The organism is Bradyrhizobium guangdongense, from assembly GCF_004114975.1.
GTDB classification, from domain to species: Bacteria; Pseudomonadota; Alphaproteobacteria; order Rhizobiales; family Xanthobacteraceae; genus Bradyrhizobium; species Bradyrhizobium guangdongense.
Genome location: NZ_CP030051.1, coordinates 5,680,859 through 5,908,214 on the forward strand (window position 1 = coordinate 5,680,859; position 227,356 = coordinate 5,908,214).

Annotated in this window: 212 protein-coding genes, 2 tRNA genes, 5 pseudogenes and 1 riboswitch (2 of these 220 cut by a window edge); of the genes and pseudogenes, 102 read left to right on the forward strand and 117 right to left on the reverse strand. The window is 63.9% G+C overall.

The window, feature by feature from the left end; genetic code table 11:
* Both X265_RS27110 and X265_RS27115 read left to right on the forward strand, forming a co-directional pair.
* Window positions 1-537 carry the 3' portion of a carbohydrate ABC transporter permease gene (locus X265_RS27110; protein WP_128967605.1) on the forward strand. It extends 402 nt beyond the left edge of the window, so 537 of the gene's 939 nt are visible here — the last part of the coding sequence; its start codon lies off the left edge, out of view; its stop codon occupies window positions 535-537.
* Window positions 534-1,358, forward strand: a complete 825-nt coding sequence (locus tag X265_RS27115) for a carbohydrate ABC transporter permease (RefSeq protein ID WP_164938818.1) — start codon at window positions 534-536, stop codon at window positions 1,356-1,358. Before X265_RS27110 ends, X265_RS27115 begins: the two co-directional genes overlap by 4 nt.
* A 61-nt stretch (window positions 1,359-1,419) precedes the next feature.
* Here X265_RS27115 and X265_RS27120 read toward each other — a convergent pair whose 3' ends face one another.
* The 3 genes from X265_RS27120 to X265_RS27130 all read right to left on the reverse strand — a co-directional run bounded on the left by X265_RS27120 (window position 1,420) and on the right by X265_RS27130 (window position 5,069).
* Entirely contained in the window at window positions 1,420-3,072 is a 1,653-nt protein-coding gene (locus X265_RS27120) for a regulator (RefSeq protein WP_128967607.1), read from the reverse strand.
* A 10-nt stretch (window positions 3,073-3,082) separates the two neighbouring features.
* Complete coding sequence (locus X265_RS27125) at window positions 3,083-3,781, reverse strand: cysteine hydrolase family protein (RefSeq protein WP_128967608.1); 699 nt, start codon at window positions 3,779-3,781, stop codon at window positions 3,083-3,085.
* A 334-nt stretch (window positions 3,782-4,115) separates the two neighbouring features.
* Complete coding sequence (locus tag X265_RS27130) at window positions 4,116-5,069, reverse strand: hypothetical protein (RefSeq protein WP_164938819.1); 954 nt, start codon at window positions 5,067-5,069, stop codon at window positions 4,116-4,118.
* 164 nt (window positions 5,070-5,233) lie between these two features.
* Between X265_RS27130 and X265_RS27135 the strand changes: the two genes are divergently transcribed.
* Window positions 5,234-8,710, forward strand: a complete 3,477-nt coding sequence (locus X265_RS27135; RefSeq protein ID WP_128967610.1) for an indolepyruvate ferredoxin oxidoreductase family protein — start codon at window positions 5,234-5,236, stop codon at window positions 8,708-8,710.
* Between the two features lie 139 nt (window positions 8,711-8,849).
* Here X265_RS27135 and X265_RS27140 read toward each other — a convergent pair whose 3' ends face one another.
* The 4 genes from X265_RS27140 to X265_RS27155 all read right to left on the reverse strand — a co-directional run bounded on the left by X265_RS27140 (window position 8,850) and on the right by X265_RS27155 (window position 13,806).
* Window positions 8,850-10,580, reverse strand: a complete 1,731-nt coding sequence (locus X265_RS27140) for an FAD-dependent oxidoreductase (RefSeq protein WP_128967611.1) — start codon at window positions 10,578-10,580, stop codon at window positions 8,850-8,852.
* 58 nt (window positions 10,581-10,638) lie between these two features.
* On the reverse strand, window positions 10,639-11,658 hold the full coding sequence (locus tag X265_RS27145; protein WP_128967612.1) for a S1C family serine protease: 1,020 nt from the start codon (window positions 11,656-11,658) through the stop codon (window positions 10,639-10,641).
* A 92-nt stretch (window positions 11,659-11,750) separates the two neighbouring features.
* Window positions 11,751-12,200 carry a hypothetical protein gene (locus tag X265_RS27150; protein WP_128967613.1) on the reverse strand — a complete coding sequence of 150 codons (450 nt, stop codon included), beginning with the start codon at window positions 12,198-12,200 and terminating at the stop codon, window positions 11,751-11,753.
* A gap of 7 nt (window positions 12,201-12,207) precedes the next feature.
* Window positions 12,208-13,806 (reverse strand): GMC family oxidoreductase, encoded by a 1,599-nt coding sequence (locus X265_RS27155; protein WP_128967614.1) that lies wholly within the window; start codon window positions 13,804-13,806, stop codon window positions 12,208-12,210.
* A gap of 200 nt (window positions 13,807-14,006) precedes the next feature.
* Here X265_RS27155 and X265_RS27160 point away from each other — a divergent pair, with 200 nt between their 5' ends.
* Window positions 14,007-14,795 (forward strand): thermonuclease family protein, encoded by a 789-nt coding sequence (locus X265_RS27160; RefSeq protein ID WP_128967615.1) that lies wholly within the window; start codon window positions 14,007-14,009, stop codon window positions 14,793-14,795.
* 219 nt (window positions 14,796-15,014) lie between these two features.
* On the opposite strand, the gene cyoD is transcribed toward X265_RS27160, so the two are convergent.
* From cyoD to X265_RS27180, 4 genes are read right to left on the reverse strand one after another with little or no spacing between them, the layout of a single operon-like run.
* Window positions 15,015-15,404 carry a cytochrome o ubiquinol oxidase subunit IV gene (gene cyoD / locus X265_RS27165; RefSeq protein ID WP_128967616.1) on the reverse strand — a complete coding sequence of 130 codons (390 nt, stop codon included), beginning with the start codon at window positions 15,402-15,404 and terminating at the stop codon, window positions 15,015-15,017.
* Window positions 15,401-16,042, reverse strand: coding sequence for a cytochrome (ubi)quinol oxidase subunit III (locus X265_RS27170; RefSeq protein WP_128967617.1), 642 nt, complete (start codon window positions 16,040-16,042; stop codon window positions 15,401-15,403). Before X265_RS27170 ends, cyoD begins: the two co-directional genes overlap by 4 nt.
* On the reverse strand, window positions 16,042-18,045 hold the full coding sequence (gene cyoB / locus X265_RS27175) for a cytochrome o ubiquinol oxidase subunit I (RefSeq protein ID WP_128967618.1): 2,004 nt from the start codon (window positions 18,043-18,045) through the stop codon (window positions 16,042-16,044). Before cyoB ends, X265_RS27170 begins: the two co-directional genes overlap by 1 nt.
* Entirely contained in the window at window positions 18,035-18,868 is an 834-nt protein-coding gene (locus tag X265_RS27180; protein ID WP_128967619.1) for a cytochrome ubiquinol oxidase subunit II family protein, read from the reverse strand. The genes cyoB and X265_RS27180 overlap by 11 nt, the downstream gene beginning before the upstream one ends.
* A 267-nt stretch (window positions 18,869-19,135) precedes the next feature.
* Here X265_RS27180 and X265_RS27190 point away from each other — a divergent pair, with 267 nt between their 5' ends.
* Window positions 19,136-19,936 carry an SDR family NAD(P)-dependent oxidoreductase gene (locus X265_RS27190; RefSeq protein ID WP_128967620.1) on the forward strand — a complete coding sequence of 267 codons (801 nt, stop codon included), beginning with the start codon at window positions 19,136-19,138 and terminating at the stop codon, window positions 19,934-19,936.
* Between the two features lie 50 nt (window positions 19,937-19,986).
* Here the strand turns inward: X265_RS27190 and X265_RS27195 are convergent, their stop codons facing one another.
* On the reverse strand, window positions 19,987-21,318 hold the full coding sequence (locus X265_RS27195) for a PQQ-dependent sugar dehydrogenase (RefSeq protein ID WP_128967621.1): 1,332 nt from the start codon (window positions 21,316-21,318) through the stop codon (window positions 19,987-19,989).
* A gap of 181 nt (window positions 21,319-21,499) precedes the next feature.
* Between X265_RS27195 and X265_RS27200 the strand changes: the two genes are divergently transcribed.
* From X265_RS27200 to X265_RS27230, 7 genes are all read left to right on the forward strand, one after another.
* Window positions 21,500-22,693, forward strand: a complete 1,194-nt coding sequence (locus X265_RS27200; protein WP_128967622.1) for a urate hydroxylase PuuD — start codon at window positions 21,500-21,502, stop codon at window positions 22,691-22,693.
* Between the two features lie 147 nt (window positions 22,694-22,840).
* Complete coding sequence (locus X265_RS27205) at window positions 22,841-23,698, forward strand: VOC family protein (protein ID WP_128967623.1); 858 nt, start codon at window positions 22,841-22,843, stop codon at window positions 23,696-23,698.
* Between the two features lie 151 nt (window positions 23,699-23,849).
* On the forward strand, window positions 23,850-24,788 hold the full coding sequence (locus X265_RS27210; RefSeq protein ID WP_128967624.1) for a lytic transglycosylase domain-containing protein: 939 nt from the start codon (window positions 23,850-23,852) through the stop codon (window positions 24,786-24,788).
* 50 nt (window positions 24,789-24,838) lie between these two features.
* Window positions 24,839-25,309 (forward strand): NUDIX hydrolase, encoded by a 471-nt coding sequence (locus X265_RS27215; protein ID WP_128967625.1) that lies wholly within the window; start codon window positions 24,839-24,841, stop codon window positions 25,307-25,309.
* Between the two features lie 334 nt (window positions 25,310-25,643).
* Complete coding sequence (locus X265_RS27220) at window positions 25,644-26,237, forward strand: hypothetical protein (protein ID WP_128967626.1); 594 nt, start codon at window positions 25,644-25,646, stop codon at window positions 26,235-26,237.
* Between the two features lie 23 nt (window positions 26,238-26,260).
* A complete protein-coding gene (locus X265_RS41980; RefSeq protein ID WP_283814982.1) occupies window positions 26,261-26,596 on the forward strand; it encodes an HGGxSTG domain-containing protein in 336 nt (111 codons plus the stop codon).
* Window positions 26,597-26,604: 8 nt separating this feature from the next.
* On the forward strand, window positions 26,605-26,961 hold the full coding sequence (locus tag X265_RS27230) for a response regulator (RefSeq protein WP_128967627.1): 357 nt from the start codon (window positions 26,605-26,607) through the stop codon (window positions 26,959-26,961).
* Window positions 26,962-26,991: 30 nt separating this feature from the next.
* Here the strand turns inward: X265_RS27230 and X265_RS27235 are convergent, their stop codons facing one another.
* From X265_RS27235 to X265_RS27255, 5 genes are all read right to left on the reverse strand, one after another.
* The gene (locus X265_RS27235) at window positions 26,992-27,729 is read right to left on the reverse strand and encodes a metallophosphoesterase family protein (RefSeq protein ID WP_128967628.1); all 738 of its coding nucleotides are present in this window, start codon (window positions 27,727-27,729) and stop codon (window positions 26,992-26,994) included.
* A 481-nt stretch (window positions 27,730-28,210) separates the two neighbouring features.
* A complete protein-coding gene (locus X265_RS27240) occupies window positions 28,211-28,390 on the reverse strand; it encodes a hypothetical protein (protein ID WP_128967629.1) in 180 nt (59 codons plus the stop codon).
* Between the two features lie 85 nt (window positions 28,391-28,475).
* Entirely contained in the window at window positions 28,476-28,715 is a 240-nt protein-coding gene (locus tag X265_RS27245; RefSeq protein ID WP_128967630.1) for a hypothetical protein, read from the reverse strand.
* A 755-nt stretch (window positions 28,716-29,470) separates the two neighbouring features.
* Entirely contained in the window at window positions 29,471-30,085 is a 615-nt protein-coding gene (locus tag X265_RS27250; RefSeq protein ID WP_128967631.1) for a septation protein IspZ, read from the reverse strand.
* Window positions 30,086-30,346: 261 nt separating this feature from the next.
* Window positions 30,347-31,654, reverse strand: coding sequence for a lipase family protein (locus X265_RS27255; protein WP_128967632.1), 1,308 nt, complete (start codon window positions 31,652-31,654; stop codon window positions 30,347-30,349).
* A gap of 394 nt (window positions 31,655-32,048) precedes the next feature.
* Between X265_RS27255 and X265_RS27260 the strand changes: the two genes are divergently transcribed.
* Window positions 32,049-32,195, forward strand: a complete 147-nt coding sequence (locus tag X265_RS27260) for a YgaP-like transmembrane domain (RefSeq protein WP_244659304.1) — start codon at window positions 32,049-32,051, stop codon at window positions 32,193-32,195.
* Window positions 32,192-32,716 carry an RNA polymerase sigma factor gene (locus tag X265_RS27265; RefSeq protein WP_128967634.1) on the forward strand — a complete coding sequence of 175 codons (525 nt, stop codon included), beginning with the start codon at window positions 32,192-32,194 and terminating at the stop codon, window positions 32,714-32,716. Before X265_RS27260 ends, X265_RS27265 begins: the two co-directional genes overlap by 4 nt.
* 703 nt (window positions 32,717-33,419) lie before the next feature.
* On the opposite strand, the gene X265_RS27275 is transcribed toward X265_RS27265, so the two are convergent.
* From X265_RS27275 to X265_RS27290, 5 genes are all read right to left on the reverse strand, one after another.
* Window positions 33,420-34,781, reverse strand: a complete 1,362-nt coding sequence (locus X265_RS27275; protein WP_128967636.1) for a TadE/TadG family type IV pilus assembly protein — start codon at window positions 34,779-34,781, stop codon at window positions 33,420-33,422.
* A 50-nt stretch (window positions 34,782-34,831) separates the two neighbouring features.
* Complete coding sequence (locus X265_RS27280; RefSeq protein WP_308421644.1) at window positions 34,832-35,251, reverse strand: pilus assembly protein; 420 nt, start codon at window positions 35,249-35,251, stop codon at window positions 34,832-34,834.
* Window positions 35,252-35,268: 17 nt separating this feature from the next.
* Complete coding sequence (locus tag X265_RS42335; RefSeq protein WP_308421643.1) at window positions 35,269-35,454, reverse strand: TadE/TadG family type IV pilus assembly protein; 186 nt, start codon at window positions 35,452-35,454, stop codon at window positions 35,269-35,271.
* A complete protein-coding gene (locus X265_RS27285) occupies window positions 35,451-36,035 on the reverse strand; it encodes a TadE/TadG family type IV pilus assembly protein (protein ID WP_128967637.1) in 585 nt (194 codons plus the stop codon). The genes X265_RS42335 and X265_RS27285 overlap by 4 nt, the downstream gene beginning before the upstream one ends.
* 448 nt (window positions 36,036-36,483) lie before the next feature.
* On the reverse strand, window positions 36,484-37,917 hold the full coding sequence (locus X265_RS27290) for a TAXI family TRAP transporter solute-binding subunit (protein WP_128969424.1): 1,434 nt from the start codon (window positions 37,915-37,917) through the stop codon (window positions 36,484-36,486).
* A gap of 273 nt (window positions 37,918-38,190) precedes the next feature.
* Here X265_RS27290 and X265_RS27295 point away from each other — a divergent pair, with 273 nt between their 5' ends.
* From X265_RS27295 to X265_RS27310, 4 genes are all read left to right on the forward strand, one after another.
* On the forward strand, window positions 38,191-39,438 hold the full coding sequence (locus tag X265_RS27295; RefSeq protein WP_128967638.1) for an MFS transporter: 1,248 nt from the start codon (window positions 38,191-38,193) through the stop codon (window positions 39,436-39,438).
* 31 nt (window positions 39,439-39,469) lie between these two features.
* Window positions 39,470-40,675 carry a M20/M25/M40 family metallo-hydrolase gene (locus X265_RS27300; RefSeq protein ID WP_128967639.1) on the forward strand — a complete coding sequence of 402 codons (1,206 nt, stop codon included), beginning with the start codon at window positions 39,470-39,472 and terminating at the stop codon, window positions 40,673-40,675.
* A gap of 141 nt (window positions 40,676-40,816) precedes the next feature.
* A complete protein-coding gene (locus X265_RS27305; RefSeq protein WP_128967640.1) occupies window positions 40,817-41,902 on the forward strand; it encodes a mandelate racemase/muconate lactonizing enzyme family protein in 1,086 nt (361 codons plus the stop codon).
* Between the two features lie 222 nt (window positions 41,903-42,124).
* Window positions 42,125-43,273 carry an amidohydrolase gene (locus X265_RS27310; protein WP_128967641.1) on the forward strand — a complete coding sequence of 383 codons (1,149 nt, stop codon included), beginning with the start codon at window positions 42,125-42,127 and terminating at the stop codon, window positions 43,271-43,273.
* Between the two features lie 263 nt (window positions 43,274-43,536).
* Here the strand turns inward: X265_RS27310 and X265_RS27315 are convergent, their stop codons facing one another.
* The 6 genes from X265_RS27315 to X265_RS27340 all read right to left on the reverse strand — a co-directional run bounded on the left by X265_RS27315 (window position 43,537) and on the right by X265_RS27340 (window position 49,688).
* Window positions 43,537-43,749, reverse strand: coding sequence for a hypothetical protein (locus X265_RS27315; RefSeq protein WP_244659276.1), 213 nt, complete (start codon window positions 43,747-43,749; stop codon window positions 43,537-43,539).
* Window positions 43,746-43,901, reverse strand: a complete 156-nt coding sequence (locus X265_RS27320; RefSeq protein ID WP_308421642.1) for a hypothetical protein — start codon at window positions 43,899-43,901, stop codon at window positions 43,746-43,748. The genes X265_RS27315 and X265_RS27320 overlap by 4 nt, the downstream gene beginning before the upstream one ends.
* A gap of 402 nt (window positions 43,902-44,303) precedes the next feature.
* On the reverse strand, window positions 44,304-45,050 hold the full coding sequence (locus X265_RS27325) for a Crp/Fnr family transcriptional regulator (protein ID WP_128967643.1): 747 nt from the start codon (window positions 45,048-45,050) through the stop codon (window positions 44,304-44,306).
* Window positions 45,050-48,217, reverse strand: a complete 3,168-nt coding sequence (locus X265_RS27330) for a CheR family methyltransferase (RefSeq protein ID WP_128967644.1) — start codon at window positions 48,215-48,217, stop codon at window positions 45,050-45,052. Before X265_RS27330 ends, X265_RS27325 begins: the two co-directional genes overlap by 1 nt.
* A 169-nt stretch (window positions 48,218-48,386) precedes the next feature.
* A complete protein-coding gene (locus X265_RS27335; RefSeq protein ID WP_128967645.1) occupies window positions 48,387-48,668 on the reverse strand; it encodes a hypothetical protein in 282 nt (93 codons plus the stop codon).
* A 12-nt stretch (window positions 48,669-48,680) separates the two neighbouring features.
* Window positions 48,681-49,688 carry a chemotaxis protein CheB gene (locus X265_RS27340; RefSeq protein ID WP_128967646.1) on the reverse strand — a complete coding sequence of 336 codons (1,008 nt, stop codon included), beginning with the start codon at window positions 49,686-49,688 and terminating at the stop codon, window positions 48,681-48,683.
* Between the two features lie 85 nt (window positions 49,689-49,773).
* Between X265_RS27340 and X265_RS27345 the strand changes: the two genes are divergently transcribed.
* Window positions 49,774-50,178, forward strand: coding sequence for a response regulator (locus tag X265_RS27345; protein WP_128967647.1), 405 nt, complete (start codon window positions 49,774-49,776; stop codon window positions 50,176-50,178).
* 326 nt (window positions 50,179-50,504) lie between these two features.
* Here X265_RS27345 and X265_RS27350 read toward each other — a convergent pair whose 3' ends face one another.
* Together X265_RS27350 and X265_RS27355 are read right to left on the reverse strand one after the other, a co-directional pair.
* The gene (locus X265_RS27350; RefSeq protein WP_164939052.1) at window positions 50,505-53,612 is read right to left on the reverse strand and encodes a DEAD/DEAH box helicase; all 3,108 of its coding nucleotides are present in this window, start codon (window positions 53,610-53,612) and stop codon (window positions 50,505-50,507) included.
* Window positions 53,613-54,020: 408 nt separating this feature from the next.
* A complete protein-coding gene (locus tag X265_RS27355; RefSeq protein WP_128967648.1) occupies window positions 54,021-55,208 on the reverse strand; it encodes a CaiB/BaiF CoA transferase family protein in 1,188 nt (395 codons plus the stop codon).
* A gap of 168 nt (window positions 55,209-55,376) precedes the next feature.
* Here X265_RS27355 and X265_RS27360 point away from each other — a divergent pair, with 168 nt between their 5' ends.
* Together X265_RS27360 and X265_RS27365 are read left to right on the forward strand one after the other, a co-directional pair.
* A complete protein-coding gene (locus X265_RS27360) occupies window positions 55,377-56,264 on the forward strand; it encodes a hypothetical protein (protein WP_128967649.1) in 888 nt (295 codons plus the stop codon).
* A gap of 127 nt (window positions 56,265-56,391) precedes the next feature.
* Window positions 56,392-56,628, forward strand: coding sequence for a hypothetical protein (locus X265_RS27365; RefSeq protein ID WP_128967650.1), 237 nt, complete (start codon window positions 56,392-56,394; stop codon window positions 56,626-56,628).
* A gap of 90 nt (window positions 56,629-56,718) precedes the next feature.
* On the opposite strand, the gene X265_RS27370 is transcribed toward X265_RS27365, so the two are convergent.
* Genes X265_RS27370 through X265_RS27380 form a run of 3 tightly spaced genes read right to left on the reverse strand, consistent with a single transcriptional unit; the run spans window position 56,719 to window position 63,015 of the window.
* A complete protein-coding gene (locus tag X265_RS27370; RefSeq protein ID WP_128967651.1) occupies window positions 56,719-59,601 on the reverse strand; it encodes an NHLP bacteriocin export ABC transporter permease/ATPase subunit in 2,883 nt (960 codons plus the stop codon).
* Entirely contained in the window at window positions 59,598-61,757 is a 2,160-nt protein-coding gene (locus X265_RS27375; RefSeq protein ID WP_128967652.1) for an NHLP family bacteriocin export ABC transporter peptidase/permease/ATPase subunit, read from the reverse strand. Before X265_RS27375 ends, X265_RS27370 begins: the two co-directional genes overlap by 4 nt.
* A complete protein-coding gene (locus tag X265_RS27380) occupies window positions 61,750-63,015 on the reverse strand; it encodes an NHLP bacteriocin system secretion protein (RefSeq protein ID WP_128967653.1) in 1,266 nt (421 codons plus the stop codon). Before X265_RS27380 ends, X265_RS27375 begins: the two co-directional genes overlap by 8 nt.
* Window positions 63,016-63,155: 140 nt before the next feature.
* Between X265_RS27380 and X265_RS27385 the strand changes: the two genes are divergently transcribed.
* Both X265_RS27385 and dinB read left to right on the forward strand, forming a co-directional pair.
* Entirely contained in the window at window positions 63,156-63,683 is a 528-nt protein-coding gene (locus X265_RS27385; RefSeq protein WP_128967654.1) for a hypothetical protein, read from the forward strand.
* A 295-nt stretch (window positions 63,684-63,978) separates the two neighbouring features.
* Window positions 63,979-65,079 (forward strand): DNA polymerase IV, encoded by a 1,101-nt coding sequence (dinB, locus tag X265_RS27390; RefSeq protein WP_128967655.1) that lies wholly within the window; start codon window positions 63,979-63,981, stop codon window positions 65,077-65,079.
* Window positions 65,080-65,101: 22 nt separating this feature from the next.
* On the opposite strand, the gene X265_RS27395 is transcribed toward dinB, so the two are convergent.
* The 5 genes from X265_RS27395 to X265_RS27415 form a co-directional block, all read right to left on the reverse strand.
* A complete protein-coding gene (locus X265_RS27395; RefSeq protein ID WP_128967656.1) occupies window positions 65,102-67,261 on the reverse strand; it encodes an exonuclease domain-containing protein in 2,160 nt (719 codons plus the stop codon).
* 196 nt (window positions 67,262-67,457) lie between these two features.
* Entirely contained in the window at window positions 67,458-68,516 is a 1,059-nt protein-coding gene (locus X265_RS27400; protein WP_128967657.1) for a hypothetical protein, read from the reverse strand.
* 269 nt (window positions 68,517-68,785) lie between these two features.
* Window positions 68,786-70,189, reverse strand: coding sequence for a sensor histidine kinase (locus X265_RS27405; protein WP_128967658.1), 1,404 nt, complete (start codon window positions 70,187-70,189; stop codon window positions 68,786-68,788).
* Window positions 70,186-70,851 (reverse strand): response regulator transcription factor, encoded by a 666-nt coding sequence (locus tag X265_RS27410; RefSeq protein ID WP_128967659.1) that lies wholly within the window; start codon window positions 70,849-70,851, stop codon window positions 70,186-70,188. The genes X265_RS27405 and X265_RS27410 overlap by 4 nt, the downstream gene beginning before the upstream one ends.
* Window positions 70,851-71,231 (reverse strand): PepSY domain-containing protein, encoded by a 381-nt coding sequence (locus tag X265_RS27415; RefSeq protein ID WP_245478043.1) that lies wholly within the window; start codon window positions 71,229-71,231, stop codon window positions 70,851-70,853. The genes X265_RS27410 and X265_RS27415 overlap by 1 nt, the downstream gene beginning before the upstream one ends.
* A gap of 81 nt (window positions 71,232-71,312) precedes the next feature.
* Between X265_RS27415 and X265_RS27420 the strand changes: the two genes are divergently transcribed.
* The 4 genes from X265_RS27420 to X265_RS27435 all read left to right on the forward strand — a co-directional run bounded on the left by X265_RS27420 (window position 71,313) and on the right by X265_RS27435 (window position 75,206).
* Entirely contained in the window at window positions 71,313-71,585 is a 273-nt protein-coding gene (locus tag X265_RS27420; protein WP_128967660.1) for a PepSY domain-containing protein, read from the forward strand.
* 10 nt (window positions 71,586-71,595) lie between these two features.
* Window positions 71,596-72,162 carry a cytochrome b/b6 domain-containing protein gene (locus X265_RS27425; protein ID WP_128967661.1) on the forward strand — a complete coding sequence of 189 codons (567 nt, stop codon included), beginning with the start codon at window positions 71,596-71,598 and terminating at the stop codon, window positions 72,160-72,162.
* Window positions 72,163-72,202: 40 nt separating this feature from the next.
* Window positions 72,203-72,898, forward strand: coding sequence for a VIT1/CCC1 transporter family protein (locus X265_RS27430; protein ID WP_128967662.1), 696 nt, complete (start codon window positions 72,203-72,205; stop codon window positions 72,896-72,898).
* A gap of 265 nt (window positions 72,899-73,163) precedes the next feature.
* Complete coding sequence (locus X265_RS27435; protein WP_128967663.1) at window positions 73,164-75,206, forward strand: carbohydrate porin; 2,043 nt, start codon at window positions 73,164-73,166, stop codon at window positions 75,204-75,206.
* Window positions 75,207-75,708: 502 nt separating this feature from the next.
* On the opposite strand, the gene X265_RS27445 is transcribed toward X265_RS27435, so the two are convergent.
* The 7 genes from X265_RS27445 to X265_RS27475 all read right to left on the reverse strand — a co-directional run bounded on the left by X265_RS27445 (window position 75,709) and on the right by X265_RS27475 (window position 85,384).
* Window positions 75,709-78,009 carry a heavy metal translocating P-type ATPase gene (locus tag X265_RS27445; RefSeq protein ID WP_128967665.1) on the reverse strand — a complete coding sequence of 767 codons (2,301 nt, stop codon included), beginning with the start codon at window positions 78,007-78,009 and terminating at the stop codon, window positions 75,709-75,711.
* Window positions 78,010-78,107: 98 nt separating this feature from the next.
* Window positions 78,108-79,250 carry an OpgC domain-containing protein gene (locus tag X265_RS27450; protein WP_244659273.1) on the reverse strand — a complete coding sequence of 381 codons (1,143 nt, stop codon included), beginning with the start codon at window positions 79,248-79,250 and terminating at the stop codon, window positions 78,108-78,110.
* Between the two features lie 91 nt (window positions 79,251-79,341).
* The gene (locus tag X265_RS27455; RefSeq protein ID WP_128969428.1) at window positions 79,342-80,541 is read right to left on the reverse strand and encodes an efflux RND transporter periplasmic adaptor subunit; all 1,200 of its coding nucleotides are present in this window, start codon (window positions 80,539-80,541) and stop codon (window positions 79,342-79,344) included.
* Between the two features lie 2 nt (window positions 80,542-80,543).
* Window positions 80,544-82,907: an ABC transporter permease gene (locus tag X265_RS27460; RefSeq protein WP_188637362.1), complete on the reverse strand. Its 2,364-nt coding sequence runs from the start codon at window positions 82,905-82,907 to the stop codon at window positions 80,544-80,546.
* Entirely contained in the window at window positions 82,904-83,641 is a 738-nt protein-coding gene (locus X265_RS27465) for an ABC transporter ATP-binding protein (RefSeq protein ID WP_128969429.1), read from the reverse strand. Before X265_RS27465 ends, X265_RS27460 begins: the two co-directional genes overlap by 4 nt.
* 68 nt (window positions 83,642-83,709) lie before the next feature.
* Window positions 83,710-84,546 carry a universal stress protein gene (locus tag X265_RS27470; RefSeq protein ID WP_128967668.1) on the reverse strand — a complete coding sequence of 279 codons (837 nt, stop codon included), beginning with the start codon at window positions 84,544-84,546 and terminating at the stop codon, window positions 83,710-83,712.
* Window positions 84,547-84,562: 16 nt separating this feature from the next.
* Window positions 84,563-85,384 (reverse strand): universal stress protein, encoded by an 822-nt coding sequence (locus X265_RS27475; RefSeq protein ID WP_128967669.1) that lies wholly within the window; start codon window positions 85,382-85,384, stop codon window positions 84,563-84,565.
* Between the two features lie 138 nt (window positions 85,385-85,522).
* Here X265_RS27475 and X265_RS27480 point away from each other — a divergent pair, with 138 nt between their 5' ends.
* The 3 genes from X265_RS27480 to X265_RS27490 all read left to right on the forward strand — a co-directional run bounded on the left by X265_RS27480 (window position 85,523) and on the right by X265_RS27490 (window position 89,141).
* The gene (locus X265_RS27480; RefSeq protein ID WP_128967670.1) at window positions 85,523-86,761 is read left to right on the forward strand and encodes an APC family permease; all 1,239 of its coding nucleotides are present in this window, start codon (window positions 85,523-85,525) and stop codon (window positions 86,759-86,761) included.
* An 89-nt stretch (window positions 86,762-86,850) separates the two neighbouring features.
* The gene (locus tag X265_RS27485) at window positions 86,851-87,879 is read left to right on the forward strand and encodes an AI-2E family transporter (RefSeq protein WP_164938821.1); all 1,029 of its coding nucleotides are present in this window, start codon (window positions 86,851-86,853) and stop codon (window positions 87,877-87,879) included.
* 32 nt (window positions 87,880-87,911) lie between these two features.
* A complete protein-coding gene (locus X265_RS27490) occupies window positions 87,912-89,141 on the forward strand; it encodes an MgtC/SapB family protein (protein ID WP_308421639.1) in 1,230 nt (409 codons plus the stop codon).
* 106 nt (window positions 89,142-89,247) lie between these two features.
* On the opposite strand, the gene X265_RS27495 is transcribed toward X265_RS27490, so the two are convergent.
* Window positions 89,248-89,685: an EF-hand domain-containing protein gene (locus X265_RS27495; RefSeq protein WP_128967673.1), complete on the reverse strand. Its 438-nt coding sequence runs from the start codon at window positions 89,683-89,685 to the stop codon at window positions 89,248-89,250.
* Window positions 89,686-89,933: 248 nt separating this feature from the next.
* Between X265_RS27495 and X265_RS42125 the strand changes: the two are divergent.
* A pseudogene (locus X265_RS42125) lies at window positions 89,934-90,026 on the forward strand (ChaB family protein); the annotation flags it as partial.
* 59 nt (window positions 90,027-90,085) lie between these two features.
* Here the strand turns inward: X265_RS42125 and X265_RS41535 are convergent.
* Both X265_RS41535 and X265_RS27505 read right to left on the reverse strand, forming a co-directional pair.
* Window positions 90,086-90,358, reverse strand: a complete 273-nt coding sequence (locus tag X265_RS41535; RefSeq protein ID WP_244659309.1) for a hypothetical protein — start codon at window positions 90,356-90,358, stop codon at window positions 90,086-90,088.
* 103 nt (window positions 90,359-90,461) lie between these two features.
* Window positions 90,462-91,907 (reverse strand): glycoside hydrolase 5 family protein, encoded by a 1,446-nt coding sequence (locus tag X265_RS27505; protein ID WP_347339905.1) that lies wholly within the window; start codon window positions 91,905-91,907, stop codon window positions 90,462-90,464.
* Window positions 91,908-91,981: 74 nt separating this feature from the next.
* On the opposite strand from X265_RS27505, the gene X265_RS27510 reads away from it, so the two are divergent.
* The 4 genes from X265_RS27510 to X265_RS27525 all read left to right on the forward strand — a co-directional run bounded on the left by X265_RS27510 (window position 91,982) and on the right by X265_RS27525 (window position 96,412).
* Complete coding sequence (locus X265_RS27510; RefSeq protein ID WP_128967675.1) at window positions 91,982-93,316, forward strand: GH1 family beta-glucosidase; 1,335 nt, start codon at window positions 91,982-91,984, stop codon at window positions 93,314-93,316.
* The gene (glk, locus tag X265_RS27515) at window positions 93,313-94,290 is read left to right on the forward strand and encodes a glucokinase (RefSeq protein WP_128967676.1); all 978 of its coding nucleotides are present in this window, start codon (window positions 93,313-93,315) and stop codon (window positions 94,288-94,290) included. The genes X265_RS27510 and glk overlap by 4 nt, the downstream gene beginning before the upstream one ends.
* Before the next feature lies 1 nt (window position 94,291).
* Complete coding sequence (locus X265_RS27520) at window positions 94,292-95,248, forward strand: 1-phosphofructokinase family hexose kinase (protein ID WP_128969431.1); 957 nt, start codon at window positions 94,292-94,294, stop codon at window positions 95,246-95,248.
* A 198-nt stretch (window positions 95,249-95,446) separates the two neighbouring features.
* Window positions 95,447-96,412, forward strand: a complete 966-nt coding sequence (locus tag X265_RS27525) for a metallophosphoesterase (RefSeq protein ID WP_128967677.1) — start codon at window positions 95,447-95,449, stop codon at window positions 96,410-96,412.
* Here the strand turns inward: X265_RS27525 and X265_RS27530 are convergent.
* Window positions 96,393-96,881 (reverse strand): CDP-archaeol synthase, encoded by a 489-nt coding sequence (locus tag X265_RS27530; RefSeq protein WP_128967678.1) that lies wholly within the window; start codon window positions 96,879-96,881, stop codon window positions 96,393-96,395. The genes X265_RS27525 and X265_RS27530 overlap by 20 nt on opposite strands.
* 106 nt (window positions 96,882-96,987) lie before the next feature.
* Window positions 96,988-98,268, reverse strand: coding sequence for a family 4 glycosyl hydrolase (locus X265_RS27535; protein WP_128969432.1), 1,281 nt, complete (start codon window positions 98,266-98,268; stop codon window positions 96,988-96,990).
* 156 nt (window positions 98,269-98,424) lie between these two features.
* Here X265_RS27535 and ppsA point away from each other — a divergent pair, with 156 nt between their 5' ends.
* Window positions 98,425-100,845: a phosphoenolpyruvate synthase gene (gene ppsA / locus X265_RS27540; protein ID WP_128969433.1), complete on the forward strand. Its 2,421-nt coding sequence runs from the start codon at window positions 98,425-98,427 to the stop codon at window positions 100,843-100,845.
* Window positions 100,846-101,120: 275 nt separating this feature from the next.
* On the opposite strand, the gene X265_RS27545 is transcribed toward ppsA, so the two are convergent.
* Window positions 101,121-101,195, reverse strand: a tRNA-Gln gene (locus X265_RS27545).
* Between the two features lie 249 nt (window positions 101,196-101,444).
* Between X265_RS27545 and X265_RS27550 the strand changes: the two genes are divergently transcribed.
* Window positions 101,445-103,223, forward strand: a complete 1,779-nt coding sequence (locus X265_RS27550) for an acyl-CoA dehydrogenase family protein (protein WP_128967679.1) — start codon at window positions 101,445-101,447, stop codon at window positions 103,221-103,223.
* A gap of 154 nt (window positions 103,224-103,377) precedes the next feature.
* Here the strand turns inward: X265_RS27550 and X265_RS27555 are convergent, their stop codons facing one another.
* On the reverse strand, window positions 103,378-104,628 hold the full coding sequence (locus tag X265_RS27555) for an MFS transporter (protein WP_128967680.1): 1,251 nt from the start codon (window positions 104,626-104,628) through the stop codon (window positions 103,378-103,380).
* Window positions 104,629-104,926: 298 nt separating this feature from the next.
* On the opposite strand from X265_RS27555, the gene X265_RS27560 reads away from it, so the two are divergent.
* The 8 genes from X265_RS27560 (at window position 104,927) to X265_RS27595 (ending at window position 114,085) form a co-directional block, all read left to right on the forward strand.
* On the forward strand, window positions 104,927-105,685 hold the full coding sequence (locus tag X265_RS27560) for an enoyl-CoA hydratase-related protein (RefSeq protein ID WP_128967681.1): 759 nt from the start codon (window positions 104,927-104,929) through the stop codon (window positions 105,683-105,685).
* Between the two features lie 199 nt (window positions 105,686-105,884).
* A complete protein-coding gene (locus tag X265_RS27565; protein WP_128967682.1) occupies window positions 105,885-107,543 on the forward strand; it encodes a bifunctional metallophosphatase/5'-nucleotidase in 1,659 nt (552 codons plus the stop codon).
* A gap of 134 nt (window positions 107,544-107,677) precedes the next feature.
* Window positions 107,678-108,607 carry a histone deacetylase family protein gene (locus tag X265_RS27570; RefSeq protein ID WP_128967683.1) on the forward strand — a complete coding sequence of 310 codons (930 nt, stop codon included), beginning with the start codon at window positions 107,678-107,680 and terminating at the stop codon, window positions 108,605-108,607.
* Between the two features lie 73 nt (window positions 108,608-108,680).
* The gene (locus X265_RS27575) at window positions 108,681-108,932 is read left to right on the forward strand and encodes an exodeoxyribonuclease VII small subunit (protein WP_128967684.1); all 252 of its coding nucleotides are present in this window, start codon (window positions 108,681-108,683) and stop codon (window positions 108,930-108,932) included.
* Window positions 108,933-109,522: 590 nt separating this feature from the next.
* A complete protein-coding gene (dxs, locus tag X265_RS27580; protein ID WP_128967685.1) occupies window positions 109,523-111,451 on the forward strand; it encodes a 1-deoxy-D-xylulose-5-phosphate synthase in 1,929 nt (642 codons plus the stop codon).
* 78 nt (window positions 111,452-111,529) lie between these two features.
* Window positions 111,530-112,084 (forward strand): nucleoside 2-deoxyribosyltransferase, encoded by a 555-nt coding sequence (locus X265_RS27585; protein WP_128967686.1) that lies wholly within the window; start codon window positions 111,530-111,532, stop codon window positions 112,082-112,084.
* A gap of 26 nt (window positions 112,085-112,110) precedes the next feature.
* Window positions 112,111-112,845, forward strand: coding sequence for a TlyA family RNA methyltransferase (locus tag X265_RS27590; protein WP_128967687.1), 735 nt, complete (start codon window positions 112,111-112,113; stop codon window positions 112,843-112,845).
* A complete protein-coding gene (locus X265_RS27595; protein WP_128967688.1) occupies window positions 112,838-114,085 on the forward strand; it encodes a class I SAM-dependent RNA methyltransferase in 1,248 nt (415 codons plus the stop codon). Before X265_RS27590 ends, X265_RS27595 begins: the two co-directional genes overlap by 8 nt.
* Window positions 114,086-114,089: 4 nt before the next feature.
* Here X265_RS27595 and X265_RS27600 read toward each other — a convergent pair whose 3' ends face one another.
* The 3 genes from X265_RS27600 to X265_RS27610 all read right to left on the reverse strand — a co-directional run bounded on the left by X265_RS27600 (window position 114,090) and on the right by X265_RS27610 (window position 116,568).
* Window positions 114,090-114,680 carry a porin family protein gene (locus X265_RS27600; RefSeq protein ID WP_128967689.1) on the reverse strand — a complete coding sequence of 197 codons (591 nt, stop codon included), beginning with the start codon at window positions 114,678-114,680 and terminating at the stop codon, window positions 114,090-114,092.
* Between the two features lie 204 nt (window positions 114,681-114,884).
* Window positions 114,885-115,520, reverse strand: a complete 636-nt coding sequence (locus X265_RS27605; RefSeq protein ID WP_128967690.1) for a hypothetical protein — start codon at window positions 115,518-115,520, stop codon at window positions 114,885-114,887.
* Between the two features lie 172 nt (window positions 115,521-115,692).
* Window positions 115,693-116,568 (reverse strand): DUF1194 domain-containing protein, encoded by an 876-nt coding sequence (locus tag X265_RS27610; protein WP_128967691.1) that lies wholly within the window; start codon window positions 116,566-116,568, stop codon window positions 115,693-115,695.
* Window positions 116,569-116,821: 253 nt separating this feature from the next.
* A riboswitch (Fluoride riboswitch) is annotated at window positions 116,822-116,900 on the forward strand.
* 87 nt (window positions 116,901-116,987) lie between these two features.
* On the opposite strand from X265_RS27610, the gene X265_RS27615 reads away from it, so the two are divergent.
* The 5 genes from X265_RS27615 to clpS are packed head-to-tail and all read left to right on the forward strand — an operon-like array spanning window position 116,988 to window position 119,727.
* Window positions 116,988-118,196, forward strand: coding sequence for an MFS transporter (locus X265_RS27615; RefSeq protein ID WP_128967692.1), 1,209 nt, complete (start codon window positions 116,988-116,990; stop codon window positions 118,194-118,196).
* Window positions 118,197-118,212: 16 nt separating this feature from the next.
* A complete protein-coding gene (gene crcB, locus X265_RS27620; RefSeq protein WP_128967693.1) occupies window positions 118,213-118,602 on the forward strand; it encodes a fluoride efflux transporter CrcB in 390 nt (129 codons plus the stop codon).
* Between the two features lie 6 nt (window positions 118,603-118,608).
* Window positions 118,609-119,034, forward strand: a complete 426-nt coding sequence (gene crcB / locus X265_RS27625) for a fluoride efflux transporter CrcB (RefSeq protein WP_128967694.1) — start codon at window positions 118,609-118,611, stop codon at window positions 119,032-119,034.
* Window positions 119,035-119,036: 2 nt separating this feature from the next.
* Window positions 119,037-119,378 (forward strand): DUF190 domain-containing protein, encoded by a 342-nt coding sequence (locus X265_RS27630; RefSeq protein ID WP_128967695.1) that lies wholly within the window; start codon window positions 119,037-119,039, stop codon window positions 119,376-119,378.
* A gap of 43 nt (window positions 119,379-119,421) precedes the next feature.
* Window positions 119,422-119,727 (forward strand): ATP-dependent Clp protease adapter ClpS, encoded by a 306-nt coding sequence (gene clpS, locus X265_RS27635; RefSeq protein WP_128967696.1) that lies wholly within the window; start codon window positions 119,422-119,424, stop codon window positions 119,725-119,727.
* A gap of 4 nt (window positions 119,728-119,731) precedes the next feature.
* Here the strand turns inward: clpS and X265_RS27640 are convergent, their stop codons facing one another.
* Window positions 119,732-120,685, reverse strand: coding sequence for a LysR family transcriptional regulator (locus tag X265_RS27640; protein WP_128967697.1), 954 nt, complete (start codon window positions 120,683-120,685; stop codon window positions 119,732-119,734).
* 110 nt (window positions 120,686-120,795) lie between these two features.
* On the opposite strand from X265_RS27640, the gene leuC reads away from it, so the two are divergent.
* The 3 genes from leuC to X265_RS27655 are packed head-to-tail and all read left to right on the forward strand — an operon-like array spanning window position 120,796 to window position 124,174.
* Entirely contained in the window at window positions 120,796-122,220 is a 1,425-nt protein-coding gene (gene leuC, locus X265_RS27645) for a 3-isopropylmalate dehydratase large subunit (RefSeq protein ID WP_128967698.1), read from the forward strand.
* Window positions 122,217-122,819, forward strand: coding sequence for a 3-isopropylmalate dehydratase small subunit (leuD, locus tag X265_RS27650; RefSeq protein ID WP_128967699.1), 603 nt, complete (start codon window positions 122,217-122,219; stop codon window positions 122,817-122,819). Before leuC ends, leuD begins: the two co-directional genes overlap by 4 nt.
* A gap of 47 nt (window positions 122,820-122,866) precedes the next feature.
* Window positions 122,867-124,174 (forward strand): 2-hydroxycarboxylate transporter family protein, encoded by a 1,308-nt coding sequence (locus X265_RS27655; RefSeq protein ID WP_128967700.1) that lies wholly within the window; start codon window positions 122,867-122,869, stop codon window positions 124,172-124,174.
* A 62-nt stretch (window positions 124,175-124,236) separates the two neighbouring features.
* Here X265_RS27655 and X265_RS27660 read toward each other — a convergent pair.
* The 4 genes and pseudogenes from X265_RS27660 to fabI all read right to left on the reverse strand — a co-directional run.
* Window positions 124,237-124,515: pseudogene (locus X265_RS27660) on the reverse strand (adenylate/guanylate cyclase domain-containing protein); the annotation flags it as partial.
* 123 nt (window positions 124,516-124,638) lie between these two features.
* The gene (gene aroC / locus X265_RS27665) at window positions 124,639-125,727 is read right to left on the reverse strand and encodes a chorismate synthase (protein WP_128967701.1); all 1,089 of its coding nucleotides are present in this window, start codon (window positions 125,725-125,727) and stop codon (window positions 124,639-124,641) included.
* A 146-nt stretch (window positions 125,728-125,873) separates the two neighbouring features.
* Window positions 125,874-126,473, reverse strand: coding sequence for a histidine phosphatase family protein (locus tag X265_RS27670; RefSeq protein WP_128967702.1), 600 nt, complete (start codon window positions 126,471-126,473; stop codon window positions 125,874-125,876).
* A 12-nt stretch (window positions 126,474-126,485) separates the two neighbouring features.
* Complete coding sequence (gene fabI, locus X265_RS27675; RefSeq protein WP_128967703.1) at window positions 126,486-127,304, reverse strand: enoyl-ACP reductase FabI; 819 nt, start codon at window positions 127,302-127,304, stop codon at window positions 126,486-126,488.
* Between the two features lie 172 nt (window positions 127,305-127,476).
* Here fabI and X265_RS27680 point away from each other — a divergent pair, with 172 nt between their 5' ends.
* On the forward strand, window positions 127,477-127,965 hold the full coding sequence (locus X265_RS27680) for a sigma-70 family RNA polymerase sigma factor (RefSeq protein ID WP_128967704.1): 489 nt from the start codon (window positions 127,477-127,479) through the stop codon (window positions 127,963-127,965).
* A 106-nt stretch (window positions 127,966-128,071) separates the two neighbouring features.
* Entirely contained in the window at window positions 128,072-128,845 is a 774-nt protein-coding gene (locus X265_RS27685; protein WP_128967705.1) for an anti-sigma factor family protein, read from the forward strand.
* A 319-nt stretch (window positions 128,846-129,164) separates the two neighbouring features.
* Here X265_RS27685 and X265_RS27690 read toward each other — a convergent pair whose 3' ends face one another.
* Entirely contained in the window at window positions 129,165-130,127 is a 963-nt protein-coding gene (locus tag X265_RS27690; protein ID WP_128967706.1) for a DnaJ C-terminal domain-containing protein, read from the reverse strand.
* A gap of 109 nt (window positions 130,128-130,236) precedes the next feature.
* Window positions 130,237-130,665, reverse strand: coding sequence for an RT0821/Lpp0805 family surface protein (locus X265_RS27695; RefSeq protein ID WP_244659271.1), 429 nt, complete (start codon window positions 130,663-130,665; stop codon window positions 130,237-130,239).
* Window positions 130,666-130,757: 92 nt separating this feature from the next.
* Between X265_RS27695 and pdxH the strand changes: the two genes are divergently transcribed.
* Together pdxH and X265_RS27705 are read left to right on the forward strand one after the other, a co-directional pair.
* Window positions 130,758-131,399: a pyridoxamine 5'-phosphate oxidase gene (pdxH, locus tag X265_RS27700; RefSeq protein WP_128967708.1), complete on the forward strand. Its 642-nt coding sequence runs from the start codon at window positions 130,758-130,760 to the stop codon at window positions 131,397-131,399.
* A 38-nt stretch (window positions 131,400-131,437) separates the two neighbouring features.
* Window positions 131,438-132,190, forward strand: a complete 753-nt coding sequence (locus X265_RS27705; protein ID WP_128967709.1) for an SDR family NAD(P)-dependent oxidoreductase — start codon at window positions 131,438-131,440, stop codon at window positions 132,188-132,190.
* A gap of 244 nt (window positions 132,191-132,434) precedes the next feature.
* Here the strand turns inward: X265_RS27705 and X265_RS27710 are convergent, their stop codons facing one another.
* Window positions 132,435-132,668, reverse strand: a complete 234-nt coding sequence (locus tag X265_RS27710) for a hypothetical protein (RefSeq protein WP_128967710.1) — start codon at window positions 132,666-132,668, stop codon at window positions 132,435-132,437.
* 207 nt (window positions 132,669-132,875) lie between these two features.
* A complete protein-coding gene (locus X265_RS27715; RefSeq protein ID WP_128967711.1) occupies window positions 132,876-133,853 on the reverse strand; it encodes a magnesium transporter CorA family protein in 978 nt (325 codons plus the stop codon).
* Window positions 133,854-134,192: 339 nt separating this feature from the next.
* Here X265_RS27715 and X265_RS27720 point away from each other — a divergent pair, with 339 nt between their 5' ends.
* On the forward strand, window positions 134,193-134,879 hold the full coding sequence (locus tag X265_RS27720) for a L,D-transpeptidase (protein ID WP_128967712.1): 687 nt from the start codon (window positions 134,193-134,195) through the stop codon (window positions 134,877-134,879).
* A gap of 37 nt (window positions 134,880-134,916) precedes the next feature.
* On the opposite strand, the gene X265_RS27725 is transcribed toward X265_RS27720, so the two are convergent.
* Window positions 134,917-136,029: an extensin family protein gene (locus X265_RS27725; protein WP_128967713.1), complete on the reverse strand. Its 1,113-nt coding sequence runs from the start codon at window positions 136,027-136,029 to the stop codon at window positions 134,917-134,919.
* Between the two features lie 65 nt (window positions 136,030-136,094).
* On the opposite strand from X265_RS27725, the gene X265_RS27730 reads away from it, so the two are divergent.
* The 3 genes from X265_RS27730 to X265_RS27740 all read left to right on the forward strand — a co-directional run bounded on the left by X265_RS27730 (window position 136,095) and on the right by X265_RS27740 (window position 140,133).
* Window positions 136,095-137,723 carry a fatty-acid--CoA ligase gene (locus tag X265_RS27730; protein WP_128967714.1) on the forward strand — a complete coding sequence of 543 codons (1,629 nt, stop codon included), beginning with the start codon at window positions 136,095-136,097 and terminating at the stop codon, window positions 137,721-137,723.
* A 149-nt stretch (window positions 137,724-137,872) separates the two neighbouring features.
* Window positions 137,873-139,081 carry an ABC transporter substrate-binding protein gene (locus X265_RS27735; RefSeq protein WP_128967715.1) on the forward strand — a complete coding sequence of 403 codons (1,209 nt, stop codon included), beginning with the start codon at window positions 137,873-137,875 and terminating at the stop codon, window positions 139,079-139,081.
* 197 nt (window positions 139,082-139,278) lie between these two features.
* A complete protein-coding gene (locus X265_RS27740; RefSeq protein WP_128967716.1) occupies window positions 139,279-140,133 on the forward strand; it encodes a DUF1499 domain-containing protein in 855 nt (284 codons plus the stop codon).
* A 7-nt stretch (window positions 140,134-140,140) separates the two neighbouring features.
* Here the strand turns inward: X265_RS27740 and X265_RS27745 are convergent, their stop codons facing one another.
* The 4 genes from X265_RS27745 to X265_RS27765 all read right to left on the reverse strand — a co-directional run bounded on the left by X265_RS27745 (window position 140,141) and on the right by X265_RS27765 (window position 145,524).
* A complete protein-coding gene (locus tag X265_RS27745; protein WP_128967717.1) occupies window positions 140,141-141,064 on the reverse strand; it encodes an MBL fold metallo-hydrolase in 924 nt (307 codons plus the stop codon).
* Between the two features lie 164 nt (window positions 141,065-141,228).
* On the reverse strand, window positions 141,229-142,443 hold the full coding sequence (locus X265_RS27750; protein WP_092298263.1) for an acyl-CoA dehydrogenase: 1,215 nt from the start codon (window positions 142,441-142,443) through the stop codon (window positions 141,229-141,231).
* 83 nt (window positions 142,444-142,526) lie between these two features.
* Window positions 142,527-143,603, reverse strand: coding sequence for a 3,4-dihydroxy-2-butanone-4-phosphate synthase (gene ribB, locus X265_RS27760; protein ID WP_128967719.1), 1,077 nt, complete (start codon window positions 143,601-143,603; stop codon window positions 142,527-142,529).
* A gap of 190 nt (window positions 143,604-143,793) precedes the next feature.
* The gene (locus tag X265_RS27765) at window positions 143,794-145,524 is read right to left on the reverse strand and encodes a cation:proton antiporter (RefSeq protein WP_128967720.1); all 1,731 of its coding nucleotides are present in this window, start codon (window positions 145,522-145,524) and stop codon (window positions 143,794-143,796) included.
* A 67-nt stretch (window positions 145,525-145,591) separates the two neighbouring features.
* Here X265_RS27765 and X265_RS27770 point away from each other — a divergent pair, with 67 nt between their 5' ends.
* Both X265_RS27770 and X265_RS27775 read left to right on the forward strand, forming a co-directional pair.
* Window positions 145,592-146,119 (forward strand): DUF3124 domain-containing protein, encoded by a 528-nt coding sequence (locus X265_RS27770; protein ID WP_164938822.1) that lies wholly within the window; start codon window positions 145,592-145,594, stop codon window positions 146,117-146,119.
* A gap of 201 nt (window positions 146,120-146,320) precedes the next feature.
* The gene (locus X265_RS27775) at window positions 146,321-147,553 is read left to right on the forward strand and encodes an aminotransferase-like domain-containing protein (protein ID WP_128967722.1); all 1,233 of its coding nucleotides are present in this window, start codon (window positions 146,321-146,323) and stop codon (window positions 147,551-147,553) included.
* On the opposite strand, the gene X265_RS27780 is transcribed toward X265_RS27775, so the two are convergent.
* Window positions 147,550-147,822, reverse strand: a complete 273-nt coding sequence (locus X265_RS27780) for a helix-turn-helix domain-containing protein (protein ID WP_128969434.1) — start codon at window positions 147,820-147,822, stop codon at window positions 147,550-147,552. The two genes, X265_RS27775 and X265_RS27780, sit on opposite strands and share 4 nt — an antisense overlap.
* A 156-nt stretch (window positions 147,823-147,978) precedes the next feature.
* On the opposite strand from X265_RS27780, the gene X265_RS27785 reads away from it, so the two are divergent.
* The gene (locus X265_RS27785) at window positions 147,979-148,449 is read left to right on the forward strand and encodes a hypothetical protein (protein WP_128967723.1); all 471 of its coding nucleotides are present in this window, start codon (window positions 147,979-147,981) and stop codon (window positions 148,447-148,449) included.
* A gap of 88 nt (window positions 148,450-148,537) precedes the next feature.
* On the forward strand, window positions 148,538-148,753 hold the full coding sequence (locus X265_RS27790; RefSeq protein ID WP_128967724.1) for a hypothetical protein: 216 nt from the start codon (window positions 148,538-148,540) through the stop codon (window positions 148,751-148,753).
* A 229-nt stretch (window positions 148,754-148,982) separates the two neighbouring features.
* On the opposite strand, the gene X265_RS27795 is transcribed toward X265_RS27790, so the two are convergent.
* From X265_RS27795 to X265_RS27820, 4 genes are all read right to left on the reverse strand, one after another.
* Window positions 148,983-150,335: a transposase gene (locus X265_RS27795; protein WP_128967725.1), complete on the reverse strand. Its 1,353-nt coding sequence runs from the start codon at window positions 150,333-150,335 to the stop codon at window positions 148,983-148,985.
* Between the two features lie 125 nt (window positions 150,336-150,460).
* Window positions 150,461-150,970, reverse strand: a complete 510-nt coding sequence (locus tag X265_RS27800) for a hypothetical protein (protein WP_128967726.1) — start codon at window positions 150,968-150,970, stop codon at window positions 150,461-150,463.
* A gap of 827 nt (window positions 150,971-151,797) precedes the next feature.
* Window positions 151,798-153,237: an IS1182 family transposase gene (locus X265_RS27810; protein ID WP_128967727.1), complete on the reverse strand. Its 1,440-nt coding sequence runs from the start codon at window positions 153,235-153,237 to the stop codon at window positions 151,798-151,800.
* Between the two features lie 745 nt (window positions 153,238-153,982).
* Window positions 153,983-154,894, reverse strand: a complete 912-nt coding sequence (locus X265_RS27820; RefSeq protein WP_164938823.1) for a LysR family transcriptional regulator — start codon at window positions 154,892-154,894, stop codon at window positions 153,983-153,985.
* Between the two features lie 156 nt (window positions 154,895-155,050).
* Here X265_RS27820 and X265_RS27825 point away from each other — a divergent pair, with 156 nt between their 5' ends.
* The 3 genes from X265_RS27825 to X265_RS27835 are packed head-to-tail and all read left to right on the forward strand — an operon-like array spanning window position 155,051 to window position 157,309.
* The gene (locus X265_RS27825) at window positions 155,051-156,031 is read left to right on the forward strand and encodes a Bug family tripartite tricarboxylate transporter substrate binding protein (RefSeq protein ID WP_244659366.1); all 981 of its coding nucleotides are present in this window, start codon (window positions 155,051-155,053) and stop codon (window positions 156,029-156,031) included.
* A gap of 14 nt (window positions 156,032-156,045) precedes the next feature.
* Complete coding sequence (locus X265_RS27830) at window positions 156,046-156,762, forward strand: dienelactone hydrolase family protein (RefSeq protein ID WP_164938824.1); 717 nt, start codon at window positions 156,046-156,048, stop codon at window positions 156,760-156,762.
* Window positions 156,763-156,817: 55 nt separating this feature from the next.
* Window positions 156,818-157,309 carry a lipocalin-like domain-containing protein gene (locus X265_RS27835; RefSeq protein WP_128967730.1) on the forward strand — a complete coding sequence of 164 codons (492 nt, stop codon included), beginning with the start codon at window positions 156,818-156,820 and terminating at the stop codon, window positions 157,307-157,309.
* A gap of 219 nt (window positions 157,310-157,528) precedes the next feature.
* On the opposite strand, the gene X265_RS27840 is transcribed toward X265_RS27835, so the two are convergent.
* The 6 genes and pseudogenes from X265_RS27840 to X265_RS27865 all read right to left on the reverse strand — a co-directional run bounded on the left by X265_RS27840 (window position 157,529) and on the right by X265_RS27865 (window position 163,834).
* Window positions 157,529-158,362, reverse strand: a complete 834-nt coding sequence (locus X265_RS27840) for an aldo/keto reductase (RefSeq protein WP_128967731.1) — start codon at window positions 158,360-158,362, stop codon at window positions 157,529-157,531.
* Window positions 158,363-158,618: 256 nt separating this feature from the next.
* Window positions 158,619-159,472: pseudogene (locus X265_RS27845) on the reverse strand (alkaline phosphatase D family protein); the annotation flags it as partial.
* A gap of 251 nt (window positions 159,473-159,723) precedes the next feature.
* Entirely contained in the window at window positions 159,724-160,143 is a 420-nt protein-coding gene (locus X265_RS27850) for a hypothetical protein (RefSeq protein ID WP_128967732.1), read from the reverse strand.
* 179 nt (window positions 160,144-160,322) lie between these two features.
* Window positions 160,323-161,942 (reverse strand): DHA2 family efflux MFS transporter permease subunit, encoded by a 1,620-nt coding sequence (locus tag X265_RS27855; RefSeq protein ID WP_128967733.1) that lies wholly within the window; start codon window positions 161,940-161,942, stop codon window positions 160,323-160,325.
* Window positions 161,939-163,096 carry an HlyD family secretion protein gene (locus tag X265_RS27860; RefSeq protein ID WP_128967734.1) on the reverse strand — a complete coding sequence of 386 codons (1,158 nt, stop codon included), beginning with the start codon at window positions 163,094-163,096 and terminating at the stop codon, window positions 161,939-161,941. The genes X265_RS27855 and X265_RS27860 overlap by 4 nt, the downstream gene beginning before the upstream one ends.
* Before the next feature lie 363 nt (window positions 163,097-163,459).
* Window positions 163,460-163,834: a PRC-barrel domain-containing protein gene (locus X265_RS27865; protein ID WP_128967735.1), complete on the reverse strand. Its 375-nt coding sequence runs from the start codon at window positions 163,832-163,834 to the stop codon at window positions 163,460-163,462.
* A gap of 145 nt (window positions 163,835-163,979) precedes the next feature.
* Here X265_RS27865 and X265_RS27870 point away from each other — a divergent pair, with 145 nt between their 5' ends.
* The 6 genes from X265_RS27870 (at window position 163,980) to X265_RS27895 (ending at window position 167,404) form a co-directional block, all read left to right on the forward strand.
* Complete coding sequence (locus X265_RS27870; protein ID WP_128967736.1) at window positions 163,980-164,207, forward strand: hypothetical protein; 228 nt, start codon at window positions 163,980-163,982, stop codon at window positions 164,205-164,207.
* A gap of 84 nt (window positions 164,208-164,291) precedes the next feature.
* A complete protein-coding gene (locus tag X265_RS27875; RefSeq protein WP_128967737.1) occupies window positions 164,292-164,843 on the forward strand; it encodes a DUF4142 domain-containing protein in 552 nt (183 codons plus the stop codon).
* A gap of 94 nt (window positions 164,844-164,937) precedes the next feature.
* Window positions 164,938-165,939, forward strand: a complete 1,002-nt coding sequence (locus X265_RS27880; protein WP_128967738.1) for an SDR family oxidoreductase — start codon at window positions 164,938-164,940, stop codon at window positions 165,937-165,939.
* A 96-nt stretch (window positions 165,940-166,035) separates the two neighbouring features.
* Window positions 166,036-166,611, forward strand: coding sequence for a phosphatase PAP2 family protein (locus X265_RS27885; protein ID WP_128967739.1), 576 nt, complete (start codon window positions 166,036-166,038; stop codon window positions 166,609-166,611).
* Window positions 166,608-166,955, forward strand: coding sequence for a DUF3147 family protein (locus X265_RS27890; protein WP_128967740.1), 348 nt, complete (start codon window positions 166,608-166,610; stop codon window positions 166,953-166,955). The genes X265_RS27885 and X265_RS27890 overlap by 4 nt, the downstream gene beginning before the upstream one ends.
* On the forward strand, window positions 166,955-167,404 hold the full coding sequence (locus X265_RS27895; RefSeq protein ID WP_128969438.1) for a hypothetical protein: 450 nt from the start codon (window positions 166,955-166,957) through the stop codon (window positions 167,402-167,404). The genes X265_RS27890 and X265_RS27895 overlap by 1 nt, the downstream gene beginning before the upstream one ends.
* Before the next feature lie 6 nt (window positions 167,405-167,410).
* Here the strand turns inward: X265_RS27895 and X265_RS27900 are convergent, their stop codons facing one another.
* Window positions 167,411-167,605: a hypothetical protein gene (locus X265_RS27900; RefSeq protein ID WP_128967741.1), complete on the reverse strand. Its 195-nt coding sequence runs from the start codon at window positions 167,603-167,605 to the stop codon at window positions 167,411-167,413.
* Window positions 167,589-167,747, reverse strand: a complete 159-nt coding sequence (locus tag X265_RS40750; protein ID WP_164938826.1) for a hypothetical protein — start codon at window positions 167,745-167,747, stop codon at window positions 167,589-167,591. Before X265_RS40750 ends, X265_RS27900 begins: the two co-directional genes overlap by 17 nt.
* A 172-nt stretch (window positions 167,748-167,919) precedes the next feature.
* Between X265_RS40750 and X265_RS27905 the strand changes: the two genes are divergently transcribed.
* A complete protein-coding gene (locus tag X265_RS27905) occupies window positions 167,920-168,168 on the forward strand; it encodes a hypothetical protein (RefSeq protein ID WP_164938827.1) in 249 nt (82 codons plus the stop codon).
* A 143-nt stretch (window positions 168,169-168,311) separates the two neighbouring features.
* Here the strand turns inward: X265_RS27905 and X265_RS27910 are convergent, their stop codons facing one another.
* Window positions 168,312-168,518, reverse strand: coding sequence for a hypothetical protein (locus tag X265_RS27910; protein ID WP_128967742.1), 207 nt, complete (start codon window positions 168,516-168,518; stop codon window positions 168,312-168,314).
* A gap of 335 nt (window positions 168,519-168,853) precedes the next feature.
* Window positions 168,854-169,048, reverse strand: coding sequence for a hypothetical protein (locus tag X265_RS27915; RefSeq protein ID WP_128967743.1), 195 nt, complete (start codon window positions 169,046-169,048; stop codon window positions 168,854-168,856).
* Between the two features lie 95 nt (window positions 169,049-169,143).
* On the opposite strand from X265_RS27915, the gene X265_RS27920 reads away from it, so the two are divergent.
* Entirely contained in the window at window positions 169,144-169,656 is a 513-nt protein-coding gene (locus tag X265_RS27920) for a DUF4142 domain-containing protein (RefSeq protein WP_128967744.1), read from the forward strand.
* Between the two features lie 5 nt (window positions 169,657-169,661).
* Here the strand turns inward: X265_RS27920 and X265_RS27925 are convergent, their stop codons facing one another.
* A complete protein-coding gene (locus X265_RS27925; protein WP_128967745.1) occupies window positions 169,662-169,952 on the reverse strand; it encodes a hypothetical protein in 291 nt (96 codons plus the stop codon).
* A gap of 282 nt (window positions 169,953-170,234) precedes the next feature.
* Here X265_RS27925 and X265_RS27930 point away from each other — a divergent pair, with 282 nt between their 5' ends.
* Both X265_RS27930 and X265_RS27935 read left to right on the forward strand, forming a co-directional pair.
* Window positions 170,235-176,525 (forward strand): HAMP domain-containing protein, encoded by a 6,291-nt coding sequence (locus X265_RS27930; RefSeq protein WP_128967746.1) that lies wholly within the window; start codon window positions 170,235-170,237, stop codon window positions 176,523-176,525.
* A gap of 13 nt (window positions 176,526-176,538) precedes the next feature.
* On the forward strand, window positions 176,539-178,032 hold the full coding sequence (locus X265_RS27935; RefSeq protein ID WP_128967747.1) for an HWE histidine kinase domain-containing protein: 1,494 nt from the start codon (window positions 176,539-176,541) through the stop codon (window positions 178,030-178,032).
* Here X265_RS27935 and X265_RS27940 read toward each other — a convergent pair.
* A complete protein-coding gene (locus tag X265_RS27940) occupies window positions 178,029-178,250 on the reverse strand; it encodes a hypothetical protein (protein ID WP_128967748.1) in 222 nt (73 codons plus the stop codon). The two genes, X265_RS27935 and X265_RS27940, sit on opposite strands and share 4 nt — an antisense overlap.
* Before the next feature lie 219 nt (window positions 178,251-178,469).
* On the opposite strand from X265_RS27940, the gene X265_RS27945 reads away from it, so the two are divergent.
* Together X265_RS27945 and X265_RS27950 are read left to right on the forward strand one after the other, a co-directional pair.
* Complete coding sequence (locus X265_RS27945) at window positions 178,470-178,673, forward strand: hypothetical protein (RefSeq protein WP_245478045.1); 204 nt, start codon at window positions 178,470-178,472, stop codon at window positions 178,671-178,673.
* A 92-nt stretch (window positions 178,674-178,765) separates the two neighbouring features.
* On the forward strand, window positions 178,766-179,011 hold the full coding sequence (locus tag X265_RS27950) for a hypothetical protein (protein WP_128967750.1): 246 nt from the start codon (window positions 178,766-178,768) through the stop codon (window positions 179,009-179,011).
* Between the two features lie 321 nt (window positions 179,012-179,332).
* Here the strand turns inward: X265_RS27950 and X265_RS27960 are convergent, their stop codons facing one another.
* Window positions 179,333-179,542: a hypothetical protein gene (locus tag X265_RS27960; RefSeq protein ID WP_128969440.1), complete on the reverse strand. Its 210-nt coding sequence runs from the start codon at window positions 179,540-179,542 to the stop codon at window positions 179,333-179,335.
* A 115-nt stretch (window positions 179,543-179,657) separates the two neighbouring features.
* Between X265_RS27960 and X265_RS27965 the strand changes: the two genes are divergently transcribed.
* Window positions 179,658-179,852: a DUF3072 domain-containing protein gene (locus X265_RS27965; RefSeq protein ID WP_128967752.1), complete on the forward strand. Its 195-nt coding sequence runs from the start codon at window positions 179,658-179,660 to the stop codon at window positions 179,850-179,852.
* 74 nt (window positions 179,853-179,926) lie between these two features.
* Window positions 179,927-180,220, forward strand: a complete 294-nt coding sequence (locus X265_RS27970; RefSeq protein WP_128967753.1) for a DUF6496 domain-containing protein — start codon at window positions 179,927-179,929, stop codon at window positions 180,218-180,220.
* A 12-nt stretch (window positions 180,221-180,232) separates the two neighbouring features.
* Here X265_RS27970 and X265_RS27975 read toward each other — a convergent pair whose 3' ends face one another.
* A complete protein-coding gene (locus tag X265_RS27975) occupies window positions 180,233-180,595 on the reverse strand; it encodes a hypothetical protein (RefSeq protein ID WP_164938828.1) in 363 nt (120 codons plus the stop codon).
* A gap of 271 nt (window positions 180,596-180,866) precedes the next feature.
* Complete coding sequence (locus X265_RS27980; RefSeq protein WP_164938829.1) at window positions 180,867-182,402, reverse strand: Do family serine endopeptidase; 1,536 nt, start codon at window positions 182,400-182,402, stop codon at window positions 180,867-180,869.
* Between the two features lie 211 nt (window positions 182,403-182,613).
* Between X265_RS27980 and X265_RS27985 the strand changes: the two genes are divergently transcribed.
* Window positions 182,614-183,450 (forward strand): universal stress protein, encoded by an 837-nt coding sequence (locus X265_RS27985; protein ID WP_128967755.1) that lies wholly within the window; start codon window positions 182,614-182,616, stop codon window positions 183,448-183,450.
* 21 nt (window positions 183,451-183,471) lie between these two features.
* Here X265_RS27985 and X265_RS27990 read toward each other — a convergent pair whose 3' ends face one another.
* The 10 genes and pseudogenes from X265_RS27990 to X265_RS28035 form a co-directional block, all read right to left on the reverse strand.
* On the reverse strand, window positions 183,472-183,684 hold the full coding sequence (locus tag X265_RS27990) for a hypothetical protein (RefSeq protein ID WP_128967756.1): 213 nt from the start codon (window positions 183,682-183,684) through the stop codon (window positions 183,472-183,474).
* A 167-nt stretch (window positions 183,685-183,851) separates the two neighbouring features.
* A pseudogene (locus X265_RS27995) lies at window positions 183,852-184,544 on the reverse strand (putative bifunctional diguanylate cyclase/phosphodiesterase); the annotation flags it as partial.
* 156 nt (window positions 184,545-184,700) lie between these two features.
* Window positions 184,701-185,438, reverse strand: coding sequence for a ribulose-phosphate 3-epimerase (gene rpe, locus X265_RS28000; protein WP_128967757.1), 738 nt, complete (start codon window positions 185,436-185,438; stop codon window positions 184,701-184,703).
* Window positions 185,435-186,367 carry a CbbX protein gene (gene cbbX / locus X265_RS28005; protein WP_128967758.1) on the reverse strand — a complete coding sequence of 311 codons (933 nt, stop codon included), beginning with the start codon at window positions 186,365-186,367 and terminating at the stop codon, window positions 185,435-185,437. Before cbbX ends, rpe begins: the two co-directional genes overlap by 4 nt.
* Before the next feature lie 99 nt (window positions 186,368-186,466).
* The gene (locus tag X265_RS28010) at window positions 186,467-186,874 is read right to left on the reverse strand and encodes a ribulose bisphosphate carboxylase small subunit (RefSeq protein WP_128967759.1); all 408 of its coding nucleotides are present in this window, start codon (window positions 186,872-186,874) and stop codon (window positions 186,467-186,469) included.
* An 11-nt stretch (window positions 186,875-186,885) separates the two neighbouring features.
* Window positions 186,886-188,346, reverse strand: a complete 1,461-nt coding sequence (locus X265_RS28015) for a form I ribulose bisphosphate carboxylase large subunit (RefSeq protein WP_128967760.1) — start codon at window positions 188,344-188,346, stop codon at window positions 186,886-186,888.
* Between the two features lie 33 nt (window positions 188,347-188,379).
* On the reverse strand, window positions 188,380-189,465 hold the full coding sequence (gene fba / locus X265_RS28020; protein WP_128967761.1) for a class II fructose-bisphosphate aldolase: 1,086 nt from the start codon (window positions 189,463-189,465) through the stop codon (window positions 188,380-188,382).
* A gap of 27 nt (window positions 189,466-189,492) precedes the next feature.
* On the reverse strand, window positions 189,493-191,514 hold the full coding sequence (tkt, locus tag X265_RS28025; RefSeq protein ID WP_128967762.1) for a transketolase: 2,022 nt from the start codon (window positions 191,512-191,514) through the stop codon (window positions 189,493-189,495).
* 16 nt (window positions 191,515-191,530) lie between these two features.
* Window positions 191,531-192,406: a phosphoribulokinase gene (locus tag X265_RS28030; protein ID WP_128967763.1), complete on the reverse strand. Its 876-nt coding sequence runs from the start codon at window positions 192,404-192,406 to the stop codon at window positions 191,531-191,533.
* A gap of 12 nt (window positions 192,407-192,418) precedes the next feature.
* The gene (locus X265_RS28035) at window positions 192,419-193,456 is read right to left on the reverse strand and encodes a class 1 fructose-bisphosphatase (RefSeq protein WP_128967764.1); all 1,038 of its coding nucleotides are present in this window, start codon (window positions 193,454-193,456) and stop codon (window positions 192,419-192,421) included.
* A gap of 119 nt (window positions 193,457-193,575) precedes the next feature.
* Between X265_RS28035 and X265_RS28040 the strand changes: the two genes are divergently transcribed.
* Window positions 193,576-194,553 (forward strand): LysR family transcriptional regulator, encoded by a 978-nt coding sequence (locus tag X265_RS28040; RefSeq protein ID WP_128967765.1) that lies wholly within the window; start codon window positions 193,576-193,578, stop codon window positions 194,551-194,553.
* 205 nt (window positions 194,554-194,758) lie between these two features.
* Here X265_RS28040 and X265_RS28045 read toward each other — a convergent pair whose 3' ends face one another.
* From X265_RS28045 to X265_RS28065, 5 genes are all read right to left on the reverse strand, one after another.
* On the reverse strand, window positions 194,759-194,968 hold the full coding sequence (locus X265_RS28045) for a hypothetical protein (protein WP_128967766.1): 210 nt from the start codon (window positions 194,966-194,968) through the stop codon (window positions 194,759-194,761).
* Window positions 194,969-195,100: 132 nt separating this feature from the next.
* Window positions 195,101-195,520: a DUF4118 domain-containing protein gene (locus tag X265_RS28050; protein ID WP_128967767.1), complete on the reverse strand. Its 420-nt coding sequence runs from the start codon at window positions 195,518-195,520 to the stop codon at window positions 195,101-195,103.
* Window positions 195,521-195,660: 140 nt separating this feature from the next.
* The gene (locus X265_RS28055) at window positions 195,661-196,854 is read right to left on the reverse strand and encodes an MFS transporter (RefSeq protein WP_128967768.1); all 1,194 of its coding nucleotides are present in this window, start codon (window positions 196,852-196,854) and stop codon (window positions 195,661-195,663) included.
* 54 nt (window positions 196,855-196,908) lie between these two features.
* On the reverse strand, window positions 196,909-197,463 hold the full coding sequence (locus X265_RS28060; protein WP_244659364.1) for a TetR/AcrR family transcriptional regulator: 555 nt from the start codon (window positions 197,461-197,463) through the stop codon (window positions 196,909-196,911).
* Between the two features lie 378 nt (window positions 197,464-197,841).
* Window positions 197,842-198,801 (reverse strand): N-carbamoyl-D-amino-acid hydrolase, encoded by a 960-nt coding sequence (locus X265_RS28065; RefSeq protein WP_128967770.1) that lies wholly within the window; start codon window positions 198,799-198,801, stop codon window positions 197,842-197,844.
* A gap of 225 nt (window positions 198,802-199,026) precedes the next feature.
* On the opposite strand from X265_RS28065, the gene X265_RS28070 reads away from it, so the two are divergent.
* Window positions 199,027-199,251 (forward strand): hypothetical protein, encoded by a 225-nt coding sequence (locus tag X265_RS28070; protein WP_128967771.1) that lies wholly within the window; start codon window positions 199,027-199,029, stop codon window positions 199,249-199,251.
* Between the two features lie 206 nt (window positions 199,252-199,457).
* Window positions 199,458-199,784, forward strand: a complete 327-nt coding sequence (locus X265_RS28075; protein WP_128967772.1) for a hypothetical protein — start codon at window positions 199,458-199,460, stop codon at window positions 199,782-199,784.
* A gap of 250 nt (window positions 199,785-200,034) precedes the next feature.
* On the opposite strand, the gene X265_RS28080 is transcribed toward X265_RS28075, so the two are convergent.
* Window positions 200,035-200,111 (reverse strand) — tRNA-Pro (locus X265_RS28080).
* Between the two features lie 68 nt (window positions 200,112-200,179).
* Here X265_RS28080 and X265_RS28085 point away from each other — a divergent pair.
* From X265_RS28085 to X265_RS28110, 6 genes and pseudogenes are all read left to right on the forward strand, one after another.
* Entirely contained in the window at window positions 200,180-201,169 is a 990-nt protein-coding gene (locus X265_RS28085; RefSeq protein WP_128967773.1) for an L-threonylcarbamoyladenylate synthase, read from the forward strand.
* 17 nt (window positions 201,170-201,186) lie between these two features.
* A complete protein-coding gene (locus X265_RS28090) occupies window positions 201,187-202,614 on the forward strand; it encodes an FAD-binding oxidoreductase (protein WP_128967774.1) in 1,428 nt (475 codons plus the stop codon).
* Window positions 202,611-203,042 carry a GNAT family acetyltransferase gene (locus tag X265_RS28095; RefSeq protein WP_128967775.1) on the forward strand — a complete coding sequence of 144 codons (432 nt, stop codon included), beginning with the start codon at window positions 202,611-202,613 and terminating at the stop codon, window positions 203,040-203,042. Before X265_RS28090 ends, X265_RS28095 begins: the two co-directional genes overlap by 4 nt.
* A gap of 9 nt (window positions 203,043-203,051) precedes the next feature.
* A complete protein-coding gene (locus X265_RS28100) occupies window positions 203,052-203,633 on the forward strand; it encodes an NUDIX hydrolase (RefSeq protein ID WP_128967776.1) in 582 nt (193 codons plus the stop codon).
* 275 nt (window positions 203,634-203,908) lie between these two features.
* The gene (locus X265_RS28105; RefSeq protein WP_128967777.1) at window positions 203,909-204,850 is read left to right on the forward strand and encodes a glycine reductase; all 942 of its coding nucleotides are present in this window, start codon (window positions 203,909-203,911) and stop codon (window positions 204,848-204,850) included.
* Window positions 204,851-204,886: 36 nt separating this feature from the next.
* Window positions 204,887-206,080 (forward strand): annotated as a pseudogene (locus X265_RS28110) (CaiB/BaiF CoA transferase family protein).
* A 112-nt stretch (window positions 206,081-206,192) separates the two neighbouring features.
* Here X265_RS28110 and X265_RS28115 read toward each other — a convergent pair.
* Window positions 206,193-206,951: an SOS response-associated peptidase gene (locus tag X265_RS28115; RefSeq protein WP_128967778.1), complete on the reverse strand. Its 759-nt coding sequence runs from the start codon at window positions 206,949-206,951 to the stop codon at window positions 206,193-206,195.
* Between the two features lie 63 nt (window positions 206,952-207,014).
* Here X265_RS28115 and X265_RS28120 point away from each other — a divergent pair, with 63 nt between their 5' ends.
* The 4 genes from X265_RS28120 to X265_RS28135 all read left to right on the forward strand — a co-directional run bounded on the left by X265_RS28120 (window position 207,015) and on the right by X265_RS28135 (window position 208,785).
* Window positions 207,015-207,515: a hypothetical protein gene (locus X265_RS28120; protein WP_128967779.1), complete on the forward strand. Its 501-nt coding sequence runs from the start codon at window positions 207,015-207,017 to the stop codon at window positions 207,513-207,515.
* Between the two features lie 3 nt (window positions 207,516-207,518).
* The gene (locus tag X265_RS28125; RefSeq protein WP_128967780.1) at window positions 207,519-207,953 is read left to right on the forward strand and encodes an NUDIX hydrolase; all 435 of its coding nucleotides are present in this window, start codon (window positions 207,519-207,521) and stop codon (window positions 207,951-207,953) included.
* Between the two features lie 46 nt (window positions 207,954-207,999).
* Entirely contained in the window at window positions 208,000-208,377 is a 378-nt protein-coding gene (locus X265_RS28130; protein WP_128969442.1) for a TIGR02301 family protein, read from the forward strand.
* A gap of 141 nt (window positions 208,378-208,518) precedes the next feature.
* Window positions 208,519-208,785, forward strand: coding sequence for a hypothetical protein (locus X265_RS28135; RefSeq protein WP_092227477.1), 267 nt, complete (start codon window positions 208,519-208,521; stop codon window positions 208,783-208,785).
* Window positions 208,786-208,827: 42 nt separating this feature from the next.
* Here X265_RS28135 and X265_RS28140 read toward each other — a convergent pair whose 3' ends face one another.
* The 5 genes from X265_RS28140 to X265_RS28160 form a co-directional block, all read right to left on the reverse strand.
* Complete coding sequence (locus X265_RS28140; RefSeq protein ID WP_128967781.1) at window positions 208,828-209,142, reverse strand: cupredoxin domain-containing protein; 315 nt, start codon at window positions 209,140-209,142, stop codon at window positions 208,828-208,830.
* A 10-nt stretch (window positions 209,143-209,152) separates the two neighbouring features.
* Window positions 209,153-209,686, reverse strand: coding sequence for a DUF4142 domain-containing protein (locus X265_RS28145; protein ID WP_128967782.1), 534 nt, complete (start codon window positions 209,684-209,686; stop codon window positions 209,153-209,155).
* An 88-nt stretch (window positions 209,687-209,774) separates the two neighbouring features.
* Window positions 209,775-210,461: an RNA polymerase sigma factor gene (locus X265_RS28150; RefSeq protein WP_164938830.1), complete on the reverse strand. Its 687-nt coding sequence runs from the start codon at window positions 210,459-210,461 to the stop codon at window positions 209,775-209,777.
* A gap of 99 nt (window positions 210,462-210,560) precedes the next feature.
* Window positions 210,561-211,430 (reverse strand): sulfurtransferase, encoded by an 870-nt coding sequence (locus tag X265_RS28155; RefSeq protein WP_128967784.1) that lies wholly within the window; start codon window positions 211,428-211,430, stop codon window positions 210,561-210,563.
* Between the two features lie 80 nt (window positions 211,431-211,510).
* Window positions 211,511-212,845 carry a dihydroorotase gene (locus tag X265_RS28160; protein WP_128967785.1) on the reverse strand — a complete coding sequence of 445 codons (1,335 nt, stop codon included), beginning with the start codon at window positions 212,843-212,845 and terminating at the stop codon, window positions 211,511-211,513.
* Window positions 212,846-212,940: 95 nt separating this feature from the next.
* On the opposite strand from X265_RS28160, the gene ygfZ reads away from it, so the two are divergent.
* The 6 genes from ygfZ to X265_RS28190 all read left to right on the forward strand — a co-directional run bounded on the left by ygfZ (window position 212,941) and on the right by X265_RS28190 (window position 219,422).
* Window positions 212,941-213,816: a CAF17-like 4Fe-4S cluster assembly/insertion protein YgfZ gene (ygfZ, locus tag X265_RS28165; protein WP_128967786.1), complete on the forward strand. Its 876-nt coding sequence runs from the start codon at window positions 212,941-212,943 to the stop codon at window positions 213,814-213,816.
* Window positions 213,813-214,439 carry a DNA-3-methyladenine glycosylase I gene (locus X265_RS28170; RefSeq protein ID WP_128967787.1) on the forward strand — a complete coding sequence of 209 codons (627 nt, stop codon included), beginning with the start codon at window positions 213,813-213,815 and terminating at the stop codon, window positions 214,437-214,439. The genes ygfZ and X265_RS28170 overlap by 4 nt, the downstream gene beginning before the upstream one ends.
* Entirely contained in the window at window positions 214,436-215,050 is a 615-nt protein-coding gene (locus X265_RS28175) for a YfbR-like 5'-deoxynucleotidase (RefSeq protein ID WP_128967788.1), read from the forward strand. The genes X265_RS28170 and X265_RS28175 overlap by 4 nt, the downstream gene beginning before the upstream one ends.
* Window positions 215,051-215,181: 131 nt before the next feature.
* The gene (locus tag X265_RS28180) at window positions 215,182-215,688 is read left to right on the forward strand and encodes a tyrosine phosphatase family protein (RefSeq protein WP_092298450.1); all 507 of its coding nucleotides are present in this window, start codon (window positions 215,182-215,184) and stop codon (window positions 215,686-215,688) included.
* 19 nt (window positions 215,689-215,707) lie between these two features.
* Window positions 215,708-216,670, forward strand: a complete 963-nt coding sequence (locus X265_RS28185; RefSeq protein ID WP_128967789.1) for an NUDIX hydrolase — start codon at window positions 215,708-215,710, stop codon at window positions 216,668-216,670.
* 46 nt (window positions 216,671-216,716) lie between these two features.
* Window positions 216,717-219,422, forward strand: a complete 2,706-nt coding sequence (locus tag X265_RS28190) for a DUF2339 domain-containing protein (protein WP_128967790.1) — start codon at window positions 216,717-216,719, stop codon at window positions 219,420-219,422.
* Window positions 219,423-219,425: 3 nt separating this feature from the next.
* On the opposite strand, the gene X265_RS28195 is transcribed toward X265_RS28190, so the two are convergent.
* The 6 genes from X265_RS28195 to acuI form a co-directional block, all read right to left on the reverse strand.
* Window positions 219,426-221,114 (reverse strand): methyl-accepting chemotaxis protein, encoded by a 1,689-nt coding sequence (locus tag X265_RS28195; RefSeq protein WP_164938831.1) that lies wholly within the window; start codon window positions 221,112-221,114, stop codon window positions 219,426-219,428.
* Window positions 221,115-221,317: 203 nt separating this feature from the next.
* Window positions 221,318-223,288, reverse strand: a complete 1,971-nt coding sequence (locus X265_RS28200) for a methyl-accepting chemotaxis protein (RefSeq protein ID WP_128967792.1) — start codon at window positions 223,286-223,288, stop codon at window positions 221,318-221,320.
* Between the two features lie 194 nt (window positions 223,289-223,482).
* Window positions 223,483-225,219 (reverse strand): methyl-accepting chemotaxis protein, encoded by a 1,737-nt coding sequence (locus tag X265_RS28205; protein WP_128967793.1) that lies wholly within the window; start codon window positions 225,217-225,219, stop codon window positions 223,483-223,485.
* Between the two features lie 211 nt (window positions 225,220-225,430).
* Window positions 225,431-225,670: a DUF6894 family protein gene (locus X265_RS28210; protein ID WP_128967794.1), complete on the reverse strand. Its 240-nt coding sequence runs from the start codon at window positions 225,668-225,670 to the stop codon at window positions 225,431-225,433.
* A gap of 155 nt (window positions 225,671-225,825) precedes the next feature.
* Window positions 225,826-226,428 (reverse strand): hypothetical protein, encoded by a 603-nt coding sequence (locus tag X265_RS28215; protein ID WP_128967795.1) that lies wholly within the window; start codon window positions 226,426-226,428, stop codon window positions 225,826-225,828.
* Window positions 226,429-226,541: 113 nt separating this feature from the next.
* Window positions 226,542-227,356, reverse strand: partial view of an acrylyl-CoA reductase (NADPH) gene (gene acuI / locus X265_RS28220; protein ID WP_128967796.1) — the 3' portion only. Its footprint extends 172 nt past the window's final position; only the last 815 of its 987 coding nucleotides appear in the window; its start codon lies off the right edge, out of view; it ends in the stop codon at window positions 226,542-226,544.

Genomic DNA, 227,356 nt, shown 5'->3' on the forward strand with positions numbered 1-227,356 from the left:
GCACTGGTCTGGACCATGATGTTCCACCCGCAGCTCGGCGTGCTGAACTACCTGCTCTCGCTGGTCGGCATTCCCGCGCAGCTCTGGGTGTTTCATCCGGCGACAGTGATCCCCTCGCTGGTGCTGGTCGAGACCTGGCAATGGACGCCGCTGGTGATGCTGATCGTGCTGGGCGGGCTCGCCGCGATCCCGACCGAGCCCTATGAGAGCGCGCAGATCGACGGCGCCAGCCTGTGGCAAGTGTTCCGTTTCATTACCCTGCCGCTGATCATGCCGTTCCTGTTCATCGCCGGCATGATCCGCATGATCGACGCGGTCAAGAGCTTCGACATCATCTTCGCAATCACCCAGGGCGGACCGGGCTCGGCGTCGGAGACGATCAACATCTATCTCTACAGCGTCGCCTTCACCTATTACGACCTTGGCTACGGTTCGGCGATCGCGGTGGTGTTCTTCCTCCTGATCGTCGCCCTCGCGGCCCTGATGCTCTACATGCGCCAGCGCATGCTGTGGAGCGAGATGGCGAGCGACGCATGACGGTAAAGCAAATCATCAGCAAGATGAGCCTGTGGTTAGCGGTGCTCGTCATCGTATCGCCGGCCATCCTGTTCTTCCTCTGGATGCTGTCGCTGTCGCTCAAGTTCGAGGTCGACAACGCCGCCTACCCGCCGGTGTTCATTCCCGAGCATGTCGCCTGGAAGAACTATGCCGACGTGCTCGCCTCCAACCGCTTCGTGACCTATTTCTTCAACAGCCTGATCGTCACCGGGGGCGCGACTGCGCTTGCGCTGATGGTCGGCGTTCCCGCCGGCTACGGCATCGCACGCATGGCCGCGCACAAATCCGCGATCGTGATCCTGATCGCCCGTATCACGCCCGGCCTGTCCTATTTGATCCCGCTGTTCCTGCTGTTCCAGTGGCTCGGCCTGCTCGGCACGCTGGTGCCGCAGATCATCATCCATCTCGTGGTGACGGTGCCGATCGTGATCTGGATCATGATCGGCTATTTCGAGACGACGCCGTTGGAACTGGAAGAAGCCGCCCTCATCGACGGTGCAGGCCGCTGGCAGGTGTTCCGGCACGTCGCGCTGCCGATCGCCAAGCCCGGCATCGCGGTCGCGTTCATCCTGTCCGTAATCTTCTCCTGGAACAATTTTGTGTTCGGCATCGTGCTGGCGGGACGGGAGACCCGCACCCTGCCGGTCGCCGTCTACAACATGATCTCGTTCGACCAGCTGAGCTGGGGCCCGCTCGCCGCGGCCGCACTGATCGTCACCCTCCCGGTGCTGCTGCTGACGGTGTTCGCGCAGCGGCAGATCGTGGCCGGGCTCACGGCGGGGGCCGTCAAGGGCGGGTAGTCACACCTGAAATTGAAATGGCCGGGCCACGCAAGGAAACCGGCCATTTCTCGAAATTGGCCTACTCCGCCGGCGCGGCGTGCATCTCCGGATGCGCGGCATAATGCTCGGTGGCGCCGAGCTTGCTCGCCGCGAACAGGCCGGCGGCCATCACGGCATAGGCGAACGCCACCGCGGGTGTCACGCCAAAGCCGCCGCCGAGGCCGACAGCTTCGCCGTGCATGAAACCGAAGTAAGTCAGCACGGCACCGACCAGTGCGAAGGCCGACGCCTTTTCGAAATCGCGCTCGATGATGAAGACACCGATCGCCCCCAGAATGAGACCGCCGAGGATGGAGCCGCCGCCCATCACCTCGAGGCCGTGATAGAACACGCCCTGCTGGGGCAGCGCGGCGATCGCAGCAGCCTTGACGGCGTCGACCTTGTCGGCGGCGAGGCCTCCGACACTGGTCGCGGCCATCATGGTCGAGCCAAGCATGGTGTCGATCTGGAGCTTGGCCCAGGCGGCGAGGTGCGGCGTCAGCGCCAGCACGATCGCGGGCGCGTGCTTGACCGGCGTTGTCTGGAACGCCTGCGCGCCGATCAGCATGCCGATGTAGAGCAGGATCGGCGAAATCGCGACGACAGGCACCAAGGCCAGCAGCACCGAGATGATGCCGAACCAAGCCAGCACCACCACCATGATCCCGGTCGCGGCCGAATAGCCGATGCGTCCTCCCATCGCCTTCCAGCCGGGATGGCCGATATAGACGGCGTTGATGAAGGGATTGCCCATCATGCAGCCGATCAGGCTGACGACGCCATCGGCGGTGAGCACGCGCGTGGTCGGATATTCGTCGCCGGCCGCCTCCGCGCTCTCGACGTTGTCCATGGCCTCGACCAGATCATAGATGCCGAACGGAATGGCGGTGACGAGGATAACACCGAGGAATTCGAAGCCCGAGAAGACGTAGCCGACAGCGGGAAGCGGCACCGAGAAGCCGAAATTGGCGAAGGCTGCGCCGACACCCGCGACGCTCAACCCGCCGAGACCAAGCCCGAACAGGTTCGAGCCCCAGGCGATGATCATGCCCGCTGCGATGGCGACGAGACCTGCGGGAATGCCCTTCGGATACTTTACGCCGCCGAACCAGCTCACCAGGATGATGGCGAAGCAGACGAGGCCAATCTGCGGCGTCATGTACATCTCGAGCGCCGGCCGCATCGAGATGAAGGTGACGGAGACGCCGGCAAGCGTGCCAAGCAGCGCCGCGCGCGGCGTGATCTTGCGGATGAACGGCGCGATGAAGCCGCCGATCATCAGGATGAAGCTCTGGAAGAACACCCAGACGAGGCCGGCCGACCACCCCTTCAGCGGATCGCCGGTCTTGAGCGTGATCGGCAGCATGATCACGAAGGTGACGATGAACATGTGCGGCACGCTGACGCCAGACGGCAGCGCGCAGACGTCGCTGCGGCCGGTCTTCTGCGCGAGGCGATAGGCGAGGTAAGCGTAGTAGAAGGTGGAAAGGCACATCATCAGCCCCAGCGCGGGCAGGATGCGGCCGAACACGAGGCTGTCAGGCATCTTCAGGACGAAGCGCAGCAGGCCCGTGAGCACCAGCATGTTGACGAGGATGTTGGTGCCGAAGCCGAAAAACGCGTTCCAGTCGCCCGATGTCCATAACGCCGGCTGAAAAGCGGACTTGCCGGCCGTCCCCGTCGATGTGCTCATGATAACGCCCCTATGTGATCGAAACTTTCATCGCCTCCAGAACTGCGGCGGAGTCTGCGACCCAGCCGAAGATGCCGCCCTGGGCCTTGATCATCTTCAGGCCCATCTCGTGAAACTCGGGGAAATAGGATGCGCAACCGTCCGAGACGACGACGCAGCGATAGCCGCGATCATTCGCCTCGCGCACGGTGGTGTTCACGCACACTTCGGTGGTGACGCCGCACACCAGCAGGTTTTCGATGCCGTAATTCCCGAGCACTTCCGCAAGTTCGGTGGCGTAGAACGCGCCCTTGCCGGGCTTGTCGATCACGACCTCGCTGTCGAGCGGATAGAGCTCGGGGATGATGTCGTGGCCGGCTTCGCCGCGGATCAGAATGCGCCCCATCGGGCCGGGATCGCCAATGCGCAACGACGGCGCGCCGCGCTCGACTTTTGCAGGCGGCGCATCGGAAAGATCGGGCAGATGGCCCTCGCGGGTGTGGATCACCAGCATGCCGGTGTCGCGTGCCGCCTTAAGCACCGCGCCGATCGGCTTCACTGCGCGCGCAAGCTGGCTGACATCGTTGCCGAGGGTCTCGCCGAAGCCGCCGGGCTCCATGAAGTCGCGCTGCATATCGATGATGAGGAGCGCGGTAGCGGCCCAGTCGAGCTTGATCGGCTCGGGCTCGGCATTGATGACGCCCAGTGTCGGCTTGGCTGAGTTCAACATGACGCCCCTCGCGAGAACTCTCTTTGCCAGGAGTTCTGCAAGCGGCGTGCCATTGTGTACAATCGCGGAGCCGAACAGGCCGCGGTGAAATTTGCTGTTTGGTCAGAAGTTTACGCTAGCAATCGGCACCTGCTTATTCAATGTGCGACCGCTTTGCGACATGCATCTGCTTAAAGGATGAGCGGCGGTCGCGCACTCTCCACCCGTCATTCCGGCGCGCGACGAAGTCGCGAGCCCGGAATCCATACTCCCGATCGTGGTTATGGATTCCGGGCTCGACGCTTCGCGTCGCCCCGGAATGACGAGCGGAGTAAGTGGGCGAAGCGCGTTCCCACTACCGCCCGGCCCCATAGAGCCGCCCATACTCCTCCTCATACGGAGCATAAGAGTCCTTCAGCGTCGCCATGTTGAGCAGCATCGTCGCCACCACCGCGCCCGCCTTGTCGAACACGCGCGTCTTCACCCAGGCGCTCTCGGTGCGGCGGCTGCCTGAGAGCATTACCACTTCGCGCTCGACCTCGTACTCCTCGTCGACGAAGAGCGGCCCCTTCACCAGACGGATCTCCTGGTCAGCAAAGAGGCCGACAGCGGGTCCCTTCGCCGGCAACGGATCGTCCTTGGAGCGGTACTGAAACAGTACGCTCAGCATCTCCATCGGGATGATCGGCTTGCTCCAAGGATTCTCGCTGCTCGAATAATAGGGCGAGTTCTCGGTGATCACGGCGAGCTTCTGCCGCAGCGAGAAGGGATAGAGGTCACCCATGTTTTGGTCGAACGCCATCCGCACCGTCTGTCGCTTGCTGGTGTGGGCCACCTGCACGTCGCGCAGGATCACGGGATCGGCGAGCGGCTTGAGTTCGGAGAGGCGCGTCTCGAGCGCAGTCGCGACCTGTGCATCGCCGACGGAGGCCGTGCCGCGCAGCACCTCGGTGCCGTCGCGCTTCACCATCTGGATTTGGCACTGGCGCGTTCCGGGCAAAGGTTTTGACAGGATCGCCTGCACCTCCTCGCCCTCATAGCACACGCTGCGATAATGCGCGGAGATACAGCCGCTCTCGAACCAGGCCTGTCCCCACAGCCGCGCGCCGAGCGGGGCGAACTGGCTGAAATGCGTCGGTCCCTCGATGGTGCCGCCCTTGAAGCCGAGCTTCTGCGCGGTGGTATCGTCGTGGATGGAGGCATGCGCGTCGTAAACCTGCGCGTGCAGCATCTGGCGCGGCTGACGCCACGGCCCGATCAGGGCCTCGATTGTCTCGACGATCTCGGTATCGAACGCTCTTGCAGTCATAGGCTCCTCCACAGGCAGCCATGACTAGCAGGCCCGCCACGGATGCGGCCAGCGATATTGACTTCGGGGCTGCATGCTTTTGACTGGCAACATCCGCTTCGCAGATCGCCCGTCTTTCCGCGGCGCAAAATTCCCCACCGGACACGACGACAAGGACTCTTGAAATGACGCTGTTGCAGGTCGAGCTGGACGACAAATACCGGCTCGAATCGAAGCGGATATTCCTGTCCGGTACGCAGGCCCTGGTCCGCTTGCCCATGCTGCAGCGCGAACGCGACCGGCTCCAGGGGCTCAACACCGGCGGCTTCATCTCCGGCTATCGCGGCTCCCCGCTCGGCATGTACGACCACGCGCTGTGGCGCGCCAAGTCGCATCTACAGCAGCACGACATCGCTTTCGTGCCCGGCCTGAACGAAGACCTGGCGGCCACCGCGGTCTGGGGCAGCCAGCAGGTCGGCCTGTTCCCGGGCGCCAAGGTCGATGGCGTATTCGGCATCTGGTACGGCAAGGGCCCCGGCGTCGATCGCTCGGTCGACGCGCTCAAGCATGCCAATGCGGCCGGCACCTCGCGCAACGGCGGCGTGCTGGCGCTCGCTGGCGACGACCACGGCTGTCAGTCTTCGACGCTGGCGCATCAGAGCGAGCAGGTGTTCGCCGCAGCGCTGATCCCCGTGATCAATCCGGCAACGCTGCAGGATTATCTCGATCTCGGCCTCTACGGTTTCGCGCTGTCGCGCTTCTCCGGCTGCTGGGTCGGTTTCAAGGCGATCAGCGAAACAGTGGAGAGCTCGGCCTCGATTGATAGCGATCCTGAACGTATCCAGATCACGCTGCCCGAGGATTTCGAGATGCCGCCCGGCGGCCTCAACATCCGCTGGCCCGATCCGCCGCTGGAGGCCGAGAAGCGCCTGTTCGGTCCGAAGATGGAAGCGGTGCAGGCCTTCGCGCGCGCCAACCAGCTCGACCGCATCGTGCTCGATTCCAAGCCGGCCCGGCTCGGCATCATCGCAACCGGAAAGGCTTACCTCGATCTGCGCCAGGCGCTCGCCGACTTGGGCATTACCGACAAGGACGCGCAGGACCTGGGCTTGCGCATCTACAAGGTGGCCCTGACTTGGCCCCTGGAGGAAAGCGGGGCAAAGCGTTTCGCCGAAGGTCTTCAGGACGTGCTGGTTGTCGAGGAGAAGCGCGGCTTCATCGAAGACCAACTGATGCGCATCCTCTACAACATCGATGCATCGAGGCGCCCGACCGTCACCGGGAAACGTGACGAGCGCGGCGCGCCATTGCTGCCGAGCGAGGGCGAACTGACGCCGACCATCGTTGCTGGTGCGCTGGTGGCGCGCCTGCGCAAGCTCGGCCATCACAGCCCGCTGCTGGAGCAGCGCCTCGCCCGGCTCGAGGCCTTCGACCATCCCGTCACGTCAAATGCGCCGATCAAGCTCGCACGCACGCCGTTTTTCTGCTCGGGCTGTCCGCACAACACCTCGACACGCGTGCCCGAGGGCAGCCGTGCCATGGCGGGCATCGGCTGCCACGGCATGGCCCTGAGCATGCCGACCCGTCGCACCGATCTGATCTCGCATATGGGCGCCGAGGGCGTGAACTGGATCGGCCAGTCGCCATTCACGAGCGAGAAGCACATCTTCCAGAATCTCGGCGACGGCACCTACACCCATTCCGGGCTCCTGGCCCTCCGTGCGGCATCGGCCGCCGGCATCAACATCACCTACAAGATCCTCTACAACGACGCCGTCGCGATGACCGGCGGCCAGCCCGCGGAGGGCGCCTTCAACGTCGCGCAGATCGCGCATCAGGTCTGGGCCGAGGGCGTCAAGCGGCTCGCGATCGTCTCCGACGATCCCGGCAAATACCCTGACGGCAATTACTTCCCGCAGGGCGCGACCATCCATCACCGCCGCGAGCTCGACGCCGTGCAGCGCGAGCTGCGCGACATCGAGGGCCTCACCGTCATCATTTACGACCAGACCTGCGCTGCGGAAAAGCGCCGGCGCCGCAAGCGCGGGCTCTATCCGGATCCCGCCAAGCGCGCGTTCATCAACGAGCTCGTCTGCGAAGGCTGCGGCGATTGCTCGCAGGCCTCCAATTGCGTCTCGGTGCAGCCGCTCGAGACCGAGTTCGGCCGCAAGCGCCAGATCGACCAGTCCAACTGCAACAAGGACTTTTCCTGCGTCGAAGGTTTTTGTCCAAGCTTTGTCACCGTCCACGGCGGCAGCCTGAAGCGCATGAAGACCTCGGCAGTCGATTCCGGCCAGCTGTTCGCCGATTTGCCGCTGCCGCCCACGCGTGAACTGGACAGCCCCTACAACATCCTCGTCACCGGCATCGGCGGCACCGGCGTCATCACCATCGGCGCCCTGCTCGGCATGGCCGCCCATGTCGACGGCCGCGGCTGCTCGGCGCTGGACTTCACCGGCCTGTCGCAGAAGAACGGCGCGGTCATGAGCCATGTGCGCATCGCGCCGAAGCCGGAGGACATCTCCGCCGTTCGCATCACCACGGGCGGTGCCGACGTCATCCTCGGCTGCGACATGATCGTCTCGGCCGGCCCGAGCGCGCTCAGCCGCGCCGAGCGCGGTGCGACCAAGGCCTATATCAACGCCGACCTGCAGCCGACGGCGAGCTTCGTGCAAAATCCGGATCTCGATTTCGAGATGGGCACGATGCAGACCGTGTTGCGTGACGCGGTCGGCGACAAGAACCTCGACATCATCGACGCCACGGGCATTGCCGCGGCGCTGCTGGGCGACAGCATCGCCACCAATCCGTTCATGCTCGGCTTCGCTTTCCAGAAGGGCGCGATCCCGCTGTCTCTGGAAGCGCTGCTGCGCGCCATCGAGATCAACGGTGCGGCGATCGAGATGAACAAACTTGCCTTCACCTGGGGCCGCCTCGCTGCCCACGATATGTCGCGGGTGCGCAGCGTGCTGCAGTTCAAGAGCCGGGCCTCTGCGCCGACCAAATCGCTCGACGACATCATCGCGACGCGCGCCGAGTTCCTGACGCGCTACCAGGACAAGGCCTATGCCGACCGCTACCTCGCGGTCATCGCCAAGGTACGCAAGGCGGAAGCGGCCGCCTCGCCCGCGTCCACGGAGCTGACCGAGGCGGTCGCGAAGAACCTGTTCAAGCTGATGTCCTACAAGGACGAGTACGAGGTCGCGCGGCTCTACACCGATGGCAGCTTTACTAAAAAGGTGTCGGAGAAGTTCGACGGCGACTTCACGCTGAAGTACCATCTGGCCCCACCGATTTTCGCAAAGCGCGACAAGGCGACGGGACGGCTGCAAAAGCAGGAGTTCGGCGGCTGGATGATCCATGCCTTCCGTGTGCTCGCCAAGTTGAAGTTCCTGCGTGGCAGCACGCTCGATCCGTTCGGTCGCACCGAAGAGCGGCGGATGGAGCGCAAGCTGATCCAGGACTACCTTGGCATGATCGATCAGCGGACCGCCGCATTGAAGGCGGAGCACATCCCGCTGCTGGCAAGGCTCGCGCGCGTGCCAGAAACCATCCGCGGATTCGGCCACGTCAAGGAAGCCAACGTGAAGCTGGCGGCGGCCGAGACGGCGCGGCTGGAAGCGGAGCTGGAGAACAGCCGCTTTGCAGCGGCGGCGGAGTAACGAGCCGCCACCACACCCTCGGTGTCATCGCCCGGCGAAGACCGGGCGATCCAGTACTCCGAGACGGTTGTGGTTGAACTGAGAAGGCGCGGCGTACTGGATGCCCCGCCTTCGCGGGGCATGACAGCGGTGGGAGTGCTTAGACCGGCGTTGTAGCCGCGCTTGCCGGCATCGACGTCATCGCGCCCTCCGCCAGATGCCGCCCCGCGATATACCCGAACGTCAGGACCGGCCCGAGCATGATTCCCGGCCCCGGACAATTCCCATTCATGATCGAACCCATGTCGCTGCCACAGGCATAAAGCCCCGCGATCGGCGTACCGTCCTCGCGCAGCACGCGCGCCTGCGCATCGACCTTCATGCCAATCGCAGTACCGATATCCGCCGGATAGATACGCACCGCGAAGAACGGTGGACCAACGATCGGCGCGACGCACGGATTTGGCTTGTGTGCGGCATCGCCGAGGTGGCGCTGGTAAATGTTGCTGCCGCGGCCGAATTCGGGATCGCGCCCCTCCTTCGCACCGGAATTGTAACTTGCAATGGTCGCCGTGAGCACTGCCGGCTTGATGCCGATCCTGGCGGCAAGCCCTGCGATGTCGCGCGCCTCGATCAGCTCACCGGCCGCCACATAGCGCCGCAGATTGTGCGTGAATGGCTTGATGCGGCCGAGACCGTAACGCCAAAGGAACTGACGATCACAGATCAGATGGAACGGCCGATCCGGCTTCCCATTGAAGTCGCGCAACATCGCAAGCGCAAACTCATGATACGGCAACGCCTCGTTGGCAAAGCGCCGGCCGGCGGCATTGACGGCGATCACACCGGGCTTGGCGCGGTCCGTCACCGTATGGGGAAACACACCGCGGCTGCCGTCGGCACAGCGGAACAATGAGGCCGGCACCCAATAGGCCGGGCTCGTTGCGTCCGTATTGAGCGCCGCGCCGATCGAGGTCGCAAGGCGGAGCCCATCACCGGTAATTGACGTGTTAGCTGCCGAGACGACGCCGGCAGCCGTCGGGAAGAAGCGTTTGCGCAAGATCGCATCATGCGAGAAGCCGCCGGTCGCGATCACCACGCCGCGCCGCGCCGCAATCGAACGATCGCGTGAGCCATGGCGAATGACCACACCACCGACGCGATCGCCCTGCATCGACAAATCCTGGACGTCGGCGCTGAACAGGACCTCCACCTGCCGCGCCAGCAGCGAGGCATAGAGCCGGGCCGCGAGCGCGTTGCCGAGATGCAGCGTCTTGCCGCGCGAACTGCCCAGCCGCTGCAATGCGTATTCGCAGATGAGCCGCGCCGCGCGCAAGGTCGAACGAAGCGACTTTCCGATCCGGCGCAGATGCGGGATGTCGAGCCGGTCGACCATCATCCCGCCGAACAGCGTGAATTCCGGCAGCGGCGCGCGCAGACGTGAAAAATGCGCGCCGAGCTTCGTGCCATTGAATGCAACCGGCTCCAGCACGCGCCCGCCTGATGTTGCGCCCAGCCGCTCCGGATAATAGTCAGGACAGGCTTTCACCGGCTGGAGGCGCACCTCCGTCTTGGCTTCGAGATAGGCGACCGCCTCCGGCCCACGCGCAAGAAAGGCCGCGCGCAAGCCTGCATTGGCGGTCTCAGGCACCGTGCTTGATAGATACTGGACGGCATCGGTGATGCTGTCGGAGAGCCCTGCCTCCTGCATTTTAGGATTGGCGGGGATCCAGACCATTCCGTCAGACCACGCCGTTGTGCCGCCGACAAAGGCGGTCTTCTCGATCACCAGCACACGCAGGCCTTCCGCGGCAGCGACAGCGGCGGTTGTCATGCCACCGGCACCGGCGCCGATGACAATGACATCGTAAGTCTCCTGGGCCGGCATCATGCGGCAAAGGTCCGGAGGCGAGGCATGACACCGTCATACCCCACCTGCGAGCTCACAGCTAGCGCTGCGGCTTCCGCTCGATCGGATCGATGTCGATCGCGCGCAGGCGGCCGAGCCGCAGCACGTCCATCGCGAGCCGCCGCCCGATCCGGTCGCGGTCGAGCACCCGGATCAGATCGTCGACGCCGTTGATCTCGACGCCATCCAGCCTGATTACGACGTCACCGGGCAACAGGCCGGCCTTGGCCGCAGGGCCATCCGGCTCGATCTGCATCAGCAGCGCGCCCATCTTGTTCTCGACGCCGGCCAGCACTGCGTGCCGCCGCGGGACCGGTGCGGTCTGGCCGGCGACGCCGATAAAGGCGCGGCGGACGTAGCCGTGGCGAATGATCTCCGACAGCACGAATTGCGCAGTGTTGCTGGCGACCGCGAAGCAGATGCCCTGCGCGCCGTTGATGATGGCCGTGTTGATGCCGATCACCTCCGCATTCGAGGACACCAGCGGCCCACCGGAATTGCCGGGATTGAGCGCGGCATCGGTCTGGATCACGTCCTCGATGGTGCGCCCGTTGACCGACCGGATCGAGCGGCCCAGCGCGGAGACCACGCCGGCAGTCACAGTCGATTCGAAGCCGAGCGGATTGCCGATCGCGATCACGAGCTGGCCACGCCGCAAACTCTTGGAATTGCCGAGCGCAGCATAGGACAGATCGCGCACGCCGTTGGCGCGCAGCAACGCCAGATCCGTGTCGGGATCGACGCCGAGCACGCGGGCATCCCCGACATTGCCCTCGACACCTCGCAGCCGGATCTCCTTGGAGGCGCCGACCACATGGCTGTTGGTGAGCACGAGCCCATCAGGCGAGATCACTATGCCCGAGCCGAGTCCACCGCGCTCACGGCCATTCGGCGTCTTTGGCCCGGTCTCGACGCGCACGACGGCGGGACCGACGCGGTCGGTCACGTCGATCACGGCATTGGAATAGGCGTCCAGCAGGGCGCGGTCATCGACCGGGGCAGCCGCTGTCGTTCGCGATGACACGGCGTCACCGGCGATATCCGAGGTAAAATCCAGCATGATAGGAGTCCTTGAGGCTCACACAGATGGTGGCCTGTTCCCCCTCACGCAAGTGCCCGGCCGGGGAGGCTGGGGCTGGACTGCCCAGGTGGCTAGGGCGCCCGCCGCAGCGTGCCCCCTCTTGCCTTGACCGGATCAAGCAGCGACCAGTCGCCATCCGGGAGCACGTGCCCCTTGGGGAACGGCGCTCGCAGCTCCAGCCCGAGCGAGCGCAGCACGCGGTCGTCGCGATAGTAGCATTGCAGGACCACGCGGACGAGCGTCGCGGCCGCGGCGCCGCCGTTCTTGCGAAACTCTTGCGCCACGGCATCGCGTCTGGCGGCATCGAGCTCCGCAAGCGGCTGCCCTGCCAGCCGCGCCAGATGATCCAGCGCCGCCGACACCAGTTTGAGATCGCGACCGAGCGTCGCCAGCATATCGGCCTGGATCGCGGGATCATCGGCGCCGGGCACCTTGTACTCGTCGCTGGGCGGCACGATCATCCCGGCGATGGTTCGGAGATCGTCGCGTTGGGTCCGCGTGAGTTGAAGACTTTCGGACATGACGGCCTCAGTCGAACAAATTGGCGAGGCGCTGCTTCATCTGGTCGGCGATGTAGAGCGCAAGGGCCTGGATGGTGGAGGTCGGATTGACGCCACCCGAGGTGACGAAGATGCTGCCGTCGACGATGAAGAGGTTCTTGACGTCGTGCGCGCGGCCCCATTCGTTGACGACGGATCTTTTGGGATCGGTGCCCATCCGCGCAGTGCCGAGCAGATGCCAGCCGCCCCAGGGAATCGGAGAGTTGATACAAACGTCGGTCGCGCCCGCCATCTCCAGCACCTCGCGGCCCCGGGCGAGCGCGTGTTCCATCATCTTCCGGCTGTTATCGGAGATCGTGTAATCGATCTTCGGCGCGGGGATACCGTGGCTGTCCTTCAGCACGGGATCGAGCGTGACCTGGTTGTGCTCCTCCGGTAGATCCTCACAGATCGCGGAGAACCCGAGCCGGTGACCATTGAGCTTGCGGAAGACGCGGTGATGATCCTCGCCCCACGGCAAAATGCCTTTCTGCTCGCTGACGACCGCCTCGAACACCGGCCCGGCGCCGCGCACGAACTGCACTCCGTAACCGCGCACGAAACCGCGCGACAAATCCGTGTCGTACCACTGCTTGCTCCACAGGCAGGTCGGCGGCGCGCGATTGGAGTCGGTCGGCTCCTTCATATAGCCGTAGATCTGCGCATAGGGATGGAACATCAAGTTCTTGCCCACGAGGCCGGATGAATTGGCAAGCCCATTCGGAAAGCGGTCGGATTTCGAATTGAGCAGCAGCCGCGGCGTGCCGACGCCGTTGCATGCGATGATGACGACATGCGCCGGCTGGAACTGCTCGACGCCATCCTTGTCGTAATAGATCACGCCGGAGGCCATGCCGTTCTCGTCGGTGGTGATCTCGCGTACCCGGCAATGCGTGCGCAGCTCGACGCCGGCGCGGATCGCATGCGGCCAATAGGTGATGTCGGTGGAAGACTTCGCGCCCTGCGCGCAGGCGGGCGTGCAATGGCCGAGATTGATGCAGCGGGCACGGCCTTCATAGTCCATGGTGGCGACCGTCGTGTCCGACGGCCACCAGTGCCAGCCGAGCTTGTTCATGGCCTTGCCGATGATCGCGCCGGACAGGCCGAGCGGCTGCTGCGGCATCGGCGGATGCGTCAGCGGCGAGAGCGGGTCGCCTGACAGGCCCGACGTGCCCATCATCCGGTCGTTCTCTTCGAAGAACGGCGTCAGCGCGTCGTAGTCGATCGGCCAGTCGTCTGCGACGCCGTCGAGAGTCTTCACCTTGAAATCGGAGGGATGCAGCCGCGGCCAGTGGGCGGTGTACATCACGGTCGAGCCGCCAACGGCGTTATAGTTCACGACCTTGATCGGCGAATTGTCGTCGTTAACAGGATAATCCTCGGGACGGCCGCGAACGTTGGGGCTGGACGACCACTCGCCGAAGAATTTGGCTTCCCAGTCCCGCCCTGTGCTCGGATATTCCGCCGGGTTCATCCAGCCGCCCTGCTCCAGGCAGAGGATGTGCATCTTGGTCTCGGCCAGCGACCAGGCCACAGCCGCGCCCGAAGCGCCGGCGCCGATGATCAGGACGTCCACAGGGTCTTTCATCAAACCTTCTTCCTCCCGCCCTCGCCGCTTCCCGGGCGATTCGGCCATCACGGCTTGCAAAGCCCGAGAACGATAGGGGCAGACCGGCGGGCGAGTAAAGACTGGCGGGCGAATGTCGCACTTCGCACAGCGCAGACCATTGGTCTTGCGACTGCCGGATGCTAGGAACGAGGGGCAAGAGCAATCGATAGTGAGAAGTTATGTCCTTCGAGAATTCATTGGCCGTCGCCCGCGCCTTCGCGCTTGTTGTATTTCTCGCTCTGTCCGGATTTCTGGGGACCTCCAGCCCCGCCGCAGCATTGACCGCAGCCGCGACGGTGCGGGACGCCAATTCGATCCAGCTCGGCGACGTCACCTACCGGCTCGACGGCGTCGACGCGCCCGAGCTGGACCAGATCTGCATCGACGACCATGCCGATCCCTGGACCTGCGGTATCGAGGCCCGCGACCAGCTCACCAAGCTGATCGGCGGAAAGCCGGTGCGCTGCGACGATGTCGGTCCCGAGAAGAATTTTGGCAAGCGCCATCGCGCGATCTGCACGGTCGAGGGCGACAAGGCCTCGTTGAACGAGCAGTTGCTCAAGCTGGGCTTTGCGATCGCGCGCGAGCCGATCAAGGCCAACGTCAAACCGGCGGCTGCCGAGGCCAAGACGGCCTCATCAGGCATCTGGAAGGGCTGCTTTGTTGCACCGCAAGAATTCCGTACCGGCAAGAAGGACGGCGCATTGCTCGGCGCCGCCTGCCGGGCCGACCGTGACAAGGAGATCCGCGCGGTGCTGTTTCCGGAGGAGCTGACGGCGCCGCCGAGTTGCACCATCAAGGGCAAGCTCGCGGTGCGCGCCCGTGTCACCGGGAATATCGGCATCTACCACTTAAGGGGCTGCCCGAGCTATGCCGCGACCACCAAGCCGGACCGCTGGTTCTGCTCGGAGGACGACGCCCAGGCGGCTGGCTTCCGCAAGGCCTATAACTGCCGCCGGCCAAAGTGAACAAATACGGTCACGCACCCGTGAGTGGTAGTCCGAGACCGTATTGATCCGGAATTGAACTGAAACGGGAGTTGCTGCACTTATATGTGTACGCAAGCGCTTCGCGCGAGCGTTTCCTTGGCGGTAATCCGGCTTCGGTCCGATTGCTTTGCTCGGGCGTTTCCTCCCTAGACTTGGGCCGCTTGTCACCAACAAGCGGCTCTTCTTTTTTGCACGGATCTAGCTGTGCATCTGAATGAATTGATCCATCGGCGGCATGTTCTGATTGAGATGCGCCATGATCCAGACCGTTCCGCCGACCACCAGAAAGACGACGAGCAGACCGAAGGCCAGCGCCAGCACGTTGTTGGTGTTGTCAGGTCCAGTTGTGATGTGCAGGAAGAAGACGAGATGCACGCCCATCTGCGCGATCGCCAGCACGATCAGCGCAACGGGAATCGAGGGCTGCCAGACCAGATCAGTGCCGGCGATGAAGAACGAGGTCGCGGTGAGTACCAGCGCCAGGCCGAGACCGACGACATAGCCGAGCACGCGCTCGCCGACGCTGTGTTGCTCCTCATCACCCGGGGCGATGTCGTGTTCGAGATGCATGTGCGTCTGATCGCTCATGTGCCACCTCCCAGCAGGTAGACGACGGAGAACACGCCGACCCAGATGATGTCGAGGGCGTGCCAGAACAGCGCAAAGCACATCATCCGGCGCAGGACGTCGGCGCGAAAGCCCTTGGCGAAGACCTGGGCCATCATGGTGAGGAGCCAGAGCACGCCGGCCGAGACGTGCAGGCCGTGACAGCCGACCAGCGAGAAGAACGCGGTCAGGAAAGCGCTGCGCGAGGGGCCGTAGCCGCGGGCAACGAGGTCGGCGAACTCGTTGAACTCGATGGCAAGGAAGATCAGCCCGAGCACGCAGGTCACGGCCATGCCGAGATAGAACCAGAGCCGGTTGCGGACATCGGCCGCGATGCTCGCCATGCCACAAGTGAAGCTCGAGAACAGCAGGCAAACCGTCTCGATTGCGACGTTGCGCTGATCGAAGATCTCCGATCCCTTGGGGCCACCGGCGGTCTGGCCAGACAGCACCGCATAAGCCGCGAAGAAGCAGGAAAACATCACGATGTCGGAGAGCAGGAAGATCCAGAAACCGTATGCGGTGACGATCCGCTTCGGCGCAGGTCCCGGATTCTCGCTGACCCGGCCGATGTGGTGGGGATCAGCATGGGCTTGCTCGAGAGTCGCAGTCATTGCCATCAGAGCGTCCCCGCCAGGCTGACGAGGTCACGACGCTCCTCGATGTTGAGACGATCGATCCGTTCGACCTCGGCTGCCGGTATGACGTATTCGTCGTGATCGCGCCAAGCGAACACGACGAAGGTCGCGAATGCGCCGACGCCGCCGAGGATCACCATCCACCAGATGTGCCAGATCAGCGCAAAGCCCATGACGGTGGCAAAGAACGCGCAGACGAAACCGGTCGGCGAATTTCTGGGCATCTCGATGTCCTGATATTCCGGCTCCGAATGGTCGCCGAGCTGCTGCTCCTTGGCATGCTGCTTCAGCGCCCAATAGGGGTCCTCGCCACGGACATCGGGATAGAACGCGAAGTTGAAGACCGGTGGCGGCGAGGAAGTCGCCCATTCGAGCGAACGCCCGTCCCAGGGATCTCCGGTGCGATCCCGCAAAGCTTCGCGGTTCCTGATACTGACCACGAGTTGCGTGATCTGCGCGAGCACGCCGATGGTCAGCAACAACATGCCGAACGCGGCCACCAGCATCCAGGGTCGCCACTCCGCGACGTCGTAATGCTGCATGCGCCGGGTCATGCCCAGCATGCCCGCGATATAGAGCGGCATGAAAGTCACCCAGAATCCGACGAAGGTGAACCAGAATCCCACCTTGCCCCAGCGTTCGTCGAGGCGGAAGCCGAACGCTTTGGGGAACCAGTATTCGAAGCCCGCGAAGGCGGCGAATAAGACGCCGCCGATGATGACGTTGTGGAAGTGAGCGACCAGGAACATGCTGTTATGGAGCATGAAATCCGCCGGCGGTACCGCCACCAGGACACCCGTCAGACCGCCGATGATGAACGTCACCATGAAGCCGACCGACCACAGCATCGGCGTCGCGAAACGGATCCGGCCGCCATACATCGTGAACAGCCAGTTGTAGATCTTCACCCCGGTCGGCACCGCGATGATCATGCTGGCGATGCCGAAGATGGCGTTGACATCGGGCCCGGCCCCCATCGTGAAGAAGTGATGCAGCCAGACCATGAAGGAGATGATGCAGATCGCCATGGTCGCGAGCACCATGGAGCGATAGCCGAACAGCGGCTTGCTGGAGAAGGTGGACACCACCTCGGAGTAGACGCCGAAGGCCGGCAGCACCAGGATGTAGACCTCCGGATGTCCCCAGGCCCAGATCAGGTTCATGAACATCATCACGTTGCCGCCGGCTTCGTTGGTGAAGAAGTGGAAGCCGAGATAACGGTCGAGCAGCAGCATCGCGAGCGTGGCCGTGAGGATCGGAAACGCCGCGACGATCAGCAGGTTCGAGGCAAGCGTGGTCCAGCAGAACATCGGCATGCGCAGGTAGTTCATGCCCTTGGTGCGCAGCTTCAGCACCGTCGTCACGAGATTGATCCCGGCCACCAGCGTGCCGACGCCGGAGATCTGCAGCGACCAGGCGTAGTAATCGACCCCGACGCCGGGCGAATAGGACAGCTCCGACAGCGGCGGAAAGGCGAGCCAGCCCGTGCGGGCGAACTCACCGATCACCAGCGAGAGATTGACCAGCAGTGCGCCGGTCGCGGTCAGCCAGAAGCCGACGGAATTGAGGGTCGGGAACGCGACGTCGCGCACTCCGAGCTGAAGCGGCACGACGAGGTTCATCAACCCGATCACGAACGGCATCGCCACGAAGAAGATCATGATGGTGCCGTGCGCCGAGAATATCTGGTTGTAGTGTTCCGGCGGGAGATAACCCTGCGACTGGTAGGCGACCGCCTGCTGGATCCGCATCATGATGGCGTCGCTGCCACCGCGCAACAGCATCACCGAGGCCAGCAGAATGTACATCACGCCGATGCGCTTGTGATCGACGCTGGTGATCCATTCGTGCCAGAGATAGGGCAGATGCCCCTTCACCACGACCCAGATGAGCACCGCGAGGATAGCTGCCAGTACAACGCCACCCGCGATGAGCGGAATGGGCTGATCGAACGGAATGGCCGACCAGTCGAGCTTACCGAGCATCGTGGCCTCCATTCTGCGACCGGCCGGCTTCGGATGCGAGCTCCGGCCCTGGCCCTGGGCGAATGTGCTGGGTCGCGATCAGGTCGAACAGGCGCGGGTCTTCGAGCCGATAGGTCGGCCTGCCCTTCTCGATGCCCTGCTGCATCAGCTTCTTGTAGCTGTCCTCGTTCAGCACGGCGTCGGTCTTCGCGGTGGTCGCCACCCAATCCGGAAATGACAGCGGCGAGATCACGTTGACGTCGAACATCATGTCGGGGAAGCCGTCGCCGGAGAAATGCGCCGAGAGGCCCCTGAACTTCCCCTCGTTGTCGGCGCGCAAGTTCAGCTTCGTCACCATGCCGTTCATGGTGTAGATCATGCTGCCGAGCTGAGGGATGAAGAACACGTTCATCACGCTCGATGATGTCAACTGGATGTTCAGCTCTGCTCCCGCCGGCACTGTCAGCGTATTGACGGTCGCAATGCGCTGGTCGGGATAGATGAAGAGCCATTTCCAGTCGAGCGAGACGGCCTGGATGCGCACCGGGCTGCCGGTGCCCGGTACCGGTGCTGCGGGATCGAGCTGGTGCGAGCCGATCCAGGCGACGCCGCCGAGCAGGATCACTGTGAGTGCGGGAATCGCCCACACCACCATCTCCACCCGTCCGGAATAGACGAAGTCGGGACGGAAGCGCGCTTTCGGGTTGGAGGCGCGAAACCAGAACGCAAAGGCCAGGATCGCAATGATGGTCGGCACCACGATCGTGAGCATGATGAAGACGGAATCGACCAAAATGGTGCTGTTGGCCGCAGCCACAGGGCCTTGTGGATCGAGCAGATTCATCGGCAAGCCACTGGCGGTTGGGAGCCCCGGGAAACAGCCTAACGTGGGGAAAGGCTCCGCAACAAACGCGATCGCGTGAAGACGGTTCCTACTGCCGTCGCACCGACCGGCCCGCTTCTCGCGGGCGGCATGCAAATTCCCGCGATGTCAATGACATGAGCGCGGGACGCCCGGCCTTCTCACCCTCGCAGTCCGTTGCTATCGTCGAAAGAAACAACGGGATGGAACGCGGTACTCGAGCAGTACCTCTGCCGGGAGTGAACTGAGATGCGCTTGCAGGACAAGGTTGCGATCGTCGTGGGCGCCGGCCAAAGCCCCGGCGAAGGCATGGGCAACGGCCGCGCAACCGCGCTGACCTTCGCGCGCGAGGGCGCGAAGGTGCTGTGCGTCGACCATCATCTGGAATCAGCGCAGGAGACCGCGGACCTGATCGCGGCAAAACAAGGCACCGCCGTGGCCTTCAGGGCCGACGTGACCAAGTCTGGCGACATCAAGGCGATGGTCGCCGACGCCAAATCGCGCTGGGGCCGCATCGACGTGCTGCACAACAATGTCGGTGTCAGCCTGTCCGGCGGCGATGCCGAACTGCTTGATATCACCGAGGAGGCGTTTGACCGCGTCGTGGCCATCAACCTGAAAAGCTGCATCCTCGCGGCGAAAGAGGTGATCCCGATCATGCGCGCGCAGAAGAGCGGCGCCATCATCAACATCTCCTCGATGGCGGCAATCACCACCTATCCTTATGTCGCCTACAAGGCGACGAAATCGGCGATGATCGCCTTCACCGAGCAGCTGGCTTACCAGAACGCCGAACATGGCATCCGCGCCAACGTCATCCTTCCTGGCCTGATGAACACGCCGATGGCCGTCGACACCCGCGCCCGCGAGTGGCACAAGAGCCGCGCCGAGGTCGAGGCCGAGCGCGACAGCAAGGTGCCGCTGCGCAGGAAGATGGGCACGGCCTGGGACGTCGCGAATGCCGCGCTGTTCCTCGCATCCGACGAGTCGAATTTCATCACGGGTGTGACGCTGCCGGTGGATGGCGGGGCCAGCGCGAGGCGGGGCTAGGTCTTTCTTCGTCCTTCTCCGCTTTGCGGGGGAAGGCGAAGAGAGCTCGCTCAGTGCGAATACGTCATCCGCCAGACAGTGCCGCCGGTATCCTCCGAAATCAGCAGCGATCCATCCCTGGTAACCGCGATGCCGGCCGGCCTTCCCCATACCTGCGCGTCGTTCACGACAAAGCCGGTGACGAAATCCTCGTACTCATCGGTTGGCTTGCCATCCTTCATCTTGATCCGGATCACCTTGTAGCCGGTGCGCTTCGAGCGATTCCAGGAGCCGTGCTCGGCGGCAAAGGCGTCGCCCTGGTACTCGGATGGAAACTGCGGGCCCTGATAGAAGGTCATACCGAGCGAGGCCGAATGCGCCTGCAGCAGCACATCGGGCACCGTCACCTTGTCTTTTAGATCCGGCCGCGCACCAGCGTGGCGCGGGTCTTCGTTGTTGCCGATGTAGAACCACGGCCAGCCGTAGAAGGCGCCTTCCTTCACGCTGGTGACGTAGTCGGGTACGAGATCGTCGCCGAGGCCGTCGCGTTCGTTGGTCGAGCACCAGGGCAGGCCAGTCTGCGGCTGGATCGCAAGACCGACACAGTTGCGAATGCCGGTAGCGTAGAGCTTGCGGTCCTTGCCTTCGGGCGTGAAGGAGAGCACCGCGGCACGCTCTGCCTCATACCCCCAGGAGGCGCCGAGGGCTTGCGTGCGCGACCAGGCTTCGAGTCCGCCGGGTGGGCTCCCCATGCCTTCTGCGACGTTGCTGGCGGAGCCCACCGACACAAGCATGCGCTTGCCGTCGGGCGTGAACGCGATATCGCGGGTGGAATGGCCCGATCCGTGCGCCAGGTTCGCCACCACGATTTCGGGCTTACCCGAGGCCTTCAGGTCGCCGACGCGATAGGGAAAGCGGACGATGTTGCCGGCATTGGCGATATAGATCCATTGCGGATTGTCGCCGTTCGGAAAGAAGGCGATTCCGAACGGGCGGTTGAGTCCGCTGGCAAAGACCTCGTTGGTCGCGACTTTGGCGCCCTCCCCAAGACGCAGCACGCGAATGCGTCCGGGTCCGGTCTCGGCAACGAAAATGTCGCCGTTCGGCGCGACGCGCAGCACGCGTGCGTCGGACAGGCCATCAGCCAACAGTTCGATCTTGAATCCCTGTGGCACGAGCGGCGTCGCGCCACCACGCGCCGTCACGCGCGTGGGGTTCGCAACCGAGCGCGAGGCGCCGGGCGCCGGCAAGTCCTGCGGGCGGATCAGCCTGACGGTGCCGGGCTTGTCCGCCTGCCAGTCGCCGAAAGCGTCCTTGCCCTGCAGCACGGGCTCGGCTTGCGCGCCAACGCAGGCAACCCACAGCCATGCGGCTAAGGAAATGTGCGAAATACGAGATATCACGTCGCCTTCCTCCCGGACTTTGCCTGCCAAATCCCACGTCAGCTCGTGCCCGCACGATGTGCATTCGTTGCGACCCATCGTACTGGAAAACGGGGCGGATCGGTGCAACACATTGTAAGGACTCGACCGCCGGGCGCGGTCATCAAAGCTGCGGCATCGGCGCGCGATTGATGGGGTGATCATGTGGGGATCAATCGTAACGGAATGGGCCAGCCTGCTGCTGCGCTGGCTGCACGTGGTGGCCGCGATCGCCTGGATCGGCAGTTCGTTCTATTTTATTGCCCTCGACCTCAGCCTCAAGCCTCGGCGTGATCTGCCCGATGGCGTGCAGGGCGAGGCCTGGCAGGTCCATGGCGGCGGCTTCTACCGGATCATGAAATATCTGGTGGCACCAAGCCAGATGCCGGACGAGCTGACGTGGTTCAAATGGGAGGCCTACACCACCTGGCTGTCGGGCTTCGCGTTGATGGTGGTGGTGTACTATCTCGACGCCGATTTGTTCCTGATCGATAAGTCGGTTCTCGATCTGACGCCGGTCCAGGCCGGCTTGTTCAGCTTCTGCAGCCTCGCGCTGGCCTGGTTGCTTTACGAATTTGCCTGCCGCACTGGCCTCGCGCAGCGGGAGCTGCCCTTCGCCGTCGGCGGCTATCTGTTCCTGGTCGCCCTCACCTATGCCTTCACCCATGTGCTGAGCGGCCGCGGCGCCTTCAACCAGATCGCCGCGATCATCGGCACCATCATGGTGGCCAACGTCTTTGCGGTGATCATCCCGAACCAGAAGAAGATCGTCGCCAGCCTGATCGCGGGAGAAGCGCCCGATCCGAAGCTGGGCAAGACCAGCAAGGAACGCTCGGTCCACAACAATTATCTGACGCTGCCCGTCGTCGTGCTGATGATCAGCAACCACTATCCCCTGCTCTACGCGACGCGCTTCAACTGGATCATCGTTGCAATCGTGCTGGCGCTGGGACCGGTGATCCGCCATTTCTTCAACGAGGGCCATGCCGGGCGCAAATCGGCATGGTGGGTGTGGGGTGTCGCAGCAGCGGGCGCGATTGCCATTCTCTTCCTCTCCGCAGCCGGACCGCGCGAGGTGAAGACGGGCGCGTTGTCGGCGCCGCCGACGCTTGCCAATGTCGAGGACATCGTGACGTCCCGTTGCAGCATGTGCCACGCCGCCGAGCCGGTCTGGGCCGGCATCGTGACCGCGCCGAAGGGTATTCTGCTCGACGCGCCGGGGCGCATCCAGCGCAACGTCCGCCTGATCGGCCGCGTCGCGGCGTGGTCCAATGCGATGCCGCCGGGCAACGTCACGGAAATGACCAGCGACGAGCGCGCCATCCTCGCGGCCTATATCGGCGAGCGGGATCGCTGACGCCATGACGCGTCCCTGCCGCATTTCGCGGAATGAAATTCCCGACCTTCCGCTGAATTGAAAATGACTTGATCGCCCATCCGGCGTAGACAGGGACAGCGGCAGTTCAAACTGTCCAAGATCATTTTTGCATTCGGGGAAATCACAGTGGCCCTCAAGAACATCATCGGTATCGACCACGCCGTGGTCATGGTGAAAGACCTCGACAGCGCCGCCGAAAACTACCGGCAGCTCGGCTTCACCCTCTCGCCGCGCGGCACCCACAGCGCACATCTGGGCACCGGCAACTACACCATCATGTTCGACCCTGATTACATGGAGCTGCTTGGCGTGCTTGTTCCGACCGAGCACAACGCGCCGGCGCGCGCCTTTGTCGAGCGGCACGGCGAGGGCATCGAGCGCATCGCTTTCACTGCGGTCGATTCCGCCGAAGGCGCCGAGGAGATCCGCGCGCGCGGGCTCACCCCGATCGGCCCGACCGATTTCGAACGCCCTGTGACGCTGCCCGACGGCACCGTCTCGGCCGCCAAGTTCCGCACCTTCATGTGGCCGACCGCGGAAGCACCGGGCGGCGTTCGCATCTTCGCCTGTCAGCACAAGACACGCGAGACGGTGTGGATCCCCGCGTTGATGACCCACGCCAATGCGGCAAAGCGGATCCGCGAGGTGCTGATCGCAACGCCAGAGCCGGCGAAGGAAGCGGCGCATCTGGCGCGGCTGATCGATCGCGAACCGACGGCGGGAGCCGACGGTGCCGTGACGGTGGCCTCAGGCGGCGACCGCGCCGACTTCGTCTATCTGACGCTCGACCAGCTCGGCAAACGCTATCCCGGTGTGCCGCTCACTGGCCTCTCCGAACGCGGCGGCGCGGCACTGGTGCTCGTCAGCGATGACCTCGTGGCAACCGAGAAGGCGCTCGGCTCGGCGGGCGTCCGTAGTAGGAGCGCGATCGTCGTGCCTCCCGCCAAAGCCAACGGCACCCTGCTCGCCTTCATTGCCGGCTAATTCGAACCACCACCGCGTTCCTGCACTGGGAACACCGTACTAACACTGGAGGTGCCCGCATCATCGCAGCTTCGCCGCAATTACGGTTAAGAAGTCCTTGTCACCGGCGCGCCGCTGGTCGTTCCCCCACAGTTCGAGGACTTTTACCGAGATGCGATTTCTCGTCGCGGCTTGCGCTGCGTTCCTGCTTCTGATGTGCGACGTCAGCTCTCCGCCGACCCAAAGCGCTCATGTCGACGACGCGACGCCAAAGTCCGATCGCGCGCCCTCGCTGGTTCCGCTCGTCGAAATGTTCCTCGCAAGCGTGCAGGCCATCGAGCTCGCCAATGCGCGCGCCTCGTACGAGGAGACGATCGAGCCGCCGCCCGCGGTCGAAACGGCCGAACAGGTTTCGGTTTCACCGACCGAGCAATTCTGCCGCGCACTCAAGGAAGCGGCCGAGGAGAGCGGCATTCCCGTGCCGTTCTTCGCCCGCCTGCTCTGGCAGGAGAGCCGGTTCAAGTCCAACGAGGTCAGCCAGGCCGGCGCACAAGGCGTTGCTCAGTTCATGCCGGAGACAGCCGCAGAGGTCGGGCTCGACGATCCCTTCGATCCCATCAAGGCGCTGCCCGCCTCGGCGAAGTTCCTGCGCAAGCTCCGCGACGATTTCGGCAATCTCGGTCTCGCCGCGGCCGCCTACAATGCAGGCCCCGGCCGGATCCAGAAATGGCTCGCGAAGGAAAGCGACCTGCCGCGCGAGACGCGCGACTATGTGCGCATCATCACCGGCACCAGGGCCGAGGACTGGATCGAACGCGCCGATGCGCTCGCGATCCGCATCGACCTGCCGCGCGAGGCGCCGTGCGAAGGCGTCGGCAGCCTGTCCAAGAGCAAGGACGTCGCCTGGGTCCCGGCGAGCCTCACGCCTTCGGCCACCAGCATCATCCGCAGGGCCGAGCAACTGGCGGCACGGCTCGCAGCAAACCGCGCCCGCAAGCACCTCGTGTCCCTGCTCCGCAAGAACGGCGCGGCCCACGGCAAGGCACGCAGCATGATCGCGGCGCGCGTCAGGAGCGCAAAGACGCACGCCATCCGAGTCGCGGCGCGCTAGCCGAACTGATAAGCAGGCCCAGAGGACCACAGCCTGCACGGAACCTCGCGATGCCATCGAGAAGCGCCGGCATCCTTGCCTATCGAAAACGCCGCACATGCGAGGTGCTCCTCGTCCATCCCGGCGGACCGTTCTGGCGCAACAAGGATCTCGGCGCGTGGTCGATTCCCAAGGGCGAATATGGCGGGGACGAGGACGCCGAAGTCGCAGCACGCCGGGAGTTTACCGAAGAGCTCGGACTTGAAGTCTTGGGACCGCTGATCCTGCTCGGCGAGGTCAAACAACGCGGCGGCAAAATCGTCACCGCGTTCGCAGCCGAGCTGGACGTCGAGGTCGCCGGCATCCGCAGCAACACATTCGAGATCGAATGGCCGCCTCGCAGCGGCCACCGGCAGCGCTTCCCGGAGGTCGACCGCGCCGAGTGGTTTGCACTCGCGCAGGCGTACGAGAAGATCAACCAGGGACAACGCCCGCTGCTCGACCTCGTGGCACAGCTGGGCCGCAGCGGAAAGGCGCCTTGATCGTCCTACGGGCCGACGTTGACCCCCGCTGTCCAGACAAAATCGTCAAAACAACCCCATGCACAGTAGCGGGCGCCGTCCGAACTACGACCTAGGCTGCTCCGATTGCGGAATCTCAGAAATCGCGTTTGACACGTCGGGCAAAACAGGCGCATAATGACATGATCGCGATATCAGCCTCTGCCTGCGCCATAACGTCATGGCGCGCATCTCGGCCAGGCTGCGCGACAACGCCTCAACAACATCTGACAATCTCAACCGCCGCGACGACAGACGCGCGATCGGCCTTGCTTGCCGCGAGCCATTGCGTCTGCGCCGGCCAAGGACACATCCCATGACGACCTCCCTGACACATCCCGCGACAGCCCTCGTGGCCAGCGCTCCCGCCGCGATCATCGCAGGCCCGAAAGTCAAGCTCCGCCGCAACCGCATCGTGATCGAGCATCCCGATACGCGCGCCGGCGAAAAGCTGCTGGCCGAGGCGCTCGGTGCCGTCGACCGCGACGCGCTGCATGGCCTCCTGGGCCAGCTGGCCAAAGCCAGCGCGGTGGCGCGCAAGCCCGACCAGGGCAATCTGTCCTTCATGATCTCGATGCTGAAGAGCATGACACCGAAGGACTCGCTCGAAGCCATGCTGGCAGCGCAGATGGTGAGCATCCACGTCGCCTCGATGCGTTGCGCCTGCCGCCTCGCCTGCACCGACGACGTGCCGCAGCAGGAGAGCCTCACGCGCGCCCTGACCCGGCTGGCCCGCACCTATGCAGCCCAGATGGAGGCGCTGAACCGCCATCGCAGCAACGACGCCTGTGCGATCACGGTGCAGAACCTGTCGGTGCAGGACGGCGGCAAGGCCGTCGTCGGCCATTTCACGCAACACGCAAACCTGATCGCGGCGCAGCCGAACCTGGTCGATGCGGTCACGGCGTGAGCCACAACCGCAACACCGGTCCGATGCGAGCAAGCCCGCGCTGCGGCGCCCGGACACGCAATGGTGAAACCTGCCGCGCGCCGGCGCTGCGCGGCAAGGTACGTTGCCGCATGCATGGCGGAGCATGGGGATCGGGAGCCCCATTCGGGAACGGCAACGCCGTCAAGCACGGCTTCTTCACCGCCGAAGCCATCGAGGAGCGGAAGTTCGTTCGGACCGTGCTGACCGAAGCGGAGGCCTTCCTGCGCAAACTCCCCGCGGGATCTTTGCCAAGCGGCAGGCCCGACGCGAGCGGAACCCCACACGGCGCAGCGGGAACGGATTCCCCTCCTCCGCACTTAACAAAGGCTGGGAAGTGAGGTGCAACATGGGCCAATCGAAGCCGATCCGGCCGACCGCCATCGTCGTCGAGGACGACGATATCCAGCGCGAGATGCTGACGATGCTGCTCGAGGACAACAATTTCGACGTGCTCCAGTGCGAGGACGCCGAGACGGCAGCTCTGGCGGTGAAGGCGCGGCATCCGTCCCTGATCGTCACCGACATCAGCCTGGTCGGGAAGATGAACGGCGTCGATCTCGCTCACTTCGCGCAACAGCAGAATGCCGGTGTGCGGATCGTCGTGATCTCGGGCCGCCCGCTGCCCCGTCCCCTGCCGCCGGGGGCAAGGTTCATCACCAAGCCGGTCTTTCCGACGGCGCTGCTCGCGGAGACCGCGCAATAGCAGCTGTTTGCTGCCGCGCAGCCCGCACGCTCACCGTTCGATCCAACCGCTAGCGATCGCGCTGGCCCAGCTCGCCATGCCCTTGTCGCGCGCGAGCGCAGCCATGGCCGTGCCGTCGTAGGGCACGTAGCGAAGCGTCGCGGACCAGCCGGCGCGGGTCCGCTCCAGAATTGCGTAGCAGGCGTGCGGTGTGCCGACCTCGACCACATAAGGAACCGGCGTGCGTCCATCGTAGCCCGGCAGCCCGACGCTGCCGGGATTGACGATCATTCGCCCATCCCTGAGGCGGACCACACGCGGGATATGCGTGTGTCCGCAGAGAATGAGCTCTGCGTCGATACCTTCAGCGCCGGCCTCGATCAGATCGATGGGGCTCGCGCGGACGCTGCCGTCGGCAGCGACCTGATCGAGCCAGAAGGCCGCATCGTCTTCGGGCGACGCATGGCAGAGAAACACGCTTTCGCGATAGACGAGCGTCGGCGGCATGCCGGCCATCCAGTCGAAATGCCTGCGCTCCAGCTGCCGGAAATCGCTCCGCGCCGACGTCCCTCCCCGCCAGAGCTCGACGAGAATGCGGTCCTGGTCACCCTGCACCGATGGAAAGCCCCGCGCCATCAGCAGGTCCGCCGTCCTGGCAGCCTCGAGCGGGCCGCTGACGTGATCACCGAGGTTGACGATCGCGCGGATGCCGAGCTCAGCGATATCGGCGAGCACGGCTTCAAGCGCCGGGCAGTTGCCATGGATGTCCGCGATCGCAGCAAATTTCATCTCGCCCTCCGCCTTCAGGGACGACCGACGATGCTCGTGTTGCGGGAGGATGCAGGACTGGCCGTTCGCTTTAGCTGCATTTTGAGAAGCGCCCGCAAGCTGAGTGTCAAATCGGCGCCGTGCGGAAACGTAGCACCGTATTGACGGCGCGAGCAAGTGACGATGCCAGTCCATCGGCCAGGCTGCGCTTGATCTGAGGGAAGTCCGCTCATTGCGCAGAGCGGACCAGATTTGCCCAACCGGGCTCTTTGCAGTTTGACCGTGAGCGGACCTTCGCGTCGGGCGCCCAGGATCAGAGACATGAAACTACGGTCGCGCAGGCAGCGCAGCCTGCAATCCGACCCAGCTAGGGCACGTTAACTGGTGGCATAGATGCGGTCGGGCGCGGTACCAAAAATTTGTTTGATGCTGGCCTCGTGCGGCCAACATAAGCGAGAAAGCTACAAAAACAATGAGAAGCTCCCGCATCGAGCGACTCATATCAAGGCATAGCCACCATCATCGGAAGGGCAGCCTCGCCGTTTCCAGGACCGCCCAACGCAAAGTAGAGCGCAATGAGAGCGATTGCTCCCAAAATGCTATAACCAGCAGTGATCCATCCGTCGTAGTCTCGTGTCGCCTGCGCTGACGACGCGGTGTGAGTATATTCGGTGGTTGCCATGACCTGACTCCTTCGAGTTTTGGCGCACCATAAGGCGCGCCGAGATGACGGCGAGTGGCTCCTCACTTATGAAATGCGGCAGACGTTAGTGATTCGATCGAATGTCGGTGCGCAAGGTGGCGTGCTGTTCTATGCCGCTTGACGTGGTCATGCGCTGGTGGACACCAATCGCGGTTCCGCCAGCCAAGAACAAGCAGGTGTAGAAGCCCAGCACGACTTTAGTCCAGCGCTTGTGAGTCATCCTGTCTTCGCGAGTGCTTGCAGCAGGCTCGTTTGGTGAAAAGCCGTTGGTGATGTGTGCGGAATCTTCGCTAAAATAATCCATGGAAAAGCTCCTTGGAATTTGATCAGGCATGAATTCCGAAAGTTTTCATCAAAAGTGAATTGGTCCTACTTCCTGACAATCGGAAAAGCGTTTCGCCAGCAGGATTTTCTGTTTCACGCCGTGAAGATTACTCAGAGACACGCAACGCCTGCCCAGCGCTTCTCTGCGAGCCAGTCCTTGTCAGACCACGGAGAGTTGACTGAGATCCAGTGACGCCTCAGCAACTTTCAGTGTTCTCGCACTTCAGAACCGCAATCTGATGGGGAGAGGCCGGCATACCGTCCAACATTCGCGTCGGCCTAACCGTGCTCTCCTCCACGCGGGACGAGCCCAGCACGGCTACTTGATGCTGGGCGATCGGGAAGCCCGCAAGTTCAAAAGTTGGAAGGCGCAATGCGCACGCGTCGGCGCGATGGGTTGCACACAGGGCAGCAATGGCAGTTACCATTAGGAACGGATTTTTCATGGGCCTCACCCTTTTGAAGTGGAGGTATTCCCAATACGAATTCCGTAATCAACCTAGCCCCGGCCCCGGATGCCCTATGTGAAGTTGTTCACTATGGGGCGCGAAAAACTTGCAAAGGTTCATCGGATGGTGCACGCGAATAAAGGTCAACGTGACTGCATGTTTTGCGAAAGTCCGAGCCCTTTGTCCGGAATTGGCCCGCTGCTGCCCCTCTTGCGAACCGCCGCAGCGTCCGCTTTCCGACGTGGGCCGGACCGGCCGTGAGGCGCGGTCGAAGTCGCAGTTGACCCTAAGCCGACTTGGACATAAGCATCCCCGCCGTAGCGAGCAAACTTTCACGTTCATTAGGAGGCATCGCCTGGATACGGCGCATCGTCGCAAGCCGTATCGCAACGAAGCCGCCGACAAAGATAGCTACCTTGCTGACGATGCCGAAGATCGGCATGACCATCGCCCAAGTTTGGACAGTGCAGACGGCGGCGACCAGTGCATTAAGGACGGCGGACAGGAACATGAGAGCGGCCCAGCAGTAACCTACGACGACAGCGACATCGGAAGACACCGCCTTTGCAATCCCCGGCAGGTAGCGGATCATCCAGCCCGCCCTAAGCATCATGGCTCCTACGATCCCGTAGATAAGGCTTGGCTTGAAGAGCACGAAGCGCGGATCGTCAGTGGCGATGGTCGCCGAACCTGCGGCGAGGACCAGAAAGAGGCTCAACCACTCCATGCTGTGGACGGGCCTTCCTCGAATAAGCTGAATTAAGATCTGGATCACCCCTAAAGCCGAGCCCAGAACAACCGATAAGATCGTATTGTGCGTCAGGAGCTGCAGCACCACGAAGAAGATTGTAGAGGAAAGATCAAGAAGCAGAAACTTGGCCGCCCTCAAAAAATCTGACACCAGATCGGCTCCGAGTCCGTGGTTTCGCTTCTCCAGATACAACCCGGGGTTGGTTCGACGCAAGTCCTTTCGATCTCGCGGTCTGGTCCGCTTCTGGCCCGACTGCGAAGTTGCGCCGCATCGCTCGGAGGTCCGCTTATTGCCCTAGGGCAGACGAGATTTGCTCAACCGGAGCTCATTGCAGTTCGGCCCAAAGCTGAAGTCCGCGGCCAGCGGACCAATTGCTGATAAACGCTCTGCGTGACAAGAAGCAGCGGGTCATCACGGCGGGCCGCACTCTCTCAGGATCTGCGCTACGCGCAACCTCGCTGCGCGTGTGGCGTGGATAAAGTGGATGAGGCCTAATTGATTACGCTCATCTTCCGACACTTTGACGGTCGAGACGATGCCCGTAATGCCACTGGGAATCGGTTCGCATTCGATGTGCATCAGGCCTTGGTGCCGCAGAACGTCCCGTCCAAGAGCGAGGGCTAACACAATATTCGCGGGGATAAGAACCAGCGGACCGACCAACGCAAGCGCCGCATATGCAGCGCCAATCAACAGGGCAACCAGCAACGGCACTTCGATCACGGAGCTAAAAATCCCCGCTGCAACGTGCCGTGCCAATGCAACTGGGTCCGTCTCGATAAGGAGCCACACGGTTTGCGGATTGTAGCTTCCGTCCATTAACGACGTAACAATGAATAGCACTAAGCCCAATCCAAGCGAAAGTTGCAACCGCCCGATCCAAGTCTCACGGTTTAGACGGGCTCGAAGCCAGTCGAACGGGATAAGCATGCAGCGCGTGAACAGCAGATCCGACACCAAGTCAACGAACTGCGAAGTGCTAATTGCGATGTTCGCTTCATCGCTGGGGCCACGAACTGCATAAAGTGACCAATCCTGCAACTCTGGTCGAAACCCTTTGTGAATCTCCGCAGCCCTCACTTTGATCAGTCCAATCTTCCAAAGAACGAAGAACGTCGGTGTGACCACTGCGATCATCGCCGTCACATACACTGGAAACACCATCCACAAGAGCGCGGGATCAGCAAGAGGATCACGAAACTCGAAAACATACACCAGGCAGGCAAAGAGCGTTAAAGGCGCCCACCCGAACCTCAGGGCCATATAGCGCGCCGCGAGTTCGCGGATGTCTCGATCGCTGGGTCTGATTTCTGCAAAGGGAGTTGCAAGAGTGATGATTTTCGAGAGAAGATTTCGATTTTGGTCATCCAATATGCAAGCCGCTTCAATCGACACAGACCCTCCGTGGCTGTGAGCGATAACGACGTGTTCGGCCTCAGGCTCTTTGTCGAACCAGCCGGTCAAGTGTTGCGCAAGCGCTTTGGCTGCACCGTGTCTCGCTTCGAACGAATTTTTGCCGTTCCATCGGTACGGCACCCACTCGAAGCGTCGGCCCGTCAGAGTAGCCAATTCGATCTGAAAAGATGAGTGGTCTTCAAACCACGGCGTCTCCTTGTCCTTGACTCGAAAGGTCTTTCCAAACATCTGACGCCAAAGGCCATAGGGCCAAGTGCCATGAACGGAATGAATAATGAGCTTTGACGAAGGAACTTCGTTCATAAATCACCCTGCGAAAGGCGAGTATGTCTTTCCAACGTGCTCCGAAGCATAACACGTTCTCGATCGATGGAGGTCCGCTTCTCGCCCGTCTGGGAAGTTGCGCCTGATCTGACAAAGCTCCGCTCGTCGCGGCAGGACGGACCCAATTTGCTCAACCGGAGCTCTTCGCAGTTTGATCCGGAGCCGACCTCTTCACGCAGCCCGCCGACCGCCGGCTTTTACCCCCAACCGGGCTTGGACTATTTTTTCGGAGCCGCGAACCGTTTCTCATTTTCCAAGTCTCTAAGTCTTGAGGGCGTCAGAAACGACGCTACAAAGGCAGGAGGTTAATTTGCTGTACAAGAAGAACGTGGCTGGCTGGGAAAGTTGGGTCCGGCTCCTGGCTGGGGCAATCATGATCGCGTGTGGACTACTAGGTCTTAAAGGGTTGCCCGTTGGATATCTGATCGCCGGTGTCGGGGTCATGACCGCGCTGACAGGCGTTTTCGGATACTGCCCGGCATGCGCGGTCGCAGGTCGAAAGCTGCGCGCCGAGCCATGAGCAGATCCTTTTTATCGCCGGGCACGATGGAAGCGGCCATCGGCGGGGACGCCGACGCCATCCTGACGCTGCTCAAAACGTCGCAGCCCGACATACGCCGCTACGCGCGAAGAACCTGCCGCACGACGAGCGATGTGGAAGACGCGGTTCAGGAAACCTTATGGATCGTGTACCGCCGCATCGGTCGTCTCCAACGTGCCGGAGCCTTTTCCCTCTGGCTTTTTCAGATCGTTCATCGAACCTGCCTGAGATTGGCAAAGCAGCATATAGGCGTTCCCGATGACGTCTCCTCCCTGGAAAATGACCTGCAGCTTTCGAAGAGGCCGGAATCAGAACTTCGCATCGATATAGCTGCCGCGATCCAGTCGCTGCCGAGCCACTACCGGCAGGTGCTGATGTTGCGGGATGTGGACGAAATGACGATCAGTGAAATAGCACAATCGCTGCAGCTGACCCGAGAAACCGTGAAGGCGCGATTGCATCGCGGACGAGCGCTCGTGCGTGAATATATGGTGCGCTGAGGAGTCGGAATGTTCGCCAGCAGTTCACTCACCGAGCACCTTATCCGAGGTCTTGTCGGAATTGCAGCTCTCTGGACGGCGGTGTGGGTCGGGACAGACGCAGGTTGGACGGCAGTGCTTGGCTCCGTGACTCTGGGGCTGATATCATTGATCGCCTTTCGAGGATGCCCGGTCTGCTGGTCTATCGGCCTGTTTTCGATGGCACGCAGGTCGTTGACCTCGCTGTAATCGGGTTCACGTCTGCTTCCGGCGGCCCGTATGCGAAATTGCGCCACGTCCGTCGGAGGTCCGCTCATCGCGGGAGAGCGGACCAAATATATTCGACCTGAGCTCTTCGCAGTTTGGCCGTCAGCGCCGCCGAGGCGTAGCGCCACGACGTCCGCTTGCAGGGACAGACCGGACGTTTTCAGCCGGGCGCAACCACCGCGTTTGACCCGTCCCGGAGTCCACCAACGCCCTTGGGAGAGGCATCTCGGCTAAAGGTCTCCGGATGCCGCTCCCCAGCCCGCCTCAGCAAGCGGCCGGGATCATCGGAATCCCTAGCCGGCTTCAATCGGTACCGGCGGCCGGCTTCGCCCGGACTCCACGGCCGAGTTCGTCGGAATGCGCAACTCACGAACTTACGCGCACCCCTGCCGGGTGCAAGCGACGCGATACGAGGCTGTTTCCCCGAGCAATGGAACGCTCGGCAATCCGAATGCACCTATTTGGAGACACGGAGCTGAGAGATTGATGTGCCGATCGCGGCAAACGCCGAGCTGATTTGACTTGCTTGAGTGAGCATGAAGAAATTACCCGGGCCGCTGGCGCAAGCCGGCAAAACGGCCGACTGTCCAGCGCCGTCAGTGTCTATCTGAACCGTGTAGATGACCACGCCGCTCGCCTTGATGGCGCTGCACAGCGTCGTCATGCGACTGTCGACCTGTGTGGAGATGCTACTGCCATCGCCATACCAGCGGTCGGCCGTATTCAAGCCGTCGGTAAAAAGGATGATGATGTGCTGGTACTGGTTGTTCGACGATTCGGCGGGTGCATTGAGAGGGCTCTGCTGCAGCAACGAGAGCCACCCCCATAACAGACCGATCGTCTGGTTTGTGGCTCCGTTCGGCGACATGGCGTTGATCGTATTGTTGACGTTGGTCCAATTATAAGTGAGCGGCAGGATGGCGGCTGCCGGGCAGTTGCCCTCTTGATTGGCCGGAAACGAAGTCGGCAGTGATGACGGTGCGGTGGCGCTCACGTCATAGCTCTGGTCGCGATCCGCAACGCAGCCGTTCCAGGACGATTTATTCGTCGAAGGGCTGCCGTCGCTCCAACTATAGCCGTGGCCCACACATTCGGCTCTGGCAAACCAGGAGTAGGTGCTCTGACTGCAATAGGAACGACCCCAGGAATCCTTGTTATTCGCATCCCACTGATCCCAGCGCAGCCAAGTTGCACTCGAATTTGCAGTCCCGACGTTGACGTTGACCTCGAACGGAACAACGGAGATGTAGACATCGCCCTGGTTTTGGGCGAGCGCCGAAAGTTGGCTCACGAGTTGCTGCGCCGCCGGCTTGAGTGCCGCCATTTTGCCGCTCTGCGACATCGAGCCGGTATTGTCGAGAACGAGCGCTACACGCAGCAGATTGGCGCCCCACGTCGATGTCGAGTTTGCATTAAAGCCCAACGAGGGAAACCCGACGATCTGCATGAAAGCGGTCTGGATTTTGGCAGAGCCGCTGACCTGGACAGTCGAGCCGTTGCTGCCGCTGGACTGAGTATATGCCGCACTGATGCTGACCGACTGGGCCTCCGTATCGGTATAGAGCGCAGTGAAGTAGGTCTGAGCCTTTGAATTGATCTGTGCGGTCGTGATGAGTCCGCTCGATAGATCCTTTGCGACCATCAGCGACACGGAATCCAGAACTGACTGCATCGTGGCTTTTGCGCGGCTCGCGCGCGCATAGTCGATCGCTGCGCCCGCGAAGCTCAGCACAGGGATGATCATGATCCCAAAAATGACGGCTACATTTCCGCGCCGATCCTTACGGAAGCGCTTCATCAGGCTTGAATTCGAGAGCATGAGTGCCTCGCCTCTCTTCCTGCCGCATTCACATCCTCGCAACGTGGACCTCACGCTGTGGGACAGATGTTCGTCTGGGGGATCGACGGATAGAACACACAGGATTTCTGGCGCGGCCTGGTGTAGGAATCATCCGTCAAGTTGACGCCCGATCTCAGCACGACCAGGGTCGCGTTGGTGTAGAGATAGCTGACGTGACTGTAGATCAGATACTGATTGGCCAGGACCTGGTTGTTTGAACCGCGGGAAATCAAGCCGCCTGGAATTGGGACAGGCGTACCGGTCGGTATTGCCGCCGTGTTGTATCCCTTGCTCCATTCAACGCGCACCTGCCCGCTGGAGGGGTCCACGTACAACAAGCTCACCGTTATGCTAATCGGCGTCGTGTCGTACGGCATCACGATCCCACTGCTGGCCGCGAAAAAGTTCGCGAGGTCCGCGTCGGTGACCACGCCGGCCTGGGACGTCAAATCCGAAACTGTCCGAGCTATCGACGTAACCTTGCGATCTCGATGGCGCTGGTCAGTTCGACCGTGCCGAAAAACAGCGCAAGCATAATCGGAGCAATGAAAGCGAATTCGACAGCTGCCACGCCGCGGCGATCTCTTGACAGGCGTGCAATCCAGCAGAAAGACCGCAGGACATTTCTTTTTGATTTCACGCGACAGGTCATGTCCCGCAGGCTCCGCCGTAGGGCTCATTGCGGAATACGGCCGTCGCCGTCAAAAGTCGCTGATTTCCATTCAAGTTGGAAAGGTTGAGACCGAGCCGGGTCACGAACAATGGCCATTTATAGAACAGCCGGGCGACCACGACATCGCAAGAGCCTCCGAGGTTGTAGCTGAGAGTGCTCGTGTCGAAGTTGCCGCCAACGATTTGACTGCTGACGGACATCGTCTGAAAGGACGAATAGCTCTTAACATCGACGGATATGCCGTTTGAGGTGCCGTTGCTGGGGTTACAGGTAAATAGCGCCGGCGCCGGATTGCAGATGACTTGTGTGAGGTACGCGCCAACATTCGGGTAAGTCGACTGTGCCTGTCCTGTTCGAATTAACCGCGCCGCGTTATCATTTATCGACTCGAGGTAATCCGATGCCAGGAACATCAGTGACGTCTCGATGATTGCAAACAACAGCGCAATGAAGACGGGCGCGATCAACGCGAATTCGACGGCCGCTGATCCTCGGCGGCTGCAGCGAAATCGACCAAGCACTGTTCTGATGAAGAACAATAGCGGAGCGAACGACGACATCGAGAACTCGCGAGGCTGGCGGATTCCTTCAACACCAACCTAGAATAGAATTGTTGTTGAAAGGTTGAGGCGGCCGCCGCTGCGAAGCTGATCTTGTTAACCGGCCATTAGGGAATGGCGCATGAGTGGGTAACGGGCCTGGTGGAACGCTGAGCGCTCAACGCTTCGGCTCGCGCCCGCGGATGTGATCGAAACCTTGCTTGATCGCGGCAAAGCGCGCACGCACCTGATGCGAAAGCGGCGGGGGTTCGGACCTCCGAGGACGCTGCGAGCTACGCGATGAAGGCGTGCATGCCCTCGACCGGGATGTTCTTGGACCGAAACGCGCCCTCGAAGGGCGAAGTCCCGGAGCAAGCTCCGCCTCCCGGAAGCTATCGCGCGGTCCTAAGGGAGGAGTGGGGCGATTTCCTTGAGGAGTGAACATCGCCTTCCGCCCATCTTCCCCGCGCTACGTGCCGCCTGATCCTCGCGCCATCGTCGTCGCCGGCCCTCGCACGGCCTCGACATTGCCACGTTGCAACGTGGCGCGCCTCTCGGCGATGGCGTTGCTCAACAGCTCGAGCACCAGGCCGAACGCCGCGAGTTCCTCTTCCTCGAGCGAGCCGTCGTCGTAGCATGCCAGCGTCTCGCGGATGATCCCGTCGGCCTCGCGCTGGAGGGTCAGAAGCTCCTGATTGGACTCCGCGGTCCGCGCGCTGGACACCATGGCGAGGATTCTCCTGCGATGGCTGGTGTTTTCCTCCCTTTCGTCGCGGTTCAGATAGCGGCGCAGCCAGGCGGCGGCCGAGCCGATGCCGGAGAGAAGCAGCAGCCCGAACCAGAAGTAATCGCCGTAACGGTCGAGAAAGGTGCGCTCGTTGCCGTCGATCACGGCCGCAGCTCCGCGATGGACTGGCAGCTCGGTGTCCTTCTCGAGGTCCGGCTTGGTGATGTGAGCGGCGCCGGGAACCTGCCTCGCGATCGCCTGGCGAACGGCAAAGAGCTCGCGAAAGAAAGCGGCCACCGTCGTCTCCGAGAGAGTCTTTCTCGCCACGATGAGGTGGCTGACGCTGACGGTCTCGACCTTGTCATCCGGCCAGGCCGGATCCGCATTGAAGACGCTGGGCGGAATCTCCTCGGATTCGTAGCGGGGATGCTTCAAGGCGATCGCTTCCGAGGTCTCGACCGCGAGAAACTTCGGCTCGCCGCGCAGGTGCGCGGTCGCAGCAATGGCGTCCGATGTGATCTTGCTGTCGAGCGGCCCGACCGCCATGAAGGCATCGAGGTGAGGATCGCGCGCCAATTCCTCGAGATGCTCGGTGCCGAACTGCGTCACCGCGACCTTGTCGGCGTCCACCCCGGAGGCGCTCAGGATCACCCGCAGCAACACGGCATTCGCCGCCGTCTTGCCGATGATGCCGACATGATGCCCGGCGAGATCTGCAATTTCCTTGATTTTCGGCGTCGGCTTTTTCTTCGAGTTCCTGGTTGCAAGTCCGGAAGGCGCCCACAGCACGACGAAGTTCTTGCGCACCACCGCGACTTGCTGCGCCTCGGCAGGCATCTCCAGGTCGCCGCGGCCAACGGCCAGGTCGGCCTTGCCGGCGCCAAGCAGGGCAAGGGATTGCGCCGCCCCCTCGGTCCTGACCGGCGACAGCCTGACGGTTCGGCTCTCGGCAGCGAAGGCATCGGCCATCGCCTGGATGACCTTGTCGTCGTCGCTGCCCGGCGGTCCAACGGCGATGCGGAGCGTGTCCGGCCGCAACGCATAATAGAGGGCGCCCGACGCCGCGCCAAAGACAAGAAATCCGACCGCAAGAACCAGCAAGAAGCTATTGCGTCTTCTCCGCTCCCAGCGGGCGGCGTCATTGGTCGTCTGGCTGGTACTCTCGGACAAGGACATCACCGCTGGCAACTGCAGACCGGGAGCGCCTGCTCCCGGTCATACCACGTTTTGCCGAGAACAACGTCTTGACGGCGGGGCCGGTTCATCGGCCTGAGGCCTGAAATGGACCCGATGGCCGGAGGCCGGCCGCCATGGAGCGGCGCGCAAACCCTCGCCGACGTGATCTGCCCCCAGGTCTGGTCCGCCCTGCGCCAACGCCTCCCTCCAGCTGTTGGCACGGGCCGCACCATCGTGTAACGGCACGAAAAAGCCCATTGGGACCGAACGCTGATGAGTGTTGTTGCCAGGGAAGAAGCGGGACATGGCACTCGCGCGCTGATCTTCGCGCTGGTCGCGCTCGCCTGCGGGCACATGCTCTCGACCCTGCTGCGTACGATCCCGGCGCTCAGCCTCGATCTGATGGCGGCTGATTTCCGTATCGAGCCACAGGTACTGGCGAGCCTCACCTCGGTCTATCATTTCGCCTTCGCGGCCTCGCAGATTCCCGTGGGCGCGGCGATGGACCGCTTCGGCGTGCGGCCGGTGTCGCTGAGCCTGCTCGCAGGCACCGTAATTGGCGCGATCGCGTCGGGCTTCGCGACCGGGCCCGCAAGCTTTGCCTTCGGGCAGCTGCTGCTCGGAATTGCCACCTCAGGCATGCTGATGTGCCCGATGACGCTGGCGGCGAAACAATTGTCGGCGGCACGCTTCGGGCTGTGGTCCGGCGCGATCCTGTCGATCGGCAATATCGGCATGCTGTTGTCCGCGAGCCCGCTCGCCTTCGTGGTCGACGCTTACGGCTGGCGCGCCGGATTCTGGATCGCCGCAGCAGGCGGCATCGCGGTGGCGCTCGCGGTTTTCGCGCTGGTGCCGAACCAGCCGGCTGAGCACAAGGACGATTCTTCGCCGCTGTCGCAGATGATCGAGGTGCTCAGGCTCGGACTGTCGCGCCCCTTGCGCGGGCTCATCGCGCTGGCGCTGGTTTCGCTGGCGACATCGCTGGTGCTGCGCGGCCTGTGGGGCGGACCGTGGCTGATGCAGGTCAAGGGGCTGACGCGGGTCGAGGCCGGCAACCAGCTCGGCGCCTATACGCTGGCGATGATCGCAGGTCCCCTGTGCATGGGCATGATCGACCGCAGGGTCGGCCGCCGAAGAGAGCTCGTGGCCGGCGCGCACGCCGTGGCCGCGCTACTGGTTCTGCTGATGGCATTGGGGGCGCCGCATTATGCCGTCGCATGGCTGTTCGGCGTGCCGGTCATGCCGCCGCAATATGATCTGACGCTGTTCGTGCTGATCGGGCTCGCCTCTTCGGCGCAGCCGCTGCTGTTCGGCATGTGCCGGCAGCTCGTCGATGCGCAGGTCGCGGGCAAGGCACTGGCCGCGGTGAACCTCGCCTTCTTCCTCGGCACCGCCTTGATGCAGTCGCTCACCGGCGCGGTGGCGGCGTTCGCAGGATTGCCGGCCGTGCTGCTGTTCATGGCCGCGGCGCTGCTCGTGGGGGTGATGATCTTTTTGACTTACACCTCGTCGCATTCGTAGGATGACGGCTTCGCATCCAAGGAAATCAATCATGCCCGTCGACACCAAGGCCGCCACCGACCGTCTCATGCGCTTCCTCTCCGTGGAAGGCGTCACCGGACAGGAGGCGGCGATCGGGCGTGAGCTCACCGCCGCGCTGAAGCAGGCCGGCGTGCCTGCCAAGGCTATCCGGCTCGACGATGCCAACACCCGCATCCCCGTGCCGACCGAGACCGGCAACCTCATCGTCGACCTGCCCGGCCGCGGCGCATTGCACAACCAGCCGCGCATCATGTTCATGACCCACATGGACACCGTGCCGCTCTGCGCCGGCGCCAGGCCGAAGAAATCCGGCCGCAAGATCGTCAACGAGGCCAAGACCGCCCTCGGCGGCGACAACAGATGCGGCTGCGGCGTGCTGGTGACGCTGGCGGCCGAGCTCGAAAAGCAGAAGCTCGACCATCCACCGATCACGCTGCTGTTCTGCGTGCGCGAGGAGAGCGGGCTCTACGGCGCGCGCCACGTCAAGCTCGACGAGCTGGGCTCGCCGGTGATGGCCTTCAACTATGACGGCGGTTCGGCCTCCAACGTCGTGATCGGCGCTGTCGGCGCGGACCGCTGGACCGTGGAGATTTTCGGCCGTGCCTCCCATGCCGGCGTCGCGCCGGAGCGCGGCATCTCCTCGACCATGATCATGGCGCTGGCGCTTGCCGACGTGAAGGCCGGCGGCTGGTTCGGCAAGGTGGTGAAGGGCAAGGGCGCGAGCGCGCGGATGGGCACCAGCAATGTCGGCCCGGTCACCGGCGGCGAGGGCCGCCCGGCGGGCGATGCCACCAACGTCGTCACCGATTACGTGCATGTGCGCGGGGAATGCCGCAGCCATGACGGGAAATTCTTCAAGGAGATCACGAAGGCTTACAAGGCTGCGTTCGAGAAGGCGGCGAAGAAAGTCACCAATGCGCAAGGCAAGTCCGGCAAGGTCAAGTTCAAGGCCGAGACCGACTATTATCCGTTCCGGATGAAGGAGAACCTGCCGGTCGTGAAGCGCGCGATCGAGGCAGTGTCCGCCGTCGGCGGCACGCCGAACGTGCGCGCCGCCAATGGCGGCCTCGATGCCAACTGGATGGTTCGCCATGGCATTCCGACCGTCACCTTCGGCGCGGGGCAGAACGAGGCGCACACCATCGACGAGTGGATCAATCTCGACGAATACGACCGGGCGTGCGCACTCGCGTTGCAACTCGCGACGATGCGGTGAATTGGTGGGGTGGGTTAGCCCTGCAGATGCGCGAAGTGCATCTGCAGGGTGTAACCCACCACTTCTGTTCCCGCGGACAGCAAGGAGGTGGGTTACGCCTTCGGCTAACCCACCCTACAAAAAGAAAAATCGGGAGGTCCCATGCCACACATCGCGAACATCGAATCCGCGCTCTACCGGATCCCCCTCCCCGTCACGTTGTCCGATTCCACGCATGGCGACATGTCGGCGTTCGAGCTGGTCACCTGCCGCGTTCGCGACACCGAGGGTGCGGAGGGTGTCGGCTACACTTACACAGTCGGACGCAATGGCGGCGCCGTCGCCGATATCCTCAAGCGCGAGATTCCGCCGCTGGTCGACGGCCGCGAGGCCGACGATACCGAGGCGCTCTGGCATCATGTCTGGTGGGGCCTGCATTATGGCGGCCGCGGCGGGCCGGCGGTGCTGGCGCTGTCCGCGCTCGACATCGCGCTGTGGGACCTCAAGGCGCGGCGCGCCAAATTGCCGCTCTACCGATTGCTCGGCGGCTTCGATGCGCACGTGCCGTGCTATGCCGGCGGCATCGACCTCGATCTCTCCGTCGAGGCGCTGCTGAAGCAGACCGACGGCAATCTCGCCAAAGGTTTTCGCGCCATCAAGATGAAGGTCGGCCGGCCCGATCTGAAATCCGACGTCGCACGGGTCGCGGCGATGCGAAACCATCTCGGCGACGGCTTTCCGCTGATGGCGGATGCCAACATGAAATGGACGGTGGAGGAAGCGATCCGCGGCGCCCGCGCGTTCGCGCCGTACGATCTGACCTGGCTGGAGGAGCCAATCATTCCCGACGATGTCGCCGGCCACGCGCGCATCATGCAGGCCGGCGGCGTGCCGATCGCGGCGGGCGAGAATCTGCGCTCGCTGTGGGAGTTCAAGAACTACATCGCATCGGGTGCGGTGTCGTATCCGGAGCCTGACGTCACCAATTGCGGCGGCGTCAGCGCCTTCATGAAGATCGCGCGGCTGGCGGAAGCCTTCAACCTGCCCGTCACCAGCCACGGCGCCCACGACATCACCGTGCACCTGCTCGCGGCCTGCCCGAACCGCTCCTATCTGGAGGCGCACGGCTTCGGGCTCGACACATACATCGAACATCCGCTGGTGCTCGAGGACGGCAAGGCGCTCGCGCCGGACCGTCCGGGCCACGGCATCAGCTTCGATTGGACGGGGTTGGCGAAGCTGGCGTGACATCATCCTCCGTCATTCCGGGGCGCGACGAAGTCGCGAGCCCGGAATCCATCCGGCCACGGTGATTGCTGCACAATGGATTCCGGGTTCGCGCCAAGGGCCGCGCCCCGGAATGATGGAGGCTCATGTTGCTGCACCTGGGCCATTCGATAGCGCTTGATGCACCGCGCCGATAATCCGCTATGGTGACCACCAGCCATCACCATCCGAGAGAGCCGCGCCTTGACCCCTGAGCTGCACAAGAAACTGACCGCCTGGCGCCAGCATCTGCATGCCCATCCCGAGCTGTCCCTGCAGGAGAAGGCGACCGCCGCCTTCGTGCAGGAGCGCCTCACCGAGCTCGGCATTCCCTTCGTATCAGGCATCGGCGGCCACGGCGTGGTCGCGACGCTGACGCGCGGATCGGCACAAGCGCGCGTCGGCCTGCGCGCCGACATGGATGCGCTGCCGATCACCGAGGATACCGGCCTGCCCTATGCCTCGAAGACATCGGGCGTGATGCACGCATGCGGGCATGACGGACACACTGCCGCGCTGCTCGGTGCCGCCGCGCTGCTTGCCGCGGACACCAGCTGGAGCGGCACGGTGGACTTCATCTTCCAGCCGGCCGAGGAAGGTTTCGGCGGCTCGCGCGCGATGGTCGCGGCCGGGCTGTTCGAGCGCTTCCCGATGGAGCGGGTGTTCGGCTTCCACAATTGGCCGGGCCTGGAGGCCGGCACCATCGCGGTCCATGACGATGTCGTCATGGCCTCCGGCGGACGCGTCACGATCACCATCGAGGGCCATGCCGGACATGCCGGCATGCCCCACCTCACCCGCGATCCCGTCATGGCGGCCGGCCATCTGCTCGTCGCAATGCAATCCATCGTGTCGCGCAGCGTCGATCCGCTCGACACCGCCGTGCTTTCGCTGTCGACGATCGAGGGCGGCACTGCGCCCAATCAAGTCGCGGGCAAGGTCGTGATCCGCGGCACGCTGCGGCATCACCGCAACGAGGTGAAGGACATCATCCTCAATCGGATCGGCGAGATCTGCGCCGGCATCGCCACGAGCTTCGACGTCAAGGTGACGCCCGACATCGTCATGGGCGTCGGCGTGGTCGTCAACTCGCCCGACGAAGCCGGCTTCGCGCGCATGGCCGCGGACAGAGTGCGCGCACCCGTGCGGCGCGACCTCGCGCCCAGCATGGCCGGCGAGGATTTCGCCTTCTATCTCCAGCACCGCCCCGGCGCGTTCGTGTGGATCGGCAACGGGCCCCTGCGCGACGGCGCCGAGCTGCACGGCCCGCGCTATGATTTCAACGACGCGATCCTGCCGGTGGCATCAGGCTGGATGGCGGAAGTCGCCAAGACGGCGCTGTCGGCGAATTAGAGGCGGCGATCGGCGGGCAGCAAGTCGTGGGCTGCGGCGGCAGCTCGCTTTTGAACTTTGACCTTTCCGAATCTACGGCTTGGTCCACCTCTCCCCAGCGGGGAGAGGTCGGAATTTGCGAGAGCAAATTCCGGGTGAGGGCCGCAGCGATCGGTGGGACCGTAACCCTCACCCGGATCGCATTTTCAATGCGATCCGACCTCTCCCTTCGGGAGAGGTGTCCGTTTGGGCTCACATCGATTCAACCAAAGTTCAGCGCGTCCTCAGCTGAGTGCCGCCGGACCCAGTTCGGACGGCTGGTCGAACCGCGCGATGCGCTTGTCCAGGCGCCAGAGTTCGATGCGGTGGACCAGCACGAGCGCTGCGGCCTGGCGCTTGGCGTCCTCGTCGTCGCCGCAAACGAGGTTGATGCAGCCGAACACATGGCCGTCGGGATCAATCTGGAAAGCGCGGTAGTGCTTGACGGATTGTATCATGCCCCTCCATGGCGTCTGTAGGCCGGTGCGCTCAGCAGATCGGTCAAATCGGAAGCCACCTCGTTCTGCTTGGCGCGCCTCAGCAGAGATTCGCGCTCCTTGCCGGGCGGCATTCCGCGAGCGCGCTCCTTGGCGACGTCAGCGAATGCCATCAGTCGCTCCTGGAGCGATTGCGTCTGTTTCCTTCGATTGCGTTTGGCCGTCATCGGATACCCTGCGAGACTTAGGTTCGAGAGAGAGCCGGCTCCGGCGGGGAGGTCATGCGCCGGAGCCTTGTTCTTGCCGGGTGAGCGAGACCCGCGCCGGCAATGTTTGTAGCTTCGGGCTGCAAACGGGTTCCGGCATTTCCATAGGTTAACGAAGGGGATTTTTGTGCTGATGGCGCGCTCTGCGCGGATTCACCTGCTTTAATGCAGGGCTTCGGGCAAACGCGGACACTGAATATTCCCGCCGTCGCAAACAGCGGTGGGCATCTTGGCCCCAGCGCGCGATCCTCTCAGGAAGCCCCCAGAGCGCTGGGGCCATTTTCAGCCAGCAGCGCCAGCTGCGGCGGCTTAGCCCTTGCTGTAGAGTTGCAGGTATCCCGGCGAAAACAGCGCGGCACTCTTGAGGGCATCCAGATCCGGGATCGTGAGCATCCGGTCTCGCAGCGTGATCAGCCCGGCTGCCCTCAGCTCCTGGATCGTGCGGTTGAGATGAACGACGGAAAGCCCGGTCGCATCGGCCAAATCCATCTGGGTCACCGGAAAACCGCATGAATTGCCGTCGATCAGACCGACCGGGCGAAGCCGCTCGTAAATTTCGCAGAACAGGTGAGCGACCTTCTCCAGGGCGGCGCGCCGGCCGAGATTGATGGCCCATTCGCGCTGAATCGCGTTGTTCAGCGCCGTTTCGCACAGGAAGGCTTCGGCGAGCGTGCGATCGCTTGCCATGAGCTTTTCGAACCGGGAGCGTTTGATCTCGGCGTAGGCGACCGGCGTCGCCGTCGTGATCGAGTGATCGATGGCGGGCAGGAGATAGGCGTAGGCGTCGCAGGTCTCGCCGGGCAGGATGAAATTGACGATCTGCCGCCGGCCGTCCTCGAGCGTCTTGTGCCGGAACAGCCAGCCCGAGAGCACGACCCGGACGCTGTCGACCGGATCGCCTTCGACAACCAGATCTTCCCCGGGACCGGCACGAAACAGGCCCTCGAGAATAGCTTGCTCGAGGGCCGCAACGGCTTCCTCGGATAAAGGCCGCAACAGGTTGAAGCGGCGAATGACCGCCTGCGCCAGACTTCCTTCGTTGCCCGTGGCGCGCATCAGCCGTCCATCGAGGGTGTGTGAAAGGTTCGCTTGGTCAAGGGAATTGCAATCTGGCAGTGGAGTCCCGAGGAGTTGAAGGACATCGTGGTGTGACCCTTGAGGTCAAACGCCAGGGTCCGCTCCAGAAGCTCCGAACCAAAACCCTTCCGCGCCGGCTGCGCCACAGGCGGCCCGCCCCGCTCGCGCCAGTCGAACAGCAGTTGCGGCGGTTCGGCCGCTTCGTCGATGCGCCAGGAGATTTCGAGGCGGCCCGAGGGATGTCCGAGCGCGCCATATTTGAGCGCATTGGTCGCCAGCTCATGGATCGCGAGGGCAAAGGTCTCGGCGGCCTTGGGCTGGAAGCGGACCACGGGGCCGGACACGCGCATCTGCTCGCCCTCGCGAGCATTGTAGGCGAGCAGCTCCTCGACCACGAGATATTCGAGATCGACGCCGCCTTCGGGATCGCGCGTCACCAGCGCCTGGGTTCGCGCAAAGGCGTTCAGGCGGCCGTCGAGATGCGCGGCATATTCCTCGACCGTCGAGCTCGTCTCGGCCGAACGGCGGGCGATCGACCTGACAACGCCGAGCGTGTTGCGGACGCGATGCTGAAGCTCGGCCAGCAGCAGCCGCTGCCGTTCCTCCGCGCGCGTGATCGCGGTGACGTCGACGAAAGTGATGACCACGCCGGCGATGAAATTGTCGATGCTGCGGTACGGCAGGATACGGACGATGTAGCGTGTGCCGCTGTCGGGCGCGGTCAGCTCGCGCTCGGCGCTCGCGAGCGTGCGCAACACGCGGCGAACATCATCATAGAGCTCCTCGATCGGGATGCGCGCCTTGATGTGCGCGATCGGGCGCCCGGCGTCGGTCTCTACCAGATGCAGTATCTGGGTAATCGCCGGCGTGAAGTTCATCACGCGCAGATCGTTGTCGAGGAAGACGGTCGCGATCTGCGTGCTTTCGAGGAAGTTCTTCAGGTCGCTGGTGGCGCGGGTCAACTCCTGAACGCGATGCGCCAGCTCGCCATTGACCGTGGTCAGCTCTTCGTTGACCGACTGCAATTCCTCGCGCGAGGTCTCGAGCTCTTCGTTGGCCGACTGCAGCTCTTCGTTGAGGGACTGGTACTCCTCGTTGGAGGACTTCAGCTCCTCGTTGGTGCTCTCGAGCTCCTCGATGGTGGCCTGAAGGCGCTCGCGCGTCGCCCGCAATTCGCCCTCGAGGCGTTCAACATGCTCGGTGCGAACCAGCGCGCTCGGATTGCTGTCACGCTCGTCATCGGTGCGCGCGGGACCGTCCTTGAACAGGACGACGAAATTGCGATGGCCGTCCGTACCCTCCTGGATCGGCTCGACGGTGATGTCGACGAGAACCCGGTGGCCGTTGACGCCGAGCTGGACCTGCTCGGCATGCGCGGGCTCGCTGGTTTCGGCCGCGCGGCTGAGCGCCGTGCGCAATTCCAGCCTGAGGTCGCGGTGCACGAGCTGGAGCAGGTCGAGCGAGGCAGCCCCCGCCGTCGGCTCGATATAGCGCCCGGTGCGGCCGGAGAAATGCAGGATCTGGAAATTGCCGTCCGTGATCACGTAGGCGGGCGCATAGCGCTCCGCGATGCGCTGGGCGCGGCGCTCCAATCCGACGTCCGGACCGAACGAACGGACCGGCGGCAGCTCGACCGGCACCCGGCCAGCCGCGGTCGAGATCGGAAATTCCGGCGGCAGCCGCGTGCCGGTCTCCAGCTTCTTGAAGATGCGGGCACGGCGGTCGACCGGCGCGAACAGCTTCGGATGCCGCGTCACGTTCTCGGAATTGCCGAGGAAGAGGTAGCGCTCGGGCAGCAGGGCAAAATGAAACAGCGGGATGACGCGGTTCTGAAGCTCGGCGTTGAGATAGATGAGCAAATTGCGGCAGGAGACCAGGTCGAGCTTCGAAAACGGCGCATCCTTGATGACGTTGTGCTGGGAGAAGATGCACATCTCCCGGAGCTCCTTGACCACGCAATAGGTATCGCCCTCACGCACGAACCAGCGTGCCAGGCGCTCGGCGGTCATGTCCTGCTCGATATTGGTACGGTAGCGGCCGACGCGCGCGGCCGCGAGCGCCCTTCCGTCGATGTCGGTGGCAAAAATCTGGACCTGCGGAGCGGAATCCATTCTTGCCATATGCTCGCGCAGCAGAATGCCGATCGAATAGGCTTCCTCGCCGGTGGCGCAGCCGAGCACCCAGACGCGAACCTGCTGCCCCATCCCCTTGTTCTCGAAGATCTTGGGAATGATCTGGCTCTCGAGCACCTCGAATTCGCGCTTGTCGCGAAAGAACTCGGTGACGCCGATCAGGAGATCGTTGAAGAGATGCTGGGCCTCGTCCTTGTCGTTCCTGAGGAAGTCGACATAGGACGCGATCTCCTCGATCTGCACCACCTGCATGCGGCGCTGGACGCGGCGCAAAAACGTGTTCTGCTTGTAGCCGTGGAAATCGTTGCCGGTCTTGTTGCGCAGGATGTCGGCGATGCGCGACAGCGAGGTCGCGGCGGCCGCCAGCACCTCGTCGAAGCCCTGCTTCTCCTCCAGGCGCCGCAGATGGCGCGCATAGACCTGGATATGTTCGGGGATATCCTCGGGGACCAGCACGTAGTCGGCGATGGCAGCCGGCTTGCTGCTGTCGGCGAGTTGCTCGGACTCCTCGTCGCCGACTTTTTCCGCGATCGCCAGGCCACCATGGTCCTTCAGTGTGGCCGCGCCCAACGTGCCGTCGCCGTCGGTGCCGCTCAGCAGCACGCCGATGGATTGCTCGGCCCGCTCTTCCGCCAGCGAGACCAGGAAGCTGTCGATGGTCGCCCGCTCGCCGGGCCCCTGCTCCGCCTTACGCACCGCAAAACGACCACCCTGGATCGTGGTGATCATGGCAGCAGGGCTGAGATAGATCGTCCCGCCTTCGATCGCCGCCCCGTCGCCGGGCTCGGAAACGCGGGCTCCCTCCGCGCGCTGGATGAGGTCCCTGAGCCGCTCGTCCGCGAGCGCCTCGCGGTGCTGAAGCACCAGCACGAGCGTCTGGTCGTCCGCAAGAGCAAGCTTTCCGAAGAAGCGCTCGATGCTGTCGATCGCGCCGGCCGAGGCACCTACGCCAATGATCAATGGGGCCTTGACCTGACGCTCCCCACCCCCCGGCGCTTTGCCGACTTCATCCATAATTGCCGTTACTCTCGTTGTCGGGGATCAAGGAACCCAGCCGTCTGCAGATAGCAGAAAACCAGCCTATCCCAACAGCTAAATGGCGGAAATAGCTCCGCGTTCCCGCCCGGAGATGGGGTGATGAGACGGACGGAAAAAGCTGACCGGATCCCCCGAAGAACGGCGATCAGGGGCTCGCGGGCGGCACGGAATCGACCTCGCGCTGGAGGTAGTTGACCCGCTGCACGATCAGGACACGGTGTCGCTCCCATTCCAACAGGGTTTGCTTGAGCAGATCGACCAGCCTTTCAGCCTGCCGAGTGTCATGCCCGCCGGCGCGAAGCTCGCGCACCCGATCTTCCTGGTTGCGAATCCGGCGCCAGCCCTCGTCGATGTCGGCATCCGCCTTCACAAGAAGGCGCTGCTCGGCGTGGAGTTGTTCGGTCCGCTCGGCTAGGGAGATGGCCATGGGAGCGCCTGTTTACGTCTCTCGCGCGCGGATCGCCGGGTCGAACGATTGTAGCACGACACGCCGGATCATGTCGGCATATTCGCGATATTCGGCAGCGCGTTTGTCGTACATTTCCGCGACCGCGGCCCGCCCGCTGCGCCGCCCGTCGTCGGCCATGCGCTGCACCAACTCGGCGCGCTCCTCGATGATCCGCAACGCCACCCGCAGGGCTTCATCGACCTGCCCCTCCTGCTCCCTGGCGAGCGTATCGGCGGTATAGGCGTGACCGACCTGGCAACGAAACCGCATGGGATGGCCACCCTTCACCGCGGACAACACCCCGCCGCAGCTCGGACAGGTCAGCGCCGCGGGATCGGCGATCTTGGCCAGGCTTTCGGATCCGATCCTTTCGCCGGCTGCAATTTCGACCTCGAGGCGAATGTCGGGAGCAATCGGCAGCGCGGTCCCCGGCGCCTCCTGCGCGAGATCGGACAGCACGTCGCCAAGCCTTGCAGCGGGGACGCAGAGATCGGCGATGGTGGCTTCCAGCGCGCGCTGCGGCATTTCCGGCGAGATCGCGTCGGCGGGGTCCTGGACCAGCGCCATTCCGCCGCAGCGCTTGATGGCATGGAGCCCGGCGGCGCCATCGGACAATAGTCCGCTCAGGACGATTCCGATCACGCGGGGACCGTGATGCACCGCAGCCGACCGGAACAAGGCATCGATGGCCGGACGGACCATGTTTTCGCGCGGGCCGCGTCCGAGTTGGATGTGGTTTCCGGACAGCAAAAGATGGTGGTCGGGAGCCGCCAGATAGACGTGGCCGCGCTCGAACGCCATCCCGTCCACCGCCTGATGCACCGGAAGCCTTCCGGCGGCGGCAGCCACCGTCGACAGGATGCCGATGCCCTGGGCCGGAATGTGCAGGACAATGAAGATGGCGGCCGGCAAATCGGGCGGAAGCGCCGCCAATATCTGCTTCAAAGGGGCAGTGGCGCCGGCGGAGCCACCGATCACAATGATATCACGGTTGCTCATTGGGAACCCGCCATCGCATGCTTCGTTTGCACCAAGGCGGCCCTTGGCCGTATGTTCCTATGCTTTTCGGGCGCTGGAGGGAAACATGGTGATGCCGGAAACGCTGTCACGTGAGCGCGCGCCATTGTCCGGACGCAGGGTTCTGGTCGTCGAGGACGAATATTTCCTCGCCGACGACATCAGCCGCGCGTTGCGATCGGTCGGCGCCGATGTTGCCGGGCCGGTTGGCGAAGTCGGCGACGCGCTGCGCATCCTCCATGACGGCTCGGTGCTCGACGGTGCCGTGCTCGACGTGAACCTTCGCAACGAGATGGTGTTCCCGATTGCGCAAGAGCTCAGGGCGCGCCAAGTGCCGTTCGTGTTCACGACGGGCTATGACCCCGTCAGCATCGCGCCTGAATTCCAGGACGTCCTGCGCTGGGAAAAGCCGATCGACGTCGCGGCCATGATCCGCGGGCTCGGCGGACTGATCGGCCCGCGTGAGATGTGACGCGCTTGCGTTGGTCGAAGGTCCCGGCCTGCCTAGAGCAGCCTGCTCCAGGTCAGCCACGCCGCGACCGCGATGCAGATGAAGATTGCGAGAAACGGCAGGGCGATGCGCAACGCCGCGGTCGCTCTGCCCGCTAGCTCAACATCATCCATATGATCGCCCCGAGCATGATGAGAAAGCCCGTGATCGCAGTGCCGACGAATACTTTTTCGACGCGATCCATTGCCGTCGCAGCCCCGGTCCCGGAACCATTGTGGCTTGTCCAGGTGATTTCCGCATTAGGCTATGTGAATCGGTCGGGCGATAACGCCTGATGCATGACGCGATCACGTCTCGTCCAGAAGGTCCAGCAGCTCCTCGACACGCTCGAACGGAGCATCGCGCATCGGTGCGTGGTAGACGACGCGATCGCCGTCACGTTGCAGCGACTTGCCCTTGGATTTCCGCAACCGTCCCGGCAGGAACGTCGCGGCCACCGCGCTCTGGCCGACGTCGAGACGGATGATGCCTCTGCGCTTGCAATCCAGCCGCAGTCGCGCCGCCGCAAAGAAATCGCGGGCGGCCTGCGGCAAGGGCCCGAAGCGGCGCGAGGTCTCCTCCTCGAGATCCTCGAGCTCGTCCTCGCTGGCGCAGCGCGCGGCACGGGCATAGAGCTCCAGCCGCACCGGCGCGGATTGCACGTAGCTCGGAGGCAGCATGTCCGCGACCGGCAAATTGAGGTCGGGCACCCACACCACCGACCTGCCGTCGTCGACCTTCTCCGAGGCCATCTTCAAGAGGTGGCTGTAGAGCACCGGGCCGAACACCTGGACGTGGCCGGATTGCTGCTCGGAGAACAGATCGCCCGCGCCGCGGAGATCGAGGTCGCGCTCGCTGATGGCAAAGCCTGCACCCGGCCGGCTGAACTCCTCCAGCACCGCGAGCCGCTTCTCGGATTGCCCCGAGGCCGACTCGGTCAGGAGATAGGCGAAGGCGCGGATGCCGCCGCGGCCGACGCGACCGCGCAGCTGATGCAGCTGGGCGAGGCCAAAGTTTTCCGGCCAGCACACCACGATGGTGTTGGCGCGCGGGATGTCGAGGCCGCTCTCGACGATGTTGGTCGCGAGCAGCACGTCGGCCTTGCCTTCGACGAAAGTCATCATGCGCTCGTCGATCTCGTCGGCCGGCAATTTGCCGTGCAGACAGATGATCTTGAGATCGGGCGCGACCGCCTGCACGCGCGCCAGCATCGGCTCGAGATCCTGGATGCGCGGGCAGATCAGGAAGCTCTGCCCGTGCCGCCGCTGCTCGCGCAGCAGCGCCGAGGCGATCGCGGCATCCGACAGCGGTGCGATCTTGGTCGCGACCGGCAGGCGATGTACGGGCGGGGAAGCGATGACGCTCAGATCCCTGAAGCCGGCGAGACCGGCGGCGAGCGTGCGCGGAATCGGCGTCGCGCTCATCCAGAGCGTATGAGCATTCCTGGCAAGCCCGGACAGCTTTGCCTTCTCGGCCGCGCCGAAATGCTGCTCCTCGTCGATGATGACGAGGCCGAGATCACTAAACTTCACGTCCTTCGAGGTCAGCGCCTGGGTGCCGACCACGACCTTGATCCGGCCGCTGCGCAAGCCCTCCCTTGTCTCCCGTACTTCCGCACCAGAGGTGGCGCGCGACAGGCTGCCGACTTCGATATCGAGAGGCGCAAACCGCTTGCGGAAGGTCGCGACGTGCTGCCGTGCCAATACGGTAGTCGGCACCGCGATCGCGACCTGCTTGCCCGACAGCACCACGGCCGCCGCCGCGCGCAGCGCCACCTCGGTCTTGCCGAAGCCGACGTCGCCGCAGATCACCCGGTCCATCGGATGGCCGGATGCCAGATCATCCAGCACGTCGTTGATGGCCTTGGCCTGATCGATGGTCGTAAAATAGGGAAAGCGCGCGACGAATTTCTCGTAAGGCGCCCCCGGCGGGACCAGCCTGGCCGCCTTTCGCCGCTTGCGCTGGCTGATGTGCTTGGCAAGCACCTTGCCTGCGGCCTGGATCTCCTGCTCGGCCTCGCCGCGGCGGGCCCACCATGTGCTGCCATCCGCCTTGTCGAGCGCGAGCTTGCCGCGCTCCGTCGAGTAGGGCCACATCAAAGCGAGATCAGACGGCGGCACCAGCACGGCGTCGTCGCCGGCGAAGGACAGCCTGACCATCTCGCGCATCGCGCCGCCGCCGGTGTTGATCGTCTGCAGACCGTCGAGCACACAGATGCCGCGCTGGAGATGCACGACCACCGTGCCCTGCTCCGGCACGTCGGCATGGTCGAAGGCCGCGCCCCAGTTGCGCGCCATCGGCTGCGGATGATGCGCGCGGCTGCCGAGCACGTCGCTCGCGGTGAGGACGACGGCAGACTTCCTGCCCGGAATGACGAAGCCGGCGTCGAGATCGGCCAGCAGCGCCACGTCGCGCTGGCGCGCGCTCTCGACCTCGTCCCAATCCGCGACGCGTTCCACCCTGACGCCGCTCATCCGCTCCATCACGCGCAGATCGTCCTCCTGCGCCGCGACGAAGATCAGGCGCGAGCCCGCGCGCCTGGCATCCTCGACGAAGGCGCGCAGGGCTTTCCTCGATGACGTCAGCTTGGAGAATTCCGGCGTCGCCTGGAACGGCGCGCTGCGCGGCAGCACTTTCATGCCGCGGGTCGCCTGCTTCCAGTCGCTCCGCCCGAGATATTCCCGTTCCCGGTCCGCACGGCCGGCGGCCTCCTCGATCGTGCTCAGCCAGGCATCGGCGTGCACGGGCGCGCCGGCATCGGCGATCCACTTGGCCTTGCCGCAATAATCGAACAGCGTCACGCGCTTCGCCCGCGCGCCCGCCATGGCGAGCCGCGTCGACATGGGATCGACGAGCAGCTCCTTCGTCTCGAAGATGATCTCGTGCTCTTGCGGATCGAACGCCACGATCCGCTTGATGGTGCGCGCCGAATGCTCGACCCGGAACGGCCCGAGGGCGCCTGCGGGAAAGATCTCGAAGGTCTGGCCGTGAAACAGGGCGCCGCCCGGATAATCCGGCTCGTCGTCGAGATCATAGCCCAGCTCTTCCAGACGGACGCGAAGCTCGGCTTCCGAAAACGTGCCGCCGACCTTCAGGCTCGTGTTGAGGCGCAGCAGGCTCGCCGGCGGCGGCAAGCGCTCCATCACGGCTTCCGCCGTCGAGATGAGAAAGATCGGCTGTTTGGATTTCGCAAGGCGCCGCAGCACCTGAGCCCTGCGGCCCGCGATCTCGCGCGACGGCTCCAACTGATCGAACGGCAGGGTGTTCAGCCGCGGAAAGACCAGGACTTCGCAGGACGGGTCCAGCGCATGAATGACGCTGCCGAGCCGCTCGGCCCTGTTCTCGCTCTCGGCGAGGAACACGACGCCGCTGCGCCCGGACTCCCTCCATTGCACCAGCAGATGCAGCGCCATCATTCCGAGCGGCGACGACGACGAGATCGCGGCGCGCTGCGGGCTCTTGCCCGGCTTCGGCGAAGGCTTGGCCGGTGTGCGCCTGCTTGTGGAGCTCTTTGTAGCTCGCTTGGCCGGCGAGCGCATCTTGGGCGAACTCTTGACCGGCGAGTTCTTTGCTGGCCGCACTTTCTTGGAATGACGCACGTGGATCCGTTTCTCGTCGTAAGCAAACGTCGATGGCACGCGCGGCCGGGCTCGTATTGATTCGGTCGCGGACATGCATATGGGACGAGGCGCACGAACGAACATGCGCCTCCCATAAACCTCAGACGACGCAACGGTCGTCGGCCAACGCACAAGCGCGAGGACAGGCCGCCAGTCGTCTAGCAGACGCGCCGGCCCATTTCCACTCTTGTCTCGATGCGGCGACTAAATGATGCCGCTCTGCCGAAGCGCTGCGATAGCAGCCTGGTCGTAGCCAAGTTCCGCCAGCACGGACTCGGTATGCTCGCCGAGCGTCGGCGGACGCGCTGCGATCTCGCCGGGTGTTTCCGACAACCGGATGGCCGCGCGGGCAATTGGTGCCTGTTTCGGCAAGCCGGGATAATCGACCTCGTGGAGAAAGCCTGCGGCGCGGATGTGCAGATGATCCAGCGCCTGCTGCGGGCTCAAGACCGGCCCGGTCGGAATCATCGCCTTGCCGAGAGTATCCACAGCCTCCTGCGTGGTGCGCTCGGCGCACCAGCGCGCCATCCGCTCGCTGATGACGGCGCCGTTGTTGCCGCGGCTGATGTCGTCGGCAAAGCGCGGATCGTTCAGCCAAAGCTCTTCCTCGCCCATCAGCCTCGCCCAGCGCTTGAACAGCGGATGTCCCGTGACCTGGCACAGCACCCAGCCGTCCTTGGTGCGGTAGATATCCGCCGGCGCCGCGGTCTGACCGAGATTGCCCGTCGGCACGCGATTCACGTTGATGACGGCCTGCTCGATCAGCGTGGCATTGGTGAAGGACAGCGCGGTCGCGAGCAGCGCGCCCTCGACGATCTGCCCACGCCCGGATTTGCCGCGCTCGATCAGTGCGGCGAGCGTGCCGAACGCGCAGTGCAGCGCGGTGCCGAAATCGACCCAGTTCACCGCCGCGCGATAGGGCGGATCGCCGGCGCCGGTCATGTAGACCGAGCCGGACATCACCTGCCCGACGCCGTCGAAGCCGACGCGGTCGGACCAGGGGCCCGGTCCGCCGAACGCGGTCGCCGTGGTCAGGATGATGTCGGGCTTGATCGCCTTGAGCTGCTCGTAATCGAGCTTCATTGCGCGCAAGGTCTGCGGCGGCAAATTGGCGACGACGACATCGGCGGTCGCAATCAGCTTGCGCATCACCTCCTGCCCCTCCGTCGTCATCGGATCGAGCGTGATGCACTTCTTGTTGCGGTTGACCTGCAGGAACAGCGCCCCCTCGCCGCCTTCACCGACCGGGGCCACGAAGCGATCCTCGCTGCCGTCGCGCTTTTCGACGCGAATGACCTCAGCCCCGAACTCGGCCAGCAATGTCGCGCAATACGGCCCCGCGATATAGCGCCCGAAATCGAGGACGCGCACGCCTTCCAGAACTCCCCCCATTGACCTCATTCCCTCCGCATGTCCGCGCAGATTACAGGGAATGAGTGCCGCGGCAAGGTGGCAGCGCGCGCCATGCGGAGTCTTGCAAGATGTGATCGCCCAGGTGTTTCGGCCGGCGGAAATTCTGCTCTAGTATGGACCACCCGCCCTCCAGCCAGAGGCACACCCATGCCGCAACAATTCGATCGATCCGCAGAAGATCTCGGCAACGCCATCCATTTCGAGCACGTCAACATCCAGGTTCCGGACCAGCGCCTCGCCACGCTGTTTTACGTCGCCGGCCTCGGGTTGACCCGCGATCCCTATCTGATGGTGTCCGACACCAACATGTGGATCAACGTCGGCCGCAGCCAGTTTCATCTTCCCAGCGGCAGTGCGCAGGTGCTGCGCGGCCGCACCGGCCTCGTCATCGAAGGACGCGAGGCGCTTCTGGCGCGATTGGCCTCGGTTGCGAAGAAGCTCGAAGGCACCGCCTTCGCGTACGCCGAGCACAACGATTATGTCGAGGCGACCTGCCCATGGGGCAACCGCATTCGCATCCACGAGCCGGACGCGGCGCGCTTCGGCCGCATCACGCTCGGCATTCCCTATGTCGAGTTCGACGTGCCGGCCGGATCGGCGCAGGCGATCTGCGCCTTCTACCCTGAGGTCATGGGCATGCCCGCGGCCTTGCGCAACGGTGACGGTAAGGTTGCGGCAGTGAAGACCGGGCGTGACCAGTACCTCTTGTTCCGCGAGACCGATCGGCCGCAGCCCGCGTACGACGGCCACCATGTGCAGATGTACGTCACCGATTTCTCCGGTCCTTACCGCAAGCTGCTGGCGCGCGACCTGGTCTCGCGCGAGGACAACCAGTACCAGTATCGCTTCTGCGACATCGTCGATCCCGACAGCGGCAAGCCCGTCTTCACCGTCGAGCACGAGGTGCGCAGCGCGACGCATCCGATGTTCATGCGGCCGATGGTCAATCGCAATCCCGTGGTCAACAACCGCAACTATGCGTTCGGCCACGATCAGGCGTCATGGGCGATGGGGCCGGATCAATATGACGGATAGGACTCCCGCGACGAAATTCGCGACAGGAAGCGCAACGTGATACCGGTCACGGCGCTCGCGTGAAGCATGCGGCATGCTGTCCACAGTTGCGGGGATGATCCCGCGGCATCAAAACAGGAGAGACAACATGACCCATGAGATCAATAACGACAGCATCAATTGCGAGCTCTCGATGGAAGAGCTCAACAACGTCGCCGGCGGCGGCTGGTTCAGCAGCATCGTGCACGCCGTCGAGCACGGACTGAAGTCGTTCTTCACCAACCCGGTCGTGGCAGGGATTGCCGCCGGCGTCATCCTGGTCGGCGGGATCGTCACGGGTGCCGGTGGTGGCGGTGGTGGTGGCTCCAACATGAAGCTGAACTGAGGGCGGGACCGAACAAAGTTGGCTGCCCAAGAAACTCCCGGACAAGGACGTCCGGGAGTTTTTCTTTTGCGCGGAAGGCCGGCGAACGGGTCAGAGCATCTGACGCCGCGCGAAGGAGGCGAACATGCCGGACGCGGCATTCAGCTCGGCGAATGTCCCTGTTTCGACGATCTTGCCGTCGACCAGCACGATGATCCGATCGGCTCGCTGAACGGTGCTGAGCCGGTGCGCGATCACGATGCGGGTGACGTTCAGGTTTTCCAGCGCGTCGCTGACGATGGCCTGGGATCGATTGTCGAGCGAGCTCGTCGCCTCGTCGAACAACAGGATGCGCGGCCGCCGCGCGATCGCCCGCGCGATCATGATGCGCTGGCGCTGGCCGCCGGACAGCGTGCTGACGCCCTCCGCGACCTGGGTGAGCATGCCCATCGGCATCGCCTTGATGTCGTCAGCGATACCGGCAAGGCGCGCGGCCTCCCAGGCCTGCTCGAGCGGCAACCGGATTCCGCCGCAGATGTTCTCGTAGATGTTGCCGTTGGCGAGCTTGGCGTTCTGCAGCACCACGCCGAGCTGGCGCCGCAGCGCGCTCGCATCCAGCGTCTCGATCGACTTGCCGTCGTAGAACACCGCGCCCGATTCCGGCCGCTCGAACCCGAGCAGCAGCCGGAACAGGGACGATTTCCCGCTGCCCGACGGCCCCACCACCGCGACATACTCGCCGGGCGTGATCTTCAGGCTGACATTGTCGAGCACCAGCGGCCCATTCGAAAGATACCGGAACGAGACGCGCGCGAGCTCGACCGATCCGGACAATTCTCCCGGCGACTTCCGGTCATCCGGGATTTCGGTCGGGCTCGCGATCAGAGGCCGCAGCCGAAGCAGCGGCGGGATGGCGATCAGCGCTTCGCTGACGCCGGCCGCCCAGGAGCCGACCGATCCCATCGACTGGCCGAAAGCGGAAAAAAACGCGAAGAAAGTGCCGATGTCGGTGAGCAGGCCGCTGCTCGAATAGGACGCGTAAGCGTAGATGATCAGCGTCGCGATGGTGGGAAATGCGGTCTCGAACGCGCCGAGGCCGTTGCCGGCCAGCTGCGACGAGACGAAATACTGCTTTTGCGTCGCAAACTGCCTCGACCAGATCGCGAGCGCGCGCGAGGTCGCAGCCGAGACGCGCAGTTTGCCGACGCCGGTCAGGAGCTGGAGGACAAATCCGCTGACCTTGCCCTGCTGGTTGAAGTGCTTGCTCTCGAAATGCAGCCGCACCAGATTGGTGCCGATGATGGCGACCGCCCTGAGGAATGTCAGTGCGATCGCGACCAGCGCCAGCTTGAAACTGTAGTAGAGCATCAGGCCGAGGCTGAACAGGCAGAACAGGCCGGCGATCATGCCGCGCAAGGCGTGACCGGTCAGGGCCCGCCGCGCCGCATCGATACCCATGGCGCGGTCGACCAGTTCGCCCGCCGTGTACTCGCGGAAGATGGCGGTCGGCAGCCGCAGCAGGCGGTCGATCATCGCCGCCTGGAGCCGCCAGTCGATCGTGGCCTCCATCCGCAGCATGACGAAACCCTGCATGACCTGGACGCCCGCCACCGACAGGCCGGCGAGAACCAGCGCGAGCGCGCAGAAGGCGAGCTGGTCGAGCTCGGATCGCGGAATGATCGAGCTGATCAAAAGGTTGGTGACGAACGGCGTCACCAGCGACAACAGACCGATCATGACGACCGACAGCGCGATGCGCAGCCCGCTGCCACGGGCGTGGCGCAGCGAGAATTGCAGAAGGTCGGTGAACTTCAGCGCCCGCGAGGGCAGCGGCGGATACAACGTGGCCGCCTCCGGCGCCATTTGCGCCGCGATGCTGCGATCGACCGCCCGGCGCGCCTTCGTGAGCGGGTCGATCATCAGATAGCCGCGGCGTGGCTCGTAGACGAGCGCGACCGGGGCGCGCGTCTCGCCGTACCAGCCGACAAGCGGACCCGCATCCAGTCTCCACCAGTCCGACCGGAGCAGGACCTGACGGAGCCGCAGCCGCGCCGCCTGCGCGATCTGTGCGAGGCCGGCAACATCCTGCGCGCTGCCGTCGACACGGCCGGAGATCGCAATCGGCGCCCGCATCGCGCTGCCGACGATCTGGCAGGCGCCGGCCAGCCTGTCGGACCAGGAGGCATCGACCGCGTCATGATCGAAGCGCCGCACGATGATGCCTGAGAGGCGGTCGAAGGCTTCGACCGCCTGCGATGCGGCGAGCCCGGTTCGGCTCTGCAGCCGCGCGCTCTCATCTTGCGTGTCGCGGACCAGGATGTTCTGGATGCACTCACCAAACCACAGATGGAACTGGTCGATCGCCGGCCAAATCAGATCGTCGGCCGGCGCATGGGTCGCAGCGCTCGTGGCACATCCGTCGGTGCCCGCCTCGATCCACAAGCCCGATGTCAGAGGCAGCGGCGGGCTCGCGGCGGCATAGGGCGCACCGGTCCCGATCAGCCTGAGCGAACCACGCGCCACGTTGAGCCAAAGCAGACCGCGCATCGGACCGCGACGCGACTCGCCGCTGGCCAACGTCACCTCGCCCTCCGGCAGTTCGGCCATCTGCCACGACGGCGCCGGTCCCGCGACGAAGCGGGCGAGCCGCTCGATCCAGTGCACCGCCTGTTCCGGCGCCAGATCGGTCCTGGCCACGACGGACGCCCGCGTGTCCTGCGCGCCGACCGCAATGAAGCGCAGGCCGTCCGGAGACGACGCCGGGAATCCAGGCAGATCGGGAATGACATCCCCACTTTCGACGCGGAACAGGTGATGGCGGCTGCCGGATCGGCCGTCTTTGACCTCGATGGCAAAGACGTCGGCGTGGCCGCTGACGATTTCGAGCACGTGACCGTGGTGATCGAGCAGAATGGGCCGGCGGCCGTCGAGGGTCACTTCCCCCGCCGCCACGAGGCTCGCACTTGACACGATATTGTCGATGCTGCCGGTCATTCCTGCGACACCAGGCGAGCATATTCGCCGTTCAGGGCAAGAAGGGTTTCGTGCGTGCCGCGCTCGGCGACCTTGCCCTGCCGCAGGACGATGATCTCGTCGCAATCCCTGATCGTGCTGAGGCGATGGGCGATGATGATGCAGGTGCAGCCGCAACGGCGCAGATTATCGTCGATGGCTTTCTCCGTGACGGGATCGAGCGCCGCGGTCGCCTCGTCGAGCACGACGAGGGACGGACGGCCGACCAGCGCGCGGGCAATCTCGATGCGCTGGCGCTGGCCGCCGCTGAAATTGGTGCCGCCCTCGTTGACGTAGGAATCGTAATTGCCGGCGCGGATTGCGATGTCGTCCTGGATCTCGCCGTCCTTGAGCGCCCGCGTGAGATCGATGTCAGGCACGGTCCGATCCCAGAGCGTGAGATTGTCGCGGACCGTTCCCTCGAACAGGAAGATGTCCTGGTCGACATAGGCAATGGAGTTGGCGAGGATGTCGGGCGGGATGTCCGCGAGCCGCGTCCCGTCGATCAGGATCTCTCCCGCCCAAGGCTTGTAGAGCCCGCAGACCAGGCGGCCGAGGGTCGACTTGCCGCTGCCGGAGGCGCCGACCAGTGCGACGCGCGAGCCCGGATTGACGGTGATCGACAGATCCGAGATCAGCGGCGGTTCGAGCAGCGAATAGCCGAACTGCACGTCCTTGAATTCGATGCGTCCAGCGAGCCTTGCGGGGAAGGCCTTGTCCGATGTGCGCGGGGGATCGCCGAGCGGATAATTGTAGACGTCTTCGAGGCGGTCGAGTGCGCCCTTGATCAGCTGGAAGCCGCCGGCCTGATTGACGAGCGTCGCCACCGGCTCGGAAAAGCTCGCCATCAGCGCCTGGAAGGCAACGAGGCTGCCGAGGGTGAGCGAGCCTTCGATCACCCTGAGGCCACCGAGGACCAGGATAGCAGTCATCGTCAGGCCGGCGATCAGGGTCGGGATCATGTCGAGGATGATCGACGACGACGCCAGATCGCGCTCGGCGTTCAGGACCTTGGCCTGGACGCCCGCCCATTGTCCGAACGCCTCGTCCTCCAGCCCGCTCGCCTTGATGGTCTCGATCGAGCGGACGATGCTGACGACGGCTCCCAGCAGCTTGCCGCGTTCCAGCGAGAGCCCGCGGCTGAGATCCTCCCGGCGCCGCATCGACAGCCGCAAGGTGAGAACGTTGAGCAGCGACAGGCTGATGCACACCGCGGCGAGCCAATGGTCGTAGACGATCATCGCGAAGGCGAAGAACACCACCGAGGTGAGGCTGAGCGCATTGGCGGCGATGCCGCCTGCGAGCAGACGCGCAATCTGATCATTGGCGCCGACTCTTGCCGCGATGTCGCCGGCGTGGCGCTGCGTGAAGAATTCGATCGGCAAGGCCATCACCCGCCAGAGGAAGCGGCTGATCATCACCACCGAGAGTTTCGTCTGCAGCCGCAGCAGCAGGGATTGTTGCAGCAGCGCCAGGATGGTGCGGATCAGCGCGGTTGCGGCCATCCCGATCAGCAGCGGACGCAGCCACCCGTTCAGATGCTGAATGAGAATGTCGTCGATGAAGATCTTCGAGAAGCTCGCGGCGACGAGGCCGGGCACGACCATGACGAAGCTGAGCAGGATGAGCAGCCCGACCGCGGCTTTCGACCCGCGCAGCTCCCGCAGCAGCAGCCGCAGTCCCGCCGGCTTGCCGCCTGATGGCGCAAAGCCCGGCCCCGGCTCCATCGTCAGGACGACGCCGGTGAAGCACCTGTCGAGCTCGTCGATGCCGATCTGCCGGCGTCCGAAGGCGGGGTCGTTGATGGAGGCGGACTTGCCCTTGATGCCTTCCAGGACGACGAAATGATTGAAGTTCCAGTGAATGATGCAAGGCATCGGCGCCGAGCCGAGCGATGCAAGGTCGAGCCGAAATCCCTTTGAAGAGAGCCCGAAACGCTTCGCCGCCCTGACGACGTTGCTCGCCTTGCTGCCGTCGCGGGAGACGCCGCATTCGACGCGCAGGCGTTCGAGCGGCACCCAGGCCCCGTAATGCGCCAGCACCATGGCGAGGCACGCGGCGCCGCATTCGGCCGCTTCCATCTGCAGGATGGTCGGCGTGCGCTTGATGCCTGCGGTCGGCGTCACAGGACTAGCCATCGATCCCCGTCCACTTCCGCAGCAAGGGCACGACGAGGTCGATCGGGCGGCGGCTGCGCGTGGTGATTTCGGCCTGCGCCAGCGTGCCGCTGGTCAGATGCACCTGCGGCCCCTGACCCACAGCCCAGCGATAGCCGCTTGCGGTCGAGGGATCCTGCTCCAGCGACACCGAAACGGCGTAGGGCGCGCCGTCGTGGGAGAACACTTTGACGAGCTGATCGTTGTGGAGCACGGCGGTCATGCCCTGCGGCGTGACCGGAAATTCCGAGACGCTGGAGACGACGCCGATCATCGTGCCGAATTCCTCGCGCTTGACCGTGCTGGGCGCGACGCGGACCTGATAACCCGGCTTGACGCTCTTGCCTTGCTCGGCGGGGATGTAGACCACCGCCTCCAACCGCGCCCCCTCGTCCTCGATGAGAACGACCGGCGTACCCACGGCAAGAACCGAGCCTGACGAGGTCTTGATCTCGAGCACGCGGCCCGCGATCGGGCTGACCACTTGCGAATTGCGCCCCAGGGTTCCCGCCAGCGCCTGCATCTCGCGGCGCGCGTTATTCGCAGCGAATTCGGCCTGCTGCAGTTCGCGCTCGCGCTGGGTTTCCAGGTCGGTCTTCTGCGCGTGCAGCTTGAGGATCTCGTTCTGCGAATCCGTCCGGCGCTGCTGAGCCTCGGTCAATTCGAGACGGCGGTCCTCCAGCGTCTTCCGCGTCGTCAGGCCCTTGGCCATCAGCTGCTCGAGATTCTGCACGTCCACGGCAAGGGCCCGGACCCGCTGATCGGTGGCTTCGATGACCTTGTTGAAGGCCGCTTCAAGCTTCTCGAAATTGGAGGCCTTGACCGCGAGCTCGGCGGCGACTTTCGCCGCCATGTCGTCATGCTCGCGCTGGCGCTCCCGATAGGTTTCGACGGCGTTGCGGTACTTCTGCTCGATCTCGGTCTGCGAGATCTGGGCGATCACCTGCCCGCGCTCGACATGGTCACCGACGGAGACGCTGAGCGACGCCAGCCTGCCTTCGGCAGCGGACACCGCATCGACCACGCGACCGCTGCCGACCAGGATTCCCTGTCCGGAGACGCGTGACGGGATCCGGCCGTAGATGCCCCAGACGAGCGCCGCAAGCATCGCGATCGTCACGATCGCCGTCAGGATCCAGTCGGCCGGCTTGGTGATCGCAACGAGGTGATCAAGCTCCTCCGGCGAGGCCGCGCGCTGCAGCGCGCTGGCGCGGAAGATTCTGTCAGTGCCATCGGTCACGCTGCGCCCCTTCGCGAAAATATTGCAGCGCCAGCGTTCACGCGCACGACGCCGAGAATAGGATTGAGCGAAATTGTCAGCGGGGATAAGCTTACTACGAGAACTGCATTTGTCGAGGCAGAGGACATCGGACGCATCAGATGAACCGGCAAGCCGATCGCATCATGCCCGCCGCAACTGCCCGCGCCCTGACGGCTCGGCTGGCTTGGTCCGGGCTTGCAGTGCTGCTCGCCACCAATGCGTGTGTGGCCGGCGTCCTGAGCCAGGCGGACCTGAAGAGAGTCGAAGATCTCAGGCCGATGTTCGCGGGCCTGATGGGCGATCTCGTACAGACCTCTAAGCGACCCGACATCTCCGCTGTCGACGCAGATTGCGTGAAGTCCACGATCCAGAATCTTGTCGAGATTTCTCAAGAGCTGTCCAGTTTTGAATATCTGATCACGATTGAGAAAGATCTGACCAATGTCAGTGAAAATGACCCGACCCGCGACGTGGTGAAATTCGCCGTCGAGCAGTCGACCAACATCCTGACCAGCCAGCGCAAGAAGATCGCCCAGCTGCCCGATCAATGCGCGAGGTCGCCCCTCGCCTTGGCCAAGGCTCAGCAGGCTCTGCAAGTCGTCGACGCGACGACAGGAATTTTGAGTTCTATTCGCTCTCGACTTTGAGGGGAATTGTCGACAGTTAGGATGCCCGGACAAGGTTACCGGGTGGCCGATCGAATGAGGTCATCCGAACGAATGACACCGGCGCACATTGTCATTTCCGGGACGGCTTGTTCTCGAAGGCCGCAGACTCGGTCATCACCATCTCCTGTTCGCCTTGGGAGGGACCACCCCTCTTGATCAGTGGTGATACGCATAACATCGCCGGAGCGTCGGCGCTGTGAGGCCAATCACACAGCGGTACGCCGGAACCCGCCGCCAGCTCGCGATTTCTGCGGCCCGATTGTATCATCCGCGCATGGGCGAATCCGACACCGTGGAAGGCGAGGCGACACGCGTTCGCAAGATCATCCATATCGACATGGATGCCTTCTACGCATCGGTGGAACAGCGCGACGATCCGGAGCTCCGCGGCAAGCCGGTCGCGGTCGGCGGCTCGGCCGAGCGCGGCGTGGTGGCGGCGGCGAGTTATGAAGCGCGCAAGTTCGGCGTTCGCTCCGCCATGCCGTCGGTTACCGCGAAGCGGCAATGTCCGGACCTGATCTTCGTCAAGCCGCGCTTCGAGGTCTACAAGGCGATCAGCCGGCAGATCCGCGAGATCTTTGCCGAACACACTGACATCATCGAACCGTTGTCCCTCGACGAGGCCTATCTCGACGTGACCGAAAACCTGCAGGGCATCGAGCTCGCCCGCGACATTGCGCGGCTGATCCGCGAGAAGATCAAGGCCGAGACCGGCCTCAACGCATCGGCAGGCATTTCCTACAACAAGTTCCTGGCCAAGCTCGCCTCCGATCACCGCAAGCCCAACGGGCAGTTCGTGATCTCGCCGGAGATGGGACCCGCCTTCGTGGAGACGCTGCCCGTCGGCAAGTTCCACGGCATCGGCCCGGCGACCAGCGCGAAGATGAATGCGCTCGGCCTGTTCACCGGCCGCGACATCCGCAACCAGACGCTCGAGTTCATGAACGCCAACTTCGGCAAGTCGGGCGCCTATTACTACTGGATCTCGCGCGGCGTCGACGAGCGGCCGGTGCGGAGCAACCGGATCCGCAAGTCGATCGGCGCAGAGACCACATTCTCAGCCGATCTGGCCGAATTCGACGCACTCGTTACGAGGCTTCGGCCTCTCGTCGACAAGGTCTGGCGCCATTGCGAGACCACCGGCAGCCGCGGCCGTACCGTCACCTTGAAGATCAAGTTTGCCGACTTCGAGATCATCACGCGCAGCCGCTCCCTCCTCGCGCCGGTCGCAGGACGGGACGAGCTGGAGCGCCTCGCCTGCGGCTTGCTCGAAGTCGAGATGCCGTTGCCGAAGGCCGTCAGGCTGCTCGGCGTCGCGCTGTCTTCCCTCCAGGCCGGGGACGATGCGGAGCCACAATTGACGCTGGGAATCTGACGAGCGGCTGCGCGCCGTCCGATCAAGCCGCAATGTCTTCTGACCCGCCTCGTCCCTCGTCGCGCTTGGCGTTGATCAGGTTGAGAAGGTGCGCGGCCGCGCGGGCGTCGCACAGCGCGCGGTGGTGGTCCTTCAGCTCGATATTGTAGGCACGGGTGAGCTTGCCGAGCCCGTAGGATTTGTGACCGGGATAGTGCCGGCGCATGCCGGCGCAGGTGCAGAATTTTGGAAAGCGGAATCGGCGTTCGAGGCGTTCGTATTCCGCGGCGATGAAGCCATAGTCGAAGTTGACGTTGTGGGCGACGAAGACGCCGTCGCCCATGAATTGCATGAAGCTGTCAGCGATTTCCGCGAAGAGCGGCGCGCTCCGCACCATGTCGTTGGTGATGCCGGTCAACGCGACGATCTTGGCCGGGATCGACCGCTGGGGATTGAGCAGCGAATGCCACTCCGCCACGACCTCGTGATTGCGGATCCTGACGGCGCCGATCTCGGTGATGCGATCGCCGCCGGTCCAGCCGCCGGTGGTTTCGATGTCCACGACGACATAATCCTGGTCCGGATCGAAACGGAAATCGGCGCGGCCGATCTCCGCGGGAATGCCGGCATGACCGAGCTGGCGAAGCCGCGTCAGCTGGTTGCGCCTGATGACGTCGCCCTCGGCCTTCACTTCCATGAACGAGACAGCGCCATTCGTGACGAGCATGAGATCGGGAAAACCGTCGCGCATGGCGCGATAGTCTTCGCACATCAGGCGAAGCATCGTGGCGAGACCGGTCCCATTCGCGCCGGCAAGCAGCGCCCGGAGCGCATCCATGTCGACATGGTCCCAGGCGAACACGCCGTTCGGCTTTCCCCATTTCCCGGCGACGATCCGCAGGATCTGGGGCAGCGCAGCATTCGATGCGACGGCCTGCAGCTTCGTCTCGATCTGGGACGAGAACATCAGCGCGAAGGTTCTGTCCTTCAGGCAATGCGGCATCCAGTCGAACCCGCTGTGCAGCTGCCCGGATTCGAACAGCTCGTCCCAGAACAGCAATCCGAACAGGCAATGCCAGAGCGTGTTTTCCACGTGGAAGACCTCGAGGCCCTGCCGGCGCAAGACGCCTGCGATGCCTGCCTCCGGATGACCGCGCCAGATATCGTCGACCCGGAGCGTCCGCCCTGCCCGCAGCAACTCGGTGCAGAGTCCCGTCCGGCGTCCATCGAACTTGCGGGCATAGAAATCGCTTGCGAAGACGAATTCGTCGTCGCTTGCGGGATCGTCGATCATACGGCGCAGCAGGTCTTCGGCGGCGTCCCTGTCTCCTTCCGCATAAAGCAGGCGCGCGAGGCGCTCATGGCATTCGGCGGAGCAGCCGGCGCGATAGAGCTGGATGGCGAGGCCGGCCTCGCCCTTCTTTTCAAAATGCAGACCCGCCTTGTGCGCCGCGCGGCTTCTCAGATCGAAGGCATAATCCGTCGGACAGACCGGGCCGCCGAGAATGGCGGCAACGGAACTGCGATAGACCTCGTCGGATTTGGTCTCGAGCTGGCGCAGCAGGCGGGCGTAATGGAAGCAGGCCCTCGCTTCATCCGCGTCGGCAAACCGGGCGCTGAAATCCGCCTGGTCGTTGGTACTGAGGATGCCGAGGTCGCGCAGCGCGAAGTTCTTGAGGTTGTGCTCCGTCTTGCCAAAGTAGAGATAGAGCAGAAACTCCAGCGGCTCGGTGTCGCCGAGTGCGATGAACGCCTCGCCACCGCAGTGTCGGAATGCCGTGCCGAACGATAGATGAGCGAGGCAATACTCCGTCAACTTGCCCTTCGGCCACGATGCCCGGACATCGCTCAAGCCGGCCGCCTTCGCACCGTCGAACAGCACCGGCTTGGCAAGGCACGCCAGGAACGCTGCGTAATCCTGTCCGACCAGGGCTCGAACATAACCGGCGACAGCAAGCTCCCCCAGCGCGCCGACGGGATCCGCGATCTCCGTGTACTTGAACGTCGAGGGATTGAAGACCGTACCGCTGCGATTGACCATCCGAATGAATAGGCACTGGGCGTCTTTCGACAGCGACAAGAAACGATCGACGAAGGCGTGATGAGTTTCAGTCAGCACCGGACCGTAGGTGTCGCAAACGAAGCTCAACATCTCCTTGAAGTGGTCGTGGTAGTAGTAGACCGGCAGAACTGGCAGGCTCATCGGTGCTTCGCCCCGGGCGCGGCGTGGCGAAATCCGGCTTTGGTCAAGCTTGCGCGGCATGCGGAGGCGCCGGCCGCCGTTGATTCATGGGCGTGCATGTTCGACTTCTGTTCTTTTCGCCAGACAGTGTCAAGCTTGGAATTCAAACGGCTTCATTCTCTTGCCGACCCTTTCGCACAACCAGCGGTCCGCCGATTCAATGGCCTTGTCGAAACTCCCATGCCCAGACGGAATCGCCGGCGTCTCGGCGGCTGACCAGGGTGACGCGCATGAAACGATCGTGGGCGAGTGCCGCGCCCAGCCATAATTCGTTCCACGCATCGAATATGGCGGGAGACATCTGCTCCCGACCGGACATGAGGCGCCACGTGGTTTGCCGTACGATCGCCGTGTCACCTTCAAGATGCATCTCGGCGTCATCGCCCTGGCCCCGCAACAGCCTCGTGAATGCGCTCGCAAATCCCGCGACGCCTCGGTCCACTCCGCCGAGCATGGCGGCAACGTCGTCGAACGTATGCATGCCGATCAATCGGGCAGCCAGACCTCCCATATGGCCTCCCTCGGCGGGTCCAAGCACCGCCATCATTTCAGGCAGAATCGAGGTGATATAATCCATCGCGTAATTGCGGAGCGCCTTTCGCAACCGGCTTTCCGGCCAGTGCGTTTCGGGAAGACGCGGCGCAAGCTCCGGCCTGAACGGCGGGCATCGCTCTCCCGGAGAGAATTGCAGCCGCTCCTCCGGCGCAAGCTCGTGATCGTATTCCCGGTAATATCCCTCAAGGCCCGGCTGCCCGTCGACGGTCTGTCCCGTGCAGACGAAGCCCAGGCGGGGATTACCGAGAACCACGCCGTTGTTGCCGTGCCATCCCCTGAGCATCCCGCGGGACACTTCCGAGGGAATTCCACAGATCGCGGTGCCATGCCAAAGCCAGCGGGGAGGCGGATAGCGGATCCACGCCTTCTTGTCGCTCTCATAGACATATTCGACCTTTACGCCGCCTACCTGATTGGCGAGGTAGTTGTACTGCGCGCTGGCGACCGCATGCGGCAGCCCGTCCAGACCGAGCTTTTTGAGGCTCGCGACGAAATGGGTCGCTTGCTGGCGGCGAAACATCCTGAACACGATCTCGGCCGCACGCGTCGCCCCGGCGCGCGACGAGAGATGAAGGATGAGACCCGTGAGATAGGAGTGGTAGATCCGCTCGACCGCGCGATAGGCCTGCACGTCATCCGGCGCACTGTTCGTCATCGTCATTGTTTCTCCCGGAGCTTGTTCGATGCACAGAGAATGCAGCAGCGGGGCCGCCGGCTCGCGCTGCTGATGACCTCAGTCAGGCCGCTTCATTTCGTCCTCGCGGCCCACGCCGGCGGCTTGTCGCGATCTGGGCCGACGCGATGCGAACACTGCTCGATACGAAAACGAAGAAACGGCAAAAGTAAAGAGCGTTGAGGACGGCCTCACCGCACGCGCAATAAATATTCCCGGGCGCCCTCGAGACGCTGACGGCCGATGTCAGCAAGGTGTCAGGCCGAGGGAGCGACTGACGCTCTTGCCGGGCGGCTCGGCCGGCCGGACACCCCTGGCCTCACGGCGATGACCGCCTTCAGGCCGCCGAGCTCCGAGCTGGAGAGCTCCAGGCCCCATCCGTACGCATCGAGGACGTCCTGCACGATGGCCAGGCCCAGGCCCGCAGCGCCGCCGCGCTGATCGAGGCGCACGCCACGTTCGAGCACGCGCGACAAGTGGGCCGGGTCAATGCCTTCGCCGTCGTCCTCGACGACAACAGACGGCTGGCCGTCATTCGAGGTGATCCGGACCCGGCCTGCAGCATGGCGGGCCGCGTTTTCGATCAGATTGCCGAGCACTTCGGCGAGGTCGGTCCGATCAAGCGTGATGGTCAAGTCGTCGCGGATGAGGTTCTCGAACGCCACTCGCATGCCGTCGGGGGTGCGCGACATCGTCGCCACGATGGATTCGACGAGAGGCCTCACGACGGTGGACGTCGCGGCCTTCCCCCTTGCGTGGCCGCGAACCCTGGCCCGCGCGAGCTCGCGGTCGACATGGCGCCCCATGACCTCGCCGACAGCCTCGATGTCGCGGGCGATCTCGCGCTCGCCCCGCTCCCGGAGGCGTGAAGCGTCGGCGGCAAGGGCGGCGAGTGGCGTCTTCAGCCCATGGGCCAGATCCGCTGCGCGGCCGCGGGACCGCTCTATCTCGGCTTCCTGCGCATCGACGAGGGCGTTGACCTCCTCGACGAGCGGTTGGACTTCGCTCGGGACCGAGGACGGCAGATGCCGGCTGCGTCCTGCCCTGATATCGGCCACTCCCCGGCGCAGCGCGACCAGCGGATGCAGTCCGACGCCGACCTGGACCCAGGTCGCGAGGGCCAGTACGGAGCCGAGCAGGACGAGCGCGATGGAAAGATCCTTGGCGAAGGCCGAGGTCGCCGCCGTGACCCGCGCCAGGTCCTCCGCGACGGCAAGGCGTACGACCACCGGCTTCCCCTCCGCGGAAAGCGTCACCGCCCGTTCGGCGACCAGCACGCGCTGACCGCCCGGTCCATCCGCTTCGTGCTGATGCGTTTCACCGGGGCTCAGCCGATCCGCCGGCAGTTTCATGGCGGAATCCCACAGCGAGCGCGAACGCAGCAACTGCCCGCGATCATCGCTGACTTGCCAGTACAACCCGGAGAGCGGATCGGCGAAGCGTGGATCGACCGGTGTCTGCGTGAGCACCAGCTTGCCCTGAGCATCCAAGTCGATGTTCGCGAGAAGCTGCTTCAGATGGACGTCGAGATCCTGAGCCAGGGTTCGCGAGACATGGCGTTGGAAGACGACGACGAGCGCGCCGCCAGCGATCGCAAGCGCGATCAGGATCGCAACGATTCCGCCGGCGACCAACCGCAGCCTGAGCGAATGCCGGTTCATGCGGGCGCCTCCGGCATGAGATAGCCGAAGCCCCGCCGCGTTTCGATCGCTTCCGCGCCCAGCTTCTTGCGCACGCGCGCGACCAGCACCTCAAGCGTATTCGAATCGTGCTCTTCGCCGTGGCCATAGACGTTCTCGTCGATCTCCTGCTGCGAGACGACTCTTCCTCGATTGCGGAGGAGATGGGCGACCAGCCGATACTCGAGCGGAGAGAGCGTGATGGGCACGCCACGGCGGGTGACCTTCATCTGCCGCTCGTCGAGCGTGATCTCGCCCGCGGTGATGACCGAAGAGCCGTGCCCGGCAGAACGCCGCACGATGGAGCGCAGCCGCGCCAGCAACTCCTCCATCCGGAACGGCTTCGGCAGGTAGTCATCGGCCCCGGCGTCGATCCCGTCCACCCGCTCCGCCCAGCTTCCGCGCGCGGTGAGGACGAGGACGGGCATGTGCCGACCGTTGGCGCGCCAGCGCTTCAGGACCGCAAGCCCATCCATTCCAGGCAGACCCAGATCGAGGATGACGGCTCCGAAGTCCTCGGTGTCGCCGAGGAACCAAGCGTCCTCGCCATTCGCGACCGTCTCGACCACGTAGCCGGAGGCTTCGAGCATTCGCGAGACATCCGACGCGATCCGCGGGTCGTCCTCGACAACAAGCACGCGCATCACTTCTCCTTGGTTCGCTCGATTTCGCCGCTCTTCGCATCGACGTGGATCTCGAGCAGCCGGCCCGTGCCGTCGAGCACGCGGAGCTCGTACATCCAGGCGCCAGCTTCGCGTTCGAGCTTCACGCCCACGACCTCCCCCGGAAGCTTCCCCTTCACCACATTGAGGATGTCGGCGTAAGGACGGATTTCGCCGGCCTCGACGGCCCGTTTCGCGTCATCGTGGTCGCGCGCGAACGCCGGCATCCCACCGCCCGCGCCCACAAGGGCGGCCGCAAGGATCAGGATATGGATTCGGCGCAGTCTTGGGCACATAAGAAGCTCGTCATCGGGAAGATATGGATGCCAGATATCACCTGACAAATAGCTGACGTAGCTCAACAGGTGTCCGTCAGGCCGCTTCTGGCAGGTTGCTCCGCATGGCCGGCGCATGGTGCGGCCGGCCACCGTCAGGAGATACCTATGCGCAAGATCGCAATTCTTACCGTCGGCGCCGTGATCCTCGGGGCGGCCTCCGCCCAGGCCGGCAGCCTCGGCAAGCCGTGCACGTCGGCCCCGGAGGCTCAATGGCTGCCGATGGGGCAGTTGCAGGCCAAGGTCGAGGCCCAGGGCTACAAGGTCCAGAAGGCCAAGCTCAAGAACGCTTGCGGCGAACTCTATACGCTCGACAAGAACGGTCATCGGGTGGAGCTGTTCGTGGACCCGACCAACGGCCAGATCATCGGCCAGATGTAACGGTCCGCAAATGAGAACCGTGAGCAACACGATCGGAGCCGGCGGCGCGATGCCGCCGGCCACGGTCAAGGTCTGGGATCCGTTCGTCCGGATCTTTCACTGGTCGCTGGCGAGCTTGTTCGTTCTGGCCTACGCCACCGGCGACGAGATCGAGCGGGTGCACGTCGCGGCCGGCTACGCCATCGCCGGCCTTCTCGCGATCCGCGTCATCTGGGGCTTCATCGGGCCGCGACATGCGCGCTTTTCGAACTTCGTTCGTCCGCCACGCGAGGTGCTGGCCTATCTTCGCGACGTCGCTCTCCTCAGGGCTCCCCGCTACATCGGACATAACCCCGCGGGCGGTGCCATGATCATCGCTCTCGTCGTCGCGCTGGCCGGCACGTGTGCGACGGGCTACATGATGACGACGGATGTCTACTGGGGCTCCAAGCTGATCGAACACGTCCACGAATTCCTGGCCAACCTGACCGTCGGCCTGGTCGTGGCGCATGTGCTCGGCGTGTTGATCGCAAGCTTGGAGCATCGCGAGAACCTGGTCGCGTCCATGATCTCCGGCCGCAAGAGAGCTGCCGACTAGGCAGCTCTCTTCAAACCCAAACCACAACCAGGAGCGTCCTGTGCCAGCCACCCCTCACATCGAGAAGCACTTCACCGCCTCCGAAAGCGTCCGCGACGTCGTGATCGGGATGGCTGACGGCTTGACGGTCCCGTTCGCGCTGGCGGCGGGCCTTTCGGCGGCCGTCACCAACACGGACGTGATCGTCACTGCCGGATTGGCCGAGGTCGTCGCCGGTGCGATCGCGATGGGCCTTGGCGGGTATCTCGCCGCGCGCACGGATGCAGAGCATTACGCCGCTGAAGAACAGCGCGAACACCATGAAATCGATCACATGCACGAGCGGGAGATCGACGAGGTCGAGCAGATCTTCCGTGAGTATGGCCTTGAGGGCGATGCGCTCAAGTCGGTTGTCGGTGCTGTGGCGTCAAACCGGCAGCGATGGGTCGACTTCATGATGCGCTTCGAATTGGGTCTGGAGCGCCCCGACCCGAAGCGCGCGCCGATCAGCGCCGCCACGATCGGAGGCTCATACGTGGTCGGCGGTCTGATTCCGCTGGTGCCCTACATGTTCACCCAGAACATCGGGACAGCGCTGCAGATCTCCGTCGCCGCGACCGGCGTCGCGTTGCTCTGCTTCGGGGCCGTCAAGGGGCACTTCACGGGCGTCAACAAGATCAAGTCGGCGTTGCAGACGTTGCTGGTAGGCGGATTGGCCGCCGGGGCGGCGTATTGGCTCGCGCATTTGTTCGGGTAAGCGCGCACCTTCGGGCGGGGAATTCCATTTGCGACGTCAGGGCGCGGCCTTTGTCACGGCCATGGGCGAGGCGACCCTTACGGCGCGATGGGGACATTGTCGGCGGGGCATTCCTCATCCGTCCATGCAGCGGCCCGTCATCGGCGGAGCTCGAGCAGGCATCTCCAACAAGCCATTGTTGCAAATCCGTCACTTGCGAATGAGAGAAGCTGCGAACCGCCGATTGCTGCTTGACCGCGGTTTTGAATAGGGCTGTTGAACGACGATGAAGCGGATATGTCTCACAGGCGCAGTCGCAAGCCTCGCCCTTGCTGCGCCCGGTGCAGCGAGCGCGGCGGAGTCGTATCCAGTCAAGGCTCCAAGGCCTGACGCTGCGGAATGGACCGGCTTCTATCTCGGCGGCCATTTCGGATATGCCGGCGGTCGGTCCAATTGGAGTGCGAACGACGGCTTGTCCACCGTGAACGGATCGGCCGGCTTGTTCAGCGCCTATGACGCGTTCAAAGGGACAGGCAGCTATCTCTTCGGCGTGCAGGGCGGCTACAATCTGATGCTGCCCTCGCGCTTCGTGATGGGTTTCGAGGCCGACTTGTCCGCCCCGAACACCATGGCGGGAGATCAGACCGTAACGTCGCTCTCCGGCGGGACCGCCAGCTATCGCGACACCGTCCTCGGCATGGGGACGGCGCGCGGCAGGCTCGGCTATGCCTTCGACCATTGGCTGCTCTATGCGACGGGGGGATTCGCCTGGTCCTATGACAGGCTGGAGCGGACGCAACTCGCGGGCACCCCACTGGTCGGCAGCGCGGCCATCGGCACCGTGGATACGGCCTTGACATGGCGCCTCGGCTGGGTCGCCGGCATCGGAGCCGAGCTGCCGGTCGCACCGCACTGGACGGCCAAGGCCGAATTCCTGGCTTCGGAGTTCGGCGATCACCACAAGAGCCTCGCAGCATCGGCAGAACAGCTGAACTCCGGCCTCTCGGTCCAACGTGTCCAGGTCGGGCTCAACTATCAGCTTGGTCCCGATCCCGCCCACACCGACTTTGCCATCAAGGGCATCGCCCCCGCGGAGACCGATAATTTCGCCGTGCATGGGCAGACGACGATCGTCACGCAATATGCGCTGCCGTTCCGCGCGCCCTATGCCGGCCAGAACAGCCTCTCGCCCAATCAGGTGCGCGAGACATTCGATGCGGACCTCTTTGTCGGCTTCCGTCCCTGGGACGGCGGAGAAATCTGGATCAATCCGGAAATCGACCAGGGCTTCGGTCTCAACGGCACATTCGGAGTGGCGGGCTTCCCGAGCGCGGAGGCCTACAAGGTCGGGTCCACCTATCCGTATGCGAGGATTCCGCGCGCCTTTTTGCGGCAGACGATCGATCTCGGCGGCGACGTGCAGAAGGTCGAATCCGGGCCCATGCAGTTCGCGGGCTCCCAGACCAGCGATCGCCTCGTGCTCACCGTCGGCAAGTTCAGCGTCGTCGACATCTTCGACTCCAACAAATACGCGCACGATCCGCGCGGCGACTTCCTCAACTGGACGCTGGTCAACACCGGGGCATTCGACTACGCCGCCGATGCCTGGGCCTTTACCTATGGCGCCGCGGCCGAGTGGTACACCGGCCCTTGGACCTTCCGTGCCGGCGTATTCGACGGGCCCGTGACGCCCAACAGCACAAACCTCGATCCGGCCTTCGGCCAATTCCAGATGGTTGGCGAAGTCGAGCGTCGCTACGAGGTCATGGGGCAACCCGGCAAGATCGCCGTGACTGGCTATCTGACGCGCGCGCGGATGGGAAATTTCCAGGACGCCGTCGATCTTGCCAACCTGACCGGCGCCGCGCCGGACCTCTCGCTGGTGCGCACCTACACGAGCAAGCTCGGAATTGCCGGCAACATCGAGCAGCAGATCATACCCGGTGTCGGCCTGTTTGCACGAGCCGGTTACACGCCCGGCAGGCTGGAGGCCTACGCATTTACCGATGCAGACGCGACGCTCGCGGGTGGCGCCTCGATCTCCGGAAAATTCTGGAGCAGGCCGAACGACACGCTCGGGATAGCAGGCATTCGCAACACGATTTCCGCAACGCACCAGGCTTATTTCGCGACAGGCGGTTACAGCGCGCTGATCGGCGACGGGCAGCTTCCGCATCCGGGCGCCGAGAAGATCATGGAAATATACTACACGCTTCCGATCGCGGCGTGGACGCTCGGTTTCGATTATCAGTTCATCGACAACCCCGCCTACAATCGCGATCGTGGACCAGTCTCAGTCGTCGCGACTCGCTTGCATGCGCAGTTCTGATTTTCTTTTCACGTGACGCTGCTATCTGATAGGATTCATTGATCAAGTCGATGACCGATCGGTGCTGCAATGCGCAATTGGAAGCCGCACTCGTTGTCGCTGCTCGCGATCGTTTTCCTGGTGCAAGCGGCCTGCTTCCCGGGCACCGCGTTAGCGCTCGGAAGCTCCAGTTCGCACGACGGCCCGTGGAATCCCGATCACATCGATCGGTTGCCGCCCGACATTCGCAATACCGTGCTCCAGAGGTGTGGCGGGCGCGCTCAAGCCCTCCACTACTTCGGGACCTATCTCAACCAATCAACGACCGTCAGACTTCATTTCGAGAACGTGCGATGCGACGGCGACAAGGCATTCCGAAGGGGCGAGAGCTGCCTGCACGAGGAGTATGTTGCGTACGGAAGGCACTATCGTCTTGCGAAGCACTACTATGGCCCGTGCGATGATTGATATAAGTTCGCCTGTACCCCGCATGGCCAAGATGCGGGGCGTATCCAGCGACCGCCTATGCCGCCACGGCTTCGTAGATATCCTCCTCCTGGGCCGTGTGCATGCGCACCAGCGTTTCGATCGCCTCGATTACCCGTTGAGCGTCACGGACGAGATAGCGATCGACCTTCTCTGACGGCAGATCCTCCACGATCCGATCGAGCAGCCGCGTAAGATGCAGAATTTCGCGATGGGCGCGGCTCATGGCTGAGAGGCCGTGGTGATCGCGCAGCACTGTCGCAAGCTTCGGATAGACGCTGTCCTCATCCGCGCGCTCGTGCATGACGACGCTGCTCTGAACGATGCGTTGAGCATCCCCGATCAACGCCGCGGCTGACTCGGGGGCTGCGTCATCCAGCGCATCGACGACCTTGCGCAAGCGATCGAGGTCCTTGAACAGGGCCTGATGATCGTGATGCAATGCCAAGCCCTGCTCCGCGGTGATGTGCGCACCGCCCCTGGCGAGCGGCGGAGCGAGCGCCCGCAGGGCGTTCAGAATGACGGCAACGTCGATGACCTCCTGGACGATGGCCGCAGGCACCGGTTCAAGCCAGCCAACGGCGGCGGCGAGCATCGCCAGCAATGACAACCCCATGCCGACAACAATGCTTTGCAAGGCAATGCGTCGGGCCCGTTGCGCGATGATAATGGCCTCGCCGACGCGATCGAGCCGGTCGGCCAAGATCACCACATCGGCGGCCTCGGACGAGGCGGTCGCGCCGCGCGCGCCGAGCGCGACTCCGATATCGGCCACGGCCAATGCCGGGGCGTCATTGATGCCATCGCCGACCATGATGGTCGGATGCAGCCTCTGTTCGGTGCGCACCGCCTCAACCTTGTCCGAAGGAACGCGGTCGGCCAGCACGTCGTCGAGGTCGAGCGCCGCACCAATCGCCTGCGCCGCCGCGGCGCGATCGCCAGTGACCATCACCATTCGTGCGATCCCCGCATCGCGCAGCAGGCGGATCGCCCGCGGCGTATCAGCCCGCAACTCGTCCGCCAGCAGCAGCGCGCCGATCGGGCGGCCATCCACGGCGACGAAGACGATGAGCGCCGAGCGCCACGAAGCGCGCCGGATCGCCCGCAGCTCCCACGCCGACAGTTCGCCACGCGAGCGCAGCAGTTCTCGCGAGCCCGCGGTGACCTGGCGCCCGTCGACCAGACCGCGCAAGCCGCTGCCCATGGTCTCCTTGACCTGTTCCGGCGCTTTCAGCTTGAGGCCGCGATCGAGGGCCGCAGCGACGACGGTCTTGGCAAGCACGTGATGCGAGGCCTGCTCGAGCGATGCGCCGAGCCGCAGGACCTCGTCGGGGTCTTCCCCCGGAGGAACCTCGATCGAAAGCAGCCGTGCCCCTCCGACGGTCAGGGTCCCGGTCTTGTCGAACAGCACCGTGTGAGCGCGGGCCAGCGCCTCCAGCGCCCCTCCCCCTTTGGCAAGAATGCCGCGCCGAGCCGCTCGCGCCACCCCGGCAATGAAGGCGACCGGTGCAGCCAGGATCAGCGGACAAGGCGTCGCCGCCACCAGCACGGCAAGGCTGCGCGTCAGATCACCGGACAGGCGCCAGGCCAGGAAGGCGACGACGAGCGTCACCGGCAGAAGGACCAGCGCGAAACGATCGGCCATCCGCACGAAGGGAGCCTTCGCGGTTTGCGCCGCCGTCACCATGCGCACGATGCCCGAGTAGGTGCTCTCGCCTGCCGGTGCGGTCGCGGTCAACTCGAAAGTCTCGCCCGCATTCAGCGAACCGGAGAGAACCGCGCTGCCGCGTGTCTTCTCGACCGGGATCGGCTCGCCCGTAACCGCGGATTCGTCGATGGTCGCCGCGACCGAGCCAACGATGCCATCGACCGGCACGATCTCGCCGGCCCTCACCAGGAGCTCTTCGCCGACCAAGACTGCGTCAACCGGAATGTCCTCGATCCCACCATTGATTTTGCGGTGCGCCTGCCGCGGCGCCCGATCGACCAGGGAGTGCAGGTCGCGCTCGGCTCGTGCGATCGCAATATCCTCCAGCACGTTGCCGCCGGAATACATCAGCGCAACCACGGCCCCCGCAAGTGGCTGGCCGAGCGCCAACGCTGCGCTCATCGACAGCAGCGCAATCGCATCCACTCCGAAGCGACCGCTCAGAAGATCCCTGACGATCGAGACGGCCAGTCCGCCGATCACGGGCGCGGTGCCGAGTTGCCATGCAATATCCGCGAGATCAGCGCGACCCGCCACTCCCGCGAGAAGACCCGCGGTCAATCCTGCGATTGCAATCGCAACCAGGCCCCATCGCAGGACCCGCTCTATGGATTTGGTCTCGCTCCACATCACATGATGATTATCTTCTGGAACCAGCCGGTTGTTTGAGGAGAATCAACATCGCGTCCCGAACTCCGCTTTCCAAGCAATTTGCTCGTATAGAACGCCTAAAACGGTTTCGGACCACGCCGGTCGAACTTGGCTTCCCAGGCAAGAAGGCTTGCAATCGCGATCATCAAGATAATTCCTGAGGCGCTGACAATGGCCTCCATTGCCAGTCGGCCGGAGATCTCGTTCAAGACGACGAAGCCGAGAAATGAAGCGAGTACGCTGAAGCAATAGATCGAGAGTGAGTTTTCTCCGCAGCGAATCATTGCAACCGCCCACGGCTTCAGCTTGCTATGCTTGATCGGTGATAAGAAGCGCATTCCCAAGACCATCAGGGCTAAGAAGTGCACGAGCCGGGGCGGCGCCAAATGGGTTTTGTAAATCGGATAAATCCAGCCCACAACTGCGTCCGGGACCAGCCATTTGAGCTGTTCGATACGCCAGCTCAGCGTGACGACAAGGCTGAATATGACGACGCTAGCGGCAACCGAAACCACAACCGGAGATAACGAGATCCCTGCGAGCCGGGCGGCGCCGGGAGTTGCGCAGTAAGCGCCGAGCACGAACAACATCTGCCAAGCCAACGGATTGAAGTATGCTTCACGGGCCGGCCAGGCCGGCAAATTCCAGCTATAGAGCTGCACCATCATGTAGAGCAGAAAGGAGGCGCTGAGCGCGATCGTTGCGTTGCGAATCATGAACCACAGCACGAGCGGAAAGCCGAAATGCAGCATGACAAACAGCGGCAGGATATCTGTATTCACAGGCGTGTATTGCAGCGCCAGAAGATGGATGAGGGCAATTCCCGGATTGTCAAAAAAGACTCTGGTATTGGTCTCGTCGCGATAGAGGTCAGTTCCCGTGACCCAGACCAGAGCAAGATAGGCGATCACGAGCAGCAGAAATGCAGCGTAAATTTCCAGGCTTCGCCGCAGGCTGCGGACAACGACGGTTGGCCAACCCTGCCGCCGCAGCGCCCCGCCATAGGAAAGCATGCAGGTATAGCCGGACACGAACACAAAAATTTCTGAAGTATCAGAAAACCCGTAGTTCCGAAGGGTCAACCAGTCAAAAGCGTTGCCAGGAATGTGATCAATGAAAATGAACCAGAGTGCGAGGCCGCGACAGGCGTCGAGGCGCAAGTCACGATCGCCATCGAGATAACCAACGTGATCGCATCCGTGCTTGGGATCGTGGTTCAAGTCGTTCGTTCCTGCATTGAGACGTGCCCCGCGTACCAGCATTTTCCGTTTCTTCGTCCACAAAGCTCCGAGCGGTTCATGGCGCGGCCTCTTAACGTGGTCGTTGTGCGATGCGCACACCCGGTACAACCCGGTCGCTCGGATAGACAATCACCTCTTCCCCCGGCGCGAGGCCCTTGGCAACAGCCGCGAGGCGCCCGGAACGCCGCAGAACCTCAATTTGGCGCAATTCGGCGCGCCCGTCCCTCGCGACATATACATTCCAGCCTTCTCCGCGACGAAACAACGCGCCCGCCGGAATGGTCGTCGCATCGTCCCGCGCGAAGACGCCGATTTGAACATCCACCTGATAGGCGTCACCCAGCCGCGCCCACTGCTCCGGCGGCGAGAGGATGTCGACGAGAACATTGACCCTCTGCTCCTCGACGCCGAGCGTTGATATCTTGGTGAAGGCTGCCGGCTCGACCCGGCGTACCCGGCCCTTCAGCTTCCCCTCCCCGCCCCAATGATCGATGACGACATCAGCTCCGGGACGGATCTCGACGGCATCGGTGCTCAAGACATCGACCACGACTTCGATATCCCCGGCGTCGCCGATGTCCAGGAGTGGAGCGCCCGGCTGGACGATCGTCTCGCTTTCCTGGGCGACCTTCAGCACCACGCCGGCAACAGGCGATGCGACATTCCAGCTATCCGGGTGCCCGCCGCCGTCGCTGCCGTATCGCGCCAACAATGCGCGCTGTTGGCTGATCTCGTGCTCTGCGGCGTGATCCTGAAACTCCGCCGCGCGCAAATCCCTGTCGGCAAGGCGCATCGCGAGTTCTGCACGCTCGAGGGCCTGCGCCGTCGCGGCCCCTTGCTGAGCCAAGGTTTTCGTCCGCACCAGGTCGGTGTTGGCCTGCTCCCTCTGGGCCCGCGCACGCTCGACAATGGCCTTGGCGCGCTCCAGGTTGGCTTCGGCTGTTCCGAGCATTTCCTCGACTTCGCGGCGGGTGCGGGAATCCATCAGCGGCGCCGGAGAAGGGGTGATTGTCGCGAGGGCGTCATCGACCCGAACCTGGTCGCCGACCTTGAAGCGGATTCGGCTCAGCCGCCCGGCGAGCGGCGCTGCGACCACGTATCGCTCACGCACACGCGTCTTGCCGTCCTCATCGACGGTGGCGACGAACCTTCCCTTCGTCACCGCGGCAGTCTCGACCGGCACCGGGGCGGGGATCAAGAGCCAGACCGCGATGCCGACGGCGGCCAGAAGCCCGGCAGCGATGGCGATATGGCGGCCCGTGATATGCATGTTCATTCCCTGGTCTTTAGAGCCGCGACCAGATCGAGCCGATCGACACGGCCTTTGACGATGTACGCGCTGGCTGCGGCCGCCGCCAACACGACGCCCGCTGCAATGAAATAGGTCTGCGTCGCGATCACGGCGGGTATCTGGAAACTCTCGTTGGAGTGAAATCCGGCGATCAGGCCGATAACGGCGTGAGAGAGCGGCAGGCCAATCAGAATTCCAAGCACGATCTCGATGGCGAACTCGCCGAACAGGATGCCCCCAACCTCACCGCGGGTGAAGCCCAGCACGCGCAGGCTGGCCAACTCCCAGGCCCGCTCCTGCAGGCTGATGCGCGCACTGTTGTAGACCACGCCAACCGTGATGATCGTGGCGAAGGCGGCAAGAATGCCGGCCGTCACGAACACGAGGCCGGCAATCTTCTCCATGAAGGAGGAGAGCGTGTACGCCTTCATCGTCACGGACTCGATGGTCGGGAGGTTCTTGAACCTCCGCCCCAACGCCGGCATCGCCGTCGGCTCGACATACAGACTCGCAGCCGAGATCACGGCGCCCTCGTCCGTGAAGCGGTTCAGGGTTTCGATCTCCATGTAGGAGGCCATTCCGATCGACTCGTCGACGATGGCGGTGACCGGGAGGTCGCGCTTGCGCCGCCGGCCCTCCATCGCCTCGACGGCGATGATGTCGCCGACCATCACATCGAGCCGCTCGGCAAGCCGACGGGTGAGCGTGATCCCGTCGGGCATGGCCGCGATCGGATGCAGGATGGCGTCGTGCGGCCGACGCAGCTCATCTCCTGCAGACAGGCCGATCACGGAGGTCAAATAGCTGCGCTGCCCGGCCCGAAGGCGCACCGGCACGATGCGCTGCCCTTCCGCCACGAGAACGCCTGGCTCGCGTGCCAGATCGCGCAGGATGGAACGATCCAGGGGGTGCGGAAACGTCACCGTCGCGTTGCCGCGCTCCACCAGGTTGAACTGCAGGTCGATCATCTCATTGATGGCGTCGCGCCAAAAGATTCCCAGCACCATCATCGGGATCGCAAAGGCCACTCCGGCCACGGTCAGTACCGAACGGAATGGACGCCCGGCGGTATTCCGCAGGATCATCAGCCGGCGCGATCTGGTCGCAGCGCGCGGCAGAAGCGCTTCGATCCAGGACCGTCGGAAGCCGAGAGGCGCAGCCGGTCGCATTGCGACCGCGGGTGCGAGGCTGACGACCTGCCGTAGCGCGGTCAAGACGCCGAGAGAAGCCGCCGTCAGGCTGATCGCAATTCCCAGCACGGCCGACCAAGGCGTCAGCCCGAACGGCAGCTCCGGCAGACGAAAGAAACCCTGATAGCTCGCGATCATCGCTCGTCCGAAGCCCCAGCCGGCGGCAATTCCAAGCGCCGATCCAATCAACACGATGACGAGGACGAGCTTCAGATAGTGCAGCATCAGCGTCGCGGTTGGAAAGCCCAATGCTTTCAACGCGGCGATCTGCTCGCGCTGGGCTGCCACCAGCCGGCCCAGTGCGCTGTTGAGCAGGAACGCCGCAACGCCGAAAAAGATCAGCGGGATGGTGGTCGACATCACCTTTTGCTGGTTCAGCTCATCCTCAAGGAAGCGGTTGGATGGTTGATCCCGCCGCGCGACGGCACCGATCGATCCATAGGGCTCGAGCAGCCGATCCAGTTCGTCGATCACAGGCTTCGGATCGGCTCCCGGCGCCAGCGAAATGACGGCATCATTGAAGGCCGCCTTCATGTCGAACGCGGCTTCCGCCGCGCGGCGGTCGACCCAGAGAATGGCATAGAGCCGGTCGTCCGGAATGGGCAGACCGGGCTTGACGGCATAGACATATTCCGACGAGAGCGCGACGCCGGATACGTGAAAAGCTTCCACCTTGCCGTTGAGCAGCACACGGATGTCGTCGCCGGGATTCACACCATTGGCTTCGGCAAACGCTTCGTTGACTGCCGCGCTTCTTGGGGAGCCCGGTTCGGGCGCCGCGCCGCGGCGCAAATGCAGACGGGCAAGCCGTTCGTCGCCAGCATGGTTGAGCGACACCATGCGCGCCGAGACCGGCTGCGAAGCGGCCGGCCAGTCCACGATGACCTCGCGAACAATACGGGCTTCCACCGTCGCAACCCCGGGGATGGCGTTGAGCTGCGGAACGATCGATAGCGGCGCACGCTTGAGCGTCACGAAGACCTGCGGGAATCGCGCGGTAGCGTAGAAGCGCTCGACGGCCGTGCCGAGCGAATTGTAAGTCGAGACTGAGCCAACGAAGACGGCGACGCCGGCGGCAACCAGCAGGGCGATGGTGATCACCTGGCCCCGCATTGCGGCAACATCGCGCAGCAGTTTTCGATCGAGCAGGCTCACCAGTGCACCTCGTCGGCCGAGAGTCGGTGCGCATTACGTTCCTCTCCGACGATCCGCCCGCCACCGAGCCGCAGCACGCGGTCCGCCATTCCCGCGATCGCCGCATTGTGCGTGATGATAATCGTTGTGGTACCGAGACGCTCATTGGCTCGCGCGATCGCCGCCAGCACCACTTTGCCGGTCTCGTAGTCCAGAGCCCCTGTCGGCTCGTCGCACAAGAGAACATCCGGCGACTTGACGATGGCGCGGGCAACCGCCACACGCTGCTGCTCGCCGCCGGACAACTGTGAAGGAAAGTGGTCGATCCGCTTTTCGAGACCGACGAGCGCAAGGACCTCGAGCGGATCGAGCGGCTTGTCGGCAATCTCGTTCACCAAAGCGACGTTCTCCAGCACCGTGAGGCTGGGGATAAGATTGTAGAACTGAAAGACGAAGCCGACGTGCTCGCGGCGGTAGCGGGTCAATTCGGCATCCGTCGCGCCGACCAGATTGTGGTCGCGCCAGTGGGCCTCGCCCGAGGTTGGACTGTCCAGACCTCCCAGGATGTTCAGCAGAGTCGATTTCCCCGACCCGGACGGCCCGAGGAGCACAACGAACTCGCCTTCGAAGACGTCGAGATCGACGTCCCGCAGGGCATGCACCTCAACCTCCCCCATCCGATAGGTCTTCGAAAGCCCGCGGGCGCGAAACACCGGAGCGTTCTTGCGATCCTGATTGGCCGGAAAGACGTCCATGAGTTTCAAGTTCGAAGTCGGAGGCCGGACTTCCGACCTACATTGTGATGTCGTCGGCCGTTCGCCGCTCAGTGAGAGAACAGGACCGGAATCGGCGGCTTCGTCAGGATGCTTCGGGTCGCGCCTCCCAATATGAACTCGCGGAAGCGCGAATGGCCGTAGGCGCCCATCACGAGGAGATCCGTTCGGCGGGACGCAATCTGCGCTGCAAGAACCTCGCCGATGGCCCGCCCGGCGGCATCCACCTCGTCGACGATCACATCGATGCCGTGCCGCGATAGATTCTTGGCGAGTTCGGACGAGGAACGCCGGCTCGATATCGCCTTCTCGTTGATCACGGTGAGAATGCACACTTCGCGCGCCTTCTCCAGGATCGGGATGGCATCGGAGACTGCGCGCGCCGACGCGCGGCTGAAGTCCCACGCGACGAGTACCCTATTCAAGTCAGCCGCCCTGGACGCCGGGGCTTCGGGGAGCACCAAGGTGGGTCGTCCGGATCCGAAGATGACGGCTTCGGCATACCATTGGTCGTAGGATTCCGGCACTGACACGATGGTGAGGTCGCGCAGCCGCGCATATTCCACCAGCAGGTCCGGCACTTCGGATGTCAGGCAGCGTTCGAGAATGATCTCGTGCAGCGCGCCGGCTTTCTGAGCGGCCGCTTCAAACGCGGCCAGCAAGTCCTGCGCATTCTTTCTGCTCTTCTGCGCCTCGCTGGCCACGATCGACCCGAGATGCCCGGCGCCGCCGAGGAAGGTGCCGGGAACCTGCACATGAGCCTCACATGAGATCGCCGCAATGTGGGCGCCGAGCGTTGAAGCAAGCGCCACGGCGCGATCAATCACTGAAACCGGCGCCGGATCCGGGTAGCTGGTGAGCGTGAGCAAAACGTCCTTGATGGCCATGGTGTCTCCGAACGACCTAGTGCGACATCATCACGCAGATCGGCGCCTCGTTCAGCAGATCGCGCGTCACGCCTCCGAACATCCACTCGCCGAGGCGACTATGGCCATAACCTCCGGTTACGATCAGATCGGCGTCCTCGTCCTTTGCCACCCGAAGAAGCTGGTGCGCATCGGGCTCAGCCATGTGCACGCGCACTTCGGCTTGGCATTTTACCGCATGGGCCTGCAGATATTTCGCGATATCGCGGACGCGGCGGCGCGCTGCGTTCTGTTCCTCGCAGGTGCAGATCTCGACGATCGTGACCTGCGAAGCTTTAGAGAGGAACGGTAGCGCATCTCGCAGAGCGATTCTTGCCTCGCGAGTGTCTTTCCATCCGACCAGAACGCGATCGGCCTTCAGCGCCGGAACGTGGTCAGGAACCAGCAGCGTCGGTCGTCCCATCCGCATCATGGCCTCGGCGGCATCAATGAAATGGAACTGGTCTGTCCCTTCCTGCCTGCACCTGATCACCACCAGATCGGCGGATCGCGCTTCATTGGTCAGGAACGCGGTAGGGTAGTCTACGCTGCAGCGCCACTCGACCCGCTCTTTCGGCAGGCCGGCCACGCTGCGAAACCACTGCTCCTTGTCCGCGAGTGCCGACTTCATCCGCTTCAGGTCGTCTGCGGTGGTCTCCTTGATGATGACGCCCTCGGCCACGAAGGGAGGCTCGACCGCGAAAGCCGAAGCGCCGATCAACGATGCTCCAAATCTGTCTGCAATGTCCCGGGCGATGCGGACTTGACCTTCCGCCTGCTGCTCGGGGTCAACGTAGACCATCACGGTCGCGATCGTCATCGGCATGGCTCCGCTAATTGATGCGCTTCCACTTTTTGGCACCTCTCGCATGCGTCCAATTGACCCAAATCAAGAGGCTGCGCGCCAGGCCCGCTGATATAATCTCTCGGAATTCAGCCCTCGCTTGCAATGACGTGAATGGAAACAGTGCCGCAAGATCGGATCCTGCCTGCGGCCGGTTTGCGACGGCGGCTGGGGCTGCCATTGCTGGTCCTCTACGGGACGGGGGTCACCGTGGGAGCCGGGATCTACGTCTTGATCGGCGCCGTTGCGGGCCATGCAGGCGTCTACGCCTCGTGGGCGTTCGCATTAGCGGCCGCTGTCATGGCCTTGACGGCCGCCTCGTATGCCGAGCTCGCCACCCGCTACCCCGTCAGCGCCGGGGAAGCCGCCTACGTCCGTGCCGCATTCAACTCCCGATTTCTATCCAGGACCGTCGGCTCATTGAGGCTCGCCATTGGCATCATCTCGGCTGGGGCGGTGACCGTCGGGGGTGCTGGCTACTTAGGCCAGTTGATCACACTGCCTGCACCAGTGATCGTCGTGGCGATCGTCGCTGCCCTCGGCGTGGTCGCCGCCTGGGGCATTCTCGAATCGGTAATGCTCGCGGGGTTTCTGACGTTGATCGAGACGGGCGGACTGGTATGGATCATCGTATCCGCCATTCATTCGGATGTCTCGTTCAGCTCCGCGCTATTTACGCCGCCCCCGCTCGACGGCGGTACCTTTTCCGGAATCACCTTTGCCGGCGTGCTGGCATTCTTCGCCTTCGTCGGTTTCGAGGACCTCGCCAACGTCGTGGAAGAGGCCAAGAGCCCACAACGGGATATCCCCTGGGCTATGGCACTCACGCTGCTGATCACGAGCGTGCTTTACGTCCTGATCGCGGCGATTTCAGTCAGCGCCGTACCGCCGAGCGTCCTTGCCGGGTCAACGGCGCCGCTGAGCCTGGTCTTCGGCGCCGTGGCGCGCATAAGTCCGACGACGTTCAGCGTGATCGCGGTCGTGTCGACGCTCAACACCGTGCTCGCCCAGATGACCATGACGGCGCGTGTCATTTATGGCATGGCACAACAAGGCGACCTGCCCGGACTTGTAGGACGTGTCCATTCGCGAACCGGGACGCCGCTGATCGCCACGGGGATGGTCATGCTGAGCGTTGCGGCTCTCGCGCTGATATTCCCGCTGGAACGGCTGGCAGAAGGTACGTCTCTTGCGACGCTGTTGATGTTTGCCGTTGTCAACCTGTCTCTGCTTCGAATCCGCGCGCGGCACACTCGATCCGATCCAGCGGCCGTCCGCGTCCCGCTCTGGATAGCGTCCCTTGGTCTCGTCTCCTGCGTGCTCATGATCGGAACCGCCCTTTTCACGGCATAACAAGACCGATGGGAAAGAACAGTCAATCGCAGCCAATGTTTCAAACGACACAATTTCCCGATCGAAGGCTGGCTCGGACCACTCTTGCAGTGGTCATCGGGCTGGGCGTTGCCGTCTGCGCGTTCATGGCGAAGCCTTTCCTCGGCGCGCTCGTCTGGTCCACGACGCTTGCAGTCTTGTTCGTCCCGCTGGACATGGCCATCAGCAAGCGCTTGGGGTCGCGTAGTCTTTCGGCGCTGACGACGGTGACGGTGACCGCCTGCATTGTGGTCGTTCCTGCGATCCTCGTAGCGGAGACCTTGCTCAACGAGGCCGTCCGGAGCGCAACGCTCGTCGTGCCGATGTTCGACGCGGAGGACTGGAAACGTTTCATGGGCGGGCATCGTTGGCTTGCCCCGGCGCTGCAATGGATCCACGACAAGGTGGACTTTGCGGATCTGATGCGAACGGCTACTTCGGCGCTTGCGACGGGCAGCGGCTCCGTCCTGCGGGCCTCCTTTTCCGGAGTGGCAAACCTGCTGTTGACCTTCTATTTCCTGTTCTATCTGCTGCGCGATCGGGAAAGGATAGCGGACGCCGCGCGGCTCTATCTGCCGCTCTCGGAGCCGGAGTTTTCGCAGGTCAGCGTTCGGGTGACCGATACGATCTTCGCCACGGTCTTCGGGACCATGGCGGTTGCCGCGCTGCAGGGCGGCCTCGGGGGCCTCATGTTCTGGTGGCTGGGGCTGCCCGCCCCTGTGTTCTGGGGTGTATTGATGGCTCTTCTCGCCATCGTGCCGTTTCTCGGCGCCTTCGTGATTTGGGCGCCGGCTGCCGCCTTTCTCGCGCTGAGCGGCGCCTACACATCAGCCGTCGTGCTGACGATCTGGGGCACTCTCGTCGTCGGCCTCGTGGACAATGTTGTCTATCCGATCCTGGTCGGCAACAAGCTTCGAATGCATACGATGCTGTCGTTCATCGCCGTCGTCGGCGGGCTCGTTCTCATGGGCGCACCGGGCGTAGTGCTTGGCCCGTTGCTGCTCGCGGTCACCCTGACATTGGTGCAGATCTGGCGGGGTCGGCTGGCAGCCCCGATCGATGCACCACCGCAACAGCGTGACGCAGTACAGGTTCCGTGATGGATTTCCTGAATCCGAGCCTGAATTCCGAGGTGATCGGCGTCGTCGTTGCACTCGGCATCGGGCTCCTGATCGGCCTCGAGCGGGAACGCCGCAAGGGCGAGGGTCCAGGGCGCTCGCCTGCCGGGCTGCGCACCTTTGCGGCCGCATCACTCGCCGGCGCCATCAGCGTGATGATCGGTGGCAAGGGTCTGCTGGCGGTCGTGACCGCCGGGATCATGGTCCTGGTTGCGATCGCTTATCTGCGGTCCAGGAGCGACGACCCCGGTTTGACGTCGGAGACCGCACTCATCCTGACGGTTCTGCTCGGCGGACTGGCCACGCAACGTCCCGTCTTGGCCGCTGGCGTTGCCGTTATCCTGGCCATTCTGCTCGCGGCACGTGCGGCATTGCACGACTTCGTTCACAAGGTGCTCAGCGGCGACGAGGTTAAGGATGGCCTAATCTTTGCCGCTGCTACGCTCGTTGTCTTACCCTTGCTTCCGGATCAGCCGGTCGGCCCGTTTGGCGCCCTCAATCCACGCGCCATCTGGATCATTGTCATCCTGGTGATGGCGATCGGCGCCGCAGGGCATGTTTCAACACGTTTGCTCGGCGCAAAAGGAGGCCTCGCGATCTCAGGGTTCGCCTCGGGTTTCGTCTCCAGCACAGCCACCATCGGAGCGATGGGCGCCCGCGCTCGCAAGGCGCCGGAGTTGCTCGGAGCCGCTATCGCCGGCGCAACGCTTTCCACGGTCGCAACGATCGTGCAGCTTTTCGCGGTTCTCGCAGCCACGAGTCTGCCCACGCTGCAAAGTCTGCTCGTTCCGCTCCTTTGCGCCGGTGCGGCCGCAACGCTCTACGGCGTCATCTTCACGGTCAAGGGCATGAGGGAGACCGGCACAGCCGAGTTCGAGCAAGGACGTGCTTTCAGCCTTCCGTCCGCCTTATTGCTGGCTTTGACGCTTTCCGGAGTCCTCCTGCTCTCCGCCAGCCTGCGGGAGGCCTTTGGAGAAATCGGCCTGGTTGTCAGCGCGGCTGTAGCCGGGCTAGCAGATACGCATTCGCCCGCTGTCGCCGCAGCCAGCCTCGCCGCCTCAGGCAAGGTCAACTCCACGGACGCTGTCGCTCCGGTACTGGCGGCGCTGTCGACCAATACTCTCAGCAAGATCGTCGTCGGCTGGGTCAGCGGCGGGCGCTCCTTCGCGCTGCGGCTGATCCCTGGCCTCGTTCTGGTCATCGCTGCCGCATGGGCTGGCGCCTGTTTGGTCTCGATCTCCTGATGGCGCAGCGCGGCTATCGCTCACGACTGCCCCAGGCATTTGGTCCGCTGTTGGGGAAATCCGCTCCTACACCTGCCATTCGATCCCCGCGCGGCGAAGCCTGCGCTCACTGCTGCGGGACCGAGATCTTGGTTCCCCGCATGAACGCAATCATCTCCTCTGGAGTGACCTTTCCATCCTTATTGCTGTCCATTGCCTTGAAAATGCGTTCGTGCGCGACCTGAAACTCCGGCAATGAGACGGTCCCGTCCCCATCCGCATCCATCAGCGCGAAGATCATACGGAACATGGGCGGTGGGCCCATCGCCTCGCCGCCCATCATCATACGCCCCTTCATCCCGCGCCCCATCATGTCCATCATATCTCCCCCGTGCATCGCGCCCTGCCGCTCCGTGCCTTGACTTGCAGGAGGATTCGTCTGCGGGGATGCGGTTGTCTGCTCCTGGCCGGGATGATGGGCGTCGTGGTCGGCTGCCGATTGAGCGAAAGCGGGATGGCTCAAGCTGGCGAGTAGCAGGGCCGCAGCAATGGTTTGGCTTCGCATGGTGGTTCTCCGGCTTTGTTGTGCCGTAACAACCTGTCGAACGCCTCCGAGTTCGCTTTGAGCCAGGTCAATACGCAGTGGAACATCGCGACGATCAGCGCGCCGCGGGACCGCTCAGGTTCGATGCTCCTTAGAAAGGTTAGCTTGTCAGGAACGACCGGACGCCTCGATCCGGCATTCTTGAAGGCCTAGGCCACCCCGCGAGCGGGACAATGCCCTATAGCTCAAACGAAGACCTTCCCGTTGGCATGCGGCGTCATTTGCCGCCTCATGTTCTGGACATCTACCGGGAAGCGTTCAACCAGTCCTTTGCCTCGCATGTCGGCGACGTCCGGCAGGAAGAGATCGCCCATCGCACCGCCTGGTCGGCAGTAAAGCGCTCCTATATGAAACGAGAGGATTACCGGCGCTTGTTACGACCACGCAAATTCAATGCCTCACGCACCTCGTCGTCTTCCACAGCGTCCTTGATCGCACGATCCACCGGCTCCGTTTCGACGACGCGCCCTCCGCGATGCGGAGCGGGGCGTTCCGCCTCTTGTTTCGCAGCACTCTCCTGCGCCGCTTGACCACTCTTGCCCATTGCGCACACTCCTTCCCACTCCTTGGCAAAATAACGATAGCAAGCGAGTGAAATGCCATTGTTGCGCCCGATCAAACCTGGGGCTGCCATCTGTCGAGCAGCCGTTTCGCCGGGGTGAGGTGGGACGCGCGGGAACGCCGGCTTAGACGTGACGAGGACGCCGGCGAGCAAACTGTTCCGCGCCTTGTCGCAATCAGATCGCGGTTGAAACGGCAGCAGCGTGGATACTCTCTGCCGCGGCATTGACCCGGGTCATCATCTCAGTCAGCTCATCGTAAACCCGGTCTTCGATGGTCACCGTGCCGAAATTGGAATTCTCGCCGTCAAAGCGGCCCTCGGCCGGTTGATCGGCATGCTCAAACCAGTGATAGCCGATCACATTCGGCTTGCTGAGGGCTGCCACCACGTAGCCCTGGAAGGCCCGGGCGCGCTCGGTCTGGGTAGGCACGCGTGGTCCGGCTCCACTCGAATTCGGCAGGCCCGCATCATCGCCGCGGAATGAGAATTCCGAAATCAGGCACGGCCTGCCGGCGGCGGCGTAAGCATCGATGACCGGCCCCGGGTCGAAGTCGTAGCAATTGAAGGAAACCACATCCAGGTGACGACCGGCCGCGGCAATCACGCCGCTGAGCGGTTGATATCCGAACCGCGAGCCGAGCACGAGATGATTGGGATCGGCTGCCTTGATCGCCGAGACGCACAGTTCGAAATACTTGTCGGCCACGACGGCCACGAAGGCATCGCAATCGGCCGAGAAGGCCTCGCGGGAGGGATCTGCCAAGTTGGCCTTGGTCTCGATCGCATCGTTCAGGACGCCAGGCCGGAGTCTGACAAATGGCGCCACGACGTGCTCGATCCTGCCGAACTCCTCCCAAGATCGCGCTTGTGTGCGCCATACCGTGTTGAATTGGGCAAAATCCCGATAGTGCGCCTGCAGAGCCGAGATTGCGGCAATCCTGCCCGGACGATGCGATGGCAGGTTCAGAAACAGCGTCAGAAGCTCATCAGTGCCTCGCCAGTCGGGCGACCAGTAGAGCTCGTTGTCGATGAAGGTACCGAGCAGGCCGGGATCGTTGCGGCGATGCCTGCAGCGTTGATGGGCGCTTACGCGGATATGCGCCGAGAATTCGGGATCGTAGACATCCGGAAAGATCTGATCGCGGCGATGCAGGCGAAAGGACGCGCCGAGCTCCGCGGTTGGCGTGCTCGCCAGCAATTGCGATCCCGCACTGGCGACGAGTTCATCCGACCAGCAGCCGACCGTGTTGAACTTCCAGCTCGCCAGCCGGTTGGACGTCGCGGTGCGCCAGATCTGCGGGCTGCCGTACTTGGCCGTGCAGGCCTTGGCGTAAGGCACGCGATCGGTCCGTCCGACGTGGTCCTGATCGAAACGGATGTTATTGACGCCCTTGGAAAGAAAGCGGCCACCGTCGGGATCAACGAGCCAGAATACGCCGTTGCGCTCGGCAACGCGGAAGAAGCCACTTCCAGTGAGCCCGTTGTCGACGACCCCACCCCACTTCGTTCTCTGCAACTGTGGCCTCCCCCGACGAGCAACCAACTTTCTTGATTGGTCGCACGGCCCTATCCGGGCCGCTTGACCTATCTCAATACCATTCGGAACCAGCCTGACTATCAATACTCCGAAACCCAACGGGCTCGCACGCAACGGCATAGCCGGGACAAGCGGAGCAGAACCCACGCAGGTGTTTGATGTCGACAATCCAACTGCCAAACACCGCCAGTCTGCGCTCCGACTTCATCTGGGGCGTTTCCACCTCGAGCTTCCAGATCGAAGGAGCCACGCGGGAGGACGGCCGCGGAGCCAGCATTTGGGACGTCTATTGCCAAAACGGCACGATCAAGAATCACGATACCGGCGACGTCGCGTGTGACCACTATCATCGCTACCGCGAGGATGTGGCCCTGATGAAAGCCCTGGGCGTGCAAGCGTACCGGTTCTCGATCGCCTGGCCACGCATCCTGCCGCAGGGACGCGGAGCTGCCAACGAGGCCGGTCTTTCGTTTTACGACCGTCTGATCGATGAGCTCCTGGCCGCCGGCATCGAGCCGTGGCTGTGCCTTTACCATTGGGACCTGCCGCAGGCTCTGGAGGAGCACGGTGGCTGGCAGAATCGTGAAATGGCGACTTGGTTCGCCGACTATACGGCTCTGGTCGCAACCCGCTTCGGCGATCGGGTCAAGCGATTTGCGACGTTCAATGAGCCATCGATCTTCAGCCTGTTCAGCCGATCACTCGGCGAGCGGGATCGCAGCAGCGAAGAAAAGCTCCATCGCATGATCCACAATGTCAATCTCGCGCATGGTGCGGCGGTTGATGTTCTGCGCGCAAACGTTGCCGGCGCATCGATCGGGTGCATTCACAACAGGCAGCCCTGCCGGCCGTCCAGCAGCAGCGAGGCCGATGCAGCTGCGGCGGCACGCCTGGACGTTTACTGGAACAGTGTCTTTCCGGACCCGCAATGCCGTGGCGCGTATCCGGAATCGATGCGAGCGGCGATCGAACCGCATCTGCAGCCGGGCGACATGGCGCGCATTTGCCGGCCGGTCGATTGGTTCGGGCTGAATCACTACAGCCCGGTCTATGTGAAGGCAGATCCTGTTTCGATGCTGGGCTACGGCTTCGGCGACAAGCCCGCCGGCGCGCCCTTGACGCCGATCGATTGGCCGGTCGATCCCGAGGCTTTCAGCGACACATTGCAGAGTGTCCACGACCGCTACGGCTTGCCGATCTATGTTCTCGAGAACGGATACGGCAACTTCGACCAGCCGGACCAAAACGGCGCCGTGATCGACACTGGCCGCATAGAATTCCTGAAGGCCTATATCGCCGCGATGGCTGCCGCCGCCTGCCGCGGCGTCGACGTTCGCGGCTATTTCGTTTGGTCGCTGCTCGACAATTTCGAATGGGATTCCGGATACAGCATCAGGTTCGGCCTGGCCTATGTGGACTATGCATCGCTGCGGCGAACACCAAAATCCTCGTTCGACTGGTATGCAGGGCTGATCAAGGCGGGGCAGCCATGATGAAGCCAACTCCTCCAACGCGAACCGCCTTGCTCGCCGATATCGGAGGAACTAACGCTCGCTTTGCACTCCTGACGAACGGCAAGCTTGGCACGATCGCTCATACGGCCGTCGGCGATCACGGCACCTTTTCGGAGGCGCTCACTGCCTATCTCGGCGAGGCGGCAAAGGCCGGGACCATTCAGCACGCAATCCTCGCCGCCTCCGGCGCAGTCCAGAACGGCCGCTGCGCTCTCACGAACAATCCCTGGGTCATCGATGCAGAGGAGTTGCGCAGGGCATATGGATTCTCGTCCGTGCGCCTGATCAACGACTTCGAAGCGGTCGCGCTGGCCCTGCCCCGTCTTCTCCCGGGCAGTCTGCTGCAACTGGGGGGACGAGAACGGGTCGCCGGAGCGCCCCTCGCGGCGATCGGCCCCGGCACCGGCCTGGGCATGGCTGTCACCATACCGCACGGCGACAGTCAGATCGTCCTTTCCAGTGAGGGCGGCCATTCCACGATGGCGGGAGGCTCTTTGCGCGAGGACGCCGTCATCGCGCATTTGCGGCAACGTTTCGGACATGTATCGTCCGAACGCCTCCTGTCGGGCGCGGGATTGGAGAACCTCCATGACACTCTTGCGTTTCTAGACGGGGTGACCGTTCCAAAACGCCGATCGGCCGAGATCACGCGGACCGCAATCGAAGGGACTTGTCCGATCAGCCGCGCTGCCGTCGACATGTTTTGCGCGATGCTGGGATCCGTTACGGGCAATTTTGCGCTCGCAGTCGGTGCAAAAGGCGGGATGTTCATCGGCGGGGGCATTTTGCGTCATATGCCCGACTATCTTGCCGCGTCCCAGTTTCGCATGCGCTTCGAGGAAAAGGGGCGTCTCAAGACATTCTTGGCGCCGATCCCGGCCTATCTCATCCTCGACGACGATGTTGCATTCACCGGTCTTCGTGCCCTGATGGAGGTCGAAGGCCTTGACTGAGATGCCACCGGTCCAGATCGTAACCCTGACCATCAACCCCGCCGTCGACATCTCGACGTCGGTCAGGAAGATGATGCCCTTCACCAAAATGCGCTGCGCGGAAGCCCAGCGCGATCCCGGCGGAGGCGGAATCAACGTCGCCAGGGTCCTGACGCGCCTCGACATCGACGCGATCGCGATCTATCCGGCCGGAGGCGCCACCGGGCAAACGCTGGCGCGGCTGGTCGAGCGCGAGTCCGTGCGCAGCATCGTGATCCCGACCGCGAACGATACCCGCGAGGACATCACCGTCTTCGACGAGACGACCCGCGAGCAGTTTCGTCTGGTTTTTCCGGGGGCCTCGCTCAGCGAATTCGAATGGCAGCAGTGCCTCGACGCCGTCACGCGCATCAGCTCCGAAGCTGCATTTGTCATCGCCAGTGGCAGCCTGCCCCCTGGAATACCGGTCGACTTCTACGGACGGGTGGTCCGGGCATCGAAAGGAGCGGCCAAGGTCATCGTCGATACGACCGGTATTTCGCTGAAGGCCGCCTTGGATGCCGGCGTTTATCTCATCAAGCCCAATCTTCACGAGTTCCAGGATCTCGCCGGCATTAGCACCGAGGACGAGCCTGCGCTGCTCGAAGCAGGGCGCAGCCTATTCGCTCGCCACCGCATCGAGATGATCGCGCTCTCGATGGGCTCGCAGGGCGCCCTGCTCCTGACGCGCGACATCGCCTTGCGCGCGAACGGCCTTCCGATCGAGCCCGTTAGCGTCTCCGGGGCCGGCGACAGCTTCCTGGGAGCGATGGTTTCGAGCCTGGCACACGACGGCGACCTCGAAGCGGCTCTGCGCTATGGCGTCGCCGGCGGTTCGGCCGCCCTGCTGAGTCCCGGCACGGGGCTATGTGTGAGAGAGGACATTCATCGTCTCGCTTCCAGCGTGGAAGTGACTGCCATCGTCGGCTATCATGCCTAGCGACGACGTGGATCAGTTGCCGAGTGAACGCCAATTGCTGAGATCAGCAGCTGGTTTACGGGCAACTGTCCGCGGCTGCGCTTCGGCCAACCGCATTGCGTCGCCTTATCTTGCTCTGGACCAGGTCGATCAATATCCCGGGTATGACGAGCCAGCGCGTATACGGTGTTCATCGCCACGAACCGAAAGGCTCACCAGGTGGAAGACGAACTGCTTTTGAAACTGGAGCAGCGTCTGGGTCGGATCCACGCCCGGCAGCGGCTTGGCATCGAAGCTGATCATGAGGCACAGATCTTCGGCCAGGGACTCAACTTCTTCCATATCGAGAACTGGTATTCTGTCCATTCGCTGATACGAAATATTCTGAAGCTGTCCGGGCTGTACTGGCGGGGCCGCCGAAATGCCGAGCGCATTGCGGTGAAATATAACACGATCGAATGTGCAAATTTACCAGCTCTGTTCGACAGCTTCACGATCCTTCACATCAGCGATCCCCACGTCGATATGAGCCAGCGCGCCATGCGGCGCCTGGTCGAGCTGATCCCAGGGCTGGACTATGATTTATGCGTCCTCACCGGCGACTATCGTGGCAAGACTTTCGGAGCGTTCGACGCCGCGCTGGAGGGCATGGCACGGGTAGTTGCCCACCTGAAGCAACCCGTTCTCGGCGTGCTTGGCAATCACGACACCATCAGGATGCTGCCCGGTCTGGAGGCGATGGGCATACGCATGCTCCAGAACGAGTGCGCGACGATCAAGCGCGGCGAGGAGGAGATATTTGTCGCCGGGATCGACGATGCGCATTATTTCAGAGTAGATAACATTGAGAAGGTCGGGTCGGAGATCCCCGACGGCGCATTCTCGATCCTGCTGTCCCACACCCCGGAAATCTACCGACAGGCGGCGCATGCCGGGTTCGATGTGCTACTCGGCGGACATACGCACGGAGGTCAGATCTGCCTGCCGGGCTCGATCCCCATCACGCTTGACTCGGTGCTACCACGTCGGATGGGCGCGGGCGCCTGGCGCTATCGCGGCATGGTCGGGTACACCTCCGTGGGCGCGGGATCAAGCGTCGTTGCCGTGCGCTTCAATTGCCTGCCAGAAATCACGCTGCACCGATTGTGCCGCCCAGCCGATCCCTCTAATAGGGCTGATCCCTGATACGCAACATGTACAGCACGCGAGAGATCGCGAGCTCGCCAACGAAGAACATCAAGACGACGACGAAAATGTCGGCGTCGCTCAGCCCCAGGCTCTCCTGGCAAGCCAGGAGCGGAAACAGCGATTCCGGAACCTGGTCCAAACCCACCGCCTGGCTGCTCGGTGGCATCTTCATGCGCCGTTTCAAGAAGCTGGAGAACAGGTCTCCCGCCATCGCGACGATCGCGACTGCAGCACCGACTTCGTAGCTTAAGCCAAGAAGAGCTCCGCCGAATGCGGTCACGACGATTGACGCGACGATGCCGCGAACGGTCTTCGACGCTCCGAATACCGGTCGGCCGTCAAAGAACAGAAGTCCTCCATCCAACGCGAAGGCGAAACGAGCGCCGAGGAGCTTCTTCGCCGCGACCGGCGCCCCGTTTGCGAGCGTCAGAAGCACAATTGCGTAAAGAATCGGGAATGTGGACATCAAGCATCTCGCTTGCGATGAACCGCCGTCGGAGCGTGCACCGCGGCGTCGAGCAACTACCTAACGAAATAGCGCGTTCCAAGCGCCGCCGAACCTGAACCTTCTTTCATATGCACCTACGAATGTAGGGCCGATTGATTTCCCACAGCTCGTCGAGCAGCCCTCGCGCGGCGTCCTCCGAATTTATGACGGGATCGATCAGCAGTGCCTGCAGTGCGAGCTCCTTTGAGCCCTGCATAGCCGCCTCGACCGCGAGCTGCTGAACGCCGACCTGGATTGCCATCAGCTTGGAGACCGCATCCGGAAGCGGTCCCAAGGAAACAGGGTGAATTCCCGCGGCATCTGCAACGACGGGTACTTCGACCGCCGCGTTGACCGGCAGATTGGGGATAATTCCGCAGTTAGGGACAACGGCTGACTCGATCAGCTGCTTGCGGTCAAGAAGGACCGACGAAATGATGGTTGCAGCGCGTTCGCCGGAGGGCTGGAACCACCACGACGGGATTGATGCCCTGCCAGCAAGGACATCATCTATCAGTCGCATCAGCTTGCCACGTTCGTCCTCGTCCCAGCCGAAGTTGTAACCGCCCTCGCCCGCCTCCCATCCGAACGACAAATACTCGCCGACATGCGCATCGCCGCAGCCAAGCCAGTAGCCAAAGCCGCGCAACAACTTTCGCGTCAGCGGTGCGACGGACGCATTGACACTCTTTTCCTTCTCTTTGAGAAGCGGATAGAGATCGGCACCGGTCTCACGGTCACGGATCTGCATGAGGCACTGAAAATGGTTCAGACCGGCGCCCCAGACATCGATCCGCTCCTCAGGCAGCCCCAGTATCGAAGCCACCTGCCCGCGCGCCAAAAAGATGCCATGGCATAGGCCCAGGCTCCGAATCGTACTGTGCTGGCCGAGGGCCAGAATGATCCGACTCTCCGGATTGGAAAAGTTGATGAAGAGCGCTCGCGGGCAGCGCCGCTCCATCTCTCGCACGAAACCGAAGACGACCGGCAACGTCCTCAACGTGAAGAACAATCCGCCCGGTCCCCCATTTTCGCCGAGCGTGTGGCGAATGCCGTATTTCCGCGGCACCTCGAAATCAAAGCGCCACAGTCGATTGCGATCGATCGCTGTCGAATGAACAACGAAGTCCGCGCCGTCCAGCGCCGCGCGCCAATCCGTCGTCGATTCGATCCTCAACCCTGCCCCCTTCTTTTCATTGAGCAACTGCGCAAGGCGTAGCGAACGATCAAGCCGTTCGATGTTCCGACCCACCAGGATCAACTCGCTGCCCGCAAGATCGGACGTTGAGAACAGGTCTCGAAACATGCTCATGCCGAACGCCGCGCTGCTGGCGCCCAGAAACACGATCTTGCTCATGGAAGGCATCTCGATGCTCCGGTCTCCTCTATTGAGCATGCGTTGTTTGCCAAAGCCGATCTTGCGCAAGATCAAGCTGCCTTCCTTTGAGCCGCATATTCTGCGGAAATGCAGATGCGCCTTGCCGCGCGCGAAAGGTCCTCCGCTGCAATGCGAGAAAACGCGATGGCCAACTCTAGCTACATCCGGCGTTTCGGCGAGATCGGTCTCGACGATGTGCCCTTGGTGGGCGGCAAGACCGCATCGCTCGGCGAGCTCTATTCGGCACTCGCCAGCGCAGGCGTGAGGGTGCCAAACGGCTTTGCGATCACCGCCGCCGCCTACCGGGATGCGCTGACCGCGAGCGGTGCATGGGACGAATTACACGAGCTGCTGTCCGGACTGGACAAGCGCAAAATTGCCGATCTGGCCAGACGCGCTACGGCAGCCCGCGCGATTGTGTACGACGCAACTGATCGCGCTGATTTGCGCGCCAGCGTAGCAGCAGCCTACGGCGAGCTCGAAAAGCAGTATGGCCGCAATCTTGCTGTTGCGGTGCGCAGTTCGGCGACTGCCGAGGATTTGCCGACCGCCAGCTTCGCGGGGCAGCATGACAGCTTTCTCAACATTCGTGGCGCTCGCGCGCTATTCGATGCGTGCCGCCGCTGCTTTGCTTCGCTGTTTACCGACCGCGCCATCTCTTATCGCATCGACAATGGCTTCGATCATTTCAAGGTCGCGCTTTCGGTCGCTGTCATGAAGATGGTGCGGTCCGATCTCGCGGCCAGCGGCGTGATGTTCACACTGGATACTGAATCCGGATTTCGAGATGTCGTTTTCATAACGGGCGCCTACGGGCTCGGCGAAAACATCGTTCAAGGCGTGGTCGAACCCGATGAGTTCTATGTCCACAAACCGACCTTCAAGACGGGATCTCGTGCGGTTCTGTCCCGTCGCCTCGGCGCCAAGGACAAGAGAATGGTGTATGGCAGTGGCCGCTCGACCACGCGCAATGTGGCCGCTTCGCCCATCGAACGCCGCCGCTACTGCATTTCGGACCAGGACGTTCTCGAACTCGCCGGCTATGCCATTGCGGTGGAGGACCATTACTCGGCTAAGGCGGGGGCCCCCATGCCAATGGACATCGAGTGGGCCAAGGACGGCAAGGACGGCGAGCTCTACATCATCCAGGCGCGGCCGGAGACCGTCGCGTCGCAGAGGAGCCCTGCCACGTTGGAGAGCTACAACCTGAAATCGAAAGGGCGCGAGCTCGCGAGCGGCCGAGCCGTCGGCGAAAAGATCGCGACCGGCAATATCCGCAAGGTCGCGACCAAACAGGATCTGCGCTCGTTCAAGCCCGGTGAGGTGCTGGTCGCACCGTCAACGAGTCCCGATTGGGAACCGGTCATGAAGCAGGCCGCCGCAATCATTACCGATCATGGGGGACGGACCTGCCATGCAGCGATTGTTGCACGAGAGCTGGGTATACCGGCTGTGGTCGGCACGGAGAACTTCAGCCGCAATGCCAGGAACGGTACGAGCGTTACGGTTTCCTGTGCGGAAGGGGATATCGGCCACGTTTACGAAGGGGCCGTGCCATTTGAGGTCGAGCACATCGCAATTAGCGCACTGAAGGCTCCGCGGACCGAAATCATGGTCAATCTCGGCAACCCGGAAATTGCATTGAAGACAGCGATGCTGCCAAGTTCCGGGGTCGGACTTGCTCGAATGGAGTTCATCATCAATCAGCACATCGGCGTGCACCCGATGGCCTTGGCCTGTCCGGAAAAGGTCAAGTCCGCAAAGGATCGGCAAAGAGTCAGGCGGCTTACTGAAGCGTACGCCAAGCCAGCCGATTTCTTCGTCGAGCGATTGTCCGAGGGAGTCGGCTTGATTGCGGCGGCCTTTTACCCGCGCCCCGTGATCATCCGCCTCTCCGATTTCAAGACCAACGAATACGCCAACCTGATTGCCGGGTCCGACTTCGAAGCGAAGGAAGAGAACCCGATGATCGGATTTCGCGGCGCCGCCCGCTATGCGCATCCCGCCTACGCGCCGGGCTTCGCGCTGGAATGTGCGGCCCTGCGGCGGGTCGTGAAGGAAATGGGTTTGACCAATCTGAAGGTCATGATTCCATTCTGCCGCCGCGTGGACGAGGCGCGCCGCGTGATCCAGGCCATGGGCGAACATGGCCTGAAGCAGGGCGAGAGTGGTCTTGAGATCTTCATGATGTGCGAGATACCGAACAACGTCATCTTGATCGACCAATTCGCCGAGCTGTTCGATGGCTTCTCGATCGGCTCCAACGACCTTACCCAACTCACCCTCGGAGTGGACCGCGATTCCGACATCGTGGCGTTCGATTTCGACGAGCGAGACCCCGGTGTGCTGGAGATGTTGCGCATGGCCGTCAAGGGCGCAAAGCGCAACCGGCGCCATATTGGAATATGCGGCGAAGCACCGGCGAACTATCCCGAGATCGCGGCCTTTCTTGCAGAACTCGAAATTGATTCCATCAGCGTCAATCCGTCGAGCGTCCTGCGCACGATCAACGTCGTGCGAGAGGCCGAGCAGAAGGGCCGACTGCGTCGGGTGGGCTCAACCTGATTGGTCTCAGTCTATTCCGATGAGATGCCTCTCGATCTTCCCCACGGGATGCTTGGTCAGATGCTTGTGCAATTCGGCTGCGGTCAGCGCCTTCGCATCAGGTCGGCCAGCATCCTCGGCGGCGCGACCATCACGACCTCGGGCACCTTCTGGGCCTCGTCAGTTTGGTGCGCGTCGGACTCGCGGCCGCCGATCAGCGCCCGGCTATTGCTAGGACCTTCAGCTCTGTCGCTTGGGTAAAGCTACTTACGTAACGAACTCAGGAGCTTAAGTACTGGCTGGGGCGGGAGGGATCGAACCTCCGAATGGCGGAATCAAAATCCGCTGCCTTACCGCTTGGCTACGCCCCATCAGGTGAGCGAGGGAACGGCGAAAGCACTCGCATCCGCAGATTCTCCTCGGTCGCAGCCGGTCTATAGGGAGCGGCCCGGCATTTCAACCGCCCGGAGGGGCAAAATACCACGGGCCGGAATGCGGCCGGCGCCACACCTTGTTATTATAGGCCCTCCCCGACGCCCGATGCGGTCCCGTATCGCGGCCATTGAGACCTGCGGCGTTTCATGGGAATACGGCGCCAAACCTGTCCTCGGGAGTGAGCCATGACCTACCGCGCGCCGATTTCTGACATGCTGCTGTCGCTCAACCATGGCGCCGGGCTGAAGGCCGCCGTGGACGCCGGCCATTACGGCGATTTCGACGCCGATATTACCGCAGCCGTGCTGGAAGAAGCCGCCAAATTCGCGACCGAGGTGCTGGCGCCGTTGAACAAGGTCGGCGACGAGCACGGCATCAAGCTTGACCAGGGCAAGGTCACGACCGCGCCGGGCTGGCCCGATGCCTACAAGCGCTGGACCGAGGGCGGCTGGAACGCGGTCTCGGGCCCCGAGGATTTCGGCGGCCAAGGCCTGCCGCTCGCGATCAACGCCGCCTGCACCGAGATCTGGAGCGCCGCCAACGTCGCCTTCGGTCTCTGCCCGCTGCTGACGGCGTCCGCGATCGAAGCGCTCGATGCGCATGGCAGCGACGAGCTGAAGAAGATCTATCTCGAAAAACTCGTCTCCGGCGAATGGACCGGCACGATGCAACTCACCGAGGCGCAGGCCGGCTCCGATGTCGGCGCGCTGCGCACCCGGGCCGAAAAGCAGGCCGACGGCACCTATCGCATCAAGGGGACGAAGATCTTCATCACCTACGGCGAGCACGACATGACCGACAACATCGTGCATTTCGTGCTGGCGCGCCTGCCGGACGCCCCCGCCGGCACCAAGGGGATCTCGCTCTTTCTCGTGCCGAAGTTCATGGTCAATGCCGACGGCTCGCTCGGGGCGCGCAACGACATCTTTGCTTCAGGCGTCGAGCACAAGCTCGGCATGCACGCCTCCCCGACCTGCACCATGACCATGGGCGATCATGGCGGCGCCATCGGATTCCTGATCGGCGAAGAGAACCAGGGCATGCGCTGCATGTTCACCATGATGAACCAGGCGCGGCTCGGCGTCGGTCTCGAGGGTGTCGGCGTTGCCGATCGCGCTTATCAGCAGGCATTGTCCTACGCGCAGGAGCGCAAGCAGGGCCGCGCAATCGGCAAGAAGGGCGACGGGTCCGATGCGATCTTCGTCCATCCCGACGTCAAGCGCATGCTGATGCGGATGCGGGCGCAGACCGCGGCCGCGCGCACCATCTGCTATGCCACCGCCGTCGCGCTCGACGTCTCCATGCGCGCCAAGGACCCGCAGGTGCGCGCCGACGCGGCTGCACGCGCGGCGCTGCTGACGCCGATGGCAAAGGGCTATTCGACCGATATCGGCAACGAAGTCGCCTATCTTGGCGTGCAGGTGCATGGCGGCATGGGCTTCATCGAGGAGACCGGCGCCGCGCAGCATTATCGCGATGCGCGGATCACGGCGATCTACGAGGGCACCAACGGCATCCAGGCGATCGACCTCGTCACGCGCAAGCTGGCCGCCAATGGCGGCGCGTCGGTGTGGGCGCTGCTCGATGAGCTTTCCGCCGTCGTCAGCCAAGTCGAGGCCTCCAACGATCCCGCCTTCGGCACCACGGGCGTGAAGTTGCGCGAGGCACTGGAGGCGTTGACACGCACCAGCAAATGGCTGCTCGAGCGCTTCACGTCCGCGCCGAACGAGGCGCTGGCCGGCGCGACGCCGTATCTGCAGCAGTTCGGCTCGACGCTCGGCGGCTGCATGCTGGCCTCTGAGGCGCTCGCGGCCAAGGCCGGCGGCATCACGGATGCCGCACGCTACGTCTCGCTGGCGCGCTTCTTCGCCGAGAACATCGCCGTGCAGGCTGGCGGCCTCGAGCGCACCGTGACCGAGAGTGCCGAGTCGGTCGCGGCGGCGGATGCAGTGCTGTTGGGGTAAGCTGAGACGGCCTCCCGATCCGTCATCGTGAGGTGCGAGTGGCGCGATGCGGAGCATCGCGGCGGGAGCTCGAAGGATGTACGGCCGAGATGGAGCCGGGCCGTCGCCCTTCGAGGCTTGCCCAGCGGCGCTGATGCGCCACTGGGCGCACACCTCAGGGTGACGGTGCTAGATTTCGCTTGGTTTCGGCCTTTCTCCCGGGCCGCCACAGCACGAGCCCGGCCGCGAGGACATCGAGCGCCGCGCACATCGCAAACGCCATCGTGTAGTCGCCGCTCGCGCTGCGCACGAGGCCGACGATGCCGGGGCCGAACGCGCTGACGATGCCGCCGATCGACGTCCCCAGCCCCATGGCGGCGGCGAAGGCCGTGCTGCCGATCTCACGCTGAATGATCAGTGGCGGGAACGTGATCATGTTGCCGATCGAGAAGCCGTAGAGGGCACAGCACCCGAGCAGCACAGCCGGGCTCGTGCTTTGCAGCAGAACCAGCAGCGCCGCTGCCTGACTGATCATCGACACCGCGCAGGCAAGCCGCGGATCGAGCCGGTCGACGAACAGGCCGAGCGTCAGCCGGCCGACCACGGCCATCGCAGCCATGATCGTCACGGCGAGGCCCGCACTGGCGCGGCCGATCAGCGGCTCGAGAAACGTCACCTGATGGATGATGAATCCCATCTGCGCCAGCAGCGCGAACGCGATCGGCAGCACCATGGTCCAGAACGATGCGTTGGCGAGCAGTTCCTTCCGCGAATGACGCGCCGGCTTGCCCCGGCGGGGCGAACCTTCAGCTGAATTGAGCGCCGTTTCGACCGGCCAGCCGGTAAAGACGACAACCACCGGCAACACCAGCACCACCATCACGATCGTGGCCGCCAGCATGGCCGAGCGGAAGCCGATACTGCCGCTCAGGGCCAGCAGAACCGGAACAAGGATGATGCCGCCGCACGTAGCACCGTTGAAGGCAAGGCTGAGCGCGAGGCCGCGGCGCCGCTCGAACCAGGAATTCAGCACGGTCGCGATCACCACCGAGCCCATGCCGGTCCAGCCGACCGACATCAGCGCATAGGCAAGATAGAGCTGCCAGGGTGCCTGCATCAGTCCGAGCAGCGCTGTCGAGGCGCCAAGCGCGATCAGTCCGCACAGGATCAGCGCGCGCAGCCCGATGCGGGCGAGCAGATCGTCGGTGAAGATGACGAGGATGGAGGTCAGCAGAAACGAGAAGGTGCTGGCCGCCGAGACCAGCGTGCCAGGCCAGCCATGGGCGCGCTGAAGCTCGGCGAGATAGACGCCTTGGCCGTAGAGACCGAAGCCGAACATGAAGAAGGCCATCAGGAAGCAGGCCAGAACTACGCGCCAGCCGCGATAACCCAGCGAGAATTCGTCAAGGCTTGTTGCGACAACCATCGATCGAGCATGGCCTGATCAAACAAAGAGGACCGATCGTGCCGCACAACCACCAGTTTTTCAATTGAAACATTGTAGCCCATTGTTGCAACGCGCAAGAGCGCCGCGGGTATTTTGACGCGCTTCACCCCACGGTTCCTCCTGACGAACGCAACCATCGGGCGGCTGTCATGCAATCACTCGTTGGCATGACGGCTGAAATGATTGATCCATAGCATTGGCACCCCTGCCGGATCATGTAGGCTGAGCCTCGTAAGACTCGCCGATGGCAGGCGAGCGGCGGCCGCAGGGAGTGTTCATGCCGAACGGCAACATCATCGTCACGGACGAGCGCGGCACGCGCGTCATCACCCTGCGCCGGCCGGGCAAGAAGAACGCGATCACCCAGAACATGTATCGCGAGATGAGCCGCGCGATCGACACCGCTCAGAACAATCCCGACATCCGCTGCATGATCGTCACCGGCGGCTCCGGCGTGTTCACCGCGGGCGATGACATCGAGGAGTTCATAAAAGCCGACGCCTCGCGTCCCGAGACGTTATCGGACGGTGCCAAGTTCCTGTATTCGCTGGCGCTCAACGTCAAGCCGATCATCGCAGCCGTCGACGGCGCATCGATCGGTATCGGCACGGTCATGCTATTTCACTGCGATTACGTGCTCGCCTCCAACGCCGCGACCTTCTCGGCGCCCTACATCAATCTCGGGCTTGTTCCGGTCGGCGCCGCCAGCCTCCTGGTGCCGAGCACGATGGGCTATCAGCGCGCCTTCGCCATGCTGGTGATGGGACGCAGCTTCACCGCCGCCGAGGCCCATACCGCCGGCTTCGTCAACACGGTCGTGTCGCCGGGACATACCGAGGTGGAAGCCCGCAAGGTGGCGCGCGAGATCTGCCGGCTGCCGGCCGAGGCCGTCGCGACCTCGCGCAAGCTGCTGCGCGCTCCGCCGGAAGAGCTCACCCGCCGCATCGACCAGGAAAGCCATCTGTTCGGCGAACGGCTGAAGTCCGACGAGGCGATCGCGGCGTTCAATGCGTTTGCGAACAGGAAGAAGCGGTAGGCACGGCCGGCGTCTACCCAATTGGTCGTCATTCCGGGGCGCGACGAAGTCGCGAGCTATGGTGCGCAATTGCGCACCTGAGAATCCATTCATCCACCATCACTGCCGCCCGATCGATTCCGGGCTCGCGCTGCGCGCGCCCCGGAATGACCGGAAGAACTTTCGTGAAATCTTCGCGCGGAACGACTAGTCTGATTTCATGCGATATCAATCCATCCTTACCGCCCTTTCGCTCGTATTCGCCACCCTGCCCGCCGCGGCCCAGATCGCCGCTCCCGTCGAGCTGCGCATTCTCGCGATCAACGACTTCCACGGCAATCTGCGCCCGCCGCCGGGTGGCATCCGCATCAATGATCCCGAGGACAAAGCCAAGAAGGTGGCGGTGGCGGCCGGCGGCGCCGAGTACATGGCAACGCTGGTGAAGCAATTGAGCGAGGGGCACAAGAACACCATCTTCGTCGCTGCAGGCGATCTGATCGGAGCGAGCCCGTTCCTCTCGGCGATGTTCCACGACGAGCCGTCGATCGAGTCGCTCTCGATGATGGGCCTTGCGATCACGTCGGTCGGCAATCACGAATTCGACGAGGGCAAGACCGAGCTGCTCAGGATGCAGAACGGCGGCTGCCATCCGGAGGACGGCTGCCAGGGGCCACATCCCTTCACCGGTGCCAAATTCCACTATCTCGCGGCGTCCACCGTCGAGAGCGCGACGGGCAAGAGTATATTGCCGCCCTATGAGATCAGGGAGTTCGAGGGCATTCCGGTCGCCTTCATCGGGCTGGCCTTGAAGGAAACCGCCGGCATCGTTTCTCCGTCAGGCATTGCCGGTCTCGAATTCCGCGACGAGGCCGAGACCGTGAACGCGCTCGTGCCGCAACTGAAGGCGCGGGGCGTCGAGGCCATGGTGGTGCTGATCCACCAGGGCGGCGAGCCCTCGGGCGACTACAACGAATGCCCTGAGATCACGGGGCCGATCGTCGATATCGTGAAGAAGTTCGACCGCGCCGTCGACGTCGTCGTCAGCGGCCACACCCATCGCGCCTATGTCTGCGACATCGACGGCCGGCTCGTCACCAGCGGCGACAAATACGGCGCGCTGGTCACCGCAATCGACCTCAAGCTCGATGCTGCGACCCGCGACGTCGTCAGCGCCAAGGCAGAGAACGTCATCGTCGCCAACGCCTCGCTCGCCAAGGATCCCGAACAGACCGCGCTGATCGACGCCTATGACAAGCTCTCCGCACCGATCGCCAATCGCCCGGCCGGATCGGTGACGCAGACGCTGTCGCGCATTCCGAACGGAGCCGGCGAAAGCGCGCTCGGCGACGTCATCGCCGATGCGCAGCTTTCCGCCACGAAGGATGCCAAGAATGGCAGCGCTGTCATCGCGCTGACCAATCCCGGCGGCATCCGCACCGACATCATCCCCAGGGAAAACGGCGTGGTGTCCTTTGGCGACCTGTTCGCCAGCCAGCCGTTCCGCAACCGCCTCGTGACCATGACCCTGACCGGCAGCCAGCTCAAGGAGATGCTGGAGCAGCAATGGCTCGATCCGAAGCGGCCTCGGATCCTTCAGGTGTCGAACGGCTTCAGCTACAGCTGGGATGCCTCCAAGCCGTTCGGGGAACGCGTGATGGCCGATAAGATGACGCTCAATGGCAGGCCGCTCGAGCCGGCCACCGGCTACCGCGTCACCGTCAACGATTACCTCGCCGTCGGCGGCGACGGCTTTACCGTCGCCAAGCAGGGCACTTCGCCGCAATATGGCGGCTACGACGCCGATGCGCTGTTTGCCTTTTTCAGGGCGCATGGTCCGATCGGTCCGCTGCCGCCGACCCGGATCCTGCGCGTGAATTGATCCGGATCAAACGGTCCGGCTCGGGACCACCCTTTGCCATTCCCGTCCAAACGCATAGATTGTGTTTTGCATTGCGTTTTGGCGCCGGATGCGCCAAGCGACGTCGAGAGTTCGTTCCCCGTGAGGCCGACCTGATGAGCACGCTTCTTCTCTCCCACAAGGCCTGCCTCGACCACGTCACGCCACCGGGGCATCCCGAAAGGCCGGATCGCCTGCGCGCCGTCGAGGAAGCGCTGTCGCATGAGCGCTTCCAGTTCCTGGCCCGTGACGTGGCGCCGGAGGGCGATCTCGATCTCGTCACACTGTGCCACAACGAACACTACGTCACCGAACTGCGCCACATCGCGCCGACCAGCGGTCAAGTCTATGTCGACGGCGACACCTCGATGTCCCCAGGCACGTGGGAAGCGGTGATGCGCGGCGTCGGCGGCGCGGTGGCGGCAACCGAAGCCGTGATGAAGGGCGAGCACCGCAACGCCTTCGTCGCCGTGCGCCCGCCCGGCCATCACGCCGAGATCGGCAAGCCGATGGGGTTCTGCTTCTTCGACAACGTCGCGATCGCCGCGCGGCACGCGCAGCGCAAATACGGTATCAAGCGCGCCGCCATCGTCGATTTCGACGTGCATCACGGCAACGGCACGCAGGACATCTTCTGGTCGGATCCATCAGTGATGTACTGCTCGACCCATCAGATGCCGCTGTTTCCGGGCACCGGCGCCAAGGGCGAGCGCGGCGACCACGACACCATCGTCAACGCGCCGCTGGCCTCGGAAGACGGCGGCCCCGAATTCCGCAGCGCGTTCGAGGACCTGATCCTGCCGCGCCTGACGCAATTCAGTCCTGAGCTCCTGATCATTTCGGCCGGCTTCGATGCGCATTACCGCGATCCGCTCGCCTCCTTGAACTTGCGCGCGGAGGATTATGCCTGGGTGACGCGCAAACTGATGGACCTCGCGGACAAGTCCGCCGGCGGGCGCGTTGTTTCTGTGCTCGAAGGCGGCTACGACCTGCAAGGACTAAAAGAATCTGTTACGGCGCATGTCGGCGCCCTGATGGGCGCTTGACGGACCCGCCACATTAAGCCCGCAAAACTCTGCTGTTTTGCATCAGAAGCGAATCGGGCAATCGGAAACTTATATGGCCGAAAATACCCAAGTCGACGTCGGCAGGCTCACCTTCGAGCGCGCGATCGAGGAACTCGAAACGATCGTGAAGCGGCTCGAGGACGGCAAGGTGCCGCTCGAGGAATCCGTCACGATCTACGAGCGCGGCGAAGCCCTGAAACGGCGTTGCGAGGAGCTGTTGCGCCAGGCCGAGGCACGCGTCGACAAGATCACCACCGATGCCGGCGGCCAAGCCACCGGGACCGCGCCGCTCGACGTCCAATAAGGGAACCTCGCCCAGAAGCGGCCGGCTTCGAGCAGCGTGGCTTGCTTTTTCAAGATCACCGCCAGCCGTCTCCCCCCTCTCGGGGCCTCGGTGGTGGGCATCAGAATTGAAGAATTGTCTCGTCGGCGCCTTCCAGCTCCGCGAATCCCGCCAAAATATCTGTCTTTTCGCCCGGAATCCTGCCAAGGAACCGGGCAGAATTGGAACTACCGCCCCGGCGCCGCGATTAACTACATTGGCCCGCCGGTTGCATCTGCATACCCCTAATCAGCCCGGCGGGTTGGCTTTGGCCTCAGCTTTGGTGTAAAGCTGCGCGGAGTGTGGCTTTTTGTTAGCCTTGCCGTGGGGACCGACACCGACGGCAAGCGCCTCAAATCGCTAGTGAAATTGGCTTGGACGGACGAAGCCGATCTACGTGACAGGGATCACAGAGACTGAACCGGAGCGCACTTAAGCTCACCTAAGCTTGAAGACGGGGCATTGCCCCATGCAGGTGGCTCCGACGGTTTAAGGACTCGCGCTGCGCCGATATTGTGCAAACCCATCGCGCACCGGAATAACTTTCCGGCGCTGACAAATTGGAAATCGCCGTGAACGCATACAGCAAGACGCCGCTTCTCGACACCATCCGGACGCCGGAAGACCTGCGCAAGCTCAAGGTCGAGCAGGTTCGCCAGGTCGCTGACGAGCTGCGTCAGGAGACCATCGATGCCGTCTCGGTCACCGGTGGTCACTTCGGTGCAGGTCTTGGCGTGGTCGAGCTCACCACCGCGATCCATTACGTCTTCGATACGCCGCGCGACCGGCTGATCTGGGACGTCGGCCATCAGGCCTATCCCCACAAGATCCTCACCGGACGCCGCGACCGCATCCGCACGCTGCGCACCGGCGGCGGCCTGTCCGGCTTCACCAAGCGCAGCGAGAGCGACTACGACCCGTTCGGCGCGGCACACTCGTCGACCTCGATCTCGGCCGGCCTCGGCATGGCCGTGGCCCGCGATCTTTCCGGCGGCAAGAACAACGTGATCGCGGTCATCGGCGATGGCTCGATGTCGGCAGGCATGGCCTATGAGGCGATGAACAATGCCGGCGCGATGAACTCCCGCCTGATCGTCATCCTCAACGACAACGACATGTCGATCGCTCCGCCGGTCGGCGCCATGAGCGCCTATCTGTCGCGGCTGTACTCCGGCAAGACCTACCGCACGCTGCGCGACGCGGCCAAGCAGATCAACAAGCGCCTGCCCAAGATCATCGCCAACCGTGCCAACCGCGTCGAGGAATATTCCCGCGGCTTCATGATGGACGGCGGCACGCTGTTCGAGGAGCTCGGCTTCTACTATGTCGGCCCGATCGACGGTCACAACCTCGACCATCTGCTGCCCGTGCTGAAGAACGTGCGCGACATGGAGACCGGCCCGATCCTGGTCCACGTCGTGACGCAGAAGGGCAAGGGCTACGGCCCGGCGGAAGCCTCCGCCGACAAGTACCACGCCGTCGTCAAATTCGACGTCGCCACCGGCACGCAGGCCAAGGCCAAGCCGAATGCGCCGGCCTACCAGAACGTGTTCGGTCAGAGCCTCGTCAAGGAAGCGCAGAAGGACGACAAGATCGTCGCCATCACCGCGGCAATGCCGTCGGGCACCGGCGTCGACATCTTCAACAAGGCCTTCCCGGACCGCACGTTCGACGTCGGCATCGCCGAGCAGCATGCGGTGACCTTTGCCGCCGGCCTTGCGACCGAAGGCTACAAGCCGTTCTGCGCCATCTACTCGACCTTCCTGCAGCGCGGCTACGACCAGATCGTGCACGACGTCGCGATCCAGAGCCTGCCCGTCCGCTTCGCCATCGACCGCGCGGGCCTGGTCGGCGCCGACGGCGCCACGCATGCCGGCTCGTTCGATAATGCCTATCTCGGTTGTCTGCCGAACATGGTGATCATGGCGGCGGCCGACGAGGCCGAGCTCGTGCACATGGTGGCGACCCAGGTCGCGATCAACGATCGTCCGAGTTCGGTGCGCTATCCGCGCGGCGAAGGCCGCGGCGTCGAGATGCCCGAGGTCGGCATTCCGCTCGAGATCGGCAAAGGCCGCATGATCCGCCAGGGCAACAAGATCGCCCTGCTCTCGTTCGGCACCCGTCTGGCCGAGTGCGAGAAGGCGGCCGACGAGCTCGCCGCCCATGGTCTGTCCACCTCGATTGCGGATGCGCGCTTCATGAAGCCGCTCGACACCGAGCTGGTGCTCAAGCTCGCCCGAGACCACGACGTGCTGATCACCATCGAGGAAGGTTCGATCGGCGGCTTCGGCTCGCATGTCGCCCAGTACTTGGTCGACCAGGGCGTGCTCGACACCGGCATGGTCAAGTTCCGTTCCATGGTGCTGCCTGACGTGTTCCAGGACCACGACACGCCCGCTGCGATGTACGCCCGCGCCGGTCTCGACGCCAAGGGCATCGTCGCCAAGGTGTTCGAAGCGCTCGGCAAGGACGTGAAGGCCGAGACGGTCAAGCTGGCCTGAGCCATCGGCACACGCGCTGAACCCACCTCTCCCGATGGGAGAGGTGTTACACCGCGCTTGGCATCGGCAGACCACCCCATGAAAATCTATCTGGCAGGCCCGGACGTATTCCTGCCGGACGCGATTGAGATCGGCCGGCAGAAGGCCGCGATCTGTGCCGCACATGGCCTGACCGGCCTCTATCCGCTCGACAACATTGTCGACCTCACAGCGCCTGACGCTTCGCGGCAGATCTTTTGCGGCAACGAGGCGATGATGGACGAGGCTGACGCCATCATCGCCAATCTCACCCCGTTCCGCGGCGCCGGCGCCGATCCCGGCACCGTTTACGAACTCGGCTACATGGCCGGCCGCCGCAAGTTCTGTCTGGCCTATTGCAACGATGGCGCCGCCTATGCCGATCGTGTCGGCCGCTTCATGGCCGTTACCTCCGAGGATGGGCGGTTGGTCGATGCGCTGGGGCTGACGATCGAGGATTTTGGTCTTGTCGACAACCTCATGATGATCCATGCGCTGGAGCTGCACGGCTGTCCTCTGGTGACGCCGGCAGAGCAGCCGGTTGACCTCTGGCATGATCTCGCCGCGTTCGAGACTTGCGTCCGGATGGCAGCCGCGCGATTGATCGCTACATAACACTTCAGTCGCCTTTCGGAGATCCGATGTCCCCTGCCCGCAAGCGCGCGGATGTTCTGCTTGTAGAGCGTGGCCTGTTCGAGAGCCGGGCGCGGGCGCGCGCTGCGATCGAGGCCGGGCTCGTCACGGCCGGCGACAAGCGGGTTGCAAAGCCGTCGGAGACGATCGCCGAGGACGCGGTGATCCAGGCCCAGTCGGCGCATCCCTACGTCTCGCGCGGCGGGGTCAAGCTCGCCGGCGCGCTCGAGCGCTATCCCCTCGATGTCGAGGACCATGTCTGCCTCGACGTCGGCGCATCCACCGGCGGTTTCACCGAGGTGCTGCTGGCCAATGGCGCGAGCCTGGTGTTCGCGATCGACGTCGGTACCAGCCAGCTGCATCCCTCACTGCGCGGTCATCCCAAGATCGTGTCGATGGAGGAGACCGACATCCGCAGCTATGAGGGCAAGCGGCTGCCGGCGCGACCTGATGTGGTGGTCATCGACGTCAGCTTCATCTCGCTCAAGTCGGTGCTTCCCGTGGCGCTGTCGCTGGCGGCGGCGCCGATGAGCCTGCTGGCGCTGATCAAGCCGCAATTCGAAGCCGATCGGAAGCACAACAAGAAGGGCATCATCCGCGATGCCGCCGTGCACCAGGAGATCTGCGACGACATCGCAGCCTTCGCGGCATCACTCGGCTGCACCGAGATCGAGGTGTTTCCATCCTCGATCGCAGGGGGCGACGGCAATATCGAATTCTTCCTGGGCGCGCGCCGTGGTTGAGCGCCTCACGATCGATCACGTCGGCCATCGCGGCGATGGCGTCTCGCTCACCACGGGCGATGCAGTCTACGTGCCCTACACGCTTCGAGGCGAGACTGTGGAGGTGGATCATGTCGTTGGCCATCATCCCGACCGCCGCAAGCTGCTGGCGGTCGATGTCGCAAGCCCCGAACGCGTCGAGCCATTCTGTCCGCATTTCGGCGTCTGCGGAGGCTGCGCGATCCAGCACTGGGCCGCGGAGCCGTATCAGGCCTGGAAACGCAACATCGTGGTCGAGACACTGGCGCAGGCCGGCATCGATTGCGAGGTGGCGCCGCTGGTCGATGCCCATGGCGCCGGCCGCCGTCGCATCACTCTGCATGGCAGGTTCGGCACGCATGACGTGCTGAAGGTCGGCTTCTCGGCAACAAGCTCGCACGATGTCATTCCGATCGATCGCTGCCCGATCCTCGATCCTGCGCTCGAGGGTGCGCTCGATGCCGGGTGGGCTTTGGCCGAACCGTTGACCTCCAGGATGCCGGTGACCAAGCCGCTCGACATCCAGGTCACCGCCACTGCCAACGGCCTCGATGTCGACGTGCGTGGCTCCGGCCCGCTGCCGACCCCGCTGGTCACGGCATTGTCGCGCGTTGCCGAGCAGCATCGCCTGGCGCGACTGACAAGACATGGCGAACTGGTGCTGCAACGCCTGCCGCCGACGGTAAAGATGGGCCGCGCCGAGGTGACGCTGCCGCCGGGCTCGTTCCTGCAAGCCACCGTCGCGGGCGAGGAGACGCTGGCCGCGCTCGTTTCAGAACGGATCGGAAAAGCCAGGGAGGTGCTGGATCTCTTCTGTGGCGTCGGTCCGTTTGCGCTCAGGCTCGCGGAGAAGGCGCGCGTCACCGCTTACGACAACGATGCCGGCGCCATTGCCGCGCTCGCAAAGGCTGCGCGCACACCGGGGCTGAAGCCGATCAAGGCCGAGCCGCGCGACCTGTTCCGCCGTCCGCTGGTGCCCCCTGAGCTGCGCGACTTCGACGCAGCGGTGTTCGATCCGCCGCGCCAGGGCGCGCAGGCGCAGACGCTGAAACTCGCTGCGAGCAAGGTGCCGGTCGTGGTCGCAGTGTCGTGCAATGTCGCCACTTTCGCTCGCGACGCGCGGCTGCTGATCGACGCCGGTTACAAGATCGACGCGGTGGTTCCGGTCGACCAGTTCCGTCACACGCCGCATGTTGAATTGGTGGCGCGGTTTACGCGATGAAGTTTCAGCGCCGCAGCTGACCAATCGCCGGCGACTCGCCCGGCAGCATGTTCGATCGGATATCGCTGTCCATACGGCCGCCGTCCTGCTGGGTGAAGCCGGCTCCGAACGACAGGCTGAGGTTGGAGGTCGGCTTGAATTCGACGCCCGCGAATGCACCGTAACCGGGCGCGGCAGCGGAGGTCAGCGGCGCAACCGAGCTGCCGATGCCGTTACCGTATTTCAGCGTGTCGAAGCCGGCAAAGAACGTCACAGGCGAGCCGCCCGCCGTCTTCATGTTGTAGCCGAACTGGGTGCTGTCGTAGGACAGCGCGCTGAAATTGTTCGCCGGCCCGGTCTGGCTAAAACCGCTCAGACCGAGATTGCCGCTCCGGCTTCCCACAAAGAATCCCGGCCTGGAATCATAGCCGGCGTTGGCATCCCCGGCATTGAAGCTTGGAAAGTTGCCGTAGCTGTCGGCGCTGCCGTCAAAGCCGAAAGCCCCGCCCGGGATCCAATACCGCAAGGGGGCGACTTGCGCACTGGCCGGTGCTCCACTGAAGCAGAGCAACACGAAGAGGGTTGCGAGACCGCAGGAAGGTAGAAGGCTGGGCATTCAGATGACCGTCAGAAAAGTAAATGGATTATACGCCCGGCGTCGTGCGAATACCAGCGACGGCAGGCCGGTGATCGCAGTATCGGGTTCCACGATGACCTGCTGCTCGCGGCCAGCAGCGCCCTTTGTGCCCGCTGAGACCTGTCGAGAGATCGATCGACAATCGCGGGCTGACGCGGTCGAGCGGGAAGCAGCCGTGACCGGCTACGCGGTCCGGTCCACCGAGGACGAGGAATCCGCCGGCGGATATTTCGTCACAGGCACCGTGAAGGATTTGGTGCCGACCTGGTAGATGATCTTGCCGTTCTGCCCGTCGTCCGTCGCAATCTGCGATTGCCCGAACATGATGACGTTCTTGTAGACGATCCCGGTGCCCTGGCGGGTGATGCCGTCGGTCGTGACCACGACCTGCGCTTCATTGCCGTTGACGGAGACCACCTTGAAGCTTGCGCTCTTGCCGTTGTCGGCGGAATAGCCGCCCCAGCTTCCCACCAATCGACTATCGGAGGCCGGCGGCGCCTGCTTTTGAAGCGTCGCAGTCTGCTTGCCGGCACCGCCCACCGAGAACACCAACGCCAGGTTCTTGCCGTCCTTGGTGCCGACCGAGACCCCGCCAAAGCTGATGACCCCGCCCTGGACCTCGCCAATGCCGCGCTCGGTGTGGCCGTTATGAGTGTACTCGACCTGCGCGCGTTGACCGCGGATATTCACCACCTTGAATTCGACGGCTTGGTTGTTGCCCACCCAACTGCCTTTCCAGTCACCGACAAGGGCGCTCTGGTGATATAATCGCTCGTTGGCCGGCGAGATCTGGTTGGTGCTGGATGGAAGGATGGCCATTGGGTTGCTCGTGAACGGGTGCGACAAACCCGCTTTCGTTTGCTACCAGCCATCCCGAGACGCGGGCCGGAAACAAAGAGAAACAATCGGATTAGGGCCATGCATCGGTTAACGAGCGGTTAATTTCGTCCATCGACGGAATGAGGCGAAAAGTCTCAACCGGACCGGCGACTCACCGACCCCAGCGGTCCGACCAGATCTTCTCGCCGATCGTGCAGCTCACGCGCGGCTCCTTGTCCTTGTCGGCAACGTGCACCACCGGACGATCCGGCGTGCGGCCGGCGACCTCCATCAGCAGCTTGGTGCGAATTGCCTCCTTGAACTTCTCGCGCCCCTTGATCGCAATCACGAAGGAGCCGGGACCGCCGATGACGCAATCCTCGTAATAATAATCGAGATTGTCGATATCCATGGTCGAATAGGATGGCTCCTTGACCATGATCGGCAGGCCGTTGATGACGATGCCCTTCTCGAGCGCAGCATCCCGCGCAAGCGTCACCGGGCCGCCATTGTTGTTCGGACCGTCACCGGAAATGTCGATGACGCGACGAAGCCCGTGATAGGGATCCTCGTCGAACAGCGGCATCGCAAATCCGATCGCGCCCGATATCGAGGTGCGCGAGGCGCGTCGGATCGGCGTCTTCATGATCTCGGCCGCAACCGCATCCGCCGTCTCCGGCCCGTCGATGAGGCGCCAGGGGATGATGATCTTCTGGTCGTTTGACGCAGCCCATTCGAAATAGGTTACCGCGATCCTGCCAGCGGGGCCGGCCTTCAGCGCTTGCAAGAACTCCTTGGATTGGATCGCTTGCGCATAACCCTCGCGCTGGATCGCGAGTTCGTCCATGTCCATGGAGTAGGAGACGTCGACCGCGAGGATCAGCTCGACGTCGACCGACTGCGCATCTCCGTCAGCCGCCTGTCGCTGCCGCGACGATTCGAATTTCGACGGTCCGGATTTGGGACCTGGTGCCGCGATGCTCGCGACGTCCCCTCCGGCAAGTACGCCGGACACCAGCACAGCCCCGATCGAGAAAAGCAAGCGCATCGCGGCCTCCCGTCGTATGACGCGATGGTGACACGCAAACGTCCTGCCGCAAAGTGCGAAGATCGCTTGCGCTTCACATTCAGGTTAGAGATTTGCAGGCTAGAGATTGGCAAGCTAGAGATTGGCAACTTGGAGTCTTGGTGCGCCAGCGCGAAATCGCCGCCATGTCGCCACGCTTGCGCCGCCGCACCTTCGCGCCAAGGGACCGCGTGCTGCCCCCACTTGTTCCCTGTGATTTCCATGCTAGGCTGACGACACAGATGGGGATGGAGTCCCCCGACAACCGCCCGGCGGTCGAACAACCGTAATGGGCTGATGACTCCTGCTCGAGGTGAGGCAATGTGCCCTTGCCTTTGGTGGGAGCATGGAGAAGCCCGCCGATGGCGGGTTTTTTGTTGACCGAGACATAAGGGCAGGACGTGACGACGACGACACCTCATGCGCGGACCAAGCTACCCAGGGGAATCTGGGTGCTCGGCTTCGTCTCGATGCTGATGGACGTCTCCTCCGAGATGATCCACGCGCTGCTGCCAGTCTATCTCGTCACCGTGCTCGGCGCCTCCACGCTCACGGTCGGCTTCATCGAGGGCATCGCGGAGGCGACCGCCGCGATCACGAAAATCTTCTCGGGAGCCCTGTCGGATTGGCTCGGCCGCCGGAAGCTGCTTGCCGCGCTCGGCTATGGGCTGGCCGCGGTGACCAAGCCGTTGTTTCCGCTCGCGCCGAGCGTCGGCTGGCTGGTCGCGGCCCGCTTCATCGATCGCGTCGGCAAGGGCATTCGCGGCGCTCCCCGCGACGCGCTGATCGCCGACATCGCGCCCGCCGGCCTGCGCGGCGCGAGCTTCGGCCTGCGGCAATCGCTCGACACCGTCGGCGCCTTTGTCGGGCCACTTTCCGCGATCGGGTTGATGTGGTGGACATCGGATCATTTTGCCGCCGTGTTCTGGGTGGCGGTCGTGCCGGCGTTCTTGTCCTTTGGACTGATTGCGTTCGCAGTCGAGGAGCCGGAACCGGATGCGAGCCGCGAGCCTGCGAAGAACCCGCTCAACGCGGCCGCAATGCGGCAGCTCGGACCGATCTATTGGCGCATCGTCGCGGTCGGCGTCGTCTTCACGCTCGCCCGATTCAGCGAAGCCTTTCTGATCCTGCGCGCCCAGAACATCGGGCTCAATGCAATGTGGGTTCCGGCGGTGCTGGTGCTGATGAACATCGTCTACGCGCTTTCGGCCTATCCGGCCGGCGCGCTGTCGGATCGGATCAACCGGACCGCCCTGCTCGCGCTCGGCCTCGTCGTTCTGGCCTGCGCCGACCTCGCACTCGCGCTGCTGCCTGATCTGACCGGCCTCGCGCTCGGCGTCGTGCTGTGGGGGCTGCATATGGGACTGACCCAAGGCTTGCTCGCGGCCCTCGTCGCCGATACGGCACCCCCAGCGCTGCGCGGCACCGCGTTCGGCTATTTCAATCTGTTCACGGGCCTTGCGATGCTGGCCGCGAGCGTCATCGCCGGTGCGCTGTGGGACGCCTATGGTCCGGTCGGTACGTTCCTTGCCGGACTCGGCTTCACGCTGGCTGCGCTCGTGGGACTGCTCGCAATTGGCAACGGTCTGACGGTGGAGGACAAGGGGTGACGGGGAGCTGTTCATCGTGTTGAGCGGAGTCATCGCAATCATGGTCGGCGGCGCGCTGGGCGGCTGCACCCGCTATCTCGTCTCCGGCGCGATCGCGCGGCGGCTGGGCGAGACCTTTCCCTGGGGCACCATGACCATCAACGTCAGCGGCGCCTTCCTGATCGGCATCCTCGGCGCGCTGGCGACCCATCCCGGCTCGGCGTTCGCCTCGCCCAATCCGTGGCTGTTCGCGGTAACAGGCTTTCTCGGCTGCTACACCACGGTGTCCTCGTTCAGCCTGCAAACGCTGACTCTGGCGCGCAACGGCGAGCCGATGCAGGCCATCGGCAATGTCGTGGCCTCGGTCGCCTTGTGCCTCGCTGCCGTCAGCTGCGGCTTTCTGCTTGCGGACAATCTGGGAGGCTAGCGTCAGATGAAGCTCTCCTCCGCGGACCGCTGGCGCACGGCGATGCTCTATGCCTGGGTTTCCGCCGGCAGCATCGTCGGCGGGCTGACGCGTTATCTGGTGGGGCTTGCGCTCGATACCGGTCCCGGCTTTCCCTTCGCGACCCTGTTCATCAACGCGACAGGCTCACTCATCATCGGCTTCTACGCCACGTTGACCGGCCCCGATGGCCGCATGCTGGCGCGACCGGAGCACCGGCAATTCGTCATGACCGGCTTCTGCGGCGGTTACACCACTTTCTCGACCTTCAGCCTCGAGACCTTCCGCCTGTTTCACGGCGGCATGAAATTCACTGCGCTCGCCTATATCGCCGCGTCCGTCGTCTGCTGGCTGGCGTCGGTATGGGCAGGGCATATGATCGCGAGCCACTACAACCGCTTGACCAGGAGTTGACCATGCAAATCCCCAATCAGGCTGTTTCGCTCCGGATCTTCATCGGCGAGAGCGACCATTGCGACGGCAAGCCGCTCTATGAAGCCATCGTGATGGCAGCGCGCGAGCGACATCTCGCCGGCGCCACCGTGCTGCGCGGCCCGATGGGGTTCGGCAAGTCGAGCCGGCTGCACACCTCGAAGATCCTGCGGCTCTCGGAAGACCTGCCGCTGCTCATCGAGATCGTCGACAGCGAAGACAACATCAACGCATTCCTGCCCATCCTGGATGGCATGATGTCGAGCGGTCTGATCACCTTGGAGAAGGTGCAGGTCCTGCAATATGGTGCCAAGGCCGCGAGCTGATCGCTGCGGCTGGAACCCGAGCCCGCCGTGTCCAGGAGGCGGAATGAACGACACCGTCACGACGCCGAAAACCAGGACGAAGACCAAGGTCGAGCGGCCGAAGCTGCACAAGGTCATCCTGATCAACGACGACTACACGCCGCGTGAGTTCGTCACGATGATCCTGAAGGCCGAATTCCGCATGACCGAGGATCAGGCCTACAAGGTGATGATCACGGCGCACAAGCTCGGCGCTTGCGTGGTCGCGGTGTTCACCAAGGATGTCGCGGAGACCAAGGCCACCCGCGCCACCGATGCCGGCCGTGCCAAGGGCTATCCGCTGCTGTTCACAACCGAGCCGGAGGAATAGGCCGTCAGCTGCGGCGCGCCCGAGCCGTCTTGCGCGAGGTACTCGCGGACGGGCGCTCCTGAACATGGGTCCAGAACGCTTCCGCCGCCGGTGTCAGCCGCGATCTCGGACGGAACACGTGGATCTCGATCGGAATCTCCCACTCCTGTCCGCCGGCCTTCACGAGCTCGCCCGACGCGAGCTGGTCAGCGATCAGGCTTTGCGGAAGCCAGGCCATGCCGCGGCCGGCCTGAACCATGGTGACGAGCAGTTTTGCCAGATGCGACGTGAACGTCGGTTTCAGATGCGCCCCGAGCGGCGAGGCCGAGCGCACCGCGTCGAGAATTTTTCCCATTCCCGATTCCTGACGGTAGCTCAGGACCTGCACCGGTGCGGCCTCCGTTCCCGGCAGCCTGAAGCGCGGGGCCTTGCCTGATCGCGACGCCGGCACGGATGCCGGAATCAAGAAATCATCGCCCACATGGACGGATCGGAACTGAGCCGTCGTCAATGCGCTGACCACGGCCGGGTGATGGTGGCAAAGCAGGAAATGTACCTCGCCGGCGAGCAGCATGCGCTCGCAGGCCTCCATATGGTTGGCGACCAGCTGGACGTTCGGCACGAACGCCAGCGTCGCCTCCACCTGCCGCAACCAATCCGGAAAGAACGTCAGCGACAGCGCGTTGGTCGAGGCGAATTTCAGCACATCCGAGGCGCCGCGCGCCAGCTCCTGCGCCTCGAGGCGGCCGGCGGACAAGCGGCGGATGATGTCCTCGGCGGTCAGGCGGAACGCATCGCCCGCAGCCGTGAGGCTCACCGCGTGCGTCGTGCGCTCGAACAGGGGGGCACCGGCCCACACTTCCAGCGCCTTGATCCTGCGGCTCAGAGCGGGCTGCGATGAATTCCGCTGCTCGGCCGCGCGCGAAAAGCTGCGGGTCGACGCCACCGCAATGAAATCGTGCAGCCAGTTGATCTCCATGAATCGCCCCGCTTATGCAAATTCTGCATAATCATATCATGAGGTGACATTGGATTTCCACTGACCCGGCCTGCACCCTCGAAGAAGTCAATTTCTCGCTGGGAGGCCGAATGTCCGGGCGCACGCTTTACGACAAGCTGATCGATGCGCATGTGGTTCGCCGCCTCGACGATGACGGCCTCGTGCTGCTCTATGTCGATCGCACCGTCCTCAACGAATATACCAGCCCGCAGGCCTTTTCCGGTCTGCGCGCAGCGGGACGGAAAGTCTGGAACCCTTCCGCCGCGTTGATGGTGGTCGACCACGTCAACCCGACCGCCGCCCGCCGCACGCGGCAGATGCCGGACGCGGATGCCGCGCGGCAGGTGGATTATTTCGCCGACAATGCGCGCGATTTCGGCATCGAATATTTCGACATCCTCGATCCGCGCCAGGGCATCGAGCATGTCGTCGCGCCCGAACAGGGCCTAGTGATGCCAGGCATGGTGATAGCCGCCGGCGACAGCCACACCACCGCCTATGGCGCCTTCGGCGCGCTCGGCTACGGCATCGGTACCTCCGACATCGAGCATTATCTGGCGACCTCGACGGTGCGTTACCGCCGCCTCAAGACGATGCTCATCAATGTGATCGGACGTCCGCCGCTCGGGGTCACGCCAAAGGACCTCGTCATGGAGATCATCCGGCGCATCGGTGCCGATGGCGCCGCCGGCTATGCCGTTGAGTTCGCCGGTCCTGCCGTGACCGCGATGAGCGTCGAGGGACGCATCGTGATGTTGATCATGATCGTCGAGGCCGGCGCGCGGGGCGTCGTCATCGCGCCCGACCAGAAGGTGCTCGCGTATCTCGAGGGAAGACCGCGCGCACCGAAAGGCGAAATGTGGGAGCGCGCCGCCAATGCCTGGCTGCAGCTTCGCTCCGATTCCGACGCCCGCTTCGACCGGGAGATAACGCTCGAGGCCGGCGAGGTCGCACCGCTGGTGACGTGGGGCACGAGCCCGGACCAGGCGATCGCCGTGACCGACCGCGTCCCGGATCCCGACAGCCACGTCGCAGGACAGCGCAAGGCAGCAGCCGCGCGCGCGCTCGCCTATATGGGCCTGAGGCCGGGAACACCGATCCAGTCGGTACCGATCGACTTCGCTTTCATCGGCTCCTGCACCAATTCACGCATCGAGGATCTGCGCGATGCGGCGAAGATCTTCAGGGGGCGTCATGTCGCATCGGGCGTTCGCGCCATCGTCGTCCCCGGCTCGACGCAGGTCCGCGCTCAGGCCGAGGCGGAAGGGATCGCGCAAATCCTGATCGATGCAGGTGTGGAGTGGCGACAGTCCGGCTGCTCGATGTGCCTTGCCATGAACGACGACATCCTTGCACCGGGACAGCGCTCGGCCTCCTCGACCAATCGCAATTTCGAAGGTCGCCAGGGACCCGGCGCCCGGACGCATCTGATGAGCCCCGCGATGGTCGCGGCCGCCGCGGTTACGGGCCGCATCACCGACGTGCGCAGCCTGATCGGGGGAGATTTGCCATGACGCCTTTCCGTTGCGTCTCGGGAGCCGCCGCGCCGATGACGACGCCGAATATCGACACCGACGTGATCATGCCAAAGATGTTCCTGAAGGGCGTCGATCGCAGCGGCCTCGGCGAAGGCGCCTTCCACCTGCTCCGCTTCATCGAGGACAAGCCCAATCCCGGCTTCGTGCTGAACCGGGATGGCTATCGCGACACTTGCTTCCTCGTGGTCGGCCCAAATTTCGGCTGCGGATCGAGCCGCGAGCATGCCGTGTGGGGCCTTCAACAGCTCGGCATTCGCGCCCTGATCGGCACCAGCTTCGCCGGGATCTTCAACGACAATTGCGCCAATAACGGCTTGCTGACGATCAGCCTCGATGCAGCCACGGTCGGCACGCTCGCCGAGATCGTCGCGGATCCCGGGAGCAACAGGCTCACGGTCGATCTCGAGCAGCAGATCATCCGCGTCGATGGTGGCGGCAATATCCCCTTCGCGATCGAACCAGCCCGGAAGGAGGCCTTTCTCACGGGACGCGATGCGATCAGCTCGACGCTCGCCTTTGCCGATGACATCCGCACCTTCGAGGTGCGGCACCGGGCGGACAATCCCTGGTTCTGAGTCCGCGCACGCAATCAAGAAAACGAAACGACACAAGGGAGGCAATCTTGACCGACACCGCCATCAAGGTCGAGGACGCGGCGGAACCATCCGCGCTCGCCGCGCTGAAAATCGGCCCGCTGCCGATCACCGTCTATGTTCCCGCAGCCCTGGTCTGCGCCGCCGCGGTCTACTCGGGAAAGCTGCCGAATGACGTGATCGGCGGGCTCTCGGTGCTGATGCTGCTCGGCTTCCTCTTGGGCAAGCTCGGCCAGACCATCCCGCTTCTGAAGCGGATCGGCGGCACGGCCATCATGTGCCTGTTCGTGCCGGCGGCGCTGGTCGCCTACGGCCTGATGCCGGAGACGGCGCTCAAGGCAATGGCGACGACGTTCCGCACCGCTAACTTCCAGTACTTCTTCATTGCCTGCCTCGTCGCCGGCTCGATTCTCGGCATGCCGCATCGCGTGCTGGTGCAGGGATTCCTCCGCATGTTCGTGCCGCTGCTGGTCGGCACGCTCAGCGCCATCGCGATCGGCGTCACGGTCGGACTGCTGTTCGGCCACAGCCCGAAGGAGACGTTCTTCTTCGTAATCATCCCGATCATCGGCGGCGGTCTCGCCGAAGGCGTGCTGCCACTGTCGATCGCCTATGCGGAGATGCTGCACCGGCCGCAAGGAGAGCTGGTGGCGCAGATGGTCCCGGCGGCGCTGCTCGGCAACGTCGTCGCCATCGTCGCGGCGGGCTTGCTCGCGCGCCTCGCGGAGAAGCGGCGCGATCTCAACGGCCGGGGCATGCTGGTCAAGACAGGCGACGACGACATTCTCGGTCCCGCGCGTTCGGACCATCCGATCGATCTCGGCCTCCTGGGCGCGGGCATCGTGCTGTCCTGCGTGCTGTTCGTGCTCGGCATGGTGCTCGCGCCCTATACCGGCATTCCCGGCCCGATCCTGATGATCATCGCGGCCGTCGCGCTCAAGCTGACAAAATTGCTGCCGGCTGAGATGGAGCTCGGCGCCTACCAGATCAACAAATTCATGTCGACCAATCTCACCTTCGCGATCCTGGTGGCGATGGGAGCGTTGCTGGTGTCGTGGCAACAGCTCGTGGCATCCTTCAATCCCGGCTACATCGCGATCTGCACGACGACGGTGCTGGCAATGGTCACCTCCGGCTTCTTCGTCGGAAAGTGGCTGAACATGTATCCGGTCGAGGCCGCGATCGTCACCGCCTGCCATTCGGGACTGGGCGGCACCGGCGACATTCTCGGCGCTGCGGACCGCATGGGTCTGATGGCCTTCGCCCAGATTGCAACCCGCGTCGGCGGCGCCATCATGATCGTGATCGCAACGTTGGCGATGAAGGTCGTGTATTGAAATGCATCACGCGGTGGCAGGCAATCGCGCTTGCCGCCACGTCACGCCATCACCACCGGCGTCTCCTCCGCGATGCGAAGCGGGCTCTTGGCGAACTCCGGAGTCTGCAGAATCTCGAAATCGACGGTGCCCATTTCGACCTTCTGGCCTTCGCGCCAGATGAAGTTGCGGCCGAAAATTTCCGGATGCAGCGTGCGGATGAAGATACCGAACCGCGCCAGCGGCAGGCCGGCATCGACCAGCTGCTCGCAGACGGCGGCGATCATGTCGGCCGAAGTCCCCGAGGTCTTCGCCCCCTCGATCAGCCAGTTCAAGACACGCTGGAGCCCGGATCTGTCCATGGCCGCATTTGCGGACGAAGCTGTCGCAACGTCAAGCTGCGCGCTGGGCTAGTACCGCAATATGCCGCGTCGTCGGCAGTGCTCCACCTCTCCCGACGGGGAGAGGTGAAGAGATTGCCGCGTCTAGCGCCCCACCTGCCCGCGGTCGCGCAGGAAGTGATCGGCCAGCACACAGGCCATCATGGCTTCGCCGACCGGGACGGCGCGGATGCCGACGCAGGGGTCGTGGCGGCCCTTGGTGAATATCTCGGTATTGGTGCCCTTGCGATCGACGGTCAGGCGCGGCTGAAGGATCGATGAGGTCGGCTTCACCGCGAAACGCACCACGATCGGCTGTCCCGTGGAGATGCCGCCCAGAATGCCGCCGGCATGGTTGGACAGGAAGCGCGTGCCGTCATTGCCGGTGCGCATCTCGTCGGCATTTTCTTCACCCGTGAGCTCGGCTGCGCCAAAGCCGGCGCCGATCTCGACGCCCTTTACGGCGTTGATGGTCATCATCGCGCCGGCGAGATCGGAATCGAGCTTGGCGTAGATCGGGGCACCAAGACCTGCCGGCACGCCCTCGGCAACGATCTCGAGCACCGCACCGATCGACGAGCCGCTCTTGCGGATGCCGTCGAGATAGGTCTCGAAGAACGCGGCCTTGTCCTTGTCAGGACAGAAGAACGGATTTTTGGCAATCTCGTCCCAGTCCCACTTTTCGCGGTCGATCTTGTACGGCCCGATCTGCACCAGCGCGCCGCGCACCCTCACATCCGGCAGCACCTTGCGCGCGATCGCACCGGCGGCGACGCGCATCGCGGTCTCGCGCGCCGAGGAACGGCCACCGCCGCGATAGTCGCGCAGGCCATACTTGGCTTCGTAGGTGAAGTCCGCATGACCGGGGCGAAACTTATCCTTAATCTCCGAATAGTCCTTCGAGCGCTGGTCGGTGTTCTCGATCAGAAGGCCGATCGGCGTGCCCGTCGTCACCTGCACGCCGGTCTCCGGGTGCGCCATCACGCCGGACAGGATCTTGACCTGGTCCGGCTCCTGACGCTGGGTGGTGAAGCGCGACTGGCCCGGCTTGCGGCGATCGAGGTCCCGCTGGATGTCAGCCTCGGTGAGCGGGATCATCGGCGGGCAGCCGTCGACCACGCAGCCGATCGCCACGCCATGGCTTTCGCCGAAGGTGGTGACGCGGAACATGTGGCCGAAGGTGTTGAAGGACATACCGGATCGCCGCCTACGTTGGATGGCAACGTTTTTGTTGCAACTCAACGTGACGTAACGCGATCTGAGTGGGTGGTCAAATGCCTGCCAAGTCCGTCATGGCCGGGCTTGTCCCGGCCATGACGGCGGAGGGTGTAGCGCCGCCTTTAACTATACTTGTCCAGCCGGCCGTCGCGGAACACGTAGACGGCGCCCTGCTCGATATAGAGCTCGGCAGCGCTCACCGGCGTCTCAAGGCCGAGTGAAACCATCAGGGCCCGGCAGGTGCCGCCATGGGCGACCGCGACCGTGTCGCTCTTGAGCTCATCGTACCAGGCACGCACGCGAACCTGGACGTCGGCATAGGTCTCGCCGCCCGCGGGTCCCACGGTCCATTTGTCGGCGAGGCGCCTGGCATAGATCTCCGGATCTTTCGCCTGGCTCTCGGCCAACGTGAGCCCTTCCCAGGCGCCATAGCCGATCTCGCGCAGACGATCGTCCAGTGCGTAATCCGTCACGGGCAATTCGAGCTTGCCGCGCGCCAGTTCCATGGTCTGGCGCGCACGGCCGAGCGGGCTCGATACATAGGGCAGCGCCGCCTTGTCGCGGCCGTCGCGCTTGAGAAGCTCGGCCAGAACGAGGCCGGCCTGCTCGGCCTGACCGCGGCCGCGTGCATTCAGCGGAATGTCCTTGGTGCCCTGAAGCCGTCCGAGTGCATTCCACTCGGTCTCGCCGTGGCGAAGATAATAGATCGTGGGCACGGACATTGCGGGTGGTGATCAGTCCCTGCCGAGCGAGACATCCGGCGCGTCGGGGCGCTTCATGCCGAGCACGTGGTAGCCGGCATCGACGTGATGCACTTCGCCGGTGACGCCGCGCGCCAGGTCGGACAGGAAATACAGTGCGCTGTCGCCGACTTCCTCGATCGTCACGTTGCGCCGCAGCGGCGCGTTGAGCTCGTTGTATTTGAGCAGGAGCCGTGAATCGGCGATGCCGGCGAAGGCCAGCGTCTTGATCGGCCCCGCCGAGATCGCGTTGACGCGGATCGCCTTCTCGCCGAGATCGGCGGCCAGATAGCGCACGCTCGCCTCCAGCGCCGCCTTGGCGACACCCATGACGTTGTAGTTCGGCATCCACTTCTCGGAGCCGTAATAGCTCAGCGTCACGATCGAGCCGCCGTCGGTCATCAGCTTCTCGGCACGCTGCGCGATCGCAGTGAGCGAGTAGCAGGAGATCAGCATCGACTTGGAGAAATTGTCCGCGGTGGTGTCGACGTAGCGGCCCTCGAGCTCATCCTTGTCGGCGAACGCGATCGCGTGCACGACGAAATCGATCTTGCCCCACTTCTGCTTCAGCACATCGAACACCGCATCGATGGTCGCGGCATCGGTGACATCGCAATGGCCGAGCATGAGCGCGCCGAGCTCGGCAGCGAGGGGCTCGACCCGCTTCTTCAGCGCATCGCCCTGATACGTGAGTGCGATCTCGGCGCCGGCCGCCTGGCATGCCTTGGCGATGCCCCAGGCGATCGAGCGGTTGTTGGCAACGCCAAGGATCACCCCGCGCTTGCCTTGCATCAGACCTGAATTCTGCGCCATTTCTTCACGTCCCGTCGATCTGGATCTAAGGTCTGGAGGTACACCAGCCCTCCCCGGCGGTACAGTCCTAATACGCGGCGTTAACGCTGTTTCCGGGGCCGGAATAGCCGTTCCGTTCGGGTGTTATGATTGATGAGGCGCTTGCGCCGAACGGCAGGACATCAAACACGGCATGAGTGCGTTTCGCCAGAGTGTAGAAGCCATGATCCCGGCGTTGCGCCGCTACGCCCGCGCGCTGACGCGCGATGCGGATGCGGCCGACGATCTGGTGCAGGACACGCTGGTGCGCGCGTTGCGCTCGGAGCGATTGTTTCTCGGAGGCGACGTCAGGAGCTGGCTCTATACGATCCTGACCAACCTCAACAAGAACCGGCGGCGCTCGCTGGCAAGGCGGCCGCAATTCATGCAGCTGACCGAGAACAACCCCGATGCCAGCGGGACGGAGGCCGAGGGGCGCGACATCGAGAAGGCGCTCTCGACGCTGGTCGAGGAGCAACGCTCGGTGCTGCTGCTGGTGATGCTGGAGGGCATGAGCTACCGCGAGGTCGCCGACATCCAGGGCGTGCCGATCGGCACCGTGATGTCCCGCCTGGCGCGCGCCCGCGCACACGTTAAGGCGTCGCTGGAGGGTGGGCGCCCGGCGCTCAGGCGGGTGAAATGATGGCAGGATCGATGCATCGCGTGTGCCGCGTCCCCTGCATGGAGCGAGCAGCAGCGCTGTTGAACCGAGTGAGATATTTTGGGCCGCAGAGCCAGAGACGACCGATATGAACGACCGCAATATTCCAATCACCGAAGACGAGTTGCACGCCTTTGTCGATGGCGAGCTGCCGCCCGAGCGCCGCCCCGATGTCGAGGCCTGGCTTGCCGCGCACCCCGAGGATGCCGAGCGGGTACAGTCCTGGCGCACCATGGCCGAGATGCTGCATGCCCGCTACGACAGCGTCGCGCAGGAGCCGGTGCCTGACAGGCTCGAGCTCGAACGGCTGGAGCGTCGCCCGCGGCAATGGCTCTACGAGGCGGTTGCGGCCACGCTGGTCGCCTTCGTCGCCGGCGGCACGGCCGGTTGGGTCGCGCATGGCGCCGCCAACGCGCCCTCGACCTTCCAGAGCTTTACGGAGGACGCACTCGACGCCCACCGCCTCTATGTCGTCGAGGTCCGCCACCCCGTCGAGGTTCCGGGCAACGAGCGCGATCATCTCCAGGCCTGGCTGACCCGGCGCTGCGGCTGGACGGTGTTCGCGCCGAACCTGGAGGCGAGCGGGCTGAAGCTGGTCGGCGGCCGGCTGCTGCCGGGGCCGAGCGGACCCGCTTCATTCCTGATGTATGAGGGCGCCTCGGGCGAGCGTTACACGATCTATACCGCCAAGACCGAGACCGGCGAGACGCAGATGCGCTACGCCAGGACGGACAAGGACGGGGCGCTGTTCTGGGCCGAGCGCGGCGTCGGCTATGTCGTCAGCGGCGGCGGCGCCGACCGCGATCGCCTGACCAGGGTGGCGCAGGCGGTCTACGACCAAGCCGAGAAACACGGCGGCTAAGCAACCGCGCAAGCCGCGGTGCCTCGATTCCGTCATCGAAAATTTGGATTCAGGACATCGGCGCGTCTCATTATCGCACCGGGTGTTCACGCGATTATGAGTAGCGTTCGATCCGCCGATCGACGCGGGCGGCCTCGATTGGGGTTTTTGGTACCGCGCTGGTCCCCCTCTCGAGGCCGCACCTTTTTATCGGCTTTCCCGCCGGACAGTCGATACGTCAGGCGCATGAAGCGCTACCACGCCTCAGGCATATGATGGGCATCATCCGTTGGGAGATGCGCTAGGCCTTTAGGAGAACCCCTTCAATTCCGATCTCGCCCTAACCGAGCCCGCTACGTGGATTGTAGGGGTGCTGGTCCCGCCACTTCTCCATCAATGCTTCAAGCTCGGCGTCGTTCCCGTCCGGTAGCATAATCCTGATGGTGACGAAGAGATCCCCGGTTCCGCCCGATTTCGGCAGGCCCTTGCCTTTGAGGCGGAAGGTGCGGCCACTTGAGGTGTTTTTCGGGACCGAAAGTTCCACGGCATTGCCGAGCGTGGGCACGCGAACCTTGCCGCCTAGAACCGCTTCATAAAGCGTGACCGGCAGGTCGATCCTGAGGTCGGCGCCCTCGATCTTGAAGAACGGATGCGGCGCGATGTTGATGGTGATCAGGAGATCGCCGGGCGGGTGACCTTGGGCCGTCTCGCCCTGCCCCCGCAGCCGGATCTGCTGACCTTCGACGACGCCGGCCGGAATCTTGACGTTGAGCTCCTTACCATTCGGCAGCCGGACGCGCTTCTCGCCACCTTTGACGGACTCTTCCAGCGAGACGGACATGGCGACGTTGACGTCGAGATCCAGCCCGATCCCGCCGGTGTCGAATTCGAACTGGGCACCGCCGCCCGCACCGGGCCGCGCGCCGCGCATGCCGCCACCGAACATGCTGTTGAGGATGTCCTCGAACGCACCTCCACCCGGTCCGCCCGCGCCGCCGCTCCGGAACGTATAGCTCTCGAAACCGCCGGGGCCGGCGCGGCCGCGCGGGCCGCCACCGCCAGGGAAGCCCTGGAAGCGCGGCTTGCCTTCGGCGTCGATCTCGCCGCGGTCGAACTGCTTGCGCTTGTCCTCGTCGCCGATGATCTCGTTGGCCGAATTGATCTCGGAGAAGCGCTCGGCGGCCTTGGGATCACCCTTGTTGCTGTCGGGGTGATGTTTCTTGGCCAGCTTGCGATAGGCGCTCTTGATCGCGGCAGCGGTAGCGCTCCGCGGCACCCCCAAGACCTCATAGGGGTCGCGCATCCGTCACGTCTCCTCTTGAGAAATCGAAATGTTCAAAGGGCTCCCCGCCCCACCTGAGCCTCATGTGGGGGCGAGTGGCATTTTTGCAACTAGTCAGACCCGCCGAATCCTAGCGACGCCACGGCTTTAGCGTATGAATCTCCCAACGGCCACGGCTGCTTTGGCAGCCGGCGCCCTGAAGCCAGCTTTCGGTGGTACCGTTGACGTAGCTGGCCAGGAAGTCGCGGCACTTGCGGCCATCCTCGGCGGCGTAGGATTGCGCGATCGGCGTCACCGAGCCGCGCGCGCCGGTTTCCGGATTCTCCCAGTGCTGGCTGGCGTCCTTGTCGCCCATGCTCAGCACGTCGGAGGCGGCGTTGCGGGCGAAGGCGAGATCGGTCTCGGTCGGCGAGGCATCCTTCGCCGGCCGCGCGATCGAGCCGGTGAGGTCATTGTCGTCGGCCTTGGCGTACGCGCCGGCGTCAGTGCGGGACACGCTGCAACCGCCGGCGCCTAGCCCGATCAGAATCATCGTCACCACGAGGCCCGACATCCGCATCGCCGATAGGCCAACGCGTTCCCATGCCCTATATAGGGCGAGAGCAGACAACAGCGCGCTTTGGGCCGCGGGACGCAATTCGGACTCCAGACATGACCGATACGACCTCGATGAAACACCAGACACCCTTAACATCCGGTGATTTTACCGCCGCCGACGAGCCGTTCGCGCTGTTCGAGGCCTGGTTGAACGAGGCGATCAAGAGCGAGCCGAACGATCCGAACGCCATGGCGCTCGCAACCGTCGATCCGGACGGCTTGCCCGACGTGCGCATGGTGCTGATGAAAGGCTTCGATACCGAGGGGTTTGTGTTTTACAGCCATATCGCCAGCCAGAAAGGCCGCGAACTCGCCGCAAATCCTAAGGCCGCGTTACTTTTTCACTGGAAGTCGTTGCGCCGTCAGGTCCGTATCCGTGGCCACGTGACACCCGTGACCGACGCTGAAGCCGATGCGTATTTCGCGACGCGACCGAAGCAGGCACAGATCGGCGCCTGGGCGAGCAAGCAGTCGCAGCCGCTCGAGAGCCGCTTTGCCTTCGAGCAGGCGATCGCCAAGGTCGCGGCCAGGCACGTCATCGGCGAGGTGCCGCGGCCGCCCGGCTGGAGCGGCTGGCGCATCACGCCTGCGCGAATCGAGTTCTGGCACGACCGCCCCTTCCGCCTGCACGATCGCATCGAATTTCGTCGTGACGCGGCGGGCCAGCCATGGTCCAAGACGCGGATGTATCCTTGAGCCTTGTCTCGATCGTTAGGCCGACCTGAAAGATGTCCATGCCGCATTCCTCCAATGCGCCGCGCCGCACGCTGCTCCTCACCGGAGCGAGCCGCGGCATCGGCCACGCCACCGTGATCCGCTTCTCGTCGGCGGGCTGGCGCGTCATCACCTGCTCGCGGCATCCCTTTCCCGAGGATTGCCCGTGGGACGCAGGCCCGGAGGATCACATCCAGGTCGATCTCGGCAATCCCGAGGACACCGCGCGCGCGATCACCGAGATCCGCAATCGGCTCGAAGGCGGCACGCTGCATGCGCTGGTCAACAATGCCGCGATCTCTCCGAAGGGACCGGGCGGCGCCCGGCTCGGCTCGGTCGACACGGATCTCGACACCTGGACGCACGTCTTCCACGTCAACTTCTTCGCGCCGATCATGATGGCGCGCGGCCTGATCGAGGAATTGAAGGCCGCCAAGGGCTCGGTCGTGAACGTCACCTCAATCGCGGGCTCGCGCGTGCATCCCTTTGCCGGTGCGGCCTACGCCACATCGAAAGCGGCGCTCGCCGCACTGACGCGCGAGATGGCCTCCGATTTCGGCCGCGTCGGCGTCCGCGTCAACGCGATCGCACCGGGCGAGATCGACACCTCGATCCTGTCGCCGGGCACCGAGAAGATCGTCGAGCAGCAGATTCCGATGCATCGGCTCGGCACGCCCGACGAAGTCGCCAAGATCATCTACGTGCTGTGCACGGATACGTCGTCCTACGTCAACGGCGCCGAGATCCACATCAACGGCGGCCAGCACGTCTGATCCGATGTTCGCGTCGCCCGGACGCTGCCTCCGGGCTACGAGGGCGGCGTGTGAGGCAGCAGTATGGGTTCTCCAAATCCGTGCCGAGGTGTTTTGCCTGTCAGGCACTCTCAACCGGATACAGCCGGCGGGTCCGCGCGAACCGTCGCCCAAGCAGCGACTGTGTTTGAAAGAATACCGGGGAAGCAAGGCGATCCAGACAACGCCGCCGCAAGACTGGATCGCCCGCCCTTCCTTCCGCGCCTCAATCCAGGCGAATCCGACGCGATCGGTCGCGCAGTCTCGACGTCGCAGCATTTGGAGCGGCAGCGTCGAATGCAGTCGAACAGTCGTCGTCGTTCTCGCCGTCGAGCAGCGGAGCACCACAGTGCCGGCACATGCGCGCCGACAACGACGGCGCCTTGCCGCTCGTCGCGATCTGACGATAGCTGGTCAGATCGATGACGTTGCGGGGCGTCGTTATGTGTTTCTCAACCATGGTTGTTCCTCGCGGCTAACGCACAACTTATCGCAGACAAGTTTCGCGCAAACGTTCAGCGCACCGCTCAAATTTTACCGGAGGAATTGGGGCACGGCACACGCATCACAGCGCAGCCGCAATGGCGATCTATTCTGCGACACCATCAGCCCTGTCTTTGCGACCGGCGTAAGGTCTCGGTCACTATCTCGAAGGCGCGGGGCCGGCTCACAGCCACTTCTTCCACTTGAAGATCCAATACGGGACCACGGCGGCGATCACCATCAGCACTAGCGCAAACGGATAGCCGTGCGTCCATTCGAGTTCCGGCATCACCTTGAAATTCATGCCGTAGATCGAGGCGATCAGCGTCGGCGGCATCAGGACAACGGCCATGACCGAAAACAGCTTGATGATGTTGTTCTGCTCGAGATTGACGACGCCGAGCATGGCGTCGAGGACGAAGGTGATCTTGCTGGACAGATAAGAGGCGTGGTCCGTCAGCGAGGCAACGTCACGCTGCATGGTCTTGAGCTGCTCGCGCATGTCCTTGGACCATTTCACGCCCTCGACCACCGCCGAGAGGAACGTGACGACGCGGCCGATCGACACCAGGCTTTCGCGGACCTTGGAGGTCAAATCGCCCTTCCGGCCGATCGAGATCAGGATCTGCGAATATTGCTTGGCGTGGCCATGGCGCTCGCTCTCGGGCTCGAAGATGTCGTGGCTGACCTGGTCGATCTCCATGCCGCAGCGTTCCAGAATGTCGGCGCAGCGGTCGATCACGGCGTCCAAAAGCTCCATCAGCACCATCTCGCCGGTGATCGCGGGGGTGCAGGAACGGGCCAGCTTGGCCTCGACCAGGGCGAACGGCTTGGGCTGATCGTAGCGCACCGTCACCAGGCGGTGGTCGCCGAGGATGAAGGTCACCGCCGTGGTCCGGGGCATGTCGGTATCGGAGTGGCACATCAGGGTCGCGGTCATGTAGCGCGCGCCGTTCTCGATATAGAGACGGCTGGAGATTTCGATCTCCTGCATGTCCTCCCGAGTCGGGATCGCGATTCCCAGCAGCCGTTCCACGGCCTTGTCCTCGGCCGCGGTCGGATTGACCAGGTCAACCCACACTGCGTGCTCCGGCACCGCCGCGAGATCGTCGACAACGGCCTTCTTCAGCGAGGAGTCGGAAGGCACGAACACAGAAAACATGAACAACTCCAGCAGGGGCCTGCGACAGAATGACAGCCCTTAGCGCGATTCTGACAAGTTCATGATGACAACCACATTAACGGACTGTTCGCATTTGTGGCGGCCGTGCGTCCCAACTGCGGCATGAAATCGACAGCTGTGCTTTTCGCGCCAAGAACCCAGCCCAACGACGCAAAACTTGCGGCAAAAAAGCCACAGGCTGGGTCTCGCAGCGCGGGATAAGGTCCTAAAAGCTGGAATTGTGGCAGATTTCAACGATAATGAAATCAACGGAGTCGAAGGCCCTTGGGTGCTACGCTTGAGGACCTGCGCGGTATTGTTTTGAATTGGAACCAAACCATGTCGTCGCTGAAAGTTATGTTGGGAGTTTTGGCCGCCGGCTTCATGCTGTCGGGCTGCATGCAGGCCACGCATTACGAAGCCACCAACACCCAGAATTTCAAGCCGAAGGACAAGGAACTGCTTGCCAAGATTCGGTATGAAAATACTCCCGTGGCAGAGCCGTTCCGTCGCGCCATCGTCGACTATCACCGCAAGGAGTCGCCGGGCACCATCGTGGTCGATTCCGACAATCACTACCTCTACTACGTGATGGATGGCGGCAAGGCGATCCGCTACGGCATCACCGTCGGCGAAGAGGCCATGGCTTGGTCCGGCATCGCCAAGGTCGGAAGCATGACCGAATGGCCGGCCTGGCACCCGACTCCCGGCGAGATTTCGCGTCTGGGCGTGCCGACCTACGTCGCTCCCGGCCCTGACAACCCGATGGGCTCACGTGCGATGTATCTCTATTCGGGCGGCAAGGACACGCTGTTCCGTATTCACGGCACCAACCAGCCGGAATATATCGGCGCCTCGATCTCCTCGGGCTGCATCCGCCTGACCAACGAGGATGCCATCGACCTCTACAACCGCGTCAAGGTCGGCACCATCGTCGTGGTGCTTGAGCCGAAGCACGGCGACTCGCCCTACAATTCGCGTCTCGCGCTCCAGGGCGGCGGCACCGGCCAGGCCGGCAGCTTCTGATAGCCTGATAACCTGAGGTTTCTGAAAAGCGCCGGTCTCACCGGCGCTTTTTCGTTGCCGGTTTCTTTGCCCGGATCTTGTCTGCCGCCGGCTTGTCTGCAGGCGCGGCCGACTTTGCCGCACCTTCGTCGTCAGTCTGCTCTTTGGATTCCGGCTTGTCTTTGGCCTCCGGCTTGGCCGCGACCTCGCGCGGCGGCGCCTCCTCGGGGCGCTCGGCGGGCAGCATGGGGGCGACCTGAGGCAAGGGGTCCCAGACGTTCCACTGGCAGATCCGGTAGTCGTTGCGACGCTGGGCGAGATCAAGGTGGACGTGGTCCTCATGGTACCAGTCCGAACCCGGGCCGAGCACGGTGGAAAAGCGCGAGCAGACCGAATGCAGCACGCGCTCGCGCACCTCGCGCGCGACGGTGCGGTCGGTCAGGCCGATCGACTGTCCATTGGCGAGCTTGAGCGAGCGGACGTCGAGTGCGTTGGCCTTGCCGTGCTCGGACAGCATCGCGCCGGCGATGCGGTTGCGGCCGCGGCACTCAAAACTGTCGAAATTGTCGAGGTCGGTGATGGTCGAGCCGAGGCTCGCGGCCAGCGGCACCATGTCGGTGCGCACCCAATCGGCGATCGCAGTCGCCATGGTGCAGCGGAGGATCGCCGCCGGTTTGACCGCGACCTTGCGCTTGTCCGGCAGCACGATGGCTTCCAGCCGCACCAGGTCCACACCACCGCAAGCACCCGGGCCGCGGATATCGGGAATAGACGGGGCGATCGCGACGTCTTCGGTCAGCGCGGCACGGCACGCCGAGAGCTGCTTCTCGGGCTGCGGCGCGGCCTCAGCCGGCTTATCGCCGGCGGGCTTGTCCGGGAAGGCTTTGTCAGGGGGAGACTTGGCCTTGGCCTCCGGCGCGGCCTCGTCGAGTGCTTTCGGAGCCTCCTCGGGGCGCGGCTTTGGTAGCGGTATCTTGGTGGCGTGGGCACTCCGGTGAAGCCGTGGAGTACCAAGACCGAAGATATCGAGCGGTGCACCATGCGTTCGCGCCTCCGCCCGATCCGCGAGAACAAACGCAAGCCCCACCGCAGCGGTAACCATTGCCGCGCCAGCGGACATATTGCCGCGACAAGACCATTTGCGGCGAAAGTCCGGCAGGCTAAAACTCATGTCAATTCTTTGGCCCTGCGCTGAGAGCGATAATGCGCCCAGCGACTTCTCGGAGGAACGTCTGAATGCTCGGTTTGATGCAAGATTGGCCCCTGCTCTGCCACCGGATTATCGAACACGCCGCCAGGATTCACGGCAAGCAGGAGGTTGTCACGCGATCGGTCGAGGGACCGATCCATCGCACCACCTACGCCGAAATCCACAAGCGCGCGCTCAAGGTCTCGCAGATGCTGGAACGCGACGGCATCAAGCTCGGCGATCGCATCGCCACGATCGCCTGGAACACCTGGCGCCATCTCGAAGTCTGGTACGGCATCATGGGCATCGGCGCCATCTGCCACACCGTCAATCCCCGGCTTTTCCCCGAGCAGATCGGCTGGATCATCAACCATGCGCAGGATCGCATCGTGATGGTCGACCTCACCTTCGTCCCCGTGCTGGAGAAGCTCGCCGACAAGCTGCCGAGCGTCGAACGGTACGTCATCCTCACCGACAAGGCGCATATGCCCGAGACCACGTTGAAGAACGTCGTCGCCTACGAGGACTGGATCGCCGAGGCCGACGGCAAATTCAAATGGAAGGACTTTGACGAGAACACGGCGGCCGCGATGTGCTACACGTCGGGCACGACGGGCGACCCGAAGGGTGTGCTGTATTCGCATCGGTCCAATGTGCTGCACGCGCTGATGGCCAACAATGTCGATGCGCTCGGCACCAGCGCGTCCGAGACAATGCTGCCGGTGGTGCCGCTGTTCCATGCCAACAGCTGGGGTATCGCCTTCTCCGCGCCCTCGCAGGGCACCAAGCTCGTGATGCCCGGACCCAAACTCGACGGCGCCTCGGTGTATGAGCTGCTCGCCACCGAGAAGGTGACGCACACCGCTGGCGTGCCGACGGTGTGGCTGATGCTGCTCCAGCACATGAGCGCCAACAATCTGAAGCTGCCGCACCTGAAGATGGTGATCTGCGGCGGTTCGGCGATGCCGCGCTCCATGATCAAGGCCTTCCTCGACATGGGCTCGAACGTCCGCCACGCCTGGGGCATGACGGAGATGAGCCCGATCGGCAGCGTCGCGGCGTTGAAGCCGCCGTTCAGTGATGCGACGGGCGATGCCAGGCTCGACGTCCTGCAGATGCAGGGCTACGCGCCCTTCGGCGTTGAAATGAAGATCACCGACGATGCCGGCGCGGAGCTGCCCTGGGACGGCAAGACCTTTGGCCGCCTGAAAGTCTCCGGCCCCGCGGTCGCCAAAGCCTATTACCGGGTCGACACCGAGATCCTCGATGAGGAGGGCTTCTTCGACACCGGCGACGTCGCGACGATCGACGAGGGCGGCTATATGCGGATCACCGACCGCTCCAAGGACGTGATCAAGTCAGGCGGCGAGTGGATCTCCTCGATTGATCTTGAAAATCTCGCGGTCGGCCATCCAGCCGTCGCGGAAGCCGCCGTGATCGGCGTCTTCCACCCCAAATGGGATGAGCGTCCGCTGCTGATCGTGCAGCTGAAACAGGGTCAGCAGGCAACGCGCGAGGACATCCTGAAATACATGGATGGCAAGATCGCCAAGTGGTGGATGCCCGACGACGTCGCCTTCGTCGAAGGCATCCCGCACACCGCGACCGGCAAGATCCTGAAGACTGCGTTGCGCGACCAGTTCAAGGAATATCGTTTCCCGAACGCGGTGGCGTAGAGCCCGCGCACAGCAAGGTTGAATTCGGCCCCTGCCGTCGTGCAGGGGCCTTTTTCGTTCGCGGCCACGCGACCAAAGACCAATTGGAGCCGACCCGGCGCCTCCCTAACGTCGCGCCGCACTCCAAGCCAATAAGAGGAACGCTCAAGATGAAACAATTTGCGCTGCGAATGCTGCCGTGGCTGCTGGCTGCCTCGATGGCGGCCACCACCGCCGCAAAGGCGGCTGATAACAAGGTCGTGATCGGCGATATCGATGATATGTCCGGCCTCTACGCCGACGTGATCGGCCCTGGCGGTGTCGAAGCAGCCAAGATGGCGATCGAGGATTTCGGCGGCAGCGTCCTCGGCAACAAGATCGAATTCATGGTCTCGGACCACCAGAACAAGCCCGACCTCGGTGCGCAGAAATTCCGCGAATGGGCCGACCGCGATGGCGTCACCATGATCCTCGGCGGCTCGAACACTGGCGTCAGTCTGGCGATGAACAATGTCGCCAAGGAGAAGAAAATCCCCTTCATCGCGATCGGTGCCGCTGGTGCATCGCTGACCGGCAAGGACTGCACACCGTACACTGTGCACTACGTCTACGACACCACGGCGCTGGGCAACGGTACTGCCAAGACCATGGTAAAACAGGGTGGCAAGACCTGGTTCTTCCTGACGGCAGACTATGCCTTCGGCACGCAGTTGCAGGACTCCGCCTCGAAGGTCGTCGAGGCCAATGGCGGCAAGGTGGTCGGCGCGGTGCGCGTGCCGCTTTCGACCTCCGACTTCTCCAGCTATCTGCTTCAGGCGCAAAACTCGGGTGCGCAAGTGCTGGGGCTCGCCAATGCCGGCAACGACTTCACGAACTCGATCAAGTCCGCCGACGAATTCGGCATCGGCAAGACGATGAAGCCGGCCGCGCTGCTCGCCTTCATCAGCGACGTCCACAGCCTCGGGCTGAAGACCGCGCAAGGTCTCTATCTCACCACCGGCTGGTACTGGGATCTCAACGACAAGACCCGCGCCTTCGCCAAGCGTTACTATGAGAAGACCAAGCGCGAGCCGACCATGAACCAGGCGGGCTACTATTCGGCCACCATGACTTATCTCAACGCGGTCAAGGCTGCCGGAACGACCGACGCTGACAAGGTGATGGCCGAGCTCAAGAAGATGAAGATCGACGACATGTTCACCAGCAACGGCAAGATCCGCGCCGACGGCCTTATGGAGCATGAGATGTACATCATGCAGGTGAAGAAGCCCGACGAATCCAAGCAGCCTTGGGACTACTACAAGCTGGTGCAGACCATGTCCGGCGAGGAGGCCTTCGGCAAGCTGTCGGACTCGGCCTGCCCGCTGGTCACGCACTGAAGCCTGGCCCGAAAATCAGGAGTTACATGAGAGGCGCACTTCGCAGTGCGCCTCTTTCTGCTGGCAGGCTGGCCCGGCCTTTCACGGGTTCAGAACAGGGGATAAACCGCTTCACAGGCCTGCGGAAAATGGGTTAGGTCAGCTTGCTCCCGTCGCCCGTGTCCTCAACCGGCGACTTATCTCGGTGATGGAACGACATGGCCCGCAGGTTTTCCGCTCCCTATCAGTCGGAGCCCGTGTCCAGCCTCGCCACCTGGGCGCGCAATCTTGCCGTGTTCGCGGTGGTGACGGTGGTGGTGTCGATCATCATCGTCCGTTTCGATTTCCTGGAGATGAAGCCGGCGCTGGCCACCTTCTTCGGCGGGCTTGCGATCGCCGGGCTGTCCATCCTGTTCGGCCTCGCCGGCTTTGCCGCCATCTGGCAGAACGGCTCGCGCGGCATGGCGCGCATCCTGCTCGCCTTCCTGATCGACGGGGCGATCCTCGCCTATCCCGCTTATCAGGCGCTGCTCTACCGCAAGCTGCCTCATATCTACGATATCACCACCGATCCGATCGATCCACCGCGCTTCGATGCGCTGTCGCGCCTGCGCACCGGCGACGGGACCAACACCGCCGTTTATGCCGGGCTCTATTCGGCCGAGCAGCAGCGCCAGTTCTACCCCGACATCGAGCCGGTCGAACTCGAGATCCCTGTCGACCGCGCCTATGCGATCGCGCGCCAGCTGGTCATCAAGCGCAAATGGACCGTCATCGACGAGCGCGAGCCGCAGCCGCCGCGCCGCATCGGCCGCATCGAGGCGGTGGCGCGTACGCCAATCATGGGCCTCCGCGAGGACGTCTCGATCAGGGTCGCGCCTGACGGCGACGATTCCCGCGTCGATATCCGCTCTGCCTCGCGTTATTTCGATAGCGATCTCGGCAGCAATGCCGCGCGCGTGACCAAATTTATCGACGATCTCAACACCGCGGCCGATGCCGATGCGCTCAAGCCGACGAAGAAGACCCCCGTGGCACCGCCGAAGCCGCCCGCGAAAACGGTGAAGAAGTAGCAGTGAGCTAGGCGCTCGCCATCCGGTATGTCCCGCCAATCACGGGGTCGCCGTCCGTGGCCACCACGCCGCGGGTGACCAGGTCTTCCAGATGGGCCAGCACGGAATAGCCCGCGGCCGTGGTCAGCCTCGGATCGATGCCGATATAGATGGCGCGCACCATGGTCGGAATGTCGGTCTCGCCCTTGGCGAGGCGGTGCAGGATCGAGGCCTCCCGCGCCTTGCGGTGGCGGATCAGGAAACGCACGAAGCGCTGTCCTTCGGGGATTTCCGGGCCGTGGCCGGAGAAATACACATCCTCCTCGCGTGCGGCGAGCCGGTCGAGCGAATCCATGTAGTCGATCATCGAGCCGTCGGGCGGCGCCACGATCGAGGTCGACCAGCCCATCACATGATCGCCGACGAAGTTGAACTTTCGCTCGGGCCAGGCAAAGGCAAGGTGGTTGGCGGTGTGGCCGGGCGTGGCCACGGCCTCGAGCCGCCAGCCTGCGCCTTCGACGACATCGCCATGAGCGATCCTGATGTCGGGCACGAAGTCACGATCAGAGCCCGATTCCGGATTATGCTTCTCGCTCTCGAAGCGCGGCCGCGAGGCACGGTGCGGCCCCTCGGCGTACACAGGCGCGCCGGTCGCCTGCTTGATGCGCGCCGTGTTGGGCGAGTGATCGCGGTGGGTGTGGGTGACGAAGATATGGCTCACCGTCTCGCCGCGCACAGCATTCAGCAGCGCCGTAGCGTGCGCCGCGTCGTCCGGACCGGGATCGATGATCGCGACATTGCCCGTGCCGACGATGTAGCTGACCGTGCCCGTGAAGGTGAACGGGCTGGGGTTGTTGCAGAGCACGCGCCGCACGCCGGGACGGACTTCCTCGACGATTCCGGCCTTCAGCGGAAAGTTGCGATTGAACGGGACGTCATCGTTATCGGACATGGCATTTCCTGTAGCCGCACGCTCTGCTGTCATACCCCGCGAAGGCGGGGTATCCCGTACGCCGCGGCGCCGGTGACGAAGGCGAGGTCTCTGGAGTACTGGATCGCCCGCTTTCGCGGACGATGACAGCGGAGCAAACTAGCCACAGCTAAAGAAGGCCATGACTAGAAAAACGCCTGAATGCCCGTGATCGCGCGGCCCAGGATCAAGGCGTGGACGTCGTGAGTGCCCTCGTAGGTGTTGACCGTCTCGAGGTTATGGACGTGGCGCATCACGTGGTACTCGATCGAGATGCCGTTGCCGCCATGCATGTCGCGCGCGGTGCGGGCGATGTCGAGCGCCTTGCCGCAATTGTTGCGCTTCATGATCGAGATCATCTCGGGGGCGAACTTGCCTTCGTCCATCAGGCGGCCGACGCGAAGCGAGCCCTGCAGGCCGAGCGCGATCTCGGTCTCCATGTCGGCGAGCTTCTTCTGCACCAGCTGGGTCGCCGCGAGCGGCTTGCCGAACTGCTTGCGATCGAGCGTGTACTGGCGGGCGCGGTGCATGCAGTCCTCGGCAGCTCCTAGCGCGCCCCAGGAGATGCCGTAGCGGGCGCGGTTGAGGCAGCCGAAGGGGCCCTTGAGCCCGGAGACGTTCGGCAGCAATGCGCTTTCGGGCACCACGACGCCGTCCATCACGACCTCGCCCGTAATCGAAGCGCGAAGCGAGAGCTTGCCGCCGATCTTCGGCGCGGAGAGGCCCTTCATGCCCTTCTCCAGCACGAAGCCGCGGATCTGGTTGTCGTGCTCGGCCGACTTGGCCCAGACCACGAACACGTCGGCGATCGGCGCGTTCGAGATCCACATCTTGCTGCCGGTCAGGCGATAGCCGTCCGAGACCTTCTCGGCGCGGGTCTTCATGCCGGCCGGATCGGAGCCGGCGTCGGGCTCGGTCAGGCCGAAGCAGCCGACCCACTCGCCGCTGGCAAGCTTCGGCAGATATTTCTTGCGCTGGTTCTCGTCGCCATAGGCATAGATCGGGTACATCACCAGCGAGGACTGCACCGAGTTCATGGAACGATAGCCGGAATCGACCCGCTCGATCTCGCGCGCGACGAGACCATAGGCCACGTAGCTCGCATTGGCGCAGCCATATTCCTCCGGCAGCGTGATGCCGATCAGGCCAAGCTCGCCCATCTCGTTGAAGATCTCGCGGTCGGTCTTCTCTTCGAGATAGGCCTTGGTGACGCGCGGCAGCAGCTTGTCCTGGGCGTAGGCGCGCGCGGTGTCGCGCACCATGCGCTCGTCTTCGGTCAGCTGCTCGTCGAGCAGGAACGGATCGTCCCACTGGAAGGATGCCGCAGCCGGCTTGTCCTTGGTCTGAGGGCGCACGCTCATGAAACGTCCTTTCGGGTCTGGTTCCGTCGAAAAATTGCCCGACAAACTAAAGCGCCGCGGCAACAAGTGCAATTACGTTGGCGCTAGCTTTCGAGCTGCTCGTTGGCGACGATCTCGATGCCGAACCCCGACAGGCCCTTGTAGTCGTGCACCGACGAGGTGAGATGGCGGATCGAGGTGACGCCGAGATCGCGCAAGATCTGCGCGCCGACACCGACCTCGCGCCACTGGCGGTTGCGGTCCGCTTCCGTCGCCGTCTCGTCCGGCAGCGGCGACACGGGAACGCCGGCCGCGCCGTCGCGCAAGTACACCAGCACGCCGCGGCCGGACTTCTTGAAGTGTTCGAGCACCGCCGCCATCCGCTTGTGGCCCGTAAAGGTGTCCTTGACGATGTTGGGCTTGTGGAAACGGGTCAACACGTTCTTGCCGTCGCCGACGCCGTTGTAGACGAAGGCGACGTGGGCGATGGAATCGAACGGCGAGCGGTAAGCATAGCCTTGAAGCGGGCCGATCGGGCTGTCGGTCGTGAAGGTCGAAACCCGCTCGATCAGCTTTTCGCGGGCCTGCCGGTAGGCGATCATGTCGGCGATGGTGACGTGCTTCAGCTTGTGTCTGGCGGCGAATTGGGACACCTGCTCGCCCTTCATCACGCTGCCGTCGTCGTTCATCAGTTCGCTGATAACGCCGACCGGCGGCAGGCCGGAAAGCTTGCAGAGATCGACCGCGGCCTCGGTATGGCCGGAGCGCAGCAGCACGCCGCCGTCCTTGGCGATCAGCGGGAAGATGTGGCCGGGCCGCGCGAAGTCGTTGGCGCCCGCATTGGGATTGGACAGCGCCCGGCAGCAGGAGGCGCGCTCTTCGGCCGAGATGCCGGTGCCGCCATCCGGCTTGTAGTCGATCGAGACCGTGAACGCGGTGGTGTGGGCGGAATCGTTGTGCGCAACCATCGGATCGAGCCGCAGCCGGCGCGCATCCTCGGTGGTGATCGGCGCGCAGACGATGCCGGAGGTGTGGCGGATGATGAAGGCCATCTTTTCCGCTGTGCAGAATGAGGCGGCGACGATCAGGTCGCCCTCGCCCTCGCGATCCTCGTCGTCGGTCACCACGACGAGCTCGCCCCGGGCAAAGGCCTGCAAGACTTCCTGGACGGTATCGGGCATGTCCCAATCTCTATCGGTTATGGGCCGGAGGCTTCGCCGGACGCCTTAGCCGGACTTGAGCCCAAGCGCTAGTGTCCTGAATGCAACCGCATATGCCCGGAGGCCGCCTCCAGGCGAGCTTTGAGGCTTGCACCGAAGATACCGGCGATATAGGCGCGCCTCGCCTGGACGGAAGGCGGCTGCACGTCGTTCAGGGCAGCACTTCGCGGCGCTCGCTCAGCCGCTGGTCGAGTTCGGCACGCTTGTCGGCCAACAGGCCGGCCTGGGCGGCCTCGATCACCGTAAACAATTCATTGGCGTCGCTGAGCCGGGTCACGGTGACGTAGCTGGCGCCGGCCGCATAGAGCTCGCCGACGTCCGAGAGCAGATCGGCGGTCGCCACGATCATGGCCTTCGGGTTGAGGGAGCGGACGTGGCGGACCAGCTTCTCGTTGCTGGCGCCTTTCAACAGCGCCTCCGGCACGCTGAGGATGATCATCTCGGACTTGCCGATCCCGGCATGGAGCAGCGTGTCGACATTGCTGATGTCGCCATAGATCACGTGCAGGCCGCGCGAGAGCAGGGTCTGGTACACGACGGGGTTGAAGTCGATCACCGTGATCTGCTCCAGCAGCACCGGGGTCTGCCGTTCGATCTCGGCCAGCAGCGCGCTCGCCGCACGGAAAAAGCCGAGGATGACGATGCGGCGCGCCTCGCCGTGGCTTCCCTCCTGCCCCTCCTCGGCGTGGCCGTTGCCGTGGTCGAGATCGCGCAGGCCGATCCGCTTGAGCGGACCGATGGCCCAGCGGGTGATCTCGTCGCTCCGGGTCATGACGAAGGTCGAGAGCACGGCCAGCACCACGAAGGCGAAAGAAGCCGCATTCGCCGTCTCCGGCGCGATATGATTATCGGTGACGCCGGTCTGGATCACCACCAGCGAGAACTCCGAGATCTGCGCCAGGTTGATGGCGGGTAACAGGCTCGCACGCAGGCCCTGCTTCATGAGGTAGAGCGGCGTGAAGGTAGTGACGAGGCGGCTCACCACCGTGAAGGCGGCGATCATCAGCGCCAGCCCGATCACGGAAAGTCCGGGGACGGGAATGGTCATCCCCAGCGCCACGAAGAACAGCGTGATGAAGAAGTCGCGCAGCGTCGTCACCTTGGCCGTGACGTCGAGCGCGTAAGGAAAGGTCGAGAGCGAGACGCCGGCAATCAGCGCGCCCATCTCGCGCGAGAGCGAGAGCTGCTCGGCAGTCTCGGCGACCAGGAAGCACCAGGCGAGCGCGCCCAGCAGGATCAATTCGGGGCGGCGGGCGATCTGGTGGAACAGGCGCGGCAGCACGTAGCGGCTCACCAGCAGCGCAGCCGCCACCAGCACCGCGACGCGGCCGATCGAGAGCAGGATGACACTCAACTGCAAATTGGCGAGGCTCGGCTGCACTGCCAGGAACAGGATGGCGAAGATGTCCTGGAGCACCAGCACGCCGAGCGTGATGCGGCCGGGCAAGGTATCGAGCTCGCGCTTCTCGTAGAGCACCTTGACGATGATGACGGTCGATGACAGCGCACAGGCAATGCAGAGATAGAGCGCGTCGAAATGACCGCCACCGAGCGACAGACCGAGCCCTGCGAAGAACACGATGCCGAGCAGGCAGCCGCCGAGCAGCTGGCCGCCGGCCGCGAACAGGATCACCTTGCCGGCGCGCACGATCTTCTTCAGGTCGATCTCGAGCCCGATCATGAACAGCATGAAGATCAGGCCGAGCTCGGAGATGACGCTGATCGAGTCCTGCGACTTGACCCAGCCGGCGCCGAATGGACCTATGCAGAAGCCGGCGATAAGGTAGGCCAGGATCAGCGGTTGCCGGGAAAAATGGGCTGCCAGCCCCAGCATCCAGGCAAACAGAATACAGAGAGTGATGTCGCGAATGAGCTCGTGCATGGAACATCGGTCCGTTTTGCCGCACCCTAGAGACCGAGTGCAGCGCGGCAAGCGAGCAATTCGTCACATGCGGACGAAGCTCGCCGCTGCAATGCTGCTATGCCCCCTCGCCTTCGCCGGCCCGGCGGCCGCACAGCCCAAAGCGAACCTCGAGCAGACCTTCGCCGATTCCCTTCAGGCCGTGCCGAAGGAGGAGCTCGCCGTCTCCGGCGGCTTCTACGTGCCGGCCTATTCCAGCGTTGCGATGAGCCAGGGCAAGCTGCGGGTCGACTTTTCGGTGACCTTGAGCGTCCACAATGCTTCCGAGACGCAGCCACTGGTGATCAAGCGCCTCGCCTATTTCGACACCGCGGGCAAGCAGGTCGAGAGCTATCTGAAAAATCCGGTCGCGCTGAAGCCGCTCGCCTCCATCTCGGTCTTCATTGCGACCGACGACGTGCGCGGCGGCACCGGCGCCAATTTCATCGTCGACTGGGCCGCGGCGAGCGAGATCGCCGAGCCCGTGGTCGAGGCCCTGATGGTTGGCGGCGTCGCCAATGCGCATTACGCTTTCATCAGCCAAGGACGTCCGACGAGGACCGTGGGCGGAAAGTGACGCGGCCCGGACCGAAAACACGAAAACAACCCCATGCACAGTAGCCGGACCGGCAAGATCATTGGCATATCGGCCGCACGCGACGTTGATGCGGATTTTACGAATTTTGTTTGACGCGTCGGGCAAAACACTGGCATGATGGCATCATCGAAAAATCGTAGCGCCCTGCCCGCCGCCAAATAAAAACAACGAGGAACACCCATGACGTCCAGCTTCGATTTCGCGCCCCTGTTTCCCGCAGGGCTGCCGGCCCCCTCCGCGCGCTGGACGGGCCTCGCCAAATACAGCTTCGTCGGCGGCAACAACGATTCCGAGCAGGTGCCGCTCGATGAGCTGATCGAGGCGGCCAATCAGGCGCTGCAGCGCGAGGGACGTTCGCTCGCCACCTACGGGCTGGCGCACGGCCCGCAGGGTTATCTGCCGCTGCGCGAATTCCTGGTGACGAAACTGAAGCGCGATGCCGGTATCGACTGCACGGTGGACGATCTCCTGATCGTCTCCGGCTCGCTCCAGGCGCTCGACCTCGTCAACAACACGCTGCTGGCGCGTGGCGACACCGTGATCGTCGAGCAGGAGACCTATCAGGGAGCTCTGCAGCGGCTGACGCGGCTGGGCGTCAACGCCATCGGCGTTCCGCTCGACGACGACGGCATGCGCATGGATGCGCTGGCCTCCACGCTCGCCGGCCTCAAGGGCCGCGGCATCCGGCCGAAATACATCTACACCATTCCGACCGTGCAGAACCCGACGGGCAGCATCATGCCGGAGAGCCGCCGCGCGGAGTTGCTGCGGCTGTCAGCCGAATATGGTGTGCCCATCTTCGAGGACGATTGCTATGCGGACCTGGTCTGGTCGGGACACCGGCCGCCGGCGATCTACGCCATGAGCCGAAATGGCGGCGTCATCCATATCGGCTCGTTCTCGAAGTCGATCGCGCCGGCGCTGCGCGTCGGCTTCATCGTCGCGCCCTGGGATGTGATGTCGCGGATGCTGGCGCTGAAGACGGACGCCGGCTCCGGCGCCCTGGAGCAGATGGTGCTCGCCAGCTATTGCCATCAGCATTTCGCAAGCCACGTGCCAGCGCTGACCAAGGCGCTGCGCACCAAGCTCGACACGCTGATGGAAGCTCTCGACGAGCAGTTCGGCACCGCGGCCGAGTTTAGAGAGCCTCAAGGCGGCATCTTCCTGTGGGTGAAGCTGCCCGACCAGGTCGATACGCTGAAGCTCTATCAGGCCGCGCTTGCCGCCGGTGTCTCGATCAATCCCGGGCCGGAATGGTCCACCAACAAGGGTTATTCAGGCTCGCGCCTGCGGCTGTGTTTTGCGAGCCCTTCGCATCAGCAGATCCGCGAGGGCGTCGCCGTCCTGGCGGAGGTCTGCCGCAAGGAGTTCGGCGTGCCCTCGCGTAGCGCCAATGTGGAAAAGCGAGCCTAGGCGGCCTGGGGCTGGCTGCCGTGGATCGCGGAGGCGAGCCGCAGCAGCAGCACGACCGAAACGTTGCCCTTGCCGGCTTCGATCTGGGCGATGTAGCGCTCTGAAATCCCGGAACGGCGGGCCAGCTCCCGGCGCGACAGCTCGCAGCGGGCGCGCGACGATCTCAACCGCTCGCCCAGTTCGGCCAGAAACACGGTCTCGGAATAAGGCGGCACGGCACAGCTCCCCGGCAGCACCTCGCCCGCGAAATCCATCACTTGATTCAGCATCGCTCTCACCACGTTCGCCTTCGGGAGCGCCATCTTACCCCCGAGGCGCCTTGCCTCATTGACGCGGATCAAATTCCCGCGCGATTGGCAGCTGCCGTGGACGACCACGACGGGGATGCTACACTTGCAATTCCTCGAGGCGGGGCCTTTTGAAACATGACGGGTTGTTTGAGCCGCTGGACCGTGGCGGCGGTGCTTTGGATTGCGTTCACGTCCCTGGCGCGTGCCGAGACGCTCGCGGACACGATCGAGCAGTGGGGCCTGCTCGGCTCCTGGGCGGTCGATTGCGCCATCAGGCCCGACCGCGACAAGGGAGCCCTGCTCACTTACGAAATCCGGAAGGACGGAAGGGTGATGTACCGGCGCGATTTCGGCGAGATCAAGGACGAGAACGAGGTGGTGTCCGCCACCGTCAACGCGGAAGGCCTGCTCAACGTGATGGTCTACTTCCCATCGCTCCGGCAGACACGCGAATTCGGACTGATGCTGACCGAGAACGGCAGCCTGCGCGCGATCTACAATCGCGACGAGCGCGGCGCTTACACGATCAAGGACGGCAAGAACGTGAAAACCGGCGCACCGACACCTCCGCAGCAACGCTGCTATCAGTCATCGCCTCGAGCCTGAATATCCATTCAGAATTCTCTTCCCGTTCCCCGCGGAACGTTCATGCGAATGCGCGGTTTAAATCTGCATTCGATTGGAGGAGGACATCATGAAGAAGCTTGGTTATGTCGTTGCCGCTCTGGGTGCGCTCGCGGTTGCGGCGCCGACGCTGGCAAGTGCGGAGACCGTGATCGTCAAGCACGGCCATCACGGCCCGTACGGAGCCCGCGCCGAATTCCGCGAGCATCGCGACCATGGCTGGCATCGCGGCTGGCACCATCACGACCGCGTCGTGGTGATCAAGCGCCATCGCCACTGGGACTAATGCGCAACGCAAACTGGAAATGGCCCCTCGCGGGGCCATTTCCGTGTGTCCAGATGGGCGAAGACAATGAGGGGATGTACTCATCAATCCGCCCGTCCGCTCTGCGTCGAAGAGCGGACGAACAGCGGATAGCGATCTATTTCGGCGATGGGCCGATTCCGTTGAAAAAGGGCGGCAGTATTTCATTGTAATAGCTTCGTTGCGACGAGGCCGAACTGCCCTATCGACCCTATGCGAGCCTCGGGGTGGGCATCGGGATCAGCTTGGCCATCTTTCGAAGGTTCTGGGCGGTTGCCGCGAGGATGAACTCGTCGCGCGCGCCGTTGGGGCCTCGTAAACGCAATCGGTCGAGCTTGAGAATGCGCTTCAGGTGGGCGAACAACATTTCGATTTTCTTGCGGAGCCGGCGCGAGGTGCCTCCCTCCCACGATCTCGCGATCTGGCGCGCCATGTCGCGAGCGCCTTCGTAGATCGAGCGCGGCACCCTCCGTGATGCCTGCTTGGGGCAACACTGACCCTTCAATGCGCATCGATCACAATCGCGCTTGCTGGCGAGGTAGAGCATGGTGGCACCGTCATTCACCAACGTTCCGGTCGTGGTAAGAACTTTGCCACCAGGGCAACGATAGATGTCGCCAGCATGGTCATAGGTGAAGTCGTCGCGCGAGAAGATACCGTCTGTGCGTGCCGACTTGTCGAAGACTGTAACGTGCGGCTCGATGCCGTGCTCATAGACCAGCCAAGCCAGCATCTCAGCCGAGCCATAGCCGCTGTCACCGAGGAGCCGGCTCGGATAGAGATCAAACCGCTCCAGCGAGCGCTCAATCATGCGCTTAGCGGCCAATACCTCGGCCTGCCGGATTGCCGTCGTTGCCTCAACATCGACGATGATCGCGTTCTCAATGTCGACCAGGTAGTTCGTCGAATAGGCGAAAAAGGCTTGGCCGCCGTGCGCCCCCGTCCAGCGCGCCGCCGGATCAGAGGGCGATACGAACTTCGGGGTAACCTCGGTCGCGGCTCCGAACGCGGCATCATCCAGGACAGCCAGATACTCATCGATTGCTCGGCCAGCAGCATCCGGCGGAAGTCCCTTATCGCCTTCGATTCCCTTCTGCCGGTTGGCATCGGCCTTGATGAGGCTCGCATCGACTGCAAATCCTTCACCACCGACCAGTCGCTCCTCGATGCAGCGGCGCAACACGCTCTCGAACACGCGACGGAAGAGATTGCTCTGCCGGAAGCGGCCATGCCTGTTCTTGGAGAATGTCGAATGATCCGGCACCGCCCCTTCCAGACCAAGCCGGCAGAACCACCGGTAGGCCAAATTGAGGTGAACCTCATCGCACAGGCGCCGCTCTGACCGGATGCCGAAGCAGTAGCCGATCAGGAGCATCCGGATCATCAGTTCGGGATCGATCGAAGGCCGGCCGATGCGGCTGTAGAAAGGCGCCAAGTCTTGCCTGATCTCTTGCAGATCGACAAACCTGTCGACCGATCTCAAGAGATGGTCGGAGGGAATATGCTTCTCCAGCGAGAACTCATAGAACAACGCAGCCTGTTCGACTTGCTGATGCCCCATCATGATCTTCAGTCCTGCCAATTAGACAGACTGAATCACTGCTATCCTTGAGTCGCAACACCGCCTTTTTCAACAAAATCGGCCAGAAGCAGACGAGGATTTCTACTCGCGGAAGCCAGGTTTTCCTCTCAGCCGCTCGTAGGCCCACCTTTCAGCGCTCCATTTTTCGTATTCAGGTTTGGAGATTTGAAATGGGACAAGGCGCCGCTTTCCGTCTTCGCCGAGATAAATCGCCACGATGTATTCCCTACTATGCTGATCGGGCGTGCTGGGAAACGCAATATACTCGCGATGCTCGCTTCGCTGGCCGAACAGAACGTCAAATACTTGGCCGACCTGCGCACTACCGGCCAATACTTCAACGATCTTGATGCGAGAGCCAAATATATCGTTTGTGCAGCCCTCACAGTGACGCCCCCTAGCCACGCTACATCTAGACCTTGTCCCAGACGAACTTTGGCGACAATGACGTCCTTAGCGCCGCTAGGAAGATAGGTCGGCGCAGCAACGTCAGCTGGCGGCTGGTCCATAAAATACGCAACTGGCGTCATGTCCCGCTCAGTGGCGGAAAGCTGCGCCAACGTAATCAAGCTCATCATTACTGCGAAGATTAGTTTGATCAGCCCAGCCAATTTCATGCCTATGCCGCTTCTTATACGGTAGTGATCTTATCCTAGAGCTACTGGCGCCAATCCGTTAGGTGAGGACCGCTTCGGGTCAAAGGCTGTCTTCCCGGGCTGCTTCATCCAGGTCGGCTCATCTGTTGCAAGCAGACGTTTCAGCCCTCGAGCGCAGGGCGGCAACGGGCCAAGCGCTACTCTCGGCAGCCTTTACTACCTTGGTCAGATTATCCTCGGAAGCAGATGTGGCCGAACTTTAAGCTTAGGTCAGCAATGGGCGCGCGGACTCATGGTTCGCTGAATTGCTTTCGGCGAGACGACGATGGCGCCAGCATTGGGATGACGATCGTCGGCGGGCGCTCGGTGCCCAGCGCCATCACCTCGCATTCGTCCATCAAATAGGAACGGCCGAGTTCCATTCGCGCCGGCAACCGCCGGCGTGTGCGATTGCCCAGATTTGGTACCTTGTGCGTTGGCCGCAGTCGCGGCAAGTGCCAACACAAACGCGATTGCTAGGCTCGGCATGATGGCTTCCCCTCTTGCGCGCGGGGCCAACGCGCGGCGACATGTTTCAGTTTCGATCACGGTCAAGGAGTAACTAGGCGTCAGGATGGCGGCCATCTGGGACCCGTAATCCATGACCGGCTGACGTCTGCTTCGGGTCTTGGTTGCGTGAAAACGCTTCAGTGCGGGGTGACGCGGCCGGAGACGGCTCCTGTGAGGGCCAGCTGGCGGCAAAGTGGCATATTTTCTGGCAAGGTGCCGGAAGCCGGTCTATTGGCTTCCCTTGGTCACTGTGATCGATCGATAAAGGTTGACGGCACGCGCACGACAGCGCTCCTGCCTCATGCCTGCATCGCTGCGATCAGCGCACCGACACCCATGATGTTCATTGCGCGTGTGAGATTGTAGGCGAGCACGTGCAGCGCCATCTCGGCGGCGACCTTCGGCAACCGCTTCGTCAGGAAGTGCGTCGCGCCCATGCGCATCTTCAGTGTGCCAAACGGATGCTCGACCGTCTCGCGACGGCGACGCATCGCCTGAGGATCGGCGTCGAGCCGCCTCTGGGCATCCTCCATGACGTGTTCATGTTCCCAACGGGAGATGACGCGGTTCTTGGCCGTGGTGCAGCGCGCCTTAAGCGGGCAGCTTCCACAAGCTTTCGTGGCGTAGCGCCGAATAGTGCGTTCGCCATCCACTGTTGTAAGCCAATACGCCAGCAACTGGCCCGCCGGGCAGCGATATACATCCTGCTTGGCCAGGTATGCGAAGTCGTGCTTGCCGAACTTGCCCTTCGCCTCCATGCCCGTCGTATTCGGTTTCGGCAGCGTCACAGCGATATCGGCGTCGGCGCAGGCTTTGATCTCCTCGCCTGTGTAGTAGCCGCGATCGGCCACGGCCTCGAGCTTGTCGACGCCGAGCACGGCCTTAGCCTGTTTACCCATGTTGGCGAGTTGTGCACGATCCGAACCGCTATTCGTCACCTCGTGCGCGATGATGAGGTGGTGCTCGGTATCGACGGCAACCTGCACATTGTAGCCGACGACACCGGAGCCGCGGCCACTCGTGGCCATGGATCGACTGTCGGGATCGGTCAGCGAGATCTGTTGGTCCGGTGATGCCAGCATTGCCTGTTCGCAGGCTTCGAGCTTCTGCATCTCGCTCGCGAGCTTGGTGAGCTTCTCCTTCAGATGCGCCGTCTTCGCGGCGAGAGTCTCAGATGGCTCTTGCAGATCTGCGGTGTCCAGCTGCGCCAGATAGCGCGATACGCTCTCCTCCAGTTGCTGGCGACGACGCTCGACCTTGCCCTTCGTGAAGTTCTTGTCACGCGTGTTAACCGCCTTGAACTTCGAGCCGTCGATGGCGACGCTCGCCTTCATCAACAAGCCCATGTGCCGGCAAAGCTCGACGAACTTCGCGCACACCTTCTTGATGGCGGGGCCATTGTCGCGGCGAAAGTCGGCGATCGTCTTGTCATCGGGCGAAAGCCGCTGCAACAGCCAAATCACCTCAAGATTGCGCGTCGCCTCGCGCTCTAGCCGGCGGCTCGACTGGATGCGGTTGAGATAGCCGTAGATGTAGAGCTTGAGCAGCGGCGCAGGGTGATAACCGGGCCGGCCGGTTGCCGCAGGCTCGACGTCCTTGAAGCCCAGCTCTGCCAGATCGAGCGCTTCGACGAAGGCATCGACCGCGCGAACCGGATTACTCTCATCGACCCAGTCGTCGAGGCATTCGGGCAACAGCGTCGATTGCGCTCGGTCCGCCCCTTCAATGAACCGATTCATTGATCGTCTCCAGAAACCCCCAGACGATCTCTATCTGACTCGTCGTTTTCACGCAGCCAGGGTCAAAAAGCGAAGAACTCAGTTGAGCAAATCTGGTCCGCTCTGCCCCGATGAGCGAACCTCCGTTAGACGCGCTGCAGCTTCGCAGATGGGTCAAACTGCGACGTCACCTGTTTCAGGGCTGGTCCGATCTACGCCGGACAGCGGACGCTGCGGTGGTTCTCGTGAAAGTCAGCATATTGCGTCAGTGCCAAATGCGAAAAAGTCGGGTTGAGCAAATCCGGGACTGTCGCTACGCATGACCCTCGTCGTCATTTTTCGATAAAGCCACCCTTCGGAGCCTTGTGAGGTATATCCCATCCCCAGTAGACTTCCACCCGAACGATCTGGCCTCCGCGAGCGGTAGTTACCTCAGAATTGCGAAACCTGTGGCCTCCTGCAGCAGCTCCCTCATAGACAATAACAGCTCGGTTTCCATCCTCGGTCGCGAGGACCTCATCGAAAGAACTAATTTTTTCGCTGTTGGGCCAGCAGCGGCGCAGATAAGTCGCGCGATCCAGTTCATTGTCGACTGGACTTGAAAAGTGATAATCGTCCGCAAGAAGCGCTTCGATCGAAAGTCTGCAATGGGTCAAAATGCGAACAGCTCTGCCTGACCAACTCTAGTCCGCTCTGATCCGCTGACCGGACTTCAATAGAGGCAGTCGTCAATTCGCCGATGGGCCACAAACCGAAATGCTGTTTGTCACTTTTGTTTCGCCATTGGCTTTGCGAGCTCACGGGCGCTGTCGATGACGAGCTGCACAACCGGGCTGACGGTGCGGTCTTTGATCGTGAGCATCCCGTTCGGTCGACGGTCCGCCGGCAGTTCAATGGGGAGGACCTTGAGCGCCGCCTCCCTGGCGAGAAATTTCAGTGTGGAAGCCGGGAAAACCGTGATGAACCGCCCCGTCTCCAGCAAGCTGACCCGCATATGGGGGGCATCGGTGACCACCGTCGCCTGGGGATACGCGAGCCCTCGGGCAAGAAAGGCTTGCGTAATGATGGAGCCGATCACGCTCTCCCGCGGCGGAAGCACCCAACGCTCCTCCGCCAGATCGGAGAGCTGGATATTGCGCCGGCGCGTCAATGGATTATTTGCGCCCGCTGCGATGACGTAGCGATCTTCAAAAAGAAACTCGAAATGCAGCCGCTCATCGGCGATCGGGCCGCGACTCCGCACGAACGACAGATCGACTTTGCGTTCGCTCAAGTCGCGATGCAGCGCGTCGATGTAGCCGGTCACGAGCTCAAATCTGATCCGCGGGTGACGGCGGGAGAGTCGATCGACCAGAGCGGAAACGAAGCTCGCCGCCAGATCGGCCGTGCTTCCAATCCGCACCTCTCCAGCGCTGGGGTCGGCCAGAAATTCGATGTTCCTCACGCCCCGCCGTAGCTCGTCGAATGCGGCGGCACCGCAATCGACCAGGGCGCGGCCGCATGCGGTCGGCTCGATTCCGCGCCGGTGGCGATCCAGCAGGCGGACGTCGAACGCACGTTCGAGCTCGGCGATCGATCTCGAAATGTTGGGCTGGGTGGTGTTGAGCAGGACTGCCGCCTTGCCCATGCTGCCGGCCTGCACCACCGCCATCAGCACGTGCAAATCCTGCAGCTTCATTCGCTTTCCGATGCGATCGCTCATCTGCATGAGAGTACCCATATCTGTTTTGAGATGGTCTCATCAGACAATAGCCTTATGCGCTTATGACAGCATCAACTATCCTCTGCCATTGAAGAGAGCCCGCGTGGGTGTAGGTTCGACGGAGCAAAGCCGGTGCCCCCCTCCCGACGTCAATTTTTGCGCTTCGCAGCGGGGGTAGCCGCACCGCCGCTGCTGTCGGGCCTTGCTTACGCCGACACCTATCCCTCTCGACCGGTCCGGATCATGGTCGGCTTTGCCGCCGGCGGCCCGAACGACATTCTCGCGCGTCTGCTCGGGCAGTGGTGGTCCGAGCGGCTCGGCCAGCAATTCATCGTCGAGAACCGGCCGGGAGCAGGAAGCAATCTCGCCACCGAGGCGGTCGTGCGCGCGCCTCCGGACGGTTATACGCTCCTGCTGGTTGGCTCTCCCAACGCGATCAATGCCACGCTGTATGAGAATCTCGATTTCAATTTCCTGCGGGATATCGCGCCGGTCGCGGGTCTGACCCGGGGCGCCCTGGTCATGGTCATCCACCCATCGGTTCCTGCCCATACAATTCCGGAGTTCATCGCCTACGCCAAAGCCAATCCGGGCAGACTCTCGTATGGTTCGGGCGGCGTGGGCGGGATCACGCACATCGCCGCGGAGCTGTTCAAGCAGGCCGCCGGCGGGCTGGATCTTCAGCATGTACCCTATCGCGGCGTGGCGCCCGCAATCACCGATCTGCTCAGTGGGCAGGTGCAGGTCGTCTTTGTCAATGTGGCGCCCTCGATCGGTTACATCGAGAGCGGCAAGCTGCGCGCGCTTGGGCTAACGACGGCAACGCGATCAGAAGCGTTGCCGGATGTGCCTGTAATCGGCGAATTCGTGCCCGGCTATGAGGCGAGTTCGGTGTTCGGTATCGGTGCGCCGAAAGGTACGCCTGCCGCGATCATTGACAGGCTCAACAAGGAAGCCAACGCCGCTCTGGCCGATGCGGGGTTCAGGACGCGCCTGCGCACTCTTGATGCGACGGAACTGGGCGGCTCGCCCGCCGATTTCGGCAAGCTGATGGCCGCTGAAACCGCGAAATGGGCCAACGTGATCCGCCTTGCGAAGATCCGACCGGATTAGCACGGCGAAGTCTTATGCAGGGGACATTCAGCAACATTTGCGCGAAGGAAGGCGGCGCGTTCGATTGCTATCTGGTCGCGCCCGAGGCTGAAAAGCCGACTGCTGCAATCGTGCTGGCCTCCGCTATTCACGGCGTTGATACCGACATGATCGCGATCGCCGACGAGCTGGCGGCATGCGGCGTCATCGTGGCGGTGCCGGATCTGTTCTGGCGTTCGGTTGCCGGGCCACTTTCGCGGAACGACCCGCGCGCGGCCCAGCGCGCGCAGCCGCGCCTCGAGCAAATCAGGGCCGGCGAAAACGATATGGTCGACACCCTGAGACACCTCGGCACAATCCCGCAATTCAATGGCCGGGCGGCGGTTATGGGATTTTGCTACGGCGGCCCCTATGCGATTCTTGGCCCGAAGCGACTTGGCTACGCCGCTGGCATCTGTTGCCACGGGTCCCAAATGCTGGACTATCTTGAGGAGCTCGTCGGGCTTCGCGAGCAAGTCTGTTTTATCTGGGGCGACGAGGACAATCGCGCCCCGGTCGAGGTGCTGCAGGCCTATCGTGATGCAGCGGTGCGCATGGACAACATCGAAGTGCACATTTTGCCCGGGATAGGCCACGGATATATGATGCGGACAAGCCCGTCCTTCGACCGGGTGGCACATGAATTTTCAATGAGCCGCGCCTGTGAGATTCTTCGATGTCTCCAGTCGCCGTCCGAGACTCGTAACTTCTGATTTCCCCGGCTATCCTGATTGTCGGAGCCCGACTTGCCATTCATGGGAGAACAGCATGGCGCGTCTCGTTGCCTTATTCGTTGCTCTCTATTCCTATTTTCCGTCTGGACCCGCGTCTGCGGACGAGGCATCGAACGTACTGGTCGGAAGTTGGAAGCTGACCTCATGGACCATTCAAATTGTCGGTGGCGACGCAACCGAGCCATTTGGTCCCAATCCGAAACGAAGGGCAGCTTTCACGCCGGACGGGTACGTGGCCTTCATTATTGTAGGAGCGAACCGCAAGCCTGCAACAAACGACGACGAGTCAGCGGCGCTGCTCAAGTCATTGCTTGTCTACACCGGCAAATTCACCATCGAAGGAGACAAGTTCACGACTAAGGTCGACATGTCGGGCAACGAGCTCCTCACCGGGCTCGATCAGGTGAGATTTTTCAAGTTGGAGGGTGACCGGTTGAGCCTCCGAACGGCTGAACAAGTCAGCTCAGTTGGCATCTATCAGGGTAAGAAAGTAGTCGGCGCTCTGACCTGGGAACGCGAACACTGACAGCGGTGGAACGCTTGGCGAAATGCTTGCCCATTCAAGGAGCCGCCAACACGGAAATGTCGACTGTGGGTCAAACTGCGACTTCAACCCTGTTTCAGGGCTGGTCCGGTCTAAGCCGGATAGCGGACCCTGTGGTGGTTCGCGCGAGGGTCAGCAGCGGGTCACAAGCAGCAATGCTTTGATCAAGCTGCTTGCTCCCGCAAGCCGACATCGGCGCCTTTATGAGGACCCGCCCTGATCCCACTCCGGTGCGAAGCCGGGGCTCACGCAACGCCTGTCTTTCGGCAGCGCTGCGATCTTCGCGAGATCGGCATCGTCGAGCGTGATCTTCAGCGCGTCCCAATTGGCCTGCTGACTCTCGCGGCGTGAAGCCTTGGGAATGGCGGCGACGCCGTCCTGGTCGAGCAGCCACTTCAACGCGACCTGCGCCGCGCTCGCATTGTGTTTCGCTCCGATCTCGGCCAGCACCGGATCCGTGGCAAAGCGCCCCTGCGCGAGCGGGCAATAAGCGACGAGCGGAATCGACTTGGCGCGGAGATAGGCCAGCACCTTCGATTGATCCAGCATTGCGTGATATTCGACCTGATTGCACGCGATCGGTGCCTTGACGTCCTCGACCGCGATCTTGAGCAGCGCCGTGGTGAAGTTGGCAACGCCGATCGCCCGGGTGCGCCCTTCGTCCTTCAGCTTCATCAGGGTCTCGAACACCGCGCCCCAGTTCGCCGACTTCGATGGCCAGTGCACCAGGTAGAGATCGACGTGGTCGAGCCTGAGCTTCTTCAGGCTGGCGTCGAAGGCGCGGCGGATCGCATCCGGCGTCAGATTCTCGTGCCAGACCTTGGTCGTGACGTGCAGCTCGCAGCGTGGCAGGGAGGCAGCCGCCAGCGCGGCACCGATGGCCTCCTCATTGGCGTACATTTCGGCGGTGTCGATGTGGCGATAGCCGATCGACAGCGCGCTTTCGACGGCTTCGCGGCAGGCGTCGCCCTGCATGCGAAATGTGCCGAGGCCGAGCTTGGGCATGCTGATGCCCTGTGTTGTCAGATGGTCCATGGAACAGGCTCCCTGAGGCATTTCAGCCCGCCGGGTGCACGCGGCATGCCGCGAGATGCAGACTCTTTGGTGATGGAAAAGAGGTGGCGGGATCGGACACCATAGCGTGGCAGGCGGGCCGCGGCCAATCAAGATCGGGTTAGGAGCGATTGAGGAAGGTGAGCTCCCTCTCCCGCTTGCGGGGGAGGGTTGGGGAGAGGGTGTCTTCGCAACGGGACAATCCCCGAGAGGAAAGAACCCTCACCCGCCACGTCCCTCACGAATGCTGCGCCACCACGGCAGGCCGCCCCTGCGGCTGGGGCTCGATGTCGACCGACCAGAGGTCGCGGTTATCGACATCCTTCAGGGTCACGGTCATCACGCCGCTCCGCCCGTCGATGTCGACGCGGCCGAAGAACTGCAGGCCGAAACAGGGGGCGAGATTCTCGCCCTGAGCCTCGCTGCAACCGTTCCGGTACATCGCGACAGGGCCAAAGGTGTCGTCGAGCTCGCCGGGGCCCCAGGTGCCGGCATGCAGGGGTCCGGAGACGAACTCCCAGAACGGCTCGAAATCGCTGAACTGCGCCTTGTTCGGATCGTAGTAATGCGCCGCGGTGTAATGCATGTCGGCGGTGAGCCAGACGGTGTTGCGGACGCCAGCGCGCTTGATGGAGGCGAGCAGATCGGCGATCTCGTGCTCGCGCCTGTCGGGCGGGCCGTCACCGAGGGCGACGGCGTCGAGACTGATCAGTCCGATCGGCAGGTCGGCCGCGATCACCTTCCAGGTCGCGCGGGAGGCCGCGAGCTCCCGCTTCAGCCAGGCGAGCTGCTCGGCGCCAAGAATCCAGCCGCGATGATCGCGGCCCTTGTTCCAGGTCTCGTCGCGATAGCTGCGCATGTCGATCATGAAGACGTCGAGCAGCGGACCGTAAGCGATCTTGCGATAGACCCGGCCCTGCCGCGCACCGATATGGCGGATCGGCATGAAGTCGAAGAAGGCGCGGCGGGCGCGCGCCACCAGGCGCGGGGTGCCGTCGTCCTCATAGCCTGTTTCGTCATAGCTGCCGGTCGGCGACCAGTCGTTGGTGACCTCGTGGTCGTCCATTGCGCGAACATCGGCACCTGTGCATGCGCCGTTTGACTACCGGCTTACGGTCTCTTGACTCCGCGCCGACGCTTTTGCGACGTCGAGGTGACGGGGCAAGTTGGTTGCGGCGACGGCGGTGCACTCCCTCGCCCCGTTCTTACGGGGAGAGGGTTGGGGTGAGGGGCTCTCTCCGCACTTGAGATCATCGATAGACCTGTACCCCCTCACCCGCCGCGCTTCGCGCGTCGACCTCTACCCGCAAGCGGGGCGAGGTTGGGAAGCGGCGCCTCGCGCCTCAGTGCTTCCAGTTGCAGATGCCGCCGGACCGGCACGGCCAGGTCTGGATACGGCTGTCCATCGCCTGCGCGTCGAGCGGGTTGCCGTGGCGATGCGCGAGCTTCGTGCGGGCAGCGCCGCGCGGCTGCACCCTCTTGGCGTGAGCGACCTTCGGCTCGGGCTCGTGCACGCGTTCGGCCGCGACCTTCTTCGGCACGTCGACCGGTTCGACACGCGCCTGCGCCTCCCCGCCGCCCTTCGCCTCCAGCGCGACGGGCGCGAACTGCGTCTCCGGCCCGAGCCGCTTTGGCGACAGCACGGCCTTGGAGAGATCGAGGCTGAGATATTCGTCAGGCTTGTAATCGTCGGCGCGCGCGAGACCGCCCCCTGCGAGCACGAGCGCAATGGCAACCGCAAAAGGAACGCTTTTCAGGACCACGGACGCCTCCTGAAATTGATCAGTTAAGGAGTAATTTACTCCTATTTAGGCGGCGCTCGGCGCAATTCCAGCGGTCGATTGCCGCCGTGGTTAAGAAGTTTGGCGGTGTCGGGCGACCTTTCGCGTCGCACCCGTCCGATCCAGGAACCCGACAGGGGCTCCGGATGACCTGTTCCGCTTCAATGCCCCCGCGCGGGCGCGCCGAGGTCGATCGGGCGCAGCACCGCCGCGGTCGGGATCATCAGCACGGCGATGATTGCGAGCGTCCAGAACACGTCGATATAGGCGAGATAATCGACCTGCTGCTGCAGGGTGCGGCCCACCCAGGCGACCGCCTGCGACGCCGCATCGCTGGCATTCGAGCCTTGCGCCTGAAAATAACGCGTCATCGCATCGATGGTCTGCTGGTAGCCGAGGTCTGAAGGTGCGGCGTGCTCGATCAGGCGGCTTTGATGGAATTGCTGACGCTGCGCCAGAACCGTCTGGGCCAGCGCCACGCCCATGGAGCCGCCGATGTTGCGGGCGACGTTGATCAGCGCGGAGGCCTGGTTGGTCTTGTCGCCCGGCACGCCGTCATAGGAGGCGGTCGTCACCGGCAGGAACAGGAAGGGCAGCCCCAGCGCAAGGAAGATGCGCGACAGCGCGGCATAGCCGTAGGTGATGTCGCCGTTGATTCCGGTCAAATGCCACATCGACAGCGCGACGATAGCCGCGCCGAACATGATCAGATATTTCGGCTGCACCGAGCCGACCAGGCGGCCGACCACCGGCATCAAGATCAGCGTGGCGACGCCGCCTGGCGACAGGGCAAGTCCGGCCAGCATGGCCGTGTAGTTCAGCTCGGTCTGGAGCAGCTGCGGCAACAGCTGCGTCGTCGAGATCAGCACCGCGCCGGTCGCGAGCATGACGAGAAAGCAGGCGGCGAACTGGCGGCGGCCAAGGAGGCGGAGATCGACGATCGGATCCTCGCGCGTCAGCTCCCAAGGGATCAGCGCGAGCAACGACACCGCCGAAAGCACCGCGAAGACGATGATCATGTTGGAGCCGAACCAGTCGTTGCGCTGGCCTTCGTCGAGCACGAATTCCAGCGAGCCGAGCCCGATCGCGACCAGCGCGAACCCGACATAATCGACCCGCAGACCCTTGCTCAGCAGTTCTTCCCTCTCCTCTTCCGCGCCCGACGGCTCCTTGACCAGCGTGCCGACCAGGAAGAGCGACAGCAGCCCCATCGGCACGTTGATCAGGAAGACCCAGTGCCAGCTATAGGTATCGGTGATCCAGCCGCCGAGCGTCGGCCCGATCACCGGCGCGACCACCACGGCGACGCCGTAGATGGCAAAGGCCTGCCCGCGCTTGTGCGGCGGAAAGGAGTCGGCGAGGATCGCCTGCTCGCTGGTCGCCATGCCGCCGCCGCCGAGGCCTTGCAGGATGCGGAACAGCACCAGTGCCTGCAGATTCCAGGCGAAGCCGCACAACAGAGACGCCAGCGAGAATATCGCCACGCACATCATGTAAAAGCGTTTGCGGCCGATGACGGTCGACAGCCAGCCCGAGATCGACAGCACGATGGCGTTGGCGACGAGATAGCTGGTGATGACATAGGTGCTCTCGTCGAGACCGACGGCGAGCCCGCCGGCGATGTGACGCAGCGCGACATTGGCGATCGTGGTGTCGAGCACCTCCATAAAGGTGGCGATCGAGACCACGAAAGCGATGAGGTATGGATTGTGGCCACCGGCGGCAGAGCGTTCGGGCGACCAGCCTCCGGCGGACGCGCCGCCTTCCGTGGCGTCGGTCATCGTACTCTGATCCAGGGCACGACGGACATACCGGGACCGACAGGCAGATCGGCCGGCCAGTTGTCGACCACGATCTTCACCGGCACGCGCTGCACCACCTTGACGTAGTTGCCGGTGGCATTCTCGGCCGGCAGCAGACTGAAGGCCGTGCCGGAGCCCGGCTGCACGGAATCGACATGACCGGTCAGCTTGCGGCCGGGATAGGCGTCGATGCGGATGTCGACCGGCTGGCCCGGCCGCATGTCATTGAGCTGGGTTTCCTTGTAATTGGCGACGATCCAGACGTCATCGGGCACGAACATCATCAGGCTCTGGCCTGCGGTCACGAACGTGCCTTTGGCGCCCGAGAGCTTGACCACGCGACCGGATTGCGCGGCGACGACGCTGGTGTATTGCAGATTCAGTTGGGCCTGATCGAGCTGCGCCTGCGATTGCTGCAGCTGCGCCTTGGCGCCTTCGAGCTGGGCCTGCAATGTTTTGATGCCGACCTGCGCGGCGAGCACCGCGGTCTTGGCGCGCTCGGTGTTGGCTTGCTGGGCCTGAAGATCGGACCGGGTCTGCTGCTGACGCTGCACGGTGCCGGCGCCCTTCTCGACCAGATCCTGGGCGCGCGCGAATTCCTCCTGCGAGAACTGGAGTTGGGCCTGGGCCTGCTCGAGTTGCGCCTGGGCCTGCTTGATCTGCTCCTGCTGGGAATCGATCTGCGCCGCGACATTGTCGATGTTGGCCTTGGAGACTTCGACCTGCGCATTGGCCTGATCGACGGCGATGCGGTAGTCACGCTCGTCGATCCTCGCGAGGAGATCGCCGGCATTGACATGCTGGTTGTCGGTAACAGGGATATCGGTGACATAGCCGCCGACTTTCGAAGCCACGGAAAAGCTGCGCGCGGCGACGAAGGCGTCGTCGGTGGATTCGTAATGGCGGACCTCGAGCCAATAGAGCAGACCGACGGTCAGAGCGGCGATCAGCACGATCGCGCCGATGCTCGCCAGCAGCCAGTGCGCGCGAATCCGGTCGCGCAGGGACGGCGCCTTGTCCGATTTGCCGGACGGTTGTTCGGTCTGTTGCTTGGAGTCGGGCGAAGTCCTTGGAGCTTCCACCTTCTGAGGCTGCTCCGCGGACGGCCCACGCTCCCGGGTATGAGCATCCACTGCAACACCTCGATCGGGATTTTTCGGTAAACGGCTTGGCCTGCGCCCATGCCGGGGGCCTAACCGCAGCCCTGAAGCATGGTTCCCGGTCGTGGGAGCACCGCCGCCATTTGTGATTGCATTGCGCAAAAGAGCAGCGCGGCGCTGTCGGCGCCGCGCGTCACCAATGTCCGCACGCCATCAATGCGTGTTCGTCTCGTGCCACTTCTCGAGATCGGGCTTCACCTTGTCCGATCCCTGTTCTTTCTCCGGAGTACCCTTCCAGGGCGTGTCCGTCTGTCTGTGCGAACCCCAGTCGCTCCGATCCCGCGGGTCGTCGTTGGGCCGTTCCTTGCTCATCGATCTACCTTTCCTGCAAGAACGTCAGGCGACGGGAACGCCGTAATAGGCGTTGATGCCGCGCAGCGCGGCGTCGTCGCCCCAATTCCAGTCGCTTCGCTCGCCGTATTTTGGCGCGCCTTCCAGCGCCTTGGCGGTGATCCCGGTGACATAACCGCCGAGCTCGGTGTCGTATTTGAGCGACTGCCAGGGCAACGGATAGTGATCATTGCCGAGGCCGAGAAATCCACCGAAGCCGAGAACAGCGTAGGACACCCTGCCGCTGATCTTGTCGATCATCACGCGTTCGATCGAACCGATCTTGTTGCGATCGGCGCCGTAGACCGATGTTCCCTCGACCTTGTCGCTGCCGATCAGACGTCCCATCTCGCTGCGGTCCAGCTCACCTTGATTCAACATCGCAATCCTCCGCTCAGCCGATACGTGAATCAACTTGCTGGAAGGGGTGATCGTTCCAGGACCGACCTGCAACCTGACAGGAACATCGCGGAGGAACGTGCTTTTCTTAGGCACGTGAACCATGCCGCCTGGGAAGGAGTGACCAATGAGCGACTTTCGCGACATTCAGCACGGCGTCAACGATCCCGTGCACGGCCTCGACGTGAAACGCCAGGTCAACGACAACAAGACTCCGCATGAGCGAGCGCAACACCATGCGGATGTCCGGGCCGATGCGACCGCCACACCGGCCGAACCGTTTCTGCCGGAGCGGTTGCGGCGACAGGCGACGGACCCGATCAATCCGCGCAGCGGCAGGAGGCCGACGGATTAGCGATTGGAACCTCGGTCGGCGCGCCGTGTTGGTCGGCGCAACGTGGCGCGGCGAGGCCGCGCATCCAATTGGAGGTACTTAACGATGAAACGCACCGCCATCGCCGTCGCCTGCGTCCTTTTCGCAGGCCCTGCGCTCGCCCAGTCGCTGGGCGAGAAGACCGGCGTCAACTCCGCACTGGGCGTCGCGCCTGCGACTGCCGATTTCGTCAAGGAGGTCGCGATCAGCGACATGTTCGAGATCGAGTCGAGCAAGCTTGCCGAGCAGAAGGGCAACGCGCAGGAGAAGACGTTCGCGCAACAGATGATCACCGACCATACCAAGACCAGCAGCGAGCTGAAGGGCCTGGTCGGCAACGGCAAGGTTCAGGCGACCTTGCCGACGGACCTGGACAGCTCTCATCAGAGCAAACTCGACAAGCTCAAGAGCGCCAACGGCAAGGACTTCAGCTCGGACTACAATTCGTACCAGGTCAGCGCCCATGAGGACGCGGTGTCGCTGTTCGAGCGTTACGCCAAGGGCGGCGACAATGCCGACCTGAAGGATTGGGCCGGCAAGACCCTGCCCGCGCTCAAGCATCACCTCGACATGGCCAAGGAGCTCGGCAAGGCACCGAGCGTCGGCCAGTCGAAGTAGCATCATTCATGCGGACGCCGGCAAATCGCCGGCGTCCAGCGTTTTGCAACGATGCAGGCCTCGGCGCATTGAGAGCGCAAATGTGGAGGCCCTCATGGCACATCAAAGCAAGTCTTCGGTATCTCGCCGGCACGTCGTCCACGCAGCAAGCGCCACGCTCGCTGCGGCTTCGCTGGCATCGTCGACGGCGAAAGGAAACACTGACATGGCCGAGCAAGAGCTGATCGATCCCCTCACCCGCTATCCGAAACCGCCGTTCAAGAAGCAGTCGCAGCCTTGGCCGGGCCTCGCCGGCAAGATGGAGCCGCGCCCCGATCATGGCGAGACCAGCTACAAGGGCTCCGGGCGTCTCGCAGGCCGCAAGGCGCTGATCACCGGCGGTGATTCCGGCATGGGCCGCGCAGCCGCCATCGCATATGCGCGCGAAGGCGCCGATGTCGCCATCAATTACGTGCCGGCGGAGGAGCCGGACGCGCAGGAAGTCATCGCGCTGATCAAGAAGGAAGGCCGCAACGGCCTCGCCATTCCCGGCGACCTCAGGGACGAAGCGTTCTGCAAGAAGCTGGTCGAGCAGGCCGTGCAGGGCCTCGGCGGCCTCGACATCATCGTCAACAACGCCGCCCGTCAGCAGACGCGCGCGTCCATCCTCGATGTCTCGTCGGAAGATTTCGACGCGACCATGAAGACCAACATCTACGCGCCGTTCTGGATCATCAAGGCGGCGCTGCCGCATCTCAAGCCGGGATCCTGCATCATCGGCACGACATCCGAGCAGGCTTACGATCCCTCGCCCGATCTCTACGATTACGCACAGACCAAGGCGGCGACGATGAACTACGTGAAGTCGCTGGCGAAGCAGCTCGCTTCCAAGGGCATTCGCGTCAACGGCGTCGCGCCCGGACCGATCTGGACGCCGCTTCAGGTCTCCGGCGGCGCCACGATGGAGAAACTCGAAAAGTTCGGCGGCATGACACCACTTGGCCGCCCGGGCCAGCCTGCCGAGCTCGCCTCGATCTATGTGCAGCTCGCCGCGGCTGACGCCAGCTATGCGACCGGTCAGGTGTACGGCGCCGCCGGCGGATCAGGCCAGCCGTGAGAACCGCCGGCCCGGTGCATTCGGAACCGCCGGGCCGGAATGTTTGTTGTCATACGAGCGCAACAAAACCGTCACGAAGCTCGTCAGCAACGGACCATGGCCCTTGTAAGCGTAGAACCGACCCTCGCCGATCATGCGATCGCCAACGAGATCGCCGACCACACCAACGCACGGGTCGAGCAAGCCGCCGAGGCGCTGACCTGGGGAGCGGACGAGCACATTCTGATCGGGCTTGCCGCGGCGGGATGGGTCTACACCCAGCTGCGGCAGCCGGCGCAGCGCCCGACTGCAAATCACATCCTGCTGGTCTCGCTGACCACGGCGCTGCTTCCGCACGTGCTCAAATCGGTGTTCGACCAAACGCGACCGGACCGGTTGACGGCCGTCGGCCACTGGCGCGGCATTCCGCTATCGGGGCGACGCCGGGACGCCTTTCCGTCGGGTCATGCCGTCCACATGGGCGCACTCGCCTCCGCCGCCGGCCTGCTTCCAACCAAGCCGCGGCGTGTGGTTCGCGCTCTCGCAGTTGGACTATCGCTGACGCGCATCGTCCTGCTGGCTCATTGGGCGAGCGATGTGCTGGCCGGCTTCACCTTGGGCATCGCTGTCGAAAGACTTCTCCGTCCGCTGACGCTCGGCCGATCGCGCATGGCCTCCCGGACTCGGCGATGACGGAATACCTTGTCCGCTTCATCGCCGGCGGCATTGTCGTCTCCGCCTTCGCGATCCTCGGAGACATGCTGAAGCCGAAGAGCTTCGCCGGGCTCCTCGGTGCGGCCCCGTCGGTCGCGCTCGCGACGCTGGGCATCGCCGTGGTTCAGCACGGGACACACTATGCCGCGGCAGCCAGCTGGACCATGATCTATGGTGCGGCAGCCCTCGCCTGCTACAGCGTCGCGGTCTGCCATCTGCTGATGAGGTTTCGCTTCACGGCGCTGCCCGCAACCATCATCGCTTTCGTCGTCTGGCTTGTGGTCGCCTTTGCACTGCTGGCGGGTTTCGGAGGCGCCGCGTGATGCCGATCAAGATGTCAGCATCGGCGCTGAAGCAAACGCACTGGTACGAGTACGCTATCCGATTTCTGCTCGGCGGAGCGGCGACGGTTTTCGCAGGCTTCGTGGGCTCACGCTGCGGCGTCGCCGTCGGCGGACTCTTCCTCGCGCTCCCTGCCATCTTCTGCGCCAGCGCGACGCTGATCGAGAGTCACGAGCGGCAAACCAAGGAGAAGGCCGGCCTCTCGGGCCGAAGGCGTGGGCAAGAGGCTGCAGCGCTCGATGCTGCCGGCGCCGGCCTTGGGAGCATCGGTCTTGCGGCGTTCGCCGTTACTTTCTACGTCCTGGTTGCGAGGAGTGTCATCGGAGCATTCGCCGGCGCCATCCTGGTATGGGCTGCCGTCTCGGTATCGGCCTGGTGGCTGAGACGGAAATTCCGGATCGTGTCTCATACCCGGCGGGCCAAACGCTGAGCGCGATCAGCGCGCAGCCGGCGCCTCTTCCCGCGGCATCAGGAAATCGTACATCTCGGCTGCCGTGTGCAGTTGGTCGATGCGCGCGGCCACGGAGTCGCGCTGATGACCAGCCGGCAAGCGCGACAGCTCATGTTCGAGCCGCAGCTTCTGCGCGAGGATTCGCTGTTCGAAGGTGTGGGGCTCAGATCGTTTTCGCATCTTCCGTCCTTGGCGGTTGCAGGCCGGGACTGTTGGCCCAGCGCTCGACCTGATCGATGACCTTCTGGTGGCTTGGGCGCACCGGTTTCGACGCTTCGGGCTCTTCCGACAGCTTGCGGGGTAACCTGACTTCGTCCGTCATGGCGGCTCTCCCTCTTCATTAGAATGCGCCAGCGGGAGAGTCGTTTCAATCATAACCTATTGATATACTTGAGATTTATTACTCATTTGGTGGTATTGACGATTCATGTGGAACTCTTGCTAAGTTCGTTGATTGAGTAAGCTACTCAATCTCCTCAATTTGCGGATGGGCCATGAACGACCTTCGCGCCGAGCGGCTTCAGGTGATGCTTTCGCCGGAAGAGCTGGCTGCCGTTGACGATTTCCGATTTAGGCATCGCATGCCGACGCGAGCCGCAGCCGTGCGCGAGTTGCTGAAGTTCGGACTGGCCGCTGCGGGCGTCGATGCGGCCGCCGGCGTGAAATCAAGCAGCTTCGGCGTGTTCGGCCGCGGCCCTGACGGGCACACTCAAGGCGAACCTGATACCGGCAAGGACGACTGATCCCTGCGATCGCTCACCACGGCAAACGACCCCGGCACGGTGGGTGCCAGGGCCGCTCTTGGAGATTGCTTCCGGAGCACCGGGGGCATGTCAACCGGAAGCAATCTGTCGACTCCTCGTCCGCGGATTCGTTCCTCGCGTGATCAGCCGCTCGGCGCCGCGCCGGAATCGTCCGGCGTCATGCCGGAGCCTGGCGTCTTGCTGTCGTCGTTGAGCTTGGGGTCACGCGTCGCCTCTCGCGACGGCGAACCCTTCTGGTCAGACTTGTGAGCGGTTTGCGCACGCTGCTTGTCGCGTGGCTGCTCCTCCGCACGCTTGTCCCTGACGATTCCTTGGTCGGAATGTGCCATGCTGTGTTCTCGCCTATTTGGATGCTTCGCAGCGCTTACGCTCCGCTGCGCCAAATGTTCCGAAATGGGCGAGACGAGCGCGGCGCTAACTGTGCGTCGCGTGCATCCCGACTGTTGCGTGTTCCTGATGCACCTGACGAACGGTCGTCACCGCCGCGAACGCGACCGAGACGCCGAAGGCTAATACGAGCGAGAGAAGTGCCAGACGTGGAGCCATCGCAAAACCTCCTTCTGGATTCGAAAAATCAGTGCGATCGACTATTCCCGTATGATCGTTGCTTGGGCCCGCCGATACCGTGAGCGGCCTCACACGCGGAGTCACGAAGAAAAAGGGGTCAGGCGCCCCGCCGGCGCAGGACGCCGACCTGAACAGGCGGAACCTCGCCGTCGAGCCAATCCTGCTCTTTCGCCAAAGCCGTCCAGGCATCCGCCATGCGCGAATAGCGCTTATAGGCGGGTCGTCCTTCCGACCGCTCGGCCAGTTGCAGACAGTTCTCGGCGTTATCCCTGAAGATATCAGACTGTTTCATGGAGTAAACGTGGGCACGGAACCAGCGGCCCGCAACCGCCCTTACAGGATCTTAACTCTACGGGAACTTTGAATGTCAGCGGACATTGATCGTTCATGCGGATACTCGTCGCGATCCTCCTGGCCTTCATCAGCACCGCGGCGCTTGCCGACAGCACGGGCGAGCAAATGCGCGGCGACCGTGCACCCGACGCAACGATCGTCCTCAGCGGCCTCTACGCCTTTAGCCGCTTCCAGCAGGGCCTGCTGGAAAGTTCCGACCTCAAGGGCAACGCGGAGGTGAAGAACCTCGCCGCTCTGCGCGCAGAGGAGGCCGCCAGGCGCGACAAGAAGCTGAAGGAGATTCAGGACGCCATTGGCGCCGAGCCGCGCGTGAGCAAGGTATCCTCAGCAGGCTCCAGCCTGGTCATGCCTGACGACATGGACGGACCCGCCTATGTCAGAAGCTTTTATGCGGCACAGATCCCCGAATACGAATCCACCATCGGCCTGCTGGAGCGCTATCTGAGGATGCCCGACAATCCCGCACTTGCCGCCTTCGCGCGCGAGCAGTTGCCGGCGCTCCGCGCACAGCTGCAAGACGCCGAGCGCACCATGGCCGACAAATAGCGATCTTACTTTTGCTCTGGATGCTGCTGGTCGATCGGGCGGACGCTCCGATTGCTGTCGGGCATCTTGTCCCGGCCGGAATCGCCATTGGCATCCTTGCCGCCGGAGGTCGAGGTGCCGCTACCACTGGGGTTTGACTTGGCGGCAGTCCCCGTCGTCTGCGAACCCGCATGCGGCGTGGCGGAGCTGGCCGCCGGATCACCCGTCACGGCGCCGCGCCCACTTGGTGCCCCCTGCGCAAAGGCAGATCCCGCGGCGACCAACACGCCGGCAAAGACGGCTAATCCAGCTTTCATCTGCGTTCTCCCTGTATCTCGCCAGAGGCTAACCTCGGGGCCCCCCCGCCGTTCCCGAGCGCCTTTGGCCGGCATTCCGGACCGAAAGGGCGCGCCATCGGAGTTTTTTGAAACGGGTGGAACTCACGGCGATCATCGCCGTTATCTTGGTTGGGCTGAGCAAGGCAGGTTCCAATTCCTCGCGTCATAACCTTGGCGCTTGATTTCGAATTTGGCTGACGCTCTATTTTGAATAGTCGCGTCCTGCCATAGGATTTGGCTGACGCCTGCGGGGGAATCAGTATGAGCGACCTCGATCCCGGAACAGCATCACGCTCCGGTCGTCGTGTCCCAAAACCAAAACCCAACGGCATGTCAGAGCCGGATTCCCGGGCGGAACTGCTCCTTGCGCTCCAGGCCATGCGCAGCGGCGATTTCTCCGTGCGCATGAGCGGGGACTATCTCGGCATGGACGGCAAGATTGCCGACACCTTCAACGAAATCATCGCCGCCAACCAGCGCATGGCGCAGCAGCTCGAGCTGGTCGGTCAGGTGGTGGGACGCGAGGGTAAGACCCGCCAGCGGGTGAAGTTCGGCCTCGCTTCCGGCTCCTGGGCCGACATGGAAGGCTCCGTCAACACGCTGATCGACGACCTCTTGTGGCCGACGCGCGAGGTGACCCGCGCCGTGGCCGCCGTGGCGCAGGGCGACCTGCTCCAGACCGTCAAGCTCGACGTCGAGGGCCGTCCGCTGCGCGGTGAATTCCTGCAATCGGCGACCATCGTCAACACGATGATCAAGCAGCTCGGCGTGTTCACCTCCGAGGTGACGCGCGTCGCGCGCGAGGTCGGCACCGAAGGCAAGCTCGGTGGCCAGGCCCAGGTGCCCGAGGTGACCGGCGTCTGGAAAGACCTGACCGAGAGCGTCAACTCGATGGCGAACAACCTGACCAATCAGGTTCGCAATATCGCCGAGGTGACGATCGCAGTGGCCAACGGCGACTTGTCGAAGAAGATCACGGTCGACGTCCGCGGCGAGATCCTTCAGCTCAAGGAAGCCATCAACACGATGGTGGACCAGCTCCGCTCCTTCGCCTCCGAAGTGACGCGCGTGGCGCGTGAGGTCGGCACCGACGGCAAGCTGGGCGGCCAGGCGATCGTGCCCGGCGTCGCCGGGACCTGGAAGGATTTGACCGACTCCGTGAACGCGATGTGCGGCAACCTGACCGCTCAGGTCCGCAACATCGCCAACGTCACCACGGCCGTGGCGCGCGGCGACCTCTCGCGCAAGATCACCGTGGACGTGCGCGGCGAAATCCTGGAACTCAAGGACACCATCAACACCATGGTGGACCAGCTCAACTCCTTCGCCTCCGAAGTGACGCGCGTCGCGCGCGAGGTCGGCACCGAAGGCAAGCTCGGCGGCCAGGCCCAGGTGCCCGGTGTCGCCGGCACCTGGAAGGATCTCACCGACAACGTCAACTTCATGGCCTCGAACCTGACCGCGCAGGTCCGCAACATCGCCGACGTCGCCACCGCGATCGCCGGCGGCGACTTGTCCAAGAAGATCACCGTCAACGTCTCGGGCGAAATCCTTCAGCTGAAGGAAACGCTCAACACCATGGTGGACCAGCTCAACGCCTTTGCCGGCGAAGTCACGCGCGTGGCGCGCGAAGTCGGCACCGAGGGCCGGCTCGGCGGCCAGGCCAATGTGCTCGGCGTCGCCGGCACTTGGAAGGACCTCACCGAGAGCGTCAACTCGATGGCCTCGAACCTGACGGCTCAGGTCCGCAACATCGCCGAAGTGACGACGGCGGTCGCCGGCGGCGACCTCTCCAAGAAGATCACCGTGGACGTCCGTGGCGAGATCCTGGAGCTGAAGGACACCATCAACACCATGGTGGACCAGCTCAATGCGTTCGCCGGCGAAGTGACGCGCGTCGCGCGCGAGGTCGGCACCGAAGGCAAGCTCGGCGGCCAGGCCGTCGTGCGGGGTGTCGGCGGCACGTGGAAGGACTTGACCGATTCCGTGAACTCGATGGCCTCGAACCTGACCGGCCAGGTTCGCAACATCGCCGAAGTCGCGACCGCGGTCGCCAAGGGCGATTTGTCGAAGAAGATCACGGTGAACGTCTCCGGCGAAATCCTTCAGCTGAAGGAAACGCTCAACACCATGGTCGACCAGCTCAATGCGTTCGCGGGCGAAGTCACGCGCGTCGCGCGCGAGGTCGGCACCGACGGCAAACTCGGTGGTCAGGCCGACGTGCCCGGCGTCGCCGGCACCTGGAAGGACTTGACGGACTCCGTGAACTCGATGGCGGGCAACCTCACCGCCCAGGTCCGCAACATCGCCGAAGTCGCAACCGCGATCGCCGGCGGCGACCTGTCACGCAAGATCACGGTGGACGTGCGCGGCGAGATCCTTCAGCTGAAGGACACCCTCAACACGATGGTCGACCAGCTCAACCGCTTCGCGGGCGAGGTCACCCGCGTGGCGCGCGAGGTCGGCACCGAAGGCCGCCTCGGCGGTCAGGCCAACGTGCCCGGTGTCGCCGGCACCTGGAAGGACCTCACCGACTCCGTCAACTCGATGGCGGGCAACCTCACCGCCCAGGTCCGCAACATCGCCGAGGTCACGACCGCCGTGGCGCGCGGCGACTTGTCGCGCAAGATCACCGTGGACGTGAAGGGCGAAATCCTCGAGCTGAAGAACACCATCAACACCATGGTGGACCAGCTCAACGGCTTTGCCGGCGAAGTCACGCGCGTGGCGCGCGAGGTCGGCACCGAAGGCAAGCTCGGCGGCCAGGCCGAAGTGCCCGGCGTCGCCGGCACCTGGAAGGATCTCACCGACAACGTCAACTTCATGGCATCGAACCTGACCGCCCAGGTCCGCAACATCGCCGAGGTCGCGACCGCCATCGCCGGCGGCGACCTCTCCAAGAAGATCACGGTGGACGTCCGCGGCGAGATCCTGCTGCTGAAGGACACCCTCAACACCATGGTGGAGCAGCTCCGCTCCTTCGCCGCCGAAGTGACGCGCGTGGCGCGCGAGGTCGGCACCGAAGGCCGGCTCGGCGGTCAGGCCGTGGTGCCCGGCGTCGGCGGCACCTGGAAGGATCTCACCGACAACGTCAACCTGCTGGCCGCGAACCTCACCACACAGGTTCGCAACATCGCCGAGGTCACCACCGCCGTGGCACGCGGCGACTTGTCGCGCAAGATCACCGTGGACGTGAAGGGCGAAATCCTCGAGCTCAAGAACACCATCAACACCATGGTGGACCAGCTCAACGCGTTCGCCGGCGAAGTGACGCGCGTGGCGCGCGAGGTCGGCACCGAGGGCAAGCTGGGCGGCCAGGCCCAGGTGCCCGGCGTCGCCGGCACCTGGAAGGATCTGACCGACACCGTCAACTTCATGGCGGCGAACCTGACCGAACAGGTGCGCGGCATCGTCAAGGTGGTGACCGCCGTCGCCAACGGCGATCTCAAGCAGAACCTCACCGTGAAGTCGAAGGGCGAGGTCGCCGCGCTCGCCGACACCATCAACAACATGACGGAGACGCTTGCGACCTTCGCCGACCAGGTGACGTCGGTGGCGCGTGAGGTCGGCGTCGAAGGCCGGCTCGGCGGCCAGGCCAACGTGCCCGGCGCGGCCGGCACCTGGAAGGACCTCACCGGCAACGTCAACCTGCTCGCGGCCAACCTCACCTCGCAGGTGCGCGCGATCGCGGAAGTCGCGACCGCCGTGACCAAGGGCGATTTGACGCGATCGATCCAGGTCGACGCCCGCGGCGAGGTGGCCGAGCTGAAAGACAACATCAACACCATGATCACCAATCTCCGTCTGACGACGGAGCTGAACACCGAGCAGGATTGGCTCAAGACCAACCTCGCCAAGTTCACCAACATGCTGCAGGGCCAGCGCGACCTCGCGACCGTGGGCCGACTGCTGCTCACCGAATTGTCGCCGCTGGTGAACGCGCATACCGGCGTGATCTACCAGGTCGAGAGCGAGGACAATCCGCAGCTCCTGCTGCTCGCCTCCTATGCCGGCGACGGCGTCTATCCCTACCAGCGCGTGCTGCAGTTCGGCGAAGGCCTGATCGGCCAGTGTGCGGTCGACAGGCGCCCGCGCATGGTCGCCGACATCCCTGCCGATGTCGTGCCGATCAACTCCGCGCTGCTCCGCGTCGCCCCGAAGAACCTCGTGGTGCTGCCGGTTCTGTTCGAGGGGCAGGTGAAGGCGGTGATCGAGTTGGCTTCGCTCACCTCCTTCACGACGTCGCAGATGACGTTCCTGGAGCAGCTGACCGATTCCATCGGCATCGTGCTGAACTCGATCGAAGCGACGATGCAGACCGAAGGCCTGCTCAAGCAGTCGCAGCAGCTCGCCGGCGAGCTCCAGACGCAACAGCGCGAATTGCAGCAGACCAACGACCAGCTCGAGCAGAAGGCGCAGCAGCTCGCCGAACGCAACGTCGAGGTCGAACGCAAGAACCAGGAAATCGAGCAGGCCCGCCGTGCGCTCGAGGAAAAGGCGACCGAGCTCGCATTGACCTCGAAGTACAAGTCCGAATTCCTGGCCAATATGAGCCACGAGCTGCGCACGCCGCTGAACTCGATCCTGATCCTCGGACAGCAGCTCACCGACAATCCCGACGGCAATCTCTCAGCCAAGCAGGTCGAATTCGCCCGCACCATCCACGGCGCCGGCACCGACCTGCTCAACCTCATCAGCGACATTCTCGATCTCTCCAAGATCGAATCCGGCACGGTGACGGTCGACGCCGAGGAGATCCTCACCGCGAACCTGCTCGAGACGGTCGGACGGCCGTTCCGGCATGAAGCCGAGAACCGCAACCTGTCGTTCAAGATCGACGTTGATCCGAATCTCGCCCGCAGCATCGTCACCGACTCCAAGCGCTTGCAGCAGGTGCTGAAGAACCTGCTTTCCAACGCCTTCAAGTTCACCGCCGAAGGCGAAGTGCGGTTGAAGGTCGCCGGCGCCCTCGGCGGCTGGGGCACGGATCATCCGGTGCTGAACTCCGCGCCGGCCGTGATTGCCTTCGAGGTCTCCGATACCGGCATCGGCATTCCCCTGGAGAAGCAGAAGCTGATCTTCGAGGCGTTCCAGCAGGCGGATGCCGGCACCAGCCGCAAATATGGCGGCACCGGTCTCGGCCTCGCCATCAGCCGCGAGCTTGCGAGCCTGCTCGGCGGCGAAATCCACCTGCGCAGCTCGCCGGGCAAGGGCTCGACCTTCACGCTCTATCTGCCGCTGAAATATTCCGGCCCGACGCTGGCGCCGCGCGCCGCGCCGGCGCCGCAACATCAGCCGCCCGCGCTGCAGCCGGCCGCACCGGAACAGCAGCGCGTCGTCGAGCAGCTGCCCGACGATCGGCTCAATCTCGATCCCGGCGACAGCATCCTTTTGATCGTCGAGGACGATCCGCATTATGCCCGGATCCTGGTCGACCTTGCCCGCGACAAGGGCTTCAAGGTGCTCGTCGCGGCGCGCGGCGCCGAAGCGCTGGAGCTCGCCAAGCAGTACCAGCCGCGCGCGGTCTCGCTCGACGTGTTCCTGCCCGACATGCTCGGCTGGACGGTGCTGAGCCAGCTCAAGCACAACCCGCTGACGCGCCACATCCCGGTGCAGATCATCACGCTGGACGAGGACCGTCAGCATGCGCTGGCCCGCGGCGCCTTCTCCTTCGTCAACAAGCCGACCACGACCGAAGGTGTGGCGGCCGCGCTGACGCAGATCAAGGAATATGCGCGGCCGCGGCGCAAGCGGCTGCTGATCGTCGAGGACAACGAGGCCGAGCAGATGTCGATCCGGGAGCTGCTGCATCACGACGACATCGAGATCGTGACCACCGACACCGGCGCCGGCGCGCTCTCGACGCTGCGCGAGGCGCCCTGCGATTGCGTGGTGCTCGATCTCAGGCTACCGGACATGAGCGGCTTCGAGGTGCTAGATCAGATCCGGCGCGACGAGGCGCTGTCGAATGTTCCCGTGGTGGTGTTCACCGGTCGCGAGCTGTCGGCCGAAGAAGATGCCGAGCTCCACACCATGGCGCGCAGCATCGTGGTCAAGGGCGTGGAATCGCCCGAACGCCTGCTCGACGAAACCGCATTGTTCCTGCATCGCGTGATCACGGAGCTGCCGGTCGAGAAGCAGCGCATGCTGGAGAAGCTGAACAGTTCCGACGAAGACCTGATCGGCAAGACCGCGCTGCTCGTCGACGACGATGCCCGTAACATCTTCGCGCTCTCGAGCGTGTTGGAACGGCGCGGCATGAAGGTGCTGACGGCGACGACGGGCCGCGAGGCGGTCGCGCTGGTCGAATCCAACCCGGAGATCGCCATCGTGCTGATGGACATCATGATGCCGCAGATGGATGGCTATCAGACCATCGGCGTGATCCGGGAGAACCCGGCCTTCCTCCGCCTGCCGATCATCGCACTGACGGCGAAGGCGATGAAGGGCGACCGCGAGAAATGCCTGGAGGCAGGAGCGTCCGACTATCTCGCAAAGCCTGTCAACACCGATCAATTGCTGCTTGCGATCCGCATGTGGCTGCATCGCTGAGTGGTATCCGCGAATGGACCATGAGAAGGTCAATATCCTCCTCGTCGACGACCAGCCGGCCAAGCTGCTCGCCTACGAAGTGATCCTGAAGGACCTCGGCGAAAACCTCGTGATCGCCTCGTCCGGCCGCGAGGCGCTGGAGGTTCTGCTCAAGACCGAGATCGCGGTGATCCTGGTCGACGTCTGCATGCCCGAGCTCGACGGCTTCGAGCTCGCAGCGATGATCCGCGAGCATCCACGGTTCCAGAAGACCGCGATGATCTTCATCTCGGCGATTCAAGTCAGCGACATCGACCGGTTGCGCGGCTACGAGATGGGCGCGGTGGATTACGTGCCCGTTCCCGTCGTGCCGGAGGTGCTGCGCGCCAAGGTTAAGGTGTTTGCCGAGCTCTATCGCAAGACGCGGGAGCTCGAACGGCTGAACCAGGATCTGGAGGATCGCGTCCGCGCCCGCACGGCCGAGCTCGAGAACTCCACCGCGAAGCTGCGCGAGAGCGAGGAACGGCGCAGCATGGCGATTGCCGCCGGCAAGATGGGATCCTGGGACTGGGACTGGGTCAGCGGCGACTGGATGTGGGACGACGGGCAGTACCGCATTTTCGGCGTGAGCCCGGAGAGTTTCGAGGTCAATCCCGCCAACGTGCAGGCGCTGCTGCATCCCGACGACGTCGATCAGCTGCGCAAGGCGATCGCCGAGTTCAACAAGGGCACGCGCGCCTACGAGACGGAATTCCGCATCATTCGCCCCGACGGCGAGGTGCGTTGGTGCGTCGGGACCGCGGCCGCAACCGCAGATCCGAACGGTCGTGTGGTGCGGGTGAGCGGCGTCACCGTCGACATCACCGAACGCAAGCGCGCCGAGGAACGGCAGAACCTGCTGGCGCGCGAAGTCGATCACCGCGCCAAGAACGCGCTGGCGCTGGCACAGTCGATCGTGCGTCTCACCCGCGCCGACGAGGTGAAGGCCTATGTCGATGCGGTCGAAGGGCGCATCAATGCGCTCGCTCGCGTCCACACCATCCTGTCGCTGTCGAGCTGGCAGGGCGCCGAGCTCTCCAAGCTGATCGACGAAGAGCTTGCGCCCTATTCGCCCGGAGGACAGGTCAAGCTGGCCGGGCCCGCAGTCCAGCTGCTGCCGGCGACCGCCCAGACCCTGGCGCTGGCGCTGCACGAGCTCTTCACCAATTCGGCGAAGTATGGCGCGCTTTCGACGCGGTCGGGACGGCTCGCGATCGACTGGCAGGTCGAGAACGACCTTCTGACGCTGAGCTGGGAGGAGACCGGCGGGCCGCTGGTCAGGACGCCGAAATCGCGTGGCTTCGGAACGAGAAGCCTGCTGGCCAGCGTCGAATCCCAGCTCGGCGGACAGGCGCATTTCGACTGGCGATCGGAGGGCCTGTTGTGCCTTCTCGAGGTGCCGTTGACGCGCAAGAGCGCGGCAACATCGGCGGCGCAGGACAGGTTCGAGGCCAGCACCTCTCCCGAGCTGCAGCGCGCATCGGGCTAGCGCGACGCGGCGGCCTTCAGTCGCGGCATCGGCCGCGGTTCATCGGCGACACGCCCTTCGAGCCAGGCTTCCGTTTGCGCGAGATCGCGCAACGCGGTCGCATAGCGGCAGGCGGCACTGCGCTCCGCGCCGCGGGGGAGCTTGCGCGCCTTGCGCAAGATGTCGGCGGCGGCATGACGATAGGCCAGCGAGCGATAGAGAAAGACCACTTTTCCCATAGCGAACGTTCCGTGTTGACGGCATCGATCCTCGCAAACCGGGCATGAACGTCGGATGAAGCGGCGGATGACAATTCCTTCATGCTCTTTGGAACCGGCGATTGCCGCGCGCGTTTGCATGCCAGATCGATCGGCAGTTCCATGCGCGCAAAAAAATCGCCAAACAGGTCGCCAAACAGGACATCAAGTCTGATCTCTCCGACCGGCATCATCCAGTTGATGACGCATGCGATGATGGGCGCGGCGCTCGGTCTGGTCTTCACGTTCACGCTGATATTGGCCAATCCCGCGGTCGCGGAATTGCTGAATCACGGCGGCAGCGCGGCCGACTTGGTTTTTGTCGTCACGATGGTGACGACATTTGCCATCGGTGCCGCGCTGACGGGCGTCGTCTTCATTCTCGACGGAGACAAGGAATCTTGAAGCGCGCGACACGCGTGCAAAGCTTTGTTGGGAACTCCTGGCGCAGATGGCGGTTGGCTGCCTGCGTCAATTCAACCCAGGGAGTCCCCCACATGAAGACGACCAAGCTCGCTCTCGCCGTGATGTTGGCAACCGGCCTTGCCGCCGCGCCGTTCGCCGCGCAGGCCAAGTCGCACAAGAAGCATCATCACTCCTCGATGTCGCAGACGACGACGGGCGCCAACATGAAGTCCAAGGGCAGCGACCCGTCCGGACAGGGCGGCTCCGGCCCCGGCTCCGACCAGGGCGGCACCATGACGAACAAGAACAACACGGGCACCCCGAGCAACACCAAGTAAGGTCGCGGGAAGCTCAGGGCCCCGCGAAAGCGGGGCCTGCCACTTCGGCATCCGGCATCTCGCGTTGCGCGACCGCTTCAGCTGTGTCGGATGTCAGTTATGTTAGGGCGGCCGGCTGAGGGGGCCGTCCTCAAGAGAAGATCGAGCCGAGCCCGCTTGCGCGCAATCAGGAGCTGGGCCGCGGCATCATCGAGGCCCTCGCGCTGCAACTGCCGGATGGCGGATCCCAACTCGAGGATCTCGGCGCGCAGCTTCAGAATCCGGTAAGTGTCCGGGTCTTCGTCCACTACCGTCGCCCTCCATCAATGGTCGCACAGAGCCTCAGCGGCGTGCTAGCCTGCCCTCGCTCTTCAATGGACGAAGACGCCCTTTGTCGCGAATGTCAGGCAACACCCCGCCTCCACCTGCAGCCTTCCATTCGCTGATCAACAGGCCCAGTTTCCGGCGCAGATCGATCTGCGCCTGGGCACGTTCAGCGCAGTCGCGATCGCGATTGACGAGATCGCGCACGGACGCCTCGACATCGGCCATTTCCAGCCTCAAGGCGCTGATCTTGCGACGAATTTCATTAATTCTGTTGTCCATGGCTTGTTAGAACAAAATAAGAACATATAGTCAAGCCACGAATTCAGGACGGAGAACGAAGATGCAGGTTCAGGGTAAATACGACGCCAAGGCTTTTCTCATGGAGCAGATGACCCGCGCCCAAGGGCTGCGGCTGAAGCGGTTGAGCGAGGAGGCCTACCAGCCCGCACAATACGACCGAGGTCTCTCCTTTGCCGAAGCCGCGCGCCGCATCCAGGTGCTCGAAGCCGAGATCGAACTCGCGAACTCCTTCTGAGGGGCCGGTGACCGGCACGCTTGGAACGTTGCGTCAGCAATACGGTTCTTTCCCAGGGCGAAGGGAGAGACTTGATGGCACGCAAGGCAAAGAAGCGCCGCTACTCGCGCAGTTCCGGCAGTGATGTCGAGAGCGAAATGCGCCGCTACAAGAAGGGCACCGCCAAGAGCGGACGCGGCGGTCGCGGCGGACGCGTGAAGAGCCGCAAGCAGGCGATCGCGATCGGCCTCTCGAAGGCGCGCAAGAAGGGCAAGAAGGTGCCGAAGAAGGCGTCGAAGCGAAAGACCTCCAAGAAGACATCAAAGAAGACATCAAAGAAGAAGACGTCCAGGAAGAAGAGCTCGAAGCGCAAATCCGCCAAGCGGTGATGCCACTTGGCGTCAGATCATGCTGCCCGGCATGAAGCATCGAATCGAAACGCCGAACGCCGTCTTGACCGGCCAGACCATGGTGCGGCCAGCGCGGTTCGGTTCGGTGATGACGGCTTCGTCGGGCACCTCGACCCATTCCCCATCGAGGCGGACCCGGTAGTGCCCATTGTGCGAGTCCCAGTCGGGATCGGCCACGGCGACACCATCGGCATCCGAGCAGCACGGACCAAGATGACTGCGCAAGCTGTCGAACCAGGGCTTTAGCGGCGAGTCGGCGAAGCGGCCGTCATCGCGCCCCAGGGCAGTTCCGGTCGACAGCACGAGAGGCGCTGCGAGCAGCGCAAGCTTCAGCGAGAGCTTCAATCGATCCATGTCGGCACCGATCAAATGCGAACCATCGGCCGGTTCCACAAGCAACCGGAGGTCCGAAAGTTCCACCCTGTGATCTGCCCCGGCGGCCTCATTGCCTCCAGGTGCACGCGCGATTTTCGAAGTCTGACGAGCGAACGCGGCTTTTTCGGACGAACCTGTCACCGTTACTGCCGTTAACGAGAATGTTATCGCCGGCCTGTGGGCATCCCGCAGCTGCCCATGAAAAAGGCGGCCCGGTAGGCCGCCTTTCGACTTGCCGATGCTTGAACGATCAGGCGAGCGGCACCGCGACGAAGCGCATCGCCTCGGCGCTCTTCACCTGCAACAGCACGCTTTTCTTGCCGGACGACTTGGCCTGCGCCAGCTCGGAACGGACGTCGCCGACATTGGCGACGGCCTTGCCGCCAACGTTGAGGATGACGTCGCCGGTCTGGATGCCATGTTGCGCCGCCGGTCCCTGCGGATCGACCTCGGTGACCACGACGCCCTTCTGGCCGGCGCCCTGGACGTCACCGGCCGGCGCCAGGCTGAGGCCGAGACGCGGCGTACCGGGAGCCGCTTGCGTCTTGCCATCATCGGCCTTGGCCTGCCGCTCATTCGGCAGCTCGCCGAGCGCCAGCGTCACCGTCTTGGTATCGCCCTTGTGGACGACATCGAGCTTCACGGACGTCCCCGGCGCCAGGGCCGCAATGGTGCGGGCGAGATCGCGGGAGTCCTTGATGGCGGTGCCGTTGACGGCGGTGATGACGTCGCCCGCCTCGATGCCGGCCTTCGCCGCCGGACTGCCGTCCTGCGGGGTGTCAACGATCGCGCCGCGCGCCGTCTTGAGGCCGAGACTGTCGGCGATCTCCGCGGTCACCGGCTGCACCTGCACGCCCAGCCAGCCGCGGGTGACGGCGCCCTTGTCCTTCAGCTGGGCAACGACGAGCTTGGCGGTCGAAGCCGGAATGTCGAAACCGATGCCGACCGAGCCGCCCGACGGCGAGTAGATCGCGGTGTTCACGCCGATCACGTTGCCGTTCATGTCGAAGGCCGGACCGCCGGAATTACCCTTGTTGATGGGCGCATCGATCTGGATGAAATCGTCATAGGGCCCGTTGCCGATGTCGCGGCCGCTGGCCGAGACGATGCCGGCGGTCACGGTGCCACCGAGGCCGAAGGGATTGCCGACTGCGACCACCCAGTCGCCGATCCGCGGCTTCTGGTCGGAGAACTTCACGAACGGAAAATCTTTCTTGCCATCGACCTTGATCAGCGCGAGATCGGTCTTTGGATCGGTGCCGACGACTTTCGCGGTGTAGATGGTGCCGTCGTCCGTCGTCACCTGAACCGACTCGGCGTGATCGACGACATGGTTGTTGGTCACCGCGTAACCGTCGGCCGAGATGAAGAAGCCGGAGCCTTCGCCCGTGATCACCTGGTGGCGCTGGCGCGGCATGCCGTTCATCCCATCGGGGAAGCGGAAACCGAACTGCCGCGAGAACTGGTCGAACGGCGAGTCCTCGTCCTGGTTCATGCGATTTTGCTGCAGCAACGCGCTCTTGTCGTTGTCCTGGTCGATCTTCACCCGGACGGAGATGACGGCGGGCTTGACCTTGCTGACGAGGTCGCCGAAGCCAGCCGGCGTTGCCGCGCTTTCGGTGGCCTGTGCCGGCGAGATCAGGGAGCTGACGCCGAACGGCTTTGAAACGGGAGAAGCCGCCAGCACCGCCACGCCAAGCGCGGCCACGGTGCCGAGCAGCGCCAGCCGGCGCGGCTTCAGAATCCTGCGGGGTGTCGTGATGTCGGAGTGGACGGGATCTTTCATGTCGAAATCTCCATGTTGGGTAAGTCGCCTTGCACCGAACATGGTCATTGCCACCTTACGACGTCCCGTCCGCCCGATTAATTCTTGGCAAAGAAGGTGTGCCCGGTCGCCGCAGGCAAGATCCGCACCCTACATTTGATGCAGCTCAACGCGAGCCCTGCCCGCCGTGAAAAGCTGCGTCGATCGAATGATGTCCATCGGAGGCGCCCCCATGTACAAAGATATTCTCGTCCACATCCCGACCGAGCGGCCGATGCGCGCGGTGGTCGATGGCTCCATCTCGCTTGCGGCCACCCTCAACGCCCATGTCGATGCGGTCGCGATCGGCTATGTCGCCAGCAGCACGGCCTATGTGATGGAAGGCGGCGCGGCGGTGGCGGCCGTGTTCGAGATGGAACGCGAGCGTGCGGTGGAGCGGGCCGAGGCGGCGCTCGCAGTGTTCAAGAGCGAAGCGGCGCACGCCGATCTATCCTGTACCTGTCACGCGCTCGGCGAGATTCCGGTGGATGCGGCCGCGTCCCTCGGCGACATGGCCCGGCTGCACGACCTCAGCGTCGTGCTTCAGCCGGATCCCGAACAGGTTTCGTTCGACAACGACGTGCCCCGCGAGATTCTGTTTCAGGCGGGCGGACCGGTCCTGTTCCTGCCCTATACGTTCCGGGGCGCCTTCAAGGCGAGCCGGATCGGCATCTGCTGGGACGGCAGCCGCGTCGCGGCGCGTGCGGTGCGCGATGCAGCGACTTTTTTGGCGCGCGCCGAGGATATCGTGATCATTTCGATCAACGAGTCCGACACCGCTCCCGGCGACGCTTCGGCAAACAATCTGGCCAAACATCTCGGACGCCGCGGCCTGTCGACCCGCACGGTGAGCCTGTCGGCCTCGCGCGCCGATATTCAGCCGACCATCCTGTCGCTGGCGGCCGACGAGAATCTGGACGTGCTGGTGATGGGCGGCTACGGCCACTCCCGACTGCAGGAGCGCTTTCTCGGCGGCGTCACCCGGGCGATGCTGGAAGCGATGACGATCCCCACGCTGATGTCGCACTAGCGAAGGGTCAAAGGGCACATCTCACGCCGCAGCGGGAGTTTCCCAAACCGTGGCTGCGGCCGCGTCCTCTTCGGGTTGTGCATTGCACGCGTCGAAATGGGCTTTCAGCGCCAGCTCGGCGAGATGCTCGAAATGCTCCGCTTGGCCGAGGAGCTGCCAGTTCTGCAGCGGCCGATAGGCCGCCTGCTGACGACAGAGGGACGCCAGCGCGCGGTAGCGACGTACGTTCTCCATGAGACCTCCCTCGCATTCACCGGGCTTATTGCCCTGATTTGCGTCAGGCCGATGGCGGTTGTGCAAAACATTTTTGCGCCCACGCCCGGCTTAACTCAGGTTAACTTTGAAAAATAGGCAGACGCGGAATAGTTCCTGTTGGCAGTCGGCCGTGGAATAATGAATTTCTAGGCGTAGCGACGGCGTTCGACGTTGATGCCAATCAAACTGGAATAATGCTCAATCGGTTCTGGCCCACCAATCAGATAGCCCTGCATCTCCTCGCAAGCCTCGCCTTCCAGGAAGGCGCGCTGCGCCTCTGTCTCCACCCCTTCCGCAACCACGGGAATCTGCAGGGCATGTGCAAGGCCCAGGACCGCGCGGACGATCTCGGTCGATTGCGGCATTGCCCCGAGGTTCAGGATGAAGCTGCGGTCGATCTTAATCTTATCAAACGGGAACGACTGGAGATAGGACAGCGATGAGTACCCGGTGCCAAAATCGTCCATCGCGATGCGGATGCCAAGCGCCTTCAGCCGCCGCAGCAGATTGAGCGCGCGGGTGAAATCGCCGATCAACACGCCCTCGGTGATTTCGACTTCGAGCCGCGCTGGTGCAAGCCCGGTCTCCAGCAGGATCTCGTGGACGGAGCGTTCGAGGTCGCCGGTCTGGAACTGGACCGGCGACAGATTGACCGCGACCTGCAAGGGCCGCGGCCAGGACGCCGCCTCGCGGCAAGCCTCACGCAGCACCCACTCGCCGATCTCGACGATCAGCCCGTTCTCCTCGGCAAGCGGGATGAACTGGTCGGGCGGCACAAAGCCCCGCAGCGGGTGGTTCCAGCGCACCAGGGCCTCGAAGCCGGTGATGTCTCCCTCCATTGCGAGGGCGTTAATCCCCGTCTCGGGTACGTTGGTTATTCCGGCCTGGAAAAGCCGACCCGTTTGCGCGGCATTCTCCGTGAAAAGCCGGAGCAAAGTGGCGCGCCTTGATACAAGTCGAACCGCACCATCATCGCCACGCATCTCTTCCGTAATCTACCGGATGAGCGCATGTTCTTTGGCACGCATCGGCTGCGCGGAACTATCCTGCAATTTCGAAACCCTGCCTGCCTCCGCAGCAAGGCGAATGGCCGCGATGTTGCCGGCATAATCGGCGCTGCTCTTGCCGCGAAACACGGCGGACCCTGCCACCAGCGCGTCGGCGCCGGCAGCCGCAGCCGCGGCAGCGTTGTCGCGCGTGACGCCCCCATCCACCTCGAGGCGGATCGGCCGCTCGCCGATCATGGTTCGGATCCGAGCGATCTTCTCGAGCTGCGATTCGAGAAATGACTGGCCGCCAAAGCCCGGATTGACCGTCATCACCAGCACGAGGTCGAGGCGGTCGAGCACATATTCGATCGCGCTCTCGGGCGTTGCCGGGCACAGGCTGACGCCGGCCTTCATGCCCAGCGCGCGGATCGCCTGCAGCGAACGATCGAGATGCGGGCCGGCTTCGGCATGTATTGTAACGACATCGGCCCCGGCCTTCTCAAACGCTTCGAGGTAGGGATCGACAGGCGCGATCATCAGATGCACGTCGAAGACCTTCTTCGTCAGCGGACGAAGCGCCTTGATGACATCGGCCCCGAAGCTGATGTTCGGCACGAAATGCCCGTCCATCACATCGCAATGAATCCAGTCGGCGCCGGCCGCATCGATTGCCGTGACCTCCTCGCCGAGACGTGCGAAATCCGCAGCGAGGATCGAGGGAGCAATGATGATCTCGTTGGTCATGACTTGACGCTCCGCGCGTCAGCACCGCCGCTGAAGACGCGGCTCGCCAGGACGTCGGCGGGATCGATCGTCTCGAGGTCAGCGACGTCGAGCATGCGGTCGAGATCGGACACCAGTCGATCGGCCTGCCGCAGGCGGATGCGATCGACAGCATTGCGGATCGAGCGCGCATTCGAGAAGAACGGCTGTGTCCGGCGCAGCGCGATGTATCGCTCGAACGCATCGCGTGCCGCGGCCGAGAAGCGGTAGCCGCGCTCCTTCAGCATCAACTCGGCAATCACCAGCAGCTCGGCTTCAGCATAGTCAGGGAATTCGATGTGATGGGCGATGCGCGAGCGGAATCCGGGGTTGGAAGCGAAGAAGCTGGTCATCCGCTCGCCGTAGCCGGCGAGGATCACGACGAGGTCCTCACGCTGGTTCTCCATCACCTGGAGCAGGATCTCGATCGCCTCCTGGCCGTAGTCGCGCTCGTTGTCGGGACGGTGCAGGTAATAGGCCTCGTCGATGAACAGCACGCCGCCCATCGCTTTCTTCAGAATCTCCTTCGTCTTCGGCGCGGTATGGCCGATATATTGCCCGACGAGATCGTCGCGCGTCACCGAGATCACCTGCCCGCGCCGCACGAAACCGAGGCCGTGCAGAATCTTGGCCATTCGCAATGCCACGGTGGTCTTGCCGGTGCCGGGATTGCCGGTGAACGACATGTGCAGCGTCGGCGGCGCGGATGCCAGGCCGGCCCGCTGCCGGATGCGTTCAATCAGGAGCAGCGAGGCGATCTGGCGCACGCGGTTCTTGACCGGCTTGAGCCCGATCAATTCCCGCTCTAGCTGTTGCAGCGTGTCGGTAATCCCGGCGGCCTCGGCCTCCTTGCGGAGATCGAAGCTGGTCTCGTTGCTTTCAGCGGTGGTCGCGTGGGGAACGTCGAGCATGGCTAGCCTCGAAGAAAAGAGCTTCGCCGCGGGGGGAGCGGCGAAGCAGTGGTCCGCCAAGGAAACGGAGCAGGGAGCGCTCCGTGCGGAAAGGAATGGCTATTGCGAGGCGTGAGTGGCCACCTTGCGTACGGTGCTGTACCGGATCGCGCGACCGCCGACCTCCTGCCGCACCAGTTCGAACTCGGCCTCCTGCTTCGGTCGATTGACCAGGAAGGAGATCCGCACCGATTCCCAGCCATGGCTGGCATCGAAGCCGCTGATGCGGATGTATCGATCGCCATAAACCCTGCGGCACTCGCCGAGCTCCATCATCACGCCTGCGGCGTCCTGCAGATCGAACATCGGCAAGCCCCACATCTCCCAATAGGTGTTGCGGGGATGCGGATCATCGGTGAATTCGATGTTCACCGCCCAGCCATTGGCGAGGCAATACTGCACCTGCTTGGTGATCTGGTCGTCGGTCAGGTCAGGCAGGAACGAGAAGCAGCCCTGGGTCAGTTTCATGTTGAATCTCCTCAGACGGTTTCCAGCGCCGTCGGCACGAAGTCCGGCGTGTCGGTGGACTGGTAGTTGAAGGTGACGTCCTTCCAGACCTCGAGCGCGGCTTTCAGCGGTGTGCAGGTCTGTGCGGCCTTGGCCAAAATCTCCGGGCCTTCGTGGACGTAGTCGCGGCCCTCGTTGCGAGCGAGGATCATCGCTTCCAGCGCCACGCGGTTGGCGATCGCGCCCGCCGCGATCCCCATGGGATGTCCGATGGTGCCGCCACCGAATTGCAGCACGACGTCCTCGCCGAGGAGATCGATCAGCTGGTGCATCTGACCGGCATGGATGCCGCCGGACGCCACCGGCATCATCTTGTTGAGGCTCGCCCAGTGCTGGTCGAAGAACAGGCCGTGTTCGAGCTTGGTCGGATTGAAGTCCTCGCGGCAGACATCGTAATAGCCGCGCGTGGTGTTAGGGTCGCCTTCGAGCTTGCCGACCACCGTGCCGGCATGGATGTGGTCGACACCCGCGAGCCGCATCCATTTGGCTATGACGCGGAACGACACGCCGTGGCTCTTCTGCCGCGTATAGGTCGAGTGCCCGGCGCGGTGCAGATGCAGGATCATGTCGTTGCGCCGCGCCCATTTGGCCATCGACTGGATCGCGGTGTAGCCGATCACGAGATCGATCATGACGATGCAGGAGCCGAGCTCTTTCGCAAATTCGGCGCGCTCGTACATGTCCTCCATCGTGCCCGCGGTCACGTTCAGGTAGGTGCCCTTCACCTCGCCGGAGGCCGCCTGCGCCCGATTCACCGCCTCCATGCAATAGAGGAAGCGGTCACGCCAGTGCATGAAGGGTTGGGAGTTGATGTTCTCGTCGTCCTTGGTGAAATCGAGCCCACCCTTCAGCGCCTCATAGACCACGCGGCCGTAGTTGCGTCCCGAGAGGCCAAGCTTCGGCTTTACGGTGGCGCCGAGCAGCGGCCGCCCGAACTTGTCGAGCCGCTCGCGCTCGACCACGATACCAGTTGCCGGCCCCTGGAACGTCTTCACGTAGGCGACCGGGAAGCGCATGTCCTCCAGCCGCAATGCCTTGAGCGGCTTGAAGCCGAACACGTTGCCGATGATCGACGCCGACAGGTTCGCGACCGAGCCAGGCTCGAACAGATCGAGGTCGTAGGCGATGTAGGCGAAATAGGAGCCGGGCGAGCCCGGTACCGGATCGACGCGATAGCATTTCGCGCGATATTTCTCTGCCGCCGTCAGACGATCGGTCCACACCACCGTCCAGGTCGCGGTCGAAGATTCGCCAGCCACGGCCGCCGACGCCTCGATGGGATCGACACCTTCCTGCGGCGTCACACGGAACAGGGCGATGACGTCGGTGTCCTTCGGCGTGTAGTCGGGCTCCCAATAGCCCATGCGCTTGTATTCCATCACGCCCGAGCGATAGCGCTCCTTGCCGCGGACCGTTCCAGCATGTGCGTTCATGGCTCTCTCTCCTGCTCTTCTCTCTCTGAATGACTAGGCCGCGACCGGTTCGCGAGCGCCGGTGCGCGGGTCGAGCTCGCCGGTACGGTAGCGCCGCGCCATCTCGCTCAACGGGACGACCTTGATCTTGCTGGCGTGCCCCGCGGTGCCGAACTGCTCGAAACGGTCACGGCACAGCTCGCGCATCGCATCCATCGCGGGCTTGAGGAATTTGCGCGGATCGAACTCGTTCCGGCTTTGCGCGGCCACCTTCCGGAACACAGCGGTCATGGCCAGGCGGCAGTCGGTGTCGATGTTGACCTTGCGGACCCCGCTCTTGATGCCGCGGACGATTTCTTCCAGCGGCACGCCCCAGGTCTGCGGCATCTCGCCGCCGAACTGATTGAACATGTCCTGGAGCGACTGCGGCACCGAAGAGGAGCCGTGCATCACCAGATGCGTATTCGGCAGCCGGCGATGAATCTCCTCGACCACCCGCATCGCCAGGATGTCGCCATCGGGCTTGCGGCTGAACTTGTAGGCGCCGTGCGAAGTCCCCATCGCGATCGCGAGCGCGTCGACCTTGGTGGCCCGGACGAAGTCGACGGCCTGATCGGGATCGGTCAAGAGCTGGTCGTGGCTGACCTTGCCCTCGACGCCGTGCCCGTCCTCCTGCTCGCCGCCGCCATGCTCGAGCGAGCCGAGCACGCCGAGTTCGCCCTCGACGGAGGCGCCGACCCAATGGGCGAGATCGACCACGCGGCGCGTGATCGCGACGTTGTAATCGTAATCGGCGGCGGTCTTGGCATCGGCCTTGAGCGAGCCGTCCATCATGACCGAGGTGAAGCCATGGGCGATGGCGGAGGCGCAGGTCGCCTCGTCATTGCCGTGGTCCTGGTGCATGCAGATCGGAATGTCCGGATAGGTCCGCTCCAGCGCATCGATCATGTGCGAGAGCATGAGATCGCCGGCATAACTGCGCGCGCCGCGCGAGGCCTGGATGATGACGGGAGCATCGACTTCGGCCGCTGCCTGCATGATCGCGATGCCCTGCTCCATGTTGTTGATGTTGAACGCCGGCACCGCGTAGCCATGACTGGCGGCGTGGTCGAGCAGCTGGCGAAGGGTGATACGGGCCACGACGAGTCCTCCTGTTATTGCTTGCTGTTATTGCTTGCGAACGCGGGCGATGGCCCGGCGGGCGGCTTCGGCAATGCTTTGCGGCGTGATGCCGAATTCGCGGTAGAGCACCGGAGCCGGCGCCGAGGCGCCGAAGCCGCGCATGCCGACGAATTCGCCGTCCGCGCCGATCCAGCGATGCCAGTCGCCGGCGATGGCGGCCTCGATGCCGACGCGGGGAGCGCTCCCGAGAACCGCGGCGCGATAATCCTCCGGCTGCTCCTCGAACAGCGCGAAGCAAGGCGCGGAGACCACCGCTGCACGAACGTGCTCGGTCGCGAGCAGGCGGGCCGCTTCCAGCGCGATCGAGACTTCCGAGCCGGTTGCCATCAAGGTCACATCGCGGCCGCCGTCCGGAGATACGATGAGGTAGGCGCCGCGCGCGACCCGGTTCTTGCCACGCACATCGCTGCGGAAGGTCGGCAGTGCCTGACGCGACAGGCACAGCACGGAGGGCCGGTCCTTTGCTTCGAGCGCGCAGTCCCAGGCTTCCAGCGTCTCGACCGCATCGGCGGGGCGGAACACCAGCAGGTTCGGAATGACACGGAGCGCCGCAAGGTGCTCGACCGGCTGATGCGTCGGACCGTCCTCTCCGAGACCGATGGAGTCGTGCGTCATCACGTGGATGACGCGCAGCCGCATCAGGGCCGCAAGGCGGATCGCCGGCCGGCTGTAGTCGGAGAAGGCGAGGAAGGTGCCGCCATAGGGAATGAAGCCGCCGTGCAGCGCGAGGCCGTTCATCGCGGCGGCCATGCCGTGCTCGCGGATGCCGTAGTGGATGTAATCGCCGGCGAACGCATGACGCCGGACGGGCGCCTGCGCCTTGGCGTGTGTCAGGTTCGAATGGGTCAGGTCCGCGGAGCCGCCGACAAATCCGGGAATCGTTCCTGCAATGGCGTCGAGCACCTGTTGCGAGGCCTGCCGTGTCGCAAGCTTCGGACGCTCGCTGGCAAAGCGCTCGCGCAATTTCGCCGAGGCCTGGGCATAGGCGTTCGGCAGGGCAACCGACTTGCCCTCGATGAACAGCTCGCGCTGCTCGGGCGAGGCGTTTTCGTAACGATCAAGCCAAGCGAGACGCGCGACCTGTCCGCGCTGGCCGATCATCCGCCACGCCTTTGCGACGGTGACAGGCACGACGAAGGGCTGATAGTCCCAGCCCAGCGCCCGCCGCGCCGCCGCGGCCTGCTCCGCGCCGAGCGGCGCACCATGCGCCTTCTCGGTGCCTTGCCGGTCCGGCGCGCCATAGCCGATGATGGTGCGGCAGGCGATCAGCGACGGTTTTGCGGTTTCGCGCTCTTCTGCGATCGCTTGCGCGACAGCTTCGGAATCATGTCCGTCGACGCGGCGCACCGACCAACCGGACGCGGCGAACCGCGCAAGCTGGTCGTCGGACGTCGCAAGCGAGGTCGGCCCGTCGATGGAGATGCCGTTGTCGTCGAACAGCACGATGAGGCGGCCGAGCCCGAGGTGGCCGGCGAGCGAGATCGCCTCCTGGCTGATCCCTTCCATCAGGCAGCCGTCGCCTGAAATCACATAGGTGAAGTGATCGACGAGACCGTCGCCATGCCGCGCATTGGCCATGCGCTCGGCAAGCGCCATGCCGACGGCCGTCGCGATCCCCTGCCCCAGCGGTCCCGTCGTGGTCTCGACGCCCGGCGTATGGCCGTACTCGGGATGGCCCGGCGTCTTCGAGCCCCATTGCCTGAATGCCTTGATGTCGTCGAGGCTGACGTCACCGCCGGTCAGATGCAGCAGCGCATAGAGCAGCATCGAGCCATGCCCCGCTGACAGCACGAAGCGGTCGCGGTCCGGCCAGTTGGGGTGCGCCGAGTCGAATTTCAGGAAGCGCGAGAACAGCACGGTCGCAACGTCGGCCATACCCATGGGCAGACCTGGATGGCCGGACTGCGACATCTCGATGGCGTCGACCGCGAGGAAGCGGACGGCGTTGGCGAGATCGTTATGCGAGACCGCGGTGAGGTCGGCTTCGGCGTGGACGGAGATGTTCATCGGGTTCTCTCCTTGCTCACTTCAAGCTGCGCTTGCGCTCGATCAACTGCATGATCAGCGGCGTCAGGATCAGTTGCATCGCCAGGTCGAGCTTCGCGCCGGGGCACACGATCGAGTTCGCGCGGGACATCCAGCTTTGCGGCAGCATCGACAGCAGATACGGAAAGTCGATGCCGCGCGGATTCTTGAAGCGGATCACCACCATCGATTCGTCCGGCGTCGGGATCCAGCGTGCGACGAACGGATTTGAGGTATCCACCGTCGGCACGCGCTGGAAGTTGATGTCGGTCTCGGTGAATTGCGGACAGATGTAGTGGATGTAATCAGGCATCCGCCGCAGGATCGTGTCGGTGACCGCCTCGGTCGAATAACCGCGCGCGCTGCGGTCGCGGTGCAGCTTCTGGATCCATTCGAGATTGATGACGGGCACGACGCCGATCTTGAGATCGGCATAGCGCGCGACATTCACTCTATCGGTGACGACGGCGCCGTGAAGGCCTTCGTAGAACAACAGGTCCGAGTTTTCCGGCAGCTGCTTCCATTCGGTGAAGGTGCCGGGCGCGGCGCCATGCAGCGCGGACTCCTCGGCGTCGTGCACATAGTGCCGCGTCGTCGCCGTGCCGGTCTCGCCGTAGTCGCGGAAGGCCCGCTCCAGCTCCTCGAACAGATTGGTCTCGGGGCTGAAATGGCTGAAGTGCTTGTTGCCGCGCTCGGCCTCGTTAGCCATCTGCGCGCGCATCTCGGCGCGGTCATAGCGATGGAAGGCGTCGCCCTCGATGTAGACGGCATTGACCTTCTCGCGAAAGAAGATCTGCTCGAAGGTCTTCTTCACCGAGGTCGTGCCGGCGCCGGAGGAGCCGGTGATGGAGATGATCGGATGCTTCCTGGACATCGGTCACCTCCCTCACAGCCGGAAGAAGCCGCGGCGCGCAAACAGCGGCGCGGAGACGCTGGCGACCAGCAGCGGATCGCAGTGCAGCTCGGCGGCGCGCCGCACCTCGTTGCTCGAGCCCATGATCAGCGGCACGCGCTGGTGCAGGCTCTGCGCCGAGAGGTCGAGGATGCGTTCGCGGCCGGTCGTGGCGGAGCCGCCGGCCTGCTCGATGATCATCGCCATCGGGTGCGCCTCGTAGACCAGGCGCAGACGCCCGTCGCCGTAGCCGGGCCGCGCATCGGAGGGATAGAGGAACACGCCGCCGCGGGTGAGGATGCGATAGGCCTCCGCGACGAGCGAGCCGATCCAGCGCATGTTGAAATTGTGGTTCGCAGGCCCGTCGACGCCGGCGAGGCATTCGTCGATGAAGGCGCGCACGGGCGGGTCCCAGTGCCGGCGGTTCGACGCGTTGATCGCGAACTCCTCGCAAGCTTCGGATATCTGCACGCCGCTGCGCGCGAGGCGGAAACAGCCGGATTTGCGATCGAGCGTGAAGATGTCGACGCCCTCGCCAAGCGTCAGCACCAGCGAGGTCTGCGGACCGTAGGTGACGAACCCTGCCGCGAGCTGCGCCGACCCGCGCTGATGGAAGGCGAGCGCGAGATCATCAGGCGCGGGCAGGATCGAGAAGATCGTGCCGACGGTCATGTTGATGTCGATGTTGGAGGAGCCATCCAGCGGATCGATCGCAATGCAGATCTTCGCCTGGCGATCGCAGATCTGGGGCTCGCGCATTTCCTCTGATGCGAGCGCCGCGATCGGCTGCCTGCCGAGGCAGCGGCGCAGGATCGCATCGGCCTGGACATCGAGGTCGCGCTGGACGTCGCCGTCGCTGTTGCAGCCGGTGGTCAGGCCGGAAGCGTCAGCGAGGTCTCCGCTGGCGATGAGGTCGGCGATCTCGATTGCCGCCGCGGCGATGGCATCAACTGCCGCCGCCACGGCCAGCGCATGCGGCGCCGTCTCGGAATACCGTTGAAGGTGGTCGTCCAGCCTGAGTTGCCCGGTCATCTGCGTCCATCCCCTTTGCCGGCGCCGCATCCATGTCCTCCCCGCTGGAGGTCGGTGCGGTCAGTCTCGGCACGAGGAGATTGACAGGGGCGGCTTAATAAGGAAAATTTCTATTCATAATGAGCGCCAAAGAATTTTCTTATAATGGCTCCGGCCATGCAGCCGCCCAGCTCCGGCATCTGACGATCCGGCAATTGCGCTCGCTTGCGGCGCTCTCGGCCAAGGGCAGCGTCACCGCTGCGTCGACCCAGCTCGGGCTGACCCAGCCGGCGGTGACGCAGCAGCTGCGGCAGCTTCAGGACCTTGCAGGTTTGCCGCTGGTGCAGCGGACCGGCGATGGCATGCTGCTGACGGAGGCAGGTCGGGAAGTTCTGGCGCTCGCCGAACGCGTCGAAGCCGCCATCACCGACTGCCAGGGCGCCCTCGATCTGCTTGCGGGCAGGACCGGCGGCACGGTGCACCTCGGCGCGGTCTCGACCGCGAAATACTTCGTGCCGCATGCCATCGCGGCCTTCTCAAAGCGCTCACCGAAAATCGAGATCAAGCTCACCATCGGCAACCGCGAGGAGATCCGCGAGGCCATGCACGGCTACGAGCTCGATTTTGCCGTGATGGGTCGGCCGCCGGCCGACGTCAGCGTCGACGTCCGCCAGCTCGGGCGCAATCCGCACATCATCGTCGCGCGCAAGGGGCACTGGCTGGAGAAGGATTCAGGCCTCAGCCTGACCGATCTCGTGCACGAGACCTTCCTCACCCGCGAGCCGGGATCGGGCACGCGCACCCTGATGGAGGGCATGTTCCAGAAGTCCGATCTCGAGCCGATCATCGGCATGGAGATGAGCAGCAACGAGACCATCAAGCAGGCGGTGATCGCCGGGCTCGGCATCGCCTTCATCTCGGCCCACACCGTGGCGCACGAGCTCGCCGAAGGCCGCCTCATCGTGCTCGACGTCGCGGGCCTGCCGATCGTCCGGCAATGGTATGTGATCCGCCGCAGCGACAAGGTGCTGCTGCCGCCGGCGCAGGCGATGTTCGATTTTCTGGGCTCAGAGGGCGCGAACTATCTGCCCGAAGTCCCCGATTTCGGCAAGCGATAGCGTCGCCAGCGCTCAGGCCATCAGCTTCATCGCGACGGTGGCCGCCAGGATAAGGATGATCTGGAGCAGACGCTCTGTCGTGAAAATACGGTTGAATGTGGTCATCGCGCGCCCCCGGCCGCCGTAAACGGATTTGGACGAATTGCTAGCACAGGCGGGCAACAGGGCAACTCCGTAGTCGCCCCGGGCCCGCTCTCGACTACGCTCAGGCGGCGAGCACGGCGGCGTGATCCGCGCGGGCCGCGAAATAGGCTTCCAGTTCCGACAGCGCGCGAGCTTCCCACTCGTTGGCCTGCTCCAGCAGCGAGCCGCGCTGGCCTGGACGAAACGCCGCGGTCTGGCGATAGAGCGATGCGATGCCGCGATAGCGGCGCACGTTCTCGAAGATGGCGTGTCCGTTGATCTGGCCGGTCATGTCGAAAACTCCCTCGTATTCCCGCGGGAGAAATTGCGGCCAAATCTTTTTTGAAAAGTTAGCGGCGTGACCCAAGCGCGCGGATGGTTGCCGGACTGTTGCCGCTGCGCAACGAGCGCTCTCGGCGGCACTTTATTGCGAATTCGTTGCCGCGCTCTCGCCCGACGACTTTAATCCGCCACGGCGGTTGATGGTCATGCTCGCACGGCAGAGATCGGCAAGGCCAATCACCAGCACGGCCAGCAGGCAGAACAGGTTGACGGAATCCGCGTTCGCACTCGACAGCGCCGTGAACTCGAAGAAGGGCGGGATGAACGCCCACCACACAAGGGGAATGGTGAGCAGCGCGGCAAACACGGCCGCCGGCACGCCCGCGACAATGCCGAGCACGAACAGGCTGGGCAGGAACGCCGCAAAATAGAGCTTTGCACCGAGCGCGACGCAGACGCCTTGGAGCACAGCCGACGCTGCGACGACGACAAATCCGAACAGAAACGCCTGCCACGACCATGGCCGCAACCGCGGTACGCCAACCAGTCCCGCACGCCTCATAGGGCCTCCCCTGCCGCCGTTAACCAGGCCGCTTGCGACCAAAGTACTACAGCAGCAGGGAATCCGCGAGGCGGAAATCGCATCTTCACCGCGGCCCGATGCGAGGCTGGCAAACGGGGCCACGGCACACAATCGTACCTCTATTCCGTGACCGCGTAGAGCAGGCCGGCGACGGGCAATGCAAGGCCAATGGCCGAGGCCAGCGTCCAGCCGCCTTGCGCGAACGCCCAGGCGCCGAGCGCGGACCCCGCTGCTCCGGCCGCAAAGAACGTTGCCATATAGAGCCCGTTGAGGCGGCTGCGATGTTCGTGTCCGAGCACGAAGATGGCGCGAAAGCCGAGCACCACATTGCCCTGCACGCCGAAATCGATGGCGATCGCGGCCACAACGAGAGCGGCCAGATTGAGCATTGAGCCGGCCGCGCCGACATGCGTCACCAGGAAGCCCAGCGCAACGGACAGCATCGCGGCGAGCGTGGCGATGCGGCTATGGCCGCGATCGGCAAGCCTGCCCGCGATCGGCGCTGCGAACACGCCGGACACGCCGGCGAGCGCGAACAGGGCGATGCCGCGCTGGGTGAAGCCGAATTGGCCTGCGAGCTGGAGCGGCACCACGGTCCAGAACAGGGTGAAGGCGCCGAACAGGCCGGCCTGGTACAGCGCGCGCCGCCTGAGCAGCGGCGTGGTCCGCACCAGATGCGGCATCGACAGCAGCAGCGCGCCGTAATGCATGCGCGCCACAGGCTTGCGCTTCGGCAGCGTGATGCGCAGCACGACCGTGAGCGCGATCATCAACGCCGCCGAGCAGAAGAACACCGCATGCCAGGACAGCGCCGCGGTGACGAAGCTCGACACCGGCCGCGCCAGCATGATGCCGAGCATCAAGCCGGTCGAGACGTTGCCGACGACACGGCCGCGAATGGCTTCCGGCGCGAGGTGGGCGGCATAGGGAATGATGATCTGCACCGCGACCGAGCCGAGACCGATGAACAGGGCCGCGATCAGGAACGGCAGCGCATGGGTCGCGAGCGCGGCCGCGAGCAGCGCTGCCGCGCCAAGCGTGATCACGGTGCAGATCAGCGCGCGGTTCTCGACGAGATCGCCGAGCGGCACGATGAACAGCAGCCCGGTGCCGTAGCCGATCTGCGTCATGGTCACGATCAGGCCCGCGGCCGCATGGGACCGGCCGAGCGCGCCGCTGATCGGAGCGATCAGCGGCTGGGCATAATAGATATTGGCGGCGACCATGCCACAGGCCGCGGCAAGCACGAAAGTCAGTCGTTGCGACACCGCACCCGCCTGCGGTGCGGTCTCGATCGTGGCATTCATCGTCATCTACAACTCTCCGACACTGGATAGGAAACGATCATTCCCTAATCCGACCAAAGCTCACGCGAGCAGCTTCATCGCGACGCCGATCAGGCGCTCGCCCTCGAGCGACAGACGCGCCTTGCCGACCACGCGCAGCCCCTGCGTCATGCAGATCATCAGCCGCGCCGTACCGTCGGCGTCGACATGGCCGGGAATCGAGCCATCGGCCTGCCCTTCGCGGATGAGGCCCGCGATGAAGGTCTCGTTGCTCTTGAGCTGGGCCGTGACGCGGGCTCGCATCACCGGATCGATCGCCGACAGCTCGACCGCGCTGCCGACCACGATACAGCCGCGCCGTCCCTCGCTGCCCTGGGAGTGCTCGACATAGGACATGAGCACGTGCCGCACCCGCTCGCGACCGTTTGCGCCGCGCGCGGCCGCCGCGCGGGTCTGCTCCCCGCGTATCGCGGTGTAACGCTCGAAGGCGGCGAGGAAGACGGCATGCTTGTCGCGAAACGCCTTGTAGACGCTGCCGGTGGCAAGCCGCATCGCCGCGGTGAGGTCACCGATCGAGGTGGCATGATAGCCGCGCTCGCAGAACACCCTGACGGCGCCGTCCAGCGCGGCATCCATGTCGAACTCGCGGGGGCGACCAGGAGGATGGGCGGAAGACCCGGATTTTCGAGCCACTTTTTGCATCGCGGCATAATAGGGAATGATCGTTTCCGAATAAAGACACGTGGTTGTGACTTGGGAGCGACGGGCCGGCGGCCCGGGCTCTGCAGCGCCCTGCCGAAGAGACGCCGCGCGGCGTCCGGGCACGAGAGCGGCGTTTGCAGCACGCTCTGTCCACAGTCATTGCGAGCGCAGCGAAGCAATCCAGAGTTTTTCCGCGGAGGGATTCTGGATTGCTTCGCTGGGCTCGCAATGACGGCCTGTGAGGGGACGGGCATCGCTCCTGCGACCAGCACTCAAATTGCAGATACGCCTTCTCGCCCTCGCGAGAGCGCGTTACCCTTTCGGCGTCACCGGCGTGCCGTCCGCCATAACAGCCATGCCCTTCCGCTCGACGATCATCCCATAGGCCTGCGGCTGGCGGTGAATGTCGAAATTGAAAGTCGTCCGCTTGTAGGAATTGCAGAGATCGAGATCGCAGCGCGCGAGCGCGAGCTCATCGCCCTTGGTGGTGCAGCGCGCGACGATTTCGCCTGACGGAGCGATGATGCAGCTGCCGCCGATATGGTCGACGCCTTCCTCGACACCGGCCTTGGCGACGCCAACGACGAAGGAGCCGTTCTGGTAGGCCCCTGCCTGCATCACCAGATGATTGTGGAACAGCGAGAGGTCGTCGTGCTCCGGCGCGGGCGGATTGTGCACCGGAGTGTTGTAGCCGATCATCACCATCTCGACGCCCTGCAAGCCCATCACCCGATAGGTCTCGCTCCAGCGGCGGTCGTTGCAGATCGCCATCCCCATCACGCCGCCGAACGCATCGACCACGCCGAAGTCGCCGCCCGGCTCGAAATAGCGCTTCTCCAGATGCTGAAACTTGCGCCACGGCTCGTGCTCGGCGTGGCCGGGCAGATGAACCTTGCGGTACTTCGCAACGATGGTGCCGCCCTTGTCGACGAGAATCGAGGTGTTGTAGCGATGGACAATTCCGGCTTCGAGCGTGAGCTCGGCATAGCCGAGGCAAAATCCGATGCCGCACGCGCGGGCGAGATCGAACAGCGCTTGCGTCTCCGCTCCGGGCATCTCGCGTTCGAAGAAGCTGTCGATCTCGGCTTGGTCCTCGAAGTACCAGCGTGGAAAGAACGTGGTCAGCGCAAGTTCGGGATAGACGATCAGATCGCAGCCATTGGCATGTGCTTGGCGCATCAACGCCATCAGCCGCGCCACCACTTCGGTCCGGGTCTCGGTCCTCGCAATCGGGCCCAACTGGCCGGCCGCGACAGTCACAAATCTCGCCACGAATTGTCCCTCGTTCGTTTCCCGGTCGATCGGGCTCTCGCGCCCATGCAGGTTCTGCGCCTGACGGCGCCGGTATCGGAGGATGAGCTATCGGCCACAGCTATTCCAGGAACTTTCGTTGCCAATCTGCAACGGTTCCCCACGATCTAAGACCGGACAAAAGAAACGCCCATTGCGGCCACGAACCCTGCTCACAACGCCGTGAGACAAGTCAGGGGAACGACGATGCGTGCACAACGCGTTTGGAACGTGACGGGAGCCGCCAGCATCGGACAGCTTCAGTCCAGATTGGACGATTTGAACAAGCGGCTCAGCCAGCTCGAGGGCCAGCACCCCGAGGGCGCGAAAATCGACGAGCTGAAGTCGAGCGCGCTCAGCCTCTCCAGGGAAATCGACGACATCCGCTGCGCCGAGGCGACGGCCGCGTTGCGCGAGTTGCTCCGGAAATAGCCGGACCTCGACGATTCGGCGCGGCGCAACGGAACCAACGCTCTGGCCCGCCATTTCCCTGGAGAGCATGGAGCGAAATCATGACCAGGCATCTGACGCGAGCCCATCTCGCGCGCGGTGTGGCCGGCGCGGTTTCCACGCTGGTCCTGTGCGCGACGATGGCCTTCACCATCGCCTACCACTTCGCATTGTGAGGAAGCACTCGCATGATGTCCGACCCCGAGGAGTCGGTAAGGCTGCAAGGCTACGGCGAGATGACGTTGCGCACCGCAATCGCGACGGTGATGCTGCTTGCCCCACGCGAGCGCGCGGACGCCGCGATCTTCCGTGTCCGTGACGGCGTGCGGCTCGCGCAAAGCGAAATCGCCGAACTCGCATCACACTGGGACATTCCGCCGGCGGCTCACGTCAGGTCACCGAGATTGGTCCCGGAGCAGCACTGGTCCGATATCGTCCGCGGCATGGTGCGTGAGGCGCCGCTGCCGTCGCTGATGGTGGCATTCATGCTGGGCGTTCTGGTGGCGCGGCGGTAGGGCTACCGCTCCTGCAGCAGCACGATCGATGAAGCAGAGGACGATTGATCAGGGCGCGCCCTGAAGTTCAATGCGCCCTAGACCTCAGATCGTTTCTTGCCCGCAGATCAGCCAGCCATGCCCGCGGAACAGGTCACTCTGCGAGGACCAAATCGGCCGTGGACCCGCCCGCAAAATCGTTGCAAAAGGGGACCTGAGACGCCAGCGGCCGGTCCGCCAAGTCTTTGCAAAACGCCAATTTTTGGAAGAATGGTCGGAGTGGCAGGATTCGAACCTGCGACCCCTGCGTCCCGAACGCAGTGCTCTACCGGGCTGAGCCACACTCCGACAAGAGGCCGGCTTATAGCGTCCGGTTTGGCGCACCGCAAGCGGCCGAGATGAGGAATTTTATCCCTGTGAAAACGGGTGTTCAGACACTGATTTTGCCGGCCGGCGCGGCTGCCGCCGAGGCCGCCGCCGGGACCTTGGCCGCGGGCGGGCTGGTCGCGTTTCCGACCGAGACGGTCTATGGGCTCGGCGCGGACGCCACCAACGCCACGGCCGTCGCCCACATCTACAGCGCCAAGGGGCGGCCGGCCTTCAATCCGCTGATCGCCCATGTCGCAGACCTCGCCGCCGCCCGGCGGATCGGCCGGTTCGATGCGCGCGCTCTCAGGCTTGCCGAGGCGTTCTGGCCGGGACCGCTGACGCTGGTGGTGCCGAAGACGGAGAACTGTCCGGTGGCCGATCTTGCCACCGCAGGCCTCGACACGGTCGCGATCCGCGTTCCCGCCCATCCGGTAGCGCAGGCGATCTTGCGCGCCTTTGGCGGGGCGGTGGTGGCGCCGTCCGCCAACATCTCAGGCCACGTCTCACCGACGCTGGCTGCCCATGTCGAGAGCGATCTTGCCGGGCGGATCGACCTGATTGTCGACGGCGGCCCGGTTGCGGTCGGCGTGGAATCGACCATTGTCGGCTGCTTCGAGACGCCGATGCTGCTGCGCCCGGGCGGGCTGTCGCGCGAACGGATCGAGGCGGTGCTCGGTGCGAGCCTGGCGCGGCCGGCCGTGGAAGCCGACAGCGGCGACAGCCAGCCGCTGGCCCCGGGCATGCTGGCCTCGCATTACGCCCCGCGCACGACCGTGCGGCTTCGCGCGCGGGACGTTGCGCCTGATGAAGCGCTGCTGGCGTTTGGCCCTGCGCGCCTGCCCGGCCAGGACGCCGCCGCCGCTGTCATGAATTTGTCGCCCGCGGCTGATCTCGATGAAGCCGCCGCCAATCTGTTCGGCTATCTTCGCACGCTCGATGCGAAGAGCCCACGGGCGATCGCCGTGATGGCAATTCCCGAGGAAGGTCTGGGCGAAGCGATCAACGACCGGCTGCGGCGCGCGGCTGTTGCGAGATAAGAGTGGAAGACGAGACAATGAACATCAACCAATCCGCTACCCCGCCGCTCGCGCCCGAGCTGATCGACCAGTTCCGTAAGATCGTCGGCGATCGTCATGCGATCACCGATGCGACCGACATCCAGCCTTACGTGACCGAAGAGCGTAATCTGTTCCACGGCCGCTCGCCGCTGGTGCTGCGTCCGGGCTCGACCGCCGAAGTTTCCGCGATCTGCAAGCTCGCCTCCGCGCACAAGATCGCGCTGGTGCCGCAGGGCGGCAACACCGGGCTCGTCGGCGGGCAGACGCCGCATCATGGCGAGGTCGTGGTCTCGCTGCGACGCCTGGACAAGATCCGCGAGATCGACACCGCCTCCAACACCATGACGGTCGAAGCCGGCGTGGTGCTGCAGGTCGCGCAAACGAAGGCATCGGAGGTGGACCGGCTGTTTCCGCTGTCGCTCGGCGCAGAGGGAAGCTGCACGATCGGCGGCAATCTCTCGACCAATGCCGGCGGCACCGCCGCGCTCGCCTATGGCGTGGCGCGCGAGATGGCGCTGGGGCTGGAGGTAGTGCTCGCCGACGGGCGTGTGCTCAACGTGCTGTCCAAGCTGAAGAAGGACAACACCGGTTACAATCTGCACAACCTCTTCATCGGCGCGGAAGGCACGCTCGGCATCATCACCGCGGCGACGCTCAAACTGTTTCCCAAGCCGCGTGCGGTCGAGACCGCCTATGTCGGGCTGAAATCGCCGGCGGCAGCGCTCAAACTGCTGACCATCGCGCAGAGCGAAGCCGCCAATGCGCTGACGAGCTTCGAGCTGCTGTCGGAGATGGCGGTCGATTTCTCGGTCCGCCACGGCATCGACGTGCGGGATCCGCTCGCAGAGAAGCACCCCTGGTACGTGCTGATGGAATTGTCCTCTGCGAGCGACGATGCCCGTACGCCGCTGGAGACGATCCTCGCCCGCGCCATGGAAGAAGAGATCGTCGACGACGCCGTGATCGCGGCCAGCCTCGCCCAGCGCAACAATTTCTGGAAACTGCGCGAGGAAATGTCGGCGGCGCAGAAGCCCGAGGGCGGCTCGATCAAGCACGACATTTCGGTGCCCGTCGCCGCCGTGCCCGCCTTCATCGAGGAAGCCAACGCGGCCGTGGTAAAGCTGATCCCCGGCGCGCGGCCGGTGCCGTTCGGGCATCTCGGCGACGGCAACCTGCACTACAATGTCAGCCAGCCCATTGGCGCCAACACCGCCGATTACCTGGCGCGCTGGCACGAGGTGAACGCCGTCGTGTTCGAGATCGTGCTGCGCATGGGCGGCTCGATCTCGGCCGAGCACGGCATCGGCGTGCTCAAGCGCGACGAGCTGCCGGAGGTGAAGGACAAGACCGCGATCGAGCTGATGCGGTCGATCAAGACGATGCTCGACCCGCTCGGCATCATGAATCCGGGGAAGGTGCTGTGAGCGTTCTTGCAATCGAAGCGATCAAAGATGCCGATGTCGAGAATGTCGTCACGCTGTGGCAGCGCTGCGGCCTGACGCGCCCCTGGAACGATCCGCACGCCGACATCGCGCTGGCTCGGCGGCGCGGCAATTCGACCGTGCTGATCGGCCGCGACGTCCGTGCGATCGTCGCGACGGTCATGGTCGGTCATGACGGCCATCGCGGCTGGGTCTATTACGTCGCGGTCGATCCCGATTGCCAGAAGCGCGGGTATGGCCGCCTCGTCATGACAGCCGCCGAGGATTGGCTGCGCGCGGCCGGCATCGCCAAGCTCCAGCTGCTGGTGCGCCGCGAGAATGCGCAAGCCAATGCGTTCTATCAGTCGCTCGGCTTCGAGGAATCGACCTCGGTGATGTTCCAGAAGTGGCTCGACGGCCGCGAACACTGAAAGACAGCAATGACCATTTCCGATCGCGTCCGCATCAAGGACGTCCGCGTGCTCTCGGACAACTGGACGCCCCTGAAGGAGACGACGTTCGAGTACCGGCGCGCCAGCGGCGAGTGGCAGACCCAGCATCGCGAGACCTATGAGCGCGACAACGCCGCCGCCGTGCTGCCGTACAATCGCGCTCAACGCAGCGTGATCCTGGTGCGCCAGTTCCGTCTGCCCGCCTTCATCCGTGGCTATGACGACCTCCTGATCGAAGCGGCCGCCGGCGTGCTCGATAACGCCAAGCCCGAGAAGCGCATCCGCGCCGAAGCGGAGGAGGAAACCGGCTATCGCCTGCATCACGTCGAAAAAGTGTTCGAAGCCTTCATGAGCCCCGGCGCCATCACCGAGAAGCTGCATTTCTTCGTCGCGGAGTACGAACCTTCGATGCGCGTCAGCGCCGGCGGCGGCCTCGCGCACGAAGGCGAGGACATCGAGGTGCTGGAGCTTTCCATCGACGAGGCGCTGACAATGATCACCGATGGCCGCATCATCGACGCCAAGGCGATCATGCTGCTGCAATACGTGGCACTGCATATCTTCAGATAGAGCTATCTTCACCTCGCCCCGCTTGCGGGCAGAGGTCGGAATTTGCGCGTAGCGCGAATTTGGGGTGAGGGGGAGCCTCCGCGAACCCAACTCTCACCGTCCTCTCGGAGGCTCCCCCTCGCCCCAACCTCTCCCCGCAAGCCGGGCGAGGGAGCGCACCTCCCGCGCGGCGAGCCATAGCGCATGCAATTCAGACCTGCGCCGGCGCTCCCCCCGTTGAGCAACCCGAAAACTATCTCTAGTCTGGCGCTCAACAAGAACCAGGAGACGCGCCCATGTCAGCTGAGACGTCCGCCCCGCGCGACGATGAATTCGGCTTTGCGCCCGACTACGACTCCCCCATTCCCTATATGCAGCGCACGCGCGACTATTACGCGGCCATCGGCTACACCACGCCGTATCGCTGGGCGCATTACACCGCGGCGCCGTTTCAGCCGCTGAAGAAGCCGCTGGCGAAGTCTCGCGTCACGATCATCACCACGGCGGCGCCTTATGATCCCGCCAAGGGCGACCAGGGGCCGGGCGCGGCGTATAATGGCAGCGCGAAGTTCTACCAGGTCTATGACGGGGACACGTCGCAGCCGCACGACCTTCGCATCTCCCATATCGGCTACGACCGCAAGCACACCTCGGCCACCGACAGCGGCACCTGGTTTCCGCTGCCGCAGCTGCTGAAAGCGTCCGCTGCCGGCCGCATCGGCGAAGTCGCTCCGCGCTTCTTCGGCGCCCCGACCAATCGCAGCCATCGCGTCACGCTCGACACCGACGCGCCGGAGATCTTGGCGCGCTGTCTCGCGGACAAGATCGACGTCGCCGTGCTGGTGCCGAACTGTCCGGTCTGTCACCAGACCACGGCGCTGGTGGCGCGGCACCTGGAGGCAGGCGGGATTCCGACCGTCATCATGGGCTGCGCCAAGGACATCATCGAGCACGCCGCTGTCCCGCGCTACCTGTTCTCTGATTTCCCGCTCGGCAATTCCGCCGGCAAGCCGCATGACGTCGCCTCGCAGGCGCAGACGCTGGAGCTGGCCTTGAGGCTGCTGGAGACCGCGAGCGGGCCGCAGACCACGATGCAGTCGCCGCTGCGCTGGAGCGAGGACGCGTCCTGGAAGCTCGACTACAACAACGTCGCGCAGTTGTCTCCGGAGGAACTGGCGCGCCGCCGCGCCGAATTCGACAAGCAGAAGGAGATCGCGCGCGGCAATCGCGCCGCCTGACGTCCTCCAATAACCAAAGCAAACAGGGAGAGCGACGTGACGCGACCATTCGAGGGCGTGAAAATCCTGGACTTCACGCAAGTGCTCGCCGGCCCCTATGCGAGCTACCAGCTCGCGCTGCTAGGGGCCGACGTCATCAAGGTCGAGCGGCGCGAGGGCGAGGACATGCGCCGCACGCCGCTCTCGCGCGAATGGGCCGAGCGCGGGCTGGCGCCGGCGTTCCAGGCGATCAACGGCAACAAGCGGAGCTTGACGCTCGATCTGCAAAAGCCCGAGGCGATCGCGATCGTGAAGAAGCTCGCGGCACAAGTCGACGTCGTCATGGAGAATTTTCGCCCGGGCGTCATGGACAAGCTCGGCATCGGCTAAGAAGCGCTCTCCGCGATCAATCCAAAGCTGATCTATTGCGCGGTGTCAGGCTTCGGCCAGACCGGACCGGACCGCCTGCGACCCGGCTATGACGGCAAGATGCAGGCATTGTCGGGCATCATGGCGATTACCGGTCACCCCGAGACCGGACCGACGCGCGCAGGCTTTGCGGTGTGCGACGTTCTCTCGGGCGCGACGGCCGCATTCGCGGTGTCGAGCGCGCTCTACCAGCGCGACCGCACGGGCAAAGGCCAACTCGTCGACGTCTCCATGCTGGAGGCGACGCTGGCGTTTTTGTCGGGCCAGATCGCGGACTGGTCGGTCGCCGGCCATCGCCAGCAGCTGTCGGGCAACCAGGCCGTGAGCCGCAAGACGACGGCGAATCTGTTCAAGGCCGGTGACGGCTACATTCTGCTCGCAGTCAACAACGAGAAGCAGTACCGCGCGCTGATGACCACGCTCGGCCGCGAGGACACGCTGTCGGATCCGCGCTTCGCCGACTGGTTCTCACGCAACGAGAACGAACCGGCGCTGCGTGCCATTATCGAGGAGGCACTCGCCGCCAAACCCGCGCGCGAATGGGAGACGATCCTGGAAGACGCCGGCGCGCCCTGCGCCAGCATCTGGAAGGTCGAGGAGGTAATCGACCATCCGCAGGTGAAGGCACGCGGCGCGATCCAGGAGCTCGATACGCCCTACGGCCGCCTCCGCTTTGCCGGCAGCGGGTTCAAGCTCGCGCATGGTGGCGGAAAGCTCGATCGCATGGCACCGGAGCTGGGCGCGGATACGGATGCGGTGCTCGGCGATTTAGGGTTTGATGCGGCGGAGATCGCGGCACTGAGGGCAAGGGAGATCGTTTAGAACTCCGTTACCGGAGGATGGGCAAAGGCGCAACGCGCCGTGCCCACCATCTCTCTTTCCTCAACACGCAATGGTGGGCACGCTTCGCTTTGCCCACCCCACGGAAACGGGGCTAAAACAACGACCCCTGCCCGTCATCGGCCGACACGGTGGCCGCCTTCCGCGCGACCTTCTTTGGCTTCACCGCCTCAGCCTCGATCTCTGCCGCGCTGATCGGCAGCAATAGCTGCTCGTCGTCGTTGACGACGCGGTTGACGCGGGTGGAGACCGGGTGCCAGTCGAATTCGCCGATGCGCGGCGCGGTCATCAGCGGCAGGATCGCGTCGATCTCGTCGCCACGGCAATCGAGCCAGCGCTCGAAATCGCGAGGACCGATGGTCACGGGCACGCGGTCATGCAGCGCGGCGAGATCCTCGCCCGCGGCCGCCGTGACGATCGCAACCGTGTCGAGTTCCTCGCCGTTCGGCCCGATCCAGGTCTCGAACACCGCGGCAAAGCCGAGCGGCGCACCGTCGGCGCGGTGGATGAAGAACGGCTGCTTGCGGCCGTCCTCCGCCTTCCATTCGTAATAGCCGTCGGCCGGGATCAGGCCGCGCCGCCGGCGAATCGCTTTCTTGAAGGCCGGCTTCTCCAGCACCGTTTCGGAGCGCGCGTTGATCAGCAGCGTAAAGCCCTTGGGATCCTTCACCCAGCTCGGCAGCAATCCCCAGCGCATCAGGCGGAAATGGCGCGCGCCATTCTCGACCAACACGACCGGAATCGGTTGCGTCGGCGCGACATTGTACCGGGGCGGGAAATTCGGCTGCTCGATATAGCCGAACAGTTGCCGTAAAGCCGCGGGGGCCGAAGTTATGACGAAGCGTCCACACATCTCGAAGCGTCTATATAGGGTGCGTTCAGGTCCTTTTAACCCCGAACGTTAACACTGCGGCCGATGAGCTCAATGGCCTCCCAACCCGCGCGGACGCATGTACAGACGGGCCCTGAGGCTGCGGCCTGGGCGGAACGGCTGCGCGTGGCCAATATCAACCCGCGGACCGGGCTTGCCACCGACTATCTCAACCATTTCAATGAAGCGGTGATGCTCCTGGAGATGATCCCGGACATGCCGGAATGCGCCGAGGACTTTCTGACCTGGTCGCCGCTGTCCTATGCCGAGCATTTTACGGCCTCGAACTTCAAGGCCCGGGATCTCGCCATCGAAGCCTATGAGAAGGCCGATCCCACCGTGCGGGCCCAGTTCGACCACATCACCGACACCATGACCTCGATCCTGACCGCGGTCGGCTCGGCCATGCGCGAGGTCGAGAAGGACGCGACCCGTGTCCGCCTCGCCGAACAGGCGACGGCTTGGGTCAAGCCTCTGATCGCAGCCTGTGGCGGCATTATCAATGGCGGCGCGGAAGCCGACGTCGACACCATCATGGCGAACTGAACCGTGGCTTCGGTCCCCCAGCCCACTCATCCCCAGATCGCGGTTAGCGCCGCGATTTTCCGCGAGGGCAAGGTGCTGCTGACCCGCCGCGCCCGCTCGCCCGCCCAAGGCTTCTATTCGCTGCCGGGCGGCCGGGTCGAGTTCGGCGAATCGCTGCACCAGGCGCTGAGGCGGGAGGTCGACGAGGAAACTGGGCTCGAGATCGAGATCGTCGGGCTTGCCGGCTGGCGCGAGGTGCTGCCGGCCGCACCGGGCGCCGGCCATTATCTGATCATGTCCTTTGCCGCCCGCTGGACGGCCAGGGAACCGTCTTTGAACGACGAGCTCGACGATTTCAGCTGGATCGCCCCGGATGCCCTGGGCAGCCTCGGCGACCTCAAGCTGACAGGAGGGCTGGAGGAGATTATCCAGTCCGCCCACCGGCTGATTGGCCCCTGAGCGCCCGCCTTGCGTCGTCAGCCCTGAAGGGGCATACAGCCCGCCGATGTCGACGCGATTTCTAGCCATTTTAGCCCTGATTCTCGCCTGCGCTTCCGCGCCCGTCCGGGCCCAGGACGCGGCAGCGCCGTTCGACGCCGATTTGCAGCGGCTGGCCGAGATCCTCGGCGGATTGCATTACCTGCGTGGTATTTGCGGCGCCAACGAGGGCAACAAATGGCGCAACGAGATGCAGGCGCTGATCGATGCCGAAACCCCCTCCGGCGAACGCCGCACCCGCATGATCGCCGGGTTCAACCGCGGCTATAACGGCTTTCAGCAGACCTACCGGAGCTGCACGCCGGCAGCGACGGTGGCGATCCGCCGCTACATCGAGGAAGGCTCGAAGATCTCGCGGGACTTGACGGCGCGTTACGCGAACTGAGCTCGTCGGAACTCTGTCATCGACTTTGTTCACAGCCGTTAACCGTTCTTAAAGATGTGGCCTAGCGGTCGTTAATGCCCGTGCTACACCTCTTCGTGCAGCGCATCGCCGTGGATCGCGCCCCAGCCCTGATCGAGTTTCATGAGCCAGCCGATTTCCTACGCCCCCGCCCGCGCGCCGCTGCCCGACCACGAGCAGAAACAGGCCGCCTTGAGCTATCTGAACGAGGCCTGGGCCGAGGCGCGCCATGACGGCGTCGATGGCGACTGCCTGGCCCAGGCGAGCCTGTTTGCGGCGCTGGCCGAACTCGTCGGCACCTATGGCGAGGACGCGGTGGCGAAGTTCGTCGAGGGCTTTCCCGCCCGCATTCGCAACGGCGAATTCTCGGTCTGCCTTGCAAGGCAATAAGATCCGCCGAAGACAGCCGCGCCATACGGGCGCGGCCATTCCTCACGGCGCGATCTTGAGCGTCGCTTTCATATTGGGATGATAGCGACAGTAATAGTCGACCGTTCCCGCCTTCTTCAGCACTGATGTGGCCGACTTGTTGGGCGGCAGATTCACGTCGAAATCGCCGTTCTTCGCGGTGGCGGTGTGGGCGAAGACGTCCTTGTTGATCCATTGAATGGTGTCGCCGACCTTCGCCGACACTTCGGCCGGCGAGATCACGAGATTCTGCATCGTGATCTCGATGGTCCCGGCGTGCGCCGGGACGGCGGTCGTCGCGAAGACAAGGGCGATCGAAGATAGCCGTCCCAGCCTCATCGCACGGTCCTTACTTCAGCTCGGCCGCGACGTGTTCGGCATGCTGTTCATGGCCCTGGAAAATCTTCAGGCCGGTCTGCAACAGGCTCTTCAGCTCGGCATTGCTGGCGGACGGAATCAACTGGGTCTCCAGCGCGCCGTTGACCGTCTTGTGGTAGGCGACCTCGTTGGCAACATAGGCCTTGTCGAAGGCCGCACCGTTCAGCTTGTCGAGCTCGGCCAGCTTGTCGCTCGCCTGCTTCGACAGCGCCTTGCTGGTGTCGTTGTCCTCAGGCGTGACGTTCAGCTTCTTGACCAGCGCCAGCGCCTGCTTGTTGACAGCCTCGTGGTCGCGCAGCATGTCCTCGGCGAACGCCTTGACGTCCTTGTTCTTGGCCTTCTTCTGCGCCTGCTTGGCCGCGTTGATGTCGATCACGCCAGCAGTGTAGGCGATGTGGGCGATCTGCGGATCGGTGAGCTTGTCTGCAGCCCGCGCGCCTTGCAGCAGCACGGGGCTGGACAACAGAATGGCTGCGGCGATCGCCGCGCTCCGACGAACGAACATGTTTGACACTCCTGTGCTGCCGGACGTTTCGCCGGCGTCGCTTCACAGGAATTGGATGGAGGTTTGGCGCAAACGTTCCCGAGAAATTTCAGCCGACACCGAGACGCTTCAGCACCGCCACGGTCAGGCGCTCGCAGCGCCAGCCGGCGAATGGAAACGCGTCCATCATGACAGGGCCGATCTCCTTCTCGACATTCTCGCGCAACATCGTGCGGGCCCGATGCAGCCGCGTCTTCACGGTCTCGGGCTTGACGCTGAGCAGATCGGCCGTCTCCTCGATGCTCATGCCCTCCATGACCCGGGCGACGAACACCATGCGGAAGACATCCGGCAACTCGTCGATGGCGCGCTCGACGACGCGCTGGATTTCACGTTGGGCCATGGTCCTTTCCGGATCGCCTGCGGGAGAAACGGGAAACTTGATGATCTGCGCCTCGAGCGCTTCTTCCGGTACCGCACCGAGCTCGACATGCGGTTTTGCGCTTCGTACCCGTCCGAGCGCCTCATTGATGGCGATACGGGACAGCCAGGTCGACAGCGCGGACTCGCCCTTGAAGCCGTCGAGATGGGTGAAGGCCCGGACGTAGGTCTCCTGCACCACGTCCTCGGCTTCGCTGTCGCTGCGCAGGATGCCGCGCGCGAGGCGATAGAGCCTGCGGTTGTTCGCCTGCATGATCTCGCGGAGCGCAGCCTCGTCCCGATCGCGCGCCCGATCGATCAATTCGGCTTCCGACGTTCTTGCGCCGGCGGACAGGCCGGCTGCGGTCCGTTGCATGGCAATCACCCTGTCTCCATTTGTTCCGGACATTGGATGCCGGCCGGCAGGAAAGGTTCCCGACTTTCTAACCCTTCCCTGGGAGGTAAGATCCTCCGCCTAATCTGTCTCGATCGGCAGCGCCGGGTCCCTCGCCCACTCGCCCATGCAGGCATCGTAGAGCGTCAGCCGATCGTAGCCCAGCTGCGTCAGCATCAGCAGGTCGATCGTCGCCGAGATACCGCCGCCACAATACAGAATCACGTTCTTGTCGCGGGTGACGCCCGCCGCGGTGAATTTGGCTTGGGCGTCGGTGAGCGGGGCCAAGGTCTTGTCGGCATTGACGAGCGTTGCAGCCGGTACATTGACGCTGCCGGGCACGCGGCCCGGCCGGCCGTAGCGGCTCGGCTCGAGGCCTCGATGATATTGCGGCCCGAGCGCGTTGACGATGATCGTCGAGGGATCGCCGATCCGGGCCTTCACAATGGTCTTGTCAACGAAGAAGCCGGGGTGTGGCACGGCTTTGAAGGTCGCGGCCGGATAGCCCTTCGAGGCACCTGTTTCGACCGCGCGCCCCTCGTCCTTCCATTTATCGAAGCCGCCATCGAGCACCCGCGCGTCGACGCTGAGCGAGCGCAACATCCACCAGAACCGCGTTGCCCACATCATGGTGCCGATGCTGTAGAGCACGATGGTCTTGCTCGCATCGAGACCGTGGCGGCCGAAGGCGGCTTCGAGCTGCGCCACATCGGGCATCATGAAGAATTGCTGCGCAGAGGTGTCGGAGAACTCACCCTGCAGGTCGAGGAAATCGGCGCCGGGGATGTGGCCGGCGGCGAAGGTCTTGTCACCGGGGACGGCGCGATAGGGCACGTGGCTGCCTGGCGGCGCGGGTTCGAGATAGGTCGTGCAGTCGTAGAGGCGAAGGTCGGGGTCGCTGAGGACAGCGGCGAGTTGCTCGGTCGTGATGAGGGATGATGGCTGGGCCACTGGACTGCACTCCCGTTCAAGAGGAAGTGTAGACCTCTCCCCTCGTCATTGCGAGTGGGGAGCAGCCTGCGCCCCACCCCCTACTGCTTCAGCGTCTCCAGAAACCGCACCGGCTCGCCTTGCGACGGGGTCACCAGCTCGCCCTGCCACATCACGCGCGTGCCGCGCACAAACGTGCCGACGGGCCAACCGGTGACGCGCAAGCCGTCATACGGCGTCCAGCCGGCTTTCGACGCGACCCATTTATTGGTGATGGTTTCGCTGCGTTTCAAATCGACCACTGTGAAATCGGCATCATAGCCGGCGGCGATGCGGCCCTTGCAAGCCATGTTGTAGAGTCGCGCGGGGCCGGCGCTGGTAAGATCGACGAACCGTGCCAGCGACAGGCGGCCCGCGTTGACGTGATCGAGCATCAGCGGCACCAGCGTCTGCACGCCGGTCATGCCGGAAGGCGAAGCGGGATAGGTCTTCTGCTTCTCTTCCAGCGTATGCGGGGCGTGGTCGGAGCCGAGCACGTCGATGATGCCCTGCTCGATGCCGCGCCAGATGCCGGCGCGGTGATCGGCTGATCGCACCGGCGGGTTCATCTGCGCCAGCGTGCCGAGCCGCTCGTAACATTCGGGGGCCACCAGCGTGAGATGATGCGGCGTCGCCTCGCAGGAGGTGACATCCTTGTGGTCACGCAGGAACTCGATCTCTTCCTTGGTCGAGATGTGCAGCACGTGGATGCGTTTGCCGGTCTCGTGCGCGAGTTTGACCAGGCGCTGCGTCGCCATCAGCGCCGCGGTCTCGTCGCGCCAGACCGGATGCGAGCGCGGGTCGCCCTCGATGCGCAGCGACTTGCGGTCGTTGAGACGGTACTCATCCTCGGCGTGAAACGCGGCACGGCGGCGGATCACCTGGAAGATGCGGCGCAGGCTTTCGTCGTCCTCCACCAGCAGCGCGCCGGTCGAGGAGCCGATGAAGACTTTCACGCCGGCGCAGCCCGGTGCGCGCTCCAGCACCGGCAGGTCCTGCACGTTCTCGCGCGTGCCGCCGATGAAGAAGGCGAAATCGCAATGCATGCGGTGATGGGCCCGTTTCACCTTGTCCGTGAAGGTGGCTTCGGTCACTGTGAGCGGCGAGGTGTTCGGCATCTCGAATACCGCGGTGACGCCGCCCATCACGGCGCTGCGCGAGCCGGTCTCGAGGTCTTCCTTGTGCTCCAGCCCCGGCTCGCGGAAATGCACCTGCGTGTCCATGACGCCGGGCAGGATGTGCAGGCCCTTGCAGTCGATCACCTCGGCGGCGGAGCCTTGCGACAGCGAGCCCAGCTCGGCGATACGCCCGCCGGTGATGCCGATATCGCGGACACCCTCGCCGTCCTGGTTGACGACGGTGCCGCCCCTGAGGATCACATCGAAACGCTGGGTCATGGGCCTCTCTCATCCCCAAGCGCAGGGCTCGAGGTCTTGTCGTTTATGCCCTGCGGGCTTACGTTCCGGAGCACCATGTCGCAAGAGATTTTCGCATGAAATCAGCGTTTCTTCCCGACCGGGGCGTGATCAAGGTCGCGGGCGATGACGCACGCAACTTCCTCAACGGCCTCATCACGACCGATCTCGACAGGCTCAAGCCGGGCCTCGGCCGATTCGGTGCGCTGCTGACGCCGCAGGGCAAGATCATCGTGGATTTCCTGATCACGGAAGCGCCCGCCGGCCATGGCGGCGGGTTCCTGATCGACTGCCCCAGGGCACTGGCGGACACCCTCGCCACCAAGCTGAAATTCTACAAGCTGCGCGCCAAGGTGACTGTGGACATCCTCGATCTCGGCGTGCTCGCGGCCTGGGACGGCTCGCCGGCAGCGCAGCCGGACCTCGCCTTCACTGACCCGCGCAATGGCGAGCTTGGCATCCGCATTTTGATCCCTGAAGATCTCAAGCAAAAACTGTCCGATCTCATCGGCGCCGAGCTGGTCGACGCGTCCGACTACGAAGCACACCGTATCGCGCTCGGGGTGCCGCGCGGCGGCCTCGATTTCATGTACAGCGACGCGTTCCCGCACGAGACCAACATGGACCGTCTCGCCGGCGTCGATTTCGACAAGGGTTGCTATGTCGGCCAGGAGGTTGTCTCGCGCATGCAGCATCGCGGCACCGCGCGCACCCGCAGCGTCAAGGTGCTGCTCGACGGTCCTTCGCCCGAGGCCGGCGCGACCATTCTCGCCGGCGACAAGCCGGTCGGCACGATCGGCTCGAGCGCCCGCGGCAAGGGCATCGCACTGGTGCGGATCGACCGCCTTGCGGACGCGCTCGATGCCGGCCAGCCGCTCACCGCCGGCGGCCTCGCCGTGAAGCTCGCCGAACCCGACGTCGTCCGCATTCCCGCAAAGCAACCCACCGCATGAGCCGTGCTCCCCGCCTGCACCCCGACGGAAAGACCCGCTGCCCCTGGCCCGGCGAAGATCCGCTCTATGTCGCCTATCACGACACCGAATGGGGCGTGCCCGAGTACGATGACCGCGCGCTCTATGAAAAGCTGATCCTCGACGGATTTCAGGCCGGCCTCTCCTGGATCACGATCCTGCGCAAGCGTGATAATTTCCGTAAAGCCTTCGACGATTTCCAGCCGGAGAAGATCGCGCGCTACACCGACAAAAAGGTGCACGCGCTGATGAACGACGCCGGCATCGTCCGCAACCGCGCCAAGATCGAGGGCACGATCCTGAGCGCGAAGTCCTATCTCGACATCATGGAAAAGGGCCCGGGGTTCTCGAAGCTCTTGTGGGACTTCATGGACGGCAGGCCCAAGGTCAACAATTTCAAGACCACGGCCAGCGTGCCGGCCTCGACACCGCTGTCGGTGCAGATCTCCAAGGAGCTGTCCTCGCGCGGCTTCAAATTCGTCGGTCCAACCATCGTCTATGCCTTCATGCAGGCGACCGGGATGGTCAACGACCATCTCGTCGACTGCCATTGCCATGCGACCTGCAGCAAGATGCAGCGCAAGCCGCGCCTCAAGGCCAAATGACCGCGAAGAAGACTGCACCCGGCGCGGAATCCCGCGCCTGGCAGCGCATGCTGTCGGGCCGGCGGCTCGATCTGCTCGATCCCTCGCCGCTGGACGTCGAGATCGCCGACATCGCGCATGGGCTCGCACGCGTCGCGCGCTGGAACGGGCAGACCACCGGTGCGCACATCTTCTCGGTTGCGCAGCACACGTTGCTGGTGGAAACCGTGCTGCGGCACGAGATGCCGCGCGTCGATGCGCGCATGCGGCTCGCGGCGCTGCTGCACGATGCACCCGAATATGTGATCGGCGACATGATCTCGCCTTTCAAGGCCGTCCTCGACGGCCACTACAAGGCCGTGGAGAAGCGCCTGTTAGGTGCCATCCACATCCGCTTCAGCCTGCCGCCGGTGCTGCCGAACGAGATCACGTTAGCGATCAAGGCCGCTGATCGCGGCGCGGCTTATCTCGAGGCGACCGAGCTTGCCGGTTTCAGCGAGAGCGAGGCCAAGCGCCTGTTCGGCAAGGATCCGGGCCTCTCCGACAGTGTCAGGCGCGACTATCTGACGCCCTGGACGGCGGCGCGGGCCGAGAAGCAATTTCTGGAGCGGTTCGGCGCCGTGTTTGCGTAGGTGCTGTAGGGCGGGCAAGGGCGCCCTTGCGCCGTGTCCACGTCTTCGGATGCCTGCGCCCGGGAACGTGGGCACGCTTCGCTTTGCCCACCCTACGGCACCGGCTATAATCACCGCCCAAAAGGTCCGCCATGATCCACGTCTGTTCGCTCGCCGCCCTCCCTGAAACCGTCCGCCGCACCGGGGCCAGTCATGTGCTGACCGTGATGGCCAATGTCGAGCAGGTGGCGCGACCGGTGTCGGTGCTGCCGGCCAACCATCTCAAGGTGTCGATGGACGATATCACCGAGGAGATGGACGGTTTTGTCGCGCCCTCCGAAGCTCACATCGATCAGGTGCTGAATTTCGTGCGCGGCTGGGATCGCGGCGCACCGCTGGTGGTGCATTGTTATGCCGGCATCAGCCGCTCGACGGCGAGCGCATTCGCCGCCGTCTGCGCGCTCAATCCCGATCGCGACGAGGTCGAGATCGCGAAGAAGATCCGAGCAGCATCTCCGGTCGCCTCGCCGAACCGGCGCATCGTCAGCCTTGCCGACCGCGCGCTGGGGCGTAACGGCCGTATGCTGCGCGCTCTCGACGAGATGGGCCCAGGCGAGATGCTGGTCGAAGGCCGCCCCTTCGTGATCGAGCTCGAATGACATCAGCGATCGTCACGGGATGAGCGACAAGCTGCTGACGCCGATCGAGATCGGCCTGACTGCCGCGATCGTCGCGATCGAGGATCACGAGCCGTTGGTGCTCACCGCGCGGGGCAGCGACGGGCTCGCCGGCCTCCCGTTCGGTCCGTTCGATGCGCCGAGCCATCGCACCTTCGAGATCGGCCTGCGCGCCTGGGTCGAGGAACAGGCAGGCCTGCGGCTCGGCTATGTCGAGCAGCTCTACACCTTTGGTGATCGCGGCCGCCATGCGGAGGCCGGCGACATCGGCGCGCATATGGTGTCGATCGGTTATCTGGCGCTGACGCGCGCAGCCGAAGGCGCCGCGAATGCGGCGAGCTTCGAGCCCTGGTATCGCTTCTTCCCCTGGGAAGACCGGCGCGAGGCGCCCCCCGCGATCATTGCCCGCGACATCATCCCGGCGCTGACCGCCTGGGCCGAGGAGGAGCCGGCGGAGACCACCCGCGCGTTGCCGCGGAAGGATCGCGTGCGGTTCTATTTCGGTCTCGAGGGTGCTGCCTGGGACGAGGAGCGCGTGCTCGACCGCTACGAGCTCCTGTACGAGGCCGGCCTCGTCGAGGAGGCCAGGCGCGACGGCCGGCCTGCGGCACTGGCGCGCAAGGCGCTGCCCGCGCTCGGCACCTCCATGCGGTTCGATCACCGCCGGATCCTCGCCACCGCGATCGCCAGGCTGCGTGCAAAACTCAAGTATCGGCCCGTGGTGTTTGAACTTTTGCCCGCCGAGTTCACACTCACTGAGTTGCAGTACACGGTGGAGGCGATCTCCGGCCGCCACCTGCACAAGCAGAATTTCCGCCGCCTTGTCGAAACCGAAGCCCTGGTCGAACCGACCGGCGTGATGTCGACACAGACGGGCGGGAGACCGGCGGCGCTCTATCGCTTCCGCCGTGACGTGCTCCAGGAGCGACCCGCCCCGGGCTTGCGCGTACGCTCCCGGCGCTAGATCAAGTTTGCGATCGGCCCCTGCCCGCCGATCGCCTGGAGGCCCTATGTTCGACGCCCCGTTCGACGTCTTTGCGGTGATGATTGCGATCGTCGCCTTCCTGATCGCGCTGAAGGCGTCGAACCAGACGACCGAACTGCGCCGGCGGCTGGGCTCGCTGGAAGCCGCGTTGCAGGCGCAGCGACAGGTCCCGCCACCGCCGCCCTTGCCCGTGCAGGAGCACGTGAGCGCGCCCACGGCAGAACCGCCACCGCTTGCACCCGAAGCTGAGGCCGAGGTCGACGTCGCACCGCCGCCGCTCGTCATGGAAGAGGCTGCGCCGCCCCCGCCCCAGGCCAGCCCCGAAGCCGATGCGCCGCCGCCGTTGCCCGCACCGGCACCAGGCTTCGAGGAGCGACTGGGCACGCGCTGGGTGGTGTGGATCGGCGGCCTTGCGCTTGCGCTCGGCGGTTTCTTCATGGTGCGCTATTCGATCGAGGCGGGTCTGCTCGGTCCCGGCGTGCGCGTGTTCCTCGGCGGCCTGTTCGCGGCCGCGCTGCTCGCCGCCGGCGAATGGACGCGGCGCAAGGAAAGCATCTCCACCCTTCAGGCACTGCCGATCGCCAACATCCCCGCGATCCTGACCGCGGCCGGAACGGCGGTCGCGTTCGCAACCGTCTATGCAGCGTACGCGCTCTATGGCTTCCTCGTGCCTGCCACCGCCTTCGTGCTGCTCGGCATCGTTGCGATGGGCACGCTGGCGGCAGCGCTGCTGCACGGGCCGGCCCTCGCGGGCCTCGGCGTGGTCGGCGCCTTCGCAACTCCGGTGCTCGTCTCCAGCGACAAGCCGGATTATTGGGCGCTGTACATCTATCTCGCCATCGTCACCGCCGCGAGCTTTGGCCTCGCCCGTATCCGGTTGTGGCGCTGGCTCGCCGTGACCACCATCGTCTTCGCCGTGCTCTGGATCTTCCCGGGCCTCGACACCGGCGAGCTGCAGGTCGCGCCGCACGCCTTCCATGCGATCGCGGGCTTCGTACTCGCCGCACTGCTCGTGGTCTGCGGATTCACGTTCGGCCCTGATATCGAGGACGGGCAGATCGAGCCGGTCTCATCGAGCGCGCTGGGTGCTTATCTGTTCGGCGCAATGCTGATCGTGCTGTCGAGCGCTCATGCGGATCTCTCGCTGATCGCCTTCACGCTTCTCGTTGCGGCGACGCTGTTCGTCGCCTGGCGCGCGGAGTCCGCCGTCGGCGCGCTGGGGGCGGCCGCCGCGACCGTGTTCATCGTGTTCGCCGAATGGGCCGTGCGCGCCAATCCGGACATGCTGGTGCTGCCGGGCGGCCCCATGCCGGGCATCGCGCCGACCGCGACCGACAGCGCGGTGACGCAGCATCTGGTGATGGCCGCAATCTTCGCCGCCGGCTTCGGCATCGCGGGCTTCTTCGCGCAGGGACGATCCCGTTCGGCGATCATCCCCGTGGTGTGGTCGGCGGCGGGCGTCGCCACGCCGATCGCAATCCTGATCGCCCTCTACGCCCGCATCGCTCATCTGGATCGCTCGATCCCGTTCGCGATCCTGGCGGTGCTGCTCGCAGCCAGCCTTGGCGCTGCGACGGAAGCGCTGACCCGCCGCGAGACCCGGCCGGGCCTTGCGATCTCGACGGCGCTGTTTGCCACCGGCACGCTCGGCGCGCTGGCGCTGGCGCTGACCTTCGCGCTGGAGAAGGGCTGGCTCACCATTGCACTGGCGCTGATGTCGCTCGGCACGGCCTGGATTGCGATGCAGCGGCCGATCCCGTTCCTGCGCTGGCTGGCCGCCATCTTCGCCGCGATCGTCACCGCACGCATCGTCTATGATCCGCGCATCGTCGGCGATGCCGTCGGCACGACGCCAATCCTGAACTGGCTGCTGTGGGGCTACGGCCTGCCCGCGGCCTCGTTCTGGGGGGCGAGCATCCTCCTGCGCCGCCGCGGCGACGACGCGCCGCTGCGCATGGTGGAAGCTGCCGCGATCCTGTTCACTGCGCTGCTCGCCTTCATGGAGGTCCGCCATCTCGCAACCGGCGGCGACATCATTGCAACGCCGTCACTGCTCGAGGCCGCCTTGCAGGTCTGCGTGGCGCTGGCCATGGCGATCGGGCTGGAGCGGTTGCGGCTGCGCAGCCACAGCATCGTGCACAATGTCGGCGCGGTCGTGCTCACCGCGATCGCCGGCCTCGTCAGCGTGTTCGGCCTCCTGATCCTGGAAAACCCGCTGATCTGGCGCATCGATGTCGGCGGCGCAGTGTTCAACCTGCTGCTGCTCGGTTACGGGCTGCCGGCGGTGCTGATGTTGCTGCTCGCCTATGCGGCGGCCGGCGAACGCGGCAAGGTTTACGCTAACACGATCGCGGGCGGCGCGCTGGTGTTCGCACTCGCCTACCTCACGCTGGAGATCCGCCGCTTCTATCACGGTCCGTTCCTCGACAGCGGCGAGACCACGGGGGCCGAGCAATACACCTATTCGATCGGCTGGCTCGCTTTCGGCGTCGTGCTGCTCGGTGTCGGCATAACAGTCAACTCCGAGCGCGCACGGCTGGCGTCTGCGGCCGTCATTGCACTGACGGTCCTGAAAGCCTTCGTGATCGACATGTCGACGCTCACAGGCGTCTACCGGGCGCTGTCCTTCATGTGCCTCGGCATCGTACTGGTGGCGATCGGCTGGCTCTACCAGCGCATCCTGTTCCGGCGGCAGGTCACACCACCGCCGGCGCCTCAGACGGGCAGTTGACGATCAGGCCGCGCGGACCGACTCCAGGAACTGCGCGACCTCGACCTTGAGACGCGTGCTGTCGGACGCCAGCGATTTCGCCGCCGAGAGCACCTCGACCGAGGCCTCGCCGGTCTCGATCGCGCCGCGCTGCACATCGGTGATGTTCGTGGAGACCTCTTGGGTGCCGACCGAGGCCTGCTGAACGTTGCGCGAGATCTCCTGCGTCGCCGCGCCCTGCTCCTCGACCGCGGCGGCAATCGCCGCCGACACCTCGGACAGGCGCTCGATCGTGCCGCCGATCTCCTGGATGGCGCTGACGGATTCCTGCGTTGCGGCCTGGATACCCGAGACCTGCGCCCCGATCTCCCCGGTTGCCTTGGCGGTCTGTTCGGCCAGCGCCTTGACCTCGGAGGCAACGACGGCAAAGCCGCGGCCGGCTTCGCCCGCGCGCGCCGCCTCGATGGTGGCGTTCAGCGCCAGCAGATTGGTCTGGCCAGCGATCGTATTGATGAGTTCGACCACGTCGCCGATGCGGGCGGCCGCCTGCGACAGCTCGTTGACTCGCGCGTTGGTCCGCGTGGCCTGTTCCACGGCCTCCGCAGCCATCCGCGCGGAGTCCTGCACGCGGCGGCTGATCTCGGTGATCGAGGACGACAGTTCCTCCGAAGCGGATGCCACCGCCTGCACGTTGGTGGACGCCTCCTCCGAAGCCGCGGCCACGACGGTCGCCAGCTCCTGTCCGCGCCGGGCCGTGTTGGTCAGCGTCGACGCCGAGGCCTCGAGCTCGGTCGAGGCCGACGACACCGTCCCGACAACCTCGCCGATCATGGTTTCGAACTTGCGGGTAATGGCGTCGACGCGGCGGCCGCGTTCGATCTTGGCTTCGGCGTCGGCTGCGGCGGCCTCGTCGGCAGCCTTCTTGGCGATCAACGCCTCCTTGAAGATCTGGAGCGCATCCGCCATCGAGCCGATCTCGGTCCGCTCGCCACGATGCGGCACCTCGGCCGTGAGGTCGCCCTCGCCGAGCGACTGCATCGGCTTGATGATGGACGCAATGCCGCTGGAGACGTCGCGCACGAGATAATAGGCGGCGCCGATCGCCAGCGCGACCGAAGCGACGATGATGCCGACCAGCACGCGGAAGATGGTAGCGTAGCTGTCAGCGGCCTGCTTCGTTTCCAGCTCGGCGCCGTGGTTGTTCAGCTCGATGCCCTTCTGCAGCAGCGGGTCGGCCGCCTGGGCCATCTTCGCGACCTTGGTCTGCAACATCTCGTTGGCGTCCGCCGGGAACTTGCCGGGACTCTTGCGCGACAGCGCCATCACGTCCTGTACACCGTTCAGATATTCCGCCCACGCCTTGCTCCACTGCCCGTAGAGCGAACGCTCCTCGGCGGAGGTGATCAGCGGCTCGTAGACCTTGCGGGTCTGGTCGATTCGCGCCTGCAGCGAAGCCAGACGCTTCTCGGCCGCTTCTTTGCCCTCGGCGGTGTCCTGCATCAGATGCAGACGCAGCGCGACGCGCAGTTCGTTGATATCTGCGCGCATCGAGCCGAGCGCACGCACGCTCGGCAACCAGCTCTCGGCGATCTCCACGGTATGGGAATTGATGTTCTGCATGGTGCCGATCGCCACCACGCCGACGCCGGCGAGCGAGAGCACGAGGACCGACAGCACGGTCAGCAGCTTGAAGACGATCGACAATTTCGACATCACGACAAATCCCGATGGTATCCGGCAACGCGCAAGTCATCCGCACCGCGACCATCGCGTCGGACGGTGGGTGGGATTCATTCCAACAATGCTGGCTGGTTCTTATCTCGTAAGATTGGGCACATAATCGCAAACAGGCGTTAACAGGAACCTACGCCAAACCATGGGTCGGTTCCCAACATTCGACGGGAACGGTGATCTCGTCAGGCCGCCCGCACCGAATCCAGGAAACGTGCGACCTCACTCTTCAGCCGGGTGCTCTCCTGCGACAGCGATTGCGCCGCCGAATGCACCTGCGCCGAAGCAGCCCCGGTTTCGCTTGCGCCGCGCTGGACCTCGCCGATATTCGCGGACACGTCCGAGGTGCCCTGCGCGGCATGCTGGATGTTGCGGGAGATCTCCTGCGTCGCTGCCCCCTGCTCCTCGACCGCGGCGGCGATGACCGAGGAAACCTCCGACATTCGCGCGATGGTATCGCCGATCTCCTTGATCGCGCCGACCGAGTCCTCCGTCGCGGTCTGGATCGCACCGATGTGCTGGCTGATCTCGCCGGTGGCTTTGGCGGTCTGCTCGGCGAGCGCCTTCACCTCGGTCGCGACGACCGCAAAACCCTTGCCGGCTTCGCCGGCCCGCGCGGCCTCGATGGTCGCGTTGAGCGCCAGCAGGTTGGTCTGGGCAGCGATGGTATTGATCAACTCGACCACATCGCCGATGCGGGAGGCGGCCTTGGTCAGCTCCGCGACGCGTGCATTGGTGCGTTGGGCCTGCCCGACCGCGACATCGGCGACGCGCGCCGATTCCTGAACCTGGCGGCTGATCTCGGAGATCGAGGAGGTCATTTCCTCGCTCGCGGACGAGACTGACCGCACGTTCGCGGAAGCCTCCTCCGAGGCCGCCGCCACGGCAGTCGCAAGTCCGTTGCCACGCTCGGCGGCCTGCGTAAGCGTGTTGGATGAGGCTTCAAGCTCGGTAGCCGCCGACGACACGGTCTCGATGATCTCGCCAACCGCGCCTTCGAATCCATCGGCGAGCCGCTTCATGTCCGCCCGGCGCTGCTCGCGCGCCCGCGCATCCGCTTCGGCCTGTTCGGCGCGCAGCCGCTCGGCCTCCATCATGTTGGTCCTGAACACCTCGACCGCGGCGGCCATCTCGCCGATCTCGTCCTTGCGACCGACGCCGGGAACCGCAATCGAGAGTTCGCCGCGCGCGAGCCGCGCCATCGCATCAACCATGCCGGACAACGCCTTGGAAATCGAGCGTCCGAGCAGGAAGCCGACCGCGGCAAGAACGACGATGGTGATGCCGAAGGCGATCACCATCCAGAACCTGACGGCGTCGCGGGTGGCGGCTTCTGCAGCGTCCGCCTGCCTGTACGTGGCTTCGACCGCGCTCCGCACCTCGGTCATGACAGGCTCTATCTCGCGAAAGGTTTTCATCATGGCGGCATCGAGAGCTGCGCTTTGCTGCGCGGTCTCGGCCCAGGCTGCGAACTCGGCCTGGTATTTCTGGAGCTTGGCAGTAATGTCGTTCATTACCGCGGTCGGGACTGCGACGAGTTCGATCGCATTGGAGAATTCACCCGCGGCCTTCTTCAGCTCGGCAAGATATTTGGGGTCGCGCCGCAGCATGAAGTCCTTTTCGTGCCGGCGCATCATCAGCATCCAGCTCGTCGACCTGGGATCGTCGACCTGCTTCAGCTTCGCTTCGATGTCATGCACCGCGACGCGGAGCGAGCCCGACAGGCCGAGCGTCTCGTTCAATCCGAGCCTGGTTTCGGCAGCCACCAGTGAATTGAAATCCGCCGCGTAACGCTTGAAACCCTGCTGGGCCTGCTTCATCGTCTCGGCCAAGGCACCCATGCCGCCGGCGGACATCAGCCGCTCGATCTCATCGAAATCACGTTCGATCGGGCCGATCAGCTCGGCATGCGCCTTGGCATAGCTCTCGTTGCGGCGCTGCTGAAAATTCTTCTCGTCGCGGCGGGCCTCCAGCATCTCGATCGAGAGCTGCTTGTTGAGATCGGCAATCGCGCGGGCGCGGCTGGCGGCATCGCGGGACGCATCCTGGGAAAGGCTGCCGATCTCAAAGATTGCGCCGAACGCCACGAGGCCCAGCAATCCGAATAATCCGATCGCCATGACCTTGTGGGTGAGACGAATGGAAAGGCCGCTCATGAATGTGCTCCAAAGGACGAAGGCAATACGCGACGGGCGACTCAGCACCGGAATATTGCGGACATCATGCCTGCGTCGCTTTTCCGGAAGGTTAACCCTGCCTGCACGGCCGCTGCGCCGACATACCGACGCGCGCAAGCGCTGCGTGCTTGCACGCGGCGATTGAAGATCGGATATGCGGAATGACGGCGCCGTCAGGCCGCGCGCACGGTACCGAGAAACTTGCCGACCTCGAGCTTGAGGCGGTTGCTGTCACCGGAGAGCATCTGCGCGGCGGACAACACCTGCGACGACGCCGAGCCGGTCTCGCTCGCGCCGCGCTGCACATCGGTGATGTTTGCCGACACCTGGTGGGTGCCTGCGGCTGCCTGCTGAACGTTCCGGGAGATTTCCTGAGTCGCCGCGCCCTGCTCTTCCACGGCAGCAGCAATGGTGGAGGAGATCTCCGACAGTTTCTCGATAGTCGCGCTGATGTCCTTGATGGCGCCGACCGATTCCTGCGTCGCCGCCTGGATGCCGGAGATCTGCTGGCCGATCTCGCCGGTCGCCTTCGCCGTCTGCTCGGCGAGCGCCTTGACCTCGGAAGCGACGACCGCAAAGCCCTTGCCGGCCTCCCCGGCGCGCGCTGCCTCGATCGTGGCGTTGAGCGCCAGCAGATTGGTCTGACCGGCGATCGTGTTGATCAGCTCGACGACATCGCCGATGCGCGTTGCCGCCTTGGACAACTCGCTGACGCGCTCGGTGGTGGTGCGGGCCTGGCCGACCGCCTCGCTGGCGACGCGCGCTGATTCCTGCACCTGGCGGCTGATCTCCGTAATCGAGGACGACAGCTCTTCCGTCGCCGATGCCACGGACTGCACGTTGGTGGACGCCTCCTCGGAGGCGGCAGCAACGACGCTCGTGAGCTCCTGACCGCGTTCCGCAGTCGACGTGAGCGTCGATGCCGAGGCTTCGAGTTCGGTCGCGGCCGATGACACGGTGTCGACGATCTCGCCGATTGCTGCTTCGAAACCGTCGGCGAGCTTGTGCATTTCGGCCCGACGCTGAGCCGCGGCAACCTGATCCTGCCTGATCTTGGCCTCCGCCTCCTCCCGCGCTTTCTGTTCAGACACGAGCTTGAACTTCTCGACGGCCGCCGCCACGCCCCCGACCTCGTCCTTACGACCGAGCCCGGGCAGCACCACGGAGAAGTCCCCGCCGGCGAGCCTGTCCATGGCTACAGTGAGAGCGCGAATGGGACGCGCGATGCTCAGGAACGACATCAGCCAGGAGCCGACGAGGACGAGCATGGCAAGTGCACCGACCACCATCCCGATCTGCTCGCTCGACGTCATCTCCTGCACGGAAGCGGCGATCTCGGCTTCACTCTTGCGCGTGGCGAAGTCGGCGATCTGGCCGGCAACCTCGTCCATTTGCGCGGCAATCGGCAGCGTCCCTTCGCGGGTGAGACGCGCGGCTTCCTCGATCAGCTGCGCTGCCTTCGTAGCTGCCTCGGGCCCCGTCGCCTCGAAAGCCTCGCCGCGCATCGCTGCGACCTCCCGGGCCGCCTTGAGATAGTCGGCGGCCAGGGTCTTGAGCTTTTCCATCCGCGTCCGGTTTTCCGCCGCATGTGACTGCTTCAGCATCGCTTCGGCAAGTTTGGTCAAGGCATCGGAGCGCTCGACGAGAGCACCGCCGGCCTTCTGCAGGTCGGCAGCGTTGCCCGCGAGCCGGATGTCGCGGACGGCGAGCTGCATGCTGCGCGCCGCCAGCTTGGCTTCCACCGCCTCGCGCGCCAGCTGCAGCTGCGCGACTGCGGCCTCGTTGGCCGCTCGAACATTGCCGTTGCCGATGTGTTGACTTGCGATGATGCAGAGGACCAGAAGGATGCCCAGCGCCGACGCGATCGCCAGTTTGGTCCCAATCCTCAGATTCTGAACAAGTCTCAACATGGGCGTGTTTCCCCGGAAGGAATATGCAGACGGGTCTTTGTCGGCCGCCCCTGGCGTTGATCTCGCCCTTGCCCAAAAGCTGAGCGTTTCACATTCCAATTTGGTTAACGAGATCCCTCGCAGAAATACTGATTTTTTACGCTAAATAATTGAAGTCGAAAGCAAATGCTGTCGTCATAGTTGTAAATTTCAGCCTGAAGTCGGCGCGCGGTCATTTTACATCCGCGGCCTCGCCGACCAGGCTGATGCGAAACACCGGCTCCTTGTTCTCGTCGAGCAGCTCCATGCTCCACTTCGCATTCGGCTTCAGATTGCGCGAAATGCTGCCGAGCAGATTGGCGCAGACTTCGGTCATCTCGGTCCAGGCCGCAGCCCGATCCTCGAACTCGTACGGCTGGTCGGCGGCACCAGAGTAGCGGCCGGTGCTGATGCGAAAGAAATACAGCGACATCGTTGAACCCGTTCGTAGGGCCGCTCCCGGCCATCGCGCAGGCTGGGGCGCCAGTCGCTACCAACGCATGAAAACCGCGGGCCGTATGACTACGGCGTGGCGGCTTCACCAGCGGTGCATTCCGTCAAAGGCGCGCGGTGGCTTCGCGCAGGATGTCACTCGGTCGAGCGGCGCAGCTCCAGCGGAGCGTCGTTCTTCGACTCCGTCTTGGGCTCGGACTTCACCGGCTCGATCCGGCTGCTCTCGACCCGCGGCGTCTCGACCCGCGCGGCGATTTCAGTGCTGGATGCAGTGATCGAACCGGTATGCTCCGAGCTGCGCAGCGAGCGCGGCCGCGCGACGGCGCGTGCCATCAGCATCTGGTTGCCACCCTGGTGATGGAAGTCGCAATAGGCGAAGCCCATGCCCGAGACGGAGCCGCGGAAGCTGCGATCGTCGGTCTTTTCCAGGTTGAAGCAAGGCTCGAACGGAATGCCCTTGATCGAGGCGCAGACGTTCTGGCCGCGGATCTGGAGCGTGTTGCCGGGGAGCCGAATATGGCGCACCGGGCCCGAGCCCGAAAACTGCACCGCGCCGGCGGCGCCGAGATCATCGAGGATGCGGCCTGCGCCGCGGGTGCCGTCGAAGCAGGTGAAGGCGAACACCTTGCCGGCCACGAAGCGGCGCGCCTCGTCCGCATTCATGCCCCCGGCCAAGGCGACGGCCGGCGCAAACGTCACGGCCGCCGTGACAGCCCCCAACACAATACGCGCAAGCATGCTCAACTCCGAACTAACCCCCGCAGCGGGCGATGCCTTATCTCTTTACCCGCTGCTTACCATACTAACCATGGCGACATTGAAGCAGCTTGGTTGGTAAAGTCTGAACGCCGTTAGACAATTTTTACCACGATCCGACCGCGGACCTGCCCGGCCAGGATTTTGGCGCCCCATTCCGGAACTTGGTCGAGTGGGATTTCCTTAGTGATTTCAGCTAGTTTCGTTCGATCGAGGTCGGAGGCGAGGCGCTGCCAGGCGGCTTTTCGCGGCTCAATCGGACACATCACGGAATCGATGCCGAGAAGGCACACCCCACGCAAAATGAAAGGTGCGACAGAAGACGGCAGGTCCATGCCGGCGGCGAGACCGCAGGCTGCAATGGCGCCGCCGTATTTGGTCATCGACAACAGATTCGCGAGCGTGGTCGAGCCGACGCTGTCGACGCCGCCTGCCCAGCGCTCCTTGGCCAGTGGTTTCGCCGGCGCCGACAATTCATTGCGGTCGATCACCTCGGCAGCGCCCAAGCTTTTCAGGTAATCGGCCTCCGAGGCGCGGCCGGTCGAGGCGATGACGTGATAGCCGAGCTTCGACAGCACGGCCGTCGCGACCGAGCCGACGCCGCCGGCGGCGCCGGTCACGACGACGGGGCCGCTCTTGGGCGAAACGCCGTGCTTTTCCAGCGCCAGCACAGAGAGCATGGCGGTGAAGCCGGCGGTGCCGATCGCCATGGCGTCGCGCGCCGAGAGGCCCTGGGGCAAGGCGACCAGCCAGTCGCCCTTGACGCGCGCCTTCTCGGCATAGGCGCCGAGATGGGTCTCGCCCATGCCCCAGCCGGTGCAGACCACCTTGTCGCCCGCTTTCCATTGCGGATGGGAGGAGGCTTCGACGGTCCCGGCGAAATCGATGCCGGCGATCATCGGGGAGCGCC

Bases quoted from the DNA above. Each gene is read 5' to 3' on its own strand.
- X265_RS27115 (WP_164938818.1), top strand. From the start codon at position 534: ATGACGGTAAAGCAAATCATCAGCAAGATGAGCCTGTGGTTAGCGGTG.
- X265_RS27120 (WP_128967607.1), bottom strand. From the start codon at position 3,072: ATGAGCACATCGACGGGGACGGCCGGCAAGTCCGCTTTTCAGCCGGCG.
- X265_RS27125 (WP_128967608.1), bottom strand. From the start codon at position 3,781: ATGTTGAACTCAGCCAAGCCGACACTGGGCGTCATCAATGCCGAGCCC.
- X265_RS27130 (WP_164938819.1), bottom strand. From the start codon at position 5,069: ATGACTGCAAGAGCGTTCGATACCGAGATCGTCGAGACAATCGAGGCC.
- X265_RS27135 (WP_128967610.1), top strand. From the start codon at position 5,234: ATGACGCTGTTGCAGGTCGAGCTGGACGACAAATACCGGCTCGAATCG.
- X265_RS27140 (WP_128967611.1), bottom strand. From the start codon at position 10,580: ATGATGCCGGCCCAGGAGACTTACGATGTCATTGTCATCGGCGCCGGT.
- X265_RS27145 (WP_128967612.1), bottom strand. From the start codon at position 11,658: ATGCTGGATTTTACCTCGGATATCGCCGGTGACGCCGTGTCATCGCGA.
- X265_RS27150 (WP_128967613.1), bottom strand. From the start codon at position 12,200: ATGTCCGAAAGTCTTCAACTCACGCGGACCCAACGCGACGATCTCCGA.
- X265_RS27155 (WP_128967614.1), bottom strand. From the start codon at position 13,806: ATGAAAGACCCTGTGGACGTCCTGATCATCGGCGCCGGCGCTTCGGGC.
- X265_RS27160 (WP_128967615.1), top strand. From the start codon at position 14,007: ATGTCCTTCGAGAATTCATTGGCCGTCGCCCGCGCCTTCGCGCTTGTT.
- cyoD (WP_128967616.1), bottom strand. From the start codon at position 15,404: ATGAGCGATCAGACGCACATGCATCTCGAACACGACATCGCCCCGGGT.
- X265_RS27170 (WP_128967617.1), bottom strand. From the start codon at position 16,042: ATGGCAATGACTGCGACTCTCGAGCAAGCCCATGCTGATCCCCACCAC.
- cyoB (WP_128967618.1), bottom strand. From the start codon at position 18,045: ATGCTCGGTAAGCTCGACTGGTCGGCCATTCCGTTCGATCAGCCCATT.
- X265_RS27180 (WP_128967619.1), bottom strand. From the start codon at position 18,868: ATGAATCTGCTCGATCCACAAGGCCCTGTGGCTGCGGCCAACAGCACC.
- X265_RS27190 (WP_128967620.1), top strand. From the start codon at position 19,136: ATGCGCTTGCAGGACAAGGTTGCGATCGTCGTGGGCGCCGGCCAAAGC.
- X265_RS27200 (WP_128967622.1), top strand. From the start codon at position 21,500: ATGTGGGGATCAATCGTAACGGAATGGGCCAGCCTGCTGCTGCGCTGG.
- X265_RS27210 (WP_128967624.1), top strand. From the start codon at position 23,850: ATGCGATTTCTCGTCGCGGCTTGCGCTGCGTTCCTGCTTCTGATGTGC.
- X265_RS27215 (WP_128967625.1), top strand. From the start codon at position 24,839: ATGCCATCGAGAAGCGCCGGCATCCTTGCCTATCGAAAACGCCGCACA.
- X265_RS27220 (WP_128967626.1), top strand. From the start codon at position 25,644: ATGACGACCTCCCTGACACATCCCGCGACAGCCCTCGTGGCCAGCGCT.
- X265_RS41980 (WP_283814982.1), top strand. From the start codon at position 26,261: ATGCGAGCAAGCCCGCGCTGCGGCGCCCGGACACGCAATGGTGAAACC.
- X265_RS27230 (WP_128967627.1), top strand. From the start codon at position 26,605: ATGGGCCAATCGAAGCCGATCCGGCCGACCGCCATCGTCGTCGAGGAC.
- X265_RS27235 (WP_128967628.1), bottom strand. From the start codon at position 27,729: ATGAAATTTGCTGCGATCGCGGACATCCATGGCAACTGCCCGGCGCTT.
- X265_RS27240 (WP_128967629.1), bottom strand. From the start codon at position 28,390: ATGGCAACCACCGAATATACTCACACCGCGTCGTCAGCGCAGGCGACA.
- X265_RS27245 (WP_128967630.1), bottom strand. From the start codon at position 28,715: ATGGATTATTTTAGCGAAGATTCCGCACACATCACCAACGGCTTTTCA.
- X265_RS27255 (WP_128967632.1), bottom strand. From the start codon at position 31,654: ATGAACGAAGTTCCTTCGTCAAAGCTCATTATTCATTCCGTTCATGGC.
- X265_RS27260 (WP_244659304.1), top strand. From the start codon at position 32,049: ATGATCGCGTGTGGACTACTAGGTCTTAAAGGGTTGCCCGTTGGATAT.
- X265_RS27265 (WP_128967634.1), top strand. From the start codon at position 32,192: ATGAGCAGATCCTTTTTATCGCCGGGCACGATGGAAGCGGCCATCGGC.
- X265_RS27275 (WP_128967636.1), bottom strand. From the start codon at position 34,781: ATGCTCTCGAATTCAAGCCTGATGAAGCGCTTCCGTAAGGATCGGCGC.
- X265_RS42335 (WP_308421643.1), bottom strand. From the start codon at position 35,454: ATGACCTGTCGCGTGAAATCAAAAAGAAATGTCCTGCGGTCTTTCTGC.
- X265_RS27285 (WP_128967637.1), bottom strand. From the start codon at position 36,035: ATGTCGTCGTTCGCTCCGCTATTGTTCTTCATCAGAACAGTGCTTGGT.
- X265_RS27290 (WP_128969424.1), bottom strand. From the start codon at position 37,917: ATGTCCTTGTCCGAGAGTACCAGCCAGACGACCAATGACGCCGCCCGC.
- X265_RS27295 (WP_128967638.1), top strand. From the start codon at position 38,191: ATGAGTGTTGTTGCCAGGGAAGAAGCGGGACATGGCACTCGCGCGCTG.
- X265_RS27300 (WP_128967639.1), top strand. From the start codon at position 39,470: ATGCCCGTCGACACCAAGGCCGCCACCGACCGTCTCATGCGCTTCCTC.
- X265_RS27305 (WP_128967640.1), top strand. From the start codon at position 40,817: ATGCCACACATCGCGAACATCGAATCCGCGCTCTACCGGATCCCCCTC.
- X265_RS27315 (WP_244659276.1), bottom strand. From the start codon at position 43,749: ATGATACAATCCGTCAAGCACTACCGCGCTTTCCAGATTGATCCCGAC.
- X265_RS27320 (WP_308421642.1), bottom strand. From the start codon at position 43,901: ATGGCATTCGCTGACGTCGCCAAGGAGCGCGCTCGCGGAATGCCGCCC.
- X265_RS27325 (WP_128967643.1), bottom strand. From the start codon at position 45,050: ATGCGCGCCACGGGCAACGAAGGAAGTCTGGCGCAGGCGGTCATTCGC.
- X265_RS27330 (WP_128967644.1), bottom strand. From the start codon at position 48,217: ATGGATGAAGTCGGCAAAGCGCCGGGGGGTGGGGAGCGTCAGGTCAAG.
- X265_RS27335 (WP_128967645.1), bottom strand. From the start codon at position 48,668: ATGGCCATCTCCCTAGCCGAGCGGACCGAACAACTCCACGCCGAGCAG.
- X265_RS27340 (WP_128967646.1), bottom strand. From the start codon at position 49,688: ATGAGCAACCGTGATATCATTGTGATCGGTGGCTCCGCCGGCGCCACT.
- X265_RS27345 (WP_128967647.1), top strand. From the start codon at position 49,774: ATGGTGATGCCGGAAACGCTGTCACGTGAGCGCGCGCCATTGTCCGGA.
- X265_RS27350 (WP_164939052.1), bottom strand. From the start codon at position 53,612: ATGATGGCGCTGCATCTGCTGGTGCAATGGAGGGAGTCCGGGCGCAGC.
- X265_RS27355 (WP_128967648.1), bottom strand. From the start codon at position 55,208: ATGGGGGGAGTTCTGGAAGGCGTGCGCGTCCTCGATTTCGGGCGCTAT.
- X265_RS27360 (WP_128967649.1), top strand. From the start codon at position 55,377: ATGCCGCAACAATTCGATCGATCCGCAGAAGATCTCGGCAACGCCATC.
- X265_RS27365 (WP_128967650.1), top strand. From the start codon at position 56,392: ATGACCCATGAGATCAATAACGACAGCATCAATTGCGAGCTCTCGATG.
- X265_RS27370 (WP_128967651.1), bottom strand. From the start codon at position 59,601: ATGACCGGCAGCATCGACAATATCGTGTCAAGTGCGAGCCTCGTGGCG.
- X265_RS27375 (WP_128967652.1), bottom strand. From the start codon at position 61,757: ATGGCTAGTCCTGTGACGCCGACCGCAGGCATCAAGCGCACGCCGACC.
- X265_RS27385 (WP_128967654.1), top strand. From the start codon at position 63,156: ATGAACCGGCAAGCCGATCGCATCATGCCCGCCGCAACTGCCCGCGCC.
- dinB (WP_128967655.1), top strand. From the start codon at position 63,979: ATGGGCGAATCCGACACCGTGGAAGGCGAGGCGACACGCGTTCGCAAG.
- X265_RS27395 (WP_128967656.1), bottom strand. From the start codon at position 67,261: ATGAGCCTGCCAGTTCTGCCGGTCTACTACTACCACGACCACTTCAAG.
- X265_RS27400 (WP_128967657.1), bottom strand. From the start codon at position 68,516: ATGACGATGACGAACAGTGCGCCGGATGACGTGCAGGCCTATCGCGCG.
- X265_RS27405 (WP_128967658.1), bottom strand. From the start codon at position 70,189: ATGAACCGGCATTCGCTCAGGCTGCGGTTGGTCGCCGGCGGAATCGTT.
- X265_RS27410 (WP_128967659.1), bottom strand. From the start codon at position 70,851: ATGCGCGTGCTTGTTGTCGAGGACGACCCGCGGATCGCGTCGGATGTC.
- X265_RS27420 (WP_128967660.1), top strand. From the start codon at position 71,313: ATGCGCAAGATCGCAATTCTTACCGTCGGCGCCGTGATCCTCGGGGCG.
- X265_RS27425 (WP_128967661.1), top strand. From the start codon at position 71,596: ATGAGAACCGTGAGCAACACGATCGGAGCCGGCGGCGCGATGCCGCCG.
- X265_RS27435 (WP_128967663.1), top strand. From the start codon at position 73,164: ATGAAGCGGATATGTCTCACAGGCGCAGTCGCAAGCCTCGCCCTTGCT.
- X265_RS27445 (WP_128967665.1), bottom strand. From the start codon at position 78,009: ATGTGGAGCGAGACCAAATCCATAGAGCGGGTCCTGCGATGGGGCCTG.
- X265_RS27455 (WP_128969428.1), bottom strand. From the start codon at position 80,541: ATGCATATCACGGGCCGCCATATCGCCATCGCTGCCGGGCTTCTGGCC.
- X265_RS27465 (WP_128969429.1), bottom strand. From the start codon at position 83,641: ATGGACGTCTTTCCGGCCAATCAGGATCGCAAGAACGCTCCGGTGTTT.
- X265_RS27470 (WP_128967668.1), bottom strand. From the start codon at position 84,546: ATGGCCATCAAGGACGTTTTGCTCACGCTCACCAGCTACCCGGATCCG.
- X265_RS27475 (WP_128967669.1), bottom strand. From the start codon at position 85,384: ATGACGATCGCGACCGTGATGGTCTACGTTGACCCCGAGCAGCAGGCG.
- X265_RS27480 (WP_128967670.1), top strand. From the start codon at position 85,523: ATGGAAACAGTGCCGCAAGATCGGATCCTGCCTGCGGCCGGTTTGCGA.
- X265_RS27495 (WP_128967673.1), bottom strand. From the start codon at position 89,685: ATGCGAAGCCAAACCATTGCTGCGGCCCTGCTACTCGCCAGCTTGAGC.
- X265_RS41535 (WP_244659309.1), bottom strand. From the start codon at position 90,358: ATGGCAGCCCCAGGTTTGATCGGGCGCAACAATGGCATTTCACTCGCT.
- X265_RS27510 (WP_128967675.1), top strand. From the start codon at position 91,982: ATGTCGACAATCCAACTGCCAAACACCGCCAGTCTGCGCTCCGACTTC.
- glk (WP_128967676.1), top strand. From the start codon at position 93,313: ATGATGAAGCCAACTCCTCCAACGCGAACCGCCTTGCTCGCCGATATC.
- X265_RS27520 (WP_128969431.1), top strand. From the start codon at position 94,292: ATGCCACCGGTCCAGATCGTAACCCTGACCATCAACCCCGCCGTCGAC.
- X265_RS27530 (WP_128967678.1), bottom strand. From the start codon at position 96,881: ATGTCCACATTCCCGATTCTTTACGCAATTGTGCTTCTGACGCTCGCA.
- X265_RS27535 (WP_128969432.1), bottom strand. From the start codon at position 98,268: ATGCCTTCCATGAGCAAGATCGTGTTTCTGGGCGCCAGCAGCGCGGCG.
- ppsA (WP_128969433.1), top strand. From the start codon at position 98,425: ATGGCCAACTCTAGCTACATCCGGCGTTTCGGCGAGATCGGTCTCGAC.
- X265_RS27550 (WP_128967679.1), top strand. From the start codon at position 101,445: ATGACCTACCGCGCGCCGATTTCTGACATGCTGCTGTCGCTCAACCAT.
- X265_RS27555 (WP_128967680.1), bottom strand. From the start codon at position 104,628: ATGGTTGTCGCAACAAGCCTTGACGAATTCTCGCTGGGTTATCGCGGC.
- X265_RS27560 (WP_128967681.1), top strand. From the start codon at position 104,927: ATGCCGAACGGCAACATCATCGTCACGGACGAGCGCGGCACGCGCGTC.
- X265_RS27565 (WP_128967682.1), top strand. From the start codon at position 105,885: ATGCGATATCAATCCATCCTTACCGCCCTTTCGCTCGTATTCGCCACC.
- X265_RS27570 (WP_128967683.1), top strand. From the start codon at position 107,678: ATGAGCACGCTTCTTCTCTCCCACAAGGCCTGCCTCGACCACGTCACG.
- X265_RS27575 (WP_128967684.1), top strand. From the start codon at position 108,681: ATGGCCGAAAATACCCAAGTCGACGTCGGCAGGCTCACCTTCGAGCGC.
- X265_RS27585 (WP_128967686.1), top strand. From the start codon at position 111,530: ATGAAAATCTATCTGGCAGGCCCGGACGTATTCCTGCCGGACGCGATT.
- X265_RS27590 (WP_128967687.1), top strand. From the start codon at position 112,111: ATGTCCCCTGCCCGCAAGCGCGCGGATGTTCTGCTTGTAGAGCGTGGC.
- X265_RS27600 (WP_128967689.1), bottom strand. From the start codon at position 114,680: ATGCCCAGCCTTCTACCTTCCTGCGGTCTCGCAACCCTCTTCGTGTTG.
- X265_RS27605 (WP_128967690.1), bottom strand. From the start codon at position 115,520: ATGGCCATCCTTCCATCCAGCACCAACCAGATCTCGCCGGCCAACGAG.
- X265_RS27610 (WP_128967691.1), bottom strand. From the start codon at position 116,568: ATGCGCTTGCTTTTCTCGATCGGGGCTGTGCTGGTGTCCGGCGTACTT.
- crcB (WP_128967694.1), top strand. From the start codon at position 118,609: ATGAAGCTCTCCTCCGCGGACCGCTGGCGCACGGCGATGCTCTATGCC.
- X265_RS27630 (WP_128967695.1), top strand. From the start codon at position 119,037: ATGCAAATCCCCAATCAGGCTGTTTCGCTCCGGATCTTCATCGGCGAG.
- clpS (WP_128967696.1), top strand. From the start codon at position 119,422: ATGAACGACACCGTCACGACGCCGAAAACCAGGACGAAGACCAAGGTC.
- X265_RS27640 (WP_128967697.1), bottom strand. From the start codon at position 120,685: ATGGAGATCAACTGGCTGCACGATTTCATTGCGGTGGCGTCGACCCGC.
- leuC (WP_128967698.1), top strand. From the start codon at position 120,796: ATGTCCGGGCGCACGCTTTACGACAAGCTGATCGATGCGCATGTGGTT.
- leuD (WP_128967699.1), top strand. From the start codon at position 122,217: ATGACGCCTTTCCGTTGCGTCTCGGGAGCCGCCGCGCCGATGACGACG.
- aroC (WP_128967701.1), bottom strand. From the start codon at position 125,727: ATGTCCTTCAACACCTTCGGCCACATGTTCCGCGTCACCACCTTCGGC.
- X265_RS27670 (WP_128967702.1), bottom strand. From the start codon at position 126,473: ATGTCCGTGCCCACGATCTATTATCTTCGCCACGGCGAGACCGAGTGG.
- fabI (WP_128967703.1), bottom strand. From the start codon at position 127,304: ATGGCGCAGAATTCAGGTCTGATGCAAGGCAAGCGCGGGGTGATCCTT.
- X265_RS27680 (WP_128967704.1), top strand. From the start codon at position 127,477: ATGAGTGCGTTTCGCCAGAGTGTAGAAGCCATGATCCCGGCGTTGCGC.
- X265_RS27685 (WP_128967705.1), top strand. From the start codon at position 128,072: ATGAACGACCGCAATATTCCAATCACCGAAGACGAGTTGCACGCCTTT.
- X265_RS27690 (WP_128967706.1), bottom strand. From the start codon at position 130,127: ATGCGCGACCCCTATGAGGTCTTGGGGGTGCCGCGGAGCGCTACCGCT.
- X265_RS27695 (WP_244659271.1), bottom strand. From the start codon at position 130,665: ATGCGGATGTCGGGCCTCGTGGTGACGATGATTCTGATCGGGCTAGGC.
- pdxH (WP_128967708.1), top strand. From the start codon at position 130,758: ATGACCGATACGACCTCGATGAAACACCAGACACCCTTAACATCCGGT.
- X265_RS27705 (WP_128967709.1), top strand. From the start codon at position 131,438: ATGCCGCATTCCTCCAATGCGCCGCGCCGCACGCTGCTCCTCACCGGA.
- X265_RS27710 (WP_128967710.1), bottom strand. From the start codon at position 132,668: ATGGTTGAGAAACACATAACGACGCCCCGCAACGTCATCGATCTGACC.
- X265_RS27715 (WP_128967711.1), bottom strand. From the start codon at position 133,853: ATGTTTTCTGTGTTCGTGCCTTCCGACTCCTCGCTGAAGAAGGCCGTT.
- X265_RS27720 (WP_128967712.1), top strand. From the start codon at position 134,193: ATGTCGTCGCTGAAAGTTATGTTGGGAGTTTTGGCCGCCGGCTTCATG.
- X265_RS27725 (WP_128967713.1), bottom strand. From the start codon at position 136,029: ATGAGTTTTAGCCTGCCGGACTTTCGCCGCAAATGGTCTTGTCGCGGC.
- X265_RS27730 (WP_128967714.1), top strand. From the start codon at position 136,095: ATGCTCGGTTTGATGCAAGATTGGCCCCTGCTCTGCCACCGGATTATC.
- X265_RS27735 (WP_128967715.1), top strand. From the start codon at position 137,873: ATGAAACAATTTGCGCTGCGAATGCTGCCGTGGCTGCTGGCTGCCTCG.
- X265_RS27740 (WP_128967716.1), top strand. From the start codon at position 139,279: ATGGCCCGCAGGTTTTCCGCTCCCTATCAGTCGGAGCCCGTGTCCAGC.
- X265_RS27745 (WP_128967717.1), bottom strand. From the start codon at position 141,064: ATGTCCGATAACGATGACGTCCCGTTCAATCGCAACTTTCCGCTGAAG.
- X265_RS27750 (WP_092298263.1), bottom strand. From the start codon at position 142,443: ATGAGCGTGCGCCCTCAGACCAAGGACAAGCCGGCTGCGGCATCCTTC.
- ribB (WP_128967719.1), bottom strand. From the start codon at position 143,603: ATGCCCGATACCGTCCAGGAAGTCTTGCAGGCCTTTGCCCGGGGCGAG.
- X265_RS27765 (WP_128967720.1), bottom strand. From the start codon at position 145,524: ATGCACGAGCTCATTCGCGACATCACTCTCTGTATTCTGTTTGCCTGG.
- X265_RS27770 (WP_164938822.1), top strand. From the start codon at position 145,592: ATGCGGACGAAGCTCGCCGCTGCAATGCTGCTATGCCCCCTCGCCTTC.
- X265_RS27775 (WP_128967722.1), top strand. From the start codon at position 146,321: ATGACGTCCAGCTTCGATTTCGCGCCCCTGTTTCCCGCAGGGCTGCCG.
- X265_RS27780 (WP_128969434.1), bottom strand. From the start codon at position 147,822: ATGCTGAATCAAGTGATGGATTTCGCGGGCGAGGTGCTGCCGGGGAGC.
- X265_RS27785 (WP_128967723.1), top strand. From the start codon at position 147,979: ATGACGGGTTGTTTGAGCCGCTGGACCGTGGCGGCGGTGCTTTGGATT.
- X265_RS27790 (WP_128967724.1), top strand. From the start codon at position 148,538: ATGAAGAAGCTTGGTTATGTCGTTGCCGCTCTGGGTGCGCTCGCGGTT.
- X265_RS27795 (WP_128967725.1), bottom strand. From the start codon at position 150,335: ATGATGGGGCATCAGCAAGTCGAACAGGCTGCGTTGTTCTATGAGTTC.
- X265_RS27800 (WP_128967726.1), bottom strand. From the start codon at position 150,970: ATGAAATTGGCTGGGCTGATCAAACTAATCTTCGCAGTAATGATGAGC.
- X265_RS27810 (WP_128967727.1), bottom strand. From the start codon at position 153,237: ATGAATCGGTTCATTGAAGGGGCGGACCGAGCGCAATCGACGCTGTTG.
- X265_RS27820 (WP_164938823.1), bottom strand. From the start codon at position 154,894: ATGAAGCTGCAGGATTTGCACGTGCTGATGGCGGTGGTGCAGGCCGGC.
- X265_RS27830 (WP_164938824.1), top strand. From the start codon at position 156,046: ATGCAGGGGACATTCAGCAACATTTGCGCGAAGGAAGGCGGCGCGTTC.
- X265_RS27835 (WP_128967730.1), top strand. From the start codon at position 156,818: ATGGCGCGTCTCGTTGCCTTATTCGTTGCTCTCTATTCCTATTTTCCG.
- X265_RS27840 (WP_128967731.1), bottom strand. From the start codon at position 158,362: ATGGACCATCTGACAACACAGGGCATCAGCATGCCCAAGCTCGGCCTC.
- X265_RS27855 (WP_128967733.1), bottom strand. From the start codon at position 161,942: ATGACCGACGCCACGGAAGGCGGCGCGTCCGCCGGAGGCTGGTCGCCC.
- X265_RS27865 (WP_128967735.1), bottom strand. From the start codon at position 163,834: ATGTTGAATCAAGGTGAGCTGGACCGCAGCGAGATGGGACGTCTGATC.
- X265_RS27870 (WP_128967736.1), top strand. From the start codon at position 163,980: ATGAGCGACTTTCGCGACATTCAGCACGGCGTCAACGATCCCGTGCAC.
- X265_RS27875 (WP_128967737.1), top strand. From the start codon at position 164,292: ATGAAACGCACCGCCATCGCCGTCGCCTGCGTCCTTTTCGCAGGCCCT.
- X265_RS27880 (WP_128967738.1), top strand. From the start codon at position 164,938: ATGGCACATCAAAGCAAGTCTTCGGTATCTCGCCGGCACGTCGTCCAC.
- X265_RS27885 (WP_128967739.1), top strand. From the start codon at position 166,036: ATGGCCCTTGTAAGCGTAGAACCGACCCTCGCCGATCATGCGATCGCC.
- X265_RS27890 (WP_128967740.1), top strand. From the start codon at position 166,608: ATGACGGAATACCTTGTCCGCTTCATCGCCGGCGGCATTGTCGTCTCC.
- X265_RS27895 (WP_128969438.1), top strand. From the start codon at position 166,955: ATGCCGATCAAGATGTCAGCATCGGCGCTGAAGCAAACGCACTGGTAC.
- X265_RS27900 (WP_128967741.1), bottom strand. From the start codon at position 167,605: ATGCGAAAACGATCTGAGCCCCACACCTTCGAACAGCGAATCCTCGCG.
- X265_RS40750 (WP_164938826.1), bottom strand. From the start codon at position 167,747: ATGACGGACGAAGTCAGGTTACCCCGCAAGCTGTCGGAAGAGCCCGAA.
- X265_RS27905 (WP_164938827.1), top strand. From the start codon at position 167,920: ATGAACGACCTTCGCGCCGAGCGGCTTCAGGTGATGCTTTCGCCGGAA.
- X265_RS27910 (WP_128967742.1), bottom strand. From the start codon at position 168,518: ATGGCACATTCCGACCAAGGAATCGTCAGGGACAAGCGTGCGGAGGAG.
- X265_RS27915 (WP_128967743.1), bottom strand. From the start codon at position 169,048: ATGAAACAGTCTGATATCTTCAGGGATAACGCCGAGAACTGTCTGCAA.
- X265_RS27920 (WP_128967744.1), top strand. From the start codon at position 169,144: ATGCGGATACTCGTCGCGATCCTCCTGGCCTTCATCAGCACCGCGGCG.
- X265_RS27925 (WP_128967745.1), bottom strand. From the start codon at position 169,952: ATGAAAGCTGGATTAGCCGTCTTTGCCGGCGTGTTGGTCGCCGCGGGA.
- X265_RS27930 (WP_128967746.1), top strand. From the start codon at position 170,235: ATGAGCGACCTCGATCCCGGAACAGCATCACGCTCCGGTCGTCGTGTC.
- X265_RS27935 (WP_128967747.1), top strand. From the start codon at position 176,539: ATGGACCATGAGAAGGTCAATATCCTCCTCGTCGACGACCAGCCGGCC.
- X265_RS27940 (WP_128967748.1), bottom strand. From the start codon at position 178,250: ATGGGAAAAGTGGTCTTTCTCTATCGCTCGCTGGCCTATCGTCATGCC.
- X265_RS27945 (WP_245478045.1), top strand. From the start codon at position 178,470: ATGACGCATGCGATGATGGGCGCGGCGCTCGGTCTGGTCTTCACGTTC.
- X265_RS27950 (WP_128967750.1), top strand. From the start codon at position 178,766: ATGAAGACGACCAAGCTCGCTCTCGCCGTGATGTTGGCAACCGGCCTT.
- X265_RS27960 (WP_128969440.1), bottom strand. From the start codon at position 179,542: ATGGCCGATGTCGAGGCGTCCGTGCGCGATCTCGTCAATCGCGATCGC.
- X265_RS27965 (WP_128967752.1), top strand. From the start codon at position 179,658: ATGCAGGTTCAGGGTAAATACGACGCCAAGGCTTTTCTCATGGAGCAG.
- X265_RS27970 (WP_128967753.1), top strand. From the start codon at position 179,927: ATGGCACGCAAGGCAAAGAAGCGCCGCTACTCGCGCAGTTCCGGCAGT.
- X265_RS27975 (WP_164938828.1), bottom strand. From the start codon at position 180,595: ATGGATCGATTGAAGCTCTCGCTGAAGCTTGCGCTGCTCGCAGCGCCT.
- X265_RS27980 (WP_164938829.1), bottom strand. From the start codon at position 182,402: ATGAAAGATCCCGTCCACTCCGACATCACGACACCCCGCAGGATTCTG.
- X265_RS27985 (WP_128967755.1), top strand. From the start codon at position 182,614: ATGTACAAAGATATTCTCGTCCACATCCCGACCGAGCGGCCGATGCGC.
- X265_RS27990 (WP_128967756.1), bottom strand. From the start codon at position 183,684: ATGGAGAACGTACGTCGCTACCGCGCGCTGGCGTCCCTCTGTCGTCAG.
- rpe (WP_128967757.1), bottom strand. From the start codon at position 185,438: ATGACCAACGAGATCATCATTGCTCCCTCGATCCTCGCTGCGGATTTC.
- cbbX (WP_128967758.1), bottom strand. From the start codon at position 186,367: ATGCTCGACGTTCCCCACGCGACCACCGCTGAAAGCAACGAGACCAGC.
- X265_RS28010 (WP_128967759.1), bottom strand. From the start codon at position 186,874: ATGAAACTGACCCAGGGCTGCTTCTCGTTCCTGCCTGACCTGACCGAC.
- X265_RS28015 (WP_128967760.1), bottom strand. From the start codon at position 188,346: ATGAACGCACATGCTGGAACGGTCCGCGGCAAGGAGCGCTATCGCTCG.
- tkt (WP_128967762.1), bottom strand. From the start codon at position 191,514: ATGAACATCTCCGTCCACGCCGAAGCCGACCTCACCGCGGTCTCGCAT.
- X265_RS28030 (WP_128967763.1), bottom strand. From the start codon at position 192,406: ATGTCCAGGAAGCATCCGATCATCTCCATCACCGGCTCCTCCGGCGCC.
- X265_RS28035 (WP_128967764.1), bottom strand. From the start codon at position 193,456: ATGACCGGGCAACTCAGGCTGGACGACCACCTTCAACGGTATTCCGAG.
- X265_RS28040 (WP_128967765.1), top strand. From the start codon at position 193,576: ATGAGCGCCAAAGAATTTTCTTATAATGGCTCCGGCCATGCAGCCGCC.
- X265_RS28045 (WP_128967766.1), bottom strand. From the start codon at position 194,968: ATGACCGGCCAGATCAACGGACACGCCATCTTCGAGAACGTGCGCCGC.
- X265_RS28050 (WP_128967767.1), bottom strand. From the start codon at position 195,520: ATGAGGCGTGCGGGACTGGTTGGCGTACCGCGGTTGCGGCCATGGTCG.
- X265_RS28055 (WP_128967768.1), bottom strand. From the start codon at position 196,854: ATGACGATGAATGCCACGATCGAGACCGCACCGCAGGCGGGTGCGGTG.
- X265_RS28060 (WP_244659364.1), bottom strand. From the start codon at position 197,463: ATGGATGCCGCGCTGGACGGCGCCGTCAGGGTGTTCTGCGAGCGCGGC.
- X265_RS28070 (WP_128967771.1), top strand. From the start codon at position 199,027: ATGCGTGCACAACGCGTTTGGAACGTGACGGGAGCCGCCAGCATCGGA.
- X265_RS28075 (WP_128967772.1), top strand. From the start codon at position 199,458: ATGATGTCCGACCCCGAGGAGTCGGTAAGGCTGCAAGGCTACGGCGAG.
- X265_RS28090 (WP_128967774.1), top strand. From the start codon at position 201,187: ATGAACATCAACCAATCCGCTACCCCGCCGCTCGCGCCCGAGCTGATC.
- X265_RS28100 (WP_128967776.1), top strand. From the start codon at position 203,052: ATGACCATTTCCGATCGCGTCCGCATCAAGGACGTCCGCGTGCTCTCG.
- X265_RS28105 (WP_128967777.1), top strand. From the start codon at position 203,909: ATGTCAGCTGAGACGTCCGCCCCGCGCGACGATGAATTCGGCTTTGCG.
- X265_RS28115 (WP_128967778.1), bottom strand. From the start codon at position 206,951: ATGTGTGGACGCTTCGTCATAACTTCGGCCCCCGCGGCTTTACGGCAA.
- X265_RS28120 (WP_128967779.1), top strand. From the start codon at position 207,015: ATGAGCTCAATGGCCTCCCAACCCGCGCGGACGCATGTACAGACGGGC.
- X265_RS28130 (WP_128969442.1), top strand. From the start codon at position 208,000: ATGTCGACGCGATTTCTAGCCATTTTAGCCCTGATTCTCGCCTGCGCT.
- X265_RS28135 (WP_092227477.1), top strand. From the start codon at position 208,519: ATGAGCCAGCCGATTTCCTACGCCCCCGCCCGCGCGCCGCTGCCCGAC.
- X265_RS28140 (WP_128967781.1), bottom strand. From the start codon at position 209,142: ATGAGGCTGGGACGGCTATCTTCGATCGCCCTTGTCTTCGCGACGACC.
- X265_RS28145 (WP_128967782.1), bottom strand. From the start codon at position 209,686: ATGTTCGTTCGTCGGAGCGCGGCGATCGCCGCAGCCATTCTGTTGTCC.
- X265_RS28150 (WP_164938830.1), bottom strand. From the start codon at position 210,461: ATGCAACGGACCGCAGCCGGCCTGTCCGCCGGCGCAAGAACGTCGGAA.
- X265_RS28160 (WP_128967785.1), bottom strand. From the start codon at position 212,845: ATGACCCAGCGTTTCGATGTGATCCTCAGGGGCGGCACCGTCGTCAAC.
- ygfZ (WP_128967786.1), top strand. From the start codon at position 212,941: ATGAAATCAGCGTTTCTTCCCGACCGGGGCGTGATCAAGGTCGCGGGC.
- X265_RS28170 (WP_128967787.1), top strand. From the start codon at position 213,813: ATGAGCCGTGCTCCCCGCCTGCACCCCGACGGAAAGACCCGCTGCCCC.
- X265_RS28175 (WP_128967788.1), top strand. From the start codon at position 214,436: ATGACCGCGAAGAAGACTGCACCCGGCGCGGAATCCCGCGCCTGGCAG.
- X265_RS28180 (WP_092298450.1), top strand. From the start codon at position 215,182: ATGATCCACGTCTGTTCGCTCGCCGCCCTCCCTGAAACCGTCCGCCGC.
- X265_RS28185 (WP_128967789.1), top strand. From the start codon at position 215,708: ATGAGCGACAAGCTGCTGACGCCGATCGAGATCGGCCTGACTGCCGCG.
- X265_RS28190 (WP_128967790.1), top strand. From the start codon at position 216,717: ATGTTCGACGCCCCGTTCGACGTCTTTGCGGTGATGATTGCGATCGTC.
- X265_RS28195 (WP_164938831.1), bottom strand. From the start codon at position 221,114: ATGTCGAAATTGTCGATCGTCTTCAAGCTGCTGACCGTGCTGTCGGTC.
- X265_RS28200 (WP_128967792.1), bottom strand. From the start codon at position 223,288: ATGAGCGGCCTTTCCATTCGTCTCACCCACAAGGTCATGGCGATCGGA.
- X265_RS28205 (WP_128967793.1), bottom strand. From the start codon at position 225,219: ATGTTGAGACTTGTTCAGAATCTGAGGATTGGGACCAAACTGGCGATC.
- X265_RS28210 (WP_128967794.1), bottom strand. From the start codon at position 225,670: ATGTCGCTGTATTTCTTTCGCATCAGCACCGGCCGCTACTCTGGTGCC.
- X265_RS28215 (WP_128967795.1), bottom strand. From the start codon at position 226,428: ATGCTTGCGCGTATTGTGTTGGGGGCTGTCACGGCGGCCGTGACGTTT.